Here is a 230,686-nt window from a genome sequence, read left to right on the forward strand (position 1 = left end):
GTCAATTTCTCTGGCCACCGCATCGTTATCGGCGGGCATCGGTGCCGCGTCGGCCAACCCGGGTGCCGTCGGCACCACGACCGTGGTCTTGGATGCGACTCTGCGGAATTGCGATTTCAGCCTGGTGCGTAATCCACCCCTGGGGCAGGAGCCCGCGCTGGGCACCGGGCAGGTCGTCGTTCACACGACGGGCACCGCGGCGACCGCGGACGTGTACCTGTCGGACTCCCCGCAACCGGGCACCACGTTCAGCGTCGGCATCATCGAGGAACCGCGGCCCGCGTCGGCGGGTTGCGGCCCCGGGGCGTCCGGCACGGTCTTTACCACCATGGTGACCGACGCGGCCGGCACCGGACGGGTTCGTCTGCACGACGACCTCCGGCCCGGTTCGACGGGTGTGTGGGTAGTCGTCGAGCGGCCGAGCGCGCATTCGCAGGATCCGGCCGAGTACTACACCACCGAATTCGTCGTGCCCGCTTAAGCACCTGACGCGCCGCGGCGGGTATACCGTCGCGGCATGAGCGAGTACGACGTCGAGGCCGTGGACCGGCTGCCCTTTTCCACACCCGAAAAGGCGCAGCGCTATCGAACGGACAGCTATTGCGGAGCCGTAGGCCTCAATTGGTATCGCACGGATCCGAGCCTGCAATTCATCCTGTCGTATTACCTGCGGCCCGAGGAGCTGGCCGTCGTCGAGCCGCGGCTGATCAGCATCGGTGAGCTGATGGGCGGGCCGGTGGCGCGCTGGGCCGAAGAGACCGACCGTAATCCGCCGAGGCTGGAACGCTACGACCGCTGGGGGCACGACGTCAGCCGGGTCGTCATGCCCGCGTCGTTCACGGCGTCCAAACGGGCGGTGCTGGACGCGCAGCGCGAGCTGCGTCAGGCGGCCCGGGGGGCCGGCTTCAGCTCGTCGCTGCCGATGTTCGCGTCCAACTATCTGCTGAATCAGGCCGACATCGGGATGGGCTGCGCGCTGGGCACCGGCGGAGGGATGGTGCAGTCGCTGGTGGCGGCGTACGCGCCGGCCGACGTTCGCGAACACGTCCTGGCCAAGTTCGACTCCGGCGAATGGGCGGGCGAGACCGCACAGCTGCTCACCGAACGTACCGGCGGCTCGGACCTGGGCGCGCTGGAGACCACGGCCACCCGACGCGGAGATTCCTGGCTGCTCAACGGCTTCAAATGGTTCGCGTCCAACTGCGCGGGCGAGGCCTTCGTCGTGATGGCCAAACCCGAGGGGGCGCCGGACTCGAGCCGCGGTGTCGCCAACTTCCTGGTGTTGCGCACGCGGCGGGACGGCTCGCGCAACGGCGTGCGGGTGCGGCGCCTGAAGGACAAGCTGGGCACCCGGTCGGTGGCCTCGGGCGAAGTCGAGTTCGTCGACGCCGAGGCGTTTCTGCTGTCCGGGGAACCGTCCGACGCGCAAGCCGGCGGCGCGTCCGACGGCAAGGGCCTGGGCCGCATGATGGAGCTGACCAACGCGGCGCGGCTGGGCATCGCGTTGTTCGCGCTGGCCAATGCGCGCCGGGCGCTGGTGGAGTCGCTGTGCTACGCGCGGCAGCGGCGGGCTTTCGGCGGTGCCCTGATCGACAAGCCCCTGATGCGGCGCAAGCTGGCGGAGATGATCGTCGACGTCGAAGCCGCGCAGGCGATGGTGTTCGACGGGACCGGAGCCGTCAACCATCGCCAGCCCCGCGGCCTGCGTCAGCGCATCGCCGTGCCGGTCACCAAGCTCAGGGTTGCGCGGCTCGGGATCACCGCCGCCTCGGACGCAATCGAGATCCACGGCGGCAACGGCTACATCGAAACCTGGCCCGTGGCAAGGCTTTTGCGGGACGCGCAGGTGAACACCATCTGGGAGGGACCGGATAACATCCTGTGCCTGGACGTGCGTCGCGGCATGGAACGCTCGCAGGCGCACGAGACGCTGCTGGCGCGCCTGCGCGACGCGGTCTCGGTGTCCGACGATGACCAGACCACGCGGTTGGTCGCCGAGCGCATCGAAGATCTGGACGCCGCGGTGACCGCATGGGCCAAGCTCGAGGGGCCGCTCGCCGAGGCGCGGCTGTTCCCGCTGACGACGTTCATGGGCGACGTGTATGCCGCCGCGCTGCTGACCGAGCAGGCCGCGTGGGAGCGCGCGGCGGGCGGTGGTGAGCGCAAGGCGCTCGTCGCGCGGCTGTACGCGCAGCGGTATCTGGCCGATCGCGGGCCGCTGCGCGCCATCGACGCCGAGTCCGACGAGGCCTTGGAGCGCTTCGACGAGCTGGTCTCCGGGGCGCTAAGTTAGCGCGAGCAGACGCGAGAGGCCCTCATTTCGTGCCAAAGGCTTTTGCGGGGGGCACCACCCGCGTGGGGGACTGTTCGCGGGTGCTACCACCGGGGCAGCAACTCCTGCAGGTGCTCGATGGAGCCGACTTCGCCATCGAGTAGTGCGCGCAGGAGCGGCCCCTTGGCCGCCGAGATCCGATGATCGGACATCAGTTCGTCGATCCGGCGCGGCAGCGCCTGCTGAACGCGCTGGTAGGCGGCAAGGATATCCCCGGAGCGTAATCCACCTCGACCGAGCATTCCGTGTGGATGTGTTCCCAGCCATGCCGGTTGGTCCAACATCGAGCCCGGCCCGAGGAAAGCTTCCCGGCCGGTCAGCATGCGGTAGTAGATGATTCCGATCGCCAACAGGTCGGCGGCCGCCGGGCGTGGCGGGCCCGGGACCTGCCGCAGGCTCGCAAAGCTAACTTGGCCGGTCCAATCCAAGACGTTGATCACCGTCGCGAGTTCAGCCTGCAGTCCCGGTGTGATTTCCGGACCGCGAAAAACCGGGAGCTCTGCGGCAAATGCCGTGTCATCGGGATAGGGCGGCGGCAAGATCGGATAATTGCGCCCACTGGTGATGAACACGGCGCTGCGCAGCTGGTCGGGGCCGCCCGCGTGTGAAGAACTCGTCTTCCAGTGCAATTGTTTTTGTACGCCCGGATCGATGAGATGGAAGCGCGTGCCGTCACGCGCAATGATCAGGTTGGATTCGTTGAGGTCGCCATGCGGCGCCGCGCACAGTGCTGTCCACAGCGCGGGCAGCATGCACTCGAACGCGGTGACGCGCTCGTCCGCTTCCAACCTGTCCAACGTGCGACCGTCGTGCCACGGCATCACCAACACACGTAGCCACTCGCGTGAATCGGCTGTCTCCCAGTCGAACTCGCGCATCAATCGCCCCACACCCATGCTGTGGTGGTTCCAAGCCCCAGCGGTCGCGACGATCCTTTGGTGCTCGAGTTCGAGTAGGTCGCCCAGGGTGTCGACATTCGGACGGCACGGCGAGGTCATGCCATCGGTGAAGGCCTCCGAGCCAACCTGGATGCGCTGCCGAATGGAGAACAGTGACTGCCCGGCCGCAGCAACGGCGGGAACCTTGACGAGGACGGCCTGGCCGCCGGCGAGAGAGGCGATGCCAGTTCCGGTGTGGAGAGAAGCGCTCCAGGTTTCGTATCGCGGTCCCGCGCTCAGTCGTCTGTCGAGCCGCACCAATTGCGAGTCGGACAATTGCAGAACACCTGGCCGACCTTACTGGGGCCCAGTTCCTACGCGAGCAGGCGCAAAGGGGTTAGGAGCTCGGGATAGGAACGTCGGGCCTGAGGAACCACAGGCCCGCCGTCTTGCCGTCGCTGTTGTTGAACCTGACGCGAAACTGGCCGGGCCCATGCTGCATCTTCAGCGGGATGTTCACGACCGTGGTATCCCCATGCGGAACCACCTCAGGGTCGCCATGTGATTGGTACGCGCCGAGGGTCTGCTGATAGCTTGCCCAAGCGGCGCCCAGCTGCTGCGCAGAGAGCCGTTGTTTCAGCGCGTTGTCGAAATGTGTTGTCGGGGTGGTGTAGTCGCCACGCACGATGGCGTCGAACATCTGCAGCGCGAGCTGCTTGTCATCGGCTGGGGCCGCTGCCGTCGTCGTCGAGGCGGCGGCCGCCGACGGCGACGCGCCGCTGGACGTGGAGGTCTGGCCACTCTTGGTGTCCGATCCGCACGCAGCGAGGAGCAGGCACGTCGCGGCAATACACATTCCTGCAGCTGCGCCGCGTATCACGGTGATCAGATTCGTACGGTTGGCGTTCACGAAACCTCCTATTGTCGATGCCACCGCCGGTGCACGGGCAACTCACACCTGATACACATAATCAGCCCTTCGGTTCGCGCGCGCACGAGTAGTCCGTTACGTCATTCGTGGGCCGTCGAGACCGCGCTCCGGGCTGGCGCCAGTGCTGGCGAGCAGACGCAAAAGCCCCTCATTTCGAGGGGCTTTCGCGTCTGCTCGCGGGAAAACCTAGACTGGGATCAGGCCGTGCTTGCGGCCGACGCGGAACCACAGCTGCTTGTCCCGCAGCAGGTGCATCGACTTGCGCAGCAGCAACCGCGTCTGGTGCGGGTCGATGACCGCGTCGATGAACCCGCGCTCGGCGGCGGTCCACGGGATCGCCATGTTGAGGTTGTAACCCTCGATGAAGTCCTTCTTGATCTGCTGCACTTCAGGCGCGTTCGGATCGGGGAAGCGCTTCACCAGCAGCTGCGCTGCACCCTCGGCGCCGATCACCGCAATACGAGCGGTGGGCCAGGCGTAGTTGAAGTCGGCGGTCAACTGCCGCGACCCCATCACGGCGTAGGCGCCGCCGTAGGACTTGCGGATCGTGATCGTCACCTTGGGCACATCGGCCTCCACGACGGCGTAGAGGAACCGGCCGCCGCGCTTGATGATGCCGTTCTTCTCCTGCTCGGCCCCCGGCAGGAATCCGGGCGTGTCCACCACGAACACCAGCGGGATGTCGAACGCGTCGCAGAATCGGATGAACCGCGCCGCCTTGTCGGAGGCTTCGTTGTCGATCGACCCGGCCAGATACATGGGCTGGTTGGCGACCACGCCGACCGGACGCCCGTCGACCCGGGCATACCCGGTGATGATCGCCGGGCCGGCCTGCGCGGCGACGTCGAGGAAGTCGCCGTCGTCGAAGATCCGCAGCAGGATCTCGTGCATGTCGTAGGCGGCGTTGTCGGAGTCCGGGATGAGCGTGTCGAGCTCCAGGTCGGTCGGCGTGATCTCCGGCTCCAGACCCGGGTTGATCACGGGCGCCTTGTCGAAGCAATTCGACGGCAGGAACGACAGGAAGTCGCGCACGTACTGGAACGCCTCGGCCTCGGAGTCCACCACCTGGTGGATGTTGCCGTAGCGCGCCTGCGCGTCGGACCCGCCGAGCTCGTCGAGGGTGACGTCCTCGCCGGTGACTTCCCGGATGACGTCCGGCCCGGTGACGAAGAAGTACCCCTGGTCGCGGACCGAGACCAGAAGGTCATCCTGGATCGGCGAATAGACCGCTCCCCCGGCGCATTTGCCGAAGATGAGCGAGATCTGCGGGACCAACCCGGACAGCGCCTCGTGGCGGCGGCCCAGCTCGGCATACCAGGCCAGCGAGGTGACCGCGTCCTGGATCCGGGCACCGCCGGAGTCCTGGATGCCGATGATCGGGCAGCCGACCATCGCGCACCACTCCATCAGCCGCGCCACCTTGCGGCCGAACATTTCGCCGACCGTGCCCTGGAACACCGTCTGGTCGTGGGAGAACACCCCGACCGGACGGCCGTCGATCATCCCGTGCCCGGTGACGCACCCGTCCCCGTACAGCGCGTTGGGATCGCCGGGCGTCTTGCACAGCGCCCCGATCTCGAGGAAGCTGCCCGGATCGACCAGCGCGTGCACGCGAGCGCGGGCGCTGGGGATGCCCTTCTTGTCGCGCTTGGCGGCAGCCTTCTCACCGCCCGGTTCCTTGGCCAGCTCCAGGCGAGCACGCAGCTCGGCCAGCTTTTCGGCTGTGGAATGCAGAGCTGGCTCCGTCACGAGTTGCCTACCTAACCTGTTCGGTCCCAATGTTGTCCAGCGCGCGGCTCATGTGTTCGCCCACCTTGGCGATGATCGGCTCGTCGATGGCCTGGATGTGCTCGCCACCGATCGGCACGACCTCGAGGTCGGCGACGTACTCACCCCAGCCCCCGTCCGGTTGGCGGACGGCGTAGCGAGGCTCGAACATGATCGCGTCGTCATGGTAGCGATCGGCCATGTAGAGGGTCACATGGCCGTCGTACGGCTGGATCTCGGCGGTGTCGATGGCCCGGTTGTCCAGGTACGACGTGCGCTGGTGCTCGATGATCCCGGCCGGGATCTGCACGCCGCTCTGGCTGACGGCGTCCAGCACGAACCGGACCTGGCCCTCGTCGTCGAGCTCCTCGAGCTGCTCGTACGGGATCGCCGGAATGGTGACGTTGAACGTCTTCTCGGCGAATCGGGCGTATCGGTCCCAGCGCTTGCGGATCTCCTCCTTGGTCTGCGGGATCTCCTCACCCGCGCGCACCGCGTCGATCAGCCCGACCCAACGAACGTCCTTGCCCAGCTGCTTGAGCCCGATAGCGCAGGCGTAGGCCAGCACCCCGCCCAGCGACCAGCCGGCCAGGATGTACGGCCCGTCGCCCTGCATCTCGATCAGCTTCGGCACGTACTGCGCGGCCCGCTCCTCGATCGACCCCTCGACGCGCTCCAGCCCGAACATCGGGGTGTCGGCGGGCAGTCGGTTGAGCAGCGGCTCGTAGACCACCGTCGACCCGCCGGCCGGATGGAACACGAACACCGGCGGCTTGCTCGAACCTTCGGGGCGCGCCCGCAGCGTCCGCACGAAGCCGTCGACGACGCCGGCCTCCAGGTAGGCGCGCACCTTCTCGGCCAGCGCCTCGATGTTCTGCGACGACGACACGTCCTCGGCGGTAATCGGTCCCTCTGCGCGTTCGGAGAGCCGTTGCGCCATCTTCTCGGCGCTGGCCTGGTCCAGCTTGGGCAGCGGGTTGAAGATGCCGCCCGGCGACTTACCGGTGACGATCGCCCAGGTGGCGAACGTGACCCGCTCGGCCGCGTCGCGCGGCGGCACGTCGGAGTTCAGCGCCTTGGCCACCGCCTCCTGGTTGAGCGCCTCGGCGGCCCCCTTCAGATCAGGCTTCTCGCCGTTAGCCGACGGGCCCGACGGGTCTGTCGGGGGCGGCGGGACGGGCGCGTCCGACGACGGCGGCTCAGGTGCCGCCGGGGTCTCGGGCTCGGCCTGCGGATCCGGCGCCGGCGCCGTCACGGTCGCCGGCGTCGCGCCGCTGAGCATCTCCGCCTGCGCCCGCGCGATGTCCTCGGCCGTCTGCGTCTTCTGGTGCTCGTGCAGCGCGTCCACCTCGTCGCGGTGCTCGATCGCGTACTCGATCAGCTTCTCGACGTTGTAGAGGTTCGCGTCGCGCACCGCGGTCAACTGGATCGGCGGCAGGTCGAAGTCGTACTCGACACGGTTCTTGATCCGCACTGCCATCAGCGAATCCAGACCGAGCTCGATCAGGGGCACCTCCCACGGCAGGTCCTCGGGCTCGTAGCCCATGGCCGCCGCGACGATCGTGCCCAGGCGCTCGGCGATGGTCTCGCCCGACTCCGGCGACCACTTGGTGAAACCGGCCGGCATGTAGCGGGTGGTCAAGCTGTCCCCGAGCGTTTCGGACTCGATGTCCTCGCCGGCGCTGATCGCCGCCGTCCGCGGGTCCTCACCGGGTGCCTGAACCAAAGAGCCGGACGGGGGCCCCGAAGCGACCCCAGCCGCGATCGTCCCGACGCCGACCGCCGTCGGCAATGCCACCTCGGCACCGCCTCGGGCCACCAGCGCGTCGTACACCAGCGTGAACGACTCGTCGATCCGCGCGTGCACCTGGACCGACGCGCCGCCGGGGTGGCGGGTCAGCGTCGTCACCAACGCGGCACCCAGGCCGGGCACGGCGCGCTGCTCGGCGGCCGTCAGCTGGGCGTCCGGCAACACCGCCGAGGCGGCCGTCCGGACCAGCGCGGCGAGATCCGTCTGATCCCGGGGCGCGTACTCCCACACGTGCCGACCGTCCGGCAGCGCGACATGCGCACCCGGCATCAGCACCGACCCGCCACCGCCGAACTGCGCTTCGAGCCAGTGCTCCTTGCGCTTGAACCGCGTCGGCGGGATGTTGGCGTAATCCTCGGGTCCCTTGGCCCGGGTGAACAGTGTCCGCACGTCCAGGTCATGGCCGTACACGTACAGCTGCGCCATGGTCGAGACCATGGACTCGACCTCGTCCTGCTTGCGGGCCAGCGTCGCGATCAGTTGCGCGTCGTGCAGCCCGGCCGACGCCGTCGTCAGACCCACCTGCATCAGCGCCACCGGGTTGGGCGCGAGCTCGAGGAATGTGGTGTACCCGCTGTCCACGGCGTTGCGGACGCCGTGGGTGAAGTACACCGAGTGCCGCATGCCCTTGATCCAGTAGTCCACGTCGTGGATCGGGTCGCCGCCGGGCTTGACGAAGCTGCCCTCGTGCACGGTCGAGAAGATCCCGACCTCCGGGGTGCGCGGCTTGATGCCCTGCAGTTCCGCGGAGAACTCGCCGAGCAGCGGGTCCATCTGCGAGGTATGGCCCGCGCCCTTGGTCTGCAGTTTGCGGGCGAACTTGCCCTCGGATTCCGCGCGGGCGACGATCGCGTCGATCTGCTCGGGCGGACCGCCGATGACGGTCTGGCTGGGTGCGGCATAGACGCACACCTCCAGGTCGGGGAAGTCAGCGAAGACGGTCTTCAGCTCGTCGGCGGAGTACTCGACGATCGCCATGAACCGGATGTACTCGCCGAACAGCATCGCCTCGCCCTCGCCCATCAGGTGCGAGCGCGAGCAGATGACGCGGGTGGCGTCCGGCAGCGACAGCCCGCCGGCGAAGTAGGCCGACGCGGGCTCACCCAGCGACTGCCCGATCACCGCGGCGGGCTTGGCGCCGTGATGCTTGAGCAACTCGCCCAGTGCGATCTGGATCGCGAAGATGGTGACGTTGCTGGTCTCGATGCCGTAGTCGTGCGAGTCGTCGAGGATCAGCTCGAGCACCGAGTAGCCCCGCTCGTCCTGGATCAGCGCGTCGACCTTCTCGATCCACTCGGCGAAGATCTCGTTGCGCAGGTACAGGCGCTTGCCCATCTTGCGGTGCTGCGCGCCGAACCCGGCCATGGTCCACACCGGGCCGTTGGTCACCGGCCCGTCGACGCTGAACACGTTCGGCCGCTGCTTGCCCTCGGCGACCGCGCGCAGGCCCTTGACGGCCTCCTCGTGGTCGTGGGCCAGCACGACGGCGCGCGAGCGGCCGTGGTTGCGCCGCGACAGCGACCGACCGATCGACTCCAGCGACGCCGCCTGGCCCTCCGGGCTTTCCATCCAGTCCGCCAGTTCGGCGGCGGCGGCCTTCTTGCGCGACGTCAGGAACGCCGACACCACGAGCGGGATCAGCGGGGCCGGAACGCCGTCGGTAACCTGCTGCGCCGCAAGCTCTTCCAGGGCGAGCTGCTTGAGCCGCAGCGCCTCCTCGGTGACGCCGGGCAGCTCGTACTCGGGCTCGGCGACGGCCGCGGCGTCGTCGCCGATGATGTTGCCGAAGTCGTCGAAATTCAGCGCGTGCGCCTCCGGCGCCTGCTCGTCGGCCGTCTCCTTGCCCTCCGCGGCCTTCACGGGCGTGTCGGCAACGTCCGGCTCACGCTCGATCACGTCGCGCGGCAGCACCTCGCGGACCACCATGTGCGCGTTAGCGCCGCCGAAGCCGAAGCTGGACACGCCGGCCAACGCGTAGCCGCCGTAGCGGGGCCAGTCGGTGGCCTGCTCGATCACCTTCAGGCGCATCGCGTCGAAGTCGATGTAGGGGCTGGGTGCGGAGAAGTTGATGGACGGCGGCAGCTTGTCGTGCTGCAGGGCCAGTACCACCTTGGCCATGCTGGCCGCGCCGGCCGCGGACTCCAGGTGTCCGACGTTGGTCTTGACCGCGCCCAGCAGCGCCGGCCGGTCCGCGGGACGGCCCCGGCCGACGACGCGGCCCAGCGCCTCGGCCTCGATCGGGTCACCGAGGATGGTCCCGGTGCCGTGCGCCTCGATGTAGTCGACGTTGCGCGGATCGATGCCGGCGTCCTTGTACGCCCGGCGCAGCACCTCGGCCTGGGCGTCCTGATTGGGGGCGATCAGGCCGTTGGACCGGCCGTCGTGATTGACCGCGCTACCGGCGATGACGGCCAGGATCTGGTCGCCGTCGCGGCGGGCGTCGTCGACCCGCTTGAGCACGAACATGCCAGCGCCCTCGGAACGGATGTAGCCGTCGGCGTCGGCAGAGAATGACTTGATCCGGCCGTCGGGTGAGAGCACCGCGCCGATCTCGTCGAAGCCCAGCGTCACCATCGGGGTGACCAGGGCGTTGACGCCGCCGGCGACCACGACGTCGGCCTCGCCGTTGCGCAGCGCCTGCACGCCCTGGTGCATCGCCACCAGCGAACTCGAGCACGCGGTGTCGATGGTGACCGACGGTCCGCGGAAGTCGTAGAAGTACGAGACCCGGTTCGCGATGATCGAGCTGGCCGTACCCGTGATCGCGTAGGGGTGCGTGACCGACGGGTCGGACACAGCCAGGAAGCTGTAGTCGTTGGTGGAGCTGCCGACGTACACGCCGACGGGCTTGCCGCGCAGGCTCGACGCCGGGATGCGGGCGTGCTCGAGCGCCTCCCAGGTCAGCTCCAGCGCCATCCGCTGCTGCGGGTCGATGTTGTCGGCTTCGGTCTTGGCGACCGCGAAGAACTCCGAGTCGAAGCCCTTGATGTCCTTCAGGTAGCCGCCGCGGGTGCGGGCCTTCGCGACGCGGGCGGCCACCCGCGGCTCGCCGAGGAATTCCGACCAGCGACCCTCGGGCGGATCGGTGATGGCGTCGCGGCCCTCCAGCAGCGCCTGCCAGGTCTCCTCCGGGCTGTTCATGTCCCCGGGCAGCCGGGTGGCCAGGCCGACGATCGCGATGTCGACGCGCTCGGCCGCACCGGCGCGCGTCCAATCGATGCCGTCGGCACCTTCATCCTGGGGCCGCTCCGGCTCGCCCTCGATGATCCGGGTGGCCAGCGACTCGATGGTCGGGTGCTGGAACGCCACCGCGACCGACAGCGTGACGCCGGTGAGGTCCTCGATGTCGGCAGCCATCGCGACCGCGTCCCGCGAGGCCAGCCCCAGCTCCACCATCGGCACCGACTCGTCGATCGAGTCCGGTGACTTGCCGACGGCCCTGCCGACCCATTCACGCAGCCACTGCCGCATCTCGGCGACCGTCATATCGGTCTTGTTGGCGGGCGGGTTCTCCTTGACGTCGTCTAGCTCAGAGTTCTCAGACATGGGTACCTAACTCAGGATTCGGTCGCGAAGACCGTCGGGGATGCGACGCCGCTGCGCAGGCTGCCGTCAAGGTAGGCCGTACGGCATGCGCGACGTCCGATCTTGCCGCTGGAAGTCCGCGGAATGGTGCCGGCGGACACCAGCAGCACGTCGCGCACGGTCACCCCGTGCGCGACGGCGATGGCGGCCCGGATTTCGTCGGCGATGGGCTGGTAGTCGAGCTTGTGCGTACCGGCGGCCCGTTCCCCGACGATCACCAACTGCTCAGAGGTGTCCTCCCGGTCGAACTTCAGGCCGGCGTGCGGGTCGTCAAACACCTTCTGGGGCAACTCGTTCGCGGGCACCGAGAAGGCGGCCACATAGCCGACGCGCAACGCTTTGCTCGATTCCTGCGCGGTGTACTCCAGGTCCTGCGGGTAGTGATTGCGGCCGTCGATGATAACCAGGTCCTTCACCCGGCCCGCAATATAGAGGTGTCCCTTGTGGTACGTGCCGTAGTCGCCGGTGCGCACCCACATCGCGTCGTCGGGAGCTCCCTCGGCATGTGATTCGCTGACGCGCGACTTGAGGATGTTCTTGAAAATCTGGGCGGTCTCTTCTTCCTTGTTCCAGTAGCCCACACCCAGGTTCTGGCCGTGTAGCCAGATCTCACCGATCTGCCCGTCCGGCAGCTCGCTGGCCGACTCCGCATCGACGATCACCGCCCATTCGTCGATGCCGACCTTGCCGGCGGACACCTGCGCGACGGCGTTCGGCGCGTCGGGCGCAACCTCGACGAAGCGCTGGTTGTTCAGCTCACCCCGGTCGACGTGGATCACCCTGGGCGCCTCGTTGCTCGGGGTGGTCGAGACGAACAGTGTCGCCTCGGCCAGACCATAAGACGGCTTGACCGCGGTGTCCTTCAAACCGTAGGGCTTGAAGGCGTCGTAGAACTTGCGCATCGACGCGGGCGACACCGGCTCGCTGCCGTTGAGAATTCCCCTGACGTTGCTCAGGTCAAGTGGTGGCTCGTCATCGCGAGGCACCCCCCGCGTGGCGGCATGCTCGAAAGCGAAGTTCGGAGCGGCCGAGAATACCCCGCCCGTCTCTCCAGGCTTCCGCGCGAGCTCACGGATCCAGCGGCCGGGCCGGCGCACGAATGCGGCGGGCGTCATGAACGTGAAGCTTTGGCCGAGCACCGGGGCACACAGCGCCGTGATCAGGCCCATGTCGTGGAAGAACGGAAGCCAGCTGAGGCCGCGGTCACCCTCGACGCCCTCCAGGGCAACCAGCGTCTGCAGCACATTGGTGGGCAGGTTCAGATGGGTGATCTGCACGCCCGTGGGCGTCCGCGTGGAACCAGAGGTGTACTGCAGGTACGCGGTGGTGGTCTCGTCTGCCACCGGCTCCTGCCAGGTGGCGGCAACCTCGGTGGGCACCGCGTCGACGGCGATGACGCGGGGGCGTTCCTTGGCCGCGCGGGCGCGGATGAATTTACGGACACCCTCGGCGGACTCGGTGGTGGTCAGAATCGTCGACGGCGTGCAGTCGTCGAGCACCGCATGCAACCGGCCGACGTGACCCGGCTCGGCCGGGTCGAACAGCGGCACCGCGATCCGTCCGGAGTACAGCGCGCCGAAGAAAGAGACCAGATAGTCCAGGTTCTGCGGGCACAGGATGGCGATGCGATCGCCCGGCTGCGTCACCTGCTGCAGACGCGCTCCGACTGCGCGGTTGCGCGCGCTGAACTCGGACCAGGAGATGTCGCGTTCGACGCCATCACGCTCGGTGGAGTAGTCGAGGAACCGGTAGGCCAGCTTGTTGCCGCGGACCTTGGCCCAGCGTTCGACATGCTTTACCAGGTTGGTGTTATCCGGGAACCGGATCTTCCCGTTCGCGATGAACGGGTTGTGGTACGCCATGCCGCCGTCTCCTGTCGTCTTCTTCCGGTCGGCCTCGCCGACATTTCGCTTGTGGTCGGCGGTGCCGACATTCGCCTCTGCACGCGCGCCGACCCACGGCGCTCGCTCGCGCCACGCCGGGTCCGTGCCAGCTTCGACCCGATCGGGTCAACCGCAGATTGCTCTTAATTTTCTCTTAATGTTAAGGGTCGACGCGCGGCAGACCAAATCACAAGGTACCGCCGATGGAGCGCACTATCGGCGCACCAGACGCCATGTCTAAGAATGTTTAGAGATGTTCGGGTACCGTGCGGGACCCCGGCGTCAGCCGTGCTTGGGATGTGGAGCGTTTTCGATCACGCCGCGCGCCCAGTTCAGCGTCCAATCGGTGGCCGGGGCGCCGTCGAGGTTCCAGAACTGCGGGGTGGCATACAGCGCGTGGATCGGCTGGGCGCCGTTGCCGGCCAGCGTATTCAGCGTGTTCGGCAGGTTGGCGATGCTGAACGCCTCTTTCGGGGCGGCGCAGATGAGGTCGCCCGGAGCGCAGATCTCATTCGTCTTGTCGTTCAGCGTGCCGAACCCATCCTCCCGCGGTCCGGTCATCGTCAGGCCCAGCCCCGTCAGCATCGGGATGTCATGCAGGGTGATTTCGGCGCCCTCGCCCGGCGGGTTGGGTCCGATGCCCTTGCCCACGTCCACCTGGCGCCGGCCGTCGGCGATCAATGTCACACCCAGCACCAGATCTTCATCGACGGGCCCGCGGCCGTTGCCGATGCTGCTGGCGATGTCGCCCGCGATCACCGCGCCCTGCGAGAAACCGAGCAGCACATAGCTGGTCAGCGGGCATTTGTTGTTCATGTCGGTCATCGCCTTGAGGGTGGCCTGCATGCCCTGCTCCCGGCTCTCGTTGTACGACATCTGGTTGTCGGCGGAGAGCGGATTGTGGAACTGCGCCGTGTACGGGGTGGTGAACACCTGCACCCGGTTGCCGCCGTACTGCTGTGCGAGCGTCGCCACCACGTTGTGCAGCAAGGCGTTCGGGAACTGCACCGGCGCCAGCGGCGGATCTTCCAGCGACGACTCCCAGGTGCCGGGGATGTTGATCAGTTGCACGTCGGGGCAGGACGGGTCCTGGTAGGCCGGTCGCGGCTTGTGCGGATGCGCGGTGGCGGTGGGCGACGTCGGCTTCCCGCCAGTGGGCGGCACCGCGGTCGGCGGCTGGGCGGACTCCGGGGCGCGCAGCATGATCACCACCGCCACGATGACCACGATGACCACCACCGCCATCGCCCCGGCAGCGGCCCAGGCGAGGAGGCGGTGGCGCTTGCGGCCCGAAGTCTTGGCCTTCTTGGCCTTCTTGACCATAGGGGGACGGTCTCCTACCAGCAGTGTCGTCAGGTCGCAGCTCGATTACAGGAATGCGGCCATCCCGACCTTCTGCTGCACTTGCTCTACACGGTACCGGCTCGTCGGAGGTCGCCGTCCGCTGTCGCGGCCGTCCGCGCCGCCGAGCGCGAGCGACCTGAAAGTAGGGGATATACCCCGTCAGCCCTGCACTTTGAGGCCCCTCACGACCCGGGTGGAGACCAGCACAGCGCGAGCGACCCCAAAAGTGCAGGAAATACCCCGTCAGCCCTGCAATATGAGGCCCCTCACGACCCGGCTGCAGACCAGCACAGCGCGAGCGACCCCAAAAGTGCAGGACATACCCCGTCGGCCCTGCACTTTGAGGCCCCTCACGACCCGGCTGCAGACCAGCACAGCGCGAGCGACCCCAAAAGTGCAGGACATACCCCGTCAACCCTGCAATATGAGGCCCCTCACGACCCGGGTGGAGACCACCACGGCGCGAGCGACCCCAAAAGTGCAGGACATACCCCGTCAACCCCGCAATATGAGGCCCCTCACGACCAAGCGGCGGACAAGCCGCGGCCGGCGACGGCTTGCACCGCCGCGAGCGTGCACAAAATGCCGGCCAGCACTGGCGTGTCCCCGGACATCTGCCCATGCGCGCCACGCGCCACAGCAGGCCGTCAGAAGCTGTCGCTCAGAGGTGGGCACGAAGGCATGAGACCGCCTGGCGAGCCCAGCCGAAGCGAACCGAAGCGACCGACAGCCGCGCTTACCGGATGGCGCCGGCGATATCGCCGGACATGGCGCCCAGCTCGGCGCTCCACGACCCCCAGCCGTGGTCGCCGCCGCCGGGGAAGTCGAAGTGGCCGTTGTGCCCGCCGACGGTGCGGTACTGCTGGTAGAACGACAGGCTGCTACCCATCGCCTGGTCGGCCGCATCGATCATGGCGACAGGATCACCGTTTGCGGTCTTCGGCGCATAGACCCAGATCCGGCTGTTGTTCTGGGCCAGCAGCGACGCGTGCACCCACGGGTCGTGCCACTTCCAGCGGCCCAGCTGGGGCGCACCCCACATGCCGTTGCCGTCGACGCCGCCGTAGCGCTGCAGGCCGGCGAGGATCGCGCCGTTCATGGTGGTTTCCGACGGGTAGAGGAAGCCCGACATCGAGCCGGCGTAGCCGAACCGGTCCGGGTGGAACGCGGCCAGCGCCATGGCGCCGTACCCGCCCTGGGAGGCGCCGACGGCGGCGTGTCCCCCGGGCGCCAGGCCCTTGTTCGCGGCGAGCCAGTCGGGCAGCTCCTGGGACAGGAAGGTGTCCCACTGCTTGCTGCCGTCCTGCTCCCAGTTGGTGTACATGCTGAACGCGCCGCCGGCCGGGGCGACCACCGAGATGCCCTTGCCGGCCAGCGTGCCCATCGCGTTGCCCGCGGTGACCCAGGTGCTGACGTCCGGGCCGCCGTTGAAGGGGTCCAGCAGATACACCGCGTGCGGACCGCCCGCGAGGAAGGCCACCGGGATGTCGCGGCCCATGGCGCCCGACGGCACCATCAGGGTTTCGTAGGCCGCTCGTGCCGGGCCGGCGGGACCGAAAACCACCGCGACACCGGCGACCCCGAGCGACAGGAGGGCAACACAGAGCAGCCGCAGAACTTCCGACAGATGCCTCAGACGCCTGATGCCCCTCATGTACACCTCCATGGTCGGTCGTTCGCATGGTCGATTGCTGTGAACACTATCCAGCCCGATGGGGTGAGCGGTAGTGGGGTAGTGAACTGCGCCACAAACGGCTGACGGCGGCGACTCCGCAGAGTCGCCGCCGTCAGCGGATGTTGTTACAGGCTTACCAAGCCAGGCCTAGGCGCCGTGGGTGGTTCCCGCGGCGGCAGGCGCACCGGCGGTGGGAGCCGCGGTGGGGCCACCACCGGGGGTCGCACCGAGCACGCGCTGCAGGTCAGGCTTCATCGCGTTCAGCTGCGAACCCCAGTACTCCCAGGAGTGAGTGCCGTTGGCGTCAAAGTTGAACACCGCGTTGTGGCCACCGGCCTGCGTGTAGGCGTTCTGGAACTTGATGTTGCTGTCGCGGACGAAGCCTTCCAGGAACTTCGCGGGCAGGTTGTCCCCGCCCAGCTCGGACGGCTTGCCGTTACCGCAGTACACCCAGATGCGGGTGTTGTTGGCGACCAGCTTCCCGACGTTCAACGACGGGTCGTTGCGCTGCCACGCCGGGTCCTCCTTGGGGCCCCACATGTCCTTGGTCTTGTAGCCACCGGCGTCGCCCATGGCCAGACCGATCAGCGTCGGGCCCATCGCCTGCGACGGGTCCAGCAGCGCCGACAGCGAGCCGGCGTAGATGAACTGGTCGGGATGGTAGGCGGCCAGGGTCAGCGCCGAGGAACCAGCCATCGACAGACCAACCGCTGCGGTGCCGGTGGGCTTGACCTGCCGCTGCGACGCCAGGTACGAGGGCAGCTCGCTGGTCAGGAAGGTCTCCCACTTGTAGGTGGTGCAGCCGGCCTTACCGCAGGCGGGGCTGTACCAGTCGGAGTAGAAGCTGGACTGGCCGCCGACGGGCATCGCGACCGAGATGCCGGACTGGTAGTACCACTCGAACGCCGGGGTGTTGATGTCCCAGCCGTTGAAGTCGTCCTGCGCCCGCATACCGTCGAGCAGGTAGAGCGCGGGCGAGTTGGCGCCACCGCTTTGGAACTGGACCTTGATATCGCGGCCCATCGCCGCAGACGGCACCTGCAGGTACTCGACTGGCAGGCCTGGCCGGGAGAAGGCTCCCGCAGTCGCGGAGCCGCCGACGGCGCCGATCAGACCCGACAGCAGGGCCGCACCAACGGCTCCCACCACGAGTCGGCGCGGCATACCCGTCACGGCACCGCGAAACCTGTCAACAAGCTTCATCGTTGCTTCCTCATCCTTCTGATCCTCGTAGGCCGCATCCAAATTTTTTTGGGGGCGCACCTGAACTAGGTCGAACTGCGAGCGTCCACGCTGCAGTGCCCGTGTAGTCAATCACAAGTTGGGGCGTCGCTCCGCATTGAGCAAGCCTCGCAAACGCTCGCTCGTCGTCTGTTCCCCGAGTTCCGCGGCGCAAAACGTGCGACTTTTTCCGGCGTTTTCGCATGTGCCCGCCCGGCGTCGTCCCCAGGTAAGCGCGCAGATGTGATTTTGCTGTCAATCTCCGGGCACACTCGGCGCCGACCCCGACACGCGCGGGCCGAAACCCGGTGCAAAAAAGTCTTCGCTGTCCTCACTCGTGCGGGGGTGGGGGGCCCGCGTCGGGCACGTCGAGACCGCACCGGATGAGTTCGTAGAGCGGCACCCGGTCGATGCGGTACTTCGTGAATTTGAACGAATTCACGAAGTTGGAAACGAACCGGTGCGGGGTCATCGGTGCGCGTACCGAATTCAGCACCGCTTGGGTCGCGGGACATTTCAGCGCCGCCGCCGCCTGCGCGACCCACTGCTGGTCGAGGTATCCCGGAATGCCCGGATACACCTTCACCCAGGGACCGTCGGCCACCACCCAGTCCGGGAAGAGGTTTTTGTCGTGTCCGATCCTGCCGTGCTTGAGCCGCTCGGTGTGCTGCGCTATCGGATTGGCCAGCCCGATCTGGTCGATGACCCGGACGTCCAGCCCGACGTTCATGCCCAGCATGCCGAGATTGGTGAAAAACACTGCGTGCTGCGGTTTTTGGGGCGACTGGCCTGGGCCGGACGCGACCATCGGCACCAGGTCCCACTGGGTGTAATTGCCCGACGGCAGCAGCAACGCGCCGTCCGGGGTGTTGTTGATCGCCGTGAGGACGGCGGCCATCCGCGGATAGTCCAGATAGTCGGCGGCGGTGAGCGGATGCGCGTGCCCGGTGGCCTGCGCATAGAAGCGCCGTTCGTCGACGATACCCGTGTAGGTGACGCGGGTGGCGTCGTCGCCCATCCCCGGCGAGTTTGCTGCCCACAGCGACCAGCCCGCCACACCCAGCCAGAGCACCCCCGCGGCGCCGGCCAGCCAGATGCCCGCCTCGCGGGTGACGTCCTTGCCGTCGGGCAGGGCTACGGGGATCACGGCCACCGGTGCCAGCAAACAAAACAGCGGCGCCAGCAGCACCCGGCCGTGCATGAAATCGCCGCCCTGGCGGATCCAGTAGAGCGCCTGGAAAAGTCCGCTGACGAGGACGAAAGCCACCACCGCGGGCGGGCTTTGGACGCGGCGCGCCCACCGTCCGTAGTTGGGCGACTCCAGTGGTCGCAGGAACGACGGGCGCCGCCGCGCGACCATCAACAACAGCCCGAGCGGCACCAGCAGCACCACGGGAGCCCACAGCGCATAGGGCGTGTTGAAGTTCGAGAGGTAGATCATGCCCTGCGACCACTTGTCGCCGGCCGCGTCCTTGGCCAAGGCCGTCCCGGGGACCAGCAGGCCGTAGTAGCCCATCCGGAAGATCTGGTAGGCGACTGGCAGCAACCCGCCGGCCGCCACGATCAGCGCCCGGCGCTGCCAGGTGCGGGCTGCGATCAGCATCATGATCAGCGCCAGCCCGCCCATCACCGCGAGCTCGGGCCGGACCAGTACGCTCAGCCCCGCGACGAAGGCCAGCGTCCCGAGGAACCACGGCCGGTCCGGACGGTTGCGCAGCGGCTGCGACCAGCAGACCATCATCCACCACAGCAACCCCAGGTAGGTCAGCACCAGCCCGCTCTCCAGGCCGGAGGTGGCGAAGTCCCGCGCGGGCGGCAGCGCGATGTAGACCAGCGCACCGGCGGGCAGCATGATCGCCCGACGGCCCCGCAGGCTGGGCGCGTACAACCGGCCCGCGCCCAGCATGAGCAGCGCCACGCCAAGTACGGACAGCGTCAGGGCCAGCGCCAACGCCACGTACTCCAGGCGCATCGGCCCGCCGATCCAGCTGCCGATGTACATCAGATACGTCCACACCGTGGACGTGTTGGCCTCCACCCGCTCGCCCATGTTGAACACCGGGCCGTTGCCGGCCAACAGGTTTCGCACCGTGCGCAGCACGATCAGCCCGTCGTCGGCGATCCAGCGGCGCTGCCAGGCCCCCCAACCGAACAGCAGGGCGACCACAGCCACGCTGACCCACAGGCTGATCCGCACGACCCGGTGGTAGCGGAACACCGGCCGAAACAGTGGCCTGCCCCTCGACCGGCCTCGCAGCATCGCCGCATTCAGGCCTTTGATGGGACCCGTGATGCCCTTCAGGCCTGGCAGTTTCGCGCTAGCCGAAGGCAACCGCGGCTCCAATAGTCGCGATCCACAACACGAACAGCAGCTGCAACACCCGGTCGCGCAGCGCGATGTCCTCGGGTTCCCCGGCCAGCCCGCCGTCGACGTCCACGGCGTAGCGCAGGATCGCGATGGTGAAGGGGACCATGGTCACCGCGTACCAGGACCCGGAGTGGTGGTCGCGCTCGAACGCCCACAGCCCGTAACACATCACGACCGCGGTGGCCGAGAGCGTCCAGACGAAGCGCAGGTAGGTGCTCGTGTAACTTTCCAGCGACTTGCGGATTGCCGCGCCGGTGCGCTCGGCCAGCTGCAGTTCCGCGTAGCGTTTGCCGGCCACCATGAACAGCGACGCAAACGCCGCCGACAGCAAGAACCACTGCGACAGCGCGATGTCGGTGGCCACACCGCCGGCGATGGCCCGCAGCAGATACGCCGACGACACGATGCAGATGTCAAGGACCGCTTGATGTTTGAGGCCGAAGCAGTACCCCAGCTGCATGGCGATGTAGACCACCATCACCACCGCGAGGTTGGGCTTGTGCAGCGGCAGCCACGCAACCGCCAGGGACGCCGCGCCCAAGAACACCGCCAGCACGTAGGCCAGCCACTCGGGCACCACCCCGGCCGCGATCGGTCGGTACCGCTTGGTCGGGTGTTCCCGGTCGGCCTCGACGTCGCGCACGTCGTTGACCAGGTAGATGCACGACGCCGCCAGGCTGAACGCCACGAACGCCACCGCCACCTGGGTCCCCATCAGGGGGTAGTCATAGTGGACGTCCTTGCTGCCCAGCGCGGCCACCGGCGCGGCCAGCACCAGCACGTTCTTGACCCACTGCCGCGGACGGATCGCCTTGATCACGCCGGTGACGACGTTGCTCGGAACCTTCGGGGCGTCGGTCACGTCACCGCACCCCTACCGACTTGTCGACCCGGAGCGCGAGGACGGCCACGGCGGCGCCCAGCGCGATGCCGGCGGCGACGTCGCTGGGATAGTGCACACCGGCCAGCACGCGCGACAGCGCCATCGGCGGTATCAGCATTGCGGGTAAGGGCAGCCCGGTCGCGCGGCCCAGCAGGATGGCCGCGGCCGTCGTCGACGTGGCATGCGCCGACGGGAAGCTCAGCTGGCTGGGCGTGCTGACGTTCACCGCGACGGCCGGATGATGCGGGCGCTTACGCCGCACCACCCGCTTGATCAGCACCGCGGCCGCGTGCGCGGCGAACGCGCCCCCGCCGGCCACCACAAACTCCCGCCGTCGTGCGGGAACAAACACCGCGCCCAGCAGCGATACGGTCACCCAGCCGATGCTGTGCTCGCCGAAGTGTGACAGGGCCCGCGCCGCGGGCAGCACGCCCGGCCGGTCCGCCAGCGCCGACTGCACAGCCACCATCAGGGCGACCTCGCCAGACGGAGGCTCGGCCGGTTCAGCCATGGTTTGCCGCCGCGCGGTCCCCGGCGGCCGCGGAATCGATGGGCAGCACCGTCTCCCACTTCTGCTTGCTGGACAGCACCGGCAGCGCTTCCCGATACACCCGGCGCATCTCGTCGAACCGCTTCGCCAGCTGGCGTTGCCGGCGCATCGACTGGAACAGCAGCGCGAACATCTTGGACCGGTCACGCTGCCGATAGACGACGCCGCAGCCGTCGGCGGTGGTGACGGTGACGCCGTCGACCGTGCACAACCGGAACCAGCGCGCGTCCTGGGTCGGCACGTTGTACTCCGGGCGCTGGTGGTGTTCGGGGTCCGCGGTCTTGAGGTTGTGCAGGATGCCGCGCGCCAGCCGGTAGCTGATGGTCAACGGGTTGACCGGCGGCTTCATCGCCTTGTTCTTGTGCAGCGGCGCCGGCAGTTCGCTGGCCGCCGGCAGCACCACCGCGTCCGGGTAGGCCGTGCGCATCGCCCGCACTTCCGGCAGCGCCGATTCCAGGATGGAAAAGATGTGCTCCGGCCCGGCCAGGAAGTCGTCGATGGCCCGGTTCTGGATTTCCACCGTCGAGTACTCAAGGCAGGCAAGGTGTTTCAGCGTCGCCTTGAAGTGGCTGCGGACCAGGCCGTTGACGTCACCGTTCCAGTGCAGCGCCGCGACCACCAACCGGTTGCGCAGGTGGAAGTAGGCCTGCCAGTCGATGGCGTCGTCCTTGTCGCTCCACGCCATGTGCCAGATCGCCGCACCCGGCAGGGTGACGGTCGGGTAACCGTGCTCGGCGGCACGCAACCCGTAGTCCGCGTCGTCCCACTTGATGAACAGCGGCAGCGGCTGCCCCAGCTCCTCGGCGACCTGGCGCGGGATCATGCAGGTCCACCAGCCGTTGTAGTCGACGTCGATGCGCCGGTGCAGCAGCTTGCTCTTCTCTTCGCTGTCGTCGAGCGGATACTCGGCGAAGTCGTGGTCGTACTCGGCGTGTGCGGCGGCCGTCCACATGAAGTTGGTCCGGTCCACCACCTCGCCCATGATGTGCAGGTGCGACGGCTCCTGCAGGTTGAGCATCTGGCCGCCTACCAGCATCGGCGACTTGGCGAAGCGATGCATGGCCAGCACCCGCAGGATCGAGTCCGGCTCGATGCGGATGTCGTCGTCCATGAACAGGATCTGCTGGCAATCGGTGTTTTTCAGCGCCTCGTACATGACCCGGCTGTAGCCGCCGGAGCCGCCGAGGTTGGGTTGATCATGAATGGACAGCCGGGCGCCCAACCGCTCGGCAGCCGCGGGGAAGTCCGGGTGGTCGCGCACCTTGCGGACGCCCTGGTCGGGCACGATCACCGCGCCGATCACGGCGTCCACCAGCGGGTCCGCGGTGAGTTCGCGTAGCGCGTTGGCGCAGTCCGCGGGCCGGTTGAAGGTGGGGATGCCGACGGCGATGTTGGCCGTGCCGGGGGCGGGCACGGTCGCGTACCAGCCGCCGCCGAGCAGGGTGACCGCGGTGTCGCTGGTGATGTCGAACCAGATCCAGCCGCCGTCCTCGAACGGCTGCAGGCCCACCTCGATTTCCAGGACGGCCGGCGCCTCGTCGGATCCGGCGAACTGGCGCCCCTCCACGAAGATGCGGGCCCCGGTGGCCTTGGTGCGGTAGACGTCGACTCGGCCGGAGCCGGACAGCTCGACCCGCAGCACCACCGAGGTGCAGATCGACCAGCGCCGCCAGTAGCTGGCCGGGAAGGCGTTGAAGTACGTGGCGAAGGACACCTCGGACTCTTTGCCGATCTGCAGCGACGTGCGGGTGGCCGCGTGGGCGCGCCGGGAGTTGGTGGCGGACTCCTCGAGGTACAGCTTGCGCACGTCGAGCGGTTCGCCCGGCCGCGGCAGGATGATTCGGGATAACAGGCTGACTGCACTCATTCGCGTGCACCTTCTTCTATCAGCGGGGCGCCGTCGCGCAGGTGCGGCGCGAGGACGTTGTCGTACATGCTCAGCGCGCTGGCAATGGCCATATGCATATCCAGGTATTGGTAGGTGCCCAGCCGTCCGCCGAACAGTACCTTCGACGACGCCGTCTCGGACTTCGCCCTCGCCCGATAGGCGGCCAACAGGGCGCGGTCGGCCTCGGTGTTGATCGGATAGTAGGGCTCGTCGTCGTCCTCGGCGAACCGGGAGAACTCCCGCATGATCACGGTCTTGTCCGTCGGGTAGTCGCGTTCGACGTGGAAGTGCCGGAACTCGTGGATGCGGGTGTAGGGCACGTCGGGGTCGTTGTAGTTCATCACCGGCGTGCCCTGAAAATCGCCGATCGGCAGCACTTCCAGCTCGAAGTCCAGGGTGCGCCAGCCGAGGCGGCCTTCGGCGTAGTCGAAGTACCGATCCAGCGGGCCGGTGTACACCACCGGCGCGTCGGGGCTGTCGGCCCGCAGCTGTTCGCGGACGTCGAACCAGTCGGTCTCCAGCCGTACCTCGATGCGCTCGTCGGCGGCCATGTTGCGCAGCCAGGCGGTGTAGCCGCCGACGGGCAGGCCCTCGTAGGTGTCGCTGAAGTACCGGTTGTCGAAGGTGTAGCGCACCGGCAGCCGGGTGATGTTGGCCGCGGGCAGCTCCTTCGGGTCGGTCTGCCACTGCTTGGCGGTGTAACCCTTGACGAACGCCTCGTACAGCGGCCGGCCGATCAGCGAGATCGCCTTCTCTTCGAGGTTCTGCGCCTCGGCGGTGTCGATCTCGGCAGACTGCTCGGCGATCAGCCGCCGCGCCTCCTCGGGAGTGAAATACCTGCCGAAGAACTGCGACACCAGGCCCAGCCCCATCGGGAACTGGTAGGCCTGGCCGTTGTGCATCGCGAACACCCGGTGCTGATAGTTGGTGAAATCGGTGAACTGCCGCACGTAGTCCCACACCCTCTTGTTGGAGGTGTGAAACAGGTGGGCGCCGTACTTGTGGACCTCGATACCGGTCTGCGGCTCGGGCTCAGAGTAGGCGTTGCCGCCGATGTGGGACCGACGGTCGACGACGAGCACGCGCTTTCCGAGTTGGGTAGCCACGCGCTCGGCAACGGTCAGGCCGAAGAATCCGGAGCCGACGACGAAGAGGTCATAGCGACCAGAAGGAGAAGTCATCGGTTGCCTAGGTTATCCGACCTTGCTCCCAAAACCCGATTTGACGACGCGCAACCGGGCGGGGTTTGGCCGCCGAAAGCTCGGTTCGACCCGACGGCGATGCGAGTCATCGCGCAGGTAGCGATTGGCTCACGATTCGATCTCGCCACTCTAGTCACAAGAACCACACTCGTACCATCGAACATGTGAGGTTCATGCCGTGCACGACGGGCAGAGACGGACCGCACAACGAATAGTCCCGATTAAGGGTCCAGATTGAGGAGACTTCCGTGCCGAACCGACGCCGACGCAAGCTTTCTACAGCATTGAGCGCGGCCGCCGCCCTGGCAGTCGCGAGTCCTTGCGCATATTTCCTTGTCTATGAATCGACCGCAGAAACCAAGCCGGCCGAACACCGCGAGTTCAAGCAGGCGGCGCAGATCACCGACCTGCCCAACGAGCTGATGTCCGCCCTGAGCCAGGGGTTGTCGCAGTTCGGGATCAACCTGCCGGGCGTCCCGAGCTTGACCGGAACCAGCGGCCTGACCAGCCCCGGCCTGGGCGCCAGCCCGGGTCTTGGCACCAGTCCGGGCCTGGGCGCCACTCCTGGCCTGGGCACCACTCCGGGCCTGGGCACCACTCCGGGCCTGACGAGTCCCGGCCTGGGGGCATCGCCGGGCTCGCTCGCCGCGCCGGGCACCACCTTGACGCCGACGACGGGCGCCGGGGTCAACCCCGCGCTGTCGAACCCCGCGCTGACCAGCCCGGCCGGGGTGTCCCCGGGCCTGACCAGTCCCGCCGGAGCCAATCCGGCGATCGGCGCGCCGATCGGCGCTCCAGGGGAGGTGCCGATCGCGTCGGGCGCCGGATTGGACCCTGGCGCCGACGGGACCTACCCGATCCTGGGCGGTGACCCGGGGCTGGGCGGCGGCAGCGGCCTCTCACCGGTCTCCCCCGCGTCGGCCGCACCGGCCGGTGGCGGCGGGCTGCTCAACGACCTGATGCAGGCCGCGAACCAGCTGGGCGCCGGGCAGGCCATCGACCTGCTCAAGGGCCTGGTCATGCCGGCGATCATGCAGGGCATCCAGGGCGGGGCTCCCGCCGCCGGCGCGGCCGGGGCCGGGCTGCCCGCGGGTGGCATCCCGACGCCGTCCATCCCTGCGGGTCTGGGCGGGGCCGCGCTGCCGGGGGCCGCGGGTGCCGCGCTGCCGGGCGCTGCGGGGGCCGCGTTGCCAGGCGCCGCGGGGGCGGCGGGAGCCGCACTGCCGGGTGCCGCGGGCGCCGCATTGCCAGGCGCCGCAGGCGCCGCGGGAGCCGCGCTACCGGGGGCGGCCGGCGCACCCGCCGCGCTGGCACCCGCCGCGGGAGCGGCAGTGCCCGCGTTGACCGGCGCCGCCGCGCCGGTGGAAGTCCTGCCGACCGGATAACACCGGGCCTAACCAGGGGAGCCTGTTACCTGACGGCACCGCAGAGTCTCGAAATTCTGCGGTGCCGTCGAACAGGTTTCTCAGCCCCTATACCGTGTCGACACACCAATACCAATAGGCACACGCGTAACATCGCCTGGTGCCGTCCCGCAGTCGCGCACCCACGATGATGCTCACCGCTATCGCGGCGACCGTCGTGATCGTCGCGTGGCTGATGCTTCCGACGCGCCCGAACTCCCCCGCACCGCCGCCGCCGCGCGACACGCAGCTCTCCGAGCAACCTCTCGTCGGGCTCGGTGGCGGCGTCACGGTGCGCGAGCTCACCCAGGCCACCCCGTTTTCCCTGGTCGCGCTCACCGGTGACCTGGCGGGCACCTCGGCGCGCGTGCGCGCGAAGCACGCCGACGGCGCTTGGGGAGCCTGGTATCAGACCGAATACCAAACGGGTGCGCCGGACAAGGAAGGTCCGCGCAGTACCGATCCGGTGTTCGTCGGCGCCACCACCACGGTGCAGGTCGCGATCACCCGCCCGCTCGACGCGGCGGTCACCCAGGCGCCCGCCGGGCCGACGGCCCCGGCCCCGGGTCTGGGGTACCGCCCGGCCAGCACGGAACATCCCTTCGGGGAGAACATCACCGCGGTACTGATCTCCCCGCCCGAGGCCCCCGCCGGATCGCATTGGACACCGCCGTCGCGGGTCATCCAGCCGGGCCAGGCCCCCAGCATCATCAGCCGCGCGGAGTGGGGCGCCGACGAATCGCTGCGCTGCGGCACCCCGCAGTACGACACCGGAGTTCGCGCCGCCGTCGTCCACCACACCGCGGGCAGCAACGACTATTCACCGCAGGAGTCGGCCGGGATCGTCAAGGCCATCTACACGTATCACAGCAAGACCCTGGCCTGGTGTGACATCGCGTACAACGCCCTGGTCGACAAGTACGGGCAGGTGTTCGAGGGCAGCGCGGGCGGACTGACCAAAGCGGTCGAGGCGTTCCACACCGGCGGATTCAACCGCGACACCTGGGGCGTGGCGATGATCGGCAACTTCGACGACGTGCCGCCCACTCCGCTGCAGCTGCGCGCCGTCGGTCGGTTGCTCGGCTGGCGCCTGGGCATGGACAGCGTCGACCCCAAGGGCACGGTGGCACTGGAGTCCTCGGGCAGCCACTTCACGACGTTTCCCGCCGGCTCGGTGGCAAACCTGCCCACCATCTTCACCCACCGCGACGTCGGCAACACCGACTGCCCCGGCAACGCCGCCTACGCGCTGATGGACGAGATCCGCGACATCGCTTCGCATTTCAACGATCCGCCGGAAGAGCTGATCAAGGCGCTGCAGGGCGGCGCGATCTACGAGCACTGGCAGGCGATCGGCGGGATGAACAGCGTGCTGGGCGCACCGACGTCGCCCGAAGCGAGCGGACTCGGTGCCAGCCGTTACGCCACCTTCGCCAAGGGCGCGATGTACTGGGCACCGGAGATCGGCGCCCAGCCGGTCACCGGTGCCATCTACGACGCCTGGGCCTCGCTGAGCTACGAACGTGGCCCGCTCGGGCTGCCGACAGGCGCGGAACTGCAAGAGCCGCTGCAGATCACGCAGAACTTCCAGCACGGCACCCTGAACTTCAACCGGCTCACCGGCAACATCACCCAGGTCCTCGACGGCATCACGAGCTCGCTGTCGACCGACCTGCCGAGCGGGCCGACCGTCCCGGCCGAGCACTTCTCGTTGCCCGCGCATCCGGGCAACTAGTCTGCTGATTTGTGCCGGAGACTCCCTATCTGACGATCGATCTCGACCGGGTGCGGGAGAATTTCCGAAGGTTGCGGGCCGCGCTACCCGCAGCGCGGGTCCGCTACGCGGTCAAGGCCAATCCGGCGGGTCCCATCCTGCGACTGCTCGCCGCCGAGGGCGCGGAATTCGACGTCGCGTCGGTCGGCGAGATCGACGCGTGCGCCTCGTCGGGGATCGCCGGCCGGCTCATGACGTTCGGCAACACGGTCAAGAAGCCGGCGGAGATCGGCCGGGCCCACACGCTGGGGGTGCGCCGGTTCGCGTTCGACACCGACGGCGGGCTGGCCGCGATTGCCGCGCACGCTCCCGGCGCGGGCGTGGAATGCCGCATCGCGCCGGTGTTTCCGTCGTCGGTGACGCCGTTCGGGCACAAGTTCGGCTGCGCCGTCGACGAGGCCGCGGGGCTATTGCGGCGGTCCCAGGCATTGGGATTGCGCGCTGAGGGGGTGTGCTTCCACGTCGGCTCACAACAGCTGGACCCGGCGGCATGGGAACTCGGGATACGCAGTGCTGCTTTAATCTTCGAGGCCGTCGGGGAGCTCACCACCATCAACGTCGGGGGCGGGTTCCCGCTCGGCTACGCCGACGGCGCGCCGGGCATGGAGGTGGTGACCGGCGCCATCGCTTCAGCGCTGACACGCCACTTCGGCGCCGAACCACCGCGGCTCGTGGTGGAGCCGGGGCGCCTGCTCGTGGCTTCGGCGGGAGACATCCGCTGCGAGGTGGTTTCGGTGCGCACCGGGACCGACGGCAGGCGTTGGGTGTACCTGGACGTCGGGCGCTACGGCGGCCTCGCCGAGACGGAGAACGAATACATCCGCTACCAGTTGCGCACCGATCGCGACTCTGATCCCGTTGCCGACGCCGTGGTGGCCGGCCCGACCTGCGACGGCGACGACGTGCTCTACCAACGGTACCCGCTGCCGGTCACGCTGCGGGCCGGCGACGTCGTCGACATCGAGGACGCCGGCGCGTACTCCGCCAGCTACGCGTCGGTGTCATTCAATGGCTTTGCCCCGCTGGCAACGTATTTCGCGGGTCGAGCGCCCGCCGTCGACATCGTCGAGCCGTTGGCGCCCGGGCTGACCCGCACCTGGCACCTCGCCGAGGTCATCTGCGACGTGCGAACTCCGTTCCAGCATCTGGTGATCGGTCGCACCGAGCAGGGCATCGCGTTGTTCAGTGACGGCGAGCGGCAGAGCACCGAGTTCAGTCAGCTGGTGTATCACGAGGCGCTACTGGTGCCGGCGCTATTGCTGGCCGACACGATCGAGCGGGTGTTGGTCATCGGCTCCGGCGAGGGGGTGGTCAGCCACTTGGCCGTGGCCGCCGGCGCCACGCATGTCGACCATGTCGACATCGATCTCGACGCCGTGCGGCTGTGCGCCGAGCATCTGCCCTACGGCTACTCCTTGGACGAACTGTCCAGGGCGGAAACCGGACTCGGCCCCGTCACGATGCACTACCGCGACGGGTGGAGTTTCTTGGGCGAGTGCACCATGCGGTACGACGTCGTCGTCGTCGACCTTCCCGACGAACGAACCGAGCCCGCGCAGCATAACCGGTTGTACGAGTCGGACTTCCTGCGGAGGTGCCGCGAAATCGGCGGCGTCGTCGTCTTCCAGGCCGGCTGTCCCACGCTGTGGCGCAACGAGTCGCTGCGCCGGTCATGGCAGCGATTCCACGAAACCTTCAGCACGGTCGTCTATTTCGGCAGCGACGAGCATGAGTGGGCGTTTCTGTCGGGTGTGGCGTCGTTCGCCGGGGATCCTCTTGAGGTGATGACGGACCGGCTGGCGACCCTGCCTTTCCGGCCGCAGACCATCGACGCCGAGACGCTGGCCGCGGCCACTATCGCGCCGAAGGCACTGCGGTCTATGGGGCGTGGGGATTAGGCGTCGGCGCTTGCCGGCCGGCGCTTTGTGCACGCTCGAATTTGGGGCTTCCGCGAGTCCCAGGCGTCACAAGAAAGTTGGCATATGTCGCTTTGCCCGCCTCACAGCGACAACTCCCGACAATCGCTGCGCCACAGAGCAATTTGCCGCTCGGAGGTGGGCAAAGACGCACATGCTTCCGTTCCCGTGGCTAGAGTGACGGATGGTGCACGACCGCCGGCGACGTCCTACAGAATCGCCACCGCCACCACGATGCCCAACGCGAACTGCGACGCGGCCACCATCAGCGAGTCGTAGCTGAACTCGTCGGCGTCGAACAGGGTGTCCATGTCGATGCCGATCACCAGCGCGGCGATCCGCATCATCACCACCTGCGCGACGATCCCGACGAAGCCGAAAATCGCCGACCCGACAAGCCCTTCCACCAGCTTGCCCGACGACGCGTAGATCGCCAGCACCACGATCAGCGCCATGCTCACCATGCCGGCGGCGGCGACGACGATCGCGTTCGGCTTCCCCGCGTCGACCATCTTGCGCAGCGGTCCCGGCGTGGTGAGGTCGATCGCGTAGAAGCCGACGATCATCAGCACCAGCCCGACGATCGCATACAAGACGATCGCACCGACCCCGCGGGCGAGCACATTCCAGTAGCCCGCATCCCAATAGCCCGACAGCGCCAGGGTGGTTGTCGTCATCGATGATCTCCGTTCATTTCAGAGGAATCCGGTGTGGGACGAAAGCGGCGCCGTCATCGGTCACCAGTCCGGCGGTTTCGCGAATACCTAACCCGGCCGACGAATCCCCCACCAACCAGGCGCCCAACGCCGGCCGCATGTCGTCGAACTGCGGCAGCGGATCCAGCAGCTGGTAAACGAACCCCTCTTCCCCGTAGACACCGCCGGTGGCGGTCTCCATCCCGGCTCCGACGATCGTGATGTTCGCCCCCTCGCGGCCGAGCTTCGGTTTGCGAACGTATTCAGTCAGCTCGTGCGGATCGTCCAGGTACGCGGGCAGCAAGTTCGGGTGACCCGGATACATCTCCCAAAGCACCGCCAGGATCGCCTTGTTCGACAACAGCGTCTTCCACAGCGGCTCCACCCACGCCGTCTGCGGCATGCTCGCCACCACGTGCTTGCCGAACTCGTCGTCGAGCACCCACTCCCACGGGTAGAGCTTGAAAACTCCGTGGATCTGCGAGTCCTCCAGATCGACGAACCGCTCCAGGGCGGAATCCCAACCCAGGTCCTCGATCATCAGGCCGACCGTCTGGAAACCCGCTTCGGCGGCGGTCTCCTGCATGTAGGTGGTCGTGATCTGGTCCTCGCCAGTCGCTTCCACCCCCGACCAGGTGAAATGCAGCTCGCCGCTGGGCAGCGCGTCCCCCAACACCTTCCAGCGGTCCACCAGCTGCTCGTGCAGCGAGTTCCACTGGTCGTCGGCCGGAAACTTGTCCTTAAGCCAATACCATTGCAGGATAGCGGCTTCCAGCAGCGTGGTCGGCGTATCGGCGTTGTACTCGAGCAGCACAGCGGGCCGGCGCCCGTCGTAGCGTAAGTCGAAGCGGCCGTACACATGTGGGTCGGACCGACGCCAGGATTCGGCGATGGCCGGCCAACTCCATTCCGGCAGGCCGAAATCCGCATACCGCTCCATCAGCACCACTTGCTCGACGGCGTTCAGGCACATCGAGTGCAGCAATTCGACGTCGGCCTCCAGCGCCAGGATCTCGTCCATGTCGAATTCGTAGTAGACCGACTCGTCCCAGTACGGCCGGTCCCGACCGCGCGCGTCGCGCGCCGGCAACCCGTACACCAGCCCTTGGGATTCCACGATCGACTGCCAGCCAGGCCGCGGCTGCGTCCGAGCGCGCTTCACGAGCCGCCGCCGCCGAACTTGCCCCCGAGCCCGCCGCGCTGAATGGTGCTGCCCGAACCGGTCTTGATCGTCGCGCCCGACGGGCGGGTAGTCGTTCCGCCGATCGGCCGCGAACCGATGCCGCCCGAACTGCCGTAGTAGTACCGGTATTGGTGTCCGCCGTAGAAGAAAAAGCCGTTGAGGCCCGACGTGTGGCCCGTGCAGTAGCTGTCCGGGACGATCACCGGCTGGCCGTTCGGGTCATCCCGGACGCACTGGGCCATCACAGTGGGCGCCGAAAACGCCCAATACCCAAGTCCCGCAACCAGGCCCACCACCCCGACGCCCGCGCCGGCGCCGATCAGCCGGCGGTTCCGCTTCTTTCGCTTCTCCTCCGCCGCGAGGCGGGCCTCCTCCAGCTCGCGCTGCTTCTGCTCGTACTTGTCCCGGGCGCGCAACTCGGCGGGCGTCGGCGGGCGCGGCTTCGCGGTGGCCGCATCCTGGGACTTCATGCTGCCGCCGGACGCGAATTTGCCGGGCTCGCCGCCGAGCGGACCGACCTTGCGCGCGACGGGCTTGACCGGGACGGCGGGAGGCGGCACCGGTGTCACGATCGGCGGTTCCTCGCCGAAGGCAGGCACCGGCGGCGGCGGCGGCACCGGCGGAAGCGGCGCCGCGACCGTCGGGTCCGCGCCTACGTCGGGCAGCTTGGGCAACGTCTTGGGGAACGCGGATTCCTCGTCCCAATTGAAGGTGGGCGCGTCCCAGTCGAACGACGGCGCCTCCGGGTCAGACCACGGCGGTTTCGGCTTGGCGGCCGTGGGTTCCTCACCCGCGCTGCCAGGCTTCTTCTCCGGCTCACCCTTTCCGGGTGGCGGGTCGTCGTCCGACGCCACTAGCTGTCCTCGGGCCGAAACGGTCGCACGACCGGCAGTCTTTCACACCGGCGCGGCGTTGGGCGATAGCCGAGCCGTCCGTTCTACGCCCACCAACGCTCGAGCACGCGCGCGACGCCGTCGTCGCTGTTGCGCGCGGTGACCTCGTCGGCGGCGTTCAGCACCTCGGGATGCGCATTGCCCATCGCCACACCACGGCCGGCGCGAATCAGCATCGGCAGGTCGTTGGGCATGTCGCCGAACGCGACCACCTCGTCGTCGCCGATTCCCAGCGGGCGCGCTACCTCGGCCACGCCGCTGGCCTTGCTGATCCCCTGCGGCACGATCTCGATCAGCCCGTTGTTGGTCGAGTAGGTGATATCGCCCTGGATCCCGGCGTGTTTGGCCAGTTCAGCGGCCATGTCCGCGCTGCGCGCACCGCTCTTGCGGATCAGCAGCTTGACCGCCGGCGCGCTGAGCAGATCAGCGTAGGAGACCTCGGTGTTGTCCGGGTTGAGCCAGGCGTGTTCGTACCCCGGCGAGCTGACGAACTGCGGGGTCGCGGAGTCGTGGGCGCGCTCGCCGATGCGCTCGACGGCCAGCCCCGCGCCGGGGATCGCCCGGATCGCGATCTCCGCCGCCTCGGCCAGCTCAACGACGGACAGTGTGCGGGCCGAGATCACCCGGTCGGTCGTCGGGTCGTAGAGGACCGCGCCGTTGGCACACACCGCCATGGGCGCGAAACCGAGGGCGTCGACGACGGGCCGAATCCACCGCGGCGGACGGCCGGTCGCGAGGATGAAGTGCGCACCACCGGCGACCGCGGCGCGCACGGCGGCGCGGGTACGCGGACTGATGGTTTCGTCGTCGTCGAATAGTGTGCCGTCGACGTCGCACGCGATGAGCGCCGGCGGAGTCGTCAGTTCCGGCCGCCTTGATAGTTCTGCTTGCCCTGCTTCTGCATCCGCTCGGTCAGTTCGGCGATCCGGAATTCCCTGGACTGTTCGGGGGTCGGTGCGCTGCCGCCCAGCCGTCGCGGCACCCAGGGCGCACCCTCGGGGTGGGGATACTCCTCCTGCACGCGATAGAGCATCTCGTTCATCGCCGTGCGCAACGCCGCGTTGAGCGCGTCGGGCCCGCCCTCCGGCGGCATCGGCGCGCCGACCGCCACGGTGATCGGAACCTTGGCGCGCCACAGGTTCTTTGGATGGTCCTTCGGCCAAATCCGGTGCGCTCCCCAGACGATCATCGGGATCAGCGGCACCCCGGCCTCGATTGCCAACCGGGCCGCCCCGGTCTTGAACTCGCGGAGTTCGAGGCTGCGGCTGATAGTGGCCTCCGGGTGCAGCCCGACGAGTTCGCCGTCACGCAACCGCTGCGCGGCCACGGCGTAGGCTTCTGCCCCCTCGCTGCGGTCCACCGGGATCAGTTGGGCGTGCTTGATCACGTAGTTGACGGCCTTCACGTCCTGCATTTCGGCCTTGATCATGAATCGCAGCCTGCGCCGTCGCTCGTAGGCTGCGATCGATGCGGGAATCCAGTCCACGTAGCTGGTGTGGTTGAGCGCGATCAATGCGCCGCCGCGCTCGGGGATCCGCTCGAGGCCCTGGTACGTGATCCTGTTGCCGTTCAGCGCCATCGCGGACGGAACCAGAAACTCCAACAACCGGAAGATCGGCTCGGCCATGACGTGGTCCCCCTTCCGTCCTCTACAGCGACTGCTGCGGTGTGCGACCGGCGGCCTTGGCCGCGATCTCGTCGGCGTCCAACTGTGCCGCCTCCGCCGGGGTCGGGGCGCTGCCACCCAGCCGCCGCGGCACCCAGTACGCCCCGGCCGGCCGCGGATAGCGCTCTTGCACCTCGTCCAGCAGTGCCGTCATCGACTCGCGCAGCGCAGCGTTCGTCGCGGGGATGTCCGCGCCGGCCCGAAAAGGCGCACCGACCTGCACGCTAACAGGAAACTTCTTGCGGCCTAGCTGTTTTGGATGATCCTTCGTCCAGACGCGCTGAGCACCCCAGACAATCACGGGGATGATCGGCACTTCCGCCTCGACGGCCATCCGGGCCGCTCCCGACTTGAACTCCTTCAGCTCGAAGCTGCGGCTGATCGTGGCCTCGGGGTAGACCCCCACCAGCTCGCCCTCGCGCAGCCGTTGCACCGCCACCGAATAGGCGCCGGCCCCGGAGCTGCGGTCTACCGGGATCAGTCGGACCTGCTTGATCAGCAGGTCGACGGACTTCACCCGTTGCATCTCGGCCTTGATCATGAACCTGATCCGCCGTCGCCGGCGATGCACGGCCAGCGCGACGGGCAGCCAGTCGACGTAGCTGGTGTGGTTGATGGCGATCACCGCACCGCCGCGCCGCGGAAGGTTCTCCAGACCGCCGTAGGTGATCCGGGCCCCGGTGGCGATTGCCAATGACCGGGCAACGTTCACCAGGACGCGATAGGTGGGCTCCACGCTCACCTCACTGCTCCGGCGTACCGGCCCGCTGGTCGCGGCGCGCGGCCCGCGCCGCCGCTTCCTCGACGTCCAGGCGCGTCGCTTCGGCCATGGTCGGCGCCCCGCCGCCCAGGCGGTGCGGCACCCAGAATTCGCCCGCCGGATGCGGCCCGTACTGCTCTTGCGCGCGATCCAGCAGATGCTGCATCCGCGAATGCAGCAGGGCGGTCAATTCCGGGACGGCCAGCGTGGGTTCGATCGGCTCGCCGACGATGATCGAGATCGGCACCTTCGGCCGCCACAGTTTCTTGGGGTGGTCCTTGGTCCACACCCGCTGGGCGCCCCACACGACGTGCGGAATGATCGGCACCCCGGCCTCGACGGCCATCCGGGCGGCGCCCGACTTGAATTCCTTGATCTCGAAGCTGCGGCTGATCGTCGCCTCGGGATACACGCCGACCAGCTCGCCGTCCTTCAGATTGCGGACGGCGGCCTCGTAGGACGCGGCGCCGGACGCCCGGTCCACCGGGATGTGCCGCAGGCTGCGCATGATCGGCCCGGTGATCTTGTGGTCGAACACCTCCTGCTTGGCCATGAACCGCACCTTGCGGCCGAGGCCCTGCTGGTAGGTGGGCAGGCCCGCCAGCATGAAGTCGAGGTAACCGGTGTGGTTGATCGCGATGACCGCGCCGCCGCTGGTAGGCAGGTTTTCCACACCCGAGACGGTTATCTTCAGACCCTGTACACGAAAGAGCAGCCGGACAATCTGAATGACGGTCCCATACACCGGTTCCACAGCCAACCAGCCTAGTGCGCCGGGCCCCGTACCGCCGAAAGTGCTCCGAGACTCATGGAAAGGGGCGCGTTGTCTTTCCCGTCGTCCCCGCCGCCGGTGCCTGCGGTAGTGCGCCGATTGGCCGACGGCCGGGCGGTGCGCGCGGTCTGGGCCAACGAGCTGGGCGGCGTCACGTTCCGGGTGGGCCCCGGCGGCTCGGGCACGGAATTCGTCAAGGTGGCCCGCTCTGACTTCGCCGGCGAGGCGCGGCGCCTGCGCTGGGCGGGCCGCTACGTGACGGCGCCTCCGGTCGTGGATTTCGGGGTCGACGACGGGCTCGGCTGGCTGCGCACACGCGGGCTGGCGGGCTTGTCCGCGGTCCATCCGCGCTGGCTGGCCGCCCCTGACGTGGCCGTGCGGGCGATCGGCACGGGCCTGCGCACGCTGCACGACCGGTTGCCGACGATGTCGTGTCCGTTCGACTGGTCGGCGACCGCCCGGCTGGCGGCGCTGACGCCGGCGGCTCGCGCCCGCGTGGGTGAGCCGCCGCCGGTCGACAAGCTGGTGGTGTGCCACGGCGACGCGTGCGCGCCCAACACCCTGATCGACGAGGACGGCCGCTGCAGCGGACATGTGGACTTCGACAGCCTCGGGGTGGCCGACCGGTGGGCGGACCTCGCGGTGGCCACGCTGTCGCTGGGCTGGAACTACCCCGGCCGCTCGCTCGAGAACGCCCTCTTCGCCGCCTACGGGGTGGCGCCTGACCCGTCGCGCATCGACTACTACCGGCGCCTCTGGCAGGGCGAGGATGCGGCCCCCGGCGGCCCCTCGCGCTAAGCTCGTGGCTACTCCGAACCGTTATTCGAAGCGGCCCAGAAAGGTATTCGTGCAGGTCACCAGCGTCGGCCACGCCGGCTTTCTGATCCAGACCCAGGCGGGCAGCATCCTTTGCGACCCGTGGGTCAACCCCGCCTATTTCGCGTCCTGGTTTCCGTTTCCGGACAACAGCACGCTGGACTGGGACGGCCTGGGACAGTGCGACTACCTCTATATCTCGCACCTGCACAAGGATCACTTCGACGCGAAGCTGCTGACCGCGCACGTCAACAAGGACGCGGTGGTCCTGCTGCCCGACTTCCCCGTGCCCGACCTCCGCAACGAGCTGCAGAAGCTAGGTTTCCACCGGTTCTTCGAGACGACCGACTCGGTCCAGCACCGGATCGAGGGAGCCAAGGGTGGCCTCGACATCATGGTCATCGCGCTGCGTGCGCCCGCCGACGGGCCGATCGGCGACTCGGCGCTGGTGGTTTCAGACGGCACCACGACGGTTTTCAACATGAACGACGCCCGGCCGGTCGATCTGGATCCGCTGGCCGCCGATTTCGGCCACATCGACGTGCATCTGCTGCAGTACTCCGGCGCGATCTGGTACCCGATGGTGTACGACATGCCGGAGCGCGCCAAGGAGGCCTTCGCGATCCAGAAACGGCAGCGCGGGATGGACCGCGCCCGCCAGTATGTGGCGCAGGTGGGGGCCACCTGGGTGGTGCCGTCCGCGGGCCCGCCGTGCTTCCTGGACCCGGAGCTGCGCCACCTGAACGACGACCAGGCCGACCCGGCCAACATCTTCCCCGACCAGATGGTGTTCCTGGACCAGATGCGCACCCACGGTCACGACCGGGGCCTGCTGATGATGCCGGGCTCGACCGCGGATTTCACCGGCTCGGAGTTGAATTCGCTGGATCATCCGCTGCCCACCGACCAGGTCGAGGCGATCTTCACCACCGGCAAGGCCGACTACATCGCCGCCTACGCCGAGCGGATGGCGCCCGTGCTGGCGGCCGAGCGGGCGTCGTGGGCATCCGCCTCCGGCGAGCCGCTGCTCGAGCCGCTGCGTGCGCTGTTCGAGCCGATCATGCTGCAAAGCGACGAGATCTGCGACGGCATCGGGTATCCGGTCGAACTGGTGATCGGACCCGAAACCGTGGTGCTGGACTTCCCGAAACGCGCAGTGCGCGAACGTATTCCCGACGAGAAAGTGCGCTACGGGTTTGCGATCGCGCCGGAGCTGGTGCGTACCGTGCTGCGGGACCGGGAACCGGACTGGGTCAACACCATCTTCCTGTCCACACGGTTCCGGGCATGGCGGGTCGGCGGCTACAACGAATACCTGTATACGTTCTTCAAATGCCTGACCGACGAGCGCATCGCCTACGCCGACGGCTGGTTCGCCGAGACCCATGACGACTCCGCGTCGATCACATTGGACGGCTGGGAGATTCAGCGTCGCTGCCCTCACCTGAAGGCTGACCTATCGAAATTCGGTGTGGTGGAAGGCGATACATTGACCTGCAATCTGCACGGCTGGCAGTGGCGGCTGGGCGACGGCCGCTGCCTGACCACCCGGGGTCACGAACTGCGGAGTTCCCGGCTGTGACCGGCATTTACGACGACGGTGTCGTCCAACTGGATCGCGAGGCGATCACGCTGCGCCGCTACCACTTTCCCGACGGCACGGCGAAGATCATCGCGCTGGACCGGATCACCGCGTACAAGGTCGAGTCGCTGGGCCTGCTCACGCAGCGGTTCCAGTTCTGGGGCACTTCGGATTTACGGCGCTGGCTGCCGCTGGACGTGCACCGCCCGTTCAAGTCGACGTTGATCACGCTGGACGTACCGGGCAGCCGCTGGCGTCCCGCGTTTACCCCGGCCCGCCCGGACGAATTCACCGCACTGCTCGACGAGCTCCTAGATCAGCGCGGTTAGCGGCGCACCGGACGGAGTGCGCGAAGGCGCGATTGGGCCTGCCGTCGGCGACGCGGACGTAGACGGACTTCATCGCCGCGATGTACTCGGCCACGGATTCGGCGGCAATCGGGTTGTCGGGGAACAACACCGTCACCGTGGTCTCGTGCTGCAGCCGGTTGACCCACATCGAGACCTGGTGCGAAACGCGGCCCTCGTCGTAGATCCGGAAGTTCAGGTCCGAGTTAGCGACGGTGGACAGCGGCGCGATACTCGCGTCGAGGAAGGACATCACGAAATTGCCTGGCCGGGGCCGCTTCAGCCCGCTCTCCTCGGGCGCCAACTCCAGCACCCGGTCGAACGGGACTGTCGCCAAACCTATTCCGGCGTCGAAGCAACTCTGTGCGGCACGCGCGGCGTCCTCGAAGAAGGTCTCGGTGGCCGGGACGGTAATGGGAACGAGGCCGGTGAACCACCCGGTGGTCATGAGTTCCGTTGGCGTCCTGCGGGTGTCGGTGGTGGTGACCACGGAGAAGTCTTCGACGCCGGTCAGCTCGCGCTGGGTGAGCGCGGCGCACCCAAACACACCGCCGCTGAAGCGCGCGCCCGCCGCAACACACGCGGACTCGAACCGGTCCGTCTGCTTTTCGTCCAAAATCCTTACGGTGAGCAGCTTTCCGGCATAGTTCGCCGACAGATCACCGAGCGGCAGCGGGAAGTACGGCAAGGTTCCGCCGTTGTTCTTCGCGAATTCGATCCACCCGCGCACCTTGGGCGAGTTCACGTTCAATTTCGCCGATTCCGCGCGCTGGCTCAGACAGTAGTCGAGATAGCGGCCCGCCTCCGGCAATTCGACGGGCCCATTCCCCGCCACCAAAGCCCCGTACATCATGTGGATCTCCATGAACAGGACACCGATAATCATCGGGTCGACACAGAGATGGGCGATGCTCGCGTAGAACGTGAAATGGTCGGCGCTCTGAATTACGCCGAACAGAAAGCAATCCCACTGCAGCGGGTGCGGGGTGGAGAGGTGCTCGCGCAGCTCCTCCGGTGTCACGTCCTTGTGCTGCACCGGAACTAGCTCGATGTCGTGCGGGTCGGTGACCGTGTGGCGAACGATCTTGTCGCCGCCTTCGTACTCAAACCAGCTGTGGTAGGTGTCGTGCCGGCGCAAGTGGGCGTTGATGGCGTAGCTCATCGCGCGGATGTCGCAGCGGCCCGGCAGATCCCACGTGAAGATCATCAGGCGGGAAAGGTCGAGGCCGCGCGACTGGTGTTCGCCGAAGCGGCGGAGGTGCTGGGTCTGCTGGTAGCTGGGCGGAATCGGGTTGACGGGGGCCTGCTGGATCTTGGCGTCGGCGGCGGGTGTCGCGTGCCAACAGACGACCGAGCCGGAATCCGGCACCCAATCATGGAGTGTTGTTATCCCGAACACGACGCCCTCCTGTATCTCTACGCTGGCCGGTCCGGAGACAGTCAGCGTCCGCCACCCGCCAAGCCAATTTCTGGCCGGCCATGAGTGGCGTCAGCACTGACGACAGGAGCCCCCTAGCGCCCACACCCCGAGTACCTTTAGGTAGTTTTTGTGACGTTACCCCGCAAGGCGCCCCCGAATGGGGCGAATGGCGGAAACAATCAGCTTGTATAACTACCCACACCACCCGCCGTTGGGCGATGTCGCTTTAGTAGCCTAGCCGCTCCAAACAACCTCTCGCATCACAACCTTCCCACAATTGAACTTGTGTTTATTTGTGGGCTCGGGGGTGGACACCCCGTTTCCGTCCGCGCCGCCAGCGCCGGAGGAGTACGGTTCCCCATCATGTGGACCACCGTGCTCGTCATGGCGATCTCGGTGATCTTCGAGCCGGTACGGCTCGGGTTGGCGGTGCTCATGCTGAACCGTCCGCGGCCACTGCTGCAGCTACTCGCCTTCTTGTGCGGCGGCCTCGCGATGGGCCTGAGCGTGGGCCTGGTGACGCTGTTCGTCCTGCGGGCCACCCCGCTGGTGGAAAACGGCAACTTCACCATCGCCAAGGTGCAGATCGCGACCGGCGTGATCGCGCTGCTGCTGGCCGGGCTGGTGGCTTCCAGCGTCGGGGCGCGCTTCAGTCGGCAACCCGTGGAGGCCGCGGTCGGCGGCCCCACGGTAGACGCCGGGGTGGCCCTGCTGGAGGGCACACCGCCCACTGGCCTGCGCAAACACTCTGAGCGGGTGCGGGAATTCTTGAAGGGCGACTCGCTGCTGGTCGCCGCGGTGAGCGGCCTGGGAACGGCGCTGCCGTCCGCCAACTACCTGGGCGCGATAGCCGTCATCCTCGCCTCCGGGGCCGCGCCGGCGGCGCAGGTTCAGGCCGTCGTCACCTTCAACGTCGTCGCGTTCACCCTGGTGGAGATCCCGCTGCTGAGCTACCTGATCGCGCCCGGCAAGACGCGCGAATTCATGGCCAGGCTGCAGGGCTGGTTGCAGACGCGGAGCCGACGGGAGGCCGCGATTCTGCTAGGAGTGGTCGGCGTGTTCATGCTGACGCTCGGGCTGACGAGCCTCTGACCAGCTTCCCCGCGCGGGCGCCGCTAGGCGGTTTCTAAGAGTCCGGTACTTCCGTCCCTTATTCGGCATGTGAGCGGTAGCATGGCCACTACATCTACCGGCGTGCTGTTGATCCCTGTGGTCTGTTGGATCTCTGTGGTCTTGTTGGGCGTGTCGGGTCAGATCACGACGACGGCCGTTGTCGGTGGGCTCTTAGGGGGAGTCATGAAGAAGGTGCTGGTCGGCACCGTCGCCGCGGGAATGTTGGGCTCAGCGGCCATCTTCGGCAACGGCGTCGCCGCGGCCGACACCGCGCTCATCGTCCCCGGCACCGCGCCGTCGCCCTACAAGCCGCTGCGCTCGCTGTACCACTTCAACCCGGCGACCGACCCGCAGATCGGCCAGAACTTCTACAACCCCGCCTCGGCCCGCGTCGTCGTCCCGTACCCGGGCAGCTTCTGGCCGGTCACCGGCATGAACTCACCGACCATCGGCCAGTCCGTGAACACCGGGGCGAACAACCTCGACGCGGCGATCCGGCGGACCAACGGCCCCATCTCGGCGGCCGGGCTTTCGCAGGGCACCCTGGCGCTCGACCGCGAGCAGGCGCGGCTCGCGACCGACCCGCACGCGCCCCCAGCCGACCAGATCACGTTCATCAAGGCCGGTGACCCGAACAACCTGCTGAGCCACGTGTTCCGGCCCGGGACCCACGTGCCGATCATCGACTACACCGTACAAGGGCCGATCGAGAGCCAGTACAACACGATCAACGTGGTCGGCCAGTACGACATCTTCTCCAACCCGCCCGAGCGGATGGGCAACCTGCTCGCCGTGCTCAACGGGATCACCGCGGGCGGCTACTACGGCCACAGCGCGACGGCCTTCGCGGACCCGTCTCGCGTTGCGCCCGGGGACATCACGACCACGGTCAACAGCCGCGGCGCCACCACCACGACGTACCTGATCCGCAACGAGGGCGATCTGCCGCTGGTCAAGGCGCTCGTGGACATGGCTCACCTGCCTCCCGAGGCGGTCGGACCGCTCAACGCGGTGCTGACGCCCATGGTCGACCGTGCCTACGGTCCGCCGCAGGGCCCCACCCCCAACCCGACTGACGTGATCAACGGCGTCAAGGGGGCCCACAACATCATCCCGGCGATCTCCATACCGATCGAGAGCACCAACGCCGGCATCACCGCGGTCACTACCGGCTTCTCCATCGCCAACATTGCAGGCCGCGCCGCCTCGGCGGTCCCCAACGCCCTGCCCGCCGCGAAGGCCGGCCCCAACCCGCTCTCCGCCGCGAAGGTGGGCGCCAACGCGCTCCCGGGCAAGGGTGGTCCGGGGCCGGGCAAGGGTGGTCCGCTGTCGAAGGTGGGCGACCTGCTGCCCAAGGGCAAGAAGTAGTCGACGGGGAGGTAGCCGCGGTCCGGCGGCTGCTGGACGGTGTCGGCCTCGAGTCGACGATCGACGTGCATACGCACTTCATGCCGCACCAGGTGATGAAGAAGGTGTGGGCCTACTTCGATCGGGCCGGTCAGCTATTCGATCGCGAATGGCCGATCTCGTATCGGGTCGACGAACAAACCCGGCTGGTCCGGTTGCGCGATTTCGGCGTCGAGGCCTTCACCTCGCTGGTGTATCCGCACAAACCGGACATGGCCGAGTGGCTGAATGCCTGGGCGGCGCAATTCGCCTCTGACACACCGGATTGCATCCACACGGCAACGTTCTATCCCGAACCGACGGCGGCCGGTTACGTGCGCCGGGCGATCGCTGACGGGGCGCGAGTGTTCAAGGCCCACGTTCAAGTCGGTGATTATTCGCCGACGGATCCCCAGCTGGAACCCGTGTGGGCCGCGTTGGAGGAGACGCAGGTCCCCACCGTCATTCACGCCGGCTCCGGACCGGCGCCGGGCACCTTCACCGGCCCGGGGCCGGTCGCCGAAGTGCTGCGCCGTCATCCCGCGCTGCGGCTGATCATCGCGCACATGGGCATGCCCGAGTATTCGCATTTCATCGAACTCGCCCATCGGTATCCGGGTGTCTACCTGGACACCACCATGGTCTTCACGGACTTCACCGAACAGCTGCATCCGTTCCCGCCGGCCGCAGTCACCGATCTTCGCACGCTGGCCGACAAGGTGCTGTTCGGCAGCGACTACCCGAACATCCCGTATTCGTACCCGCACGCCATCGAATCGATCACGCGGCTGGGCCTGGGCGACGAGTGGTGCCGAAAGGTCCTGCGCGCCAACGCGTCGCAGCTATTCGGCTAAGCACCCGAGGTGAGGGCATCGGCCGTCGGCCCGGGCTCAGGGCCTCACCGAGTGTGGAGGATATGGACGCCCGGCAAATCCATCCATAACCCCCACGCTCCACGCGCGAACTCAGGCCCCTAGAGCCGGAGGCCGTCGGCCACCGAGTAGCCGATCAGGTCCTCTTCTTCCCACTCCAGGACCTCTCTCTCGGCGTCGGGCAGCAACCGGCGCCGGGCGGGCGGCGCCTTGACGCCAGCGCCGCGCCCGAACCGCGGCCAGCGGGCCGGCCACTGGAAGCCTTGGCCGCCACCAAGTTTCGACGGCCACCAGTTCGCCTTACCGATCAGCGCGGCGATGGCCGGCACCGTGATGGTGCGCACCAGGAAGGTGTCCAGCAGGAGCCCGACGCCGAGCACGAAGGCAGCCTGCACGGCGCTGGTGAGGCTGGAGAACAGCAGGCCGAACATCGAGGCGGCCATGATCAGGCCCGCCGCGGTGATCACGCCGCCGGTCGAGGTCACGGTGCGGATGATGCCGGAGCGCACGCCGTGCGGCGACTCGTCACGGATCCGCGAGATCAGCAGCATGTTGTAGTCGGCTCCCACGGCGACCAGGATGACGAAGGTCAGTCCGGGCACGCTCCAATGCATTTCGCCGCCGAGCAGGAATTGGAAGAAGACGACGCCGATGCCCAGGGCCGACAGGTAGGAAATGATCACCGAGCCGATCAGGTACAGCGGCGCGACGATCGCCCGCAGCAGCGCGATCAGGATCAGCAGCACGATGCAAATGGTCATGATGATGATCAGTTGCAGGTCGCTGTCGGAGTAGTCCCGCGTGTTCTTCAGCATGACGGGAAGGCCGCCGACCGAAATCTTGGCGTCGGCCAATGAAGTGTTCGGCTGGGCACCCCGCGCGGTGTTGGTGATCGAGTTGACCTGATCCATCGCGGCGGTGCTGAACGGGTTGTAGCTGGTTTGCACCAGGTAGCGCACCGCGTGTCCGTCGGGTGAGACGAACGCCGAGGCCATCTTCTTGAGCTGGTCGACCTTGAGCCCACGCAAGAGTTCCTGCGCCGTGCCAGGCAGGGGCGGCGCATCGTTCGGGCCGCCGATCGCGTACGCCAAAATCTGTGGCGGAACATAGAATCCCGACATCGACGGCGAGCCCGCGTTGTCCTTCATCGCCAGCAGGAACGCCGAGGCCTCACCCAGCCCGCCGCCCATCTTCTTGACCTGCTCCACCAGCAGCTGCACACCGTCGGCCAACTGCTTGCTGCCGTCGGCGAGCATGTTGGCGCCCTGCTTGACGTAGGTGATCTTCGACTGCATGCCGCCGGGACTGTTCATCCCCAGCTTGCCCATGGTGGCCATGACCGCGTTGAGTGCCTTGCGCAGGCCGGACACCGTGGACGCCAGGGTCTGCAGGGCGTTCGTCGACTGCAGCTGCCGGGCCAGCTCGGAGATCTTGCCCAGGGTTCCGTCGTCGCGGGCGGCGACGATGCGGTGCAGTTCGGCGCGGGCGCTGGCGCAGCCGGGATCCAGGTCGCAGGCCGGGCTGGTGTCGAGGGCGCCCAACACCGGGCTGGCCCATTCGCTGTTGTTCGCAACGAAATTGGAGTTCGCGCCGATCGCGTCGCCGAGCGACCGCATGCTGCCGATCAGCCGCTCGGCGCCCTCGAGTTGACCGAGGGCCTTGTTACCGCCGAGGTTCTGCAGGAAGGCGAGGGCGTCGATCAGGCCGCTGGTGCCGGCGATGGCCTGGTTGACCTGGTCGCGCACCTCGCCGAGTTTGCCCGCCATCAGGTTGGCCCCGCCGGCCAGCTTGTCCAGGTCGCCGCCGTGCTCCGAGATCTGCCGGGAGCCCTCGTCCAGCTTGTTGCCCACCTGCCCGGCCTGCCACGTCGCCCTGGCCTGTTCCAGGGACTCGCCGGTGGGTCGCGTGATGCCCCGCACCGACGCGACGCCGGGCACCTGGCTCACCCGTCGGGCCATCTCCTCCAGATCGGCCAGGCCCTGCGGGCTGCGCATGTCGTGCGGCGATTCGATGAAGAGGTACTCGGGAATGATCAAGTTCGTCGGGAAGTGCCGGTCCAGCGCGGCATATCCCATCGAGCTCTCCACATCGGCCGGCAACGTCTTGCGGTCGTCGTAGTTGTAGTGCGCCAGGCCCGCGCAGCCGGCGAGAACGATCAGCACCACCATGCTGATCGCCAGGTGCGTCCTGGGCTTGCGGACGATGTGTATCCCCGAACGCCGCCAGAACTTTCGAGTGAGATCTTTGCGCGGCGTAATCCAGCCCCGCGGACCGGCGATCGTCATCAGCGCCGGCAGCAATGTCACCGCGGCACAAAATACGACGGCGATGGAGATACCCAACACCGGACCGACGGTCTTGAGAATGCCCAGCTGGGTGAAGATCATCGCCAGGAACGTGATGGCCACGGTGGCCGCGGATGCCGCGATCACCTTGCCGATGGAGGTCAGCGACCGGACGACGGCCTCGTTCGAGTCCGTGCCCTGTCGCACATAGTCGTGATATCGGCTGATCAGAAAGACGGCGTAATCCGTTCCCGCGCCGACCATCATCCCGCTCATGAAGATGACGGTCTGATTGGCGATGCCCAGCCCCATCAGACCCACTACGGCAACGACGCGCTGCGCGACGAGCACGGAGAAGCCGATCGTGATCATCGGCAACGCCATCGTGATCGGGTTGCGGTAGATGATCAGCAAGATGACGAACAACAGGATGGTGATCGCGAACTCGATCCGCATCCTGTCGCGCTGACCGGTGAGGTTAAGGTCGCCGACGGTGGCCGCGGGTCCGGTCAGATTGGCCGTCAGCTTGGATCCCTTGATGGTGCGCTTGACGATCTCGGAAACCTTGAGGTTGGCCGCTTTTGACTGTTTCGTACCCAGGTCGCCGGGCAGGCCGACCGGCAGGATCCAGGCCTTGTGATCCTTGCTCGTCATGATGTCGCGCAGCGGCGGCGTGGAAATGAAGTCCTGCATCATCACGACGTCGGCGGTGTCCTGGCGCAGGGTGTCGACCAGTTTTCGGTAGACGGCCTCGTCGGCGTCGTTCAGGCCGTTTTCGTCCGTCAGCACCACCACCACGATGCTTTGCAGCCCCTGCTCGTGGAACGCGGCGGTCATGTGCCGGTTGGTGACCAACGCCGGGGCGTCGGAGGGCAGGATCGAGACCGGATGCCTCTGCGAGACCTCCTCCAGGGAGGGCATCGTCAGCGAAAGAATGCCCGCGAGGACCACCCAGCACCCGATCACGACCCACGGTCGGCGCACGATGAAACGGCCCAGCCGGGGAAAGAACCCTGCGGCTGTGGCCGGGCTATCCAACTCGGTCTGCCGTGCCACCTATGACCACCTGCGAAAAAACCAGCTGCGAACTACAGATATACGCGAAATCGCCCGCACACCACCAGCTTCATTTCTTGAGGGTGAGTGCGACATCGGGAACCCGGGGCGCCCAATCGCCGGCGGCGACGCGGCCGCACACCGACTTCAGCGCCGCCAGGAACTGGGTGACGGATTCCCGCGCCTCCGCGTTGTCCGGGAACATGACCGTCGCCGCGGTCTCGTCGAACCGGCCCACCAGCGTGCTCAGCGGATACGTCACCCGCCCGTCGCTGCAGGTCGCCACGTTCTGCCCTTCGAACAGCTTGGTGAGCATCGACAGCGGTGGAACGTACGCGTCGAAAAAGTTGACCAGCGAAAACAGCGGTTGCGGCCGACGCAGCGTCGGCGCCAGCTCCACGACCCGCTCGAACGGCACCTTTGCCAGGTGGTTGTTGGAGTCGAAGGAGGCCTGCGCGGCCTTCGCCGTCTCCTCGAACGACGTCGTGGTGATCGGGAACGTCACCGGGATGAGGCCCGTGAACCAGCCCTGCGTCGTCAGCTCCGACTGCGTGCTGCGGGTGTCCTTGGGCGTCATGCCCGCATAGCTCTCGGCGCCGGTCAACTCGTAGAGCGCGAAGGCGAAGCAGGCGAACATGCCGCCGATGAACCGCGCGCCCGCGGCGTTGCAGACGGCCTCGAACTGCTCCGTCTGCTTGACGTCCAGCAGCGTCTCGCTGACCAGGTCGCCGTTGCACGGCACCGACCGATCACCAAGCGGCAGTGGGAATTCCGGCAGCGTGCCGTTGTTGGCCTCGGCGAACTCGACCCACGAGCGCACCTCCGGGGTGTCCAGCGTCAGGCCCGACGTGTACTCGCGCTGCCGCGCGCAGAAGTCCAGGTAGCTGCCGGCCTCGCCCATCCCGACGGGCGGCTCGCCCATCGCCAGCGCGGCGTACATCGTCTGGAACTCCATCAGCCCCACGCCGACGAACTGCCCGTCGGCGTGCAGGTGGTCGATGCTCGCGTAAAAGGTGAAGCGGTCGCGGGCCTGAATGATGCCGAAGCTGAAGCAGTCCCACTGCAGCGAGTCCGGCGTGGCCAGGATCTGGTCCCGCAGTTCCTCGACCGTCTTCTCGCCGTGCTCGGTCGGCACGAACTCGATGTCGGCCGGGTCGGCGATGGTGTGCCGGACGATGTTCTCGGAGTCCTGGTAGTCGAACCAGCTGCGGTAGGTGTCGTGCCGGCGCAGGTGCGCGTTGATGACGTAGGTGAACGCGCGAATGTCGCACTTGCCGTACACCGAGCAGGACGCGATGAGCAGCCGCGAATGCTCCAGCCCCCGCTCGGCCTGCTGCACGAAGCTACGCAGGTGCCGGGTCTGGATGTAGCTCGGCGGGACGTCGCTGACCGGGGCCGCCTGCGCCTTCGCGCGCGAGGCGGCCGACGGGTGCCACGACACGAGCGCACCCGTGTTCGGCTGCCATTCGTTGATGGTTCCCACTTCAACCGGGCCGATCAGCACCGTCGTCTCCTGTCGTCGCGCACGTCTCCCGGGCGTATTAGGCCGTCACGACCCGTCACGAGGTTGTGGCCGCAGCGTCCTGAGGAGCCAGCTGCTCGTACAGGTGTTCCGCCAGACCCCGCACCGTGGTGGTGACGTTCTTCGGGTTCAAGCGTATGCCCGTCTCGGTCTCGATGCGGGTGCGCAGTTCCAGGGCGCCCAGCGAGTCCATGCCGTATTCGGGCAGCGGACGATCCGGGTCGACCGTGCGCCGCAGGATCATCCCGACCTGGTCAGAAACCAGCTGGCGCAGCTTGGCGGGCCATTCTTCCAGCGGCAGCTCGTTGAGCTCGGCGCGGAACTTGCTGTTGCCCGAACTGCTCTGGCCGGCCTGGAACAACTCGAAGAAGCGGCTGCGTTCCGCGAGTGCCGCCAGCCACGGCACACCGATGATCGGCGTGTAGCCCGTGTAGGCGCGGTTGTGGCGCAGCAGCGACTCGAACGCGTAGGCACCCTCTTCCGCGGCGATCGCGGCGCCGGTGCTTTCGGCCACGTCGGTCGCGCGCCCGACCTCAGCCCAGGCGCCCCAGGCGATCGAGGTGGCCGGCAGACCCTGCGCGCGCCGCCAGTGGGTGAAGGCGTCCATCCAGCTGTTGGCCGCCGCGTAGGCGCCCTGACCCGGCGAGCCCAGCAGCGCCGCGCCCGACGAGAACAGGCAGAACCAGTCCAGCGGTTGGTCGCTGGTGGCCTCGTGCAGGTACCACGCTCCGTGCGCCTTCGGTGCCCAGTCGCGGGCCAGCAGCTCGTCGGTGATGTTGGCCAGGGTGGCGTCCTCGACCACACCGGCCGCGTGCAGCACCCCGCGCAGCGGCAGCCCGGTGGCCGTCGCCGCCGACACCAGTCGCTCTGCGGTGCCCGCCTGCGCGATGTCGCCGCACTCCACCACCACGTCGGAGCCGATAGCGCGGATCAGCTCGATCGTCTCGAGCGCCTTTTGGCTGGGCTCGGAGCGGGAGCTGAGCACGATCCGGCCGCAGCCGGCCAGGGCCATCTTCTCGGCCAGGAACACGCCCAGACCGCCGAGACCACCGGTGATGATGTAGGAGCCATCGCGGCGGAAGACCTTGGCCTGGTCCGGTGGCAGCACGACGCTGCTGCGCCCGGTGCGCGGGATGTCGAGGATGAGCTTGCCGGTGTGTTCGGCGGCGCTCATCACCCGGATCGCCGTCGCCGCCTCGGCCAGCGGGTAGTGCGTGGCCTCGGGCATCGGCAGCGTGCCGTCGGCGGTCAACCGGTACACGGTGTCCAGCAGCGTGCGCGTCTCCGCGGGGTGGCTGACCGACAGCAGGCCGACGTCGACGCCGTAGAAGGACAGGTTCTGCCGGAACGGGAACAGGCCCACCTTCGTGTCGCCGTAGATGTCGCGCTTGCCGAGTTCGATGAACCGTCCGCCCAGGGCCAGCAGCTTGATGCCGGCAAGTTGCGCGGCGCCGGTCACCGAGTTGAGCACGATGTCGACGCCGTACCCGCCGGTGTCGCGGCGGATCTGCTCGGCGAACTCGATGCTGCGCGAGTCGTAGACATGCTCGATGCCCATGTCGCGCAGCTTCTGCCGCCGATCCGGGCTGCCCGCGGTGGCGAAGATCTCGGCACCGGCGGCGCGGCAGATCGCGATGGCCGCCTGGCCCACCCCACCGGTTCCGGAGTGGATCAGCACCTTGTCGCCGGACCGGATGCGGGCCAGGTCGTTCAGCCCGTACCAGGCGGTGGCCGACGCCGTGGTGACCGCGGCGGCCTGGACGTCGGTCAGGCCCTCGGGCAACGGGGATGCCAGCCGGGCGTCGCAGGTGACGTAGGTGCCCCAGCAGCCGTTGGGCGACATGCCGCCGACGTGGTCGCCGACCTTGTGGTCAGTGACGTCGGGCCCGACGGCGGTCACGACACCGGCGAAGTCCGTGCCGTTCTTAGGCAGGTGCCCCTCGAAGCTGGGGTACTTGCCGAAGGCGACGAGGACGTCGGCGAAGTTGATGCTGGACGCGGTGACCGCGACCTCGATCTCGCCGGGGCCCGGCGGAACCCGGTCGAACGCAACGAGTTCCATGGTCTGCAGGTCGCCCGGGGTGCGGATCTGCATGCGCATGCCCTGCTTCTCGTGCTCGACGACGGTGTTGCGCCGCTCCTCGGGCCGCAGCGCGGTGGGGCACAGCCGCGCGGTGTACCACTCGTTGTTGCGCCAGGCGGTCTCGTCCTCGTCGGAGCCGGACAGCAGCTGGCTTACCACCTGCTCGGCGTCGGTCTGCTCGTCGACGTCGATGTGGGTGGTGCGCAGGTGCGCGTTCTCGGTGCCGATCACGCGCAGCAGCCCGCGCAGGCCGCCCTGCTCGAGGTTGACCGGGTCGTCGGCCAGCACCGTCTGGGCGTTGCCGCTCACGACGAACAGCCGAGGCGACTCGCCCTCGATCTCCAGCAGTTCGCGGCCGATGCGCACGAGGTGCGCGACGAGGTCACCGCCCCTGAACGCGGCGGTGGCGGCGGCGTCATTGGCCGGCGGGGTCAGCACGACCACACCGGTGTACCCGCTGTTGTCCAGCTGGGCGCGCAACGCCTCGGCGATCGCCGCGTGGTCACCGCCCTGCGGCCACGACACCGTGGACGTCTGCGCGTCCTTGGCCTGCAGCGCCTCGGCCAGCTTGACCGCCATCGCGTCCGCGCTGGCGTCGGCGGAAGTGCTGAGCAGCAACCACTTTCCGGCGCCGGCCTGGTCATTCTCCGGCAGCTTGCGGGGCTGCCATTCGATGGTCAGCAGCCGCTCGTTGAGCACGCGGTTGCGGTTGCCGTGCTCGGAGAACCCGGCGCCGAGCAGCAACCCCTGCACGGCCAGCAGGACCTTGCCCTGCTCGTCGAGCACGTCCACGTCCGCCTCGATGCCCGCGGCGCTGGAGTTGGTCACCCGGATGAAGCAGTAGTGGGCGCTGCGGCACGAGCTGTAGGCGTGCAGGCGGCGCACCCCCAGCGGCAGCATCAGGCCGCCGCTCACCGCGGCCTGCACCTCGGGATGGGCCGCGATGGCCTGGAAGCAGGCGTCCAGCAGGGCGGGGTGAATCGTGTACAGGTTCAGCTGCGAACGGATCGACGGGGGCAGCGCGACCTCGGCCAGCACCGTGTGTTCGCTGGCTTCCGGGTCGGTGACGTGCACCGCACCCAGGCCGGTGAAGGCGGGGCCGTACTGCACGCCGTGCTCGTCGAACCGCTTGCGCATCTCGTCGCCGTCCGCGCCGAGCGGGTGCGACGCCAGCAGGCCGGGGATGTCGTACGGGGCGGGCGGCTCCTCCTCGGGAGCGGTGTGCAGCACGGCCGAGGCGCGGCGGAGGTGGCCAAGCCCCTCCTGCAGCGCTTCCACCTTGAACTCGACGACACCGGGCGAGGCCACCGTCGCGCTGGCCGACACCGGGGTCTCCTCGTCCAGCAGCAGCATCGTCTCGAAGCGCACGTCACGGACCTCGGACTGCTCGCCGAGCACGGTCCGGGCCGCGGCCAGCGCCATCTCGCAGTAGCCGGCCCCGGGCAGGGCGGCCACGTTGTGGATCTGGTGGTCACCCAGCCACGGCAGGGTCGCGGTGCCGACCTCGCCCTCCCACGCGTGCCGCTCCGGCTCCTCAGCCAGCCGCACGTGCGAGCCCATCAGCGGGTGCACCGTGACGCTGAATGCGCCCTGCGAACGGTTGTCGGCCGGGCTGTGCATCAGGGTGCGGTGCGTCCACGCCGACGGCGGCGTGTCGATCAGGCGGCCGTCGGGGTAGGGCACCGAGAAGTCGACCGCGGCGCCCGCGGCGTGAATGTCGGACAGCAGGCCACGCAGCCCGTGCGGCAGCGGCTGCTCGCGGCGCAGGCCGGCCAGGGCGGCCACCGGCATGCCGATGCTGGACGCGGTCTGCTCGACGGCGCGGGTCAGCAGCGGATGCGGCGACAGCTCGGTGAAGACCCGGTAGCCGTCGTCGAGGGCGGCGCGCACCGCGGCCGAGAAGCGCACGGTGTGGCGCAGGTTGTCCGCCCAGTAGCCGGCGTCGCACGACGGCCGTTCCCGCGGGTCGAACAGGGTCGCCGAGTAGTACGCGACACCGGGTGCCTGCGGCTGCAGGTCGGCCAGCAGTTCGCGCAGCTCGGGCAGGATCGGGTCGACCTGCGGGGAGTGCGAGGCCACGTCGACGGCCACCTCACGGGCCATCACGTCGCGGGCTTCCCAGGTGGCGACCAGCTTGCGGACCGACTCGGTGGACCCGGCGACCACCGTGGACTGCGGCGACGTCACCACCGCCACCACCACGTCGTCGATGCCCAGCGCCGTCAGCTCGGACTGCACGCCGAGCGCGGGCAGCTCGACCGACGCCATCGCGGCCGATCCGGCGATGGTGGTCATCAGCTTGGAGCGACGGCAGATGACCTTCACCCCGTCTTCGAGTGACAGCGCGCCGGAGACCACCGCCGCGGCGGACTCACCCATCGAGTGGCCGATCACCGCGCCCGGGATCACCCCGTAGGACTTCATGGCCGCGGCCAGCGCGACCTGCATGGCGAACACGGTCGGCTGCACCCGGTCGATGCCGGTCACCGTCTCGGGCGCGGTCAGCGCCTCGGTCACCGAGAACCCGGACTCGCGCGCGATCAGCGGCTCGAGTTCGGCCACCGTCGCCGCGAACACCGGCTCCTTGGCCAGCAGCTCGGCGCCCATGGCGGCCCACTGCGACCCCTGCCCGGAGAACACCCACACCGGGCCGCGGTCGTCCTGACCCACCGCGGGCTGGTAGGGCTCGTCGCCGCCGGCGACCTCGCGCAGGCCCTCGATCAGCTCGTCGAAGCTGCCGGCCATGACTGCCGTGCGCACCGGCCGGTGGGCACGGCGACGGGCCAGCGTGTAGGCCAGGTCAGACAGCGCCAGCGACTCCCGGTGCTGCTCCACCCAGTCCGCCAGCCGCTTCGCCGTCTTGCGCAGCGCGTCCGCGGAGGTAGAGGACAGCGGGAAGAACAGCGGCGACGCCATCGGGGTGGCGGACTCGTCCAGAACCTTGACCCCGGTCTCCGGGGCCTGCTCGACGACGGCGTGCACGTTGGTGCCCGAGAAGCCGTACGACGACACCGCGGCGCGCCGCGGCGCGACCTTGCCGTTGGTGGTCGGCCACGGCGTAGTCACCTGCGGCACAAAGAGATTGGTCTGAATGGCGGCGATCTCGTCGGGCAGCTGGGTGAAGTGCAGGTTGCGCGGCACCACACCGTGCTGCAGCGACAGGATCGCCTTGGCCAGGCCCAGCACCCCGGAGGTGGACTGGGTGTGGCCGAAGTTGGTCTTCACCGACGCCAGCGCGCAAGGGCCGTCGACGCCGTACACCTCGGCCAGGCTGGCGTACTCGATCGGGTCACCGATCGGGGTGCCGGGTCCGTGGGCCTCGACCATGCCGACTGTGGACGGCTCCACGCCACCGGCCGCCAGCGCCGCGCGGTACGCGGCCACCTGGGCGGACTGCGACGGCGTCGCGATGTTGATGGTGTGGCCGTCCTGGTTGGCGGCGGTTCCGCGCAGCACGGCCAGGACCCGGTCGCCGGCGGTCAGCGCGTCGTCCAGCCGCTTGAGCAGCAGGACCACGCAGCCCTCGCCAGGCACGAAACCGTCCGCGTTGACGTCGAACGCCGAGCAGCGGCCCGTCGGTGACAACATGCCCAGCGCCGATCCGGCGGCGGCCTTGCGCGGCTCCAGCGCCAGCGACACCCCGCCGGCCAGGGCCAGATCGCTTTCGCCCTCGTGCAGGCTGCGGCACGCCATGTGGACCGCGGCCAGACCTGACGAACACGCGGTGTCCACGGTCATCGCCGGGCCGTGCACGCCCAGCGCGTACGCCACGCGGCCCGAGGCCATGCTGAAGCTGTTGCCCAGGAATCCGTACGGACCCTCCAACGCGTTGGCGTCGGCGGCGACCATGGTGTAGTCACCGTGCGTCACCCCGGCGAACACCCCGGTCTTGGTGCCGGTCAGCGCGCCCCGGGTGAGGCCGGCGTGCTCCATGGCCTCCCACGACGTCTCCAGCAGGAGGCGCTGCTGCGGGTCGGTGTTGATCGCCTCGCGCTCGCTGATGCCGAAGAATTCGTTGTCGAAGTCCGCGGGGTTTTCCAGGAATCCGCCCCACTTGCAGACGGAGCGGCCGGGCACGCCGGGCTCCGGGTCGTAGAACTCGTCGGCGTCCCAGCGTGACATCGGGATGACCGTGATCAGGTTGTCGCCGCGCAGCAATGCGTCCCACAGCAACTCAGGTGTGTCGATCCCGCCGGGCAGCCGCAGGCCCATGCCGATCACCGCCACCGGAGTCACACGCAAGTCATCCACGGTCCGTTCCCCTCTTCTTCCCGCCACGCAGGCACGGGACAATCGACGATTTCGATACGACTCGAGCGCTGCGACACTGCAGGTAGATCCGCCCCGATCCCGACAGCGAAGCCAAATGCGCTTGGAGTTCACCAGCAGCCTAACCGCTCTATTCGCTACATGTTGAAAAATCGTGCGGTCGTCCCAAAATATTCTGGTACTCACAGCCGACTCAAAGGCGACGCCCGCCGGACGCCACGCCGCCGCCGAACGCGAGCGTCGCACGTCAGGTGCCATGCGGTTGCCGAATCGCCCCATTAGCCACATGTTTCGCAGGGGGCCCCAGAGTGGCGCTCCACAGATTCGCCTAACGGCGCCAGACAACGAGCGTGACCCAACGGGCGTCGCTGATGTTGGCTCATGCGTGAGACATCGCGGACGTCGGAGAGGTAGTGTGACGCCCTGTGGTTGAGCCCTCCATTCCCGCAATGTTGCGCCAGTGCGTCAATCTGCAACCCGACGGCACGGCATTCACGTTTGTCGATTACGACCGGGATTGGGACGGCGTTCCTGAAACGGTGAGCTGGTACCAGTTATACCGGCGAATGGTCAATGTTGCGACGGAGCTGAAACGGTGTGCCTCGCCGGGTGATCGCGCGGTGATATTGGCTCCGCAGGGTCTGCCTTATATCTATGCATTTCTGGGCGCATTGCAGGCCGGACTTGTCGCGGTGCCGCTTTCGGTGCCGATGGGCGGGGCCACGGACGAGCGCGTCGACTCGGTGATCCGCGACGCGTCGCCCACCGTCATACTCACGACTTCGGCCATCGCAGGCGATATCGCACAACACATTACGCCGCAGCCATTCGAAGCCGCCCCCACGATAATCGAGGTGGACCGGCTCGATCTGGACACTTCGGTGTCGCTGAGCACCCCCGTCGACACCCGGCAGTCGGCCGTGTATCTGCAATACACGTCAGGGTCGACGCGCACCCCGGCCGGCGTCATGATTACGTATGAAAATCTGCTGTCCAATTTCCAGCAATTGATCGCCGGATATTTCTCCTATAACGGCGGCGTGCCACCGGTGGATGGCTTTCTCGTGTCCTGGCTGCCGTTCTACCACGACATGGGTTTGGTGCTGGGAGTGTGCGCGCCGATAATGGCGGCATTTCCCGCGACACTTACCAGCCCGGTCGCATTCCTGCAGCGGCCCGCGCGATGGCTGCATTTGATGGCCGCCAAAGGGCAGGCGTTCTCCGCGGCCCCGAACTTCGCCTTCGAGCTGGCGGCGGCTAAGGTCACCGACGCCGATCTGGCCGGTTACGACCTGGGCGGCATCGGCACGATCCTCAGCGGCAGCGAGCGGGTACACCCCACGACGATTCGGCGGTTCTGCGACCGGTTTGCGCCGTTCAACCTGAGGGAGGCGGCGATCCGGCCGTCGTACGGGCTCGCGGAGGCGACGGTGTACGTGGCGACCAGCCCGTCCAACGAGCCACCCAAGATCGTCGAGTTCGACGCCGACGAGCTGTCCGGCGGGCTCGCCAAGCGGGGCGCCGAGGATGGCGCCACGCCGTTGGTCAGCTACCAGGTGCCGGATTCGCCGCTGGTGCGCATCGTCGATCCCGACACCAACGTCGAGTGCGCCGACGACACCGTCGGCGAAATCTGGGTGCACGGCGACAATGTCGCCGTCGGCTACTGGAACAAGCCCGCCGAAACCGAGCGCACCTTCGGCGGAAAGATCGCCGATCCGTCTGAGGGCACCCCCGAGGGGCCCTGGCTGCGGACGGGCGACTCGGGCTTCATCTCGAAGACTGAGCTGTTCATCATCGGCCGCATCAAAGACCTGCTGATCGTCTACGGCCGCAACCATTCTCCCGACGACATCGAGGCGACGATCCAGGAGATCACCCACGGCCGCTGCGCGGCCATTGCGGTCCCGGCCGACGGCGGTGTCGAAAAGCTGGTCACCATCATCGAATTCCGCAAGCACGGCACCACGCCCGAGGAGGTCACGCGGCGGGTCGGCGAAGTGAAACGTGAAGTCACGGCGGCGATTTCCACCGCGCACGGGCTGACGGTCTCGGATCTGGTCGTGGTGAACCCCGGCGCCATCCCGATCACCACCAGCGGCAAGGTCCGGCGGTCGGAATGCGTAAAGCTGTACCGGCAGAGCAAGTTCAGTCGTTTGGACGCCTGAGAGCTGCGTTCGGGGGCCGAGGCCGCGCGACGGGTGTCGCTTCGAGCGAGCGCTGCCGTGGGGATCTCGAGACTTATTCACACGCGTGCACGCGTTTAGGGAGCCGAGGCCGCGCGACGGGTGTCGCTCCGAGCGAGCGCGGCCACTGGGGACCTCGAGACTTAAACCAGGGCAGCATCACTCGGCGTGTCCTCGCCGACGTTTCAGTGTCGCGCGTTCACCGACTCGCGCCGCCACGCAGTCAGCATCCTCATCACTTCAGCACCTCCTGAGCAGCACCCCGTCCTGAGGCACTAGCGCCCGCGCTGGCCAGCAAGCTAGATGGGGTCAGCGGCTGTCGGCCAGCGCAGCATGCGCCGCGTTGTAACCCGGGGTGAAGGTGATCCCCGGTCCGCCGTGGCACCCCGCGCTGCCCAGGTACAGCCCGCCGATCGGAAGCGGTTGTCCGATAAAGCCTTTCGGCCCCGGGCGGTTCTGACCGATCTGGTCGGGATGCAACAGACCGTGGCAGTAGTCGCCGCCGGGGGCGCCGAACATCACCCCCATGTGTTTCGGGGTGAAGGTGGTGTGACGCATGATGCTGCGCTCGAAATTCGGTGCCAGCCTGGTGATTTTGTCGATCACCCGCTGGCCCATCTCCACCTTCGCCTGCCCGTAGTCGGCGCCGCCCTCGATCGGGAACCACATTGCGAACGCCGACGCGGCTTGCTTGCCCGCGGGCGCCAGGTCGGGGTCATGCACCGACGGGATCTGCAGCACGAGTGTCGGGTCGGCGGGCACGATGCCCCGACGACAGTCCTCCCACTGCTGCTGGACTTCCTCCGGCGTGCAGAAGATGCCGATCGAGGTCTGCATGGCCGGGTCGTTGAGCGCCTCGTAGGGCGCGGCGAATTCGGGCGCCTCGTCCAGGGCGAAGTGCATCTGCAGGTAGCTGCCGCGGTGGTCGATGCCCGCATAGCGTTCGCGGACGTCGGCGGGCAACACCGACGGGTCGATCAGGTCGTTGACCGTCACGTCGGGCGCGAGACCGGAGACGACGATCGGCGCGGTCAGCGTCTCCCCCGCCTCGGTGCGCACCCCGGTGACCTTGCCGTCGGCGACGACGATCTCGGTCACCCTGGTGCGCAACCGAACCTCGCCGCCGTCGCCTTCCAGCCGTCGGCACAGGTGCGCGGTGAGGGCGCCGATGCCGCCGCGTAGCTTCTTCATCTGCACGAAGTCGCCGGAGGGGATGCCCAGTCCGAAGGCGAGCGCGGCGGCGCTGCCTGGCGTGGCCGGCCCTCGGTACAACGTGTTCACGGCCAGCACGGTCATCGAACCGCGGATGGCGGCATGCTTCTCGCGGTCCGGGAAGTAGCGGTCCAGCACGTCGGTGACCGAGCCGAACAGCATGTCGTCGATGGCGGAGCGTTCGAATTCGTTGGTGGCGCAGGCGTACATCTCGTCGAAGGTCTTGGGCAGCGTCCCGGCCTCGAACCTGCCCAGCGCCCGCGTCGGCGCCTGGCTCCAGGCCAGCAGGCCCGCCATCCCGTTGACGGCCTCCGCCCCGTGCACCTCGTTGAGGTGCGCGAACATCGTCATCGGGTCGGTGTACTGGATCAGCGGATCGTCGCCGACGCCGCGCAGCGCCACCGACATCACTTCTTGCTCCACTGTCGGCAACGTATCCAGGCCCAGCGCCTCGATCACCACCGCCGACGTCGGGAACTGCACCGAGCCGGCGATCTCGAACTGGTACCCGTCGAAAAGTTCCACGGTGGACGCCATCCCGCCGGCGTAGAGCTTGGCGTCCAGGCACAGCGTGCGCAGTCCGGCCTGCTGCAGCAGCACCGCTGCGGTCAGCCCGTTGTGCCCGGCGCCCACAACGATGGCGTCAAACGCGGTTTCAGACATCTCGACCTCCCAGGGATGCAGGCTGACACGCGGTCAAAGTTTTGTCAATTATGACGAAACTTCCGATGGCACTGGGCTGACCCAAGCATCCGAGATCCCGGCGCGCAGCGCCTCGAGCGCTACGTGAGTCACCCTGGCCAGCTCACCGAGCGAGCGGTCGTCGCCGACCATCCACGCATCCATCGCACCGAAGACGGCGGCCGCGATACACCGGGCGGTCACGGTGACGCGCAACCGCCCGTCGGGCTGCTGGTCCGGGGCGCAGCTACGTCGGTGCAGCTGCGCGGCGATGGCGTCGGCAAGGTCGGCCTGCACGTCCCGGATGTGGCGGACGATGCGGCTCGGGTCAAGTTCACCACCGCGCAGCGCGGCGATTTTCGTCACGGCCTCAACGTCATACGGGAACGCGAAGATCGCCGCCTGGACCGAATCGATGACGGGTTCGTCGGCCGGTCGGGCGTCCAGCGCCGTGCGGAACCAGGTCAGGCCGGTGTAGTCGGCAAACAACAGGTCGTGCTTGGAGGCGAAGTGGCGATAGAAGGTCCGCAGCGACACCCCGGCGTCCGCCGCGATCTGCTCCGCCGACGTCTCCTCGACCCCCTGGGCCAGAAAGCGCACTGCCGCGGCCTGCCGCAGTGCCTCGCGGGTGCGTTCACTGCGCGCGGTCTGCGCCGGCTTCACCATCGTCGTAACTTAGCAAGAAAAGTTTTGACAACGTTGACAAAACTTTGGGCCCGGCGTCAGACTGCGGCCATGATGTCGCTCATCACCCACGCGGTCCTCGGGATCGCCGTCATCGCTTGGATCGTCAAATCCAACCCACAGGTCTACGCCAAGCCGGCCAACGCGCCGCTGTTCTCGCCCCTGGAAGTCGTCTACTACGTCGTCGGCGTCGCGTCGGTCGCGCTGGGCTGGTACTTCAACATCCGCTTCGTCCGGGAGTACTCGCCGCACGGCCCGCACAACCCGATCTGGGGCCCCGGCAGCTGGACGCAGTACATCCAGCTGATGTTCACCAACCCGGCCGCGGGTTCGGCGGGTCAGGATTACACGATCGCCAATGTCATTCTGCTGCCGCTGTTTTCGATCATCGACGGCTATCGGCGCGGCTTCAAGCGGCCCTGGCTGTTCTTCGTGTCCAGCCTGTTCACCAGCTTCGCATTCGCATTCGCGTTCTACTTCGCCACCATCGAGCGCCAACGCCGGCACGAGCAGGCGCGGGACAAGGTCGGCGTGTAGCTACCCGGGTTTGGTGGCACTAACCGACCGGTTCCAGCACCTCGGCGCCGACGAACGGCACCAACGCCGCGGGCACCCGCACGCTGCCGTCGGGCTGCTGGTGGTTCTCCAGGATCGACACCAGCCAGCGGGTGGTGCCCAGCGTGCCGTTCAGGGTGGCGGCGGTCTGCGGCTTGCCGTTCTCGTCGCGGTACCGGGTCGCCAGCCGGCGCGCCTGGAAGGTGGTGCAGTTCGACGTCGACGTCAACTCGCGGTAGGTGCCCTGCGTCGGCACCCACGCCTCGCAGTCGAACTTGCGTGCGGCCGACGAGCCGAGATCGCCCGCGGCGACGTCGATCACCCGGTACGGCACCTCGATGCGCGCCAGCATCTCCCGCTGCCAGCCCAGCAGCCGCTGGTGTTCGGCCTCGGCCTCCGACGGCTCGCAGTAGACGAAGCCCTCGACCTTGTCGAACTGGTGCACCCGGATGATGCCGCGGGTGTCCTTGCCGTAGCTGCCCGCCTCGCGCCGGAAGCACGACGACCAGCCCGCGTAGCGCAGCGGGCCGCCGGACAGGTCCAGGATCTCGTCGGAGTGGTAGCCGGCCAGGGGCACCTCGGAGGTGCCGACGAGATAGAGGTCGTCGGCCTCGACCCGGTACACCTCGTCGGCGTGGGCACCCAGGAACCCGGTGCCGGCCATCACCTCGGGGCGCACCAGCACCGGCGGGATCATCGGGATGAAGCCGTTCTCGATGGCCAGCCGCAGCGCCAGTTGCAGCAGCCCCAGCTGCAGCAGCGCGCCGCGGCCGGTCAGGAAGTAAAACCGCGAGCCCGACACCTTGGCGCCGCGCTGCATGTCGATCAGGCCCAGCGATTCGCCGAGCTCGAGGTGGTCCTTCGGGTCCGGCAACCGCGGCGGGTCGCCGACCATCTCGAGCACCGCGTAGTCGTCCTCGCCGCCGGCCGGCACCCCGTCGATGATGACGTTGCCGATCGCCATGTGCGCCGCCGTGAACGCCGACGCCGCGGCGGCCTGGTCGGCTTCGGCGGCCTTGACCTGCTCGGCAAGCTCCTTGGCCCGCGCCAGCAGCGCCGGACGGTCGTCGGGCGACGCCGCGCCCACGCTCTTGCTGGCGGCCTTCTGTTCGGCGCGCAGCGTGTCGGCGCTCGATATCGCCGCGCGGCGCGCGGCATCGGCCGTCAACAGCGCGTCCACCAGCGCCGGGTCTTCCCCGCGGCTGAGTTGGGAGCGACGGACGGCGTCGGGGTCCTCCCGGAGCAACTTCAGGTCGATCACGGCCGCAAGATTACTTTCGGTCCGGCGCCCGGGTGACAGGGCGTCCCGGCGGGCAGAACCGCAGGTATCACATCTGCAACATTCGTAACGCGGTTTGACCTGCCCTGTCAGAATGGAACGGATGTCGGATTTGCTCGAGGACCGCGAGGAACCTCAGGACGAACTGCTCCCAGCAGCCAGCTCCTCTGCCGAAGAGGCGGAGCCAGCGGCCGCGGAGCCGCCGGCCGGGTTCCAGTGGCCAAGCACGCTGGCACCTGCGGCGACCCGACGGGCGCTGCTGCTCACCGCGCTGGGTGGGCTGCTGATCGCCGGGTTGGTCACCGCGATCCCTTCCGTCGGCACCGGCTCGGGGCGGCTCGCCGGCCTCGACAGCAACCCGGTGCCCAGGACCGGGGCCAAGGGCAACCCCGCGTTCGCACACGCCGCCAGCGGTAGCTGCCTGATGTGGCCGGATGGCTCGCCGGATTCCGCGGCGATCGTCAATTGCAGCGAGGATCACCGGTTCGAGGTCGCCGAGTCCGTGGACATGCGGACCTTCCCCGGCTCGGAGTACGGGCCCACCGCGCCGCCGCCGTCGCCCGCCCGCATCCAGCAGATCACCCAGGAGCAGTGCGAGGCCGCGGTCCGCAACTACTTGGGCACCAAGTTCGATCCCAACAGCAAGTTCACGGTAAGCCTGCTGTGGTCCGGTGACCGGGCGTGGCGCCAGACTGGCGACCGCCGGGTCCTGTGCGGCCTGCAGCTGCCCGGGCCCAATAACCAGCAGCTCGCCTTCAAGGGCAAGGTCGCCGACACCGACCAATCCAAGGTGTGGCCCGCCGGCACCTGCTTGAGCATCGACCTCGTGACCAACCAGCCGATCGACGTCCCGGTGGACTGCGCCGCACCCCACGCGATGGAGGTGACGGGCACGGTCAACCTGGCGGAGAAGTTCCCCAACGCGCTGCCCGCCGAGCCCGACCAGGACGGGTTCATCAAGGACGCCTGCACCAAGATGACGGAGGCCTACCTCGCGCCGATCAAGCTACGCACCACCACCCTGACGCTTATCTACCCGACGGTGTCGATGCCGAGCTGGGCGGCGGGCAGCCGGTCGGTCGCATGCAGCATCGGCGCGACGCTGGGCAACGGCGGATGGGCCACGCTGGTCAACAGCGCCAAAGGCGCGCTGATGATCAACGGCCAGGCTCCGGTGCCGCCGCCCGACATTCCCGAGGAGCGGCTCAACCCGACGCCGATCCTGCCGCCGGTCCAGGGCCCCGCACCCCAGCCGCAGCAGCAGCAGACCACCGCCCCGACGCCGGCGGCCCCGCCGGGCAATCAGCACCTCCCCGGGCAGCCGGCGATCCCCTCCCCTGCCCCGCAGGCGCCGCCCGCCCAGGCCCCGCCGCCGGCCCAGGCCCCGCCGCCGGAGGCTCCCCCGCCCGCCGAACCGCCACCGGGGAACTGACCGGGTGGCCGTGCGGATGGACCCCCAGCGGTTCGACGAGCTGGTTTCCGACGCACTCGACCTGATCCCGACCGGGTTGACCGACGCGATGGACAACGTCGTCGTCCTGGTCGAGGACCGGCACCCGGACGAGGATGACCTGCTGGGGCTCTACGAGGGCGTGGCGTTGACCGAACGCGACTCGGACTACGCCGGCACCCTGCCGGACGCCATCACGATTTACCGCGAGGCGCTGCTGGACGTCTGCGACTCCGACGACGAGGTCGTCGAGCAGGTTGCGATCACGGTGATCCATGAAATCGCCCACCACTTCGGGATCGACGACGACCGGCTGGACGAGTTGGGCTGGGGCTGAGCCCCGCCCCACCCCGCCCCGCCTCGCCCCGCCCCGCCCCCCCCGCCGAGCGTCGGGTTAAGGCACGGTTCCCGGCCAGAAGCGTGCAACAACCCGACATTCGGTCAAGCGGGACCCACACTCGGCGCGGCATCCCGGACTTGTCGGGACCCGGTGCTATGAACGGCGTATGGGTAACGGTTGCCGCGACTGCCGGGAAGGCCTAGAGCACTGCCACGGCACCATCATTCATCACGTCCTGGGCCGCTCGGAGTGCACCGAGCCGGGCTGCGAAAGCCCCGAACTGTTCCTGCACACATTCGTCGTCGACTGCGATGCCGTCGGCTGTGAATGCGGCGTCGTGTCGATCGCGCTGGCGGTCTGAACAGCCCGAAGAGTCAACCCATCGGGTCGGTGCCCGACGTCACCGCATCGGTGACCGGCGCCGATTCGGGCTGCGGGTAGAACGGCGGCGTCAGTGATCCCCAGCGCACGCAACTCCACCGCCCGTCGGTGATCGGGGACAGCACCACCGACTCGGCATTGCCCAGATGGTTGTCCAACGCGAAGTTGGCGTCCACCCCGGCCAGCACGGCGGAGGCCAGCCGAATGACGGCGCCGTGGCTGACGACGACGATGTCACCCGTCCAGTCGCGGTCGTCGAGGTAGCGCAGCCGCAGATCGGTGAGCACGGGCACGTAGCGTTCCAGCACGTCGTTGGCCGTCTCGCCGCCGGGCAGCGGCACGTCGAGCTCACCGTGATGCCAACGCTCGTAGATAGCGTTGAACTCGGCGACCGCGTCGTCGTCGTTGCGGTTTTCCAGTTTTCCGACCTGCACCTCGTGGATGCCCTCGAACTCCTGGGCCGCCACATCCAGCTGGCCGCCGATCACCGCCGCCGTCTCCGACGCCCGGATGGCCACCGAATGTGCGAGCAGGGCCGGCCGCTCCCAGCTTTGGGCGAACGCCCTGGCCTGGTCGCGGCCCAGCGGCGTCAGCGAGGCGCCCGGCGGACGGGTGTCCAACCTGCGATCGACGTTGCCGTAGGACTGGCCGTGCCGCAGCAGCACCAGGCGGCCGCTCACGCGCCGGCCCCCTGGCCGCCCGCCCGTAGCCGCGTCAGCCAGCGCGCGGCCTCGTCGGCCGGTGGCGGTTGCGCCCCGGCGGACGACCCCGTCGGCCAGGAACCCAGGTATCGCACATCGGCACAACGACGGTGCAGCGCCATGAGTGCCTCGGCGACGGCGCCGTCGTCGATGTGGCCGACGCAGTCCACGAAAAACAGGTATGTGCCGAGCTCGGTGCGGGTGGGCCGGGACTCGATCCGGGTGAGGTCGATGCCGCGGATGCCGAATTCGGCGAGCGCCGCCAGCAGCGCTCCGGGTGCATTCTCGATGCGCAACACCGCCGACGTGCGGTCCGCCCCGGTGCGGGCGGGGGGCGGCCCCGGCCGACCGACGAGGAGGAAGCGGGTGCGGGCGCTGGCCTCGTCGACCACATCCTCGGCCAGCGCCGCCAGCCGGTAATGGGTGGCCGCCAACGGTGAGGTGACCGCGGCGTCGGCGTGCCCTTCGGCGACCTGGCGCGCCGCGTCGGCGTTGGAATACGCCGGCCGCAGCTCGGCATCCGGCAGGTTGGCCGCCAGCCATTGCCGCACCTGCGCCTGCGCCACCGGGAAGGCCGCCAGCGTGCGCACGTCAGCGCGCCCATTGCCGGGTCGCACGACGATGCTGAAGGCCACGTCCAGCGTCGTCTCGGCGAAAACCTGCAGCGGGGAGCCACTGGACAGGCTGTCCAGGGTGGGTGTCACCGACCCGTCGATCGAGTTCTCGATCGGCACGCAGGCGTAGTCGGCCGAACCGTCACGCACGGCGTCCAGCGCGGCCGGGGTGCTCGCGATCGGAGAACGTTGCACCGCCTCCGGGCTGCCGCCGGGGATCAGGCCGGCGGCTGTCATCTGCAGCAGGGCGGCCTCGGTGAACGTCCCCTCAGGACCGAGGTAGGAGATGCGGGCCACGACCACAACACTAACGGCGCTAACCGACTCGAAGCCTTGCGGTTCCGCCCCGACCTAAGTTAACTTAGGCTTACCTAATCCAAGGGAGGTAATGGTGTTACCGGTCACAAGTCCCGCGCCGACGACCGCAGAGCGCATCCGCACCGCCTGCGCCCGCGCCGGCGGTGCGCTGCTGGCCGTCGACGGCGAGGACCCCGTCCCCACGCCCGTACATCATTTGCTCTACGACGGCTCCTTCGCGGTCGCGGTTCCACTCGATCGCGCCCCGGTGGAGTGCGGATCGCAGGCGCTGCTGGAGCTGACCGACTACGCGCCGCTGCCGATGCGGGAACCGGTCCGTTCGCTGGTGTGGGTCCGTGGCGACCTGCGTCAGGTCCCGCCCGGAGCGGTGGGCAAGCTGCTGGACCTGATCGCCACCGAGCACCCTAATCCGGCTTTGCTGCAGATCCAGACGCCGCGGTCCGCTCCGCCCGCCGCGGACGAGACCCGCTACACCCTGCTGCGGCTGGAGATCGCGTCCGTAGTGGTCACCGACGCGACCGGCGCCGAGCCGGTCAGCCTGGCGGACCTCCTGGCGGCCCGGCCCGACCCGTTCTGCGCGGTCGAATCGACTTTGCTCTGGCACCTGACCACCGCCCACAATGACGTGGTCACTCGACTGGTCTCCAGGCTGCCGACACCGCTGCGCCGCGGCCAGGTCCGTCCGCTGGGCCTGGACCGCTACGGCGTGCGGTTTCGCATCGAGGGCAATGACGGCGACCACGACATCCGGCTGCCGTTCCACAAGCCGGTCGACGACATGAACGGGCTGAGTCAGGCCATCCGCGTGCTGATGGGCTGCCCGTTCCTGAACGGCCTGCGCGCCCGCCGGTAGCCCGCCCCGCGGGGACATTTCAGCAAAATTTTTGCTGTTGAGGGCCGCGCAGCACGTACCTTATCCGGGTGACCGGTGATCGATCACCGCAGTTTCCGTGGTCCGAACGGCCGGAGGCGCCGCAGGTGATCCGCCGCGACGGCGGCCCGGGGCGGCCGCCGATCGACCGGACCGAACCACTGCGCCGGGTCCCCGCGGCGCCACCACCGCCACCGGCGGCACGGCCCCCGGCACCGCCGGCGCCCCCGTCCGCCCCGTCGCCCCCCAAGCACTACAAGCGGCGCCGTCGCCGCTGGGGCCGCAGGCTGGTACGGACGCTGCTGACCGCGGCGCTGCTCGCCGTTCTGGGCGCCGTCGGCGTGGGCGCGTGGGTCGAGACGTCACTGCATCGCACCTCGGCGCTGGCGGACTATCCCGAGCGTCCCGCGGCCGGCCGCGGGACGAACTGGCTACTCGTCGGCTCCGACAGCCGCCAAGGCCTGACGGCCGAGCAGCAGGCCGCGCTGGCGACCGGCGGGGACGTCGGCAACGGTCGCACCGACACCATCCTGTTGGTGCATCTGCCCGAGGTCGGGTCCGACATCCCACCGACGATGGTGTCGGTCCCCCGCGATTCCTTCGTGCCGATCCCGGAGCACGGCAGGGACAAGATCAATGCCGCCTTCGCCGTGGGTGGGGCGCCGCTGCTGATCCGGACGCTGGAGCAGGCCACCGGGCTGCGCATCGACCACTACGCCGAAATCGGCTTCGGCGGTTTCCCCGCGCTGGTCGATGCGTTGGGCGGGGTCACCGTGTGCCCCCACGAGGCGATCGACGACCCGCTGGCCGGCATCCATCTGCCGGCGGGCTGCCAGCAGCTCAACGGCGGCACCGCACTCGGCTACGTGCGCAGCCGCGCGACGCCACGCGCGGACCTGGACCGGATGATCCACCAGCGGGAGTTCATGTCCGCGCTGTTGCACCGCGCCGCCGGCCCGGCGGTGTGGCTGGATCCGCGGCGCTGGTATGCGGTGCCGCATGCGGCGATCGGCGCGCTGACCGTCGACCACGGTGACCATGTCTGGGACCTGGCCCGGCTCGGCTGGGCCCTGCATGGAACCCCCACCGCCTTGACGGTCCCGATCGGCGAGTTCACCAACAGCGACGTCGGCTCGGTGGTGGTGTGGGACCACGACGCGGCGCGCAAGCTGTTCGCCGCACTCGAGACCGATGCACCGGTGCCGTCCGGGCTCGACGCGCACGAGTAACTCGGCAATTCAGAGTTAGGCAAACCTGGCCTTAAAAGGCCGCGGAATTTGTTAGGAAAACCTTTCCTGACTAAGGCCCGCCTTCTTTGCAAACCGCGTTTCACCTGCGATATCCTGCTTTACATGAGCGATATTGACGGTCCCAAGACGAAATTCCATACGCTATTGCAGGAACAGATTTACAACGACTTCACCGCGGCACAGCAATACGTGGCAATTGCTGTTTATTTCGATGGTTTCGACCTGCCGCGATTGGCGAAGCTCTTTTACGGCCAGGCGGTCGAGGAGCGCAATCACGCCATGATGCTGGTGCAGCACCTGCTCGACCGGGACATCCGCGTGGAGATCCCGCGGGTCGACGCGGTACGCAACCAGTTCGACCGCCCGCGGGACGCCCTGGCGCTGGCGCTGGACCTGGAACGTGGCGTCACCGAGCAGGTCAGCCGGCTCGCGGCGGTCGCCCGCGACGAGGGCGACTACCTCGGCGAGCAGTTCATGCAGTGGTTCCTTCAAGAGCAGATCGAAGAGGTGGCGCTGATGACCACGCTGCTACGCGTTGCCGACCGCGCCGGCGCCAACCTGTTCGACATGGAGAACTTTATCGCCCGCGAGGTGAACGGAGCGCCCAGCGGAGCGGCGGCCCCGCGAGCCGCCGGCGGGCGCCTGTTACCGAATTAACCGCTGCCCGCGACGGTGTGCCCGTCCTCCAGCCAGGCCTTGCTGCGCCCGGGGTAGTTGGTGCCGATCCAGGCCACCCCGACGTCCCGGCAGAAGTCGATGTCCTCGTACTCATCGACGGTCCAGCAATAGACCGCTCGCCCCTGTGCGGCCGCCCGGTCCACCAGTTGCGGGTATTCCCGCAGGGTCCCGATCCACGGGCCGACGGCCGTTGCGCCGACTGCGGTGGCGGCGGTGCTGGCCAGGTATCGGGCGTTCTTACCGAGCAACACCGTCGGTAGCATCGGCGCGGCCCGCCGGATCCGCCAGACCGCGGCCGCCGAGAAGGACATGACCACGGCCCGGGAGAGGTCCGCGGAGGCCGGCGAGGCGATGCCGAAGCGGTGCAGCAGCGCCAGCAGCTTGGTTTCCACCAGCGAGCCGTACCGGACGGGATGCTTGGTCTCGATGAAGATCTTCACCGGCCGGTTCCAGTCCAGGACCAGCGCAACCAGGGCGTCGAGCGTCAGCAGGCTGGTGTCGCCGTGCGCACCGTCGGCGCGCCAGCTGTCGTGCCATTCGCCGTACTCCAGCTCGCTCATCTGAGCCAGCGTCTTCGTGCTGACCAAACCGTCCCCGGTCGACGTCCGGTCCAGGCGGCGGTCATGCACGCACACGAGGTGGCCGTCGCGGGTCAACCGGACGTCGCATTCGACACCGTCGGCGCCCTCTTTGAGGGCGAGGTCGTAGGCGGCCAGGGTGTGCTCGGGCAGGGCGGCCGAGGCCCCTCGGTGGGCGACCACAAAGGGGTGCCCGGCGAGCACCTCGTCGGCCCACGTCATACCACTATGCTGCCGGTTCCTGCCCGTCCAACTCAACCGGAGCGGCCGACGTCGGCGCGGCGGGCCGGGACGCGCCGTCTTTGCCCACCACCACCCAGCGGTGCGTGGGCCGCGCGATCGGCTTGCGCTCGAACCCTTCGAAGACCTTGGCCACCGAGGCCACCGTGGCGGCCGCGAACAGGTAGGCGAAAACCATCCAGACGGTGTTGTTGGCGATGCCCTGGGCGTCGCTGGCGCGGCTGGTGAGAATGGCGCAGATGGATACCGCGTCGCTCACCACCCAGACCAGCCACCAGCGGACGATGGGTTTCTGCAGCCTGTCATAGTGCTTCTCGACTGTGGCCAGTTCGATGACGTAGACCGGCGCCCAGAACAGGTTGACCAGCGGGATCAGGCATCCGAGCCAGAGCGCCCTCGGGGAACGGTGATCCGGAACCCCATAGTGCGCAAACGCGGCGGCGCGGCGCGCGATCAGCCACCGGACCAGCACCACCGAGTACAGGATGAACACGACGACCGCCGTCACACTGGCGAGGATGCCGAGCCAGTCCGCGGCGAACGCCACCAACGAGGGCAGCAAGATGCTGCGGTTGACGATCAACAGCACATAGCGCAGGACGTACACCAGCGCGATGATGCCGAGCGCCAGCACGCTCAGGAACAGCGTGGTACGCACCGTCGGCGCCGACGGCCCTTTCACGGCGGGTGCCTGCGCCGGCGCCGCGGCGGCCTGCTCGACACGGTCCGCGAGTCCCCAGCGCGGTATCACCGCGTAGTGCGGCGTCGGCCCCAGGGGGCGTCGGCGACGGCGCTGGGGCGGCGCGGCGCCGGGGCGTACCGCGATCCACCGAAAGCCCGGCTGCAGACGCGGCGCCGGGCGTTGCTGCCAGCCGGCGGGAGGCCTGGGCGCGGCGGACGTAGGGACGGCGGCGGTGGGCGCGGCGGCGGTGGGCGGACCACCATGGGTGCTCCAGCGTGGATCGGCCCCCGGGACCTCCGCCAGGGGCGCCATCAGCGCTCCCCGGCAGCGCGGGCACCACTCGCGGCGCTTCTCGCGCACGTTCCACCGAGTGCCGCACTGGGAGCACACCTGGATCACCGGACCACTCTAGCGCCGCGCGTCCGGGAGCTGTCCGCAACGCGACTCAGCTACCGTCGGCTATCCACAGTTTCCACAGGTTTATGCACAACTGGCATCGGGGTATCCGGCCCATCGAAACAGCCTCTACCGGGGTAGTCCTGTCAGCAGCTGTGGATAACCTGGTGCTGTTCAGGCGTGCCCATAGACAACTCATACAGGTAGCTGAGCGAATGGATCGTCGCGCTAACAATTGCAGACGCGCCGAGTCCGCAGCGCCGCGTCACGACACCACCCGGCTCTGCGCCGGGGTCAGCGCACTCCCCCGAAACCGCAGGTCAGAGCGCGATTTCTGGACAAGTTTCGCGGGTCCTCTCGAACGCGTTATGATCGCGCACACAGAATTTCGTTGTGACCCACCTCACGGCCCGGGCGCGGGCGACGGGGTGGTCGTTCAGGTGAGGGGCATGTGATGGCCACGCATCCGTTCGGTCGAGGGTCGGCTGCCTCGTCGAACTCGTATTCAGGCTCCCCCGCGTGGAGCCAGAGCTACGGCGTCGCCGCCCTCCGCGCCGCGCTGATCGCCCTCGCGCTGTTGGCGATTCTCGCGATCATCGTTTTGTCCTGACTTCTCGCAGCACTGACTGACTGCGTTCACCGCGCGGATGGTGCCCTCGAGCACACCGTGGGCACAGGCTGAGCGCCACCACCGCAGACTCGCCACCGCGCGCCGTCGCCAGCAGCTCCTCAACGGCCATCCTTGCGGTGCGCGCGGTCTTAGAGCAGGGTTGATTATGGTCGGCCGTCCCAGTGGCGGCATCCGCGCGAAAGACGCGTCACGCGATCAACCAGGATCAACGAGAAAGATCACGAAGGAAGGAATGCCGTGGCTGAATACACCCTGCCCGACTTGGACTGGGACTACGCAGCGCTGGAACCGCACATCTCCGGTCAGATCAACGAAATCCACCACACCAAGCACCACGCCACCTACGTCAAAGGCTTGAACGACGCCGTCGCCAAGCTCGAGGAGGCGCGCTCCAAAGAGGACCACTCCGCGATATTCCTCAACGAGAAGAACCTGGCCTTCCACCTCGGCGGTCACGTCAACCACTCCATCTGGTGGAAGAACCTCTCGCCGAACGGCGGCGACAAGCCGACCGGCGATCTGGCCGCCGCCATCGACGACCAGTTCGGGTCGTTCGACAAGTTCCGCTCTCAGTTCAGCGCGGCAGCCAACGGCCTGCAGGGCTCGGGCTGGGCGGTGCTGGGTTACGACACCCTCGGCGGCCGGCTGCTGACCTTCCAGCTCTATGACCAGCAGGCCAATGTGCCGCTGGGCATCATTCCGCTGCTGCAGGTCGACATGTGGGAACACGCCTTCTACCTGCAGTACAAGAACGTCAAGGCCGACTACGTCAAGGCATTCTGGAACGTGGTCAACTGGGCCGACGTGCAGGCGCGGTATGAGGCCGCTACCTCGAAAACCAACGGATTGATTTTCGGCTGAACGCCAACACCCAAGTCGGCTTGGGCGTCGCGCGGAAACGCGCGGCGCCCTTTGCCTTTTCACGGGTTTGTATTTCGAAATTGTGAACGTGGCCACGCCACTGCCGTGTCGGGTTGCAAGGTGCCAAAACCCCGCGCATGCTTGATCATTCGAGCTAGGATTTGTACGAGCTACCGGCGTGGATACTTCGGATGGAGACGTCGCGGAGGGCGAGATGGATGCTGGGTCAGGTAGGCCTATAGGGGTTGCTCCCTTTCATTCTCGTGGTGCCCTGAAAGGGTTTGTGATCTCCGGACGTTGGCCCGATTCGACAAAGGAATGGGCGCAACTATTAATGGTCGCCGTTCGGGTCGCTTCCCTGCCCGGATTGCTATCCACCACAACGGTGTTCGGCGCTCGCGAGGAATTGCCCGACGAACCCGAACCGGACACCGTCGGCCTGGTGTTGGCCGAGGGCACCGTCTTCGGTGAATCCGCCATCCAGCCGGGATATTTCGCCGACCACCAGCCGCCGGCGCTGCTGATGCTGCATCCACCGTCGGAAACGACGCCGTCGTTGCCGGAATGCACGGGAGCCGCGTCGGGCTGCGTCCTGCTGCCGGGATTGCCGTATCTGGGCCTGGAGCACCGGGCCGCCTGGGTGGAAGCCGAGGCCGACGGCACCATCACGTCGATGGTGAGCCGCGTCGGCGTCGATCCGATCAGCCACCCGGACACCGCGATTCTGGCGATGCTGCTCGCCGCCTAGAAGGCGGACGGCCGAGCGTCGTCGGCGTATCGAGGCGGGCACGCGGCGCCCTACGCGACGCGGGGAGCGCCGCCCGCTGTGCAAACTCGGCGGCGGCCCCGGACGCGCGCGACGGGCGCCGAAACCGAGGCTCAGCAGGGTCAAAGACGGCCCCGCGACGAGCGACGACGCCGACCGCTGCCGCCATCCTCGGCGTCAAATATTTCTCAGAAGTAACTCACAAGTGACCGGTGGTCGGCCCCGCGCAGGTTGGGCGTTTTGCGAGGTCTGCTAAGAATCCGGCAGCAAAGGAGGCGCACCGCGGATCGCCGCCACCGGCTGGTTGCCCGACGTCACGCGCTTGCCCGTCGCTCGGCGATTGCGGACAAATCCGCGAGCGCTTCGGCGCCGAGCGCTGAGCTAGCACGTGAGAACCATTTCTTCGGATAACCTGTGAATTCTGTTCGCTTTATGGACTTCCGGGCAGGCCGGTTACATGCTCTGCTGGGGCGATGTGGCGCGCCGCTTCAAACGCGAGTACCAAATCTGCGCAGGTTTGCACTTGGTTTGTGGACGCAACAGTCGCTACCATGATCAGCAAATACCCATAGTTGACCGTTTCCCTCTTCAGCCCCTGGTGGAGGTCATATCGATGAGCACGACATTCGCTGCCCGCCTGAACCGTTTGTTCGACACCGTGTATCCCCCCGGGCGGGGGCCGCACACCTCCGCAGAGGTGATCGCGGCACTCAAGGCGGAGGGCGTGACGATGTCGGCTCCCTACCTGTCGCAGCTACGTTCCGGCAACCGCACCAACCCGTCCACGGCCACGATGGCCGCGCTCGCGAACTTCTTCCGCATCAAGCCCGCGTACTTCACCGACGACGAGTACTACGAGAAGCTCGACCTGGAATTGGCGTGGCTGGCCAGCTCGCGCGACGAGGGCGTGCGCCGCATCGCCCAGAAGGCCGCGGGGTTGTCCCCCAAGGCTCAGCAAGACCTGGTAGAGCGTGTCGACCAGCTGCGCCGTGCGGAGCACCTGGACGCCTGAGCCGGCCTGCCCGGCCGCGACCTGATGGACCACCCTCGGCCTGCTGCGTTTAGGGTTGGCTGAGCGATCGCGCACGCGCACCGCGATAGTCCACGAGATACCGGGAGGCGTCCGGGAATGGGCCTGTTCCGCAAGCGAAAGAGCCGTGCGACGCGTCGCGCCGAAGTCCGCGCGATCAAAGCCCGTGCCCGGCTCGAGGCGAGGCTGGCCGCCAAAAACGACCGCCGTCGCATCAAGAGCGCCGAGCGCGCCGCGGACAAGGCCATCAGGGCGCAGATCAAAGCCCAGCAGGACAGCGACAAGGCGGCGCTGAAGGTCGCCGACGCCCAGCTCAAGGCCGTCCGCGAGGGCAAGCTGCTGTCGCCGACGCGGATCCGCCGAGGCCTGACGGTGGCGCGGCTGCTCGCCCCGGTTCTGACACCGCTGATCTATCGGGGGGCCATCGCGGCCCGTGCGCTGATCGATCAGCGGCGCGCGGACCAGCTGGGGATCCCGCTGGCTCAGATCGGGCAGTTCTCCGGGCACGGCGCCCGGCTGTCGGCCCGGATCGCCGGTTCGGAGCAGTCCCTGCGCAGCGTGCAGGAGAAAAACCCCAAGGACGCCGAGACCAAGCAGTTCGCGGCTGCTGTCACCGAACGTCTGAGCGATCTGTCCGCGGCTGTGACCGCCGCGGAGCACATGCCGTCGGCCCGCCGCCGCGCGGCGCACGCCGCGATCTCGTCGCAGCTCGACGGCATCGAGGCCGACTTGATGGCCCGGCTCGGGTTGAGCTGAGATGGCGCACGCCAACCGGTGGATTGCGCGCGCCTGCGCCACCCTGCTGCTGGCCGTCATGGGCCTGGCGGCGCTCCTCGCCGCGCAGGTGGCGTCCGCGCACGCCACTCGGGTGGCCGCCGAACCGGCGGACGGCGCCGCGGTGACCGCCGGGCCGAACCGGGTCAGCGCGACGTTCAACGAGCCGTTGCAGTCCAATTTCGCCGCCATGACGGTCGTCGGGCCCGACGCCAACCTGTGGTCGACCGGGAACCCGACCGTGCAGGGAGCCGTCGTCAGCGTCGGCGTGCGCCCGCTCGGACCGGTGGGCAGTTACACCGTGAACTACCGGGTGGTCTCCGCCGACGGGCATCCCGTGGTCGGGTCGTGGGCGTTTCGGCTGACGCTGGCCGGGTCGGGCGTGCCAGGCCCGAGGGCGGATCAACCGAATGGCGACGGCAGGATGGGCCCACCTGGCTTGGCGGCCACCCGGACGGACACGGGCCACGACGGGACCGGCCCGGCCAGCCCGGCGGCGGCCCGGCCCGATACGGGCGACGACCCGCCGGTCTGGCCGTTTGTCGTGGTGACCGTGCTCGCCGTCGGCGCCGCCGCGCTGTGGGCGGTGCGCCGCAGGCCCTGACCCTGGTCACCGAGACGCCCGAACGCACCCTGGCATGATGGGACCCGACGAACCCGGCACGCAACGCGGAAAGAAGCTGTAAAGGAGCGGCCGCATGGCAGACCCGCAGGAACAACCCAACCCCGAATCCCAGGGCGAATCGACGCCCCCGGCCAAGAAGCCGCCCGCGAAGGCCGCCAAGAAAGCCCCCCCACCGCCTGCCGACAAGGTGCCCGCCGACAAGGCACCGGCCAAGAAAGCACCCGCGAAGAAGGCGCCCGCCAAGAAAGCGCCGGCCAAGAAGGCGCCCGCGAAAGCTCCGCCCCCCAAAGCTGAAACCCCCGCGCCGGCGCCGCCCAAGCCCGCCGAAAAGCCGCTCGACGCGGCGCAGCGGATCGAAACCAACGGTGACCTCGCCGCGGCCGCCAAAGATGTGGCGGCGCAGGCGAAGTCAACCGTGGAGGAGGCCAAGCCAGTCACCCGCGAACCGGCACTGCCGGAATCGTCGGGCAGCAACCCGCTGCCACTCGCGGTCGCGGTGGCGCTGAGCCTGTTGGCACTGCTGCTGATCCGTCAGCTGCGGCGCCGGTGACGGTGTCCTTTCGCGCCACCGCCGACCTTGTCGACGACATCGGGCCCGACGTACGCAGCTGTGACCTGCAGTTCCGTCAGTTCGGCGGCCGCACGGAATTCGCCGGCCGGATCAGCACCGTGCGGTGCTTCCAGGACAACGCCCTGCTGAAGTCGGTGCTGTCGGAGCCCGGCGCGGGTGGGGTGCTGGTAGTCGACGGTGCCGGGTCGTTGCACACCGCGCTCGTCGGCGACCTCATCGCCGACCTGGCCCGCTCCAACGGCTGGGCCGGCCTGGTGGTGCACGGCGCGGTGCGGGATGCGGCCGCGCTGCGCGGCATCGACATCGGCATCAAGGCGCTCGGGACCAATCCCCGCAAGAGCACCAAGACCGGAGCCGGCGAGCGCGACGTCGAAATCACGCTGGGATCAGTGACGTTCGTCCCGGGCGATGTCGCCTACAGCGACGACGACGGCATTGTGGTCGTCGCTGCAGACGGGTCTTAGATCCTCTTAGACCGGGACCGACGCGCGCTTCTTCTTCGCGAAGCGCAGGCCCTCGTCGGCGACCTTGCCGCGCCGGATCGTGCGCATGTCGAAGAAGTAGTTCTGCTTGAGCCGCCACGGCGCGCGCGACCCCGATTTGGGCAGCAGGTGCATCGAGCGCTGGAAGTAGCCCGGGTTGAAGTCCATGAACGGCAGTTCGTCCACGTCGTTGCCCGGATGCTGCGGCTCGACGGTGTCCAGACCCTTGTCGTCCATATAATTCAGCAGCCGGCAGACGAATTCCGAGACCAGGTCGGCCTTCAGCGTCCACGACGCGTTCGTGTAGCCGAAGGTGATCGCGAAATTCGGGACACCGGAGAACATCAGGCCCTTGTAGGTCATCAGCGACGTCAGCTCGATGGGCTCACCGTTGCGCGACGGGCTCACCCCGCCCAGCAGCTGCATGTTCAGACCCGTTGCGGTGACGATGATGTCGGCCTGGATCTCCTCCCCCGAGGCGAGCTTGATGCCGGTCTTGGTGAACCGCTCGATGGTGTCGGTGACGACGTCGGCCTTGCCGTGCCGGATGGTCCGGAAGAAGTCGCCGTCGGGCGCCAGGCACAGGCGCTGGTCCCAGACGTTGTAGCTCGGCCCGAAGTGCTTCTCGACGTCGTAGCCCTTGGGCAGGCGGCGCTCGGCCATCGTCATCAGCAGCTTGCGCATGTATGCCGGACGCTTGCGCGCGAGCTGGTACTGAAACGTGCTGAACGCGATGGCCTTCCAGCGGTTCGCCAGGTGCGCCAGGTGGTCGGGCAGCAGCCGGTTGGCCTTTTCGGCGAAGGGGTCCGTGCCGGGCAGCGAGCCGATGTAGGTCGGTGAACGCTGCAGCATCGTCACGTGCCCGGAGCCGGAGTTCACCAGGGCCGGGATCAAGGTGATCGCGGTCGCGCCGGATCCGATGACGACGACCTTCTTGCCCGAGTAGTCGAGGTCCTCCGGCCAGTGCTGCGGATGGATGATGGTGCCCTCGAAGTCTTCGGAGCCCGGGAAGGTCGGCGAGTAGCCCTCGTCGTAGTTGTAGTAGCCGGTGCACGCGAACAGGAAGGAGCAGGTGATCTGGCTTTGCGTGCCGTCATGCTCCACGGTCAGGGTCCAGAGGTTGTCGGCGTCGGACCAGTCGGCGGCCAGCAGGCGGTGGCCGTAGCGGATGCGCCGGTCGATGCCGTTCTCGACCGCGGCCTCGTTGATGTACTCCTTGATCGAGGCGCCGTCGGCGATCGACTTCGCCGACCGCCACGGCTTGAACCGGAAGCCGAGGGTGAACATGTCCGAGTCGGACCGGATGCCGGGGTATTTGAACAGGTCCCAGGTGCCGCCCAGGTCGTCACGGCGTTCCAGGATGGCGTAGCTCTTGGACGGGCAGCGTTCCTGCAGGTGCCAGGCCGCGCTTACCCCCGAGATGCCGGCGCCGACGATGACAACGTCAAGGTGCTCAGTCATGGCGCCACGTTATCAACGCAGTGTCGAGCAAGTCAACAGGGTGTCGAATTTCTCAACACCATGTAAGGTGGCTCGGGTGAGCCCCGCCAGTTCGACCCGCGTCCCGCGCAGCCGGCGATCCAGCCGTCCGTCGGGCGACGACCGCGAGCAGGCGATCCTCGCGACGGCGACACGTCTGCTCGCAGAGCGACCGTTCGCCGACATCTCCGTCGACGACCTGGCCAAGGGCGCAGGCCTGTCGCGGCCCACGTTCTACTTCTATTTCAAATCCAAAGAGGCGGTGCTGCTGACGCTGCTGCAGCCGATGATCGACCGTGCCGACGCCGAGTTCGACGGCGCGATTGCGCGGTTACCCTCGGATCCGCACCGGATGTGGCGCGGCGGGATCAAGGCGTTCTTCACCGCGTTCACCTCACACCGCGCTGTCGCGCGGGCAGGGACCGCGGTGCTGGCCAGCAGCCCGGAGTTCCGGGCCGTATGGTCCGGCTTCATGCAGCGCTGGATCGACCAGACCGAGGCTCTGATCGTCGCCGAGCGAGCGCGCGGTGCCGCTCCGGAGACCATTCCTGCCGCCGATCTCGCCACGTCGCTCAACCTGATGAACGAGCGCACCATGATGGCCAGCCTGTCGACCGAGCAGCCCGCCGTCAGCGAGGAGAACGTCGTCGACACGCTCGCCCACATCTGGGTCAACAGCATCTACGGCGAGGCGCGTTAGCCCCTTGGCGGGCCGGCCGCCGAACGTGAAGCTCGCCGCACGCTCGGCGGGTGCGGGGTCGGCAGGTAATTGACGAATCCGGTCGTCTGTATACAATTTGTAGCCATGGGCGTTCCGGCCACCCGCAGATGGGGCGAGATCGTGCACTCGGGGCGCAGGTTCGGCTACGACGCCATCCTGCGGACGGCCTGATTCTTGGACGTCCAGGTACGCCGCTCGCGCGGTAGGCCGCCCGGTGGCGGCAAGGATGCCGACCAGGCGCGCGAGGCTTTGCTCGACGCCGCGGAGCGCTGCCTCCTCGACCGCGGCACCCGGGGCGCGACGATGGACGCCATCGCGCGGGAGGCCGGCTACACCCGCACGATCGTCTACCGCCACTTCGCCTCGCGGGAAGAGCTGGTCAAGGCTATGGTCACGCGCCTGACGACGCGACATATGACCGCGCTGGTCAAACGCTTCGACCCGCGCGCCGACTTTGCCGAGCGAGTGACCGAGACGTTCGTCGTGCTCGCGACGGAGTGGACGAGGGAGCCCATCTTCGCGTTGCTGTGGGATCGCGGCGACGGGCAGAGCGTAGTCGATTACCTGGCGAACGACACGCCCGTTCCGGGCATCGTCGAGTCGGTGCTGACGGCCCAGCAGGCGCGCATGCCGGTGTTGCGCGCAGGACTGCGGACCATAGACGCCGCCCACTATCTGATCGTCTCGGCGATCAGCCTGCTGCGCGACGGCATCCCCGGCTCCACCGACGTCGAGCAGGTCCGCCGATTTGTCCGGGTGTTCGTGCTGCCCGGTCTGCTGGCCGACCCGCCGCCCGTCGAGCCGGTCTTCCCGCCCGTCGGTCCTGCTCGATGCCTGGAAAGTTCCACGTGAAACCACCGCGGGGAGCGAGAGGCCGCAATTAGCATCGACATATCGACGAGAGTGGGGGGTCTCCAATGGTTAGAGCCTGGACGACGGGCGCGGTAGCGGTGCTAGTGGCGGTGATGTTGACGGCCTGCGGCGGCGGCAAGACGCTGGACACCGCCGATCTCAAGTCCCGCGTCACCGCCGACATGAACAAGTCCGGCCAGCTCACCGGGGTCTCCCTCACTTGCCCGGACAAGGTGGATGCCAAGGTCGGGGCGACACTCGAATGCCCGTTCACCGCCACCGCGAGCAGCGCGAATCCCCCGACCGGATTCAGCTCGCCGAGCGGGTCAAACCCGCAGGTCAGCGGCAAAGTGACTGTGACGCTGAAGGACGAGGAAGGCAAGCGCTACAACTACACGGGCAAGTACTCCGGCGGGAACATGTCCGGCGAGGTGAGCTCGTATAACGGCCCGTAAGGCGACTTGTCATACCGCCATGCGAACATCTGTTCGTGCGGCGTGAGGCATCCATCCTGCACGCGGACCTGGACTCGTTCTATGCGTCCGTAGAACAGCGCGACGACCCGACGTTGCGGGGCCGCCCGGTGATCATCGGCGGCGGCGTGGTGCTCGCCGCCAGCTACGAGGCCAAGGCCTACGGCGTGCGCACCGCGATGGGCGGCGCGCAGGCCCGACGGCTGTGCCGCGACGCCGTCGTCGTGCCGCCGCGCATGAGCGCCTACTCCAAGGCCAGCGACGACGTGTTCGAGGTCTTCCGCGATACCACGCCCCTGGTCGAGCCGCTGTCCGTGGACGAGGCGTTCCTGGACGTCGGCGGCCTGCGCCGGGTGTCGGGGACGCCGGTCCAGATCGCGGCGCGGCTGCGGGCCGACGTCCGCGACCGGGTCGGCCTGCCCATCACCGTCGGGATCGCCCGCACCAAGTTCCTCGCGAAGGTGGCCAGCCAGGAGGCCAAGCCCGACGGGCTGCTGCTGGTGCCGCCGGATCGCGAGCTGGCGTTCCTGCACCCGCTCCCGGTGCGGCGGCTGTGGGGCGTCGGCGCGGTCACCGCCGACAAGCTGCGCGCGCACGGCATCACCACGGTCGCCGAGGTGGCCGAACTGTCCGAGTCGACGCTGGCCGCGCTGGTGGGCGGCGCGATGGGCCGCCAGCTGTACGCGCTGTCCCGCAACATCGACCGCCGGCGGGTGAACACCGGCGTGCAGCGCCGCTCGGTGGGCGCCCAGCGCGCGCTGGGCCGGGCCGGAAACCGCATGTCGCCCAACGAAATCGACGCGGTGGTGGTCAACCTGGTCGACCGCATCACCGGCCGGATGCGCGCCGCCCGTCGCACCGGGCGCACTGTCACGCTGCGGCTACGGTTCGACGACCTGACCCGCGCCACCCGCTCGCGCACGCTGCCGTGGGCGACGTCGTCGACCCAGCCGATCCTGGCCGCGGCGCGGCAGTTGGTGGCCGCCGCCACGCCGCTGATCGCCGAGCGGGGCCTGACGCTGGTGGGTTTCGCGGTGTCCGGAATCGACCGCGCCGGCGCGCAGCAGCTGACGCTGCCCTTCGCCGGCGAACCCCGCGAGGTGGACGCCACAATCGACGAAATACACCGCCGCTACGGCAAATCCGCGCTCACCCGCGCGGTGCTGGTTGGCCGCGATCCCGGCCTGGAGATGCCGCGCCTGCCGGACTGATGCACTCTGTCCCGGCTGTCGGGAGTCCGTGCTTTAATCGGCCTCGTGGCAGAACTGGTTGACTATCGAAGTGGCGATCCCGAGCCGTGGCTGGCGACAATCGGCGACATCTCCATCTCGCAACACTGGGTAATGACGCCGACGGGCCCGCACCCAATCCAGGGCTCGGTGTGGACCGTGACGGATATGTCCTATTACCAGGAAAGCGTGTCCACCGCGGGAATCGTCCTGGCGATAATCTTCGTGTGGTTCTGCCTGCTGGGGTTGCTGTTCCTGTTAATGAAGGACCGCAAGATGGTGGGCTATATCCAAGTCACCGTGCAGGGCAACGGTTTCCATCACGCCGCGATGATCCCCGCACGGGACCCTCAGTCGGTCCTGGGTGTCAACCAGATGGTGAACTACGCGCGATCGCTGGCCTCCGCGGCCTGAGCCATCGCCGCCCCATTCCGCCTAGGACGCGGCCCACTCCAGCAGCCGCTCGGCGGGCCACGTGTTGACGATCCGCTCGACGTCGATGCCGGCGTCCAGGGCCCGCTGCGCGCCGTAGCCGAGGAAGTCCAGCTGCCCGGGCGCGTGCGCGTCGGTGTCGATGCTGAACACGCAGCCGATGTCGCGGGCCAGGTTCAGCAGCCGCGTGGGCGGATCGCGGCGCTCGGGACGGGAGTTGATCTCGACGGCGGTGCCGTGGTCGCGGCAGGCGGTGAACACCTTCTCGGCGTCGAACTTGGACTCCGGCCGGATGCCGCGGCCGCCCGCGACCAGCCGGCCGGTGCAGTGGCCCAGCACATCGGCGTGGCCGTCGGAGACGGCGCGGAGCATCCGCCTCGTCATCGCGGCCGAATCCATCGACAGCTTCGAGTGCACGCTGGCCACCACGATGTCGAGGCGCTCCAGCAGTTCGGGCTCCTGATCGAGGCTGCCGTCGTCGAGGATGTCGACCTCGATGCCGGTCAGGATGCGCATCGGCGCGAACTGGCCGCGCAGCCCGTCGATCACGTCGAGCTGCTTGCGCAACCGCTCCGGCGACAGCCCGTTGGCGATGGTCAGCCGCGGCGAGTGATCGGTGAGCGCGCAGTACTCGTGGCCGAGCGCCGCCGCGGTGGCCATCATCTCCTCGATCGGCGCCGAGCCGTCCGACCAGTTGGAATGCAGGTGCAGGTCCCCGCGTAGCGCCGCCCGCACCTCTCCCCCACCGAGATCGCCTGCCTCGGAACGCAATTCGACCAGCAGGTCGGGCTCGCGGCCGGCCCACGCCTGCGCGATGACCTTCGCGGTCTTGGGTCCGATGCCCGCGATCGTCTGCCAACTGTTGGCCTGACCGTGCCGCTCGCGCGTCGCGTCGTCGAGGCGTTCGACGATGTCGGCGGCGTTGCGGTAGGCCATCACGCGCCGTGGGTCCTGCCGGTCGCGGTCCTTGTAGTAGGCGATCTGCCGTAGGGCGGTTACTGGGTCCATAGAAACTGCTTAGCCACAAATCCGGCGAGAATCACTGCGAAGCCGCCCATTTCCCCGACGATCAACAAACCCATGAGTAGACCGGTGCCGCGCACCGGATGCGCGAACTGGTTCTCGGTGTCACGGCGTGCGCCGTGCAGGATGTACGTCCCGATGGCGAGGACGAAGAAGAGCACGACGACCATCGCGGCGGTCAGGTTCACCCACGCCGGCCAGGCGCTGAGTGCGACAAAGACCGCGATCAGCGCCGTCGCGAACGAGTAGAGCAACGCCGCCCGGTGCGCGATGTCAACGTACACGTGCGCGCGGTGATCGTCGGCGAGCATGATCTGCCGGTACTTCCACACGCCGAGGCCCAGCGCCAGCAGGAAGATCAGCCCGGCCGCCAGCAGCGTGATCCTGGTGTCTATTCCGATAGTCATGGTTCAACCGATCGTAGAGCGCGGGACTACGGTCGAGTCCATGCGCTTCGCCTTCAAGACCTCACCACAGAACACGACTTGGACCGACATGCTTGCCGTCTGGCAGGCCGCCGACGACATCGACGTCTTCGAGTCGGGCTGGACGTTCGACCACTTCTATCCGATCTTCTCCGACCCCACCGGTCCCTGCCTGGAGGGCTGGACGACGCTGACCGCGCTGGCGCAGGCCACCACGCGGCTGCGGCTGGGCACCCTGGTCACTGGCATCCACTACCGCCACCCTGCCGTCCTGGCCAATATGGCCGCCGCGCTCGACATCATCTCGGGTGGCCGGCTCGAGCTGGGTATCGGCGCCGGCTGGAACGAGGAGGAGTCCGGCGCCTACGGCATCGAGCTGGGCAGCATCCGGGAGCGCTTCGACCGCTTCGAGGAGGCCTGCCAGGTGCTGATCAGCCTGCTCAGCGAGGAGACGACGACCTTCGACGGCAAGTTCTACCAGCTCAAGGACGCGCGCAACGAACCCAAGGGCCCGCAGCGCCCACACCCGCCGATCTGCATAGGTGGCAGCGGCGAGAAGCGCACGCTGCCGCTCACCGCGCGCTACGCCCAGCACTGGAACTTCGCCGGCGGCACGCCCGAGCAGTTCGCCCAGAAGCGCGACGTGCTGGCCGCGCGCTGCGCGGACATCGGGCGCGACCCGAAGGAGATCACATTGTCGGCGCATCTGGGCCTGGGGCCCGACCGCGACTACCAGCAGGTCATCGAGAACGCGGCGGCGCTAGGGGCCGAAGGTCTGGACCTCGGGATCGTCTACATCGCGCCGCCGCACGACGCCGCGGTGCTCGAGCCGCTGGCCGAGGCGATCCGCGATTCGGGACTGTGGGAGGCGGGCTGATTTCGCGGCCGGGTCCGCGAGCGCCGCAAGGCCCCGGGCAAACATACGGTCGCCGCGGGGCGCGTCGTCACACTCCGAATGCCAGCAGTTCTTCCGCGGTAATCAGGCGCTCATGCTTGGCGGGGAACTCGTGGCTTCTGACCGGGTGACGCAGCCATGTCCTGGCGATTCGCCCCATCCGTGTGTGGGTTACTGGCTTTACATGCACGGTGATCACTCCTGCGATCGGCTAACTCGACCGGGCCCCCCATGTGCCCGCTGTGTGACGGGGCCCACAGGCAGTTATTAGACACCTATCGGCTGGCAAACTGTCAGCGACGCGCCGAACGATTATCAAATGTTTCAAATGTGACTGATGTGGTTAAGTAAGCGGCGCAGCCGTCGGCTTGACCGGCGCGGGCAGCGCGCTGGACCCCATCAGATGCCGGTCCACCGCCGCCGCGGCGGCCCTGCCCTCAGCTATCGCCCAGACGATCAGTGACTGGCCCCGGCCCATGTCCCCGGCCACGAAAACGCCGGGCACCGAGGTGTCGAAATCGGCGCCGCGCGCCACGTTGCCACGATCGGTGAGCTTCACCCCGAGTTCGGTCAGCAGACCCGGCTTCTCCGGACCGACGAACCCCATCGCGAGCAGCACCAAGTCCGCTTCCAACTCGAAGTCGGAGTCCTCGACTTTGACGAACTTGCCGTCCTGCATCGTCACCTCGTGCACCTTGAGCGCGGTGACGTGCCCGTCATTGCCGACGAACTCCTCGGTGTTGACCGAGAACACCCGCTCGCCGCCCTCTTCGTGCGCCGACGAGACCCGGTACATCAGCGGGTATGTCGGCCACGGGGTCGACGCGGCGCGGGTCTCCGGCGGGCGCGGCATGATCTCGAATTGGTGGATGCTGGCCGCGCCCTGGCGGTGCGCGGTACCCAGGCAGTCGGCGCCGGTGTCGCCGCCGCCGATGATGACCACCTTCTTGTCCCTGGCGGTGATCGGCGGTTCCCCGTCGGGCCCCAGGACTGAATCATCCAAGTCGCCCGCTGCATACCGGTTGCCCCACGGCAGGTACTCCATCGCCTGGTGGATGCCGTCCAGGTCCCGGCCGGGGATCGGCAGGTCACGCCAGTCGGTGGCGCCGCCGGCCAGCACGACGGCGTCGAAATCGGCGCGCAGCTGTTCGGCGGTGAGGTCCACGCCGACGTTGACGCTGGCGCGGAACTCGGTTCCCTCAGCGCGCATCTGGTCCAGGCGCCGGTCGAGGACGCGCTTTTCCATCTTGAATTCCGGAATGCCGTAGCGCAGCAGCCCGCCGATCCGGTCGGCCCGCTCGAAGACGGTGACGCTGTGGCCGGCGCGGGTCAGCTGCTGGGCGGCGGCCAGGCCCGCCGGGCCCGAACCCACCACGGCGACCTTCTTGCCGGTCAGCACGTTCGGCGGCAGGGGCTCCACCCAGCCCTCGTCGAAGGCCCTGTCGATGATCTCCAGCTCGATCTGCTTGATCGTCACCGGATCCTGGTTGATGCCCAGCACGCACGCCGGCTCGCACGGTGCCGGGCACAGCCGGCCGGTGAAGTCGGGAAAGTTGTTGGTGGCGTGCAGCCGCTCGATCGCATCGCGGAAGCGGCCCCTGCGCACCAGGTCGTTCCACTCCGGAATCAGGTTTCCGAGCGGACAACCGTTGTGGCAGAACGGAATGCCGCAGTCCATGCAACGCGTCGCCTGGTGTTGCAGGGTCTCGACGTCGAATTCCTCGTAGACCTCGTGCCAGTCCTTGAGGCGGATCGGGACAGGCCTGCGCTTCGGCAGTTCCCGATGCGTGTACTTCAGGAAGCCGCTGGGGTCAGCCATGCGCGGCCGCCATGATCGCCTTGTCGACGTCGTCGCCGTCACGTTCGGCCTGCGCGATCGCCTGCAACACCTTCTTGTAGTCGCGCGGCATCACCTTGACGAAGTGCCGTTGCTGCCCGCGCCAGTCGGCCAGGATGCGCTGGCCGACAGCGGAATCGGTGGCATCGACATGGGCCTGGATCACGCCGTGCAGGAACTCCGCGTCGTCCTCGTCGAGCGTTTCGACGTCGACCATCTCGGTGTTGAGATTGTCGGGCAGCTCCTCTTCGGGGTCGTAGAGGTAGGCAACCCCGCCGGACATTCCCGCGGCGAAGTTCCGGCCGGTGCGGCCCAGGATGACGACCCGGCCACCGGTCATGTACTCGCAGCCGTGGTCGCCCACGCCCTCGACCACGGCGTGCGCGCCGGAGTTGCGGACCGCGAACCGCTCGCCGACCACGCCGCGCAGGTACACCTCGCCGCTGGTGGCGCCGAAGAGGATCACGTTGCCCCCGATGATGTTTTCCTCGGCGACATAGTCCTCCGGCGCATTGTCGGGCGGTCGCACCACGATCCGCCCGCCGGACAGACCCTTGCCAACGTAGTCGTTGGCGTCGCCGTAAATACGCAATGTAATCCCCTTGGGCACGAACGCCCCGAAGCTGTTGCCGGCGGACCCGTCGAACGTGATGTCGATGGTGCCGTCCGGCAGCCCTTGGCCGCCATAGGCTTTCGTCACCTCGTGACCGAGCATGGTGCCCACCGTGCGGTTGACGTTGCTGATCGTAGTGGAGAACCGCACCGGCTTCTGCGAATCCAGCGCCTCCCTGCTCATCACGATCAACTGCTGGTCCAAGGCCTTGTCCAGGCCGTGGTCCTGACGCGAGCTGCAGTACAGGTCCTGGTTCATGAAAGCCGACTCCGGCTCGTGCAGCACGGGCGCCAGGTCCAGTCGGTGCGCCTTCCAGTGGGCGCGGGCCAGCGTGGTGTCCAGCGCACCTGCCTGGCCGACGGCCTCGTTGAGATTCCGGAAGCCCAACTGCGCCATGTACTCCCGGACCTCTTCGGCGATGAACATGAAGAAGTTCTCCACGAACTCCGGCTTGCCGGTGAACCGCTCGCGCAGGACCGGGTTCTGTGTGGCGACGCCGACCGGGCAGGTGTCCAAATGGCAGACCCGCATCATGATGCAACCGGCCACCACCAAAGGCGCGGTGGCGAAACCGAATTCCTCGGCGCCCAGCAGCGTCGCGATCATCACGTCGCGGCCCGTCTTGAGCTGGCCGTCCACCTGCACCACGATCCGGTCGCGTAACCCGTTGAGCAGCAGCGTCTGCTGCGTCTCGGCCAGGCCCAGCTCCCACGGCGCGCCCGCGTGCTTCTGCGACGTCAGCGGGGTGGCCCCGGTGCCGCCGTCGTGCCCGGAGATCAGCACCACGTCGGCGTGCGCTTTAGAGACACCAGCAGCAACGGTGCCAACCCCGTTCTCCGACACCAGCTTCACGTGCACGCGCGCCGACGGGTTGGCGTTCTTCAGGTCGTGGATCAGCTGCGCCAGATCCTCGATGGAGTAGATGTCGTGGTGCGGCGGCGGCGAAATCAGCCCCACACCCGGCGTCGAGTGCCGCACCGACGCGACCCACGGGTACACCTTGTGACCCGGAAGCTGGCCGCCTTCACCGGGTTTCGCGCCCTGGGCCATCTTGATCTGGATGTCGGTGCAGTTGGTCAGGTAGTGCGAGGTGACGCCGAATCGCGCCGAGGCGACCTGTTTGATCGCGCTGCGGCGCCAGTCGCCGTTGGAATCGTGCTCGAACCGCCGGACGTCCTCGCCGCCCTCGCCGCTGTTCGAGCGGCCGCCGAGTCGGTTCATCGCGATGGCGAGGGTCTCGTGCGCCTCCGCCGAAATCGAGCCGTAGCTCATCGCGCCGGTGGAGAAGCGCTTGACGATCTCGCTGGCGGGCTCGACCTCCTCCAGCGGAATCGGGGGGCGCACGTCGCCACGGAATTTCAGCAGACCGCGCAGCGACGCCATCCGCTCGCTCTGGTCGTCGACCAGCCGGGTGTACTCCTTGAAGATCTTGTACTGGCCAGTGCGCGTGGCGTGCTGCAGCTTGAACACGGTCTCCGGGTTGAACAGGTGGTACTCGCCCTCGCGGCGCCACTGGTATTCCCCGCCGACCTCGAGTTCGCGGTGCGCGCGCTCGTCGGGCCGATCCAGGTAGGCCAACCGGTGCCGCGTCGCGACGTCGGCGGCGATGTCGTCGAGCGTGATGCCGCCCGTCGGGCAGGCCAACCCGGTGAAGTACTCCCCGAGCACCTCCTCGGAGACGCCGACGGCCTGGAACAGCTGTGCGCCGGTGTAGGAGGCCAGCGTCGAGATGCCCATCTTGGACATCACTTTCAGCACACCCTTGCCGGCGGCCTTGATGTAGTTGTTCAACGCCTTGTCGCGGTCGATACCGTCCCCGACGTCCAGGACACCCCGGTCGAGCATGTCCTCGATCGACTCGAACACCAGGTAGGGGTTGACCGCCGCGGCGCCGCAACCGACCAGCATCGCCATGTGGTGCACTTCGCGGGCGTCACCCGACTCGACGACCAACCCCACGTGGGTGCGGGTCCGGTCGCGCACCAGGTGGTGGTGCACGGCGCCGACGGCCAGCAGCGACGGGATCGGGGCCATCTGCTCGTTGGAATCGCGGTCGGACAGGATGATGACCCGGGCGCCGTCCGCGATCGCCGCCGAAGCCTGCGCGCGCACGTCGTCCAGCGCGGCTGCCAGCCCGGCGCCACCTTCGGCGACCGGGTACAGACAGCGAATCACCTTGGAGCGCATACCGTGTGGGCGCCCGTTGACCTCGTCGTCGGGGTTGAGGTTGATCAGCTTGGCCAGGTCGTGGTTCCGCAGGATCGGCTGGGACAGCACGATCTGGTGGCAGGAATCCGGGTCCGGGCTGAGCAGGTCGCGCTCCCCGCCGGTGGTGCCCTGCAGGCTGGTCACCACCTCCTCACGGATGGCATCAAGCGGCGGGTTGGTCACCTGAGCGAACAGCTGCTGGAAGTAGTCGTAGAGCATGCGGGGCCGCTGCGACAGCACGGCGATAGGGGTGTCGGTACCCATCGAACCGAGCGCCTCGGCGCCGGTGCGGACCATCGGCGCCACCAGCAGGTTGAGCTCTTCGTAGGTGTAGCCGAAAGCCAACTGGCGCATGACAAGTCGGTCGTGCGGCATCCGCACGTACTTGCCCTGCGGCAGCTTTTCGATGGGCACCAGACCCTCGTCGAGCCATTCCTGGTACGGGTGCTCGGCGGCCAGTTCCGCCTTGATCTCCTCGTCGGAGACGATGCGGCCTTCGGTGGTGTCCACCAGGAACATCCGGCCGGGCTGCAGCCGCATCCGCTTGACCACCTTGGAGGGGTCGAGGTCCAGCACGCCGGCCTCCGACGCCATCACCACCAGGCCGTCCTCGGTGACCCAGATCCGGGACGGCCGCAGGCCGTTGCGGTCCAGCACGGCGCCCACGATGGTGCCATCGGTGAAGGTGATCGACGCGGGGCCGTCCCACGGTTCCATCAGAGAGGCGTGATACTGGTAAAACGCCCGACGCGCGGGGTCCATCGACTCGTTGCGTTCCCAGGCCTCGGGGATCATCATCAGCACCGAATGCGCCAGGCTGCGCCCGCCCAGGTGCAGCAGTTCGAGCACCTCGTCGAAGCGCTGGGTGTCGGAGGCGCCCGGCGTGCAGATCGGGAACAGCTTCTCCACATCGTCTTCCGAGCCGAAGATGTCGGTCTTGATCAGCGCCTCGCGGGCACGCATCCAGTTCTCGTTGCCGGTGACGGTGTTGATCTCGCCGTTGTGGGCCACCCGCCGGAACGGGTGCGCCAGCGGCCAGGACGGGAAGGTGTTGGTGGAAAAGCGTGAGTGGACGATGCCCAGCGCGCTGGTCAGCCGATCGTCTTGCAGGTCAAGGTAGAACGCTTTGAGCTGCGGGGTGGTCAGCATGCCCTTGTAGACGAAGGTGCGGCCGGACAGGCTTGGAAAGTAGACGGTTTCGCGACCCGGGCCGTCCTGGCCGGGGCCCTTGGTCCCGAGCTCGTGCTCGGCCCGCTTGCGCACGATGTAGCAGCGTCGCTCCAGGTCCATGTCGGAGGCGCCGGCGATGAACACCTGCCGGAAGGTCGGCATCGCGTCACGGGACAACGCGCCCAGCGACGAGTCGTCGATCGGCACAGTGCGCCAGCCCAGCACCTGCAGGCCCTCGGCTTCGGCGATTTTCTCCACCGCGGCGCAGGCCGCGGCCGCGTCCTTGGACGACTGGGGCAGGAATGCGATGCCGGTGGCGTAGCTCCCCGCGGCGGGCAGCTCGAAGTCGACGACCTCGCGAAGGAATGCGTCCGGGACCTGAATCAGGATGCCGGCGCCGTCACCGCTGCGTGGCTCGGCCCCCTGTGCACCGCGGTGTTCGAGGTTGAGCAGCGCGGTGATCGCCTTGTCGACGATGTCGCGGCTACGGCGGCCGTGCATGTCCACGACCATGGCCACCCCGCACGAATCGTGTTCGTACGCGGGGTTATAAAGCCCGACGCGCTTGGGCGCCATACCCACCTGCCCCTTCACCAGACTTTCTGCACGGCCCTTTTATAAACGGCTCCGACTAGGCCAACACCCCGATGTTGCGGGCCAGACCTCACCGGTCTTGTCGATAGGCTGTCCGTCAAGCGGAGATGATTCGGTCAGGGATTCGTCCGTGCAGCGCTGAACGGTGGCCCGATAACCGATCTCGACAAGTCGTAAAACGATATGACAAAACCCGCCTGACATGCCAACTTCCCTAATACTAACCTGCATCGCCGCTGCGCGTGACCTGCAGCGAAGCCGCCGACCGACGGCGCCGCTACGTGCGGTTTTCGTCACTTTCCCGCCGCCGCGGCGGCTGCGGGACCGATTCGTCCGCCGCCCACTCCAACCGCCGACGTGAGTTTGCTGGGTTAGGCGGCAGAGGGCCTCGAAGGCCTGCCCTCGTCGTTGTACGCGGCGTTGGCGTGTTTGCGCGATACTCATGGAGGCCTACAAGCGCGCCCGAGCCTTCGCGTCCGCACTCGTGCGGCAGGCCGGTGACAGATACTGGTTCTGGCAACCCGAGGAGTCCATGAACGAGCCCGACGAATTCCTGCGTGACCGGCTGCGTCCCGGCGCCCCTGACGCGCGGCCACCCGCGGGTCCCCCGCCTGCTCCGCCGCATGGTCCGCCGCTTGGTCCGCCGGCGCGGCCACCCGCGGGCCCCCCGCCGGCCGGTCACCCGGCCCCGCCCCCGCCTCCGCCGCCCCCGCTCCGCCCCGCGCCCGGTCTTCCCCCAGGTCCGCCGCGCCCCCATCCGCCGGCACCCGGTCCGCCACCGGCGCCCCAGCCCGCCCCGCCGGCGCACTGGGCCGATTCGGCGTTCGGACCCCCGCAGACCCCCCTGTTGGCAATCGCGCCGCTGCCGGCCGACCACGGCTGGCGGCGACTCGTCCGGGTGCTCACGTTCGGCCTGGTCAAGCCGGGCCCGTCGGCCGCGCAACGCGAGGAGGCCCAGTACCGGGCGGCCATCCAGACCTCCCTGCGCGGCAACCACAAGGTCGGCGTGCTGGGCAAGGGCGGCGTCGGGAAGACCTCGGTGGCGGCCAGCGTCGGATCGCTGCTCGCCGAACTCCGGCAGCAGGATCGCGTCGTCGCGGTGGACGCCGATACCGCCTTCGGCCGGATCAGCAGCCGCATCGACCCGCAGGCGACCGGCTCGTTCTGGGAGCTGACCGGCGACACCAACCTGCAGACCTTCAGCGACGTGATCGCCCGCGTCGGCCGCAATCCGGTCGGCCTCTACGTGCTCGGGGGTGAACCGGCGGCAGGCCCACGCCGGGTGCTCGATCCGGCGATCTACCGGGAAGCCGCGCTGCGGCTGGACCGACATTTCGCGATCTCGGTGATCGACTGCGGCTCCACGATGGACTCGCCGGTAACCCAGGAGGTGCTGCGCGACCTGGATGCGCTGATCGTAGTGTCCTCGCCGTGGGCGGACGGGGCTTCGGCCGCCGCGCGGACGCTGGAATGGCTGTCCGACCACGGGCTGGAGCGACTCCTGCGCAACACCATCGTGGTGCTTAACGATTCGGACGGTCATGCCGACAAGCGCACCCGCGCGTTGCTGACCCACCAGTTCGTGGACCATGGGCAGCCGGTGGTCGAGGTGCCGTTCGACCCGCACCTGCGGCCCGGCGGAGTCATCGATGTGCGCCACGAGATGGCCGCGGCGACGCGGCTGAAGTTGATGCAGGTCACGGCGGCGATCACCGGGTACTTCGCGTCCCGGCCGGCCGTCACGCGGGACCGTCCGCATCGCTGACGAGTTACGCGCCCCGCGCGGCCGGGTCGGCGACCGCCTCGATCTTGGTGACCAAGCCGTCGCGGATGGTCAGCACCACGGCAGCGAAGAGCCGCCGCTCGGCGAAGGCGAGCACGACCGGCTGTCCGGCGGGGCCGCTGACCAGCGTCACCCCTGGCCACAGGTATCGCAGCAGGTTGGTGGCCACCGCGTCCGGGCCGCGGTTGACTTGCGGCGGGGGCGGCGGGTCCGCGAGGACCGTCCCCACGCCCCAGACCGTCGGATCCAGGACCGCGGTCAGCGCGGCGACGTCGCCGTTGGCGCACGCCGTGATGAACTTCTCGGTCACGAGCTGGTGCTCGGCGGGGGTCACCGCGGTCAGCCTGGGTTGCGCCGTGCCGAACTTGCCGCGGGCCCGACGGGCGAGCTGCCGGCAGGTGCCCGCGGGGCGGCCGACGGCTTCCGCGATCGTGTCGAACGGCAGCCCGAACACGTCATGCAGCACGAAGGCAACTCGCTCGCCCGGTGTGAGCCGGCGCAAGACCTCCAATAACGCGCTGCCGACCTGATCGTCGAGGGTGACGCGGTCGGCCGGGTCGCCGAATGCGCGGGCGTCCCGAACGTCGTCTCCGGCGTCACTGGCGTCACCCGGGCGTTCATAGCGGGCCCGCGCCGAGCGCACGTGATCCAGGCACAGCCGACTGGTGACCACGGTCAGCCAGCCGCGGACGTCGTCGATCCGGTCGGGGCCGGCGCGCGACAGTCGCAGAAAAGCCTCCTGGGCAATGTCTTCGGCGTCACCAACGTCCCCGATGATCTGGTAGCCGAGATTGACCAGGTACGCCCGATGTCGACGCGACGCGTCGGTGACCTGTTCGCTCGCGGACTGCTTCATGTGTCACCGACGATCCAGGGCCCCGAAAAGTTACCGATTTCCGACTGTAACTTTCGGCTCTTTCGGTCCGTCCTTGGTGTGCACAGCATCTCCCCCGGCCAACCTGTTCACCAACTAAGGAGTCGACATGCCCGAACCACGTCCGCCGCGCTACCTCAAGCCGATGAACAAGCTGATGATGGCGGTGCAGAAGCTCGGCATACCGACGGGTCCCGCGATGGTGCTGACGGTGCCGGGCCGAAAGTCGGGTCAGCCGCGCAGCACGCCGATGACGCCGTTCGAGCATCGGGGCGACCTCTATGTAGTGGCCGGTTATCCGGGGGCGGACTGGGCGGCGAACGCCCGGGCCGCGCGCGTCGGCACGCTGGCCAGGGGACGCCGCACCCGGCAGGTCAGAATCGTCGAGCTCACCGCCGCGGAAGCACGCCCGGTGCTGCGCGTCTTTCCGATCGAGGTGCCGGTGGGGGTGGCGTTCGCCAAGCGCTCGGGGATGGTCAGGGATGGAACGCCCGACGAGTTCGAGGCGCTGGCCGGGCGGATCGCGGTCTTCCGGTTCGACCCGATGCCGGGCCCGTAGCGGAGTCGCAGCCGGACGCGGGTTCGCGCCGCGCCGCCTTCCGCCCGCCGAGCCGGCTGCGGCCCCAAACGAAAGACAACGCGGGAAATCCTTCGATTTCTCGCGCTGTCTTTGCGCCGGCTTCGGGGCGCCGGTCTTACTGTCGCCGTGCCTCGCACCCCTCGATTCGCGGCTCGGTCGCTAGCGGGTCAGGCTGACCTGGCGGTCTCGCGCACCGGGTAGCCGTTGCGCTCGGCGAGAGAACGCAGCTGGCCCAGGGCGAATGACCGCGCCCGGCCCGTCTCGGGGATGACGACGCCGGCCCACAGTCCTTCCGCGCCCGACGACTCGACCGCCTCGCGGGCGCAGGCCCACCGCCGCGGGCATGCCCGGCACAGCGCCTTGGCCTCGTCGTCGGGGGCCGTCGTCCAGCGGTCGGGGTCCTTGGTGCAAGCACCGAGCTGGACGCCAGCCGAGACGTTGACCGAAAGGTAGAGAGCTGTTGCGGTCATAGCGCTTCGTTCCTCCTGAAAGCGTTGCAAGTCTGTGTCGTACCGGTCAGTACGGTATAGCACTAACCGTCGCAGTGCAACAGTTTGGTTCCGTCTGGTCGCTTCGGGTGTCTGCGAAGTGCTGCGGTTGACGTTGCGGCTGCGTTGCCTAGAGTCACATTTCTGCTGCTCATTGCTCGCTACACCGTAAACTATATCCAACGGCAACTATACAGTTGCCCAGGTAACTGCCAGGTTACTGACAGCATTCTTTACTGTAGAGTGAACCGTAGCGATAGGCCGCTGATGGCCCGGGCACCTGCGTCGGCATGGAAGCGGGATTGTGACGCAGAACTGTAGCGCCGCCGTAGCGACGGACCGGTGCAACGGTTAGAATCGTGGCTATCGGGTAATCCATCAGCAGCCCTCCACCAGTCCACCGTCCGCGAACGAGGATCGACGTAGATGCCCAGCGCCGAATTGACTGCCCGGCCAGCACTGCTGGTCGTGCACCACGGCGATAGGTCGCACGCGATCGAGCCCGGACGCGGGGTCGTGACGATTGGCCGCGAGCCCCAGGCCGGCGTGCAGATCGACAACCCGGGCATCTCCCAGGAACATCTCCGCGCGGAATCCTCCGATGGACAGTGGCGAATCGTCGACAGCAGCCCCCACGGCATGTTCGTCGACGGCTTGCGAAAATCCTCGGTGACGGTCACGGACCGGACGATGGTCCGGTTTGGTGATCCCGCCGGCGGCAACGCGTTGACTTTCGAAGTCATCACGCCGTCGGGCTCGTACGAGCAGTCATCCGGTGAACAGCAACAGGCGGGCGAGTTGGACGAGCACATGAGCGACTCGCAAACCAGCGAGCTGGATCCGGGTCTGGTGCGCGCGGGAGCGGCCGCCGCGGCGCGGCGTCGCGAACTCGACATCAGTCAGCGCAGTCTCGCCGCCGACGGCATCATCAACGCCGGCGCCCTCATCGCGTTCGAAAAGGGTCGCAGCTGGCCGCGCGAACGGACCCGCGCCAAGCTCGAAGAGGTGTTGCAGTGGCCCGCCGGCACCATCCAGCGCATCCGTCGCGGCGAGCCCGCCACCTCTGATGGAGCGTCCGGCCCGTCGTCGCGGCGCGACGACGGCGTCGCCGCCGGCCCGGCCTCCGCCGGCGGGTCCTCCGACGGTCCGGCGGGGTTGATCGCGCAGGCCGTCGTCGCGGCCGTGGACGGCTGCAGTCTGGCCATCGCCGCGCTGCCGCCGGTGGACGATCCGGACTTCACCGAACGGGCCGCGCCGATCCTCGCCGATCTGCGCCAGCTCGAAGCGATCGCCGTCCGCGCCACCCACATCAGCCGGATCACCCCCGAGCTGATCAAGGCGCTGAGCGCGGTGCGCCGCTACCACGACCGGCTGATGACCCTCGGGGCGAGCGCGCCGGGAGCCACCCTGGCGCAACGCTTGTATGCAGCGCGGCGGCGGGCGAACCTGTCCACGTCGGAGACCGCACAGGCGGCCGGCGTCGCCGACGACATGATCATCCGCGCCGAGGCCGAGGAGCCATTGCCCCCCGACGTCACCGCTGCGATCGAATCGCTTATCAGCCAAATCAATTGACGCTGGTTCTCCCGCGCTCCTCCGGCGCGGTCGTCGCTATGCGCCCGACGCCGCTTTGCGCCGCGTAGCCGAAAAGCCGCACCTATTCTGAAAATTCGTGCATCAGACCCCCTGGGGGCGCTGCTAAGCTCATCCTGCGGTGCAAAGGTGCACGTAAACAATCAAGTGCACAGGATCAGCGAACGTAAGGAAGAATGTCGATGCGGGGAAGCGATCTTTGCCAGAAGACCGAGAATTTCCTTAATGGGATTCTGGCGGTGCTCGGCGACAATCCCATTATGGGCACCCTGCTCAACAACAGCTCGGGGCTGTTCAAGCAGGTCGAGAACAAACTGGGGCTGTCCATTCCGGGCAACAACTGGCTGGGCGAGGCCGCCGAAAAGTACCTGAATCAGAATCTGGCACAGAAGCTTCGCGCGAACATCATGTCCGACCTGGACAAGCTGAGCGGCGGCTTCATCTCGAATCAAGCCGGCTACATCAAGAACACCAAGAGCGTCATCACCCCGATGCGTGACATGGTCCGCACCGTCAAGGGCTGGTGCAAGGAGGCCGAAGACAAGGCCGGGTGGTTTTTCGGTGTCGGCTATGCCGCTTCGTGGGCCATGGCAATTCCCGCTTGCGCACTCGCTTCCGCCGTTTCCGGTGGCGCACTGCTCTACCTGACAATCATGACGATGCAGAACGTGACAAACCTGCAGGGCCTGCTGGGCCGGCTGCTCGAAATGATCACGACCATGCCGCGGTTGAAGGACATCATCGACAACCTGCTGCCCGACATTAAGTTCCCGCCGGAGATCAAGTGGCCGCCGGAGTTCAACTTCCCCGACATCAAATGGCCGGACATCAAACTGCCCGACTTCAAATGGCCCGACCTGCCCAACTTCCCGGGCTTCCCCGACTTCAAGTTCCCGCCGGACTTCTCGGGCCTGATACCCGGCCTGCCCAAGCTGCCGGACCTGTTCCCCGGCTTGCCGAAGCTGCCGGACCTGATCGGCAACCTGCCGGGTCTGGGCGACCTGTTCAACAACTTCAACGGATTCCTCGGCGGTCTGCCGATCTGGAAGGACCTGCCGAAGCTGCCCGACTTCCTGGGTGGCCTGAAGGGTCTGCCGACCCTCAACTTCGCCGACCTGCTCAACCTCGGGAACCTGCCGTCGATCAATTCGTTGACGTCGACCCTTGGTCAGCTGCAGCAGCTCACCAGCGGAATGGGCGGCGGGAGCCAACTTCTCAGCTCCCTCGGCGGCCAGGCCGGCTCGCTCAGCTCGATGGCGGGCGGTGCCGGCGGCGCCGGCGGCGGGGCGCCGACCCTGGTCAGCGCGGTGAAGAAGGACGACGAGGAAGAGGGCGCCAGCGGCGGGTCCGGGGAACGTGCCCCGATCAATGCCACCGGCGGCTCCTCCGGCGGGACCGAAGGCCGCGTGCTCTGACGCGCGCGGTTCGAAAACGCCTGCCTGTCAAGCCTTTATCCAGCACACTTACAAACCAGTAACCAGACCAGCCTAGGAGGTTCACCATGGGAATTGTCGACCTTGTCGTCGATTCGCCGTTCCTGAAGTTGTTGGCGAGCATGCAGAACGAGAACGCCGGCGCGGTCAAGAACGCGACCGCCGCGCCCGCCGGGATCGGCGCCATGGTCCGTCAGAGCCACGGTTCCTACACCGACGATTTCAACGACGTCGTGGCCATGTTCGAGACCCAGCGGGCCACCGCCGGCGGCGGCATTGGCGATCTCTGCACCCAGCTGGCCAGTGCCCTCATCTCCGCTGCCGCGAGTTATCTAAATGCTGATCTATTCGGCGCCGGAGCACTGAACAAGCAGGTTAATATCTGACCATGTCCGGTCCGCTGGCTGTCGGTCGCGCGGGCCTCGTCGACGACGTCGTCGGCGTCGAGGTCACGATCGACGGCATGTTGGTCATTGCCGACAAGCTGAACCTCGTCGATTTCCCGACGACCCTTGGCATTCGGCTGAACATCCCGCAAGAGGAACTGCGCCGGGTGGTCTGGGAGCAGGTCGAGCGGGACCTCGCCACGCAGGGCGTGCTCGACGTCCACGGTCAGCCCCACCCGACGGTCGCCGCGATGGTCGACACCCTGAGCCGGCCCGACCGGACGCTGGAGGGCCGGTGGTGGCGCAACGACGTCGGCGGGGTCATGGTGCGATTTGTGGTGTGCCGCAAGGGCGACCGCCATGTAGTCGTGGCGCGCGATGACGAGATGCTGGTCCTGCAGCTCGTCGCGCCACAGGTGCCGCTGGCCGAGATGATGGCGGTGGTGATCGGGCGCGCCGAACCCGCGAACGTCGAACCGCTGACCGGGCTCGCCAACGAGCTCGCCGAGTGCACGACCCCCGCCCAGCTGGCGTCCTACGGCCTCAACCCCACCTCCGCCCGCATCTACTCCGAGATCGTCGCCAAGCCGTCGAGCTTCGTAGAGATCGTTGCCAGCCAACGGCATCCCGGCGGCACCACCACCCAGACCGATGCGGCCGCCGGCGTTCTCGACTCGCCGCACGGCAGGTTGGTGTCACTGCCCCGTCGCGTCGGCAGCGATCTGTACGGAAGCTTCTTGCCCGGCACCCAGCAAAACCTGCAGCGCGCCATCGACGGCCTGCTCGAACTCCTCCCGTCGGGCTCCTGGTTGGATCCCGTCGCCGACCACGCCCAGGCCTCGCAGTCCGGCTGACCCCGCTCGCACACTTACCGACTCATACGAGCCAAAAAGAACTCTGAAAGGGACACCATGGCCCACTACCCCGGGAACGACGACCACAGCGACGGCTCGGATCTGTCGGCCCTGGACTTCTCGGGCGGCTACGGCGACGACGACTCGGGCATGGACGCGCTCGACGATTACGCGCCACCGGCCGAACCCGAAGAGGACGACAACCTGGAGGTTCTGCAAAAGCTCACCGAGGAAGAGGAAGAGCAAGAGGGCGACATCTACACGGTGACCAATCCGCAGAAGAGCGTGAAGGTGACGACGCTCATGGACGGCCGGATCCACCGCGTCGAGCTGACGAGCAAGGTCGAGAGCATGACGGAATCCGACCTCGCGGAAGAGATTTTCGTGCTGGCGGACCTGGCTCGGCAAAAGGCGCGCGTCGGCCAGTACGAGATGATGATGCGGCAGATGGAAGAGGACGAGAAGACCAACCCCGACAAGGAAGCCACCGCGCTGGTGCGCGAGCTGATGGGGATGACGATGAACCTGCCGACGCCGGAAGAGTTCGCCGCGACCGAGGCCGAGGTGTTCGCCACCCGCTACAACGTCGACATCGAGCAACACCACGGTGAACATGGCTGATCGCCTGGCCGGACTGTTCGAAAGCGCAGTCAGCATGGTGCCCATGTCGCAGGCACGGGCGTTGGACATCTTCTCCGAGATCACCAACTACGACGAGTCCGCCTGCGACGCCTGGATCGGCCGCATCCGCTGCGGCGACACCGACCGGGTGACGCTGTTCCGCGCCTGGTACTCGCGCCGCAACTTCGGCCAGTTGGCGGGCGCCGCCCAGATCTCGATGAGCACGCTGAACGCCCGCGTCCCCATCGGCGGACTCTACGGCGACATCACCTATCCGGTCACCTCGCCGCTGGCGATCACCATGGGATTCGCGGCAAGCGAAGCGGAACAAGGCAATTACGCCGACGCGATGGAGGCCCTGGATGCCACGCCGGCCACCGGCGCCGAGCATCTGGTCGCGTGGCTCAAGGCCGTGGTCTACGGCGCCGCGGGCCGCTGGACCGACGTGATCGAGGAGATCAAGAGCGCCGGCAAGTGGCCGGATAAGTTCCTGGCTTCCGCGGCGGGCGTCGCGCACGGTGTTGCCGCGGCGAACCTCGGCCTGTTCACCGAGGCCGAACGCCGGCTTACCGAGGCGAATGACACGCCGGCGGGTGAGGCGTGCGCCCGCGCCATCGCGTGGTACCTGGCCATGGCGCGGCGCAGCCAAGGCAACGAGGACGCCGCCGTGGCGTTGCTGGAATGGTTGCAGACCACCCACCCGGAGCCTAAAGTCGCGGCGGCGCTGAAGAATCCGTCGTACCGCCTGGCGACCACCACCGCCGACCAGATCGCCGCCCGCGCCGACCCGTGGGATTCGGGCAGCGTCGTCACCGACAACTCCGGGCGCGAGAAGCTGCTCGAGGAGGCGCAGGCCGAGCTCGACCGGCAGATCGGCCTGGCGCGGGTCAAGACGCAGATCGAGAGATACCGCGCCGCAACGATGATGGCCCGCGTCCGCGCCGCCAAGGGCATGAAGGTGGCGCAGCCGAGCAAGCACATGATCTTCACCGGGCCGCCCGGCACGGGCAAGACGACGATCGCGCGGGTGGTGGCCAATATCCTGGCCGGACTTGGCGTCATCTCGGAGCCGAAGCTCATCGAGACGTCGCGCAAGGATTTCGTCGCCGAGTACGAGGGACAGTCGGCGGTCAAGACCGCCAAGACGATCGACCAGGCGCTCGGCGGCGTGCTGTTCATCGACGAGGCGTACGCGCTGGTGCAGGAGCGCGACGGCCGCACCGACCCGTTCGGTCAGGAAGCGATGGACACCCTGCTGGCGCGGATGGAGAACGACCGCGACCGGCTGGTGGTCATCATCGCCGGCTACAGCGCCGACATCGACCGGCTGCTGGAAACCAACGAGGGCCTGCGGTCCCGCTTCGCCACCCGGATCGAATTCGACACCTACTCTCCCGAGGAACTACTCGAGATCGCGAAAGTCATTGCGACCGCTGACGACTCGTCGCTAAGTGTGGAGGCGGCGGACAACCTGCTCGAAGCCGCGAAGGAACTGCACGCGAAGACGCTGCGCGGCCGACCGGCGCTGGACGTGGCGGGCAACGGCCGATACGCGCGGCAACTGGTGGAGGCCGCCGAGCAGTGCCGCGACATGCGCCTGGCGCAGACCCTCAACATCGACGATCTGGACGTGGACCGGCTGCGCGAAATCGATGGCACCGACATGTTCGAAGCGATCGCCACGGTGCACGCGCACCTCAACATGAGAGAGTGATCAATGGGGCTTCGCCTGACCACCAAGGTTCAGGTAAGCGGGTGGCGCTTCCTGCTTCGCCGAGTCGAGCATGCGATCGTGCGGCGGGATACCCGGATGTTCGACGATCCCCTGCAGTTCTACAGCCGCTCGATGACGCTCGGCATTGTCCTGGCCGTACTGGTTTTGGTGGGCGCCGGGCTGCTCGCGTTCTTCAAACCGGCGGGCAAGCTCGGCGGTAGCAGCCTGCTCACCGACCGCGCGACCAACCAGCTCTACGTGCTGATCTCCGGCCAGCTGCATCCGGTGTACAACCTCACGTCGGCCCGGCTGATCCTGGGCAACCCGGCCAGCCCCGCCGCCGTCAAAACCAGCGAACTGAGCAAGCTGCCGCTGGGCCAGACGATCGGCATCCCGGGCGCCCCCTACGCCACCCCGGTCTCGGGCGATTCCGCGTCCGATTGGTCGTTGTGCGACACCGTGACTCGGGCCAACTCCGCCTCACCCACGGTGCAGACGGCGATCCTCGCGATGCCCGTGCTAGTCGACTCGGCGACCGACCCACTCCTGTCGAACGAGGCCGTCCTCACGTCGTACCAGGGTCAATCGTGGATTGTCAGCGCGAAGGGGCGCCACCTGATCGACCTGTCCGACCGCGCCCTGACGTCGGCGATGGGCATCCCCGTCACGGCCAAGGCGACCCCCATCTCCGAGGGCATGTTCAACGCGCTTGCCGACCTCGGGCTCTGGCAGCTGCCGCCGATTCCGGGCGCCGGCACCCCCAACACGATCGGGCTGCCCCCCGATCTCGTGATCGGAGCGGTCTTTCAGACCCACACCGACAAGGGCCCGCAATTCCACGTGGTGCTGCCGGACGGCATCGCGCGGGTGAACGCCACCACCGCTAATGCGTTGCGTGCCACCCAGTCCCACGGCCTGGTGGCCCCGCCGGCGCTGGCGCCCAGCGAGGTCGTCCGGATTCCCGAGCGGGTCTACAACTCCCCCCTGCCCAACGAGGCGCTCAAGATCCTGAACCGGCCGGACGAACCGACGCTGTGCTGGTCGTGGGAACGCCGGGCCGGTGACCAATCGGCCAAGACGATGGTGCTCAGCGGTCGGCACCTGCCCATGTCGCCGTCGACCATGAACACCGGTATCAAGCAGATCCGCGGCACCGCAACCGTTTACATCGACGGCGGCAAGTACGTCACGCTGCAGGCCCCGGATCCGCGGTACGGCGAGTCGCTGTACTACGTCGACCCGGAGGGCGTGCGCTACGGCGTGCAGGACGCGGAAACGGCGAAGGCGCTGGGCCTGTCGTCGCCGAAAACCGCGCCGTGGGAGATCGTTCGGCTGCTGGTCGAGGGTCCGGTGTTGTCGAAGGACGCGGCCCTGCTCGAACACGACACCCTGCCGGCCGACCCCAGCCCCCGTAAAGCACCCGCCGGAACCCCCGGAGCTTCGTGATGACGACCAAGAAATTCACCCCGACCATCACCCGCGGCCCGCGGCTTACCCCGGGCGAAATCAGTGTCACCCCACCGGATGACCTCGGCCTGAACATCCCGGCCTCGGGTGTGCAGAAGGTGCTGCCCTGGGTGATGGGCGCCTGCATGGTCGGCATGATCGCGATCATGATGGTCGGCGGGACCAGGCAGCTGTCGCCCTACATGCTGATGATGCCGCTGATGATGGTGATGATGATGGTCGGCGGCATGGCCGGCGGCAGCGGCGGCGGCAGCAAGAAGGTGCCCGAAATCAACGCCGACCGCATGGAGTATCTGCGCTACCTCGCCGGCCTGCGCACGCGGGTAACGTCGTCGGCGAGTGCTCAGGTGGCGTTCTTCAGTTACCACGCCCCGCATCCCGACGATCTGCTGTCGATCGTGGGCACCCAGCGGCAGTGGTCGCGGCCGGCCAACGCCGACTTCTACGCGGCCACCCGCATCGGTATCGGCGACCAGCCTGCGGTGGACCGCCTGCTGAAGCCGTCCGTCGGCGGCGAACTGGCGGCCGCCAGCGCGGCGGCCCAGCCCTACCTCGAGCCGGTCAGCCACATGTGGGTGGTCAAGTTCCTGCGCACCCACGGCCTGATCCACGACTGCCCGAAACTGGTTCAGCTGCGCAGCTTTCCGACGATCGCGATCGGCGGCGACCCGGCCGGCGCCGCCGGCCTACTGACCGCGATGATCTGCCACCTGGCGGTGTTCCATCCGCCGGACCTGCTGGAGTTCCGGGTCCTCACCGAGAACCCGGAGGATCCGGACTGGTCCTGGCTGAAGTGGCTGCCGCACGTCCAGCACAAGACGGAGACCGACCCCGCCGGGGCGATCCGGATGATCTACACCCGCCCGGACGGGCTCGGTGAGCTGGCGGCGCGCGGCCCGCACACGCCCGATCAGCTGCCCGGCGGCCCGTATGTGGTGGTCATCGACCTGACCGGCGGCAAGGCCGGGTTCCCGCCCGACGGCCGGGCCGGCGTCACCGTGATCACGCTCGGCAACCACCGCGGGTCGAACTACCGGATCCGGGTGGACGCCGCCGGGACCGCCGACGACCGGCTGCCCGGCCAGCAGTTCCGTCAGGTCACCTCCGCCACCGACAACATGTCTCCGAAGGACGCGACGCGCATCGCCCGCAAGCTGGCGGGCTGGTCGATCACCGGGACCATCCTGGACAAGACGCAACGCGTCCAGAAGAAGGTCGCCACCGAATTCCACCAGCTGGTCGGCGCGGACAGCGTCGAGGACATCCTGCCGTCGCGCTGGCGGATGTACACCGACACCGACCGCGACCGGCTCAAGATCCCGTTCGGTCACGAGCTCAAGACCGGCAACATCATGTACCTGGACATCAAGGAGGGTGCCGAATTCGGCGGCGGCCCACACGGCATGCTGATCGGCACCACGGGCTCCGGTAAGTCGGAGTTCCTGCGCACCCTGATCCTGGCGCTGGTGGCCCGGACCCACCCGGACCAGGTGAATCTGCTGCTCACCGACTTCAAGGGCGGTTCGACGTTCCTCGGCATGGAGAAGCTGCCGCACACCGCAGCCGTCGTGACCAACATGGCCGAGGAGGCCGAACTCGTCAGCCGCATGGGCGAGGTGTTGACCGGCGAACTCGACCGGCGCCAAGGCATCCTGCGCCAGGCCGGTATGCAGGTCGGCGCGGCCGGCGCGCTGTCCGGTGTGGCCGAATACGAGAAGTACCGGGAGCGCGGCGCCGACCTGCCGCCGCTGCCGACGCTTTTCGTCGTCGTCGACGAGTTCGCCGAACTGCTGCAAAGCCACCCCGACTTCATCGCGCTGTTCGACCGGATCTGCCGCGTGGGGCGGTCGCTGCGGGTGCATCTGCTGCTGGCCACCCAGTCGCTGCAAACCGGCGGCGCCCGCATCGACAAGCTCGAGCCCAACCTGACGTACCGGATCGCGCTGCGCACCACCAGCTCTCACGAGTCCAAGGCCGTGATCGGTACCCCGGAGGCGCAGTACATCACCAACAAAGAGAGCGGTGTCGGCTTCCTGCGCGTCGGCATGGAAGACCCGGTCAAGTTCAGCACCCTCTACATCGGTGGCCCCTACATCCCGCCGACGGCGGCCGAAACCAACGGGGACGGCAACGGATCGGGCCCGCGCAGCGGTCCGCGCAAGGTTCGGATCCATCAGTTCACGGCGGCGCCCATCCCCGAGCCGGAGATGGCGACGTGAGCAAGTCCGCCGGCGAAGAGGAGCGGCGCACATGAGTACCGAATCCGACGTACGCGCGCTGCGCGAGGTCGTGCTCGAGCAACTGAGCACCACCGAATCCCGGGCCTACAAGATGTGGCTGCCGCCGCTGCTCGATCCGGTGCCGCTCAACAAGCTCATCGAACGCGACCAACAGCGGCAACCGCTGCGCTTCGCGCTGGGGATCATGGACGAGCCGCGGCGGCATCGCCAGGAGGTGTGGGGTGTCGACACGGCGGCGGGCGGCGGCAACATCGCCATCGGCGGCGCGCCGCAGACAGGGAAGACGACGCTGCTGCAGACGCTGATACTGTCCGCCGCCGCCACCCACTCGCCGCGCGACGCTCAGTTCTACTGCATCGACCTCGGTGGCGGTGGCCTGATCTACCTCGAAAACCTGCCGCACGTCGGCGGGGTGGCGGGGCGATCCGAGCCCGACAAGGTGAACCGGGTGGTCGCCGAGGTGCAAGCCGTCGTGCGGGCCCGAGAGGTCAGTTTCAAGGAGAACCGCGTGGGGTCGATGGCTGCCTACCGCCAGGCCCGCGCCGACCCGAACCACCCCGTCTCGGCCGACCCGTTTGGCGACGTCTATCTGGTCATCGACGGCTGGCCGACCTTCACCACCGAGTTTCCGGACCTCGAGCCGATGGTGCAGGATCTCGCCGCCCAGGGGCTTTCGTTCGGCGTGCACGTCATCGTGTCCACCCCGCGGTGGACGGAACTGAAGTCGCGGGTTCGCGACTACCTGGGCACCAAGATCGAGTTCCGGCTCGGCGATGTCAACGACACCCAGATCGACCGCATGGCGCGGGACATCCCGGCCAACCGCCCGGGCCGGGCCATCTCGGTGGAGAAGCACCACCTGATGATGGGAGCGCCCCGGTTCGACGGGGTGCACAGCACCGACGGCATCGTGGAGGCGTTGACGGCGGCGGTGGCGCAGGTGGCGGCGCAGCACACCGTGCAGGCGCCCAAGGTCAGGGTGCTGCCGGAGCGCATCTACCTGCACGAGCTGGACCCGAACCCGCCCGGGCCGGACAGCGACTACCGCACCCGCTGGGAGATCCCGATCGGTCTGCGCGAGTCGGACATGCAGGTGGCCTACGCGCACATGCACACCAACCCGCACCTGCTGATCTTCGGCAACGCGCAGTCCGGCAAGACCCGGATAGCCCATGCGGTCGCGCAGGCCATCTGCGCCCGCAACAGCCCGAAACAGGTGCGGTTCATGTTCGCCGACTTCCGGTCGGGCCTGCTGGACTCGATACCGGAAACCCACCTGCTGGCCGCGGGGGCGATCAACCGCAACAGCTCGGCGCTCGACGAATCCATCAAGGCCCTGGCGGCCAACCTGAAAAAGCGGTTGCCGCCGTCGGACCTGACGACCTCGCAATTGCGTTCGAGGTCGTGGTGGAGTGGATTTGACGTCGTGCTGGTGGTCGACGACTGGCACATGATCGTCGGCGCCGCCGGCGGTTTTCCGCCAATGAGCCCGCTGTTCCCACTAATGCCGGCGGCACCGGACATCGGCTTGCACATCATTGTCACGTGCCAGATGAGCCAGGCATACAAAGCGACCATGGACAAGTTCGTCGGCTCCGCATTCGGGTCCGGAGCCCCGACCATGTTCCTTTCCGGCGACAAGCAGGAATTCCCGTCCAGCGAGTTCAAGGTCAAGCGCCGACCGCCTGGCCAGGCATTTCTCGTCGCTCCGGAGGGCAAGGAGGTCATCCAGGCCCCCTACGTCGACCCTCCAGAAGAAGTGTTCGGAGCACCCCCAACCCCCGGTTAGGATTATTTCACCGCACCGAGACGGGACCTAGGTTCAAGGATCGAGCGGAGGACAACAATGGCTGTTGGAACTCTTTATGTAAATACCCGAACCACTTGCGTTCGAGGCCTACACCCGAGACGTTTGTAATGGGTTATCGGCGATTTCACATAACGGTTCTAAACAGTCCTATGCAAGACGCACGACCGAGGCAATAGGAGGTGGGAAGCGATGCCGCCGACAATGATTTGGCACGCATTGCCACCGGAGCTGAACACCGCACGGCTGATGGCCGGTGCGGGCCCGGCGCCGATGCTCGCGGCCGCGATGGGCTGGCAGGCCCTGGCGGCGGCGATGGAAGCTCAGGCCGCCGAGCTGGCGGCCCGGTTGTCCTCCCTCGCCGAGGCGTGGACCGGACACGGCAGCGACAAGGCGATCGCGGCAGCGACGCCGATGGTGGCCTGGCTGCAGACCGCGGCGATGCAGGCAACCGAGCGCGCGATGCGGGCGACGGCGCAGGCCGGCCTGCACACGCAGGCGCTGGCGACCACGCCCTCGCTGATCGAGATTGCGGCCAACCACATCACCCACGCGGTGCTGGTGGCGACCAACTTCTTTGGCATCAACCTGATGCCGATCGGTTTCAACGAGGTCGAGTACTTCGTCACCATGTGGACTCAGGCCGCCCTCGCGATGGACATCTACGAGGCGGAAACCCAAGCCAACACGCTGTTCGACGAGATCGAGCCGATGACCGCGATCCTCGACCCGTCGACGCTGAGCCAGGGCCTGCAGTCCTCGATGAGCCAGCTCTCCGGGGCGGCGGGCAAACTCGGTGCTTCGCTGCCGTCCCCCGAGGTGCTGCAGGCGACTGTCGGCCAGGTCGCGCAGCTGGGCGGGCCGATGCAGCAGCTGACCGCGCCGCTGCAGCAGGTGAGCTCGCTGTTCGGCCAGATGGGCAGCATGGGCGGCTCGGGCGGCGGCCCGGGCACCGCGCTGGCCGACCACGAGGCCGCGCAGATCGGGCTGATCGGCGCCAACCCGCTGTCCAACCACCCGTTGGCCGGTGGCTCCGGCTCGGCGCTCGGTTCGGGTTTGCTGCGCGGGGAGTCGCTGCCCGGTGCCGGCGGCTCGCTGGCCCGCACGCCGCTGATGGCCAATCTGATCGACAAGCCCACGGCGCCAGTGCTGCCGGCCTCCGTGTCGCCGGGCGCCACCGCCGGCACCTCGGCGGCGGGCGGCTCCGCCCCCCTGGGTGCGATGGGCCATGGCACGCAGTTTGCGGGCAGCACCTCCCGACCGGGCATGGCGGCCCCTTCGCCGCTCGCCCGGGAAATGGACGAAAACGACCTAGCAGGCTGGGACGACGAGGAAGATTGGTAACCGTCCCACAACGACTTCCCGGCCAACCGGGCCGGAAGACTTGCCAACGATGGCGAGGACACAGAAAGAGAGAAAGTAGTCAGCATGGCAGAGATGAAGACTGACGCTGCTGCCCTCGCTAAGGAGGCATCAGAGTTCGACCGTATTGCGGGCGAGCTGAAGCAGGTCATCGCGCAGGTCGAGTCGACCGGTGGCGATCTGGCCGCAAGCTGGGAGGGCCAAGCCTCCCGCGCTGCGCAGGCCGCGCTGGTGCGCTTCCACGAAGCCGGGCAGAAGCAGATCAAGGAACTCACCGACATCTCGAGCAACATCCACGGCTCCGCGACCGAGTACACCGCCGCCGAGGAAGAGCAGGCGCAAAACCTCGAATCCGCAATGTTCGACGGCGCTTAAGCACCCCCCACCTACATCAAGAAACGGAGCATTAGTACATGTCACAAAGATGGAGCTTCGCCCAGATCGAAGCTGGCGCGAGCGCGATTTCGGGCAGCGTGAACACCGTCCACGGGCTTCTCGACGAGGGCCGGGCCTCCCTCGGCCGCCTCGCGGCCGTGTGGGGCGGTAGCGGTTCGGACTCCTACCAGCAGGTTCAGCGCCGCTGGGACCAGACCGCTCTCGAGCTGAACAACTCGCTGCAGAGCCTGTCGCGGACCATCAGCCAGGCCAGCCAGGCGATGGCCAGCACCGAGCGCGGCGTTGCCGGCAAGTTCGCGTAGGTCATTCTTACCTTCGCGTAACATCACAAAACACGAGATCGGGCGAGTTAACCTAACAAGGGGATCTCGCCCCTTCTCGTGTTTTTGTATTTGACGAACTTCGGAGAGGTTCTGATGCCGGCCGACTACGACAAGCTCTTTCAGTCGGCCGAGGGCGCGGAATTTCCGGATGATCCCAATGACCTCGCATCGGATTCGTTCTTCGATGTGAATCCGTCATTTCCCCCGCCCGCCGCGCCGGCAAGTCCGCCGCCCGCTGCGCCCCCCGCACCGCCCGGCCCGCCGAAGGCCAACGGGCAATCCGCCCCACCGGAGCAGGCCGACTGGTTGCAGCAATTTCAGTCCGCCCCGTTAGCGCCGCCACCCGAGCCACCGTCGTTCCTGGAAGAGGCCTTCTCGCCTGGGCCGCCGCCCGAGGCCATGCCGTCGAGCGGGCCGTCGAGCGGGCCGGCGGGCGCTGGACCCACCCGGCCGCCCATGCCGATCGGCGGCCCCCCGGTGGCGCCGCCCGAACCACCGCCGGCGCCGCCGGAACCTCCCCCGGCCCCGCCCGAGCCCGTCGCAGCCGAGCCCGTCGCACCGGAGCCCGTCGCACCGGAGCCGGTCGTGCCCGAGCCGGTCGCGGCCGCGCCTCCAACGGCGGCCATGCCGTCGACCGGGCCGTCGGGCCGCACCCGGCCGCCGATGCCGATCGGCCGCCCGCCGGTGGCCCCGCCCGAACCGCCGCCGGCGCCACCCGAACCACCCCCGCCACCGGCGGAACCGCCTCGGGCCGAAACCGCTCCGGAGTCCTTGTGGTCGGTGCCCGAACCGCCCGCGGAAGACTCCCCACCACCACCCCTTCAGCGACGCCGGCCGCCGATGCCGGTCGGCGAGCCGCCGTCGGCGCCGATTCCGGTAAGTCGGCTGCAGCGCCCGCCCGAACCGGGAGCGCAACCCCCGCCCGCACCACCGCGCCGCGGCCATCGCTACCGCCCGGACCCCGACGAGCCTGCGCCGTCGCCGTCGGCGCCTAGGCGGTCGGTCCCCGTGCGCGTGCGCAGGGACGACGCGGGGCCGCCGCCGGGCGCCCGGCCGCCGACCCGACCGGTGCAGCGGGAACCGCACTTCGCCCCGCCAGAAGCACCCGAGTCGACACAGCCACCGACCGCGCCCATCGCGGCGCAGCCACCCGGCGACGCGCCGCCCGGTCGTCGCGCACGCCGACGCGCCGCCGAGGCCGCATCGTCGGCTGCGCCCCCCATCGCTGAGCGCGGCGCCAAACGTCCGGCGCCAGACCCCGCGTTATGGGCGGACGCCGCCATGCCGCCGGACGCGGCCGCGCGTCCGCAGCCACGGCGGCAGGAGCCCCGGCCGCCCGAGCGCAAGCCACCCGAGCACAGGCCGCCCGAGCACAGGCCGCCCGAGACCCTGCCACCTGGCCAGAAGGCGCCGGAGCCGATGACCCCGGGCCCCCGAAGGCTCAAGGCCAAACCGGCCAAGGTGGTGCCGACGCACGGTTGGCGGCGTTGGGTGTATGCCCTGACGCGGATCAACCCGGGACTGTCCCGCGACGAGAAGTACGAGCTGGAACTGTCCGACCGGGTTCGCCGAAATCCCCACTCCGCGTACGAGATCGGGATCCTGGGACTCAAGGGCGGCGCGGGAAAGACGACCGTTACCGTCGCGCTGGGTTCGGTGCTCGCGGACGTGCGGCGCGACCGGATCCTCGCGCTTGACGCCGACCCGGGCTGCGGAAACCTCGCCGAGCGGACCGGACGCAGTTCCGCCGGCAACATCGCGGAGTTGCTGTCGGACCGCGAGCTGTCGCACTACAACAAGGTCCGGGCCAACACGACCGTCAACGAGGCCAACCTCGAGGTGCTCACCGCCGAGGACTACAGCGGCAGGCCCCGCGTCTTCAGCAAAGAGGATTGGCACCACACGGCCGACGCCGTCTCCAGGTTCTACAACGTCGTGTTGGCGGACTGCGGCGCGGGCATGCTCGACCCGGCGACCCGCGGGGTGTTGGAGACGGCGGCCGCGGTGGTGATCGTGACCAGCGTGTCGATCGACAGCGCCCGGCAGGCCGCCACCGCGCTGGACTGGTTGCGCAACAACGGCTACACCGACCTGATGAGCCGCGCCTGCATCGTGTTGAACCACGTCACGCCGAAGGATCCCAACATCGCGGCCAAGGACCTGGCCAAGCGATTCGAACAGCAAGTGAAGCCCGGCCGCGTCGTGGTCCTGCCCTGGGACAGGCACATCGCGTCCGGAACCGAGATAGAGCTCGACCGACTCGACCCCGAGTTCAAGCGCAGGGTTCTCGAGTTGGCCGCAGTGCTGTCCGACGATTTCGAGAGGGCTGGACATCGTTGAGCGCTCCTGCAGTAGCCGCCGGTAAGACCGCCTCGGGGCCGGCCGCGGTACCTCCCGCCCGTCCCGCCGCCACGCGGGTGACGGTCCTTACCGGCAAACGGATGACCGACCTGGTGCTGCCCTCGGCCGCACCGATGGAAAGCTACATCGACGAGACCGTCGCGGCGCTGGCCGAGATACTCGAAGACGCCCCGGCCGACGTGCTGGCCGGTTTCGACTTTTCCGCGCAGGGCGTGTGGACATTCGCCCGGCCCGGGTGCCCGCCGCTGAAGCTCGACCAGTCGCTGGACGACGCCGGCGTGGTGGACGGGTCGTTGCTGACGCTCGTGTCGGCCAGCCGCACGGAGCGGTACCGGCCGCTCGTCGAGGACGTCATCGACGCGATCGCGGTGCTCGACGAGTCGCCGGAGTTCGATCGGTCGGCCCTGAACCGCTTCATTGTGATAGCGATCCCGGTCTTGACGCTGATCCTCACCGGTGTCGCGGGGCGCGCGTGGTGGGACACCGGCCGCAGCGTGTTCTGGCCGATGGGGCTGGCGATCGCGGGGGTCCTCGCGGTGGTGGGTTGCTTCGTCGCCAACAGGTTCTACCGCAACGCCCAGTTGTCGGACAGCCTGATGCTGGCGGCATACCCCCTGATCACCGGCGCCGCCATGCTGGCGATCCCGTTCCCGCGTGGGGTCAAATCCCTGGGAGCGCCGCAGCTTGCCGCCGCGGCGGCCGCCATTCTCTTCTTGACGCTGGTGACGCGGGGTGGGCGCCGGCGGCGGTCGGAGTACGCGTCGTTCACGGTGATCACGACCCTGGCCATCGTCGCCGCCGCGCTTGCCTACGGGTACGGCTACGGGCGCTGGGTGCCGGCCGGGGCCATCGCGTTCGGGCTGTTCATCGTGACGAACGCGGCCAAGCTGACCGTCGCCGTCGCACGCATCGCCCTGCCGCCGATTCCGGTGCCCGGCGAGACGGTGGCCCACGAGGAGCTGCTGGATCCCGTCGAAACCGACGCGGCGTCCGAGGATGAAACGCCGACGTGGCAGGCCATCATCGCGTCGGTGCCCGCATCCGCCGTGCGGCTGACCGAACGCAGCAACCTCGCCAAGTTGCTGCTGATCGGGTACGTGACGTCCGGCACCCTGATCCTGGCGGCGGGCGCGATCACGGTGATGGTGCGCGGGCACTTCTTCATCCACAGCCTGTCGGTGGCGCTGCTGATCGCCGTGGCGTGCGGGTTCCGGTCGCGGCTGTACGCGGAGCGCTGGTGCGCGTGGGCGCTGCTGGCCGCGACGGTCGTCATACCTACGGGCCTGATCATCCGGCTATGCCGCTGGTACCCGCACCTCGCCTGGATGTTGCTGGCCGGCTACGTCGCGGCGGCGATCATTGCCCTGCTGGTGGTGGCGGCGTCCGCGCGGCGGCAGCGGCGCATCTCCCCCGTGCTGCGACGGATTCTGGAGCTCTTCGACGGCGCGGTGGTCGCGTCGATCATCCCGATGCTGCTGTGGATCACCGGTGTCTACGACCTGGTACGCAATTTCCGGTTCTGAACCGTTCTTGCAGGTCAGGCTTGCTGCATAGGGTGAAATTGCTGCATGCCCGGCCGCTTTGGTCCGGTAAAATTTTCCTTTGACGCTGTGCATGCCGCGCACCGCTGCGAAGAGAGGGGATCCGACGATGGTCGAACCACTGTCCATCGATCCCGCCCGGCTGAAGGAAGCGGGGGCCAAGCTCCTAAGCCTCGTCTTCCCGCAGGCTCCGGCGCCGATGACGGTGCCCGGGTCGGACGCGGTGTCGGCGGCGATCAACGCGACCATGCCGGGCATCGAGTCGCTGGTGAGCGACGGTCTACCCGGCGTCATGGCCGCCCTTACGCGGACGGCGACCAGCATGGGCGACGCGGCCGACATCTACCAGAAGGCCGACCAGTCGCTGGGCGACGCGTTGAAGCAGTACCAGTTCTCCGCCGACGACCTGCTGTCCGGCAAGGCCGTGTCGACCGTCGGCGGGCAGGCGTCCCAGCTGCTGGCCGCGGCGTCAGACAAGTTGCCGCCCGGGCTCAAGGATGTGGAGTCGCAGATTTCGGCGAAGGTCACCGAGCTGTCGCCCCGGGTCCAGGCGACCGTGCCGCAGCTCGTTCAGCTCGCCCCGCAGGCCGGGATGGCGGCTCAGATGGCCTCGCCCATGATGTCGACCGTCATGGGGGTCGCCGGTCAGGGCGGCAGCGGCGCCGGCGGCGCGGGTGCGTCGTCCGCGTCGCTGGTCAGTGACACCAAGCCCGACGCCAAACCCGACGACGAGTCCGACGGCGAGGAGTCCGGCGACGAGGGCGCCGCCGCCGGCGGGCACGGCCGGGGCCACGCCCCCGCGCAGGGCCGGACCGGCGCGTCCGGCGGCAAGGGCACGACGCTCTAGTCCCCCGCGTTCTCCCCGCGAGCAGACGCAAAATCCCCCTAAACCGGTCGGTTTTAGGGGATTCTGCGTCTGCTCGGCCAAGGGAAGCGTCACACTCTTGGCGTGGCTACCGGAAAATCGCCCCTGGTCCTGCTGCACGGCGTGACCGGGTCGGGTCGCATCTGGCAGGACATCGTTCCGCGGTTGTCCGAGTTTCACGACGTTCACACGCCGACCCTGCCCGGGCACCGCGGCGGTCCCGCCCTACAGCGCCTTCCACCACGGATCAGCGACATGGTGGACGCGTTGGAACGCATTCTGGACGAGCACGATCTGGCGCGGCCGCATCTTGCCGGATACTCGCTGGGTGGATGGCTTTCCATCGAGCTGGCCCGGCGCGGCCGCGCCGCGAGTGTCTGCGCGTTCTCCCCGGCGGGATTTTGGTGGGACAGCAAATCGCATAGGAAGGTCCTCCGGAAGATTCGCCTGGTCCGCGCGGTTGGGCGCCTTTCCCGGCCGACGGCGCCGCTCACCCTACGGTCCGCGACGGTGCGCCGCCTCGGTTTCCGCGCGGCCGCGTGTCACGGCGACCGCCTCACCGCCGCCAGGATGCTGGACATATTGGACGACACCCGCGACTGCCCTTTCATCGATCACTACTCTCCCGACGAGCAGGCCGAGCCGCTGGACCCGCTACCTTGCCCGGTCACCCTGGCCTGGTCCCAGATCGACCGCCTCGTTCCGGCCGCGACGTTCGGCCCGACGGCGCGCGAACGCCTGCCCGGCGCCACGTGGGTACTCCTGCCCGACGTCGGGCACATCGCGGTGGTCGACGATCCGGACCTGACAGCCCGGACCATCCTGGCCGTGACGGGCGAAGCGGGCTAGGTGACCGGCCCGACGTCGCGTCGGCGCGTTCGCCGAGCGGGCCGTTCCAGGGTGCGACGTCCGGTGGAGGTTTGTTGGGTGCCGAGCTCGCGGCGGCGCTGCCCGCCGCGTCCTGCTTGCGAGTCCCAGGCGTCACAAAAAGATCGGCATATGGACTTTTGCCCGCCTCGCAGCGACAACGTGTCGCGCGAAGGAGGGCAAACCGGCACATGCTCGACCCGCCGCGCGCCCGCGAGTGTGCGCAGACGTACGGCGACATGCTGCGCTGGCCGGCGTTTTGTGCACGTTCGCGGGGTTCGGCTGGCTGCCCGCCCGGCACTTGGCCCGCGAGGGCGCTCAAATTTGCGTGAAATTGCGGGTGAGGCCTCGAATTTGGGGTCGCTCGCGGCGGCGCTGCCCGCCGCGTCCTTGCTTGCGAGTCCCAGGCGTCACAAGAAGATCGGCATATGGACTTTTGCCCGCCTCGTAGCGACAACGTGTCGCGCGAAGGAGGGCAAACCGCCACATGCTCGCACGCTGCGCTACGTTCCGGTCTCTGTGGGTTCGTAGGGTGTACCACCACCAGTCGGCGCGTTCGCCGGGGGCCCATTGCAGGGTGGCCGTTGGGTGGTCGGCCGAGGGATCGGTTGTCCAGGGTGTGTCCGGTGCTGTCGGTGACGGTCAGGTCCTCGGCACCATCCCCGCCAACATCCAACGCGTCGTCGTCGCTGCCAAACCCCAGCTGCTCGGGTCAGCGGTCGCCGCCCGAGTTTTATTGCGGCGCAGCCGGGCTCGCGTCGGAGAGGGCACTGTCGAGGACTCCGGCGACGTACTTCCAGTACATCCACTCCGCGATAGCGGGACGCTGAGCCTCCGCATCCTCGGCGGCGTACGCCCGGTGCAGCGCCAGGTCCCGCGAATGCGCAGCGTACCCGTGGAACGCCCGCAGGTGCGGCGCCTCGCGGCCAGCGGCGTTGGTCGTCATGAACTTCATGACGTCGAACCACATCATGATCCGGTTGTCCGACGGGTTCTCATCGGTCGGCGCCGCGGGCAGCAGGTCGGCCAGCTGCTGATCCTTGGCGTCGGCCAGGCGGGCCGCCGCATCGGGATCCACCACCTCGAGCCGCGACAGGCCCGCCATCTGACCGCTTTCCGGAATGTCGTCGGCCTCGAGGATGATCTTGGCCGCACCAGGGTCGGAGTTGGCCAGCTGCTCCTCGGTGCCGATCACGGCACGCAGCTTCTTCTCGTGGTGGGCCGCCCACATCTGCACGGCCATCACCGGGTAGGTGGCGCAGCGCGCACGGTCGGCGGCCGGCATCTCGTCGTCGGCGCTGGCCAGGCGGATCTTGTCGGGCAGTTCGACGCCCTCGGGGATGTAAGCCAGGCCGTAGCTGTTGGCCAACACGATGCTGCCGTCGGTGGTCACCGCGGTGATCCAGAAGAATCCGAAGTCGCCCCTGCCGGCGCTGTCGGACGCGTTCAACGCCGCCGCAATACGCCGCGCCACGGCCAACGGGTCCTTCTTTGCGCCCCGCCGGGAGGCCGCCGCGACGGCGTCGCGTGCGGCACGCGCGCCGGAAACCGGAATCAGTGCCCCGACGGCGCCGGGATCGAGCTGGTCGGAGCCGTCGTGACGGGCGGCCGGAGCCGCCGGACGCGCCGACCCCGCCGCGCGGGCGCTCGCCGATCCCCCGGCCGTGCCCCCCGAACCGAGCGGGGCGCGACCGGTGCCGGAGCGGGCCGACGCGGCCTTCACCGAGCCGGACTCCCCGGCCGACGGGCCGGGGCCCGCGCCTGGGGCGGCGCCGGCCGTCGTACCGCCGGCTCGTCCGGTCGGCATGCCGCCGCCGGTCGCGGCGGCGGGCGCCACCGACCCCCCGGCGTCGGCGTCGTGCGCCGGCGCGGCTCCCGAGGGCTGGCTCGAGGGCCCACCGCGGACGTCTTCCATCAACGCCGCGGGCCGGACGTGGGCAGGCTGGTCTCCCCCGCCGGGTATCGACGGCGTGTGCGGCCCGGGGTCCACCGCGGGCGGATGGTCGGGTGCGGGCACATTGGGGCCCACCGGCGCCGGGGTCGGCGACGGACTGGGGTGCGGCGACGGCGTGGGCGACGGCGTGGGGGTCGGCGCCGGGGTCGGGCTCACGGGGTTGACCGGCGTCACCGGGGTGACCGGCCGCACCGGGGTGTCGGGCGTCGGCGTGATCGGGGTGACCGGCATACCCGGCGTGATCGGGGTGACCGGATTGACCGGCGTCACCGGGGTGTCCGTTCCGGGCACCCACGGCGCCAGCGGGTCGAGCGGGTTCACCGGCGTGATCGGGGTGAACGGCCCGTCCGGTGTGCCCGGCGTCGGCACGAAGGGCGCCAGCGGGTCCAACGGGTTCACCGGCGTGATCGGCGACGGAGTCGGCAGGTCGGGGATGATCGGCTTGAGCGGATCGATCGGCTTGCTCGGGGTGCTCGGCACCTGCAGGGTCGGGACGTCGACCGTCGGCGGGGTCTTCTGGTTGAGCAGGTCCTTCAGCGCGTTGTTCGGCGGCTGCCAGCTCTTGGACTGCAGCACCTGTTCCGCCGTGCTGTTGACGATGCTGACATTGGCGCCGTGCGCGGCATTGACCAATTTGTTGATCGCGGTGGCTTTTTCATCGGGATCGAGCTCGGTGTCCATCTCGAGTATCGAGATTTCCCGCTGCGTGCCCTCGACGTTGTCTTCGATATCCGACTTTGCTTGAACGATCAGATCGGCGACATGCCGGTGCCAGGTGATGACTGTCGCAAGGTAATCCTGCAGCGTCATTATTTGATTCAGGTTCGCGCCGAGGGCGCCATTTGCGGCGTTGGCGGCGCTGCCCGTCCAGACACCGCCTTCGAAAACCCCATTCTTCTGCTGCTTGGCGGCGTCCAGGACATCGGTGACCTTGTGCAGCATCTGGTTGTACTGTTGCGCCCGTTCGTAGTAGCTGTCCTCGTTGGACTCGGGCCAGCCGCCCGGGCTCAGCATCGACTCGGCATACTCGCCTACCGGCCTCGTAATGCCCATCGCCCTAACTCCTCTTACAACAGCTCCCAGGCCGCGTCGATGACACCTGTCCGCTTGGTTTCAACAAGCCTAACCGACATGAAGACCCGTCAGATGCAGCAATTTTGGTGCCGAGAGGCGCACCCGGCGGGCCTGGAAACGGGCGTTGTCCGCAACGCCGAACGCGCCCGTGAGCGCCCCGGAAATCGCCGCCGTCGGGTCGCGGTGGCAACGGTCTGGAAGGCCTAGAACCCCGGCAGATTCATCTGTCGGGAAAGCTGGTCGAGCACCGCGCCGAGTTGCTCGCCGGCCACCTCGTTGTAGGCGCCCGCCGCGCGCTGCGCATTGGAAATCGCCTCGTTGACGCGGGCGCTCACAACCTCCGCGCCCTTTTTCAGCAGACCCTGCTCGATCTTGAGGCTGGTGAGCCACTGGTGGCCGTTCATCTCCACGTGGACGGTTCGTTCTTCGTCCGTAGCGCGGAAAAGGCCGTCGTTCATCAGGTTGAGCTGACCCTCGAGGGCCGCTTGAACCTGTCCCGTCATCGCCAGGATCATGGCGGATTTGGGGTTCAGCTGATTCATTATTTCGACTCCTTGCCACCTGGACGGCGATTACCGATGACGGCCTCGGTCCACGCCCGGTCTTCCTTGTACAGTGCCTCGTCGTCTTGCTGGGAGCTCTTGTTCTTGCTGGAGCCCTGCCCCGCGCCGTGACCGCCCATCGGCATTCCCATGCCGCCACCGGCCGCCCCGGCTCCGCTGGCCGCGCCGCCACGGCCGGCACCCGCGAGGTCTGTTGTCGCGGCGGGCTGCACGGAACCGGCCTCGGGGGCGGGGCCCAGCGCCGAGCCGGCACCGCCGCCGGCGCCTCCGCCGCCGAACGACATCGGCTTCATCCCACCGGCCCCGCCCGGCACCTTGGGGGTCTCGGGATGCCCGGCGCCGGTAAGCGTCGCCTCGCCGCCGGACGAGGGTCCACCCCCGCCCGAGCCCATGCCGCCGGCCGGCATCTGCGGCATCTGCGGCAGTCCGCCGTTCTGGCCGCCGCCGGTGAGCATGCTCATGACCTGGCCGGGGATCAGACCCTGCGGGGTCGGCGGCGGCGGCGCGTCGATCTTGACCGCGGCGGGTGGTTTCGGCGGGTTGATCGGGTCCAGCGTCGCCTTGGTGTTGTAGTCGGACAGCACCTGGGTCGACTTCGACTGCATCTCCGCATACATCTGCATGATCTTTTGTCGGACGTCCTCGTCGGTGGCCTCCGCGTAGGCCCGCTCCAGCCCGACGACGTCGTCGTAGGCCGGATGCTCCGTGCGCGCCCAGTATTGGAGGTCCGCGACGTACTGGGCCTGCTTGGCCATCGAGACGCTCAGCTTCGCCATGTAGACGACCCACTGGTTCTGCTGGTCCAGCGACGCCGTTACCGAGGCGGCCGCTTCGCCGTCCCAGTTCTGGAAGGCACGGAACCGCGTGACGAGCCCCTGCAGCGTGAGGTTGTAGTCCACCCACTGGTTGGCGAAGGACCGCAGTGACGCACCCTGGTCGGGCTGCTCGATGAGGGATGCCGCCGTTTTGAGGTCGGTGAAATCCGGTCCACCGGCGGCCGCCACCTGCGTCTCGCTCACCCCGGCCGAACCCGTGTCCCCGGCGTTGAGCTGGGCGCTCTCGTCGGCGATGGAACCGCCGTTGGTCATGGCCTCCGCACCGGTCTCGTCGACCTCGCCGTAAGCCTTGGCCGCGTTGCGCATGGACGTCGCCAGCCGGGTCCATTCCTGGTGGCCCGCCTGCAGGTAGCTCAGCATGTTGTTGGCCGACAACAACAGTTGCCGGCCCGCGGTGTCGGCCGCCTTGAGGCCGCACGGCTTGAGTGGCGTGACGTTGGGAAGCGTCGGTAGCGCGGCTTCTACCTCAGTGGCCCTGCCCAAAATTTCGGTCTGCTCGACCGTCATCGTCTGCGGCTGAGTCATCTCGCTAAATCCTCCTTAGTGCTACAGCCATTATCGTCGCTGAAACGGCGTCCTCCTGCACCAAAATTCGAGGTCTCGGCTAAAGCGCACTCCTTGCGGCTACTTGGGCAACGACAGCTGGTAGCGACTTTCCTCCGGCGGGGAAATTCGCTGAATCGGCAACTGGCGGTGGCGCGGCGTGCTGATGCCGTTGTGCCGCAATATGACCCGGTCGACGCCGGGGTGCGGGCCCAGATAGGTGATGGCGTTGGGCCAGGTGATCTTGGGCACTGACCCGACCTGGGCGCCGATCATTTCGGCGAACTCCTTGAACTGCGGCGAGACGGTGACGACGGCGCCGGCCGCCGCCGCGCGCACCGCGAACTGGGCGAAGGTCTGGGCGTCGCCCAAGCTCAACGTGGCGTCGACGTCGTCGAACGGCATGTACACCGGGCACTTGTTCACGGTCTGGCCGATCAACACCCCCGCGGACCCGATCGGTATCTGGCAGTGACGGTTGGCGACCAGCGTCTGGCCCTGCAGTCCGCCGCGCTGGCCGCCGAACAGCCGGGCGAAACCGCGCGGCGTCTTCGGCTTGCCCAGCGTGGTCAGCAGCACCGTGGACCGCGGCGGCTCGCCGACGGAGATGCGCACCCGGGTGATGGTGTGGTCCGCGCGCGTCGACCACCAGGCGTCCGGGCCGTTCGGCGCGGTGTAGGCGACGGTATAGGTGTTGCGGCCCAGGATCATCGCCCACTTCTCGCGGGCGAAACCGATGTCGGTGGCGTGGTCGTAGTCGTCGAAGCTGCGGCAGCACACCGCGTCGACGCCGTGGCTGGCCAACTGGTCGGCGATGCGGGTCGTCGACGCGACCAGGTACCGCGCCATGCCGGGCACGCCCTCGTCGCGGCGCAGCGCCGACCGGCGGGTGCGCTTGGGGTCGGCGCGCAACACGATCCAGGTCCGCCGGTTGGCGGGTGCGGGGTCCGTCCCGGTCACCTGCCGGTACAGATTCACCACGTCGCGGGTCGCGGTGGTGCCGACCCGGTAGCCCGCCGACACGACGTCGGCCTCCAGATCCGGGCAGTGCACCTCGAGTAGCCGCTCCAGCAGCCGGGTGTCCAGGATGTCGTCGGTGTGGGCCTGCCCGTCGACGATCACGGTCGGCGTGAACGGCCGCGGGATGAGTTCGACGACCGAAACCAGGTGCTGACCCTGCCAACGCACCGCGACGTGATCGCCCGGCTTCACGGTGGCACCGACGACGGGCTCCGACGGCGGATCCGGCAACTTGCGGCGACGCCGGAACCAGCGTGCGGCCGTCGCCACCCAGCCCGTCACCCGGCGGTCGGCGAAGGTGACCATGGTCAGCACGGCGATCAGCCCGACCAGCGCCGCGCCCGCCCACGGGAAGCGGGTGTCCATGAAGAACATCACGCAGGGCGGGCCGACCGCGGCCAGCCACACGGCGTGCCCGGTGCTGAACCGCAGCCGTATCGGACTTCTCATCGGCGCCCCAGAGCGCGGCCGCACAGCCCGATCAGCGCCAGTGCCAACATCAGGCCCCCGATCGCCAGCGCCACATAGGTGATGGGCCTGTGGTCGGGGCCGGGCGCGATGATTGGCGCCGGCACCTTCCTGACGTTGGGTGGCACCGACGCCGGGCCTGGCGGAATGTCCCAGGTGAGCGCGGCAACCGCGTCGATGACGCCGGTCCCGACGACGTTGTCGATGCCGCCGCCCGGGTGCCGGGTGGTGGCCTGGATGCGGTTGATGATCTGCGCCGGGGTCAAGGTGGGGAACCGCTGCCGCAGCAGCGCCGCCAGGCCGGAGACGTACGCTGCGGCGAACGACGTGCCCGCGATCGGGACCGGACCTTCCTTGCCCTGCAACGCGTTCACCGGATCACCGTGGTAGCCCAGCGCGACGATGTTCTCCGCGGGCGCGGCGACGCCGACCCACGGCCCGTGCATCGAGAACGCGCTCGGCGTTCCGCTCTGCCCGATACCGCCGACACTGAGCACTAACGGTGCGTACCACGCCGGGGTGACAACCGTCTGCACCTTGGCCCAGCCGCGCGGGTCGGACGGCTTGGACGCGTCGGGTAGCGGGTTCTGTGAGCAGTCGCCGCCGGTGTTGCCGGCCGCGACGATGATTACGGCATTCTTCACGTTGACGGCGTAGTTGATGGCGGCGCCCAGCGTGTTCTCGTCCAGCGGCCGGCTCACCTTGTAGCAGGCGGCTTCGCTGATGTTGATCACGCCCGCGCCCAGGTTGGCGGCGTGCACCACCGAGCGGGCCAGGCTGCGCACCGACCCCGCGGCCGGCGTCGAGTTGGGATCGTTCTGGTTGACCTGCGCGCCGACCGGCTGGAAGGCCTCCGACGTCTGGCGCAGCGAGACCAGCCGCGCGTCGGGCGCGACGCCGATGAACCCGTCCGTAGGTGCGGGCCGCCCGGCGATGATCGACGCGGTCAGGGTGCCGTGGGCGTCGCAGTCGGACAGGCCGTTACCGGCCTGGTCGACGAAATCTCCCCCCGGCTCGGCGGGCACCCGGGGCGAGGCGTTGACGCCGGTGTCGATGACGGCGACCGTCACCCCGGCCCCGGTCGCGAACTTCTGGGCCTCGCTGACGGCCAGGTACGTGTTGGACCACGGCGGGTCGTGGAAGGTCGAGTCCGGCAGCGTGGTGGGCGCCGAGCAGATGCTGCGCTGCTGGGTGGGGCTGTCGGGCCCGGTGGTGTCGGGGGGCATGGCGGCCGGGTCGATCGTGGGCGGCGTGATGGCCGGCGCGGCAGGCGCAGTCAGCGCGGCCAGCACTGCGAGTACCACCGTCGTCACCAGGAAACGGCGCACCGCGAAGTCTCTCCATTCTGCTAGCCGCTATTTCGTGCATCTTAAATCTTTACCGGCACGCGGACGGCGGTTTTCCGGCTCAGGTCGGACCGGACAGCATCCGGTACTGCGCCGCGGTTTGTTGCTGCGCTTTATCGAGTTGGCGGGCAACGGCTTTGACCGTGTACCGGCCGACGGCGCTCACACACCAGTAGCGGGGTACCAGGCCGTTGGGTCCGGCGACGCGGGTGCAGCGACTCTTGGGCAGTCCCGGCACCGGCGCGGCGGGTTGTGCCGCCGGCGTTGCGGCGGCGGCGCCGGCCAGCGTGTCGGCCAGCGTCTGGGCGCCGACGGGGTCTTTGGCCCGGTAGACGGTGGTGAGGTTGACCGACACGTCGTCGACCCCGGCCGCGGTCAGGGCGGGACCCGTTTGGACCGGGTTGTCCTCGAGGTGCAACGCGCCCGCCAACGGGTAGGCGAATCCCGAGGTGGACGCGGCCTGGTCGGCCGGCAGCGGCAGCGTGCGGGCGACCAGGCCGGTGGGATCCTGCGGCAGGGCGGCGAATTGCGTTGCGGCGGTGGGCTGGAAGGCGTCGATCAGGGGCAGCTGCAGGTCCAGGGTGCGCGCGGCGAGCGGGGCCTGGCAGTCGGTGCCCGGGCAGCGGACCACCTGCACCAGCACGAACGGGCCGCGCGCGGTGAACACGGTCAGCTCGTGCACCGTCTGGGCGCCCTCCTGGAAGGTCAGCAGCACGCCGACGGCCTCGGGGTGGCCCGGGATGGGCAGCGCCCGTTCGGGTTCGGTGACGATGGGGGTGACGCTGGGCACCCGCGGCATCGCCATGGCGGCGGCCACCATCCCGTGAGCGGCGGCCGCTGCCGCTGCGTCACCGTCGAACCGCAACACCGCGTTTCGCAGCGCCGGCTGCGGGTCGGGTCCCGGCGCCTGCCGCTCGCTGGTGAACCCGAGCAGGAACGGCAGGTCGTGGGCGCCGCCCATGATCGGCGTCCACACCACCCGCGCGAGGTCGTTGAAGTTGGTGAGGACGGCCGCGGCGCCGGCGCTGGGTGCGGTCAGCCCGGCGTCGACCTGCCACGGCCCGACCACCGATGCGGCCATGCGGCGGCCTTCGACGAGTCGCCCGGTGCGCTCGGATCCGGCAGCACCCAGCGCGGGCAGCGGCGCGGTGGGATAGCCGCCGGCATCGAGTTGGGCGACGTCGACCGATGGCGCAGCGCCCGACGCGGGCTGCCCGGGTGTGGTGTGGCTGCAGGCCAGCAGCGCGGCGGCCAGCAGGGCGATCAGCGGTCGCCGGCTCATCAGGTGCGGCAGATCTTCCAGCCGTCTTCCAGCTTCAGCGGCAACGTCACGGTCCGCGTGCCCATGGCCTCGTTCTGCGACTCGACCGTCGCGGTGGCGGTGTCGCCGGTGATCACGATGTTGGTGATGGCCTTGATCGTGGTGGTGCCGGATTCGGCGCGGCTTTTCTTGAGGTAGTCCATCGCCGGGCCGGTGAATTGGGCGCGCATTGCCGTGCACAACAGGTCGGTGTAGGCGGGCCAGTTCTGGCTGTTGTAGGCGTCCTGGAACGCCGCGAGCGTCTCGCGGATCTGGTCTTCGGCCGACGGCGGCTTCGCGGGTGGCGCGGCGGTGGGCGGCGGGGCGGCGGGCTGCGCCGACGGGCCCGCCACCGTGCCCGGCGCCGTGCTGGAGTGCTGGGCGGTGGGGGCGCCGGCGGTCTGCGTCGAACAGGCCCCGAGCAGCGCCGCGGCGATCAATAGCGGGGCCAGTCTGGTGTTGGCCATCAGCTCCCTAGCGTTGTCGGGGCACCTTCTCGGCGGTCGCCGTGATCAGCGCGGCCACGTTGGCAGCGCCGGTGGGAAGGCACTGGCGAATGTCGATGACCACGTTGCCGCGTACCAGCATGCCGTGTTGGCACGCGAGGTTGCCACCGCGAAGGGTGGCCGTGATGGTCAGCACCCCGGCGGTGGTCAGCGGCTGGTTGAAGTCCCACTGCTGGGCCGGCTGCCCGGGCTGGGTGACCGTGATCGCCTTTCCGCCGCACAGCCCCCATTGGCCGCGCTGATTCACGTAGAAGCGTCCGGCGTTTTCGGGGTGTGCGAACGCGACGACGGCCTGCGCGACGCTGTCCTGCGCGACGGTGGCGTTCATGCCGCGCAGCAGTTGCGCGGCCACCCCGGTGGGCGAGCCGGGCGCGTACGCGGCCTGCTGCGCGGGGGCCCACGCGCCGACACAGTCGCGGTTGTCTACTGTCGCAGCGTCGTCGAGCAAAGTTGCGCTGTCACGTTCCAGCGCCAGCGTCCCGCCGTTGGGAATTTCGTTGGCGGTCAATAGAATTGGCCGCAGCTGGCTCGGGCTGACGTCGTCGGCCGGGCGGGTATCGACCGTCGGACTTGGCACGGCCGGCCCGGCGCCCGGCGCCGGTGCGGGGCCCGCAGACGTGTCCCGCGGCCACAGCACCGCGGTCAGCACCCCGGCGCCGACCACGACCACGGCGGCCAGCGCCGCGCCGACCACGACGCGCCGTCGGCGGCGCCCCGCGGGCACCGGTGCGGGTGGCCACGTGACGGTGGCGGGGGCGGGGGGCCAGCGCACCGGATCGGCGCCCGGGTAGGAGCTGACGTCGGCGCTGGGCACCGGGGCCAGCGCGGCGCGGGCCGACGGGTCGTGCAGCGCCGCCGCGGCGGCCGCGGCCAGCGCGCCGGCGGTGGGAAAGCGGGCGGCCGGGTCTTTGGCCATCGCGGTGGCGATCACTTGGTCGACGGCGGGCGGCAGCGACGGCACCAGGTCGGTGGCCCGCGGCGGCGGGCTGAACAGGTGGGCCATCAGCACCGCCGCGGCCCCGTTGGTGGCGGGGAACGGTGTCTTGCCGGTCAGCAGCCGAAACAGCGTGCAGCCCAGGGAGTAGACGTCGATCCGGCCGTCGATCGGGCCGTTGGACAGCACCTCGGGGGCGGCGTAGGCGATGGTGGCCAGCACCGATCCGGTCGCGGTCAGGCCGGCGTCGTCGAGCGCGCGCGCAATCCCGAAGTCGCCCAGCAGAACCCGCTCGCCGGGTCCGACGGGGCCCGACAGCAGGAAGTTGGCGGGCTTGACGTCGCGGTGAACCACGTTGTGCGCGTGGGCGAAATCGAGCGCCTTCGCGACCTCGGTGATGATGTGCAGTGCGCGCAGCGGGGTCATCGTTCCGGCGCGCAGCGCGGCGTCGGCGTCGGTGCCGTCGACGAATTGCATCGCGATCCACACCTGGCCGTCGTCGGACTGGCCGCGGTTGTACACCGAGACGATCTGCGGGTGCTCCAGTGCGGCGGCCGTGTCGGCTTCGCGCATGAAGCGCGCCCGGAAGTCGGGGTCGCGGGACAGCTCGGCCGACAACACCTTCAGCGCGCAATGACGCGGCAGCACCGGGTCCGCGGCCAGGTAGACCGCGCCCATGCCGCCGGTGCCCAGCACGCGTTCGATACGGTATCCACCGACCACCGCCCCGACCGCCAGCATTGCCTCAGTCAACCACGCGTGCTGATCGCGCCCTGGGCGTCAGCGGATCTGGTCGTCCAGCTTGTCCACCAGGACGCGGTCGAGGTACGCGGTGGCCGCGGGGCCGCCAGTAGCAAGCGCCGTGATGGTGGCCGGGTCGTCGACGATGACCAGGATGCCGCGGTAGCCGACGTACAACGGCGGCAGGCCGCCGTACCCACCAGCGCCGGCGGCCTTGTCGGTGCGGAGCAGCAGCACCACGTCACCGAAATAGGTGTTGGCGGGGTCCAGCGCAACCGCCGGTGGGGCGTCGGGGCCGTCGCGGCGGTAGTGGGGGTTGTACGAGAACCCCAGGCCTTCCAGGTAATTCGTGGGCGCCGACACCCGGGCGGCGACGGTGGAATCGGTGTCGGAGTAGGTGACCACGGTGATCGACTTGCCGTCGAAAGCGCGGTGCCGGGCCCTGACTTTGGCCTGCCGTGCGCCGGCGTCCGCCAGCAGCTGCTTGGCGGCGTCGGCGCGGCCCAACGCGGTGGCGATCCAGCTCAGCTGCGTCTGCCAGACCCATTCGCGCGACCCGTCGGCCGGACGGGTCAGCGTGGGCGCGATGGCGGAAAGCTTGTCGTAGGTGGGTTTGTCGATGTCGCCGGTGTCGACGATCAGGTCGGGCTTGGCCGCGGTCAGCGCCGACAGCGTGGTCGCGTCGACGGCCGCGGAGACCGGGACGGGGGAACGCACCATGGTTTGCAGCCACTGCGGCATGCCGCCGGCGATGCCGCCGATCAACACCGGCTGCACGTCCAGGGACAGCACCGCGTCGGGGTCGCCGGGGCCCAGGGCGGCCACGGCCGTCGGCCGGCGCTGCAGCGACACGGCGCCCAGCGCGCCGTTCAGGGTCTGCGGCTGGTAGGGCGCTAAGCCGTTGCGGTGCTTGACGATAACGACGCCGACGACCACGGCGACCGCCAGCACGACGGCCAGCGCCAATGCCCCCGCCAGGACGCCGCGCCTGCGGCGGCTCGGGGGCGGCGGCACCGGCATCCGAGGCACCGGCGGCGGCACCGGCGGCGGAATGACCGGCGGCGCCGGCGGCGGCGCGGCCCAGGGTCGGGTGACGTTGGTGGTGGCGGCTGCCGGCGTGGGCGTGGGCGAGGGGCCACCGGTCAGCACCGCCGCGGTGGCGGTGGCCAGCTCGCCGGCGCTCTGGAACCGGTCGGCGGGATCCTTGGCCAGGGCCCGGGCGATGACGCCGTCGATCGCGGGAGGCAGGCTCGGGTTCAGCTCCGTGGGCCGCGGAATCGGTTGCATCACATGGGCTAGCAGCGTGGCCTGCACTCCGGTCGCGTCTTCGTAAGGTGCGCGGCCGGTCAGCAGCTCGAACAGCGAGCAACCCAGCGCGTAGATGTCGGCCCGATGATCGACCGCGTGGCCCTGGACCGCCTCGGGAGCGGTGTAGTCGGCGGTGGTGACCAGCGACCCGGTCGCGGTCAGGCTGGTGGCGTCGTCCAGCGCACGCGCAATCCCGAAGTCCGCCAGCAGCGTTCGCTCCTCGTGACCGCTACCGGCCCCGGCGAGCAGGAAATTGCCGGGCTTGACGTCGCGGTGCAGCACCCGTCGGGCATGCGCGTAGTCGAGGGCCCTGGCGACGTCGGTGACGATGCGCACGATCCGCGCCGGCGTGCGGTTCGGGCCGGCCAGCTGATCGGTCGGCAGCCCGTCGACGTATTCCATGGCGATCCACAGGTGGCCGTCGTCGGTCTGGCCGCGGTCGTACACCGTGACGATGTTGGGGTGATTGAGCGTGGAGGCCAGGTCCGCCTCGCGGATGAACCGGGCCCGAAACCTCTCGTCGGCCGACATCTCCCCGGACAGGATCTTCAGCGCGTCGCTGCGCGGCAGCGTCGGATGGCGCGCGAGGTAGACCGTGCCCATGCCGCCGGAGCCCAGCACGCTCTCGATGCGGTAGCCGGCGACGACCGTTCCTACCGACAGTGGCATCGCTACCTAGTCCTTGCCAATGGCCGCACTGCTCTATTTTTAGTAACAACCCGGCGATCCGCGCACCCAGGAGTATGACCATAGATCCCGACAGTGCTCACGTGCTCGACGCCACCGACCCCACCGACAAGGCGGTCCTGGACGAGCTGCGCGCCGATCCCGCCATCGAATTCCTCGACCACCGCGAGGAACAACTCGCGGAGCTGCGCGGGCTCCGGCCGGCGCCCGACCAGGAACTGCTCGCCGAACCAGGCCGGTGGGTGTACTACCCCTGGCGGCGGGTCGTGGTGGCGCTGCTGGGCCCGCGGGCATTTCGCGCGGTGCGGTTGGATCGCAACCGGAACGTGATCACCACCGCGGAGCAGAACCGGCTGGGCGCGCTGCGCATCGGCGTCGCCGGATTGAGCGTCGGGCACGTCATCGCGCACACCCTGGTCGCGCAGGGCATGTGCGGCGAGATTCGGCTGGCGGACTTCGACGGCCTCGAGCTGTCCAACCTCAACCGGGTGCCGGCGACCGTGCTCGACCTCGGGCTGAACAAGGCCGCCGTCGCCGCCCGCAGGATCGCCGAACTCGACCCGTACGTCCGAGTCCAGGTGTTCCACGCCGGGGTGACGATCGATACCGTCGACGACTTCCTCGACGGGCTGGACATCCTCGTCGAAGAGTGCGATTCGCTGGACATGAAGGCCGCCCTGCGCGAGGGCGCCCGGGCCCGGCGCATACCCGTGCTGATGGCCTCGAGCGACCGGGGAATGTTCGACGTGGAACGCTTCGACCTCGAGCCGCAGCGCCCGATTCTGCACGGCCTGCTCGGCGACCTGGACTTCGCCCAGCTCGCGGGGATGAGCAGCCGCGAGAAGGTCCCGTACATGCTGCGCTTCCTCGAACCCGACCAGTTCACCTCCCGCGCGGTCGCGTCCGTCGTCGAACTCGAACGCACGCTGTCGACCTGGCCGCAGGTGGCCGCGGATGTCGTCGTCGGAGCGCCCGCGGTCGCCGAGGCGGTACGCAGGCTCGGGCTGGGTGAAGACCTCCGTTCCGGCCGGACCCGCGCCGACGTCGGCCGGGCGCTCGATCAGATCGACGAGCCGAAGATGGCCCCGGACCACCCGATGACGCCCGCCGAGTACCCGGAGCCGACGCTGCCGGGCGTGCCGGGCATCATCACCGCCGCCGCGATCCGGGCGCCGTCCGCCTCCAACGCGCAGCCCTGGAGTGTGGAAGCCGGGCCGGGCGCCGTCACGATCCGGCTTGCACCCGAACACACCTCGACGCTCGACGTCGGTTTGCGGGCCAGCGCGGTCGCGGTCGGCGCGGCCCTGTTCAACGCCAAGGTGGCCGCCGCCGCGCACCGGGTTCTGGGTCCGGTGAGCCTGCGGGACGACGGGGGTGACGTGCCGTTGCAGGCGACGCTGCTCCTCGGTGACGGCGGTGACCCCGAACTCGACGCGCTGTATGAACCCATGCTGGCGCGCGAAACCAACCGCCGCGTCGGCACGTCGGGCGCGATCCCGGCGGACACTGTCGAGCTGTTGCACGCCGTCGTCGCGCGCGAGGGCGCGCATCTGCATCTCGTCACCGAGGCCGACGACATCATCGGGCTGGCAAAAATTTTTGCCGCCACCGACCGCACCCGCTACCTGACCCCGCAGCTACACGCGGAACTGGTCGCCGAGCTGCGCTGGCCGGACGACCCTTCTCCGGATACCGGCATCGACGTGCTCAGCCTCGAACTCGACCCGGGCGACCTCACCCTGATCGAGATCTTGAAACGCCCGGACGTGATGGCGCGCCTGGCCGAGTGGGACGCCGGAACGCTGCTCGGCCAGGACACCGCGCGTCGCGTCGCGGGCAGTTCCGCGCTGGCCGTCATCTCGGTTGCGGGCGGCGCTCTGGCCGACTACGCGCTCGGCGGGTCCGCGGCCGAGGCCGCATGGATCGTCGCGCAGCAGCGCGGGCTGGCCGTGCAACCCGTATCGCCGGTCTTCCTCTACGCCCGCGACGCCGAAGATCTCGCCGCGCTGTCGCGGCCCTTCGCCGACCAGCTGGGCAGGCTGCAGCGCGAGTTCGGTCGCCTGGTCCGCACGCCCGACGGTCACGTGCCGGTCCTGGTGCTGCGATTGGCCGCCAGCAAACCGGCGTCGGTGCGCAGCCGCCGTAGTCTGGATCGGATCCGGTTCGTGTAGCGCGGCACTACTTTCGGACAAGCCGCAACAGCAACTACCGTATTTGAATATGGCGGGTTCCCTGAACGATTTGGTGACCGAAGCGGCCGCTGAATTGATGGCGGCCACGGCGAGCAATGCCCCGGAGATCTGTCAGCGGGTGCTCGGCAACTTGGTTACCCACTTCGGCGTCGACTTCGGCGTATTGCGCCACAACGACCACGCGATCCGCGCGACGGTGCTATTCGCGGAATGGCCCCCGCGCGAGTACGTTCCCGACCCCGACCCGCTCGGCGTCATTTATTTCGCGGAGGCCGACTCGGTCTTCGCGCAGCTCGAACATCTCAAAGAGGCCGCCGTTTTGCGGCCCGAGGCCACCAACGCCGATTACCAGACCTACATCGAGGGGGCCACGGGCGTCCCGCAGAGCTCGCTCGCGGGCGTGCCCCTGCTGTCCGGTGACGTCACCACCGGCTCCCTGGGCTTCGTCAAGTTCGGCGACCGCGACTGGCAACCGGAGGAGCTCAGCGCCCTGCAGGCGATCGGGACGTTGTTCGCCCAGCTGCAGGCCCGCATCGTCGCCGAGGAGCAGGTCCGCTACCTCGCCGAGCATGACGACCTCACCGACCTGCTCAACCGCAGAGCGTTGATCGCGCACCTCGACCAGCGATTGGCCGAGGGCCAGCCCGGACCGGTCGCCGTGCTGTTCCTCGACCTGGATCGCTTCAAGGTCGTCAACGAACACCTCGGCCAGAACGCCGGGGACCAGTTCATCAAGGGCTTCGCCGAGCTGCTGCGCCGGGCCGCCGGCGCCTCCTCGGTCACGGCCCGCCTCGGCGGCGACGAGCTCATCGTCGTGCCGTCCGGGCCGATGGACGTCGAAAGCGCCGCGGCGTTCGCTCACCAGCTGCAGGCGCGGGTTCAGACGAAGATCGCGATCGACGGTGAAAGGTTCACCCGCTCAGCGAGTGTCGGGGTCGCCACCGGGGTGCCGGGGCGCGACAGCACGTCGGATCTGCTGCGCCGGGCAGATCAGGCCACCCGCTCGGCCAAGAGTTCCGGCGGCGCAAAGGTCGCGGCGTTCAGCCCAGAAATGTTCGAACGGGACACGATCCGCAACGACATCGAACTGTCTTTGGAGCGGACCAGCAACGGCGAAAACCGCGCGCTGGTGCTGCACTACCTGCCGGAGTTCGGCATGCGCACCGGCGAGATCCTGGGGACCGAGGCGCTGGTCCGCTGGCAACACCCGACTCGTGGCCTGCTCATGCCGGACTCCTTCGTCGGGGTGCTCGAATCGATCAACATGGCGGGCAAGCTAGGCCGCCTGGTAATGCGCTCGGCCTGTGCGCAATTCGGGCTCTGGCGCTCGCACGGGGTGGGACGCGATGCGGTGCTACGGGTCAACGTCTCGCCAATGCAGCTGGTCGCGAACAACATCGTCGAAACGGTCGCTTCGACCCTCGACGAGTTCGCCATCGACCCGAACGCGGTGTGTCTGGAGATCACCGAACGGGTCGTGGTCCAGGAGATCGACACCACGCGCCGAACGCTGAGCCGGCTCAAGGACATTGGCGTGCGCCTGGCGATCGACGACTTCGGTACCGGCTACAGCGCGCTGACATACCTCAAGTCCCTTCCGGTCGACACGCTCAAGATCGACCGGGCGTTCGTCCGCGATCTCGGCGCCGACACCCGCGACCAGGCGATCGTGCAGGCCATCGTCGCGTTGGCGCACGCACTCGGACTCGAGGTCGTGGCGGAGGGGGTCGAGACCCCCACCGCGGCCCGGACGCTGCTCGAATTGGGATGCGATCGCGCACAAGGATTTCTGCTTTCCCGGCCCGTGAACAGCAGCGCGATGGAGTCGCTGCTGGCCCAGGGCACCATACCGATGGACTTCGCCGCCGTGAGCGATACGGCTACTTAGGCCAACTCAAGCCCAACTCAGGTAGCCCAACTCAGCGGACGGGCTTCGGTTCCCCACTGGCGTCCCCACTGGCGGTGATATTCCTGCGTCAAATGCGTGGTCTCCGTGAGCATCTTGGCGACCTGTTGCGGCTCGGTGGCATGGTTCACGAAATCGCGCCGGTCCCACCACATCATCTTGGTCTGGTAGCGCTCGTCCGGGTAGGGCGCCGCCGGAATCGCCGCGACCACACCGCCGGACGACCGCCACTTGTTCAGCGCATACGCGGCGGCCGTGGCCATGCAGAACTGCACGTCGACCAACGCCGTCACGTGGGCGGCGCTGCGCGCCAGGGCGGCGGCGAGGCCGCGGTTCTGTGCCGCCTCGTCGATCACCCACGCCGACTTCATCTCCAGCACGCCGAACGGAATGCGGTCGTTGATCATGTCGCGCACCGCCTGCTGGGACGGCTGCCCCGCCCATTCGATCACGGCATGCGAGTCGTCGGCGGACTGCAGCGGTCCGATGCCCCGGACGCCGGCAATCATCCGCCCGTCGTGGTCGACCACCGCGAAGTACACCGTGGTGTCGTCTCCGCTGCGCAGCGCGTCGGAGTCCAGAGCGCACGCGACACCGTGCTTGCTGTAACTGCGGTGCGCGCCGGCCGCGTACTGTGCCCACAGCTCGGGGTCGGCCGAGGGCTGCGAGATCACCAGCGTGCAGTCGATGTCGGGGTCACGCCACCTCAGAGATTCCCGGAGGCGGAAGGCTTCGAAATGGAAGGTATCGAGCGAAACTGCGGTCATGGGCGTCCTTAGAACGTCGGGGCGCCGACTTTCAGTTTGGAAATTCGGCGCTTTTAGTACGGAAGGGATGGATTTCTACCCATCCACAAACCGTGTCCCCGCCGCATTCTTCAAGCCCTTCGTGTTCCCTTTCTTTTGCCGACATTTAAGACGCAAGGCAATGCAAATCGGCGAGGGACCGCGGGTAATTCTATTACAAATCGTGATGCAGCCCACTTTTTGCACCCATAACGCGCATTTACATACGCCGCGCGCGGCCGTAGAGCATTTTGCTGGCGACCCCGGGCGACCGACTTTCTGCCGCCGAACGCGCGCATTCGCACGGGATACCCCGGGGCCCGACGCCCGTCGCGCGCGGCCTCACCCGCCCGGCGGAAGACCCGACCGACGCTCAAAACTCTATGGGGACATGCTTTTCCGCGCACGCGTCGCGCACCGCGGCGACGATGTCCTGGGTCCGCAGCGCCTGCAGATCGTCGAGCGTCACCGAGCCCTTGTCGCTGCGGTGCTGGGCGGCCACCCGCGAATCCCGCAACCGCTCGGCCCGCTCGACCACATTGCGGGCGAAACGGCCGTTGTGCATGACGTCCACGCCGTGACTGCCGTCGTCGGCGCGGTACGCGTGCAGCGCCGAGCACGCGGCTCGCAGCGCGTCGCGGGCGTCGGCCTCCAGCACGGTGGCCCGCGGCCCGCCATAGCGGACGGCGATCTCGACCAGCTCGTCGGGCGCGTAGGACTCGAACCGCAGCTTGCGGTTGAAGCGGCCGGCCAGGCCGGGGTTGACGGTGAGGAATTCGTCGACTTCCTTCTCGTACCCCGCGCCGATAAAGCAGAAGTCGAAGCGATGCACCTCGAGCGCCACCAACAGCTGGTTGACCGCCTCCATGCCGATCATGTCCGGACGGCCGTCCTGGTGGCGCTCGACCAGCGAGTAGAACTCGTCCATGAACAGGATGCGGCCCAGCGAGCGGCTGATCAGCGCGTTGGTCTTGGGACCCGAGGCGCCGATGTGCTCCCCGCAGAAGTCGGCCCGCTTCACCTCGACGATCTCCGGGTGGCGCACGATGCCCAGGCCGGCGTAGATCTTGCCCAGCGCCTCCGCGGTGGTGGTCTTGCCGGTTCCCGGCGGACCCACCAGCAACATGTGATTGGTCTGATTGGCCACCGGCAGCCCGGCCGCCAGGCGCAGCGCGCGGACCTCGATCTGGTCCTCCAGTTCGGCCACCGCCCGCTTGACGTCGGCCAGCCCGACCTGGTTGTCGAGCAGCGCGCGGCCCTCCGCGAGCAGCTGGCCGCGCCGCTCTTCGTGCTCCTCCTCACGGCGCTGCTGCTCGGACCGTTCAGTGCTGGCATCCCACTTGTCCGTGCGGGTGCTGATGGAGCGCTCGTCGGTGATCACCAAGTGCACCGAGGGGTCGGCCAGCGCGCGCTTGGCCGACTCGAGCAGGGCCCCGTTGATCGTCGCCCGCGACAGCCAGATCTGCGCCTCGTGCTCCTCGTCGAGTTGGCGGTGCGCCATGCCCCGGACGTAGGCCAGGTCCGCGGCGATCATCGGGAAGTCGGTGGGGTCGATCGCGGTGATCGCGGTTTCGGCGTGCCGACGACGGGGGTCGATCGGCCCCGCGTGCAGTTCGACGCGGTCCGTCCAGTCCAACGCAACCCGCGACTGGCCGAGATGAGCCGCGGCGCGCGCCGCGAGGGCGCAGGTGGCCGCGGTGACGGCCGCCATGATGATCGCCTGCGGCGGCAGGACGGTAGCCGCCACCGCGATGACGTCCGGCCAGCGCTGGCTGGCGAACATCAGGTAAGCCCTGATGTACTGCTGCCACTGGTGGTTCTCCCAGGTGTCCAGCAGCGCCGGATCCGCCAGCAACGCCTCGGCCTTCGCGTACTGCCGGTCGTCGACGAGCGCGCTGGCCAGGGCCAGGCCGGCATGCGATGCCTCCGTCACCGAAATCGACAGATACGGGCCGGCCTTGATCGGCGCCGACAACCGCACCCCGAGCCGGTTGGTCTCCCGGTGCAGCCGGGCGCCGTACCGGTACAGCTGCTCGACCGTCGGCAACGTCTCGTCGCCGGCGGCGATCCGGCCGAGCCAGGCGTCGGCCATCGACGGATCGATCTCGGTGGCCTCGGCGAAGCGCGCCCCGGCGCCGACGGGGTCGCCGTCCAGCAGCGCCATCCCCTGGTCGAATCGCTTGCGCGCGGCGGCGGTGGTGGTGGTGCTGCCGGTCATGGCGTCTCCACCGGCTCCAGCACGTCGAGCAGTTCCGGCTCGGCGGCGCGCAACACGGTCGGCTCGGCGGACACGTAGCGGTTCTCGGCGCGGAACAGTTCCACCTCGACGGTGTGCGTCTGGCCGGCGGCCGTCACCTCCACCGTCGCCGCGCCGGTCTGGGTGATCAGCACGTCGGCGTGGCCGCGGGACGGCTCGCCCGGCTCCCCGACCGAGATCAGGGTGTTCGGCCGCGGCGCGGGGGTCAGCGTGCCGTCCACGACGCTGACCGTGGTGCCGGGCACCGGCTTGGGCTGATCGACCACGGCGATGTCGGGCATCCGAACGCTGTTCCACCGCTGGGTGTTTCGGGTGTGCACGGTGATGCGCTCGCCGGCCCCGGCCAGGCGGATCACGATCCGTTTGGCCAGCGCATCCTCGGCGGCGATGTGCACCCGGCTGAACTCGCCCGCGTCATCCAGCGGCAGCATCATCCGGTTGCCGCCGTCGACCTTGCCCAGCAGCACGCCCGACGGACCGACGGGGACGACAAGCGGACCGCGCAGCGCGCCGCGGCGAATGCCGCGCAGCGACGGCATCGGACCGCACAGGTTGGCCGCGATCGCCGGCGCCTGCTCGCCCGGCAGGGTCCTCAGCATCGTGCTCGGCGGCGCCGTCGGCGGCTGCGCGCTGCGCACGGTGACCGTCGCGCTGGCCGTGCCGTCGCCGAAAAGCGTGACGTTCTGCACGATCCCGTCGGCGCGCATCGACCAGGCCTGCGCCAGCTTGTCGGCGCTGACGTCGGCGGGCCGGTACCAATAGGTCGTCAGCCACCCGTTGCCTCCGCGCACCGAGCGCCATCGCCGGTTGGGCACGTCCAGCGCGGACCGGCCCAGCCGTCGTTCCAGCTCGACGATGTCGGTCGCGGTCGCGACCTTCGCGCGGATGCCACGTTGCCGCAGCGCGGCGCTGACCCGCTGCGCCGCGGCCAGCGTCGCGGCACCCGCCGACGTGCGCCACTGCAGCGCTTCGACGTTGTCGAGGACGGCGACGCGCACGATGAGCCAGGTCTCGCGCTGCCCGGCGTACGGCGGCGTGCCGATCAGGGTGTCGTAGACGCGCGGGTAGTCGCCGATGCTGCGCCGCCGGGCGCCGGCGCTGACCACGCTCAGCGAATCGATGTTCAGGCCCAGGCTTTGGTGCAGTAGCGGCAGCAGCTCCCCGATGTCGAACGCGTTGTCGGTGTGCGTCGCGGTCGACCCGGTGAACAGCGTCGGCAGGTGCGCCCTGCCCAGCAGTTGCACCGCGACCGCCGCGATACCGTCGGTGTATCGGACCCCTCCCCCTGCGCGGTCGTTCACGACGGTCAGCGGTTCGGCCCACTCGACCGCCCGATGGCGGCGCCACCATACGCCCAGCCACTCCCACAGCGGCAGGCCACGCCAGCGCACCACCCCGACGGCGGCGCCGAACACCAATCCGGTTGCGGCACCGGCGTATCCGCCGACCGCCCAGCCGAACAGGACGCAGCCGAAGACGCCGACGATGATCGTCAGCCTCGTCGCGGCCGTCATCGTTCCCGCCGGGCCCGCGTGACCAGCGCTGCCACCGCGATCATTGCGGCGACCACGCCGGCGAATACCAGTGCCACGGTGCGGGCGCGGTGATCCGGTGCGGGCGGCGGCGGGGCGGGCCGGATGAGCCGGCTCGCCGCGCCCGGCGGAAGCCGTTCTCCCGCAGGCACATCGAAGGTCAGCGCGGCCACCGGGTCGACGACGCCGTACCCCACCTGGTTGTCGACCCCGCGCGGCGGATTGTGCGCCGTCTGCAGGATCCGGTTGACGATCTGGTGCGCGGACAGCGTCGGAAACTTGGCCCGCACCAACGCGACGACCCCACTGACATACGCCGCCGAGAAACTCGTGCCCCAGATCGGCATGTTCTTCTCGCCCGGGTGAATCGGCGGGTACGCGTTGACGGGTCCGCCCGTTTCCGGTGACAGCCCGAGGATGCCGACACCGGGCGCCGCCACCCCCACCCACGGCCCGGCCAGGCTCTTGCTCACCGGTGCGCCCGTGTTGTCGACGGCGCCCACCGACAACACGTAGTCGGAGAACCACGACGGCGACGACACGGTCTTGACCTGGTGCCAGTCGCGCGGATCCGACGCGTTAAGCGGGTCGTACGAGGGGTTTTGGGCGCAGTTGTCCTCGCTGTCGTTGCCCGCCGCCGCGACCACCACCGCGTCTTTGACGACGGCGGCGTACCAGACGGCGGCGCCGATGGCCCCCTGATCCAGCGGGTCGGCGGCCGACACGCACGCGGTGACGCTGACGTTGATCACCTTGGCGCCCATGTTGGCGGCGTGCACGATGGCGCTGGCGAGCGACGCGATGGTGCCCGCCTTCCGCCGCCCTTCCATGTTGCCCGGCACGGGGTTGACCGGTTCGAACGCCCGCGAGGACTGGCGCACGGAGATGACCACCGCGTGCGGCGCGACGCCGGCGACGCCGTCGGGGGCACCCGCCGCCGGCGGCGGCACCTCGGGATTGTCGGGGTGTTCGGTGCCGGGCTCCCCCGGGCCGTTCGACGGCGCGTCCGGCGGGGGCGGCGGCGGGGCCGACACGGTTTGGGTGATCGTGACCGGCGCCGGCGGCGGCGACGGCGCGGGCGGCGGGGGCGGACCGCCCGGCGGTGGCGCACCCGCGTCGGCCGCCGGCGGGCCCGCGGGCGGCGGGAACGCCGGCGCGGCCGGCATCCGGGCGGGCATCGGCATGCCCTGCGGCGCCGCACCGATCAGCGACGCCACGATGGTGCCGTGGGCGTCGCAGTCGGTCAGACCGTCGCCGCCGGTGATGTAGTCGCCGCCCGCCACCACCGGCAGTCGGCGGCTGGGGTTGACGCCGGTGTCGATGACGGCCACCGGCACCCCGTTGCCGGTGGAGTACTGCCAGGCCTTGCTGATGTTCAGCATGGTGAACCCGGGCGCGGTCACGGCGACGTTGGGATCGGCGACGGTGATCGTGCGCGCGCAGGCGAAGCTCTGCCGCATCGGCTGGTCGGGTCCGGGCTTGCCGTCCGGCGGTACCCGGGCAGGGTCGACGCTCGGCGGCGGCACCGCCTGCGCCACGGGAACGCCGGCGGGCGGCATCGCCAGCAGCCCGGCGAGCGCCAGCGCCGCGACCCGCCGCACCGTCGCGCGCGGCTCCTGTGCCGTCCGCGTCATCGCATGCGCACCCAGGTGAACAAGCCGCCGATCCACGCGGCCAGCGGCAGGGCCGCGATGATCGCCGCGATCTCCACCCACTCGGCGGTCATCCGCACCAGCGGGGTGAACCTGGTGACCGGCACCAACAGCGCGGCCAGCAGGCCGGCGCCGCCGAAGCCGGCCAGAACCAGCGCGCCCCACAGCACCGATTGGGCCGAACCGGATTCGTGCACAACATATTTGACGACGCCGACGCACACCGCGGCGGCGGCACCGCAGACCAGGGCCACGGCTTGGCGCTTGTCGGCGAAGGCCCTGCCCCGGCTGATGAAGATCAGCACGAACAGCCCGGCAAGCACGGCCGCCTGCGCGCCGCGATCGCGGCCCGGCATCAGGGTCGCCCAGACCGCCGCCGGCAGCGCCAAACCCGCGCCGACGCAAATTCCGGTCAACACGTTGTTGGCGCGTACCGCCGCCGCCGCGATCTGGGAGCCGCGCGGGGTGGTGTCCGGATTGGCTTCCTCCTCGGCGCCTTCGGCATCGTCGGTCACCGGAGCCACCACATCCGGGGGCTGGCCGGCGCCGCGACGGAACAGGTCGCGTCCGGTGATGGAGCCGAAGTACGGGGGCCGGATCCGCGCGACCCACAGCGCAATCGTCGGCGCCGTCGTGAGAACCAGCAGCAGCGCGACCAGTGTGCACATCCCCAGCCACTGGGCCGGAATCGGGTGCCACATCCGCGCCGCCGCGACGGCGCCGGAGAGGCCGCACAGCGTCACCGCGGTCGCCGCCGCGTAGGTGTGGCGGCCCGTCACTGCGGCGAGCCCGCAGGTCAGCACCGCGCCGGCCAGGGCCGCGATGAACAGGTGCGCGGACCCGAGGGCGCCGGGCGCGCCGCCGGCCAGACAGACCACCAGCAGTGGCAGCGCGAGCCAGCCGAGCCCGTCGACCATGTCGGTGCGCCGCGGCCACCACCGCCGCACCGCGGCCGCCCCGCCGGCGACCAACACCCCGGCGCCGCCGGTCACCAGGCTCGGCATCAGGGCGTCGCCCGCCGTGCGCTGACGCACGGCCAACGCCAGCACCGTCGCCAATACCATCGCGACGATGAAAAGCGCCGTGTGCGAGGCGGTCTGGACGGTGACCGGCTCGAACAGCTTCTTGCCGACCCGGGCCAGTCCGGTGGACAACGACTCGTACTGCGGTTCGAACGACTCACCCTCGACGGCCGGGACCAGGGTGAGCGTGGCGCCGTCCTCGACGCCGAGCTCGTCGAGCGTCTTGGTGACGTCCAGCCGCACCCCGTTGGCCTTGTGCAGTTCGTATCCCACGCCGGCCTGCAGCCCACCGAACCCGCGGCGCTTGAGTTCGTCGTTGAGCAGTTCGACGATGTCGTCGATGAACACCTCGATCGGCACGGACGCCGGATACACCTGCGAGAGCAGATGCTCGCCGCAGACGACCGCTACCGCACAGCGAGCCGGAAAAGAGACCTTACCCACCGCGCCTGCCACTGGTGGCATTAGCGCGGCCTGTCGGCATCTGGAATGTATTTGTCAGCCAATGCCGCGGTGATCTCGAATATCCGCAGTCGGGTGTTTTTCTTCAGCTCATGCCGGGTGTCAATTATGCCGCCCTTCGCGAGATACGGGTCGTACGGCATGAATTCGACGGTCGCGCCCGATTGTCCGTAACGCTCGGTGAGGTAGGCGCGCGCATCCTGGTCGTATTTATTGCGGCTGTCGTTCAGGATGACCATGCTGCGGGATACCAATTCGTGGTACCCCAGCGACCGCAGCAGGTCGATCGAGCGGGTCACGGGCAGCGACGTGTCGGCGGTCAGGCCGGACACGAAGACCAGCGTGTCGCAGGCGTCGAGCACCGCCTTCATCACCGGGTGCTCGAGGTCGTCGGAAGTGTCGACCACGATCACCGTGTGCGTGCGGCGCAGGCGCGACAGCACCCCGGTGAACATCGACGGCACCAACGGCCGCGGCTGGTCCGACGCGCGGTTGCCGGCCAGCACGTCCAGCCCGACGCTGTTCTGCCCCAAGTGTTCTCGGATGTCCGCGTAGCCCTGCACGTCCGTGTCGTTGAGGACGGCCGCGTAGTCACCCGGCGGGGACTCGTCGATGCGGCCGGCCAATGTGCCGAACCCCGGCGCCGCATCCACGGCCACCACATTCTCGGGCCGGCACTCGCGGAACACCGCGCCGATGCACGCCGTCATCGTGGTCTTCCCGACGCCACCCTTGCCGGAGACCACCCCGATCACGTACTGCTTGCGGATGTGCCTCCGGATCCGTTCCTGCAATTCGCGGTAATGGCATTCGGCGGGTGATTCGCCGAAGTTGACGGACTGAAATGACAGGCGATAAAGGAATTTCCGCCATCCCGAGCCGGGCGGGATTTTGCGCGGCGCAACCATATCCGAGATGCGCAGCGTTCCCGACACGGAATCGGGGCGTTGATAGCGCATGGCCGGGCCACCGTGCTCTGCAGAGTTGGATGACGTCGTCCACGGACTTGTCACGATGCCGCTACTGACATTTGTGCGAACCTCTCGACTACACGACTTTGCGGTATGAATACCAGTCCCGATCGGCCGGCAGGCGCCGAACCAATTCATTGAGGGCGGCGGCGACGTTGCTTTTGCTGCCCGGGGCGACGATCATCCATTTCTTCCCACCCGAATGCGCGTGCTCGACGACCAGCCGTCCTTCCGGCGTATCGATGACGGTCACCACGCTCGGCTCCACATGGGAGCGCGTCGGCCGGCCCGTGTCCACCCCCGACTGGATCGCGACGATCGAGGCCTGCTCCGAACGGTCCGGGTCGGCCGCCAGCTCCAGCATCCGCACCTGATCGGCCTCCAGCCGTTGGCTGCTCAGGAAGGCGCGCAGCGCATCCCGGCTGGTCGCGGCGGTGTGCAGGGCGTCCGCGTCGAGCGTGACGGGTCGCAGGGACGCCGGTTCGTTGGTGCCGCACAACCGCTCGATCTGCGCGGCCAGCGTGGCACCCGCCGCGCCTTCCGTGCTGGATGTACCCGCCCCGCTGATCCGCACCAGGTCCTCCGACCGCTCTATCGCCACCCACCACTGCGCGAACCTGGCGAGCAGGACCTGCGTGGGTGTCCCCTCGCCGGGCATGCCGAACTGCATGAGCAGCGCGATGTCCCGACGGGACAGCACCGTCAGCCACTCCACGACGGTGGAGTCGACGTTGTCGGCGGCATCCAGGACGCCGACGGCCCTGAGCTCGGCCGTCACCGGGTGCTCCAGTGCCAGCCGCCTCGGCTCCACGCTGGGCAGATGCGGCCGCAGGCGCAGTTCGGGGGCGACGACTTCAATGCCCGTGAGCACTTGCAGGGCCCACAGACCGTCGAGGGAGGTGGTTAACACGCGTTGTCCAAACCAAGGTGTCCAAATCGAGCCACATCGAGCCACGGGGGCGCACGCGTCCGCGTGCACCCCCGCTTAGCTCGCTCGTGCGGTTTAGGTGAAGAAGCTCTGCACGCTGGCGTCGGTCGCGTGCGCGCTGGCCATCGTGTTGTTCACCACCTGGTGGTGCTGGGTGATGTGCTGGGCGAGGTTCTCCAGGCCATCCAGCATCTGCCGCTGCGCGTCGAAATAGGCCGTCGCGCCTTTGCCCAGGAAATAGTCGGCCAGCGCCTGGGTGCGCTGCTGGATGTCCTGATGGATTTCCATCAGGTGCGCCGCCCGCGCCGCGGTATCGGCGGAAAAGCCTTCGACGACCGGAAAGTTGTAGACGATTTCATTCGCGCTCAATGTCCCTGCTCCTTAGGTGACGTTGGTCAAATCGGGTTCGTTGGACGCTGCTAGGCCGAGACCGCGCCGAACAGGCTCTGCATGCCGTGGGCGGCGTCGTCCTCGTGGTGCTCGAACAGCGTCGCGGTTTTGCCGAGGCCGACGGCCAGCCGCTGCCCGCCGGTGATGGTCTGGGTGAGGTCGTGGTGGATCTGGGCCGCCGTGGCGAGCGAGGCGGTGCTCGCCTGGCCGCTCCACGAGGAGACGTTGACGACGTCCTCGTGGCCGTGCAGATAGTCGTTCGCGATCGTCGACGCGGTCTGCAACGCGGACTCGATGTGCTGCTGAGTGGTCCGCAGCAGTTCCGTGAACGCCTTCGTGGTACCGCCCTCTGTCATGTGCTTCTCCTCGATTTTTAAGCTCCCGAGCTGGGGAATTAGTCGAACCTAGACCGGCTGTCGCAAGCTGTCACTTCACCGTCTGCGGGCGGCGTTACCAGCGCGAAACGGGTGGTTTAGTGGACACCAGAATTCGTCACGTGTCAAACGATGGCGGGTCCCCCGTCGTGCGGCTGGAATTCTCCCGTGACGCGTGGGACTCGTGAGGCCATGCGACGCCGCGGCGAGAGTCCCCAAATTCGGGCCCCGCCAGCCGGCGCGCGACGAGACTTACACCAGGGCGCCGTTACCCGGCGTGTCGTCGCCGACGTTTAAGTGTCGCGGGGACCGCCCGCCGGGCAGCGCCCCGCTCTTAGTCCCCCGTGCGGGTGAACGCCTGGTCGAACGGGCTCTCGCACGTCGACCCCACCCCCGAGGCCAGGCGACGCCGTGGCGAGAGTCCCCAAATTCGGGCCCCGCCAGCCGGCGTGCGACGAGACTTAAACCAGGGCGCCGTTACCCGGCGTGTCGTCGCCGACGTTTAAGTGTCGCGGGGACCGCCCGCCGGGCAGCGCCCCGCTCTTAGTCCCCCGTGCGGGTAAACGTCTGGTCGAACGCCTGGCTCTTGCACTTCGACCCGACACCCGACGCCACGTCGTCGTAGCCGTGCCCGGTGAGCGACGGGATCGGGTTCAGCACCGGCTGGGGCAGCGGCAGCGTGGCGGTGAAGGTGACGTGGTTGGTGCCGCCCGACGAGCAGGTGGTGTCGAACTCCTCGTTGCGGGTCCACGCGCCGTTGGCGAACACGAATACCTCGCCCGAGCCGGCCTTGGGGTCGTAGAAGTGGCTGATGCAGCGGTCGCCGGCGCGCAGGCAATCGGTGCGCACGGCGTAGTGCAGGGGGTCGTTGCGGTGACCGTTCGCGAAGGTGGCGACGGCGTCGTAGCTGCCGTAGAGCCCGATCGCCGGCGATACCACCCGGGCCGGCACCGTCGCCGGGTCGGGCAGCAGGGCCAGATCGGTGTCGCCGGTGCGGGTCAGGGTCACGGTCCGCTTGTTGGCGCACCCGTTGTTGGTGATTTGAGTGATCTCACCGGACATGCCGGCGCCCGGTTGCGGCGACAGCAAGATCACGTTCCATGCCTCGTCGTCCTCGCGGTTGCGGCACTTGCGCCGCGAGTTGCTGACGGCCAGCCAGCGGTCGCCGACCTGGTCGAACACCTGCTCCTTGACGGGAAACTCGCCGCCGATCGCCGCGGTGGCCACGCAGCCGTTGGCGCCGCACGCCGACCGCAGCCGCCACGTCTCCGAGGCGCCCGACGGTTCCGGATCGGCCCCGTTGAGCGCGGTCTTGGGGCCCAGGTCCGCGGTGAACGTTCCGGTGAACGGGCCGGTGTTGGCCAGCGCCGACGGCGTCGTGCTGGTGGAGGCCCCGGGTGCGGGTGTGCCGTCGTCCTTGAACACAAAGACCGCGGCGACAACGACCGCAATCCCCACCGCGGCCGCCAGGGCCCCGAGTACGGCGTTGCGGCCGGTGCGGGACTTCTTGGCCGCGGGCGGGCCGGGCACCGGCGGGGCCGGGACCTGCGGACTAGTCGGCGGCGCGGCCGGGCGGAACGGGATCTGCCGGAACTGGGTGAGGTCGGCGGGCAACGAACCGCTGGGCGGCGGCACGGGTCCCGTCGGGAAGTCCGGCACGTTCAGCCCTGCCAGCGACCGTTGCTGGGTGTCGGCCGTCGACGACGGGCCCCCCGGCGGCGCGGGGCGCGGCGGGGGCGAGCCGTAGACCGGCGGGGCGGGCCGCCTGACGGGGTATTGCGGCGGCCGGCCGCGATAGGGCGGCGGGGGCCGTCGGCGGTGGTCTTTCGAGTACGGGAAAGTCGGGGCGCGGGTCACGGCCTGCCGGGCGGCCTGCGCCATCTCGCGAGTGGTCGCGAAGCGTTCCGCGGGGTTCTTGGCCATCCCGCGGGCGATGACGGCGTCCAGGGCGGGGGGCACGTCGGCGTGCCGTGCGGACGGGCGTGGCGGGAGCTCGACGAGGTGGCCGCCGATCTGCTGCTCCAGGCTCTCGCCGCCGAAAGGCTGTCTGCCGGTGAGGCATTCGTACAGCACGCAGGCCAGCGAGTAGATGTCGGCGCGGGCGTCGGTGTGTTCGGCGGTGATGCGTTCGGGCGCCATGTACGCCCAGGTGCCGACGACGCGCGAGGTGTCCGTCAGGCCCTTCTGGCCGGCCGCGCGGGCGAGGCCGAAGTCGATCAGGTAGGCGAAGTCGTCGTCGGTGACCAGGATGTTGGACGGCTTGACGTCGCGGTGCACCAGGTTCACCCGGTGTGCGGCGTGCAGCGCCGAGGCGACCTGATCGATGAGCCCTACCGCGCGCACCGCGTCGATGCGCCCACCGCCCAGGATGCCGTTCAGGTCGCGGCCTTGGATGAGCCGCATCGTGACGAACAGGCGGCCGTCGATCTCGCCGAAGTCGTGGATGGGCACCACATGCGGCTCGTCGAGACCCGCGGCGGACTTGGCTTCCCGCCGGAACCGCTCCTGGAACACGGCGTCGTGGGCGAACTGCATCGGCAGGACTTTCAGGGCCACCACGCGTTCGGTGACGGTGTCGAATGCCCGCCACACCTCGCCCATGCCGCCGCGGCCCAGCAGCTCCAGCAACCGATAGCGCCCGAACGGCGTTCCGCCTTCCAACGCCCCTCCATGACCCGGTCGCCCAACCCCTTAGCTGGAACGATAAACGCATACAAATCGCAGGAAAAGCGCGCTGTCTAGGAAATCTGCCCGCTAGTCGGGCAAGCGGGTGAACGTTTCGTCGAACGCCTGACTGCGGCATTTCGTCCCGGGCGCTTCCTCGACGTAGCCGTGCCCGGTGATTTTCGTGATCGGGTCCTGGGCCGGCTGGGGAAGCGGGAACGTGGCGGTGTAGGTGACTCGGCCGGATCCCCCCGCGGGGCACTCGCCGAAGAACTTCTCGTTGCGGGTCCACGCCCCCTGCGCGAATACGAACGCTTCGCCTCTACCGGTTCGGCCGTCGAGAAAGTCGCTCATGCAGCGATCGCCTGTGCGCAGGCAGTCGGTGCGCACGCCGTAGTGCGCGAGGTCGCTGTGGGCGCCGTTGGCGTAGTTGACGATCCCGTCGTACCTGCCGTGCAGCCCTTCCGCCGGCGACGCGACGCGCGCGGGCAGGCCCGCCGGGTCGGGCAGCTGCGCGATGTCGGTGTCACCGGTCCGGGTGAAGGTGGCGGTTCGTTTGCTGAAGCACCCGCCGGCCGTGACGAGCGTCGATTCACCCGTGAAGGTCCCGCCGGGTCCGGGTTGCAGGAAGAGCGAATTCCACGCCTCGTCCTCCAAGTCCTTGCATTTGGTGCGCGAGGTGGTGACGGCGAGCCAGTGGTCGCCGACCTTGTCGAACACCACGCTCTTGGCCGGGTACTTGCCGCCGGTGGTGGCGGTGGCGACACAGCCGCTGCCGCATTCCGAGCGCAGCTGCCACGGCTCGGAGTATCCGGCCGCATCGGCGTCGGTGGTCGCGGGGTTGCCGTCCGCCCGCATCTTGGGGCCCAGGTCCGCGGTGAAGGTTCCGGTGAAGGGGCCGGTATTGGGCAGGGCCGACGGACCAGACCCCGAAGCACCGTGCGGCGCGGGACCCTTGTCGCCGGAATTGGACAGGGCGATCACGGCGACGACGGCCACGACGACCGCGAGCGCCCCGAGGCTCAAGAACGCGACGAGCCGCCCCCGGCGGGGACCGTCGGGGGCCGGTCGGGGCGGTACGGGCGGCGGCATCGGCCGGTACTGGGTGGGACCGACGGGTGAGGGTCCGGTGTACTGCGGTATCGGGCCGCTGGGAACCCCGCCGAAGTGCTGCGGATACGGGTTGGCGGGAATGCTCGGCGGTCCCGGCGGCGCCACCATCGTCGGGGGCACCGGGTTGGGTCCGGTCGACGGGGCGTTGACGGCGCTGCCGGCGGCCCGGGCGAACTCGCGGGTGGTGGTGAAGCGGTCGTCGGGGTTCTTCGCCATTCCCCGGGCAATGACGTCGTCCAGCGCGAAGGGCACGTCGGCCTGGGACGCGGACGCGCGTGGCGGGGGCACCGTCAGGTGCCCGCCGATCTGCTGCTCCAGGCTGTCGCCGCCGAAGGGCTGCCGGCCGGTGAGGCATTCGTACAGCACGCAGGCCAGCGCGTAGGTGTCGGCCCGCGCGTCGGTGTGCCCGGCGGAAATGCGCTCGGGGGCCATGTAGGCCCACGTGCCGATCACGTTCGAGGTGCCCGTCAGGCCGGACTGGCCCGCCGCGCGGGCGATGCCGAAGTCGATCAGGTAGGCGAAGTCGTCGTCGCTGACCAGGATGTTCGACGGCTTGACGTCGCGGTGCACCAGGCCGACCTGGTGGGCGGCGTGCAGCGCCGACGCGATCTGGTTGACGATCGCCACCGCCCGCGCCGGGTCTATCCGACCCTCGCTGAGGATGCTCTGCAGGTCGCGGCCCTTGATCAGCCGCATGGTCACGAACAGCCGGCCGTCGATCTCGCCGAAGTCGTGAATGGGCACGATGTGCGGCTCGTCGAGGCCCGCCGCCGACTTGGCCTCCCGCCGGAACCGCTCCTGGAACGTGGCGTCGTCGGCGTACTGCATCGGCAGGACCTTCAACGCCACGATCCGCTCGGTGCCTGTGTCGAAGGCGCGCCACACCTCGCCCATGCCGCCGCGCCCCAGCAGATCGAGCAACCGATACCGCCCGAACGGCGTCCCGTCCTCCACGGCCCCCTCCGTTCGGCAAAGTCACAGCCGCAACGATTAACGCACATAATGCGGTGTCTTGGCCAAGTAACTAGTCGCCGGTGCGGTTGAACGTCTCGTCAAAGGCGGTATTACCGCATTTCGAGCCAGGCGCCGGCGCTACTTCGTTGTAACCGTGCCCCGTCAGCGACGCTATTGGATTCGCTGCAGGCCTGGGAAGTGGCAGGGTAACGCTGATCTTGACATGGTTGCTACCGCCCGTTGAGCAAGGGGACTCAAATTCCACGTTGCTGACCCAGGTTCCATTGCCGAAGACGAACAGCTCGCCCGACTCGGTCGTTTGATCGATGAAGTCGCTCATGCATCGCTCGCCGGCGCGGAGGCAGTCCGTCCGCACACCGTAGTGCATGACGGCGTCCTTGGCTCCGTTCGCAAATGTCCTTTGAGAGTCGTAACGCCCGTGCAGCGCCTCCGCGGCGGACACCACCCGTGACGGCAGAGCCGCCGGGTCGGGTAGCAGCAAGATGTCGGTGTCCGCGGTTCGGGTCAAGCCTATGGTTCGCTTGCTGACGCACGCGTTAAGCGCGATTTCGGTCGCTTCCCCCGACACGGTGCCGTCAGGTTGCGGTTGCAGGGAAACGGCGGTCCATACTTCGTCGTCTACGCGGTCGGCGCAGGGTTTTCGTGAAGTCGAGACGGCGACCCATCGTCCCCCGACGTTGTCGAACACCAAGTCCTTGACCAGGGGATAGCGCCCACCAGTGGATGCGGTCGCCACGCAGCCCTTAGCCGTGCAGGCAGAGCGGAGCCGCCACGTCTCCGAGAACGCCTCCGCTTCAGGGCCCGACCTGGGACTTCCGTGTACCCCAGTCATGGGGCCATAGGCCGCGGTGAAGGTTCCGGTCAGCGGGCCCGTGTTAGGAACCGCGGCGAACGGCACGCCACTGGGTGCGGGCGTCGGGACACGCTGCTCGCCGGGGCCCCACAGGGCGACCGCCGCAACGACGGCCACGACAACCGCCACCGCCGCGACGCTCGCGAAGGCGATGGCCCGGCCTTGGCGGGAGGCCTTGGGTGACGGATGATTCGGCGCGTAAGGCATCGGCCTGTGCTGGGTCGGGGCGCTGGGCAGCGATGGGCCCGGCAACGGCGGCGACGGCTGGGGCGGGGACGGCCTTGCGGCGTTGCGGGGTATCGGGATGGTTCGGCGCGCTGCGTGCGGCCCCGTCACCGGATCGGTCAGGGCGGCCCAGCCCGCGCGCGCCAACTCGTGGGTGGTGGCGAATCGGTCGTCTGGGTTCTTGGCCATCCCCTTGGCGATGACGGTGTCCAGCGCGACGGGCACGTCCGCGCGCTGAGCCGTTGCGCGCGGCGGCGGCAGGGCCAAGTGACCGCCGATCTGCTGTTCCATGCCCTCGCTGCCGAAGGGTTGGCGGCTGGTGAGGCATTCGTACAGCACGCAGGCCAAGGCATAGATGTCGGCGCGGGGGTCGCTGCGCCCGCTGGTGATCCGCTCCGGCGCCATGTAGGCCCAGGTGCCGATCACGGTGGAGGTGCTGGTGAGGCCCGTTTGGCCGGCCGCGCGCGCGATACCGAAGTCGATCAGGTAGGCGAAGTCGTTGTCACTGAGCAGGATGTTGGACGGCTTGACGTCGCGGTGCACCAGATTCACTTGGTGCGCGGCGTGCAGCGCAGAGGCGATCTGGTCGATGATTCCGACCGCCCGCGCCGGATCCAGCGGGCCGTCGCGCAGGATGGCATGCAGGTCGCGGCCCCTGATCAGCCGCATCGTCACGAAGAGCCGGCCGTCGATCTCGCCGAAGTCGTAGATCGGCACGACGTGCGGCTCGTCGAGGCCGGCCGCCGACTTGGCCTCCCGCCGGAACCGCTCCTGGTACATCGCGTCGTCGGCGTACTGGGTGGGCAGGACCTTCAGTGCCACGACGCGCTCGGTCACGGTGTCGAACGCCCGCCACACCTCGCCCATACCGCCGCGGCCCAGCAGGTCGAGCAGTCGGTAGCGCCCGAATGGCGTCCCGTCTTCCAAGGCCGCCTCCCGCAGGTGGTCAGCAAACTCCTAGCCGGAAACGATAGACCCATAAACGGCGTCTGACGAGCGGCGCTGCCCGGGCGCACGTCGCTACAGGTTACCGGCCCCGTCGGCGAGGCCGTCGCCGTCGGTGTCGGTCAGCCGGACGTCCCACCGGCCGTCGCCATCGATATCGACATACGCCGTCACCCCGTGCTCGCCGTAGCACAGCACCCGGTCAGCCAGCCCGTCGCCATTGGTATCGATCAGCCGGTCGCGGCGGCCGTGGCCGTCGAAGTCGACGAACGGGCCGCCCTTCTGTTCGACGCCGTCGAGCCCGAACCAGCGCAGCTGCCCGTTGCGGTCCACGGCCACCGACCAGGTGCCCGAGCCGTCATCGGTGAAGTAGCTCTCCGGTGCGCCGTCGTTGTCGAGGTCCAGCACGGCGTGATCGGCCAGCCCGTCGCCGTCGAAGTCGGCCAGCGCGTCGTCGCGTAGCCCGTCACCGTCGAGGTCCAGGCCGATCGCGTCGAGGCGACCGTCGTGATCGAGATCCAGGTCGAACGGACGATTCCAAATGGATGCCGTCCCGTCGTCGCCGCCGATGCAATACTCCACGTCCGGTTGGACGCGCCCGCGGCCCTACCGGTTCCCGCGTTCCTTCCACCAGGCCAGCAGCTCGGCGGTCGCTTCCTCGTTGGTCAGCGGCCCGCGGTCCAGGCGCAGCTCCTTGAGGAACTGCCACGCCTGGCCGACGACCGGGCCCGCCGGAATGTCGAGCAGCCGCATGATCTCGTTGCCGTCCAGGTCCGGACGCACGCGCGCGAGATCCTCCTGGGCGGCCAGCTCGGTGATGCGAATCTCCAGCTGGTCGTAGTTGGCCTGCAGGCGGGCGGCGCGGCGCTTGTTGCGGGTGGTGCAGTCGGCGCGGACCAGCTTGTGCAGCCGCGGCAATAACGGCCCGGCGTCGGTGACGTAGCGGCGTACCGCCGAGTCGGTCCACTTCCCGTCGCCGTAGCCGTGGAACCGCAGGTGCAGATAGACCAGCTGCGACACGTCGTCGACCATCTGCTTGGAGTACTTCAGCGCCCGCATCCGCTTGCGCACCATCTTGGCGCCGACGACCTCGTGGTGGTGGAAGCTCACGCCGCCGTCGGCCTCGTGGCGCCGGGTCGCGGGCTTGCCGATGTCATGCAGCAGCGCCGCCCAGCGCAGCACCAGGTCGGGGCCCCCATCGGGCGCGCGACCCTCCAGCTCAATCGCCTGGCGCAGCACGGTCAGCGAATGCTGGTAGACGTCCTTGTGCTGGTGGTGCTCGTCGATGGCCATCTGCATGCCGCCGATCTCCGGCAGCACCACCTCGCCCATCCCCGTCTGCACCAGCAGGTCGATGCCCGCGACCGGGTCGTCGCCCAGCAGCAGCTTGTCCAGCTCGGCGGCCACCCGCTCGGCGCTGATCCGCGCCAGCTGCGGCGCCATCTCCTCGATCGCCGTGCGGACCCGCGCCGCCACGGTGAAACCCAGCTGCGACACGAACCGGGCGGCGCGCAGCATCCGCAACGGGTCGTCGCCGAAGGAAATCTCTGGGGATGCGGGCGTGTCGAGCACCCTGGCCCGCAACGCCGTCAGGCCGTTCAACGGGTCGATGAATTCGCCGGGCCCGGCCGCGCTGATCCGCACCGCCATCGCGTTGGCCGTGAAGTCGCGGCGCACCAGGTCGTCTTCCAGGCGATCGCCGAAGCGCACCTCCGGGTTGCGCGACACCTGGTCGTAGCGGTCGGCCCGGTATGTGGTGATCTCGAGGCGGTAGTCGTCCTTGCCGACGCCGACGGTGCCGTATTCGATTCCCGTGTCCCACACCGCGTCGGCCCACCCCCGCACCGCCTGTTGCACCTGCTCGGGAAGGGCATTGGTGGTGAAGTCCAGGTCCGGCGAAAGCCGGCCCAGCACCGCGTCGCGCACCGATCCGCCGACAAGGTACAGCTCGTGACCCCGGGCCTCGAAAGCCGAGCCCAGTCCGCGCAGCACGGCGGAGTGCTTGTTCAACGCGACCGCTGCTTTGGTCAGCAGCTCGGCATCCTGGACGGCTTCGGGCACGTTCGATGAGCGTAGTCGGGTGGGCCACGGCCGGCAGTGCGCGGTCAGCACGCCCGCCGTTCACTCTGCGCCCGGCGCGCCACCCGCTCGCACTCTTACCCAATAGCCGCAGACTGAACGGCGCGACCGCGAACGAGCCGCAGCCCCTCAACCGGCGAGTATGTCCGTTAGACCGCCACGTGGCAGTTAGTATCGCTTGAGATGTCGGACGGCGAACAGGCAAAACCACGTCGCCGCCGAGGCCGGCGCCGCGGTCGTGGCGCTGCAGCTTCGGCCGAAAATTACGTGGGTAACCAGCCGCCCGGTGACGCAGCGCAGTCGAAACCACGGCGGTCTCGTGCACCGCGCCGCGCGCCGGAGCGGCTACGTACCGTGCACGAAACATCCGCCGGTGGTCTGGTCATCGACGGCATCGACGGGCCGCGGGAATCGCAGGTGGCGGCGCTGATCGGCCGCGTCGACCGGCGCGGGCGGATGTTGTGGTCGCTGCCGAAGGGTCACATCGAGATGGGCGAAACCGCGGAGCAGACGGCCATCCGTGAGGTCGCCGAGGAGACGGGTATCCGCGGCAGCGTGCTCGCCGCGCTGGGCCGCATCGACTACTGGTTCGTCACCGACGGGCGTCGGGTGCACAAGACCGTGCACCACTATCTGATGAAGTTCTCCGGCGGCGAGCTGTCCGACGAGGACCTGGAGGTCGCCGAGGTGGCGTGGGTGCCGATGAAGGAGCTGCCGTCGCGGCTGGCCTACGCCGACGAGCGCCGCCTGGCCGAGGTCGCCGACGAACTGATCGACAAGCTGCAAAGCGACGGCCCCGCCGCCCTCCCGCCGCTGCCGCCGAGCACGCCGCGGCGCCGCCCGCAGACTCATTCGCGTACCCGCCACTCCGAAGAACGCCCGGCGGGCCCGACGAACGGTCGCGGGCCGGCGCCGTGACGTCGCCGCGAACCTGGTGGGCCGGCTTGATGCGCCTCATGGCCGTCATCGGCATAGTGGCCGGCCTTGGGGTGGTGCTCCTGGGACCCGCCTCCGCGCCGCGCGCGGCTGCGGGCGAGCCCGGCGCCACGCCGTTCATTCATGTCCGCATCGACCAGGTGACCCCGGACGTCGTCACGACCACGAGCGACCCCGTCGTCACCGTCACCGGCATGGTCACCAACATCGGCGACCGCCCGGTGCACGACGTGATGGTCCGGCTGGAGCACGCAACGGCGGTCGCGTCGTCGGCGGCGCTGCGCACCTCGCTCGACGGCGGCACCGATCAGTACCAGGCCGTCGGCGAGTTCGTCACGATCTCCCCCGAGCTGCAGCGCGGCCAGGAGGCGACGTTCACCCTGACCGCGCCGCTGCGCTCACTGACCAAACCGTCGCTGGCCGTCGACCGGCCCGGCGTGTACCCGGTGCTGGTCAACGCCAACGGCACGCCGGACTACGGCGCGCCGGCCCGCCTCGACAACGCCCGCTTCCTGCTGCCGGTCGTCGGGGTGCCCCCGGTCAAGGCCGACGACGCGGGCGCCGCCAATAACGCCATTGCTCCCGACACCTCCAAGCCGGTATGGATCACGATGCTGTGGCCGCTGGCCGACCGGCCGCGGTTGTCCCCCGGCGCACCCGGCGGCAGCATCCCGGTCCGCCTCGTCGACGACGACCTGGCCGGCTCGCTGGCCACCGGCGGCCGGCTGGACATCCTGCTGGCCGCGGCGGAGGTGGCGACCAACCACGACGTCGACCCCGACGGCGCCGTCGGGCGGGCGCTGTGCCTGGCCGTCGACCCCGACCTGCTGGTCACGGTCAACGCCATGACCGCCGGCTATGTGGTGTCCAACTCGCCGGAGAGCGCCGCGCAACGGCCCGGCACACCCACGCATCCCGGCACCGGCCAGGCCGCCGCGAACCTCTGGCTCAACCGGCTGCGCGCGCTGGCCCACCGGACGTGCGTGACCCCGCTGCCCTACGCGCAGGCCGACCTGGACGCCTTGCAACGCGTCAACGACCGCGGCCTGAGCACGGCCGCCACGCACAGCACCGGCGACATCGTCGACCGCATCCTCGACGTCGCCTCCTCGCGGGGGGCGACCGTGCTGCCCGACGGGCCGCTCACCCACCGCGCCGTCGACCTCCTCAACGCCAACGAGGCCACGGTCGCGATCGCGGCGGCCGACTTCACCGCCCAGGAGGCGGCCACCGGCTTGCATGCGGCCGACACCGTGCCCCGGCGGTTGTCGTCGCAGGTGGTGGTCGCGGCGTTCGACCCGGCCGTCGGGGCGGCGCTGGCGGGCGCGGGCAACAGTCCGATCATGCCCACCTATCTGGATTCCTCGCTGTCGGTGCGGCTGACGCACGACTCGGCGACCGCGCGCCGCCAGGACGCGCTGGGCTCGATGTTCTGGCGCAGCCTGGAACGCGACGCGACGCCCCGCAGCCAGCTGCTGGTGCCGCCGGCGGCGTGGAACCTGCAGGCCGACGACGCGCAGCTGATCCTGACCGCGCTGGCCACCACCATCCGCTCCGGCCTCGCCGTGCCGCGGCCACTCACCGCGGTGATCGCCGACGCCGGCGCCCAGATCGGCATCGGGAATCCGGAGGCGCCCGGCAACTACGCCTCGGGGCGTGGCCGCTTCAGCGACGACGTCACCGGTCAGATCAGCGGCCAGGTCGGCCGCCTGTGGGGCCTGACCTCGGCTTTGATGACCGACGAGCGCACCGGCCTGACCGGCGTCCAGTACACCGCCCCGCTGCGCGAGGACATGCTGCGCGCGCTCAGCCAGTCCGAGCCGCCCGATACCCGCAACGGGATGGCGCAGCAACGGCTGGCGGTCGTCGGCAACACGATCAACGACCTGTTCGGGGCGGTGACGATCGTCAACCCGGGTGGCTCCTACACCCTGGCCACCGAGCACAGCCCGCTGCCGTTGGCGCTGCACAACGGCCTGGCCGTGCCGATCCGGGTGCGGCTGCAGGTCGACACGCCGCCGGGCATGAACGTCAGCGACGTGGGCCAGATCGAGCTGCCGCCGGGCTACCTGCCGCTGCGGGTACCGATCGAGGTGCGCTTCACGCAGCGGGTCGCCGTCGACGCGTCGCTGCACACGCCGGACGGCATGCGGCTCGGTGAGCCGGTGCGGTTCTCGGTCCACTGCAACGCCTACGGGAAGGTGCTGTTCGCGATCACGCTGACCGCCGCCGCGGTGCTGTTCGCGCTGGCCGGGCGGCGGCTGTGGCACCGCTTCCGCGGCCAGCCCGACCGCGCGGACCTCGACCGCCCCGACCCGCCGCACCCCCGGGCCGACCGGGACGAGCGGGGGGCCGAGCGGCGGGCCGACCGTCGAGCCGCTGATCGGGTCGAAGAGCACCGGGTATGAAGCCCGCACCCCAACGACCGCGGGTAACGCCGCGGCACATCCCCGCGCCGCAGCCACCCGCGCGGCGAGCCGAACTGTCCGACGCCGCCCTGGTCTCCCGGTCCTGGGGCATGGCGTTCGCGACGCTGATCAGCCGGATCACCGGCTTCGCCCGCATCGTGCTGCTGGCCGCGATCCTGGGCGCCGCGCTGTCCAGCGCCTTCTCGGTGGCCAATCAGCTGCCGAACCAGGTCGCCGCGTTGGTGTTGGAGGCCACGTTCACCGCGATCTTCGTGCCGGTGCTGGCCCGCGCCGAGCAGGGCGATCCCGACGGGGGCGCGGCGTTCGTGCGTCGCCTGGTGACGCTCACCACCACCCTGCTGCTGGTCGCCACGACGCTGTCGGTGCTCGCCGCGCCGCTGCTGGTCCGGCTGATGCTGGGCCGCAACCCACAGGTCAACGAACCGCTGACCACCGCGTTCGCCTACCTGCTGCTGCCGCAGGTGCTGTTCTACGGCCTGACGTCGGTGTTCATGGCAATCCTGAACACCCGCAACGTGTTCGGGCCGCCGGCGTGGGCGCCCGTCGTCAACAACGTCGTCGCGATCACCACGCTGGTGGTGTATCTGCTTGTGCCCGGCGAGCTTTCGGTCGACCCGGTGCGGATGGGCAACACGAAGCTGCTGGTGCTCGCGGTCGGCACCACGCTGGGGGTGTTCGCGCAGACCGCGGTGCTGCTGGTCGCGATCCGGCGCCAGCACATCAGCCTGCGCCCGCTGTGGGGAATCGACGATCGGCTCAAGCGTTTCGGCGCGATGGCCGCCGCGATGGTGCTCTACGTGGTGATCAGTCAGCTGGGCTTTGTGGTCGGCAACCAGATCGCCAGCACGGCAGCGGCTTCCGGGCCCGCGATCTACAACTACACCTGGTTGGTGTTGATGCTGCCGTTCGGCATGATCGGGGTCACCGTGCTGACCGTGGTCATGCCGCGGCTCAGCCGCAACGCCGCCGCCGACGACACCAAGGCCGTGCTCGCCGACTTCTCGCTGGCCGCCCGGCTGACCCTGATCACGCTCATCCCGATCGTGGCGGTCATGACGGTGGGCGGTCCGGCGATGGGCAGCGCGCTGTTCGCCTACGGCCATTTCGGTGGCGTCGACGCCGGCTACCTGGGCGCCGCGATCTCGCTCTCCGCGTTCACGCTGATCCCCTACGGCCTGGTGCTGCTGGAGCTGCGGGTCTTCTACGCCCGCGAGCAGCCCTGGACGCCGATCGTGATCATCCTCGTCATCACCGCCGTCAAGATCGCCGGCTCGGTGGCCGCGCCGCACCTCACCGGCGACCCCAAGCTGGTAGCCGGTTTTCTGGGCCTGGCCAACGGCCTGGGCTTCCTGGCGGGCGCGATCGTCGGCTACTACCTGCTGCGACGGGCGCTGCTGCCGCGCGGCGGCCAGTTGGTGGGCGTCACCGAGGCGCGCACCATCCTGGTGACGACGGCCGCGTCGCTGCTGGCCGGCCTGCTGGCCCACGTGGCCGACCGGCTGCTGAGGCTCGGCGCGCTGACGGAGCATTTCGGCGGAGCGGGTTCGCTGCTGCGGCTGGCGGTGCTGACGACGATCATGCTGCCGATCCTGGCCGTGGTGATGCTGCGCGGCCAGGTCCCCGAGGCGCACGCGGCGCTGGGCGCCATCAGGCGCCGGACCGGGCGGACGGCCGGTGGGCGGAAGGAGGCCGGACCGCCGGTATCGTCTCGACGCGCCCCGGTCACGTACCCTGAGCAGAGGAATTCCACCCCGCCGGGGACACATGCGGTCCAGGAGCCGATCCGGCGCAGACCTCCGGAACGGGTAGCCAGAACCGGGATAGCGAAAGGACCGGAGGTGAGCGACCGCCCATCGGAGAGCACGTCCTCTGATTTCGCGTCCGATCCCGCGCGCGCCCATGACCTGGCGCGTCCGATCGCCGACGACTTCCAGCCCGACATTCCCAAAGACGTAGATCCCGCCCCGGCGGCCCGGCCGTCCGAGCCGCGCAACGGCGATCTACCCGACGAGCCGATCCGCCAGCCCGCCACCGATTCGTCGGGGGCACCCGACGACGTCCACCTGGTTCCCGGTGCGCGCATCGCCGGCGGCCGCTACCGGCTGCTGGTCTTCCACGGCGGCGCGCCGCCCCTGCAGTTCTGGCAGGCGATGGACACCGCGCTGGAACGCCAGGTGGCGCTGACGTTCGTCGACCCCGACGGGGCGCTGCCCCCGGAGGTGCTGCAGGAGATCCTGGCCCGCACGCTGCGGCTCAGCCGCATCGACACCCCCGGTGTCGCGCGGGTGCTCGACGTCGTCCACACCGGCAACGGCGGCCTGGTGGTCTCGGAGTGGATCCGCGGCGGCTCCCTGCAGGAGGTCGCTGACACCGCGCCGTCACCCGTCGGCGCCGTCCGGGCGATGCAGTCGCTGGCCGCCGCCGCCGCGGCGGCCCACCGCGCGGGCGTCGCGCTGTCCATCGACCACCCGGCACGGGTGCGCGTGAGCATCGAGGGCGACGTCGTGCTGGCGTATCCGGCAACCATGCCCGACGCCAGCCCGCAGAACGACATCCGCGGGATCGGCGCCGCGCTGTACGCCCTGCTGGTCAACCGGTGGCCGCTGCGGGAGTCCGGGGTGCGCAGCGGGTTGGCTCCGGCCAAGCGGGACGCGTCGGGCAACCCGGTCGAGCCCACCGTGATCGATCGCCACATCCCCTTCCAGATCTCCGCGGTCGCCGTCCGATCCGTTCAGGAGGACGGCGGGATACGCAGCGCATCAACGCTTTTGAACCTGCTGCAGCAGGCGACCGCAGTCGCGGACCGCACCGAGGTGCTCGGCCCGATCGAGGACTCCGAGCCCGTCGACGAGCCCCCACGCACCGCCGCCCGGCGCGCGCCGGTGGCCCGTGACGCCGGGGCGTTCGGTCGGCGGCGGCGCAACCTGCTGATCGGCCTCGGCGCCGGCCTGGTCATCATTGTCGTCGCCCTGCTGGTGCTGGCGTCGGTCGTGAGCAAGATCTTCGACAACGTCGGCGGCGGCCTCAACAAGGACGAGCTTGGCCTGAACACCCAGACGTCGTCGACGGCGTCGTCGTCCGCCTCCAACGCGCCCGCGGGCAGCAACGTCAAGCCGACCAGGGTGGCGGTTTTCCCACCTGGCGCCGACGCTGACTCACCCCGCACGGCCGGCAACGCGATCGACGGCGACCCGGGCACCTCCTGGGACACCGACATCTACACCGACGCCGACCCCTTCCCCTCGTTCAAGACCGGGGTCGGTCTGATGTTGCAGCTGCCCAAGCCCACGGTCATCGGCTCGGTCACCATCGACATGGCGGGCACCGGCACCAAGATCGAAATCCGCGCGTCCGCCAGCCCGACGCCGTCGAAGCTCGAGGACACCACGGTGCTCACCCCGGCGACGGCGGTCAAAACCGGACGCAACACCATCTCGGTCAAATCCGCCGCCCCCACGTCGAACCTGCTGGTGTGGATCTCCAAGCTGGGCACGCTGGACGGCAAGAACATGGCCAAGATCTCCGAGATCACCATCCAGGCGGCGTCCTGACCGGTCCCGGCATACGTCGATTTGGGTAGCATCTTTCGACGAGTTGGGGCGAGGAAGGCTGGCCGGTGGAGGAAGTGCCGTTCGGGCGTTACAGGCTCCTCGGGTTGCTCGGCGAAGGCGGCATGGGCAAGGTTTACAAAGCCCACGACACCCTGATGGATCGCGACGTGGCGATCAAGGTGTTGCTGCCCGCGGTTGCCAGCGACTCCGGGTATGAGGAACGGTTCAAGCGTGAGGCCCGCATCGTCGCCAGATTGACTGAACCCCATATCATTCCGATTTTCGAGGCCGGTGAGATCGACGGCCGGCTGTATCTGGTGATGCCCATCATCGAGGGCACCGACGTACATACGTTGCTGGAACGCGACGGCCCGATGCGCCCGGACCGGGCCGTGCACGTGATCGAGCAGCTCGCCACCGCACTGGACGTCGCCCACGCCGCCGGGTTGGTGCACCGCGACATCAAACCCTCCAACGCGTTGATGACCGACCGCGACTTCGTGTACCTCATCGACTTCGGCATCGCGCGCGATGCCGCGGCCACGAAACTGACGAGCACCGGGATGATCGTGGGCACCATGGCCTACATGGCCCCCGAACGGTTCACCGGCGGCATCGCCGATGCCCGTTCCGACGTGTATGCGCTGGCCTGCGTGTTGCACGAGTGCCTGACCGGCTACCAGCCGTTTCCGGGGACGAGTATGGATCAGCAAATCGCAGGCCACCTCACGCTCGACGCGCCGAAGCCCAGCGCCCGCGTACCCCAGCTCCCCGTCGGATTCGACGGGGTCGTCTCACGTGGCATGGCCAAAAGCCCGGAGCTGCGCTACCAGAGTGCCGGCGAGCTGGCCGCCGCAGCCCGCAATGCTCTGACCAGCTCCCCGGCCCGCGACGTCTACACGCGACCCGCGCCGCGCGACATGACCGAACGGGCGCGCGAGCCGATCCGATACGAGCAGCGGCCGGCGGCGAGCGCGCCCCGGAAGCAACCCCGGCCGCTTCTGATCGGCGCAATCGTTGCGACCGTTCTCGTCGTAGCCGCCATCGTCACCGTCGCCCAACTGCTCCAACCACACCTTCGCGAGTCCGCGTCCGCCCAGGCCGGCTCGCGACCTGCGCCGGCCACCTCGGCTGCGACCGGCATCGTCAAGCCGGTGCTGGCGTCCGTCGTTTCGCCTGGCGGCGAACCCGACAGCCCCGGCACGGCCGGGTATGCCATCGACGGCGACCCGAACACCGCCTGGGAATCCGACGTCTACACCGACCCGGCCCCGTTCCCCGGCTTCAAATCCGGTACCGGGCTGATGTTGCAGCTGCCGCGGCCCACGGTCGTCGGCACGGTCACCATCGCCATCGCCAGCACCGGTACCAAGGTCGAGATCCGCGCCGCGTCCACGCCGACGCCGGCCGAACTCGGCGACACCACGCTGCTCAGCTCGGCCACGACGCTCAGACCCGGTCGCAACACGATCTCGGTCAAGGCCTCCCCGCCGACGTCGAACCTGCTGGTCTGGATCTCCACGTTGGGCACCCTGGACGGCAGGAGCCAGGCCAAGATCTCCGAAATCGCGGTTCAGGCGGCGTCCTGACCGGTCCCCAACCGGCGCGCGGGTGAAGTGCCGCCGCACGCCCTACTAGTTACTGTCCCGGCTCGTGGGCTTCGGGCGAAACGTCAAGCGGGACCGCACCGATGCCGAACTGCTGGCCGCCCATGTCGCCGGTGACCGCCACGCCTTCGACGAGTTGTTTCGCCGCTATCGGCGCCAGCTGCACCACCTGGCGCGGCTCACCAGCCGCACCCCCGAGGACGCCGAGGACGCGTTGCAGGACGCGATGCTGTCCGCACACCGCTGCGCCGGTTCGTTCCGCAACGACGCCGCCGTGCGCAGCTGGCTGCACCGCATCGTCGTCAACGCCTGCCTGGACCGGCTGCGCCACGCCAAGTCCCACCCCACCAGCCCGTTGCAGGACGTCCATCCCGTCGCCGATCGCACCGGCCAGGTCGAGACGGCGATCCTGGTACGACGGGCGCTGATGCGGCTGCCGGTCGAGCAGCGCGCGGCGGTGGTCGCCGTCGACATGCAGGGCTATTCGATCGCCGACACGGCGCGGCTGCTGGGCGTCGCCGAAGGCACCGTCAAGAGCCGCTGCGCTCGCGGCCGCGCCCGGCTCGCCGGGCTGCTCGGCTACCTCGACGCCGCACCCGAGGGCCCCGCGAGTCAGTGCATGACGGACACTGGGGCGGATGGGTGAACCCGATGATGATCCACCGCTGAGCGTCGATCGGCTCTCCGACCTGCAGGCCGGTCTGCTGGACGACGACACCGCCGCGGCGGTCCGCAAGCGGGTCCGCGACGACCCGGCCGCGCAGGGCACGCTGCGCGCGCTCAACAGGGTCCGCAACGACCTCGCCGACCTGGGCGCGGAACCGGCCCATTCCGCCCGGCCGCCGCTGGGCCGCGCCCGCCTGGCGGCCGTCATCGCCGGCGTCTGCGCGCTGCTCGCCCTGGTCGGCGTGGGCACGGCGGCGCTGCTCAACGCGCCCCCACCGACACCCAGCACGTCGGAGAACGCGCAGCACATCACCGTTCCGGAGTCGACGTCGAGGTCGGCAATGCCCGCGATCCTGCTGTCGAATGCGCAGATCCTCGAGCTGCTGCACCAGAGTCCCGACTACGGCGCCCACGGCGCGCTCGAAGACCCCGCCAAGCGGGCGTCGTGCCTGCGTGGCCTGGGCTATCCGGCGTCGGCCTCGGTGCTGGGCGCCCGGCCCATCGAGGTGGACGCGCGCCCCGCGGTGCTGCTGATCCTGCCCGCCGACACCCCCAACGACCTCGCGGTCTTCGCGGTGGCGCTGAACTGCAGCGCCGTCGACACCGGCCTGCTGGCCAGCACGCAGGTCCCCCGCGCGTGATCCCGCGTCGCGTCGGGTCTCCCCGTACACAGCCGACACACTCGCGGGAACAGCGACGCCTACGCTTGCGTTCGTAGACTTACGGCTTGCCGCTTTAGGCCGCTTTGAGCGCTTGAAGGATTGAGAAAGGGTGGCATGACCACTTCTGCTGAAGACAAAGTCCACGAAGTCATCGTTATCGGTTCGGGCCCTGCCGGATACACCGCCGCCCTCTACTCCGCGCGCGCCCAGCTGGCGCCGCTGGTATTCGAGGGCACGTCCTTCGGCGGCGCCCTGATGACCACCACCGAGGTGGAGAACTACCCCGGGTTCCGCGAGGGCATCACCGGCCCCGAGCTGATGGACGAGATGCGCGAGCAGGCGCTGCGCTTCGGCGCCGACCTGCGGATGGAGGACGTCGAGTCGGTCTCGCTCGAGGGCCCGATCAAGGCCGTCACCACCGCCGACGGGGAGACCCACCGCGCCCGCGCCGTCATCCTCGCGATGGGCGCCGCGGCGCGCTACCTGCACGTTCCCGGAGAGCAGGAGTTGCTGGGCCGCGGGGTGAGCTCGTGCGCCACCTGTGACGGGTTCTTTTTCCGCGACCAGGACATCGCCGTGATCGGCGGCGGCGACTCCGCGATGGAGGAGGCCACCTTCCTCACCCGGTTCGCCCGCAGCGTCACCCTGGTGCACCGCCGCGACGAGTTCCGCGCCTCCAAGATCATGCTCAACCGCGCCCAGGCCAACGAGAAGATCAAGATCCTCACCAACCACACGCCCATCGCCGTCGAGGGCGACACCACGGTCACCGGCCTGCGGGTCCGCCACACCGGCACCGGCAAGGAGACCACGCTCCCGGTGACCGGCGTCTTCGTCGCGATCGGCCACGAGCCGCGGTCGGCGCTGGTGAGCGACGTCATCGAGGTCGACGACGACGGCTACGTGCTGGTGCAGGGACGCACCACCAGCACCTCGATCGAGGGCGTGTTCGCGGCGGGCGACCTGGTGGACCGCACCTATCGTCAGGCGATCACCGCGGCGGGCAGCGGCTGTGCGGCGGCCATCGACGCCGAGCGCTGGCTGGCCGACCATGAAGACTCAGGCGCCGGCGGTGAAGAGACCGGAACCACAGACAGTAAAGACACCTTGATTGGAGCACCAAGATGAGCGGGTCCACCGTGGAAGTTTCCGACGCTTCCTTCAAGACGGACGTCTTGTCCAGCAGTAAGCCTGTGCTGGTTGACTTTTGGGCCACCTGGTGCGGGCCGTGCAAGATGGTCGCGCCGGTGCTCGAGGAGATCGCGGCCGAGCGGGGCGCCGAGCTGACCGTGGCGAAGCTCGACGTCGACGCCAACCCGGAGACCGCGCGCGATTTCCAGGTGGTGTCGATCCCCACGATGATCCTGTTCAAGGACGGCGAGCCGGTCAAACGCATCGTCGGTGCCAAGGGCAAGGCGGCGTTGCTGCGCGAGCTTTCCGACGCCGTTCCCGGGCTCAGCTAACTCGCGCCGGTTCACGGCACCACACGCTCGGTTAGCCTGGGGTTTTCCGAAAATCGGCGAGGATCTGCGACAATACGGGCTAACTGTTGTTCGCAAAGCAAGCATGAGTCAGCGATGTCAGGTAGTCCCGGAGGGCCCTTGGTATGTCGAGTCCGCGCCGCGAAGCCGGCGACGCGCTGCGCTCTGGAGACCGTAGCGCCGCTGTCACCGAGATCCGTGCTGCGCTGGCCGCGCTTGGCATGCTGGACAACCCCGACGAGGATCTGACCACCGGCAGGCATGTCGCGGTCGACGTCTTCGACACGGAACTCGACCATGCCGTGCGCGCCTTCCAACAACACCGCGGGCTGCTGGTCGACGGTGTCGTGGGCGAGGCCACCTATCGGGCGCTGAAAGAGGCGTCCTACCGGCTCGGCGCCCGCACGCTCTACCACCAGTTCGGCGCCCCGCTCTACGGCGACGACGTCGCGACGCTGCAGGCCCGACTGCAGGACCTCGGCTTCTACACCGGCCTGGTGGACGGTTACTTCGGCCTGCAGACCCACAACGCGCTGATGTCGTATCAGCGCGAGTACGGGATGGCCGCCGACGGCATCTGCGGTCCGGAAACGTTGCGCTCCTTGTACTTTCTGAGTTCGCGGGTCAGCGGCGGTTCGCCGCACGCCATCCGCGAGGAGGAACTGGTCCGCCGGTCCGGTCCGAAACTGTCGGGCAAGCGCATCATCATCGACCCGGGCCGCGGCGGCAGCGACCACGGCCTGATCACGCAGGGCCCCAACGGGCCGATCAGTGAAGCGGATGTGTTGTGGGACTTGGCGAGTCGGCTCGAAGGCCGGATGGACGCCATCGGCATGGATGCCTTCATGTCCCGGCCCCCCAATCGCAGCCCGTCGGACGCCGAGCGCGCGGCCGCGGCCAACAACGTCGGCGCCGACCTGATGATCAGCCTGCGCTGCGAATCACAGGATAGCGGCGCGGCCAACGGCGTGGCGTCGTTCCACTTCGGCAACTCGCACGGCTCGGTGTCCACGATCGGCCGCAACCTCGCCGATTTCATCCAGCGAGAAGTGGTGGCCCGCACCGGTTTACGGGATTGCCGCACGCACGGCCGGACGTGGGACCTGCTACGGCTGACCCGGATGCCTACCGTTCAGGTCGACATCGGCTACATCACCAACACCCGGGACCGCGGAATGCTGGTCTCGACGCAGACCCGTGACGCCATCGCCGAGGGCATTCTCGCCGCGGTCAAACGCCTGTATCTGCTGGGCAAGAACGACCGCCCCACGGGCACTTTCACGTTCGCCGAATTGCTGGCCCACGAACTGTCGGTGGAGCGGGCGAGCCGCAGCGGCTCGTAACCAGCTTTCCCCTTTAGTTTTCCGAAGCCTCGAGCCCCGCGGTGGTGGCGGCGGATCCCGCCCCAACCGGTTGCTGCAGTTGAGCATTCGCGAGCAAGCGTTCCAGAGCTGCTTCGACTTCGGCCTTCCAGCCCAGGCCCTTGTCGAGTTCCAGCCGCAGCCGCGGGAAGTAGGGGTGTGGCGCGACCACGACGAAGCCCACGTCCTGTAGGAAGTCGGCCTCGATGATGCAGTGGTCCACCGAACAATCGCCGAGGGATTCCAGCACCGGTTGCACGTCGGGGTGCACCAGGTGCGGGTCCCCCAACTCCGACGCCGCCGGCGTGCGCCCGAAGGCCTCCAGCGCCCGCACGCCGCGTCGGACCAACTCGTCGATCACGCGCGCGATCATGCTGTGCGGCAGATCGTCGGACGCTTGTCCGGGCTCAACGCCCATCGACGTCAGCAGCACCGCGTCCGCGGACACCGGTCCGGTCGGGAACCGGTGCGCACGCGGCACCGCCCTGGGCGGCGCGTACAGAACGTAGCCCAGGCACAGCGGCTCTGCGTCACTGCGCTCGTCGGGGATCGTCGTCGCGACCTGGCCGCAGGAACCCCACTCCAGCATGACCATCGACAGCCATGCCTCTTTCTCGAATTCCGGATCGGCGAGGTGGTCGTGATTGCCCAGGGTCGCGGGATCGACCTCCCAGAACACGCAGCGGCGCGCGTGCTTGGGAAGCTGCTCGAAGGCTTCGAGCCGCAGCGGTGTGATTCGAGCAGACACTAGTCTCCTGGCCTCCGACAACCCCTCCAGGATAGGAGAGTCTGTCGGCATCCGGCCAGTCTTGGCGCCGGCGCCGGCTCTCCCCCGCCGGGGCCTTCGCTGGAAAATCGAAATTGCTTGACGCACACCAAGACTCCGCCAGAATGTGGTGTCTGACGCGCTGGCCGCATGGCGTCAAATCGGCGCGGTGTCACAGTGACGTAATTACAGCGTGTGTCCGGTCACGCCTTGGGCGTGGTCATCATGTCGATGATGCGCTGCAAATCGTCCACCGAGCCGAACTCCACCACGATCCTCCCCTTGCGTTTGCCGAGGCTGACAGTCACGCGCGTGTCGAAGGCGTTCGAGAGCCGCTCAGCAACGTCCTGCAGGCCCGGCATCTGAATCGGCTTGCGCCGCGGCGTCGGCTTGGCGGTGTCGGACCGGTCCGCCTCGTGATTCGCAATCGTGACGGCTTCCTCGGTGGCCCGTACCGACAGCCCCTCGGCGACGATCCGGCTGGCGAGTTCCTCCTGGGCTTCTGGCCCGGCCTCCAGCGACAGCAGCGCCCGCGCGTGCCCGGCCGACAGCACGCCGGCCGCCACCCGGCGCTGTACCGGGATGGGCAGCTTGAGCAAGCGGATCATGTTGGTGATCAGCGGACGCGAGCGCCCGATGCGGGACGCCAGTTCGTCGTGGGTGACCCCGAATTCGTCGAGCAGCTGTTGGTAGGCGGCCGCCTCTTCCAACGGGTTCAGCTGCACCCGGTGGATGTTCTCCAGCAGCGCGTCGCGCAGCAGGTTGTCGTCACCCGTCTCCCGCACGATCGCGGGGATGGTGGCCAGGCCGGCCTCCTGCGCGGCCCGCCACCGCCGCTCCCCCATCACGATCTGGTAGCGCGCGCTACCCGGTGAGCCAGCGACCTCGCGCACCACGATCGGCTGCAACAACCCGAACTCCCGGATCGAGTGCACCAACTCGGCCAGCGCCTCGTCGTCGAAAACCTGCCGCGGCTGGCGCGGGTTGGCCTCGATGTCGGTCGGCGCGATCTCGCGGTACACGGCGCCCATCGGGCCGATCGGCCCGGCCTCCGGCGGGGCACCACCCGGGCCACCGATCACGACGTCGGCGGCCGCCGAGCCTAGCCGCGGGCCCGTCGGCCGACCGTCGGCGTCGGTGGGTCCGGTTGGGATCAGCGAAGCCAACCCCCGGCCGAGGCCACCTTTCCTGCGTGACGGCTGCGTCATGGTCATCCCTTCGGCGAGATCGGTCGGTCGCGCTCGGCAAGTTCCCGGCTCGCGTCGAGATAGCTCATCGCCCCGCGCGAGCCGGGATCGTAATCGATGATCGTCATGCTGTAGCCGGGCGCCTCGGAGACCTTGACGCTACGCGGAATCACGGTGCGCAACACCTTGCTTCCGAAGTAGCGGCGCACCTCGGCGGCCACCTGGTCGGCCAGCTTGGTCCGGCCGTCGTACATGGTGAGGATGACGGTGGTCACCTCGAGTTGGGGATTCAGGTGCGCCTTCACCATCTCGATGTTGCGCATCAGCTGTGACACGCCCTCCAGCGCGTAGTACTCGCACTGGATCGGGATCATCACCTCGGGCGCGGCGACGAGCGCGTTGATCGTCAGCAGCCCCAGCGACGGCGGGCAGTCCACGAAGACGTAGTCGAAGTCGAACGCATCGAGCGCGGCGAGGGCGGTCCGCAGCCGGTTCTCGCGCGCGACCATGCTGACCAATTCGATCTCGGCGCCCGCCAGGTCGATGGTCGCCGGCACGCAGAACAGGCGGTCGCTGTGCGGGCTGCGCCGCAGCGCCGCCTGGAGCGACACCTCGCCGAGCAAAACTTCGTACGACGACGGCGTGCCCGACTGCCGGTCGGTGATGCCGAGCGCCGTGCTCGCGTTCCCCTGCGGGTCGAGGTCGATGACGAGCGTCTTGAGTCCTTGCACGGCGAGGGCGGCGGCGAGGTTGACCGCCGTCGTCGTCTTGCCGACGCCACCCTTCTGGTTTGCGACGGTGAACACGCGGCGGCGCTGCGGCCGCTGCAGCGGTTCGTGCGCCGTGTGCAGTACTCGCATCGCGCGCTCGGCGGCGGCGCCGATGGGAGTGTCGTGTTCGGTCGATGTTTCACGTGAAACATTGGCCGTCGGCGCGCCCGGCGTCGGTCCCTGCGCCAGCGGTACCGGCGCTTCCTGCACCCGTGTCGACCTCATCGCGATCCCCTGCCCGCCGTACGCTTCGGCCCGGGCTGATTCCCGCGCCGTGCCGACACCACGGTTGCGGGCGGTTGCAAGTAGTTCGCGCCACATGCCACCACCCTGACATCCACGGCGCCAGCCGCCGCCATCACACGCCGGTGCTCCCGGACTTCGTCGGGGGCTCGTTCCCCTTTGATCGCGAGCATCCGTCCCTCCGGTCGTAGCAACGCCATACTCCACTTCGTCAACTTGTCCAAAGGCGCCACCGCCCGCGACACCGCGACATCCCGGTCCCCGATCGCGTCCCGCACCGCCCGCTCCTCGGCACGGCCGCGGACCACCTCCACCGGCAGACCCAACGCGGTCACCACCTCACGGAGAAAGTCGCTGCGGCGCAGCATTGGCTCGAGGAGGACGACCTCGACGTCCGGCCGCGCGATCGCTAACGGTACCCCGGGCAGCCCCGCGCCGCTTCCGATGTCCACCACCCGATCGCCCGGCTCCAGGAGCTCGCCCACCGCGGCGCTGTTGAGCAGATGCCGTTCCCACAGCCGGCCCACTTCGTGGGGGCCGAGCAGCCCGCGTTCCAGCCCGTCGCTTGCGAGAATGCCGGCGTAGCGCCGGGCCTTGTCCAGCCCCGATCCGAAGACTCGTGCCGCGGCGGCGGGTGCCTCATTCGGCTCGAACACTTCAGCCGCCGGTTCGCATGGCCCGCCATGTTTCACGTGAAACATTCCTCTATTTCTCGCGAGGGACTCGACGCGGGCCGAACCACGCGAACTACAAATGTGTAACTAGTTGGCCTCAGTCGCGCAACACGACGACGCGGCGGGAGGGCTCGACGCCCTCGCTCTCGCTGCGGACGCCGGCCACCGCGGCGACGGCGTCGTGGACGATCTTGCGCTCGAAGGGCGTCATCGGCGACAGCTCTTCGCGCTCGCCGCTGTCCAGCACCCGCCGCGCGACCTTGTCGCCCAACGCGGCCAGCTCGTCGCGCCGGCGACGCCGCCAGCTCGCGATGTCCAGCATCAGCCGGCTGCGCACGCCGGTCTTCTGGTGCACGGCCAGGCGCGTCAGTTCCTGCAGAGCGTCGAGCACCTCGCCGCCACGGCCCACCAACTTGTTCAGGTCGTCGCTGCCGTCGATGCTCACGACCGCGCGGTTGCCCTCGACGTCGAGGTCGATGTCGCCGTCGAAGTCGAGCAGATCCAACAGCTCCTCCAGATAATCGCCGGCGATCTCGCCCTCGGCGACTAGACGCTCCTCGAGGTCCTCCGGCTCACCGGACTGGTCGGCCGCGGCGGTCTCGTCGGCATCGTCGGCATCGTCGGCCGCGTGGGTCTCATCGGCGGCTTCCTCGACCGCAAGATCGGTCTCCACCTCGCGCTCGGTGGTGTCGGCATCGGTCATGGCTTTGTCTCCCTCACCTATCTCGTCAGATTTGTTCGGCCCCGGTCAGCGCTTGCGCTTGTTGCGCGGTCGCGCGCCGGGGCGGGGCGTGCGGTTGCCCGGGCCGGTACTACGCCCGGCCGGGCTCGGCTTGTTGGGTTGGACCTTCGCCGCTTCGGTGACCTGGCCGTCGTCGACGCCCGCGGTCTCGTTGGTCCTGGCGGTCTCCGTGGTCGCGGTGTCGGATCCGACGCTCTCGTCGGTGACGGTCGCGCTACCGGCCGGCGGTTTCGACGGGCGTTTGGGCTTGACCCCCGGGGCCGGCGCGTTCGCCTGCCGGCGCGCGATCACTTCCTGCTTCTTGGCCTCGTCCTCTTTTTCGATCATCCCGAACACGTAGTGCTGCTGGCCGAAGGTCCAGATGTTGTTGGCGAACCAGTACAGGATGATCGCGAGCGGAAGGAACGGTCCACCGGCGACCACGCCGAAGGGAAACACGTACAGCGCGAGCTTGTTCATCATCGCGGTCTGCGGGTTGGCGGCCGCCTCCGGACTCTGCCGCGCCACCGACGCGCGGCTGTTGAAGTACGTCGCGATGCCGGCCAGGATCATCACCGGCAACCCGACCGCGATCACCGACAGACGGTCGAAATGGCTGAACGCCTCGATCCCGCCGCGTTGCGTCATCGTCGCGCCGATCGGCGCGCCGAACAGGTTGGCGTCCAGGAAATGCCCGACGTCCTTGGCGCTGAAGACGTAGTTGCCTATCTGGCGGTTCTCGGTGACCGACAGCGGGTGCTGACCGATGCCGCCCTGAGTCCTGTTGAACGACCGGAGCACGTGATACAGCCCCAGGAACACCGGGATCTGGGCCAGCATCGGCAGGCAGCCGAGGATGGGATTGAACCCGTGCTCGCGCTGCAGCTTCTGCATCTCGAGCGCCATGCGCTGGCGGTCCTTGCCGTACTTCTTCTGCAGCGCCTTGATCTGTGGTTGCAGCTCCTGCATCTGCCGCGTGGTGCGGATCTGCTTCACGAACGGCTTGTACAGGATCGCGCGCAGGCTGAACACCAGGAACATGACCGACAGCGCCCAGGCGAAGAAGTTCGTCGGCCCGAAGATCGCGGCGAAGAGCTTGTACCAGACCCACATGATCCCCGACACGGGGTAGTAGACGAAGTCGAGACTGAAAGGATCAAACGACAAAAGACTCACTCCTGAGGTCCACCCGCTCCGCAGGGCATTCGTGGCGCTCGGGTATCGGGTCCCATCCCCCCCGGTGCCACGGTCCGCACTTGGCGAGTCTGGCCGCGGCCAACCAGCTCCCCCGAATCAATCCGTACTCGGTCAGTGCGTCGACCGCATACTGGCTACACGTCGGAACGAACCGGCACGACGGCGGTCGCATCGGCGACACCATGTTCCGGTACAGCTGGATCAGGTAGATCAGGCCCCGCCTCACCGAGCCGTCCCCGCCAACTCGAAGGCGCGTCGCAGTCCGGCGCGAAGCTGCTGCTCTAGCCACGCCGACGACACATGCCGACTGCTCGGCAGCGCACGGATCACCACCTGATCGGATGGATTGAGGTCGGCCAGCATCGTGCGCGCGACATGGCGCAGCCGACGGGCGACCCGGTGTCGCTCCACCGCCGAACCGACCGGCTTGGCGATGATCAACCCGAGTCGCGGGCCCTTACCCGCCTCGGGACCCCGCGCGCGCCGAACGTGCACGACGACATCGGGCTGCACCGTGCGCATCCCGTATTTCACCGTCGCGTCGAACTCGGTAGACCGCCTCATGCGGTTATGTGCGGGGAGCACCGCCCGGAAACCCGAGGTTGCGATCAGGCAGACAGAACGCGGCGACCCTTGCGGCGCCGACCCGAAACGATCGAACGCCCTGCGCGGGTCCGCATCCGCAGCCGGAAACCATGCACGCGGGCGCGGCGGCGGTTGTTGGGCTGGAAGGTCCGCTTGCCCTTGGCCACGGCGTTCTCCTCGTTGTGTCTGGCTCGGCTGTCCGAGCTACCCGCAGGGCGCTCGGAGCTTGTCTGCTACTGGCCGGCGCGGTCCCCGAGACGGTAGTTTCGGGTCGCAGCCGTATCGCCGACTTTCGGGCGACTTTCTGAGGGTACTGACGTGCCTTCGCTGGGTCAAACCTGGCCTGCCCCAACGGGACGAACCGTCCCCGCACATTCTCCCGCCGCGCGATCTGCGTCGATTCAGATGAACCATGCCGTAATGGCGCATAACTGTTGGCAGCCGAACAGAAAACTGTTAGCTTCTGTCTCGGACTGGAGCGGCGGTCGACAACTGAGCAAGGATTACCGATTCGACGGGCGCCGAAGATGACCCCACAGGTTGTCCCCAGAACGGAGTTCGCGAGCCGTCGCCGCTAGGCTGCGGCTAGTTTATGATCGTCCTGTCCACAACTGTGGATAAGTATGTGGACAGTTGCTCCGGTCACAACGGTTAGACCGACCTGAAATTTCGCGAGAACCAGGGAGATGCGTCGTTGACCGATGATCCCGGTTCCGGCTTCACAAAGGTGTGGAACGCGGTCGTTTCGGAGCTCAACGGTGAGTTCGATCCCGACGGCGGCGCCGGCAACGGCACCACTCTGGTCACACCGCTGACACCCCAGCAAAGAGCCTGGCTCAACCTCGTCCAGCCACTCACCATCGTCGAGGGCTTTGCTCTGCTGTCCGTTCCGAGCAGCTTCGTGCAGAACGAGATCGAACGACACCTGCGCGCGCCAATCACCAATGCGCTGAGCCGACGCCTCGGCCAACAGATCCAGCTCGGAGTCCGGATCGCCCCGGCCGCCGACACCGACGCCGACGACACCGCGTTCGCCCCCGCCGACACCTTCGCCGCGGCCGAGGAGGTCGCCGCCGATCCCGGGCCCGACGCGGACGAGGACTACGGCGAAACCCTCGGCAGCGCCCACCAGAGCTGGCCGACCCACTTCACCCAACGCCAGACCGAGTCGGCCAACGGCAGCGGCACGAGCCTCAACCGCCGGTATACCTTCGACACGTTCGTCATCGGCGCCTCCAACCGGTTCGCCCACGCCGCGGCGCTGGCCATCGCCGAAGCGCCCGCGCGGGCCTACAACCCGTTGTTCATCTGGGGCGAGTCAGGCCTGGGCAAGACCCACCTGCTGCACGCAGCCGGTAATTACGCGCAGCGGCTCTTCCCCGGCATGCGGGTCAAGTACGTCTCGACCGAAGAATTCACGAACGACTTCATCAACTCCTTGCGCGACGACCGCCGGGTCTCCTTCAAGCGCAGCTATCGCGACATCGACGTGCTGCTCGTCGACGACATCCAGTTCATCGAGGGCCGCGAGAGTACGCAGGAAGAGTTTTTCCACACCTTCAACACGTTGCACAACGCGAACAAGCAGATCGTCATCTCCTCCGACCGCCCACCCAAACAGCTCGCCACCCTCGAGGACCGGCTGCGGACGCGTTTCGAGTGGGGACTGATCACCGACGTGCAGCCGCCGGAGCTGGAGACCCGCATCGCCATCCTGCGCAAGAAGGCACAGGTGGAGCGGCTCGCCGTGCCCGACGACGTCCTCGAGCTGATCGCCAGCAGCATCGAGCGCAACATCCGCGAGCTCGAGGGTGCCCTGATCCGAGTCACCGCATTCGCCTCGCTGAACAAGACGCCGATCGACAAATCCCTGGCCGAGATCGTGTTGCGCGACCTGATCGCCGACGCCAGCACGATGCAGATCAGCGCGGCGACCATCATGGCGGCCACCGCCGAGTACTTCGACACCACGGTCGAGGAACTGCGCGGGCCGGGCAAGACCCGCGCCCTGGCACAGTCCCGCCAGATCGCGATGTACCTGTGCCGCGAACTGACCGACCTGTCGCTGCCCAAGATCGGTCAGGCGTTCGGCCGCGACCACACCACCGTCATGTACGCGCAGCGCAAAATTCTGTCCGAAATGGCCCAGCGCCGCGAGGTGTTCGATCACGTCAAGGAACTCACCACGCGCATCCGCCAGCGGTCCAAGCGCTGACGGCACTCCCCCGCGAGCCCGTCCGTCGTACTGTTTTTCAACGATTTCACGCCCGGCTGCAAAAAACTTCCCGCACGCGCGTCACACCAGTCACACCCCCTCGCTGTGCACACCGCTGTGCACAATCGGCGTAAACAACATGGACGGACTCGCCGGCCCGTGCACAACGCGACTTCATCCCCACCGGCCCAACACGAACCACACAGGTTGCGCGCCCACCATCCACACCCCCGACCGCTTCCCTAGCTGCGCCGAGGCGCAACTGTCCACAGCATCCACACCCCTTACTACTGGTACTGAGATCTCTCCGTTATTTCCTCTTTGAAGAACGGGCTTGGGGACGCGTCGACGAACAAGCCCATACCGACGGGTCGGATACCCGGTTGTCACCCTGCGGGATTACCTTTCAAGATGACGCCAGAAGCTCTACGGTGGTTCTTCGGACTGCCGTTCCGAAGCGGCTGGGCACTGAACTTCGAATCACTCAGTAGGTGAAGGGACGCTATGGACGTGGCGACGACGAGAGCCAGCCTCACCGACTTGAAGTTCCGCTTGGTTCGAGAATCCTTCGCCGACGCCGTGTCCTGGGTGGCAAAGAGTCTGCCCGCCAGGCCGGCCGTCCCGGTGCTTTCGGGCGTGCTGTTGAGCGGGTCGGACGAGGGTCTGACAATCTCCGGATTCGACTACGAGGTTTCCGCCGAGGCGCAGGTGCCAGCTGAAATAGCTTCTCCTGGAAGCATTTTGGTATCCGGTCGGTTGCTGTCGGACATCACCCGCGCGCTGCCGAACAAGCCCGTCGACTGCAGTGTGGAAGGTAACCGCCTGGCGTTGACCTGCGGAAGCGCCAGGTTTTCGTTGCCGACCATGGCGGTCGAGGATTACCCCACCCTGCCGACGCTGCCGGAAGAGACCGGCACGCTGCCGGCGGAACTGTTCGCCGAGGCCATCGGTCAGGTCGCCATCGCGGCGGGCCGGGACGACACGCTGCCCATGCTGACGGGTATTCGCGTCGAGATTTCTGGTAACACGGTGGTTTTGGCCGCCACCGACCGGTTCCGGCTCGCGGTTCGGGAGCTGACCTGGTCGGCCTTGTCACCCGACGTCGAGGCCTCGGTGCTGGTGCCGGCCAAGACCCTGGCCGAGGCGGCGAAGGCGGGCACCAGTGACGGCTCGGATGTCCGGCTGGCATTGGGCGCCGGCGCCGGGGTGGGCAAGGACGGGCTGTTGGGGATCAGCGGCAACGGGAAGCGCAGCACCACCAGGCTGCTCGACGCCGAATTCCCGAAATTCCGGCAGCTGCTGCCGGCCGAGCACACCGCCGTGGCCACCATCAACGTGGCCGAACTGACCGAGGCCATCAAGCTGGTGGCGCTGGTAGCCGACCGCGGCGCGCAGGTGCGGATGGAGTTCTCCGACGGCACGCTGCGGCTTTCGGCCGGCGCGGACGACGTGGGACGCGCCGAGGAGGAGCTCGCCGTGGACTTCGCCGGTCAGCCGTTGACCATCGCGTTCAACCCGACGTATCTGACCGACGGCCTTGGATCGGTGCATTCCGAGCGGGTGTCGTTCGGTTTCACCACCCCCGGCAAGCCGGCATTGCTGCGCCCGGCCTCCGAGGAGGACCACCCGACGGGTAACGGGCCCTTCAGCGCTCTGCCGACTGACTACGTCTACCTGCTGATGCCGGTTCGGCTGCCGGGCTAGGTGTACGTCCGGCAGTTGGGCCTGCGTGATTTCCGGTCCTGGGCGCACACCGACCTCGAATTACAACCGGGCCGGACGGTGTTCGTCGGCCCGAACGGCTTCGGTAAGACGAACTTGATTGAGGCGCTGTGGTATTCGGCAACCTTGGGCTCACATCGGGTGGGCACCGACCTGCCGTTGATCCGGGCCGGGGCCACCCGCGCGGTGGTGTCGACGATCGTGGTCAGCGACGGTCGGGAATGCGCCGTCGACCTGGAGATCGCCGCCGGGCGGGCCAACAAGGGCCGGCTGAACCGGTCCCCGGTGCGCAGCACCCGCGAGGTGATCGGGGTGTTGCGCGCGGTGTTGTTCGCTCCCGAAGACCTGGCGCTGGTGCGCGGCGATCCGGCGGAGCGGCGCCGATATCTGGACGATCTGGCGACCCAGCGCCGGCCGGTGATCGCCGCCGCGCGTGCCGATTACGACAAGGTGTTGCGGCAGCGCACGGCGCTGTTGAAATCGCTGTCGGGGGCCCGGCACCGAGGCGATCACAGCGCGCTGGACACCCTCGACGTGTGGGACAGCCGGCTGGCCGAGCACGGCGCGGAATTGATGGTCGCCCGCATAGAGCTGGTCAACCAGCTGGCGCCGCAGGTGGAGAAGGCTTACCAGCTGCTGGCGCCCGGTTCCCGGGCCGCATCGGTCACCTACCGCGCCAGCCTGGACATCGGTCCCGATCCGGAGCCGGACCGCGAGTTTCTGGAGGCTGCGTTGTTGGCGGGGTTGTCCGCCCGGCGGTCCGCCGAACTCGAGCGCGGCATGTGTCTGGTGGGTCCGCACCGCGACGACTTGGAGTTGCGGCTGGGCGCCCAGCCCGCGAAAGGCTTTGCCAGCCATGGTGAATCGTGGTCATTTGCGGTGGCGCTGCGGTTGGCGGCCTACGAGCTGTTGCGCTCCGACGGCGGTGAGCCCGTGCTGCTGCTCGACGACGTGTTCGCCGAACTCGACACCGCGCGCCGTCGCGCGCTGGGCGCGGTGGCGGAGTCGGCCGAACAGGTGCTGGTGACCGCGGCGGTGCTGGAAGATCTTCCGGCGGATTGGGATGCGAGGCGGGTGACGGTCGACATGCGCGACGACGACTCCGGGCGAATATCGGTGATGTCATGACGGACGAAGACGAACCGGCCCAGGAAACAGGGGGCGACGAGAAATTGCTCGCCGGCATCGACCTGGTGCGCCGCACCCTCGAGGAGGCCCGGGCCGCGGCGCGCGCGCAGGGCAAGGACTCCGGGCGCGGGCGCGCGTCGTCGGCGCTGCCGCGCAAGGTCGCGGGGCGGCGGCGCAGCTGGTCGGGTCCCGGGCCGGACGCGCGTGATCCGCAACCGCTCGGTCGGCTTGCGCGGGACCTGGCGAAGAAACGCGGCTGGTCGGCGCAAGTCGCCGAGGGCACCGTGCTGGGGCAGTGGCCGTCCGTCGTCGGCCAGCAGATAGCCGACCACGCGACGCCGACCGGACTGAATGACGGGGTGCTGAGCGTGACGGCGGAATCGACGGCGTGGGCCACCCAGTTAAGGATGGTTCAGGCGCAGCTGCTGGCCAAGATCGCGGCAGCCGTCGGCAACGGCGTGGTGACCTCGCTGAGAATCACCGGGCCGACGGCGCCGTCGTGGCGCAAAGGCCCACGACACGTCGCCGGCCGCGGTCCGCGCGACACGTACGGATAGGGAACCGGGCGGCGCCGAGAGGCGTCCAACCGGATGTATACCGAGGCGCTCTCAGAGCCGCCAGAACGAAACGGACCCCCACGGCAAACGTCGGGACGCGACTGGAATGGAGATGTCAAGCACACGGCGCGATCAGATAGGTAGAAACGCGCCCAGAAAATCGGTCCCGCGCGCCGATCACGGTAGAGTGAGGTAATGCGACCGCTGCGGTGACTGGACCGCTCGCATGCAACCCCAAGGAGAGCTTTCCGATCGTGGCTGCCCCGAAGAATAAGTCCAAAGACGGGTACGGCGCCGACGCCATCACAGTTCTAGAAGGTTTGGAGGCCGTCCGCAAACGCCCGGGCATGTATATCGGGTCCACCGGTGAGCGTGGTTTGCACCATCTCATCTGGGAGGTCGTGGACAACTCCGTCGACGAGGCGATGGCCGGTTATGCGACGCAGGTCGACGTGCGGCTGCTCGACGACAGAAGCGTCGAAGTCGCCGACAATGGACGCGGAATCCCCGTCGCACAGCACGCAACGGGCGCACCGACCGTCGACGTCGTGATGACGCAACTGCACGCCGGCGGAAAGTTCGGCGGCGAGAACAGCGGCTACACCGTCAGCGGTGGCCTGCATGGCGTCGGTGTGTCAGTGGTCAACGCGCTGTCGACCCGCCTCGAGGTGGACATCAGGCGCGACGGCCACGAGTGGTCACAGTTCTACGACCACGCCGTCCCAGGCACCCTCAAGCAGGGTGCGGCTACCCGGAAGACGGGAACCACCATCAGGTTCTGGGCGGACCCGAACATCTTCGAGACCACCGAATACGACTTCGAGACGGTGGCGCGCCGGCTGCAGGAAATGGCCTTCCTCAACAAGGGTCTGACCATCAACCTGACCGATGAACGGGTCGCGCAGGACGAGGTCGTCGACGAGGTCGTCAGCGACACCGCCGAGGCACCCAAGTCAGCGCAGGAGAAGGCCGCGGAATCTGTTGGGCCGCAAAAGGTCAAGCACCGAACCTTCCACTACCCAGGCGGCTTGGTCGACTTCGTCAAGCACATCAACCGCACCAAGAGCCCGATCCAGCAGAGCGTCATCGACTTCGACGGTAAGGGCGCCGGCCACGAGGTCGAGATCGCGATGCAGTGGAACGGCGGTTACTCCGAATCGGTGCACACCTTCGCCAACACCATCAACACCCACGAGGGCGGCACCCACGAGGAGGGCTTCCGCAGCGCGTTGACGTCGGTGGTGAACAAGTACGCGAAGGACAAGAAACTCCTCAAGGAAAAGGACGCCAACCTCACCGGCGACGACATCCGGGAAGGCTTGGCCGCGGTCATCTCCGTCAAGGTGGCCGAACCGCAGTTCGAGGGCCAGACAAAGACCAAGCTCGGCAACACCGAGGTCAAGTCGTTCGTGCAGAAGGTGTGCAACGAGCAGCTCACGCACTGGTTCGAGGCCAACCCCACTGAGGCGAAAACCGTTGTGAACAAGGCGGTATCGTCGGCGCAGGCCCGCATCGCCGCCCGCAAGGCGCGAGAGTTGGTGCGCCGCAAGAGCGCCACCGATCTGGGCGGGCTGCCCGGAAAGCTGGCCGACTGCCGTTCCACCGACCCGAAGAAGTCGGAACTGTATGTGGTGGAAGGTGATTCGGCCGGCGGCTCGGCGAAGAGCGGCCGCGATTCGATGTTCCAGGCGATCCTGCCGTTACGCGGCAAGATCATCAACGTGGAAAAGGCCCGCATCGACCGGGTGCTGAAGAACACCGAAGTCCAAGCCATCATCACCGCTTTGGGTACGGGCATCCACGACGAGTTCGACATCACCAAGCTGCGCTACCACAAGATCGTGCTGATGGCCGACGCCGACGTCGACGGCCAGCACATCTCAACCCTGTTGTTGACCTTGCTGTTCCGATTCATGCGCCCACTCATCGAGAACGGGCACGTGTTTCTCGCACAACCGCCGCTGTACAAGCTGAAGTGGCAACGCTCCGAGCCGGAATTCGCCTACTCCGACCGGGAACGCGACGGCCTGCTGGAGGCAGGGCAGAAGGCCGGCAGGAAGATCAACAAGGAAGACGGCATCCAGCGTTACAAAGGTTTGGGCGAGATGGACGCCAAGGAGTTGTGGGAAACCACGATGGACCCGTCGGTGCGGGTGTTGCGCCAAATCACGCTGGACGATGCGGCCGCCGCCGACGAGCTGTTCTCCATCCTGATGGGCGAGGACGTCGAAGCGCGTCGGAGCTTTATCACCCGGAACGCCAAGGATGTTCGCTTCTTAGATGTCTAACGCCCGCGCGTTCGATTGATAACGAGGATTAGATGACTGACACGACGCTGCCCCCGGGCGACGGCCCCACCGACCGGATCGAACCGGTCGACATTCAGCACGAGATGCAGCGGAGCTACATCGATTACGCGATGAGTGTGATCGTGGGCCGCGCGCTGCCGGAGGTGCGCGACGGCCTCAAGCCGGTGCACCGCCGGGTGCTGTACGCGATGTACGACTCCGGCTTCCGCCCCGACCGCAGCCACGCGAAGTCGGCGCGCTCGGTCGCCGAAACGATGGGTAATTACCACCCGCACGGCGACGCGTCGATCTACGACACCCTGGTGCGGATGGCGCAGCCGTGGTCGCTGCGGTATCCGCTGGTCGACGGCCAGGGCAACTTCGGCTCGCCGGGCAACGACCCGCCGGCGGCGATGAGATACTGTCTGACCGGAGATGCTTTAGTGCGCTTGCCCTCTGGGCACTCAGTGCGGATCGGCGAGGTGGTCCCCGGCGCGCGGTCCAATTCGGACAATGCCGTTGATCTCAAGGTTCTCGACCGACACGGCAATCCGGTCCTAGCCGACAAGCTGTTTCATTCGGGCGAGCACCAGTCGTACACGGTGTGCACCGCTGAAGGCTACGAGGTCACCGGCACGGCGAATCACCCCTTGCTGTGCCTGGTTGATGTAGGCGGCGTGCCCACGTTGCTCTGGAAGTTGATCGAAGAGATCCGGCCCGGTGACCACGTCGTCTTGCAGCGGACGCCACCGACGGAATCCGGCCCGGCCGACTGGCATTCCACTATGGAAGCCCTCTTACTGGGCGCCTTCATCAGCGAAGGATTCGCGTCGGAGAACCGCGCTGGATTCAACAACGTCGACCGCGACTACTTCAGCATGGTCGTCGGCGCGTACGACGCCGTCGTCGGCGGACCGCGGTACGCCTATTCTCGAACGATCGCGTCTGGCTCCACGCTGCATGAACTTGACGTTCAAGACCTCACTAAATTCAAGGAGACGCGACTCGCCGAGTTGTGCGGGCAGAGGTCGGCGGACAAGTTCATTCCCCACTGGTTGTGGAACTCGCCAGCGGCCGTCAAACGCGCCTTCCTACAGGCGCTATTTGAGGGCGACGGATCATGCTCTGCACTGCCGCGCAATACGATCCAGATCTCCTACTCGACTCTCAGCAGACAGCTGGCCATCGACGTACAGCAGATGTTGCTCGAATTCGGCGTGGTGTCCAGACGTTATCGGCATGCGGTCGGTGAGTACAAAGTCGTCATCACCAACCGGGCCCAGGCCGAGTTGTTCGCGGCACAAATCGGTTTCGGCGGTGTCAAGCAGACCAAGTTGACCACCATCATGAGTTCGATGCCCCCGTGTGGTGGCATGGATACCGACCACGTGCCTGGGCTGGCTACGTTCATACGCGGGCACTGCGGCGGCCGCTGGGTGGATAAGGAGTGGCTCCGCAAGCACAACATCGACCGGCTCTCGCGCTGGCGACGCGACGGTGCTGAAATCCTCTCGCACATAGCCGATCCCGATGTCCGTGCCATCGCGACTGACCTCACCGATGGACGGTTCTACTACGCCAGGGTCGCGTCAGTAACCGAGGCCGGCGTGCAAGCGGTCTACAGCCTGCGCGTGGACACCGAAGACCACGCCTTCCTGACAAACGGCTTCGTCAGCCACAACACCGAGGCGCGGCTGACGCCGTTGGCGATGGAGATGCTGCGCGAAATCGACGAGGAGACAGTCGATTTCATCCCCAACTACGACGGCCGGGTGCAGGAGCCGACGGTACTGCCGAGCCGGTTCCCCAACCTGCTGGCCAACGGGTCGGGCGGCATCGCGGTCGGCATGGCGACCAACATCCCGCCGCACAACCTGCGTGAGCTCGCCGAAGCGGTGTTTTGGTGCCTGGAGAACTACGAGGCCGACGAAGAGGCGACGTTGACGGCCGTCATGGAGCGGGTCAAGGGCCCCGACTTCCCCACGTCCGGACTGATCGTCGGCTCCCAGGGCATCCAGGATGCGTACAAGACGGGCCGCGGCTCCGTCCGGATGCGCGGAGTCGTTGAGGTGGAGGAGGATTCGCGCGGCCGCACCTCGCTGGTGATCACCGAGCTGCCGTATCAGGTCAACCACGACAACTTCATCACCTCGATCGCCGAACAGGTCCGCGACGGCCGGCTGGCCGGCATCTCCAACATCGAGGATCAGTCCAGCGACCGGGTGGGTCTGCGCATCGTCGTCGAGATCAAGCGCGACGCCGTGGCCAAGGTGGTGCTGAACAACCTCTACAAGCACACCCAGCTGCAGACCAGCTTCGGCGCGAACATGCTGTCGATCGTCGACGGCGTGCCGCGCACGCTGCGGCTGGACCAGATGATCCGCTACTACGTCGAGCACCAACTCGACGTCATCGTCCGGCGTACCACCTACCGGCTGCGAAAGGCCAACGAGCGGGCCCACATCCTGCGCGGTCTGGTCAAAGCGCTCGACGCGCTCGACGAAGTGATCGCGCTGATTCGCGCGTCGGAGACGGTCGACATCGCCCGGCAAGGCCTGATCGAGCTGCTGGACATCGACGAAATCCAGGCCCAGGCGATCCTGGACATGCAGCTGCGGCGCCTGGCCGCCCTGGAGCGCCAGCGCATCATCGACGACCTGGCCAAGATCGAGGCCGAGATCGCCGACCTGGAAGACATCCTGGCCAAGCCCGAGCGGCAGCGCGGCATCGTGCGCGACGAACTCGGCGAGATCGTCGAGAAGCACGGCGACGACCGTCGTACCCGGATCATCGCGGCCGACGGCGACGTCAGCGACGAGGACCTGATCGCCCGCGAGGACGTCGTCGTCACCATCACCGAAACCGGCTACGCCAAGCGCACCAAGACCGACCTGTACCGCAGCCAGAAGCGCGGCGGCAAGGGCGTGCAGGGCGCCGGGCTGAAGCAGGACGACATCGTGCGGCACTTCTTCGTCTGCTCGACGCACGACTGGATCCTGTTCTTCACCACCCAGGGCCGGGTGTACCGCGCCAAGGCCTACGAGCTGCCGGAGGCGTTGCGCACCGCGCGCGGTCAGCACGTCGCCAACCTGCTGGCGTTCCAGCCCGAGGAGCGGATCGCCCAGGTCATCCAGATCAAGAGCTACGAGGATGCGCCGTATCTGGTGCTGGCCACCCAGAACGGCCTGGTGAAGAAGTCCAAGCTCACCGACTTCGACTCCAACCGCTCCGGCGGAATCGTGGCCGTCAACCTGCGCGGCGAGGACGAGCTCGTCGGGGCGGTTCTGTGCTCGGCCGACGACGACCTGCTGCTGGTCTCGGCCAACGGCCAGTCCATCCGGTTCTCGGCCACCGACGAGGCGCTGCGGCCGATGGGCCGGGCCACTTCCGGCGTGCAGGGCATGCGGTTCAACGCCGACGACAAGCTGCTGTCGCTGAACGTCGTCCGCGAGGGCACCTACCTGCTGGTCGCCACGTCCGGCGGCTACGCGAAGCGCACCGGGATCGAGGAGTATCCGGTGCAGGGACGCGGCGGCAAGGGCGTGCTGACTGTCATGTACGACCGTCGGCGTGGCAGGCTGGTTGGGGCGTTGATCGTCGACGACGACAGCGAGCTGTACGCCATCACCTCCGGGGGCGGCGTCATCCGCACCGCGGCGCGCCAGGTCCGCAAGGCGGGACGGCAAACCAAGGGCGTTCGCTTGATGAACTTGGGTGCGGGCGACACACTGTTAGCCATCGCACGTAACGCCGAAGAAAGCGGCGACGAGAATGGCGGGGACACCGGCACCGAGGAGGAGTCGGGTAGTTAGTCCCCAGCGCGGCCAGGAATAATGCGACTGCACCGCCAGGCCCGCCTGGGTACAGATGTTAGGAGTCGGGGTGAACTCACCGAACGAGTCGGGGTCCCCCAATAAGGGCGACAGCCCAAATGGGGATGGTGCCGGCGAGCGGTCCGGCGCACACCGGGCGTCGTCCGGGCCTGCGGGCCGCAGCTCGGATGCGGGCGAGTCGCCGCCGTGGCAGCGCGGCGGCACCCGGTCGTCCAGCTCGCGCCGGCCGGCTTCGGAGGGCTCGACCGAATCGCGATCGACCAACCCGCCGAGCGGGATCGACGCGCGGCTGAACCGCTTCATCTCCGGCACTTCCGGAACCGGCACCCCCGCCCGCGGGATGAACGAGACGCAGGAGATGGACGCCGCGCGCGCCGACGGGCCACCTGCGGAGGCCTACGCCAGCGAGTTGCCCGACCTGTCGGGCCCCATCCCCCGGCCTCCGCAGCAGCGCAAGGGCACCCCCGAGCGCGCGTCGGACACGTCCGGCACGGGGTCCACCACTCGGACGGCCACGACGGAAAGCCGGGAGGCCCGCGAAGCTCGGGAGGCGCGGGAAGCCCGGGAGGCCCGCGAAACCCGTGAACCCCGCGAGAGCCGGGTGCAGGTGTCGCGGCGGACTCGCGGCCCCGTCCGCGCCAGCATGCAGATCCGCCGGATCGACCCGTGGAGCACGCTGAAGGTGTCGCTGCTGCTGTCTGTGGCGCTGTTCTTCGTCTGGATGATCGCGGTAGCTTTCCTCTACCTGGTGCTCGGCGGCATGGGCGTGTGGGCGAAGCTCAACAGCAACGTCGGGGACCTGCTGAACAACACCAGCGGCAGCGCCGGCGAACTGGTCTCCAGCGGCACCATCTTCGGCGGCGCGGTGCTGATCGGCCTGGTGAATATCGTGCTGATGACCTCGATGGCGACGATCGCCGCTTTTGTCTACAACCTGGCCACCGATCTGATCGGAGGCATCGAAGTTACCCTGGCCGACCTCGACTAGCGGGTCGCCGCCATCGGGACTAGTCGGGCTGATTTTGGGAGTCGGGACTCGAGTGCGGTAATCTCGTCCGTCGGTCGTACCGGCGTACGGGCCTATAGCTCAGGCGGTTAGAGCGCTTCGCTGATAACGAAGAGGTCGGAGGTTCGAGTCCTCCTAGGCCCACAACCATGTGTCCGTCGAAACGTTGTGTGAGGCTCGCAGTGCCACTGGCAGCGATCGTTGCCGTGGCGGCGGTGGTGCGGTCACGGCGGAGCGTCGAGGTGTGGCATGTGGCGGCATCCGAGACACCGGATGACACACCCGATCCCCACGAGGGGCCTTAGCTCAGTTGGTAGAGCACCGCCTTTGCAAGGCGGGTGTCAGGGGTTCGATTCCCCTAGGCTCCACATCTTCTAAAGCGTTGTGGCCGGTTCGCGAGCGTAACGACGTTGCGAAATCCGCTGCCGAAAATCGCAGCCAGGTTACGCTCGCGGGCTGATTGGCTAGGTGCCAAGCGGGCCAAGCGGGCCAAGCCCCGCCAAGCGGCCCAAGCCGCGCTCAGGCCCCCTGGCCGTCGTCCGCCAGGTAGGTCACGCGATACCACCGCCGCGGCGGGCTGACGCTCGTGTCGTACTCGTCGGTGGCGCTCGCCTGCTCCGCCCGCACATCGGTGAACTGCGGATTCTGTACGCGGATGTGGTCTTCCAGCGCGGCGTGCAGCGCACCGCCGGTAAGGGCGCTGCCCGCGAGCGCCCTTCCGTGGTACCGCGTCCAACTCATGTCCACCTCACGCCGCATATCTTGCTCCGCGGGCGGTGAGGCGCGAACCCCCCTACCCCGCGGCGGGCGGCTTGGCCATGATCGAAGGCTTGAAACCGTAGGTCGGCAGGATGCGGCCGCCGTAGCGGTTTCCACCGAATCCGCCGAGCGGAGCCATCGGCAACCCACCGACACCTTCGGCCGCGGCCGGCACGACGCTGGCATTCAGCGCCCCGACCGCCGGGTTGGTGACCGCGCTGACCGGCGCCCAGCTCGGCGGCACCGACAGCGCGCCCAGCGGAAGCGCCCGGCCCAGACCACCCTCGACGGCCCCGGTGAGCTTGGCTCCGGCCGCCCCGGCCGCGGACGCCGCTCCCTCGACCGCCTTGGCTACCGGCGCGGCCAGGGTCCTGCCGAGCGTGGTCATGGCCACAAGACCATTGCTCACCTGGCCAAAGGACTGCGTCGACTGGACCATCGCCGCCAGGCTGTTGATATACGGCGAGATGTACTTGCTGTAACCCGCGACGATGTCGTCGAGGGCGGTGTACTTCGTGATGTAACCGTCGATCTTCGCGAAGGTGAACGGCGACGTGTACTGGCTGAGGGGATCATGGATGGAGTCCAGCTCCGCCAGCACCTTTGTCACGGCGTCCTGCACCGGGTTGGTGGCGGCCGCAGCCTGAGAAGTTGCGGCGGCCTGCCGTGCCGTCCCCGACGAATCGGCCACCTCGGGCGGCTCCGTGAAGTCGGGCAGCTGGATGGCGGCCAGCGAGGAGGTCGCGTAGCCGTACATCGCCGCGGCGTCCTGGGCCCAGAACTCGAAGTACTCGGCCTCGGTGGCGGCGATCGCGGGCGCGTTCTGGCCCAGGAAGTTGGTCGCGAGCAGCGTCGCCAACAGCGAACGGTTGGCGGCGATCACCGGCGGCGGCACGGTCAGGGAGAACGCCGTCTCGTGCGCCGAGACGGCCGCCGCCGCCTGGCTGGCGGCCAGTTCGGACTGCGACGCGCTGTTCTGCAGCCAGGCTATGTACGGCGTGACCGCGGTGACCAGCGACGCCGACGCCGGACCCACCCACGGGCCGCTGGTCAGCGTCGAGATCACCGACGTGAACCCGGCAGCCGTCGAGTGCAATTCGGAAGCGAGTTCGCCCCAGCCAGCCGCGGCGGACGCCAGCGAACCCGAGCCGGGGCCGGTGTACATGCGCAGGGAGTTGATCTCCGGCGGCAACAGCCCATAGTCCAGCACCATCGTTATCCCCCTATCTCTCGCGGGCCGCTCAGCCGGCCGTCGCGGCGTTAGCGGCCTCGGTGTCGGCGTAGGAGATCGCGCTCGTCGCGAGTGTGTCCACCAGCAACTGGTGAATCCGCGACGCCTGGGCGCTCAGCAGCTGGTACCGCTGGCCATGCGCAGCGAACTGCGCGGCGGTCAGCGCGGAGACCTCGTCGGCGGAGGCCGGGACGACGCCCGTGGTCGGCGCCGAGGCGGTCGCGTTCCCGGCGTTGAATAAGGCGCCGATGGTCTGCAAACTCTCCGCGGCGGCGGCCAGTTTGTCTGGCTGCGCGATGACAAAAGACATGGTGGTTCCCTTCGAAGACCTGTGTGTGGGGACTGATCGAACATCGTCGACGAGTTCGGTTGTCTGGGAAGATATAAGCAGGGCTGCGAGGGGTTTTCGGGGCACGGTGGCAACACAAATCGACCCTGATCTTTACCTATGGGCAAGACTCATGTTGATCTTAATTAACGCGCGATCCTATGAATTCTGTGCGCGTAGCAAACATCGAAATTTCCGAAAGGGAAATACTCGACCTGATTGTAAGTGTTCCGCATGGGGCGTCGCGGCAAAGCCGGATCGCTTTGCCGACGGCGGGACCGCGAGCGCCCCAGCAAACTTAGCTACGGACGGGGCTGGACGTCCACGCTAGGTGGCAGGGGCGACGGCTCCGGGCGCATCGACCGGCGCACGATGCTGAAGGTCACCGCGCCGACGGCCAGGGTTACGACGCCGGCCCCCGCGATCAACCAGGGGCGCTTACTGTGCCGGCGCGATCGGCGCGCCTCCTGGAACGCCTGCGGCAGGTTGCTCACCACTTCCTGCGCGGCGGCCAGTTCCTGCGCGACGGCTTCCTGCGCGGCGGCGATCTCCCGGGACAGCCGACCCTCGCGGTAGCGCCGCCGAAGCTCCGAGGCGGTCGCGTGCGCGGACTGAGCGCCGAGTCCGACGACACCGCGCGTGACGTCCACCGGTCCCACCGTCGAGTACCTCAGGCCCCGGGTCAACCGCTCCCGTGGGGTCAAGCGGGCTTCCGTCTTCGCGCTCATCTGCCACCCTTCTGCCGTCGCACCTACGCCGTACGTTCCACAGACTGCCACCATCGGCGCGATTTGCGGGCCTATTGCGTGCATGCCGCGTCGGGTACACCCGGTGCGGGTGCGCACTCGCCTAGTGGCAGACTGTGATTCCGTGACCAACAGTCCTTATCAGACCGCCACCGCCACGCTGCACACCAACCGCGGTGACATCAAGATCGCCCTGTTCGGCAACCACGCGCCCAAGACCGTCGCCAACTTCGTCGGCCTGGCGCAGGGGACCAAGGAGTACTCCACCCAGAACGCGTCGGGCGGCCCGTCGGGACCGTTCTACGACGGCGCGGTCTTCCACCGGGTGATCCAGGGCTTCATGATCCAGGGCGGCGACCCGACGGGAACCGGCCGCGGCGGCCCGGGCTACAAGTTCGCCGACGAGTTCCACCCCGAGCTGCAGTTCGACAAGCCCTACCTGCTGGCGATGGCCAACGCCGGCCCGGGCACCAACGGCTCACAGTTCTTCATCACCGTCGGGCAGACCCCGCACCTGAATCGGCGCCACACGATCTTCGGTGAGGTGACCGACGCCGAGTCGCAGCGCGTCGTGGACGCGATCGCGACGACGTCCACCGACGGCAACGACCGGCCCACCGAGCCCGTCGTCATCGAATCGATCACGATCTCTTAAGCGAGTTCAGGGTCACTTCTTGCGGCCGGCGTAGCCGGCCTCGGTGAGTGCGTCGAGCACGTCCAAGGGGTCCGTCCCGAGGTCCCAGCGGGACAGGATGACCAGGCCGCCGTCGTCGGTTTCCAGCTCGAGCAGCCGCACCTTGCGGGCCAGCCGGCGGAACTCCGTGATCCGGATGATCTTGATGTCGGTGCGCCGTAATAGCTGCGTTCGGAACCACCCCCGCAACGCCAGGCCGTCGGCGGTGATTGCCAGCTTCGGCCGGGCGCGCCACGTCAGGCCCGCAAACAAGATCAAACCCACTGCGGCAATGCCGGCCATGACTCGCCCCGGGGCGTCTGTGACCACGGTCACACTCGCGATAGCCATCGCGAGACCCACGGCCCCGCAACCTGCGACTCCAGCCGCAGGCGGCTCCCACTGAGTTTGCTGCACGGGGTATCTACACCCTCCCACCACTGTCGATGCGGTTATCCACAAGCGCTATCAACAGTGGGGATAAATCACACGCGTGTGATTGAACACCGGGAAAGTTGCTGACCCAGTAAAGAAGCAGGCCCAAGATGAATTCATTGTGGCTCTGGGATCGCTCAGTGCCAACGCATCGTGAGCAACAAGCCAGTGATCATGAAGGCGAACGCGATGGCATAGTTCCACGCGTACAGATTGTGCATCCACATCAGTGCCGAGGGCGGATTGCTTCCAACGGCCGCCAGCTGGAACACCATCAGCCAGACGAGGCCGATCAGCATCAGGCCGACGAACAACGCGACGAACCACACGCTCGAGGGCCCGACCTTGACCTTGACCGGGGTACGGCTCACCGCGGTGACGGTGAAATCGTTCTTCTTGCGGACCTTGGACTTGGGCATGATTACCTCGGGACTACCTCAACGACGCGGTGGTGGGACGGGATGCAACGATAACCAATGCACGCCTGGCTACGGGCGTGGCTCGGCTACGAGACTAGCCCACCCGGCACCGTTACCCGGAAACGGAGAGCCCGAATGAACGACGCGCGCCGCTCGCCGTGGAGTTTCGGCGTGCCCGTTGTGTGCCTGCTGGCCGGGCTGTTGCTGGCCGCCACGCACGGGGTGTCCGGCGGCGCGGAGATCCGGCGCAGTGACGCGCCGCGGTTGGTCGACCTGGTCCGGGAGGCGCGGTCGTCGGTGAGCCGGCTGGGCGCCGAACGCAACGAGCTGACCGCCAAGATCGACGCGGCGCACGGACGGTCCACCGACGCCGCTCTGGCGGCAATGCAGCGGCGGATCACCGAGCTGGGCGCCGAGGCGGGGATGAACCCGGTGCGCGGGCCGGGCCTGGTCGTTACCCTCAACGACGCCCAGCGCGACACCCATGGGCGTTTCCCGCGCGACGCCTCGCCCGACGACCTGGTGGTGCACCAGCAGGACATCCAGGCCGTCCTGAACGCACTGTGGAGCGCGGGCGCCGAGGCGATCCAGATGCAGGACCAGCGCATCATCGCGACCTCGGTGCCCCGCTGCGTCGGCAACACGCTGCTGCTCAACGGGCGCACCTACAGCCCGCCGTATACGGTCACCGCGATCGGCAACGCCGCGGCCATGCAGGCCGCCTTGGCGGCCGCTCCCCTGGTGACCCTGTACAAGCAGTACGTGATCCGGTTCGGCCTCGGCTACCGCGAAGAGGTGAAGCCCGACGTGCAGATACCCGGCCACACCGAGCCGGTCCGGACGCACTTCGCGCAGCCTGCCGGTCCCATCGGGTACTGAGTCGCGCCGACGCGGACGGTAGCCTGACACGATGCAGATCCTGGTCGTCGACAACTACGACAGCTTCGTCTTCAACCTGGTCCAGTACCTGGGGCAGCTTGGTGTCGAGGCGCAGGTGTGGCGCAACGACGACATCCGGCTGGCAGATCAGGCCGCCGTCGTCGAGCAGTTCGACGGTGTGCTCCTCAGCCCCGGACCGGGCACCCCGGAACGCGCGGGCGCGTCGATCGGGCTGGTCGGTGCGTGCGCCGCGGCGGGCACCCCGCTGCTGGGCGTCTGCCTTGGCCACCAGGCGATCGGCGTGGCATTCGGCGCCACCGTCGACCGTGCGCCGGAGCTGCTGCACGGCAAGACCAGCAGCGTCTTCCATTCGAATACCGGTGTACTGCAAGGGCTTTCGGATCCGTTTACGGCTACCCGCTACCACTCGCTGACCATCCTGCCGGAGTCCCTGCCGGCGGCGCTGGAGGTTACGGCCCGCACCGACAGCGGCGTGATCATGGGTGTGCGGCACGTCGACCTGCCGATCCACGGCGTCCAGTTCCACCCCGAGTCGATCCTGACCGAAGGCGGTCACCGGATGCTCGCCAATTGGCTCGACTTCTGCGGCTGGACGCGCAACGACACCCTGGTTCGTCGATTGGAAAACGAGGTCCTCGCTGCGGTGCGGCCGCACCTGCCGGCATCGGCGGCCAGTTGACTCTTCGCCGCTGCCGACCCCCCACACTCGCGGCGCGGTGAGCCGTTAGCTACTGGCCGAACTTCAGCGTGATGATGCCGTTGCGGTTGACGCCGGCGCCGGCCGCGGGGCTCTGGTAGACGACGCGGTTGTGCTGGTTTCCGCCGGCATCGACGTCGGCGCCCTTGTCCAGCGAACCGGTCCAGCCGAGGGCCCGCAGCCGAGGTTCGGCGTCGGTCCAGAACATGCCGGACAGGTCCGGCATGACGAACTGGTTGCCCTTGGAGACCTGCAGGTCGATCACCTGGTCGACCTGGACGGTGGCGCCGGCCGGCGGATTGGTGCCGATCACGTCGCCGGCCGGGCGGGGGCTATCCACCAGGGTCTGGGTGACTTTGGTGAAGCCGTAGACCGTGAGGTTCTTCTGCGCGAGGTCGACGGTCTGGCCGTTGACGTCGGGTACCTGCTTGGTCTCGGGTCCCGAGCCGACGATGATCGTGATCTCGTTGGTGATCGCGAACGACTGGTTCGCCGGCGGATTGGTCGCGATGACCTTGTCCTTGCTCTCCGGAGGCGATGCCGAGGTCGTCTGCTTGAACTTGCTGAATCCCTTGGCTTTCAGCTTCGCGACCGCGTCGTTGTAGCTCAGCGAGGTGACGTCGGGGATTTCGCGCTGCTCGGGACCGGTGGAGACGTTGATGGTGATCACGTCGCCCGCACCCACGGAGGCGTTGGCCCCCGGCTCGGTGCTGATGACATGGTCGGGCGGGACGGTGGAATCGGGCTTCTGCTGGGTGCGCGTCTTGAAGCCCTTGTTCTGCAGGGCGGCGATCGCCTCGTCCTTGACCTGCCCGTGCACGTCGGGCACCTGGACGTCGCGCACGCTGCCGCCGAACGTGTTGAAGCCGATGAAGACGGCGATAGTCAGCACCGCCAGCACGGCGACCACGGCGGCCCAGCGGCCGATCGATCCGCCACCGCGCTCGGCGTCGTCGAACGTCTGGCGGGGCAGCGGGTCGGTGCGCGGGCCTCCGAAGCCGCCGCTGGGGGACGACAGCATCGAGCTGCGGTCGGCGTTGGTGAGCACCTTCGGCGCCTCGGGCGTCTCGCCGTTGTGCACCCGAACCAGGTCGGCGCGCATCTCGGCCGCGGTCTGGTAGCGGTTGTCGGGGTTCTTGGCCAGGGCCTTGAGGATCACGGCGTCCAGGTCGGCGGAGATGCCCTCGTGCCGCTCGGACGGCGGCACCGGGTCCTCGCGGACATGCTGGTAGGCCACCGAGACGGGCGAGTCGCCGGTGAAAGGTGGTTCGCCGGTGATGATTTCGTAGAGGACGCAGCCCAGCGAGTAGACGTCGGACCGCGCGTCGACCGGGTCGCCGCGGGCCTGCTCCGGCGACAGGTACTGCGCCGTCCCGATCACCGCCGCGGTCTGGGTGACGCTGTTGCCGCCGTCGGCGATCGCGCGGGCGATGCCGAAGTCCATCACCTTGACCGCGTTGTTCGAGCTGATCATGATGTTCGCCGGCTTGACGTCGCGGTGGATGATGCCGTTTTGGTGGCTGAAGTTCAGCGCCTGGCAGGCGTCGGCGATGATCTCGATGGCCCGCCGCGGCGGCATGGGGCCATCGGTGTGCACGATGTCGCGCAGGGTGACGCCGTCGACATACTCCATGACGATGTAGGGCAGCGGCCCCTGCGGTGTCTCCGCCTCGCCGGTGTCGTAGACGGCGACGATCGACGGGTGGTTCAGCGCCGCGGCGTTCTGCGCCTCGCGCCGGAAGCGCAGGTAGAAGCTGGGGTCGCGGGCCAGGTCGGCGCGCAGCACCTTCACCGCGACGTCACGGTGCAACCGTTGGTCGCGGGCCAGGTGAACTTCCGACATACCCCCGAAACCGAGGATGTCGCCGAGTTCATAGCGGTCGGACAGGTGCTGAGGGGTCGTCATTGCGGTGTTTCGTCTCGGGCCGACGACGCACCGGGCTGACGCGTCAACGTGACAACCCAGCCGAATTCGGCGGTCTGACGTCCAGAATTACCCGCTTGGCCGCGATCCGTCCAATTCAATTGCGGGTGGCTGGGAGCCGCGCCGCCCGACGGCCTGCTCGTCGACGTCGGCGGCCCGTTGTCGTTGACGGTCGGGGTCTCGTTGCTGTGGGCGTTGACGACGATCAGCACCGCGATGATGATCGCCAGGAATCCGAGCACCCCGGCCGCCCAGAGCAGCGCACGCTGCCCCGACGAGAAGGTGCGCCGGGCGGGCGGCTGGCGCCGGCTGCCGGTCGACGGCCGGGACCGGCCCGCGGCCGGGGTCCGGGTGCTGGGTGTGGCCGCGACCCGGACGGGCGCGGCCGACGGAATGGCCGCCGGCGAGGCCCGGCCCGGCGGCGGTGACTGGCTGGGGCGCGGGGGCCGACGGCCGGCCCGTACCGCGGCGACGGCGTCGGCGAACGGTCCCCCGCTGCGATAACGCATGCTCGGGTTCTTGACGAGGGTGATCTCGATGAGCTCGCGCACGTTGGGCGGCAACTCGGCCGGCAGCGGCGGCGGTGGCTCCTTGATGTGCTTCATCGCGACCGTCAGGGCGCCATCCCCGCTGAACGGTCGCTTGCCCGAAACCACTTCGTAGCCAACGACTCCCAGTGCGTAGACGTCGCTGGCCGGGGTCGCCTCGTGACCGAGGGCCTGTTCGGGCGCGATGTACTGGGCGGTACCCATCACCATGCCCGTCTGCGTGACCGGGGCGGCGTCGACGGCCTTGGCGATGCCGAAGTCGGTGATCTTCACCTGCCCGGTGGGCGTGATCAGGATGTTGCCCGGCTTGACGTCGCGGTGCACCAGGCCGGCGGCGTGCGCAACCTGCAGGGCCCGCCCGGTCTGCTCGAGCATGTCCAGGGCGTGCCGCAGCGACAGCCGGCCGGTGCGCTTGATCACCGAGTTCAGCGGTTCGCCGTTGACCAGCTCCATCACCAGGTAGGCGGTGCGGCCCTCCCCGTCCAGCTGGCTTTCGCCGTAGTCGTGCACCTGGGCGATGCCGGGGTGGTTGAGCATCGCGGTGGTCCGCGCCTCCGCGCGGAACCGCTCGATGAACTCGGGGTCCTGGGAGAACTCCCCCTTGAGCACCTTGACGGCGACCCGTCGGCCAAGCCGGCTATCGACGGCCTCCCAGACCTGACCCATGCCGCCGGTGGCGATGAGCCGCTGCAGCCGGTACCTGCCGGATAGGGTCACCCCAACTCGTGGACTCATGGCCTCCCCTGCAATGCCGCCCCGATCACGGCACGTCCGATCGGAGCGGCGAGTGCACCGCCCGTCGCGGACAGGCTGTCGGCGCCGTTCTCCACCAGCACCGCGATCGCGACCTGCGGCTTCGCGGCGGGCGCAAAGGCGATGTACCACGCGTGCGGTGGAGTGCTGCGGGGATCGGTACCGTGCTCCGCGGTACCAGTCTTGGAAGCGATCTGCACGCCGGGAATGGCCCCCTTCTGTTGTGCGTCCTTCTCGGCGCCGACCATCAGCTCTGTTAGCTTAGCTGCGACCTGCGGCGACACCGCGCGGCGCTGCTGATATGGGACAGTTGTGGTGATATTGGCCAGGTCCGGTCCCTTGAGGCTATCGATCAGAAACGGCTGCATCATCACCCCGCCATTGGCGATGGTCGCCGCGATCTGGGCGTTTTGCAACGGAGTCAGCGCGACGTCCTTCTGCCCGATGCTCGACATCCCCAGCGCCGCACCATCCGAAATCGGGCCGACGGTGGACTCGGCGACCTGCAACGGGATCACGGTCGGCGTGGTGTCCAGGCCGAACGCGCGCGCCATGTTGCGCAGGGCGTCGGCGCCCGTGTTGAGCCCCAGCTGGACGAACGCGGTGTTGCAGGACAGGGCGAACGCCTGGCTCAACGACACGGTCTCGCCGGCGCCGCACGGCGCGCCGCCGTAGTTCTCCAGCGTCGCCGTGCTGTTGGGCAGCCGGATCTTGGCGGCCGCCGGCAGCTGCTGATCCACGCTGGTGCCGGCCTGCAGCGCCGCGGCGGTGGTGATCACCTTGAACGTGGACCCGGGCGGGTAGGTCTCGGAGATGGCGCGGTTGGTCAGCGGCGAGTCAGGGCTGTCGCGCAACTGCTGCCACGCGGCGGCCTGCTCCGCGGGATCGTGGGAGGCCAGCCGGTTGGGGTCATACGACGGCGACGAGATGAGCGCCAGGATCTTGCCGGTGGACGGTTCCAGCGCGACGACGGCCCCCTTGCACGGCCCACCGTTGCAACCCTGCTGCATCGCCTCCCAGGCGGCCTGCTGGACGCGTGGGTTCAGCGTGGTTTCGACGTTGCCGCCGCGCGGATCGCGGCCGGTGAAGAAGTCGGCCAGCCGGCGTCCGAATAGCCGCTGGTCGGACCCGTTCAGCAGCGGATCCTCGGCGCGTTCCAGGCCCGAGCTGGAGTAGCGCAGCGAGTAGAAACCGGTGACCGGCGCGTACACCTCGGGGTTGGGGTACTTGCGCAGAAAGCGGTAGCGGTCGTCGGTGGACACCGAGAACGCCAGCAGCTGTCCGGCCGCGGTGATCTGACCGCGCTGGCGCGAATACTCGTCGAGCAGGACCCGCTGGTTGCGGGGGTCGGTACGCAGCCCGTCGGCGGTGAACACCTGCGTATACGTGGCGTTGAGCAGCAGCAGCACGATCAGCGCCATCACGGTCACCGAGATCCGGCGGAGGGAGGTGTTCATACCTTCTGAATCACCTCGGTCTTGGCCGCCGCGATCGGTGCCGTCTTGCTGCGCGGCCTAGTCCGCAGCGGGCGTCGGGCGCCGTCCGAGATGCGCGCCAGAATGGCCAGCAGCACGTAGTTGGCCAGCAGTGACGACCCGCCGTAGGACAGCCAGGGCGTGGTCAGGCCGGTCAGCGGGATGAGCTTGGTGACGCCGCCGACCACGATGAACAGCTGAATGGCCAGCGTCGACGCCAGCCCGGCGGCCAGCAGCTTGCCGAAACTGTCACGGGTCGCGATCGCGGTGCGCATACCCCGCACGATGATGATCGTGTACAGCATCAACAGGCTGGCCAGCCCGACCAGGCCGAGTTCTTCGCCGAACGCCGCAATGATGAAGTCGGTCGACGCGTACGGGACGGTGTCGGGCTGACCGTTGCCCAGGCCGGTGCCAAAGATGCCGCCGGTGGCGAAGCTGAACAGCGACTGGACGATCTGGTAGCCGTTGCCGTCGGGGTCGGAGAACGGGTCCCACCAGATCTGCACGCGCACCTGGACGTGCTTGAAAAAGACGTACGCCAGCGCGCTGCCCCCGGCGAACAGCACCAGCCCGATGACGACCCAGCTGAACCGCTGGGTCGCGAGGTAGACCACCACCAGAAACGACGCATACAGCAGCAGCGATGTGCCGAGGTCCTTCTGGAAGACCAGCACACCGATCGAGATTGCCCAGGCTGCGAGCAGCGGCGCGAGGTCCCGGGGGCGGGGCAGGTTCATCCCCATCAGATGCTTGCCGGCGCTGGTGAACAGGCTCCGTTTGGCGACCAGGACCGCCGAGAAGAAGATCAGCAGCAGGATCTTGGAGAACTCGGCGGGCTGAATCGAGAACCCGGGCAACCGGATCCAGATCTTGGCCCCGTTCTGTTCGGACAGGGCGGCAGGCAGCAACGCCGGAATCACCAGCATCGCCAGCCCGGCAAGGCCGCAGATGTAGCCGTAGCGCGCGAACTGCCGGTGGTCTTTCAGAAACGTCAGCACCAGCACAAACGCGCCCACGCCGACCAGCGTCCACAGCATCTGTTGGTTGGCGTTGGAATGCCGGTGGGCATGGGCCGTTTCGGCCAGGTCCAACCGGTGGATCATCACCAGGCCGAGGCCGTTGAGCAGGGCCACCGTGGGCAGCAACAGCGGGTCGGTGTAGGGGGCGGAGCGCCGGATCGCCAGATGGGCGCCACCGAAGAGGGTCAGGAAGGCCAACCCATACCCGGCCAGCTCCCAGCGCAGGCCGCGCTCCTGGTTGGCCTCCACGATGAGCAGCGCGGCGACGGTGATGACCGCGGCGAAGCACAACAGCAGCAGTTCGGCGTTGCGCCTAGTCGGCAACGGCGGCGTCACCGCCACCGGCGGCTGCAGTTGCGTGGTCATTCCACATTTCGACAATCGACGCCCGGCCTAGGCGTCGGCGCCGGGGATGTGCTCACCGGCGCGTTTGCCGGGCCGGTAGGGGGCGGGTTGCCGGTGGGAGAGGCCCCGGGTGTCGGTGCGACGGTGGGCTGCGGTGTTTCGGTCGTGTCCAGGGGACGCAGGCAGGGCTTGAGCAGGTTGGTGTTCAGCAGCGACCGCAGCTGGTTTTCGGCGTCGGTCCTGTTGCCGCCCGGAAGGCCGGCTTTGACCGCCTGCTGTCCGCTGGGGCTGAGGTAGCTGAGCGTCATCAGCTGGCAGCCCGTCGGATGTCCGGCCTGGCTGAACGGGATCAGTTTCCAGCCACCGTGATCGTCGGTCACACAGGCCACCGAATCGGGGTGATGCAACGAGATCCCGAGCAGCGCGTCCTGCGCGAGCCCGCGCATGACCGTCACCTTGTTGTCATTGTCGGCGACGTAGTAGTGCCGCTGCGTGAGCAGCCACCCGACGACCAAGGCGCCGACCAACACCAGCGTGACCACCGTGATGATGATCGGCAGCCGCCACCGCGACCACCGCGAGCGCTTCGGCGGTTCGACCGGGGCGGAGATGCGCTGCGCGACTTCCTTGCGCGGCCGAATCGCCGACGCGCGGCCGGCGGCGGTGTTGGGCAGGGTCGCGTGCTCCTCCTCGCCGGATACCGCGCCGGCGAGGATCGGCTGGGTTTGGCCGTACTCGTAGTCGACGACGTCGGCGACGACGACGGTCACGTTGTCTGGGCCGCCGCCGCGCAGCGCCAACTCGATCAGCCGGTGCGCACTCTCGCCGACATCGGGGATCTGCAGGGCCTCCGCGATGGTCTCGTCGCTGACGGGATCGGAAAGCCCGTCGGAGCAGAGCAGATAGCGGTCGCCGGCGCGCGCCTCCCGGATGGTAAGGGTGGGCTCCACCTCATGGCCGGTCAGCGCGCGCATGATCAGCGAGCGCTGCGGGTGGCTATGCGCTTCCTCGGCGGTGATCCGGCCCTCGTCGACCAGCGTCTGGACGAAGGTGTCGTCCTTGGTGATCTGGTTCAACTCCCCGTCGCGCAGCAGGTAGCCGCGCGAGTCGCCGATGTGCACCAGCCCGAGCCGGTTGCCCGCGAACAGGATCGCGGTGAGCGTGGTGCCCATGCCCTCGAGGTCGGGCTCGGCCTCGACCTGCGCGGCGATGGCGGAGTTGCCGGAGCGCACCGCGGTGTCGAGCTTGCTCAGCAAATCGCCGCCGGGCTCGTCGTCGTCGAGGTGCGCCAACGCGGCGATCACCAACTGGGAGGCCACCTCGCCGGCCGCGTGGCCGCCCATGCCGTCGGCCAGGGCCAGCAGCCGGGCGCCGGCGTAGACGGAGTCTTCGTTATTGGCGCGTACCAAGCCGCGATCACTGCGGGCGGCGTATCGCAGGACCAGTGTCACGGGCGCAACTCGATTGCTGTCTTGCCGATCCGAACCGGCGTTCCGATTGGGACTCGTACCGCAGTCGTCACCTTTGCCCTGTCGAGGTAGGTGCCGTTCGTTGATCCTAGATCCTCCACATACCATTCCGAGCCGCGTTGGGACAGCCGGGCGTGCCGCGTCGAGGCGTAATCATCCGTCAGTACCACTGTGGAGTCGTCAGCGCGTCCGATTAGCACCGGCTGCCCACTCAGTGTGATGCGCGCGCCCGCCAGCGACCCCTCGGTCACCACCAGGTAGCGCGCGGCGTGCCGGTGCTGCCGCGACGGCAGCAGATTGCCGCGCAGCATCAGGCCGCGGCGCACCATCACCGCTCCCGTCGGCGCGTAGATGTCGGTCTTCAAGATCCGCAACACGGACCAGATGAATACCCATAACAACATTAAAAATCCGGCACGCGTCAGCTGCAGTACTAATCCCTGCATCTGGCGTCCTTTCCGGCCTGGGCGTCCTGACTTTGGTACCCCTCACATCCGTGTCACCAAGCACCTCAGCAACGTCACGATACTTGGACGCTCCTCGACGCGGGGCGAAGCTCGGCGGCCGCGCCCCCGCGGCGTCAGTGAATGCGGACGATGATCTCGGAGTGGCCCAACCGGACCACGTCGCCATCGGCCAACTGCCACTCCTGTACCGGCGCATTGTTGACGGTGGTGCCGTTAGTGGAGTTGAGGTCGGACAACAACGCGACCTGCCCGTCCCAGCGGATCTCCAGGTGCCGGCGCGACACTCCCGTGTCGGGCAGCCGGAACTGGGCGTCCTGTCCACGGCCCACGATGTTGGACCCCTCGCGCAGCTGGTAGGTGCGACCGCTGCCATCGTCCAGTTGCAGGGTGACCTGCGCCGCGGGAGCCCCGTAGCCGCCGCCGTGGTCGTAGCCGCCTTGGTCGTAGCCACCGCCGTAGCCGCCCGCCGGCTGGCCGTAGTCGCCGGCACCGCCTGACTGGCCGTAGTCGTAGTCGCTCCGCGCGGCCCCGCCGTACTCACCGCCGGGCGGCGGGTAGCCCGAGCCGGGAGGGGCCTCGGCGTAGCGGGTGAACGCGTCCTGGCCGTAGTCCTGCTGCTGGCCGTAGTCCTGGTGCTGCTGCCCGTAGTCCTGTTGCTGGCCGTAGTCCTGGTGCTGTTGGCCGTAGTCCTGCTGGCCGTAGTCCTGTTGGCCGTAACCGCCACCCTGCTGATAGCCCTGGTCGTAGCCACCACCTTGGTCGGGGTAGCTCGGCCGCTGCTCCGCCGGGGCCGACGGCGCCGCGTAGCCGCCCTCACGCCCGTAGCCGCCTTGATCGGGGTAGCCGCCGCCGTAACCGGGCTGGCCGCCGCCCTGGGGGGCGCCGTAGCCGCCCGCGTCCTGGCGATAGCCCTGGTCATAACCCTGACTGCCCTGACCGCCCTGTCCGCCGTAGCCGGCGGGCGGGTGCTGTTCGTAGGACTGCGGGGCCGGCGGGTAGCCGCCCTGGTCGCCGTAACCGCCCTGACCGCCGCCGTAACCGCCCTGGTCCGGGTAGCCGCCTTGGCTGGGGTAGCCGCCTTGGCCGCCTCCGTAGCCGCCTTGGTCGGGGTAGCCGCCCTGGCCGCCGCCGTAGCCGCCTTGGTCGGGGTAGCCGCCTTGGCCGCCGCCGTAGCCGCCTTGGTCGGGGTAGCCGCCGTAGCCGCCCTGGTCAGGGCGCTGCGGCGGATAACCCTGCTGGGGTGGGTAGCCACCCTGCTCCGGCGGATACCCGCGCGGGTCGTGCCCTCCGTGCGGATCACCGGCGTCCTGCGGGCGCCCGTAGCGGTCGTCGTAATATTCGTCGCCGGGCCGCCCCGGCCCCTGACCCCCGCGGTAGCTCGAATTGTCAGTCATCGGTGGTACTCCTGGTTCTGCGCCAAACGCTTGATGTGATTGTGGTCGGGCTGAATCGGTGACCGTCGGGCGGGGCTCGACGTCGGGGTTGACAGCGCCGCGGGCGCGGAACTGGCCGGTATGCAGGTTCGACGACGGTTCGAACCGGACGACCACATCACCATACGTTTGCCACCCCTGTTCATCGATATAGTCCGCCAAGTACCTAGCGAAAGCGCGCGCCGTCAGATCCGGGTCGGCGTTCACCTTCTCAAAGTCGTGCACACTGAGGGTAATGATGTATTCGTTGGCCGCCAACGGACGATTTCCCTGAATCGGCCGGACGCCGTCGGCCGCCTCGCGGCGCAACAGGGCCTCGACCTCTTGCGGGACGATCGACCCGCCGAACATCCGGGCAAATGCGTCGCCCACGGTGGCCTCGAGCCGGCGCTCGATACGCTGAACTAACCCCCGTTGGCTACCCATCTCTCAGCGCTCACCCGCATATGTCCGGGCAGATCGGCAGCGCGAGGCAAACGACTCACTCGCGTGTCGGATCACCCAAGCATGGTATCGGGACAGGGCCACGCTTCGTCACCGTGAGAATCCTGAGAATCGCGTTGCGGCTGTTCACCGTCCCTTTAAGAAGAGTGCTGCGCAGAACCGGCCCGCTGAAGCGATTGGGGGGCCGTGCCACTAGAGTGATATGGTCCTGCGGTTGTTTCGGGCGAGTGGCGGAATGGCAGACGCGCTGGCTTCAGGTGCCAGTGTCCTTCGGGACGTGGGGGTTCAAGTCCCCCTTCGCCCACGTTGAGCGGTTCTGTGAACTGCAGGCATAGAGGTCACGAACTCATTTGGGTCCGTGACCTTTGTGTTTGGGGAGGGTGCGAGGCCGCGCGACAGGCCTGGGGCGGGCGGCTATCGGCCGTGTTGGGTGGCGGCCATCCAGAGTGCAACGTCGATACGGCGGAGGAGGCTGACGTCGGCCGGCGCAGCGGAGCAGATTTCGGCGATGGTCGTGCGGCGCGTCCCGTCGGATAGTTCGTCCCACATCGAAATCCAGAACTGCGTCGGGGGTGGCTGAAGCAGGTCTCTGACCTTCTGGTCGAGGATGGGGAACAGTCGTGGCCGTTTGGCGGCGAGCAGCTTGCCGGCGATGACCCAGTCGACGCCCGGAAGGGTGCGCAAGGTCGCGTGCAGCTCGACGCCTGGACCGCTCTGAAGGAGATCCCGGGGGACCTCCCACATATCGCATGAGCGGGGGGTGCGCCGGAGCATTGCATTGAATCGATCAGGTTCGGTGACAAGAAGTTTGGCCGCCGCCTCGGGGGGCACCTGGACGCTGAGTGCCTCGACAGCGATGAGGTCGGAGGCTTCGAATCGATGGGGGTCGCCGACGGCGGCGAAGTGTTCGAACCACCGGCCGGTGAACCCGCTGAAGTAGCGGTCGAAGTCCTGGCGTATCTGACTGGCGTTGGTTTCGAACCAGTTGGCGAGGTCGAACGCAAACCGGGGGTGCGAAGGTGCGGCGACTGCCGTCGTCGCACCAGCAGGGTCTTCCTCCCGTAGCGCTCTGGCGAATGCTTCCGCGAATGCCTTCTGTTGACCGCTGCCGGGGAAGGGGATGCGGACAGAACGCACGGGCAGGTGCGCCGCACGCAGGGCCGGGTAGGCCGCGTCGTAGACCGTGGCTTTGATGAGGATGATGCGTTCGGGACTGAGGTCCTGCACTCGCTGCACCAGCTCAGGCACGTACGAGCTCAGCGGTGTGCCGTCGATGGGATCGGGTTTGAGATCGATGAGGAAGATGCCGCGCTCCTGCAGCTGTGCGAGTAGTTCCGGTTTGTTCTCGCGGGTGGGTTCGACGGCTAGTAGCGAGCGGGCGACATGGCGAAACAGCGAGTCGTGGGCGTCCACGTCGTGAAAGTAGAAATACCGACTCGGGGAGGCAGGCGGAGCTTCCGCGATAAGTAATAGCCGGATGCGGTCTGGCCGGTAGCGCTCGGCGGCCTGCGCACGTCGAGTGCGGATGGCTGCGTCGTCCACGTCGTCGTGGCGCGGCGGGGCGTCCTTGGCCGTGGCTTCATGTGCCGTTCCCGGCGCTACACCCCGCGCGTAGGCCCGGCCGGAGCGGCTGGCGGGTCCGTGTTCGCGACACCACTGGCGCCCGGCCTTGCTTTTCGCGTGCAGTTCGGCGCGATAGCACTGCTCGTGATTGAAGTTGTTCTCGCCGGACTGGCTGCGGCCGTCGAGGTGGGGTTCCATGACCTCATGCTGCCACCGCCGGTATGGAAACCAGTGGGTAAGGCGACGGGTGCCGGGCGGCGGTGATGAGCAGGAAGGGGGTCGGGCGCCGCAGTCAAATCAGCGACGCGTTGCGCGAAACCCGGTGGCCGGCAGCCCTAAGACATAAAGTTGCTGCTCGATGCGACCCCTGGCCATCGACGCCCTGCCGCCTGGTCCCCGGCTACCAAGGACAGTGCAAACCGCTGCGTGGATAGCCCGACCGTGGGACTTCATGGACAGCGCCGCCGCCCGGTACGGCGACACGTTCACCATGGAATTGGTCCGCGAAGGACCGATAGTGATGGTCTCCCATCCCGACGCGGTGCGGCAGGTTTTCACCGCGCCGCCCGACCTGGCGCTCGCCGGGGAAGCGAATCGCATCCTCAAGCCGGTCGTGGGCCAGCACTCGCTGATTCTGCTCGACCGCGACGCGCACAAGGAGCAGCGCCGACTGCTGATGCCCGCCTTCCGCGGCACTCACCTGCAGAGCTACCTGAGCACCATGGCCGAGATCGCCGAGACCGAGATCGCGCGCTGGCCGCGCGGCGTTGCGATGCGACTGCACCCGCGGACGCAGGCCCTGACCCTCGAAATCATCTTGCATCTCGTGTTCGGGCTGAAGCGCGGGCAGAGCATGGACCGGCTGCGCGAGGCGCTGCAGCGGATGCTCGTTCTCACCACCAACCCCGTCGCGCAGCTGGTTCTGCTGGTCGTCGGTCCCCAACGAATGCGGGCCGCCCTTTCCCGCAGGCTGGTCGCGGACGTGGATCGGCTCCTGTACGACGAGATTGCCGCCCGTCGGCGGCAAGAGGACCTCGAGAGCCGCAACGACGTCCTGTCGATGCTGCTGCAGGCCAAGCACGAAGACGGTCAGCCGATGAGTGACCAGGAGATTCGCGACGAGCTCGTCACATTGCTGCTGGCCGGCCACGAGACAACCGCATCGGGGCTGGCCTGGGCGGTCGAGCGGATCGTCCGCCACCCGGAGGTGTATTCGCGGCTCACCGAGGAGAGCCACGCCGACGACGGCCACCGCTATGCCGACGCCGTGGTGAAGGAGACGCTGCGGATGCGGCCGGTGCTCGGCCTGGTGAGCAGGCGCCTGACCGAACCGATGGAGGTAGCCGGGTTCTCGCTGCCCGCCGGGGCGAAGGTCGCCCCCTCGATCTATCTCATGCACAGGCGCCCCGACGTCTATTCGGACCCGGACCAATTCCGTCCCGATCGATTCCTCGACAGCCGTCCGGGAACGTACACGTGGATCCCGTTCGGGGGCGGCGCGCGCCGTTGCCTGGGTGCGGCTTTCGCCGAGTCCGAGATGCGGATCGTGCTTGCCACGATGTTCCGCACCCTGCGCATCCGACCCGTCGACCCCGAGCCCGAGCCGGTGCATCGCCGGTCGATCACCCACGTGCCGGGTCGCGGGACGACGGTAGTGCTGGACTGAGCACCAGCGGGTTTCACCACAACGAGGCGTACGTCGCGGCCAGGATGAACCCGTGGCCGCCCGCGACCTTGCAGGTGACCGTGCCCTGGAAACCCACACCGCACGTCGAGCCCCAGTTCTGAAGGCGGTGGCCCTCGGGCAGGACGTCGACCTGCCGGGTGAACGTCGCCTGATCCGAGTGCCGGTAGGCGCCCGGCGCCCAGCTTGCCGCCATCGTCTGGTTGGTCCCGGCGGGCGCGTCGAGCGGGACGGCGTCGCATCCGGTGGTGCCGCCGTTCGGCGCGATGCCGCACGACCGGCCGTCGGGGGTCCTGAAGAACACCCAGTAGAAGTCGTTGGCCGCGGGCGAGGTGTAGTTTCCGCTGGCGATCGGATACGAATCGATCCGGTCGGCTCCGGACGGCGGATCTGCTGCCGTCGTCGGCGCAGCCATCAAGCCCAACGTCCCCACGGCGGTCACCGCCACGCACGCTCGCCGCACTTGCCTGCCCCCTTCACAACCCAATCGATGATGACCCCTACTGTCTATCTGCGGAAATTGCGACCACCGAGGGAGCCGGATAGTGAAGATCGATCCTGCCGCCACCGCCTGGCTGCTGGCGAGCACCGCGCTCGTGCTGCTGATGACGCCCGGGCTGGCGATCTTTTACGGCGGCATGGTGCGCACCACCGGCGTGCTCAACATGATCATGATGAGCTTCATCTCCATCCCGCTCGTCACGGTGACCTGGCTGCTGGTGGGCTACAGCCTGGCGTTCTCCGGTGGCGGCGGCTTCATCGGCGGGCTGTCGCACGTAGGGATGGCCGGGATTAACCCGGACACTCTGCACGGCCAGGTGCCGGAGTTGCTGTTCGCCACCTTCCAGCTGACCTTTGCGATCATCACCGCCGCCCTGATCAGCGGGGCCATCGCCGACCGCGCCAAGTTCGCAGCTTGGGTCGTGTTCGTGCTGCTGTGGTCAGTGGCGGTCTATGCCGTTGTCGCGCACTGGGTGTGGGCGCCGACGGGCTGGCTGGCCAAGATGGGGGTGCTGGACTACGCGGGCGGGCTGGTCGTCGAAATCGTCTCGGGTTCGTCGGCGCTGGCGTTGGCGCTGGTGCTCGGTCCGCGCATCGGCTTCAAGGTCGAGGCCATGCGCCCGCACAACCTGCCGTTCGTGCTCCTCGGGGTGGGCCTGCTGTGGTTCGGCTGGTTCGGTTTCAACGCGGGTTCGGCGCTGGCCGCCAGCGGACTCGCGTCCGCGATCTTCCTCAACACCCTGGTCGCCGGCTGCCTGGGCATGTTGGGCTGGATCACGGTGGAACAGTTCCGCGACGGCAAGCCGACCACCTTCGGGGCCGCATCGGGCGTCGTCGCCGGGCTGGTGGCGATCACTCCGTCGTGCGGCACGGTGAACACCCTGGGCGCCGCCGTCGTCGGGCTGGCCGCGGGCGTCGTGTGCTCGTTCGCGATCCTGGTGAAGTTCAAGCTGAACTACGACGACTCGCTCGACGTCGTCGGCGTGCACTTCGTCGGCGGAGTCGTCGGCGTGCTGCTGATCGGGCTGTTCGCCACCGCGGTGATGACGCAGGGCCCCAACGGGCTGTTCTACGGCGGCGGCCCGGCCCAACTCGGCAAGCAGTCACTGGCGATGCTGGTCGTCGGCCTCTACGCGTTCGTGGTGAGCTTCCTGCTGGCCAAGCTGATCGACCTGGTCATCGGCTTCCGGGTCAGCAGCGCGGACGAGAAGAGCGGTGTCGACCTCACCCAGCACGCCGAGACGGCCTATCCCGAAGGGGTGTACGGCCACCAGGCCCCGCGCCACACGTCCTGAGGGCACGTCAAGGATTCGTCAAGATAACGGAGAGGTCACCGTCCGAACCTTTTCTCAACGAGCTTCAACGAGAAAAGGACACGCCAGTGCAGATCGCCAGGATCGCCAGGACCGCCACCCTCGCGGCCGTCGCCGCCGCCCTCTCGCTCGGTCTGGCCACCGGCACCGCCGAGGCCGCCGGGGGCAGCATGTACGGCGACCCGGCCGCCGCCGCCAAGTGGTGGCGCCACCAGAACTACGACGACTGCGCCCTCATGGCCAGCGCCGACGTCATCGGACAGGTGACCGGCAAGGAGCCCTCCGAGCACGCCATCATCAAGAAGGCCCAGTCCACCCCGAGTACCGTGCACTCCGGCTCGATCTACATCAAGCCGACCGACAAGAACGACCCGAATTCGGGCATGGGTACGACGACGGCCGACCTGCCGGAGTTGCTCAAGCAATACGGGGTCCGCGCGGTGATGAGCGACAAGGACCACGCCGCAAAGACGGGCATCCCCGCGGGCATCGACGGTCTTGAGCAGCTGCTGGGCAGCGGCCACAAGCTGATCGTCAGCCTCAACGCCGAGATGATCTGGCACGAGCCGATCACCAGCAAGGACAGCAACGGCAACCCGCGCTCCGACCACGCCGTCGTGGTCACCGGCATCGACACTGCCAACAAAGTCGTGCACCTCAACGACAGCGGCATCAAGACGGGCAAGGACGAGCAGGTCCCGCTGGCCCTGTTCATGCAGTCCTGGGAAACCAGCAACGAGCGGGTGGTCGCCACCACCTGAGGCCGCCGCGGCGATCGGCGTTCACTGCCAGTCGGACTCCCATACCCGGGCGGTTCCGTCCTGTGAACAGGTGACGGCGATGCGGGCGTCGGCGCTGAGTGCGACGGAGTTGACCGGACCCGTGTGCGCGTCCAGCCGGCCGACCGGGCAGCCCGTCTCGCCATCCCACAGCAGCGCGCTCGAGTCGACACTGCCGCTCAGCACGAATCGGGAATCCTCGCTCACCGCCACCGATGTGACTTTCTCCTGGCCCGGGGACAACGAGTGCAGAAGGGACCCGGACGCGACGTCCCACACGGTCGTCTGCCCAAGGATGGACCCGGTGACGGCGATATCGCCGCGTCGGGCCAGTGCGACTGCCTGCCAGCTGTCAGTGCGCTCCGGAAGTGCGTAATGCGTTGCCCCCGTTGCGATGTCCCATACGTGGGTGGTCTCGTCGGCGAGCGCCAGCGCTGTGCGACCGTCGTCGCTGATCTGGACAACCCAGGCGATCCCGCCGAGCCCGGACAGCGTATGCAAACAGCGCCCCGTAGCCACGTCCCACGCGCTCGCCTTATCCCTGCAACCGCATAGGACTACCGCGCCGTCGCGGTCAGAGGCCACAGAAAACACCGGTTGACCGTCCACCCGGATCGTCTTCAGTCCCCGGCCCGTGGCCAGGTCCCAGATGCGCAAACGCCCGTCATCGGAGCCGGTCGCGGCGATCCGCCCGTTGCCGGCCGTCGCGACAGTGCGCACCCGGCGCCAGTGTGGCCGCAGCACCCGGATCAGCCGGCGCGCGATCGGATCCCATACCCGGACCGTCCTCCCATCGCCTGCGGTGACCAGGACCCGGCCGTCGTCCGTGAACGACCAGTTCTGGGTGTCGGCGCCAAAATCGTCGATGGTCAACACGCACTCGCCGGTCTGGATATCCCACACCCGCGCAGGGCGGCTACCTGCGATGAGGAACCGTCCGCCGGCGTCGACTCCCGCTCCCAACGACATGTTGTGTGGCAGCTGACGGGTATTCCGGAAGCCCTTCAACCGCGTGCCCCGCGTGCCCCCGCGGCCGAGGGGCCAAATACGCAACGTCGTCGGTTCCGCGGACGGAAAATGCAGCGTCGCTGCGATAGCCCCATCGGCGCTCAGCGCGAGTGATCTCAGGTTCGCGAACGGTCCGGCGAGCGTCTGTAGGCACTGGCCGGTTACCGCGTCCCAGAGCCGGACGGAGTGGCCGTTTGCCGAGGATAGGGCGATGCGGCCGTCACCGGAGAGCGCCAGCAGATCCGCCCGCTCGTCGTGCGCTTGACCGGTGTGGCGGCAGTCCCCGGTGGTCAGGTCCCATACGCGTAATGACGTGTCGGCACTGGCCGACACACCGGTGCGGGCGTCGGTGGACAACGCCACCAGCCACACTGCGTCGGTGTGTTCGGTCAGGACATGCGTGCACGCCCCTGCCTCTGTGTCCCATACTCGGACCGTCTTGTCGGCACCACCGGATAGCGCAGCGCTGCCGTCGGCGCTCACGGCCACCGAACGCACGACGCCGGTGTGTGCTGCGAGGGCGTGCAGGCACTCCCCGGTGGCCACCGACCAGACTCGTACCGTGTTGTCGAAGTGGCCATGCGAGATGCGGCCGCCGGTTACCACGACGCGGCCGTCGGCCGATATCGACACGGGACCTTGAGCATCCAGCGTCTGCAGACACCGCCCGGTCGACAGCTCCCACACCCGCACCACGGCGTCGTCCGGGCCGCAACTCGCGGCAATCTGCCCGCCCCCGTCGACCGCGACCGCACCCACCGGGCCTCGGTGGCCATCGATGACGCGCAGGCAGCGCGCGCCGAAGACGTCCCACACCCGAACCGCCGCGCCGTAGTGGCCCGACACGGCCACCCTGCCGTCGGCGCTGAGGGCGACCGCAGTCGCGTCCTCGACAGCCTCGGTCGGCAGAGTCCAACAGTTGTCGCCGATCAGCATGCGTCTTCGACAGACCGCCCGAGAAACGCCATCAGCCGCGCGGTCGGCGTCGCATCCGGCGGCGCCGGCTGGGCCGGCCCGAAGCCGCCCGGGCGGCGCATCGCTTCCTCCGGCACCGACTCGACCAGCCGCCGGCACATGGTCAACAGGTCGTCGGACAACTCGATCAGCCGACCCTGGGAACGGTGCAGATCCCAACTGTGGATGGCCAGGTCCGCGGTCACGAACGTCAGCGCCCGCAGCAGCGGAACCCCGCCCTGCGGGGATTGCCGCGGCGCGTTCAGGTCCGCGTCCGGCAGGGCGCGGGCGAGCCGCTCGGCCAGCTCGCGCAGCCGCGCCGCCGGGTCCTCGCAGGTCCAGTCGGCCGGGCGGGACGGGGTACCCCACACCTCGCCGTCCTCGACCAGCGTGACCATCTTCGCCGCGGTGCCAGTGGCGTGGCCGATCAGCTCGCGCACGCTCCAGTCCTCGAGGTTGGACGGCTGATCCCAGCACTCCTGCGGCGTCTGCTCCACGGCGTCGATGAACAGGCCGAGCGCCTCGCCGGCGGCTACGGCAGAGTCTGTGCCCACTGCTGAACCTCGACGGTGACCGGATCGGTGATGTCGTCGAACTCGGGATGCTTTTTGAGCACGGTGACGACCATCGAGCACAACGGGACGATGCGCTTGCCGTCGTCGCGGGTCGCGTTGAGCGCCTCCTCGACCAGGATGCTGGCCAGGCCGCGTCCGCCGTATTCGGGATCGGTCTCGGTGTGGTAGAAAACGCGCTGGTTGCCGCGGTCGCCGAAGGCGGCGAGGCCGACGTTCTTACCCTCGACGGAGATGGTGAACTTGCCGTCCTCGGCGCGGACCGTGGTTTCGGCGCCGGTCTTGTCGGCGGTCATTCGGATTCCTCCTATTTCGGTTATTTCGGCATGTGCCGGGGCAGCAGCCGGGTGGTGGGCAGCGGCGGCGCGGGCAGTCGGACGACGGGGCCACGGTAGCCGTGCACGGCACCGAAGCGCTCGTCGCCGTCCTGCCACAGCTGCCGATAGACGGCGATGTCGTCGTGGCTGCGTCCGACGAAGTTCCACCACATCACCAGCTCTTCGGTGAACGGGGTGCCGCCCAACAACAGCACCCGGGCGGGCCCGTCGCCGGTGTTGTGCAGTTGCAGAGCCGAGCTTCCGCCGCCTTGATACCCGAGATCGCCGACCGCCAACTGCGTCCCACACATCTGCACGCGACCCGTGTCACACAGCACGCCGTGCTCGAATGCGGGGTCGACGTCCAGGTCCAGCCGGGCGTGGGCGTCGAGGTCCAGCTGCGCGCCCAGCAGCGGCGTGAACGTCTTTACCGGCGATCGGCTGCCGGCCAGCTCCCCGAGGAACACCCGCACCACCCCGTTCGGCACGGCGACCGGTGGCGGCGCGTAGTGGGCGAAGTCGCGCCCGGTGTCGCGGGCGGCGTCCGGCAGCGCCACCCACAGCTGCGCGCCGTGCAGCAGGGCGCCGGAGTCGACCGACACCTCGGAATGGCAGATACCGGCTCCGGCCGTCATGAGGTTGAGCTCGCCGGGGCGGACCATGGTGTGCACCCCGGCGCTGTCGCGGTGTTCCACTTCCCCGCTGAACAACCAACTCACGGTCTGCAGCCCCGTGTGCGGATGGGGCGGGACGTCCATCTTCGCCGCGACGGGGCCGTAGTGGTCGACGAAACACCACGCGCCGACCAGCGAACGCCGGCGTTGCGGAAGCGTCCGCAGCACGCGGATCGCGCGCGGCCCGCCCAGCGGAACCTCGCGCGGCTGCAGCACCTCGACACCCGCGGACCGCGACGCGCTGCACGCGACCTCGGCCGGAGCGGTCTCCAGGTTGCTCACCAGCCCGACGCTACGCCTTATGCGAGGCCCTACCGGCCCGGTGGCCGCAGTGCCTTCATCGCCAGCCGCATCACAGGTGCGGGAACCCGATCCTTCATCGCCAGCGCGGCGTCGGCCGCCCGGGAACGCAGCGGGGTGCCGCGACCGAACGCGCGGTTCAGCGGCCCACCGGTGGGCTCGAGCACCACGTGCAGCGGCGGCCTGTCCACCGCGGCCCCCAGCGCGTTGGCGATCACCATCCGCTGGATCTCGCTAGTGCCCTCGAAGATGGTGTACAGCTTGGCATCTCGATACCACTTCTCCACCGGATGGTCGGTGATATAGCCCCAGCCGCCCATCGTCTGGATGGCGCGCTCGGTGGCCTTGACGGCGACCTCGCTGGCGGCGAACTTGGACATCGAACCCTCGCCACGTTCGAACGGCACCCCGCTGGCCGCCATCCACGACGCCCGCCAGGTCAGCAGCCGCGCGGCGTCGATCTGGGTGGCCAGTTCCGCCAGCGGAAACGCGATGCCCTGATTGTCGATGATCGGGCCGCCGAAGGCCTCCCGCTCGGTGGCGTATGCCGTCGCGTATTCCAAAGCGGCGCGGGCGATCCCGATCGCCTGCGCGGCCACCATCGGGCGGGTCTGCTCGAAGGTGCCCAGCGTCGCCGAGCCGGACCGCTTCCCGCCGGCCACCACTTCGCGGGCCTTGGCGAGCTTGTGCTCGAGCTTCTCTTCCCCACCCAGCAAGTTCTCACCAGGTATCCGGACGCCCTCGAACTTCAATTCCGCGGTGTGCGACGCCCGGCAGCCCAGCTTGTCGAGCTTGCGCACCAGCTCCAGCCCCGGCGTTCCGCCGGGCACCACGAACAGCGCCTGGCCGCGGTGGCCGAGTTCCTGGTCGACGACGGCGTTGACGACGTGGACGTTGGCGATGCCGCCGTTGCCGATCCACATCTTGTGGCCGTCGATGATCCAGTCGTCACCGTCGCGCCGCGCGGTGGTGCGCAGGTTGCGTACGTCGCTGCCGCCCTCGGGCTCGGAGATGGCCAGCGCCGCGAGCTTGAGATCGCCTGGTGTTCCGAAACATTCGGGCGCCCACTGCAGCATCTGTTCCGGCGAGGCGGCCTGGCCGATCGCGGACAGCGCCAGCGCGGGCATGACGATCGCCAAACCGATTCCGGCGCATCCCCAGAACAACTCCTCCATGAACATCGGCAGCGAGATGCCGGTCGGGTCGCCGATCAGGTCGCGGTAGAACAGCGGGCTGTAGAAGCCGCGCTCGGCCGCCTCCTCCAGGACCGGCCAGGGGAACTCCTGCCGCTGGTCGTACTCGAGTGCGACCGGGCGGATCACGGACTCGGAGAACTCGTGCGTGCGTCGGGCCAGGTCGTGCTGGGCCGCCGTCGGGGTCAGGTCGAACGTCATGCATGCGCGGCTACCCGGTCAAATGGGTCAGCAAACGGTCGCGTTGACCTCGGCGTCAGGCCGCCGACCTCGGGCACGAGACCGGCAGATGCACCACCACGCCGGGCACTGAAACCTCGTCGCGTTCGCGCCGCTCCAGCAGCGCCGCGTTCTCGGGGAGTTCCCTGGCGTTGATCTCGCCGGCGGCGATGCGCCGCAAGACATCGTGAGCGCGGGCGAGCTGCTCGCGCTTGCGGTACTGCCCGCCGGGAAGCTTCACGCCAGCCCACACCCCGTACTCCTCGCGATGCCTGATCGCGCGTTCCGCGCACAGCCGTTGCTGCGCCAGCGGGCAGCGGCGCAGGCACTGGACCCGTGCCTCGGTCGCCGAGCGTTCGTAGGCCCGCGCCTTCGCCGCCCCGTCGCCGCCGTCGTCGTCGGGGTAGCCGAACCACAGTTCCGGATTGGTCGCGCAGGGGTTTCCCATGTTGATCTCCTAGTCCGAGGCGAAACGTAGGCGAAAGCGTATACAACCCAAAGCGCTCATCGCAAGAGAAACGTGTACCAAAACGTATATACGTTGGGATGGCGCGGGGTTTGTGTAATATCCGGCCTGTGGCCGGAGCGTGCGATGAGCCGTGAGTCGGCCGGGGCCGCCCTCCGGGCGCTGCGCGAGTCCCGCGACCTGTCACTGGCGGACCTGGCGGCAGCGACGGGCGTCAGCATCATGGGTTTGAGCTACCTGGAACGCGGCGCGCGTAAGCCGCACAAAAGCACAGTTCAGAAGGTTGAAAACGGGCTGGGGCTGCCGCCGGGCACCTATTCGAGGTTGTTGGTGGCCGCCGATCCCGACGCCGAACTGGCCCGGCTGATCGCAGCGGTGCCGCCGGAGCCGCTCGCCGCCCGTCGCACCGGCGCGGTCGTCGTCGACCGCCGCAGCGACACCGAAGTGCTCGAAGGCTACGCCGAAGCCCAGCTCGATACGATCAAGTCGGTCATCGATCGATTGCCCGCGACGACATCAAACGAATATGAGACGTATATTCTCTCTGTGATCGCGCAGTGTGTGAAGGCCGAGCTGCTGGCGGCCAGCTCCTGGCGGGTGGCGGTGAACGCCGGCGCCGAATCCAGCGGGCGGCTCATGCAGCATCTGCAGGAGCTCGAGGCGACGCGCAGTGACCTGCTGAAGCGGATGCCGACCAGCCTGAGCGCCAGATTCGACCGGGCATGTGCGCGATCGGCGCTGCCGGAGACCATCATCGCGGCACTGCTGGGGGTGGGCACCGAGGAACTCTGGGACATGCGCAACCGGGGAGCCATCCCGCCGGGCGCACTCCCCCGCGTCCGCGCCTTCGCCGACGCGATCGAGGCCGGGGCAACCGGTGAGTGAGATCGACGAGTTGACGCGGGCGCATCAGATGTTCGCCGGCAGCGCCCGGCGGGCGGTCGTCGACGCCGGCGCCATCGAGCTGAATCCCGCTGCGGCACAAGGTCACTATCGGCGCGCGGTGCATCGCAGCCGCGACGCCCTGCTGTCGGCGGCACGGACGGACGCCGCGGTCACCGCCGTCCTGGCCGATGCGCACCGGGACCGGGCGCGGGCGCACGAGCTGACCAAGGGCGTGCTCGACGAGGCCCGCGCCGAGGCGGCGGTCACGCCGGCCACGCCGCTGGCCCAGCGCGAGGCGATCAGGCGCCGGATCGCGCGGTTGCGGGCGCAACGGGCGCACGTCCTGACCGCGCGCGCACAGTCCCGACGGCACGTGGGCGCGCTGCGAGCTCTGCGTTACCGGCTGGCCCATCACGGGGGACTGCCGCTGCCGAGCGGCCGGGCGGGCCTCGCGGTGCGGGCGGCACTGTCGCGCCTGGGCCGCCCGTACGTCTGGGGTGCGACCGGGCCTAACCAGTTCGACTGCTCGGGTCTGGTCCAGTGGGCCTACGCGCAGGCGGGCGTGCACCTGGACCGCACCACCTACCAGCAGATCAACGACGGCATCCCAGTGCCGCGCTCACACGTCCGGCCGGGTGACCTCGTTTTCCCGCACGCCGGGCACGTACAGATGGCCATCGGTCACAACCTGGTCGTCGAGGCGCCGCACTCGGGCGCGTCGGTACGAATCAGCCCGCTGGGCAATCATGTGCAAATCCGCCGGCCGGTCTAGGAGGTTGAACCGATGGCAGAGCAGGCCGGACCTTCGGTAGGCGCCATCCGCGCGCAACGGGCAGCGCTGGCGAGCCGGCACCAGGCGGTTGCCGACGCCGATCGGATACTGACCGAGGTCATTGCCAGCGCTCACGCCGAGATGCGCGAGAGCGTCGAGCGGCTCGGCGCGATCGAAGCCGAGATCGAACGCGTGGTGACGGGAGAATCTGCAGCCGTCGACACCCCGCTTGGCGCGCGGGAGTTGCAGCGCTTCCTCGTCGCCAAACAACGCGAGATCGCCGCGGTGGTGGCGCACGCGCAGGACGTCGCGCACGCGAAAAGCGCTGTGCTGGAAGGATTGCGGGAACAGTACACCTTGGCCCCCGGCGCGGTTTAACCGGAACCGTTGCCCAGCTCCTATGTCGAAATCGGGCCTTTCTCGGGCATCTCGCCGTCGTTCCATGGTCCTGCATTCGGTTTCATTGGCGAGCATCATGATCGCGATCAGGGCTATGACCGCGAATGTGCCGAGGATGGCGATCAGCAGTGCTCGCATGCGGCGAAGCGTACGCACATCGCCCCCAAGGGCGCCGGTTCACGGTAGATATTTCGGCGGAAATTGTTGTCCTTCAGGGAGCCTCGGCGTCGGCACTTGTTTAACTCGGGCAGAACGGGCCGAGGATCTGCCGACAATTGTCTTTGTTGATCAGGCCGGGTGGTGGCGGTGGGGGCGGTGCGGGTGGAATTTCGCCCTCAAAGATGTTCTGTGCGACATTGCCCTGCCCGAAATACACGTACCAGTACGTGTGGCAGACGTTGTTGTCCCAAATCACCGGATTCACGCGAAGATTGCCGGTCTGCACCGGAGGGTCGCCCGGGCACCAGTGACACGGACCGGCGGGGTGGTCTTCGGGGCAGCCAGGCCAGGCACGCGATGGCGCGGGAGCAGGACGGGCGTAGGCGGTACCTGTGGCAAATCCCCATCCGGCCACCAGGCCGCCAGTCAGAAGTGCCGTCGCAAGAACCGATTTCACGGTGGGTGCAGTGTGCATGGGAGGCCTCCGCTGCTCTCGAACCGCAGGGTATCGCCGACGGCTTGCGAGATTCTTGCGACGGCACTTCGAGGGCAGGCGGCGATGAAGAGCAGGTACTAGATACCAGTGATGCGGTACCATGTATCCATGGCGTTCAACGTGAAGGATGACGAGGTCATCAGCCTCGCCGACGAGTTGGCCAGGCGCCTCCACCTGCCGAGCCGCATCGAAGCCATCAGGCACGCGCTCAAGGCGCAGGTCGAGATCACCCAGTCGGGCAATGCGAATCGCGCCGATGAGTTGCTCGACGTTCTCCGAAGCGAGATCTGGCCGCTGCTCACCGACCGATCCCCGATCACCAAAGCGGAACGTGAACAAGCACTCGGATACGGGGCGACGACCGGAGTGAGCCAGTGATCGTCGACTCGTCGGCGGTCATTGCCCTCATCCAGGGCCAGGCTCCCTACACCGAACAGATCGCGGCGGTTCTGGCCGTCGACCGAAGCCCGGTCATGTCGACCGCGAATGCTGTCGAATGCCTCATCGTCCTCACCAGCCGACACGGAGTCACAGCGCGGATGGCCTTCGATCGAATACGTGACGAAATCAGTCTGGGCCTGCAGCCATTCACCGCCGATCACGTCTCGATCGCGCACCGTGCTTATCTGCAGTACGGCAAGGGCCGTCATCCCGCCGCTCTCAACTACGGTGACGCGATGGCCTACGCCACCGCCAAACTCGCGCACGAACCGCTCATCGCGGTAGGTGATGATTTCCCTCAGACCGACCTCGAGTTTGACGGTGTCGTGGGGTATTGGCCGGCGCGATCAGCACCACGGTGAGCAGTCCGGAGCAGCATCCGCTGGCCGCGCACCGGCCGCCGATCCGCCGCAACGGTGTGCGCAGCGTGTGCGCCGGCGTGCTCGTCGTGCTCGGCCTTTGCGGGGCGACTCTTCTCGCGTTTCCCGCCCGCCCGGTGAGCTTGCGGTCGTTGCCGAACTGGGAGTTGGCCACGCTGCTGCCGGGCGTCGACGAGTTCCCGGCCGACTGGAACTACTCGTTGCGCGGCGAAGTGCGCCGGACGGGTCCCGACAGCGCCGCGGTGACGCCGCCGCCTCCGGGTGACTACACCCCGCGCGAGTGCGCGAACCGTCCCGCGCTCACCGACTTCTTCGATGGGTCCCGCTACGCCGCCGTTGTCCATGTCGACCGGCAGACCAACGAAATCGCGCGAGTGGTCGCGATGTACAACGACGATCCCGAACCCAATGCGCGGCTCGCCATCTACCCGGTGAGCGACGGCGCGTCGATAATCGCGAATTACGTTGACTGGCTTGGCCACTGCGGAAACTACAGTGTCACCGCCACGAACCCCGAGAGCCGTCGCGTCGAGACTCGGAGGGTAACCACCACCATCGATGCGCGCCCCGCCGATCGCGTGGACGCAGCGCTCAGCGTCACCAGATCGACGATCGTGACCGCGCCGCGTGCCGGTCGCACCACGGTCTACCACCTCACGTACTACTGGTTGCGCGGAGTGCTCTTGGAGCGCGCGACCAATTTGGGCGGCAGCGACGCCGAAGTGGTCAATCGGGTTACCGCCCAAACACTGCAGAAGCTGAGAGCACGGTGAAGGCCCGACCCGTCGGTAAGCGCACGGCGCGGTTGATCGCCGCGACGATGTGCCTCGTGGGAGTCGCCGCGGTGGCGATCACCGCGCCCGCGGCGCTCGCCGCGTTGCGTGCCCGCGCGCCGGTGCCGGACGCCCCCGGCATGGCCGTGTTGAACGACGGGCAATTGGCGGACCTGTTGCCCAAGCAGAGCGATTTCCCCGACGGCTGGACCCGCGTCAAGAGCTACGACTCACCCAACATTTTCGGGTACGGCCGCTACCACAACATCGGCAATGTCGATGGTTACCAGCCCGTCGAATGCTACGAAACCGCGTACGGGATCACGACTGGCTCATACCCCGCGGCCACCGTCCAAGAACACGATCCGGCCAGCCCGGCGTACCTGGGGTCCGAAAAGACCGACGTCCGGGTCGAAATCGGCCGGGAGTTCAAGCCGGCCATCTTCGACGACACGCGGTCACTGGTATCCCGTTGCCTGCACTTCCGGGTCCGCTTCCCGGGTTTCCGGTATACCTTGCGCATCCTCGAGGACTCGCGCGGAGTCGGCGCACCGCAGCGTTTCCGATACACCGTCACCGTGACCGATGAGCAATACCCGGCCCACCCGATCGGCACCGACTACTACTCCTACGCCCGAGTCGCCGGACTCGTCGTGTCCGGCATGGCCACCTCCGGGAACCAACAACTGCTCGACCGAGTCTTCGACGACACCGTGCGCCGGATGCGCGCGGGCGAACGTTCCACAGGGTGAATTGTCGGGCCGATGCGGCCGACGTACCGTGACGCGGCATGAAGGGCTCGGGCGGCACGCAGCACGGATGGCGGCCTAGCCGATGACGGTAGAGCAAGATCTGGCCGAAGCGCTGAGGCGGCTTCGGGAGGCCACGGGTGACCCGGAAGCGTGGAAGGCAGGCCTGACCCAGGCGGAGGTGCACGCCGTCTTCGCATTGACGACGGGTCGGGAACAGCGCGCCGCGCTGCTGGACAAGATCCGACGACTGCACCCCGACGTGTTCGACCCGTCGCGAAAGCCGCCCGGCGTGGGTGGGCCGGCGGGAGGCGACGCCGCGGAAGCGATCGCCGCCGCCGAAGCCGCTCTGGCACATCAGAATTCGGCGAGCTCGCAACTCGACCTGCAGGTGATTTCGGCGATTCTGAATGCACACCTGAAGGCCGCCGAAGGCCGCGACGCGCTGACCACACTGCAGCGCGACATCGAGGGTGCCCTGCGCGCCCGATCGGATCTGGACACCCCCGCGGGCGCGCGTGACTTCCAGCGGTTCCTCATCGGCAAGCTCAGAGACATCCGCGCGGTGGTAGCCGATGCGAGCCTGGACGACACGTCGAAGGCGGCGTTGATGGCCGCCTGGACATCGCTCTACAACGCCTCCAAAGGGGTGCCCGGCGGTGCCGGCGAGGAGCGTCCCCCGGCCGTCGCCAGGGGTGCGGCGCCCGCCGCGGTCGCAGCCGCGCGCGGCCCGACGGATGCCGACCTGGATTCGCTGCTGGCCGACGACCCCGGCCTGCTGGCCGCAGAGGCGCCGACGTCGGCCCCTGCCGGATCGGCCGCGCCGATGACTCCGCTCGGTACCGGCGGGCCGAGCATCCCGGGCGTGGGATCCGGCGGCGGCGCGGCGCCGGCCGCCCTGCCGGGCTTCGGTGTGCCGGGCGGGCTGCCGCTTTCCGGGCTGACCGGTGGCGGAATCGATCCGGCGCTGCGGGGTCTCGGCGACGAACCGCGTCTGACGGCCGAAGACCGCGAACCCCCGGATGATCCGCACGACAAGGACGTCGACCCGAAGGATCCGCCCGCACCCGAATCACCGCCGGTAGGTCCGACAACCGTGACCTTGCCCGACGGCGAAACGGTGACCGCCGCCAGCCCGCAATTGGCCGCCGCGATCAAGGCCGCCGCCAATGGCACGCCTATCGCAGATGCCTTCGGGCAGCAAGGAATAACCATTCCCCCGCCCGGGACCCCGGTGGTCCGCCCGATCGACCCGGCGCTGGTGGTGCCGGGTGACATCGGGATGTTTACCGATCGTCATGCGGTCGCATTGGGCCACAGCAAGGCCATCCTCGACGGCCAGATTCAGCACATCTCGACCGTGAGCGGGCCCAGCTTTCTAGGCTGGGAGCATCCGCCGACGTCGGCGGCTCAGGCAGGAGGAGCGGCCCCGGCGCAGCCCGACGCACCGGCACCGACCCGGCCCGCCGCAGCGGCGGCGTGGACCACGTCAGGAAAGTGAGGAGACAACGATGGCAGACCAAATCCGTGTGGTGCCCGCGCACTTACGTGAGGCGGCTGCGCATCACGAGCAGGCTTCCGACTACCTGCGGTCGGTCCCGGCGTCGCACGCCGCGATCCAGGAGAGTCTGGACTCGCTCGGACCGATCTTCAGCGAGCTGCGCGACGCTGGACGCGACCTGCTGGAGCTGCGACGACACTGCTACGAGCAACAAGCCGACGACCACGCCGACATGGCCCGCAACCTGAGGGTCTCGGCGACGGCGTGGGACCAGCACGAGCACGAAGCGGCCCGCAATCTCGGCAACCTGGCCGACGGCGGTCGATGACCGACGCCAATCCCGCGTTCGACACGGTGCACCCGAGCGGACACATCCTGGTTCGCTCCTGCCGTGGCGGCTACATGCACAGCGTCGCGCTCAGCGCCGAGGCGATGGACACCGACGCCGACACCCTGGCGGAGGGCATCCTGCTGACCGCTGACGTATCGTGCCTGAAGGCATTGCTGGAAGTGCGAGACGAGATCGTGGCCGCCGGACATACCCCGTCGGCCGAGGTGCCGAGGCCCGAGGACCTCGATGAGGCGATCGAGAAGCTGCTGGCGCATCAGTTGCGCCGCCGCGACGGGTGAGGGCTCAAACCATCCAGGGCCGGGCGGCGTTCGGATCGGGAACGATATCGACCGGCGGCTCGATAGGGTTGGCGCCGAACAACTCTCGCGCACGGCCAAGCAACACACGCACCTCGTCGAGTTGCTGCTGCAGCGCAGAGTCAGCCATGTCCCCACGCTACCCAGGCCGTCCCTGCCGCACAATTCACCGCGTGCGAGGAGCGCTCGCCGCGATGCCGGTACGCTTGGCCGGTGGCGATCTTCGGGCGGATATCGGCGCGTCAGCGCCTCCGGAGAGCGGCGCAGGAATCCCTCGCGATTCCGGCATTCAGCTCTCCCATCGACTGCACCCCCTGGGTGATAGGCGGGCTGTGGCCTGCCGAACTGTCGACGGTGACGCCCGAAACCACAACGGTCGCAGACCTTCTCAGGGACGATCTGCAGCGGATCGCCCGCGTCGCCAACGACGAGCTGAGGATCATTCGGCGTGCTGGCATGTCCGATCCGGTCCGGCAGGCCGAGGAGGCCCGACTGATCGCCCGCGCCCGCACCCACGCCGTGCGACGGGTCGAATCGACGCTTCGCCAGTTGCACACGATGGCGCCTGTGGCGCCTGTGATGCCCGAGACGCCCGTCGAAGAATCCGCTGGGGCAGACCTCGACAAGACACAGGTCATTCCCGCCGTCAGGGACCTGGAGCCCCCGGCGCCTGCCGTCGACCCCGAACCGGCTGCCGTCGTCGACAGCCCTGAGTCCGAGGCGGTGGAGAGCGCCGCTCACGTCGATGCGCCGGCCGACGACGACGAGCCTGAACCACCGACGCCCCCTGCCCCGGAGCCGACCGCCTCGATTGCTGTGCAGGCGCCCCCGCCTCCGCCCCCGCCCCCGCCGCCGGCTCCAGCTCCGGCACCCGCCCTGGCCCCTCCCCCGCCGCAGGCCTACCTGCCGCCGCCGGCTCCGGAGAGCGTCGTCGTTGTCGACGAGCAGGAGGTTGAAACTTACGAGCCCGAACCGCCGCCGCCTCCGCCATCGGCACCGCAGGCCTACGCGCCCCCGGCGCCGCCGCCGCACCCCGAATCCGACGACGAACGGCTGCGGCGGCTCCTCGCCTTTGTGGTGCGGCAGGAACCTCGGCTGAACTGGGCCGTCGCGCACTACGCGGACGGCAGGACGGTGCTGGCCACCGACCTGGCGCACGGTTGGATACCTGCGGGCATCGCGTTGCCGGCCGGGGTGGCGCTGCTGGGGCCCGAACGGCGCATCGGCAAGGTGTCGGCGCTGCTCGGCGACGCGGCCCGCATCGTCACCTATGCCCCTGGCGACGCGATGGATTGGTCGACGCAGTTCGCCGAGACCACGTCGTCGGTGCAGCCCCGCGAGTTGCCCCCGGTGGACGACCTGGGCTGGGAGCTGGGCCAAGCCACCCACTGGCGCGACGGCTTGCCGCGGATGGTGCACACGTTGGCCAGAGCCGCGGCCGCGGGAACCGGTGTCGTCGACGACGAGGTCGACCTGCTGCGCGTGCACCTGGACACCGCGCACCACCAGGTCCTGGCGCAGTATCCGAACGTCGATCCCGCGCTGCTGCTCAATTGCCTGCTGCTGGCCGCGACCGACGGCATCGTCACCGGCGACTCGACAACCGCGAACTACCACCTGGCCTGGTTCCAAAAGCTCAACGCCCCGCCGGCCAGTCGGTGGGAATCAGGAGTGTGACGGCAGCGCCGCAGCACCTGGCCTTGAATTGACGCTGGTGGGAGGGGTCGACATACTGTCTTCGTGTCGGGGTCGGGCCGTCGCAGCGAGCTGAGTGATGTCACGGACAAGGCTCTCGTCGAATCAGTTCTGCGTGAGCTGAGCGAGGCGGCCGACAAGTGGGAAGCCCTTGTCGCGCAAGCCGAAACCGTCACCTACAGCGTCGACCTGGGCGATATTCACGCCGTCGCAAATTCCGACGGCCGGTTGCTCGCGTTGACGCTGCATCCGGACGTGATGACCGGATATGCACACGGCGAACTGACCGACAGGTTGAACCTCGCGATCGCAGCGTTGCGCGACGAGGCGGAGGCCGACAACCAGGCGAGGTACGGCGGCCACCTGCACTGACGGCCGACGCGAGACCCTCCGAAAGGGGAGGCATTGCCACTCAATCTGTCCAATCGCGACCAGAATTCGGGGCACCTGTTCTACAACCGGCGCCTGCGCGCTGCGATCACGCGCTTTTCGGTGCGGATGAAGCACGACGACCGCAAACAGCAAGCGGCGGTGGCGCTGTCGTTCGTGCTCGTCCTGATCGGTGTCGGCTGGATGGCCTTGCTGCACATCATGAAGCCCGCGGGTCTGATCGGCGAATCCTCGATCATCGGTGACCGCGACACCGGCGCGGTATACGCGAAAATCAACGGACGCCTGTACCCCGCCCTAAACCTGACCTCCGCGCGACTGGCCGTCGGCAATGCGGCGAGCCCGGCCTGGGTCAAGGCGACCGAGATCGCCAAATACCCGACCGGACCGATGATCGGCATACCGGGCGTGCCGGACAGCCTGTCGGTCACGGCGAGCACCGTGTCCGCGTGGTCGGTTTGCGACACCGCGTCCACCCGGGGCAGCGGAATGCCCGCGGTGGTGACGTCCATCGCGGGCCAGCTTTCGCCGTTCGGCCGGGCGGCGGCGATGGGCACCACGCAGGCCGTCCTCGCAACCCACCGTGGCGCAACCTATGTGATCTGGCACGGCCAACGGTCCCGCATCACCCCGACCGAGCGCTCGGTGACGTTCAACCTCGGCCTCGATCCGGGCGTGACCTATCCGATCGAAATCTCCAACGCCCTGTTCGACGCCATGCCATCGACGGAACCCCTTGTGTTGCCGACGATTCCGGACGCCGGAACGCCGTCGCAATGGCTGGCCGGGGCCACCGTGGGCAGCGTGCTGGAGACGCGCGACGCGAACGGCGTCGTCAACGGCTTCTATGTGCTGCTGCCCGGTGGTGTGCAGAAGATCAGCAGTTTCGTCGCGGACCTGTTGCGCACCGGGGACTCCCAGGGTTCGCCGACGCCGACGCTCGTCGCGCCGGACAAGCTGATCCACATTCCGGTGGTCGACCTGCTCAGTGTCGACTACTATCCGTCCGGGAAGCTGGATTTCGTTGACACGGCGGCGAATCCGGTGACCTGCGTCGGGTGGGAGAAGCAAGCGGGCGACCCGCAGGCCAGGATCACCGTCTTCAGCGGACGCGGCCTGCCGGTGCCGGCCAGCATGAATTCGCGCATGGTGCGCCTGGTCCGCGACGACCGCGAGCCCGATTCGGTGGAGGCCAACCAGACGCTGGTGCTGCCGGGCGCGGCGAACTTCGTCGCGACGACGAGCGGCGTGGTGGTGTCCGGCAGTCGGGAAAGCCTGTATTGGCTTTCGCCGCAGGGGGTTCGGTACGGCATCCAGTCGGACCAGCGGACCCTGCAGGCGCTGGGGATGGATTCCCGCCTCGCGGTGCAGGCGCCCTGGCCGATCGTTCGTACGTTCGCGGCGGGACCGGCGATCGGCCGCGACGCCGCATTGGTGGCGCGCGACGCCCTCCCCGGGGGTGGCGCGGTGGCGCCGATTCCCGAGTCCAACGAGCCGAACGCCGGAGGTTAGCCAATGTCCAAGCGAGGCTTCGTCCGTGCTGCCCGAAAGCCGCCACCGAGCCTGCCGCCGGTGCGAATCGCAGTCGGCGCGCCGCTGGCACTGCCCGAGCGCGAGCCGCGGAACATCCTGCTGATGATCGCGCTGCCGGCGTTGCTCGTGGGGATCATCGGCACGCTGGTGGTGATGTACGCATCGGGCGTGCGCTCGCTGCAGTCGGGGTTCTTCCCGATGATCGGATTGGTGGGTTTCGGCACGCTGATGTTCAGCGGACGATTCGGGCGGGCCCGCCGAATCAGTTGGGGTGAACAGGAAAAGCAACGCCGCAGTTACCTGCGTCAGCTCGACGAGGACCGCGAGGAGGTGCAGACCGCCGCTCAACAGCAGCGTCGAGGCCAGCTTTTCGTACACGCGGACCCGCAACGGCTGGACACGGTCATCGGCGGCCCGCGGATGTGGGAGCGCCGACCCGGCGACTCGGACTTCCTCGATGTCCGCTTGGGCATCGGCGTGCAGCAAGCCAACGAATCCGCGGTGTCGCTGCAATGGCCCGACGTTCCTGTCGGCGAAGAGCTGGAACCGGTAACCGGCGGTGCGCTAAGGGATTTCATCCTCGAACAGAGCAAGATCCGCGGGATCGGCAAGGTGCTCAGCCTGCGGTCAAGCCCCGGGTTCAGCTTCCTCGGGGACGAGCTGGACGAGCTGCACGCCCTGATGCGCTCCGTGCTGAGCTCGCTGGCGGTCTACCACAGCCCCACCGACCTGAAGCTGATGGTGGTGACCCGGCACCCGGAGGCGTGGTCGTGGCTGGTGTGGCTGCCGCACAATCAGCACGACGAAATGTTCGACGCATGTGGGTTGCGGCGGTTGGTGTTTGCGTCGCCGACCGAGTTGGAAGAGGCGCTCGACGCCGAGCTGCACCGCAAGGGCCGGGGACCGTGGGCACCGCCGGTGGGAAGCAGCCCAACGTCAATGCCGTCGCCGATGGAGTCGGTCGGCACGCTCGGTCCGTACTGGATCATCGTCGACGACAACGTGGGCACGCCCGAACAGTGGGAGGGCGTGACCGGCCAGAAGGGCATGGCCGGCATCACGGTGCTGCGGTTGGCGACCCGGGCCGGCGTCGGGGTCGGATTCGATGCCGCCCATCGGTTTTCGCTGCGCGAAGGTCGGCTCCGGCATCGTGAGACGTTCTATGCCGTAGCGGACATGCTGGCCGAAAGCACCGCCAACCGGTACGCGAGGGCGCTCGCCCGCTGGTCGCCGATGAGCGCCGGGGATCTGTCCGAGACCGACAGTCAGGGTGGCGAACTGCTGCGGGCGCTCGGGATCACCGATCCGCGGGACCTGGACGTCGACCGGCTCTGGGCCGACAGCCGTGGACGAGGCGACCACAAATGGGCGATGGTGCCCGTCGGCGTCCGGCAGGGCGGCGAGCTGCAGTACGTCATCCTGCGCGCCAAGGACTTCGGTGGCTACGGCTTTCACTCCGTCGTCATCGGGACATCCGGATCGGGCAAGTCGGAGTACTTCCTGTCGCTGTGCAGTGGGATCGCGCTGACCCACTCGCCGGAGACGTTCATCGTGATCTTCGTTGACATGAAGTTCGAGTCGGCCGCCCAAGACCTGCAGGGCTTCCCGCACGTCGCCGGATCGCTGTCCAACTTGGGCAAGGATGACCGTCACCTGGCCGATCGGATGCGCAAGGCGATCAACGGTGAGATAGCCCGGCGTTACCGGCTTTTCAAGGATGCGGGAGCCCGAGACGCCAACGAGTACGAGGAAATGCGGCTCGCCGGAAGGGATCTGGAGCCGGTACCGATTCTGCTGGTCATCATCGACGAATACCTCGAATTGTTCATCCACCATCCGGAATGGATCGATCTCGTCATCCACATCGGTCAGGAGGGCCGCGGCTGCAACGTCTTCTTCACCCTCGGCGGCCAGCGTCTGGATCTGTCGTCACTGAGTAAAGTCAAGAGCAACATCGCCTTTCGTGTCGCGCTGCGCGCCGAGACCGCGGAGGACTCGCGCGACGTCATCGGCAGCGACTCGGCCCTGCACCTGCCGTCGAAGGAGAACGGCTACGCGCTGCTCAAAGTCGGGCCGCGTGACCTCGAGCAGTTCCGCTGCTTCTACGTGTCCGCCCCGTTCGTGGTGCCCAAGCGGGCCGTTCACGTCGACAAGACCGTAGCGGTGAGCTTTTCCCAGCCGCGCTCTTACACGTGGGCGTACCAGCCTCTCAGCGAATCCGACAGCGCCGCACTGGCGGTGGCCGACGAACCCGAGGAGCCCGACGAATTTCTCTTCCACTCCGACGGATTCCGCAAGAAGAAACTGGTCGACGTCGTGCGCGAGTCGCTGGTCTCCCACCCCGCGCGGCCGCCCCACCAGATCTGGCTCCCGCCTTTGGAAGTCAGCGAGCCGGTCGACGCACTGGTGGAACGCTGGCGGGGCAGGCCGTGGCACGTGGACTACGGCGAGAACCCAGGGCTGGTGTTCCCGTTCGGCGTCGTCGACCTTCCCGACGAGCATGCCCAGCGGGTGCACGCCATCGATGCGGAGATGGACAACGTCATAGTGGTCGCTACCGCGCAGCGCGGCAAGTCCACCACGCTCATGACGCTGATGGCGTCGGCGGCATTGATGTACCGCCCGGAGCGGGTGACGTTCTTCTGCATCGGGGCGTCGCTGTACCCGGTGGACGACCTGCCGCACGTCGCGTCGGTGGTGAGCCTGACCGACGGTGAGGGGGTGTCGCGGACGCTCGCCTCGATGGAGGGCCTGATCCTGGCCCGCGAGGCATCATTCAAGCGCTTCCAGATCGATATCTCCGAATTCCGCGATCGACGGTTCGGTGACGGCGCGACCGGCTCGGCCGGCTTGGGACCGACGGATCCGGACGACAAGTTCGGCGACGTCTTCCTCGTCGTCGACAACTTCAGCGACCTGTACGAGAAGGACCCCATGATGGGTGACCGCCTGATCGCGGTTGCCCGCCAAGGCCTGTCGTACGGGGTGCACGTCATGACCAGCGCCACGGCGTGGCTGGTGGGGCAGAAGCAACAGCTGGTCAACGTGTCCAACGCCCGCATTCAGTTGCGGCTGAGCAACCCCGACGAAACGCAGATGGGCGAGGGCTTCGAGCGCCGAAAGGCGGCCCGTAACACGTTGGATCGGCCGGGCTTCGGCGTCACCCGCGACGGATACGAGCTGCTGGTCGGGCTGCCCGAGATCACCGCCGCGACCGGCGACCGCGTGGGCACCCGCGAGATCGGCCCGCTGATCGCCGAGTGGACCGGCGCGGGCCGGGTGGAGCGGTTGGCGCGGCTGCCGGAGCGCATCGAGCTCGGCCAGGTGATCGCGGCGTTCGCGGACACCGCCGGCGCGGCCGACCCGCTGAACATCCCCTTTGCGATCGGGGAAAGCGCGCTGCAGCCGGTGGCGCTTGGGGCCCGAATGGTGCCCAATCTGCTGGTCGTCGGCCGCCAGCTGTGCGGCAAGACCACCGCGCTGGCCACCCTCGGGCAGGCGATCGCCAGCCGCTTCACCCCCGAGCAGGCGCAGATCAGCATCATCGACCCCAAGACGTCGCTCATCGGCAAGATCCAGGGTCCGCATGTGCACGCCTACGCGTACACCCAGGACGACATCGACGAGGTGATCGAGGGACTCGCCCAGATCATGCGCGACCGTCTGCCCCCGTCGGGGCTGAGTCAGGATGAACTGCTCAGCCGGGCCAACTGGGAGGGCCCGCGTCATTTCCTGCTGATCGACGACGAGCAGGAGCTGCGGCCGCACGGCGTGATCGGCAAGAACGCGGCGACGGCGCCACTGTGGGGCCTGATCGAACGCAGCCGGGAGATCGGCCTGCATGTGATCGTCTCCCGCCTGCCCGGCAACTGGGCGGGGGTGTCGGTGACCAACCCGTTCCTGCAGAAGATGACGAGCTCGCGGGCGCCGACGTTGTTCATGGATAACGATCCCGCGGCGGTGAAGGTGTTCGGCCGGGTCAGCGCCCACCAGCTGCCCCCCGGCCGCGGCCTGCTGGTCACGACCGAGGGGGCGATCGAAGGAGTGCTCGTCGGGACGCCGGACTAGCGGCGCGTCGCTTGCTCGCGAGCGTGCGCAGATGTACGCCGACACGCCGCGCTGACCGGCACTTTGTGCACCCTCGAGCGGGCCGGGCCCGGCGTTTCGTCGCAGATGTTTCAGTGTCGCGCGACAGCGAGACCGGGCCCATCGGGCGGCGTGGGCCGACCTGCTCGTTACCCCTGGGGATAGGTGATTCGACAGCTTGGGCGGCCGTCCTTAAACTCAGACAACTTCGGGCCAAGGTTAGGGAGATATGCGGATGAGCGGCTTGTTCAGCATGATTCCGGAAGGCGTCAACGCGTCGGCCGGTGCCGAGGCTGGGATCAGCGAGGAGATGGCGGCCAGCACCGTGGCCGGAGCGGCGGCGCTCACCGGGGTGCTGCCGATGGCGGCCGATGCGGACTCCATCGAGTTTGCGGCCGCACTGAATGCCACCGGCACCGCCTACCTCGCCTCGGCGACCGAGCATGTCGCCCAGCGCGCGGGCTTCGCGGGCGCGCAAGGTATGGCCGCCGGCACCACCGCTGCCGTCGAGGCGATCAACGCGGGCCTGCTGTAAGCGCAGCATGGCAGACCCTAGGTGGACAGGTCCGCCGGAGCTGATCGCTGCGATCTTCGAGGCGGGCAGCGCCGCGTCGGTCCTCGCCAACAACGTCGTCTGGGTCACCGAGACCGCGAATAAGGAACTGGCGGAAGGGCTTTCGGCGATCAATACGATCGCGACGGCCGCGCAGTGGCAGGGCCTGGGCGCGGTCGCGTCGATGGTGACGGCGACCGGGCTCAACGCGGGATTGCAGACGCTGGTGGGCTGGACGGCGCACAAGATCAGCGTCACGCAGGCAGCGGTCGAGGCGTTCGCGATCGCGCAGTCGTCGGTGATCCCGTCGCTAATCTCGCAGACCAACCGCGACGAGACGGCGGTGTTGTACGGCACCAACTGGTTCGGGCAGAACAGCCCGGCGATCGCCGAACGTGAAGGCGAGTATTACGGCGAGCACTGGCCACACAATTCGGGCATCGGCTGGGCGTACTCCGGCACCCTGAGCGCGTTGGTCGCCGCGCTGGCCGTGCCCCCGCCCGTCGCCCCGATGGGCGCCTCTCCGGCCGCTCCCGCAGCGGCGGCGGAGGCGGTCGGCCAAGCGGCGGCGCAGACGGGCATGAACAACGCGGTGCAGCTCACGGGCCAGGCCTCCCAGACGGCGGGGCAGACGGCGGCCGCCCCGGCCGATGCGGGTGGGCAGCTGAGTTCGCTGATGCAGCAACCGATGTCGATGGTGTCCAGTGCGACTGAACCGCTCAAGGGGATGCTGCAGGCGCCGATGCAGGCCTTCCAGAGCGTCGGCAGCCTGCCCCAGTCCATGCTGCAGTCGCTGGGCGGGATGTTTCCCGCGGCCGCAGCAGCGAACGCCGCTCCCGCTGCCGCCGCCGCCGAACCGGTGCTGGCCGCCGGTGGGCTGGGCGGCGCGTCGGTCGGCGGTGGGGCGGGCGGCCTGGGGGGCTTCCCCGGCGCCGGGCTGACCAGCTATACGCGGCCCACCAGCAGCTTCGAGCCGGAAAATGGCGGGCGACCTGTCGGCGGGCGGGCCGGGGTGTTGAATGCCGCGGAATTGCGCAGCCCCACGACCGGCATGGGCGGTGCCCCGATGCCGCTGACTCCGGCGGGCATGCTGGCGCGGGGCGGCAGTGCCGGGTCGGACAAAGAGGTCGCCCGCGCACGGGTGGTCCTCGAGGGCGATCATCGCGATTGACTCTGCGCCCAGCGCGGTGAATCGCGAATAGGCCAAGCGCTCAGCGCAGAGTCAACAAGGCGGCGCGCTCAGCGCCCCTCGCCGGGGCTGGTGGGCTCGGTCTCGCTTTCGCGCGCGGGGCGCGCTCAGCGCCCCTCGCCGGGAGGCCCCGCGAAGGCCTGCGCGATCTCCAGCCAGCGCCGAGCGTCCTCCCCCACCGCCACCAGATCCAGCTCGCCGAGCGCGCGTCGCTGAGTGACCAGGAAGCAGAAGTCCTGCGCGGAGCCGCTGACCCGCTGCGCGGCGTCGGCCGGGCCCCAAGCCCAGACGTCGCCGTCGGGGCCGCGCAGCTCGACCAGAAACGGCTCGCCAGGCGGCGTCAAATTGTTGACGAAGAACGCGTAGTCGCGGGTCCGCACCCCCAGGTGCGCGATCGAGCGCAACCGCTCGGTGGCGGGCCGCTCGATACCAAGCGCGTCGGCGACGTCGAGTCCGTGCGCCCAGGTCTCCATCAGCCGCGCGGTGGCCATCGACGCCGCGCTCATCGGCGGGCCGAACCACGGCAGCTTGCGACCGTCGGCGACGGTAAGCAACGCATCGTGCAGCCGACGACGGGTATCGCGCCAGTCGGCGAGCAGCTCGGCCGGTGCGACGGCCGCCAACTCCTCGGCGCCCGCGTCGACGAAGCCGGCGGGATTGACCGACGCCGCGGCCAGCACCTCGGCAAACCCCGGCTCGTCGGTGATCGACGTCAGCGACACCCGGTCCGTCCAGAGCAGGTGCGCGATCTGGTGCGCGATGGTCCAGCCCGGCGACGGCGTGGGGTCCGCCCAGCGGTCGGCCGACAGCGGCGCCACCAACGCATCAAGGTCGTCGCTCTCGGCGCGCAGGTCGGCGACGATCGCTGCTGGACTGGCCACTATTGCCTCCTCGAAGGTGCCGCCGTCGACTGCCCGCGCCGTCCGATGATCCCGTGCAGGAGAAAGCCGACGGAATAGAGCCCCGCCGCGAACAACGCGAACGCGGGCGCATGCCCGTCGTCGGGAACGAAAACCGCGGCGACGGTGATCGAGATGATGAACGCGACCCAGAACAGCGCGTCCTGGACGGCGAACACGTGGCCGCGAAGGGCATCGTCGACGTCGATCTGCATCGCGGAGTCGGCGCACAGCTTGATCGTCTGACCGGCCACGCCGAGCAGCAGCCCGCACACCACCATGATCGGGATCACCAGCCCGGCGCCGGCGATCTGGATGATCATGGCCGCCACAAGCGCACCGTTGGCGGTGGCATAGCGCCCCCAGCGGCGCACCATGGGCGGGGTGAGCGCGGTGGCAACGAAGCCGCCGATGCCCGACGCGGCGAAGAACACCATCGCAGTCCCCATCCCCCGGTGGACGAGCAGCAACAGCAGCAGGGAATTGATGCCGACCGCCATCCGGTGTGCGGCGAGGCCGGACAGGGTGGCGGCGACCGACGGGAGCTGCGCCACCGTGCGTGCGCCATGCACCCACCCGGTGATGACCGCATACACCGCCGATCCGTGAATGGCGCGCCGGGTGTCGTCCGGCCCGAGAACCCGGGGCGCGAACCGCCACGACAAAATCAGCGCGAACACCAGCGGTATCGCGACGATGAAGATGACGGCCGACGAGCCCTCATCGCCCTCGCCCACAAGCCAGCGCGGCAACAACATGAAGATGGCACCCACAAAGGCCGCCGCCGCGCCCGCCGCCGTGGCCACCGAGTTCATCGTGACCACCTTTTCGCGGGGCACGACGTGCGGCAGCGATGCCGACAGGCCGGACATGACGAAGCGGGTCAGACCGTTGGCGAGCAGCGCCAGGCACAGCAGCGGAACCTCCCCCGCCCGAACGGCCAGCACCGTGCCGATCGCGGCCACCAGGACCAGCCGCCCCGCGTTCGCGCCCACCAGCACTAGCCGGCGATCCCACCGGTCCATCAGCGCCCCGGCGAACGGTCCCAGCAGTGAGTAAGGCAGAAACAAGACGGTGAAAGCCAACGCGATGGCCATCGGAGTGGTGGCCCGGTTCGGGTTGAACAACAGCGCCCCGGCCATCCCCGCCTGAAAAAGCCCGTCGCCGAACTGGCTCACCATGCGCACCTGCAGCAGTCGCCAGAAGTCCGGCAGACCGCGCACCGAGCGCCAAAGGGCGACGGGTGCGCTCCCGTGCGTCCGGGGTTGATCCACAGAACCCACTTCCCACGATCGCGGCAGGCAGGCTGACCTCGTCCGACGTCGCCCCAACAACATTACAAATATTCGTCAGCCAACCTCGTTTGCCCCGGTGTTGCTGTCCGGAGTGCCATGATGGTGTGGTGCCACAGCACGAGGATCCCGAGGACTTTGTCGCACCCTCCGCACAGAGGGTGCGGGCGGGTACTTTGCTGCTGGCCAACACCGACCTGCTGGAGCCGACGTTCCGGCGCAGCGTGATCTACATCGTCGAGCACAACGACGGCGGAACTCTGGGCGTGGTGCTGAACCGCTCCAGCGAGACCGCCGTCTATAACGTGTTGCCGCAGTGGGCCAAACTGGCGGCCAAGCCCAAGACGATGTTCATCGGCGGACCGGTGAAGCGCGACGCGGCGCTGTGTCTGGCGGTGCTGCGGATCGGCGCCGATCCGCAGGGCGTGCCGGGCCTGCGCCATGTCGCCGGACGGATGGTGATGGTGGACCTCGATGCCGAGCCCGACCTGATCGCGCCGTTGGTGGAGGGCGTGCGGATCTACGCCGGATACTCCGGCTGGACCATCGGTCAGCTCGAGGGCGAGATCGAGCGCGACGACTGGATCGTGTTGTCCGCGCTGCCATCCGACGTCCTCGTCGGGCCGCGGTCGGACCTGTGGGGTGAGGTGCTGCGCCGCCAGCCGATGCCGCTTTCGATGCTGGCGACCCACCCGATCGACGTCAGCCGGAACTAGGTTCGTCTTCTACCTGACGTCCCAGCCTGCTGGCGATCACCGAGCAGACGACCAACTGGATCTGGTGAAAGATCATCAGCGGCAACATGCTCAATCCGACCGTGGCGGCGGGAAACAGCACCAGCGCCATCGGAAGGCCGGACGCCAGGCTCTTCTTGGAGCCGCAGAACAGCAGCACGATCGCGTCCCCGCGGTCGAGGCGGGCGAGCCGACCGGTGACCCTGGTGCAGAGCAGCACGAGCGCCAGCAGCACGGTGGCGACGACGGTGACCGACACCAACTGCCAGGGGGCGACGCTGCTCCAGATGCCCTGGACCACGCCCATCGAGAAGGCCGTGTACACCACCACCAGGATCGATCCGCGGTCGACGACCTTCAGCACCGCCGCGTGCCGCGCGACCGCCGCGGCGATCCATGGCCGCGCCAGTTGTCCCGCCCCGAACGGCAGCAACAGTTGCACCACGATGTCGCGCACGGCGCCGCCGCTGATCGGCGCGCTGGTGTTCATCAGCAGCATGACCAGCAGCGGGGTCAGTGCCACGCCGAGGATGTTGGACAACGACGCGCTCACGATGGCCGCGGAGACGTGCCCCTTGGCGATCGACGTGAACGCGATGGAGGACTGCACGGTGGACGGGACCAGGCACAGAAATAGCAGGCCGTTGTACAGGTCGATGGTCAGCACCGAGGGCACCAGCGTGCGCGCGGCCAGCCCGAGCATGGGGAAGAGGACGAACGTGGTGGCCAGCACCAGCAGGTGCAGCCGCCATTGCCGCACGCCGTGCCACGCCTGCTGCGGCGATAAGCGGACACCGTAGAGAAAGAACAGCAACGCGATCGCTGCCTTTGCGGCCAGCGACACTCGTTCAGCGGCCGCGCCATGCGCGGGCAGCAGGGCGGCGAGGGCCACCGTCCCCACCAACGCCACCAGAAACAGGTCGACGGGACCCCTAGAGAGCCACCTCAGCACTGGTGTTCAGTGGCAGGACAGCGTGCAGGCCGCGCAGTTGCCGACACATGCGGCAGGCGCGGAGCCGGAGGCCTCCCGCTTGACCACAAAGCGTGCGCTCTGCAGCGACCCGGCAGCCAGCGTACCGAAAGCCCCTGCGACACAGACGATCACCACGACCAGCGCGGTGTGCGGCGCCGCGACCAGGGCCACCACACCGCCAGCCGTCAGCATCACCGCGGCGGCCAGCTGGGTCGGCGCCATTGCGCGCACCGCCGCCTGGGTGGGATCGACCGTTGGGGCGTGGTACAGCGACCAGGTTCCGAACCCGGCGGAGACCACCGCCGCACACACGCACAGCACGCCCGCGATCAGCATGGGCCCACAATACGAGTCGGGCCGTCAATCCGCTTGCCGGGCTCCCCATGTGTCGCCTCCGCCCGCGCCGCTCGAATGTCGGCTTGTGCCACGCCTGCGGCTGCAAACCGTGTCTCAACCCGACACTCGGCGTGCCCGTGCCTACCGCGGGGGCGTTCCCAGCAGGTTCAGGTGCAGGTTCGGCAGTGGAGGCAGCCCCGGAAGCAGGGCCAGCAGGCTAGGCGTGGGCTGCGGGGTGAGGGCCTGACCGGGGGCCGGCGCCGGGACACCCGCCGGAATGGGCGCCTGGGCGGGGACCGCTGCCTGGGCCGGTATGGGTGCCGGGGCACCCGCCGGAATGGGTGCCTGGGCCGGAACCGGTGCCTGGGCGGGGACCGGGACATGGGCCGGAATGGGTGCCGGGGCGACGGGTGCCTGGGCCGGAATGGGTGCCGGGGCGACGGGCGCCTGGGCGACGGGTGCCTGCGCGGGCGCGGCGCCCGGCACCGTCACCCGGAACCCGTTGATGATGGCGTTGGTGGCGGGCCCGTCGCCGACCGCCTGCGAAAGCCCGGTGGTCACGGCGAGCGACACCAGGTACCTGTCCTTGCCCGACGTGACGATGACGTGCCGCCGCGAGGTGTTCAGCGTCATGTCGTTCTGCCGGAACGTGCCCTCGATGGCCGACGACGGGAAGCCCATGAAGTCGGCTTGCGAGGCGTTCGTGGTCTGCCACGCGAGCAGCTGCTGGCTGTCGGCGAAGCCGTGGGTGATGGCCTCCTTGGGGTCGAAGTCGCCGACCAGCTTGTAGACCACCACCTGCGCGTTCGAGGTGTACAGGCTGTTGCCCAGCCGGTCGGCGATCACCACGAACGCGTCCGGCACGTTGGGGTCGGGCACCTGGGTCCAGCGGCTGGGCACCGGCAGGGTGATCTCGAGGGCCTTGAGGGTCTGCGGCTTCTGGACCTCAAGCTTGACGCCCTTCGACTGCAGGTAGTCCCGGATCGACCCGGTCACCGCGGCGGGCACCGCGGCGGGCGGGGGAGCGGCCGACGGAATCGGCGAGGTGGCCGGGTTCGCCCCCTGCGGAGCTTGGACGATCCTGTTGTTGTTGCTCGGCAGGCCAGGCTGGGGGGCGGCGTTCTGCGGGGCCTGCGCCGGTGCGACCACGCCCGGGGTGGGCGCGGGCACGGGCTGCAGCGGTGCCGCGGAGGCGGTGGCACCGGCGAAGGCGGTGACCCCGATCGCTCCGGCGGCCAGGCCTCCCGTGACTGCCAGCCACGTCCGTGTGACCTGAGACATTTGCGTCGATCCTTCCCTGCTCCGGGCACCGTCGCCCGTCGTTGAGGCTGACTGTAACCAGTGGTCAGACGCGGCGGACAGGCTCGAAATAGACCTGGGATGAACCTCTGATCGGTGCGCGACGCAACCGATATCAACCTGTGGCCGCGGGCTCCGCGAACACCGCCCACTACCCTGTTGACGTGACCGACTCCCCGACCGCCGCGGACCCCGACGCGCCGCGTCACCGCTACTCGGCGGCGCTGGCCA

General features: G+C 68.4%; 190 protein-coding genes, 3 tRNA genes and 2 pseudogenes (2 of these 195 only partly in view). 97 read left to right on the forward strand and 98 right to left on the reverse strand.

What is annotated here, in order from left to right:
* Both AC5Y5V_RS00290 and AC5Y5V_RS00295 read left to right on the forward strand, forming a co-directional pair.
* Positions 1-481 carry the 3' portion of a hypothetical protein gene (locus AC5Y5V_RS00290; protein WP_499930446.1) on the forward strand. 5 nt of this gene lie to the left of the window's left edge, so the window shows 481 of its 486 coding nt (coding positions 6-486); its start codon lies beyond the left edge, outside the window; it ends in the stop codon at positions 479-481.
* Positions 482-517: 36 nt separating this feature from the next.
* Positions 518-2,293: an acyl-CoA dehydrogenase family protein gene (locus tag AC5Y5V_RS00295; protein WP_499930447.1), complete on the forward strand. Its 1,776-nt coding sequence runs from the start codon at positions 518-520 to the stop codon at positions 2,291-2,293.
* Positions 2,294-2,376: 83 nt separating this feature from the next.
* Here AC5Y5V_RS00295 and AC5Y5V_RS00300 read toward each other — a convergent pair whose 3' ends face one another.
* The 13 genes from AC5Y5V_RS00300 to glf form a co-directional block, all read right to left on the reverse strand.
* The gene (locus AC5Y5V_RS00300) at positions 2,377-3,546 is read right to left on the reverse strand and encodes a hypothetical protein (protein WP_499930448.1); all 1,170 of its coding nucleotides are present in this window, start codon (positions 3,544-3,546) and stop codon (positions 2,377-2,379) included.
* A 61-nt stretch (positions 3,547-3,607) separates the two neighbouring features.
* Positions 3,608-4,120, reverse strand: coding sequence for a DUF3887 domain-containing protein (locus AC5Y5V_RS00305; RefSeq protein WP_499930450.1), 513 nt, complete (start codon positions 4,118-4,120; stop codon positions 3,608-3,610).
* Between the two features lie 207 nt (positions 4,121-4,327).
* Positions 4,328-5,890 carry an acyl-CoA carboxylase subunit beta gene (locus AC5Y5V_RS00310; protein ID WP_499930451.1) on the reverse strand — a complete coding sequence of 521 codons (1,563 nt, stop codon included), beginning with the start codon at positions 5,888-5,890 and terminating at the stop codon, positions 4,328-4,330.
* A gap of 7 nt (positions 5,891-5,897) precedes the next feature.
* Positions 5,898-11,204, reverse strand: a complete 5,307-nt coding sequence (gene pks13, locus AC5Y5V_RS00315; RefSeq protein WP_499931078.1) for a polyketide synthase Pks13 — start codon at positions 11,202-11,204, stop codon at positions 5,898-5,900.
* A gap of 71 nt (positions 11,205-11,275) precedes the next feature.
* A complete protein-coding gene (gene fadD32, locus AC5Y5V_RS00320; RefSeq protein WP_499930452.1) occupies positions 11,276-13,165 on the reverse strand; it encodes a long-chain-fatty-acid--AMP ligase FadD32 in 1,890 nt (629 codons plus the stop codon).
* Between the two features lie 303 nt (positions 13,166-13,468).
* The gene (gene culp6, locus AC5Y5V_RS00325; RefSeq protein WP_499930453.1) at positions 13,469-14,509 is read right to left on the reverse strand and encodes a carboxylesterase Culp6; all 1,041 of its coding nucleotides are present in this window, start codon (positions 14,507-14,509) and stop codon (positions 13,469-13,471) included.
* A gap of 757 nt (positions 14,510-15,266) precedes the next feature.
* On the reverse strand, positions 15,267-16,184 hold the full coding sequence (locus AC5Y5V_RS00330; protein WP_499930454.1) for an esterase family protein: 918 nt from the start codon (positions 16,182-16,184) through the stop codon (positions 15,267-15,269).
* Positions 16,185-16,352: 168 nt separating this feature from the next.
* The gene (ag85A, locus tag AC5Y5V_RS00335; RefSeq protein ID WP_499930455.1) at positions 16,353-17,408 is read right to left on the reverse strand and encodes a diacylglycerol acyltransferase/mycolyltransferase Ag85A; all 1,056 of its coding nucleotides are present in this window, start codon (positions 17,406-17,408) and stop codon (positions 16,353-16,355) included.
* Between the two features lie 349 nt (positions 17,409-17,757).
* A complete protein-coding gene (aftB, locus tag AC5Y5V_RS00340; protein WP_499930456.1) occupies positions 17,758-19,770 on the reverse strand; it encodes a terminal beta-(1->2)-arabinofuranosyltransferase in 2,013 nt (670 codons plus the stop codon).
* The gene (locus AC5Y5V_RS00345; RefSeq protein WP_499930457.1) at positions 19,745-20,656 is read right to left on the reverse strand and encodes a decaprenyl-phosphate phosphoribosyltransferase; all 912 of its coding nucleotides are present in this window, start codon (positions 20,654-20,656) and stop codon (positions 19,745-19,747) included. The genes aftB and AC5Y5V_RS00345 overlap by 26 nt, the downstream gene beginning before the upstream one ends.
* 1 nt (position 20,657) lies before the next feature.
* Positions 20,658-21,188: a phosphatase PAP2 family protein gene (locus tag AC5Y5V_RS00350; protein ID WP_499930458.1), complete on the reverse strand. Its 531-nt coding sequence runs from the start codon at positions 21,186-21,188 to the stop codon at positions 20,658-20,660.
* Complete coding sequence (locus AC5Y5V_RS00355) at positions 21,181-23,094, reverse strand: glycosyltransferase (protein ID WP_499930459.1); 1,914 nt, start codon at positions 23,092-23,094, stop codon at positions 21,181-21,183. Before AC5Y5V_RS00355 ends, AC5Y5V_RS00350 begins: the two co-directional genes overlap by 8 nt.
* Positions 23,091-24,296 (reverse strand): UDP-galactopyranose mutase, encoded by a 1,206-nt coding sequence (gene glf, locus AC5Y5V_RS00360; protein ID WP_499930461.1) that lies wholly within the window; start codon positions 24,294-24,296, stop codon positions 23,091-23,093. Before glf ends, AC5Y5V_RS00355 begins: the two co-directional genes overlap by 4 nt.
* Positions 24,297-24,565: 269 nt before the next feature.
* On the opposite strand from glf, the pseudogene AC5Y5V_RS00365 reads away from it, so the two are divergent.
* The 3 genes and pseudogenes from AC5Y5V_RS00365 to AC5Y5V_RS00375 form a co-directional block, all read left to right on the forward strand.
* Positions 24,566-25,492 (forward strand): annotated as a pseudogene (locus AC5Y5V_RS00365) (PirG); the annotation flags it as partial.
* Positions 25,493-25,841: 349 nt separating this feature from the next.
* Positions 25,842-27,455, forward strand: coding sequence for an N-acetylmuramoyl-L-alanine amidase (locus AC5Y5V_RS00370; protein ID WP_499930462.1), 1,614 nt, complete (start codon positions 25,842-25,844; stop codon positions 27,453-27,455).
* A gap of 11 nt (positions 27,456-27,466) precedes the next feature.
* The gene (locus AC5Y5V_RS00375; RefSeq protein ID WP_499930463.1) at positions 27,467-29,392 is read left to right on the forward strand and encodes a spermine/spermidine synthase domain-containing protein; all 1,926 of its coding nucleotides are present in this window, start codon (positions 27,467-27,469) and stop codon (positions 29,390-29,392) included.
* Between the two features lie 227 nt (positions 29,393-29,619).
* Here the strand turns inward: AC5Y5V_RS00375 and AC5Y5V_RS00380 are convergent, their stop codons facing one another.
* The 7 genes from AC5Y5V_RS00380 to AC5Y5V_RS00410 form a co-directional block, all read right to left on the reverse strand.
* Positions 29,620-30,087, reverse strand: a complete 468-nt coding sequence (locus AC5Y5V_RS00380) for a DUF350 domain-containing protein (RefSeq protein ID WP_499930465.1) — start codon at positions 30,085-30,087, stop codon at positions 29,620-29,622.
* A 13-nt stretch (positions 30,088-30,100) separates the two neighbouring features.
* Positions 30,101-31,267 (reverse strand): glutathionylspermidine synthase family protein, encoded by a 1,167-nt coding sequence (locus AC5Y5V_RS00385; RefSeq protein WP_499930467.1) that lies wholly within the window; start codon positions 31,265-31,267, stop codon positions 30,101-30,103.
* A complete protein-coding gene (locus AC5Y5V_RS00390) occupies positions 31,264-32,142 on the reverse strand; it encodes a hypothetical protein (protein WP_499930468.1) in 879 nt (292 codons plus the stop codon). Before AC5Y5V_RS00390 ends, AC5Y5V_RS00385 begins: the two co-directional genes overlap by 4 nt.
* A gap of 83 nt (positions 32,143-32,225) precedes the next feature.
* Complete coding sequence (locus AC5Y5V_RS00395) at positions 32,226-33,044, reverse strand: HAD family hydrolase (RefSeq protein ID WP_499931079.1); 819 nt, start codon at positions 33,042-33,044, stop codon at positions 32,226-32,228.
* On the reverse strand, positions 33,041-33,808 hold the full coding sequence (locus AC5Y5V_RS00400) for a lysophospholipid acyltransferase family protein (RefSeq protein ID WP_499930469.1): 768 nt from the start codon (positions 33,806-33,808) through the stop codon (positions 33,041-33,043). The genes AC5Y5V_RS00395 and AC5Y5V_RS00400 overlap by 4 nt, the downstream gene beginning before the upstream one ends.
* Positions 33,809-33,830: 22 nt before the next feature.
* Positions 33,831-34,583, reverse strand: coding sequence for a lysophospholipid acyltransferase family protein (locus AC5Y5V_RS00405; RefSeq protein ID WP_499931080.1), 753 nt, complete (start codon positions 34,581-34,583; stop codon positions 33,831-33,833).
* Positions 34,584-34,590: 7 nt separating this feature from the next.
* A complete protein-coding gene (locus AC5Y5V_RS00410; protein WP_499930470.1) occupies positions 34,591-35,361 on the reverse strand; it encodes a lysophospholipid acyltransferase family protein in 771 nt (256 codons plus the stop codon).
* A gap of 69 nt (positions 35,362-35,430) precedes the next feature.
* Here AC5Y5V_RS00410 and AC5Y5V_RS00415 point away from each other — a divergent pair, with 69 nt between their 5' ends.
* From AC5Y5V_RS00415 to AC5Y5V_RS00425, 3 genes are read left to right on the forward strand one after another with little or no spacing between them, the layout of a single operon-like run.
* The gene (locus AC5Y5V_RS00415) at positions 35,431-36,177 is read left to right on the forward strand and encodes a phosphotransferase (protein WP_499930471.1); all 747 of its coding nucleotides are present in this window, start codon (positions 35,431-35,433) and stop codon (positions 36,175-36,177) included.
* Positions 36,178-36,226: 49 nt separating this feature from the next.
* Positions 36,227-37,777: a Rieske 2Fe-2S domain-containing protein gene (locus tag AC5Y5V_RS00420; RefSeq protein ID WP_499930473.1), complete on the forward strand. Its 1,551-nt coding sequence runs from the start codon at positions 36,227-36,229 to the stop codon at positions 37,775-37,777.
* Positions 37,774-38,106, forward strand: coding sequence for a hypothetical protein (locus AC5Y5V_RS00425; protein WP_499930474.1), 333 nt, complete (start codon positions 37,774-37,776; stop codon positions 38,104-38,106). The genes AC5Y5V_RS00420 and AC5Y5V_RS00425 overlap by 4 nt, the downstream gene beginning before the upstream one ends.
* On the opposite strand, the gene AC5Y5V_RS00430 is transcribed toward AC5Y5V_RS00425, so the two are convergent.
* The gene (locus AC5Y5V_RS00430; RefSeq protein WP_499930475.1) at positions 38,066-39,523 is read right to left on the reverse strand and encodes a condensation domain-containing protein; all 1,458 of its coding nucleotides are present in this window, start codon (positions 39,521-39,523) and stop codon (positions 38,066-38,068) included. The two genes, AC5Y5V_RS00425 and AC5Y5V_RS00430, sit on opposite strands and share 41 nt — an antisense overlap.
* Positions 39,524-39,907: 384 nt before the next feature.
* Between AC5Y5V_RS00430 and AC5Y5V_RS00435 the strand changes: the two genes are divergently transcribed.
* The 3 genes from AC5Y5V_RS00435 (at position 39,908) to AC5Y5V_RS00445 (ending at position 42,897) form a co-directional block, all read left to right on the forward strand.
* The gene (locus tag AC5Y5V_RS00435) at positions 39,908-40,636 is read left to right on the forward strand and encodes a GAP family protein (RefSeq protein ID WP_499930476.1); all 729 of its coding nucleotides are present in this window, start codon (positions 39,908-39,910) and stop codon (positions 40,634-40,636) included.
* Positions 40,637-40,840: 204 nt separating this feature from the next.
* Positions 40,841-42,025, forward strand: a complete 1,185-nt coding sequence (locus AC5Y5V_RS00440) for a PE-PPE domain-containing protein (RefSeq protein WP_499931081.1) — start codon at positions 40,841-40,843, stop codon at positions 42,023-42,025.
* Between the two features lie 29 nt (positions 42,026-42,054).
* The gene (locus AC5Y5V_RS00445) at positions 42,055-42,897 is read left to right on the forward strand and encodes an amidohydrolase family protein (RefSeq protein WP_499931082.1); all 843 of its coding nucleotides are present in this window, start codon (positions 42,055-42,057) and stop codon (positions 42,895-42,897) included.
* A 119-nt stretch (positions 42,898-43,016) separates the two neighbouring features.
* Here AC5Y5V_RS00445 and AC5Y5V_RS00450 read toward each other — a convergent pair whose 3' ends face one another.
* From AC5Y5V_RS00450 to pks2, 3 genes are all read right to left on the reverse strand, one after another.
* Positions 43,017-46,256 (reverse strand): MMPL/RND family transporter, encoded by a 3,240-nt coding sequence (locus AC5Y5V_RS00450; protein ID WP_499930477.1) that lies wholly within the window; start codon positions 46,254-46,256, stop codon positions 43,017-43,019.
* 70 nt (positions 46,257-46,326) lie between these two features.
* Positions 46,327-47,760 carry a condensation domain-containing protein gene (locus tag AC5Y5V_RS00455; protein ID WP_499930478.1) on the reverse strand — a complete coding sequence of 478 codons (1,434 nt, stop codon included), beginning with the start codon at positions 47,758-47,760 and terminating at the stop codon, positions 46,327-46,329.
* A gap of 55 nt (positions 47,761-47,815) precedes the next feature.
* A complete protein-coding gene (gene pks2, locus AC5Y5V_RS00460) occupies positions 47,816-54,154 on the reverse strand; it encodes a sulfolipid-1 biosynthesis phthioceranic/hydroxyphthioceranic acid synthase (RefSeq protein WP_499930479.1) in 6,339 nt (2,112 codons plus the stop codon).
* A gap of 425 nt (positions 54,155-54,579) precedes the next feature.
* Between pks2 and AC5Y5V_RS00465 the strand changes: the two genes are divergently transcribed.
* The gene (locus AC5Y5V_RS00465; protein WP_499931083.1) at positions 54,580-56,298 is read left to right on the forward strand and encodes an AMP-binding protein; all 1,719 of its coding nucleotides are present in this window, start codon (positions 54,580-54,582) and stop codon (positions 56,296-56,298) included.
* 327 nt (positions 56,299-56,625) lie between these two features.
* Here AC5Y5V_RS00465 and AC5Y5V_RS00470 read toward each other — a convergent pair whose 3' ends face one another.
* Together AC5Y5V_RS00470 and AC5Y5V_RS00475 are read right to left on the reverse strand one after the other, a co-directional pair.
* Entirely contained in the window at positions 56,626-58,191 is a 1,566-nt protein-coding gene (locus AC5Y5V_RS00470; RefSeq protein WP_499930480.1) for a phytoene desaturase family protein, read from the reverse strand.
* Positions 58,192-58,239: 48 nt separating this feature from the next.
* Positions 58,240-58,875 (reverse strand): TetR/AcrR family transcriptional regulator, encoded by a 636-nt coding sequence (locus AC5Y5V_RS00475; RefSeq protein ID WP_499930481.1) that lies wholly within the window; start codon positions 58,873-58,875, stop codon positions 58,240-58,242.
* Positions 58,876-58,944: 69 nt separating this feature from the next.
* Here AC5Y5V_RS00475 and AC5Y5V_RS00480 point away from each other — a divergent pair, with 69 nt between their 5' ends.
* Positions 58,945-59,430, forward strand: a complete 486-nt coding sequence (locus AC5Y5V_RS00480; protein WP_499930482.1) for a DUF2834 domain-containing protein — start codon at positions 58,945-58,947, stop codon at positions 59,428-59,430.
* A gap of 19 nt (positions 59,431-59,449) precedes the next feature.
* Here AC5Y5V_RS00480 and serS read toward each other — a convergent pair whose 3' ends face one another.
* On the reverse strand, positions 59,450-60,709 hold the full coding sequence (serS, locus tag AC5Y5V_RS00485) for a serine--tRNA ligase (RefSeq protein WP_499930483.1): 1,260 nt from the start codon (positions 60,707-60,709) through the stop codon (positions 59,450-59,452).
* 112 nt (positions 60,710-60,821) lie between these two features.
* On the opposite strand from serS, the gene AC5Y5V_RS00490 reads away from it, so the two are divergent.
* The 3 genes and pseudogenes from AC5Y5V_RS00490 (at position 60,822) to AC5Y5V_RS00500 (ending at position 62,878) form a co-directional block, all read left to right on the forward strand.
* Positions 60,822-62,159 (forward strand): septum formation family protein, encoded by a 1,338-nt coding sequence (locus tag AC5Y5V_RS00490; RefSeq protein WP_499930484.1) that lies wholly within the window; start codon positions 60,822-60,824, stop codon positions 62,157-62,159.
* A 4-nt stretch (positions 62,160-62,163) separates the two neighbouring features.
* Positions 62,164-62,561, forward strand: a pseudogene (locus AC5Y5V_RS00495) (metallopeptidase family protein); the annotation flags it as partial.
* Positions 62,562-62,683: 122 nt separating this feature from the next.
* The gene (locus AC5Y5V_RS00500; RefSeq protein ID WP_499930485.1) at positions 62,684-62,878 is read left to right on the forward strand and encodes a hypothetical protein; all 195 of its coding nucleotides are present in this window, start codon (positions 62,684-62,686) and stop codon (positions 62,876-62,878) included.
* A gap of 13 nt (positions 62,879-62,891) precedes the next feature.
* Here the strand turns inward: AC5Y5V_RS00500 and AC5Y5V_RS00505 are convergent, their stop codons facing one another.
* Both AC5Y5V_RS00505 and pheA read right to left on the reverse strand, forming a co-directional pair.
* A complete protein-coding gene (locus AC5Y5V_RS00505) occupies positions 62,892-63,578 on the reverse strand; it encodes a histidine phosphatase family protein (RefSeq protein WP_499930486.1) in 687 nt (228 codons plus the stop codon).
* Complete coding sequence (gene pheA / locus AC5Y5V_RS00510) at positions 63,575-64,510, reverse strand: prephenate dehydratase (RefSeq protein ID WP_499930487.1); 936 nt, start codon at positions 64,508-64,510, stop codon at positions 63,575-63,577. The genes AC5Y5V_RS00505 and pheA overlap by 4 nt, the downstream gene beginning before the upstream one ends.
* A gap of 94 nt (positions 64,511-64,604) precedes the next feature.
* Here pheA and AC5Y5V_RS00515 point away from each other — a divergent pair, with 94 nt between their 5' ends.
* The 3 genes from AC5Y5V_RS00515 to AC5Y5V_RS00525 all read left to right on the forward strand — a co-directional run bounded on the left by AC5Y5V_RS00515 (position 64,605) and on the right by AC5Y5V_RS00525 (position 67,309).
* Positions 64,605-65,384, forward strand: coding sequence for a DUF2470 domain-containing protein (locus AC5Y5V_RS00515; protein WP_499931084.1), 780 nt, complete (start codon positions 64,605-64,607; stop codon positions 65,382-65,384).
* Between the two features lie 68 nt (positions 65,385-65,452).
* Complete coding sequence (locus tag AC5Y5V_RS00520; RefSeq protein ID WP_499930488.1) at positions 65,453-66,631, forward strand: LCP family protein; 1,179 nt, start codon at positions 65,453-65,455, stop codon at positions 66,629-66,631.
* Positions 66,632-66,754: 123 nt separating this feature from the next.
* Positions 66,755-67,309, forward strand: coding sequence for a ferritin (locus AC5Y5V_RS00525; protein WP_499930489.1), 555 nt, complete (start codon positions 66,755-66,757; stop codon positions 67,307-67,309).
* Here the strand turns inward: AC5Y5V_RS00525 and AC5Y5V_RS00530 are convergent.
* Positions 67,306-68,130 (reverse strand): glycerophosphodiester phosphodiesterase, encoded by an 825-nt coding sequence (locus tag AC5Y5V_RS00530; protein WP_499930490.1) that lies wholly within the window; start codon positions 68,128-68,130, stop codon positions 67,306-67,308. The two genes, AC5Y5V_RS00525 and AC5Y5V_RS00530, sit on opposite strands and share 4 nt — an antisense overlap.
* Before the next feature lie 4 nt (positions 68,131-68,134).
* Positions 68,135-69,229 carry a DUF4328 domain-containing protein gene (locus tag AC5Y5V_RS00535; RefSeq protein ID WP_499930492.1) on the reverse strand — a complete coding sequence of 365 codons (1,095 nt, stop codon included), beginning with the start codon at positions 69,227-69,229 and terminating at the stop codon, positions 68,135-68,137.
* Between the two features lie 451 nt (positions 69,230-69,680).
* Between AC5Y5V_RS00535 and AC5Y5V_RS00540 the strand changes: the two genes are divergently transcribed.
* The 8 genes from AC5Y5V_RS00540 (at position 69,681) to rraA (ending at position 74,948) form a co-directional block, all read left to right on the forward strand.
* Positions 69,681-69,836: a hypothetical protein gene (locus AC5Y5V_RS00540; RefSeq protein WP_499930493.1), complete on the forward strand. Its 156-nt coding sequence runs from the start codon at positions 69,681-69,683 to the stop codon at positions 69,834-69,836.
* Between the two features lie 258 nt (positions 69,837-70,094).
* Complete coding sequence (locus AC5Y5V_RS00545; protein ID WP_499930494.1) at positions 70,095-70,718, forward strand: superoxide dismutase; 624 nt, start codon at positions 70,095-70,097, stop codon at positions 70,716-70,718.
* A 214-nt stretch (positions 70,719-70,932) separates the two neighbouring features.
* Positions 70,933-71,466: a peptidase gene (locus tag AC5Y5V_RS00550; RefSeq protein WP_499931085.1), complete on the forward strand. Its 534-nt coding sequence runs from the start codon at positions 70,933-70,935 to the stop codon at positions 71,464-71,466.
* A gap of 631 nt (positions 71,467-72,097) precedes the next feature.
* Positions 72,098-72,496 carry a transcriptional regulator gene (locus AC5Y5V_RS00555; protein ID WP_499930495.1) on the forward strand — a complete coding sequence of 133 codons (399 nt, stop codon included), beginning with the start codon at positions 72,098-72,100 and terminating at the stop codon, positions 72,494-72,496.
* A 117-nt stretch (positions 72,497-72,613) separates the two neighbouring features.
* On the forward strand, positions 72,614-73,270 hold the full coding sequence (locus AC5Y5V_RS00560) for a DUF6474 family protein (RefSeq protein ID WP_499930496.1): 657 nt from the start codon (positions 72,614-72,616) through the stop codon (positions 73,268-73,270).
* Between the two features lies 1 nt (position 73,271).
* Positions 73,272-73,892, forward strand: a complete 621-nt coding sequence (locus tag AC5Y5V_RS00565; RefSeq protein WP_499930497.1) for a copper resistance CopC family protein — start codon at positions 73,272-73,274, stop codon at positions 73,890-73,892.
* Between the two features lie 94 nt (positions 73,893-73,986).
* A complete protein-coding gene (locus AC5Y5V_RS00570) occupies positions 73,987-74,463 on the forward strand; it encodes an Rv3852 family protein (RefSeq protein ID WP_499930499.1) in 477 nt (158 codons plus the stop codon).
* Positions 74,460-74,948, forward strand: coding sequence for a ribonuclease E activity regulator RraA (gene rraA / locus AC5Y5V_RS00575; protein WP_499930500.1), 489 nt, complete (start codon positions 74,460-74,462; stop codon positions 74,946-74,948). Before AC5Y5V_RS00570 ends, rraA begins: the two co-directional genes overlap by 4 nt.
* A 6-nt stretch (positions 74,949-74,954) precedes the next feature.
* Here the strand turns inward: rraA and AC5Y5V_RS00580 are convergent, their stop codons facing one another.
* On the reverse strand, positions 74,955-76,427 hold the full coding sequence (locus AC5Y5V_RS00580) for a flavin-containing monooxygenase (protein ID WP_499930501.1): 1,473 nt from the start codon (positions 76,425-76,427) through the stop codon (positions 74,955-74,957).
* Positions 76,428-76,503: 76 nt separating this feature from the next.
* Here AC5Y5V_RS00580 and AC5Y5V_RS00585 point away from each other — a divergent pair, with 76 nt between their 5' ends.
* The 5 genes from AC5Y5V_RS00585 (at position 76,504) to AC5Y5V_RS00605 (ending at position 80,134) form a co-directional block, all read left to right on the forward strand.
* Entirely contained in the window at positions 76,504-77,145 is a 642-nt protein-coding gene (locus AC5Y5V_RS00585; protein ID WP_499930503.1) for a TetR/AcrR family transcriptional regulator, read from the forward strand.
* A 195-nt stretch (positions 77,146-77,340) separates the two neighbouring features.
* Positions 77,341-78,018 (forward strand): TetR/AcrR family transcriptional regulator, encoded by a 678-nt coding sequence (locus AC5Y5V_RS00590; RefSeq protein WP_499930505.1) that lies wholly within the window; start codon positions 77,341-77,343, stop codon positions 78,016-78,018.
* A gap of 65 nt (positions 78,019-78,083) precedes the next feature.
* Positions 78,084-78,473 carry a DUF4333 domain-containing protein gene (locus AC5Y5V_RS00595; RefSeq protein WP_499930507.1) on the forward strand — a complete coding sequence of 130 codons (390 nt, stop codon included), beginning with the start codon at positions 78,084-78,086 and terminating at the stop codon, positions 78,471-78,473.
* A gap of 29 nt (positions 78,474-78,502) precedes the next feature.
* A complete protein-coding gene (dinB, locus tag AC5Y5V_RS00600) occupies positions 78,503-79,702 on the forward strand; it encodes a DNA polymerase IV (protein WP_499931086.1) in 1,200 nt (399 codons plus the stop codon).
* 45 nt (positions 79,703-79,747) lie between these two features.
* Positions 79,748-80,134: a hypothetical protein gene (locus tag AC5Y5V_RS00605; RefSeq protein WP_499930510.1), complete on the forward strand. Its 387-nt coding sequence runs from the start codon at positions 79,748-79,750 to the stop codon at positions 80,132-80,134.
* A gap of 21 nt (positions 80,135-80,155) precedes the next feature.
* Here the strand turns inward: AC5Y5V_RS00605 and AC5Y5V_RS00610 are convergent, their stop codons facing one another.
* Both AC5Y5V_RS00610 and AC5Y5V_RS00615 read right to left on the reverse strand, forming a co-directional pair.
* Positions 80,156-81,160: a PHP domain-containing protein gene (locus AC5Y5V_RS00610; RefSeq protein WP_499930512.1), complete on the reverse strand. Its 1,005-nt coding sequence runs from the start codon at positions 81,158-81,160 to the stop codon at positions 80,156-80,158.
* Entirely contained in the window at positions 81,148-81,582 is a 435-nt protein-coding gene (locus tag AC5Y5V_RS00615; protein WP_499930514.1) for a hypothetical protein, read from the reverse strand. Before AC5Y5V_RS00615 ends, AC5Y5V_RS00610 begins: the two co-directional genes overlap by 13 nt.
* Positions 81,583-81,622: 40 nt before the next feature.
* Here AC5Y5V_RS00615 and AC5Y5V_RS00620 point away from each other — a divergent pair, with 40 nt between their 5' ends.
* Positions 81,623-82,477, forward strand: a complete 855-nt coding sequence (locus tag AC5Y5V_RS00620) for an LLM class F420-dependent oxidoreductase (protein WP_499930516.1) — start codon at positions 81,623-81,625, stop codon at positions 82,475-82,477.
* Positions 82,478-82,838: 361 nt separating this feature from the next.
* Here AC5Y5V_RS00620 and AC5Y5V_RS00625 read toward each other — a convergent pair whose 3' ends face one another.
* Both AC5Y5V_RS00625 and gltB read right to left on the reverse strand, forming a co-directional pair.
* The gene (locus AC5Y5V_RS00625) at positions 82,839-84,314 is read right to left on the reverse strand and encodes a glutamate synthase subunit beta (RefSeq protein ID WP_499930518.1); all 1,476 of its coding nucleotides are present in this window, start codon (positions 84,312-84,314) and stop codon (positions 82,839-82,841) included.
* Positions 84,307-88,899, reverse strand: a complete 4,593-nt coding sequence (gene gltB / locus AC5Y5V_RS00630; protein ID WP_499930520.1) for a glutamate synthase large subunit — start codon at positions 88,897-88,899, stop codon at positions 84,307-84,309. The genes AC5Y5V_RS00625 and gltB overlap by 8 nt, the downstream gene beginning before the upstream one ends.
* A gap of 550 nt (positions 88,900-89,449) precedes the next feature.
* Here gltB and AC5Y5V_RS00635 point away from each other — a divergent pair.
* A complete protein-coding gene (locus AC5Y5V_RS00635) occupies positions 89,450-90,682 on the forward strand; it encodes a MinD/ParA family ATP-binding protein (protein WP_499930522.1) in 1,233 nt (410 codons plus the stop codon).
* A gap of 4 nt (positions 90,683-90,686) precedes the next feature.
* On the opposite strand, the gene sigI is transcribed toward AC5Y5V_RS00635, so the two are convergent.
* The gene (gene sigI / locus AC5Y5V_RS00640; protein WP_499930524.1) at positions 90,687-91,556 is read right to left on the reverse strand and encodes an RNA polymerase sigma factor SigI; all 870 of its coding nucleotides are present in this window, start codon (positions 91,554-91,556) and stop codon (positions 90,687-90,689) included.
* A 127-nt stretch (positions 91,557-91,683) separates the two neighbouring features.
* Here sigI and AC5Y5V_RS00645 point away from each other — a divergent pair, with 127 nt between their 5' ends.
* Entirely contained in the window at positions 91,684-92,133 is a 450-nt protein-coding gene (locus tag AC5Y5V_RS00645; RefSeq protein WP_499930526.1) for a nitroreductase family deazaflavin-dependent oxidoreductase, read from the forward strand.
* 188 nt (positions 92,134-92,321) lie between these two features.
* Here AC5Y5V_RS00645 and AC5Y5V_RS00650 read toward each other — a convergent pair whose 3' ends face one another.
* Entirely contained in the window at positions 92,322-92,624 is a 303-nt protein-coding gene (locus AC5Y5V_RS00650) for a WhiB family transcriptional regulator (protein WP_499930528.1), read from the reverse strand.
* Positions 92,625-93,068: 444 nt separating this feature from the next.
* On the opposite strand from AC5Y5V_RS00650, the gene espM reads away from it, so the two are divergent.
* The 16 genes from espM to AC5Y5V_RS00730 all read left to right on the forward strand — a co-directional run bounded on the left by espM (position 93,069) and on the right by AC5Y5V_RS00730 (position 112,454).
* The gene (gene espM / locus AC5Y5V_RS00655) at positions 93,069-94,217 is read left to right on the forward strand and encodes an ESX-1 type VII secretion system transcriptional regulator EspM (protein ID WP_499930530.1); all 1,149 of its coding nucleotides are present in this window, start codon (positions 93,069-93,071) and stop codon (positions 94,215-94,217) included.
* A gap of 200 nt (positions 94,218-94,417) precedes the next feature.
* Positions 94,418-95,650, forward strand: a complete 1,233-nt coding sequence (locus AC5Y5V_RS00660; protein ID WP_499930533.1) for an EspA/EspE family type VII secretion system effector — start codon at positions 94,418-94,420, stop codon at positions 95,648-95,650.
* A gap of 86 nt (positions 95,651-95,736) precedes the next feature.
* Positions 95,737-96,054, forward strand: a complete 318-nt coding sequence (locus AC5Y5V_RS00665; RefSeq protein ID WP_499930535.1) for a type VII secretion target — start codon at positions 95,737-95,739, stop codon at positions 96,052-96,054.
* Between the two features lie 2 nt (positions 96,055-96,056).
* On the forward strand, positions 96,057-96,908 hold the full coding sequence (locus AC5Y5V_RS00670; protein ID WP_499930537.1) for an ESX secretion-associated protein EspG: 852 nt from the start codon (positions 96,057-96,059) through the stop codon (positions 96,906-96,908).
* Between the two features lie 57 nt (positions 96,909-96,965).
* Positions 96,966-97,529 carry a DUF2694 domain-containing protein gene (locus AC5Y5V_RS00675; protein WP_499930539.1) on the forward strand — a complete coding sequence of 188 codons (564 nt, stop codon included), beginning with the start codon at positions 96,966-96,968 and terminating at the stop codon, positions 97,527-97,529.
* Entirely contained in the window at positions 97,522-99,243 is a 1,722-nt protein-coding gene (gene eccA, locus AC5Y5V_RS00680) for a type VII secretion AAA-ATPase EccA (RefSeq protein WP_499930541.1), read from the forward strand. Before AC5Y5V_RS00675 ends, eccA (AC5Y5V_RS00680) begins: the two co-directional genes overlap by 8 nt.
* Before the next feature lie 3 nt (positions 99,244-99,246).
* Entirely contained in the window at positions 99,247-100,689 is a 1,443-nt protein-coding gene (gene eccB, locus AC5Y5V_RS00685; protein ID WP_499930543.1) for a type VII secretion protein EccB, read from the forward strand.
* Entirely contained in the window at positions 100,689-102,929 is a 2,241-nt protein-coding gene (eccCa, locus tag AC5Y5V_RS00690) for a type VII secretion protein EccCa (RefSeq protein ID WP_499930545.1), read from the forward strand. The genes eccB (AC5Y5V_RS00685) and eccCa (AC5Y5V_RS00690) overlap by 1 nt, the downstream gene beginning before the upstream one ends.
* Positions 102,930-102,960: 31 nt before the next feature.
* The gene (gene eccCb, locus AC5Y5V_RS00695) at positions 102,961-104,739 is read left to right on the forward strand and encodes a type VII secretion protein EccCb (protein WP_499930546.1); all 1,779 of its coding nucleotides are present in this window, start codon (positions 102,961-102,963) and stop codon (positions 104,737-104,739) included.
* A 222-nt stretch (positions 104,740-104,961) separates the two neighbouring features.
* Positions 104,962-106,101, forward strand: a complete 1,140-nt coding sequence (locus AC5Y5V_RS00700; RefSeq protein ID WP_499931087.1) for a PPE family protein — start codon at positions 104,962-104,964, stop codon at positions 106,099-106,101.
* Between the two features lie 84 nt (positions 106,102-106,185).
* Entirely contained in the window at positions 106,186-106,494 is a 309-nt protein-coding gene (locus AC5Y5V_RS00705) for a WXG100 family type VII secretion target (protein ID WP_499930548.1), read from the forward strand.
* 38 nt (positions 106,495-106,532) lie between these two features.
* Entirely contained in the window at positions 106,533-106,817 is a 285-nt protein-coding gene (locus AC5Y5V_RS00710; RefSeq protein ID WP_499930550.1) for a WXG100 family type VII secretion target, read from the forward strand.
* 114 nt (positions 106,818-106,931) lie between these two features.
* Complete coding sequence (locus AC5Y5V_RS00715; RefSeq protein ID WP_499930552.1) at positions 106,932-109,178, forward strand: MinD/ParA family ATP-binding protein; 2,247 nt, start codon at positions 106,932-106,934, stop codon at positions 109,176-109,178.
* Positions 109,175-110,722 (forward strand): type VII secretion integral membrane protein EccD, encoded by a 1,548-nt coding sequence (eccD, locus tag AC5Y5V_RS00720; RefSeq protein ID WP_499930554.1) that lies wholly within the window; start codon positions 109,175-109,177, stop codon positions 110,720-110,722. The genes AC5Y5V_RS00715 and eccD (AC5Y5V_RS00720) overlap by 4 nt, the downstream gene beginning before the upstream one ends.
* 127 nt (positions 110,723-110,849) lie before the next feature.
* The gene (locus AC5Y5V_RS00725) at positions 110,850-111,587 is read left to right on the forward strand and encodes a hypothetical protein (RefSeq protein WP_499930556.1); all 738 of its coding nucleotides are present in this window, start codon (positions 110,850-110,852) and stop codon (positions 111,585-111,587) included.
* Positions 111,588-111,689: 102 nt separating this feature from the next.
* Complete coding sequence (locus AC5Y5V_RS00730) at positions 111,690-112,454, forward strand: alpha/beta fold hydrolase (protein ID WP_499930558.1); 765 nt, start codon at positions 111,690-111,692, stop codon at positions 112,452-112,454.
* Between the two features lie 751 nt (positions 112,455-113,205).
* On the opposite strand, the gene AC5Y5V_RS00735 is transcribed toward AC5Y5V_RS00730, so the two are convergent.
* Complete coding sequence (locus tag AC5Y5V_RS00735) at positions 113,206-115,479, reverse strand: EspK C-terminal domain-containing protein (protein WP_499930560.1); 2,274 nt, start codon at positions 115,477-115,479, stop codon at positions 113,206-113,208.
* 78 nt (positions 115,480-115,557) lie between these two features.
* Between AC5Y5V_RS00735 and AC5Y5V_RS00740 the strand changes: the two genes are divergently transcribed.
* Complete coding sequence (locus AC5Y5V_RS00740) at positions 115,558-115,707, forward strand: hypothetical protein (RefSeq protein WP_499930562.1); 150 nt, start codon at positions 115,558-115,560, stop codon at positions 115,705-115,707.
* On the opposite strand, the gene AC5Y5V_RS00745 is transcribed toward AC5Y5V_RS00740, so the two are convergent.
* The 8 genes from AC5Y5V_RS00745 to AC5Y5V_RS00780 all read right to left on the reverse strand — a co-directional run bounded on the left by AC5Y5V_RS00745 (position 115,704) and on the right by AC5Y5V_RS00780 (position 125,734).
* Positions 115,704-116,042, reverse strand: a complete 339-nt coding sequence (locus AC5Y5V_RS00745) for a YbaB/EbfC family nucleoid-associated protein (RefSeq protein WP_499930564.1) — start codon at positions 116,040-116,042, stop codon at positions 115,704-115,706. The genes AC5Y5V_RS00740 and AC5Y5V_RS00745 overlap by 4 nt on opposite strands.
* Positions 116,042-117,424, reverse strand: a complete 1,383-nt coding sequence (espB, locus tag AC5Y5V_RS00750; RefSeq protein WP_499930566.1) for an EspB family ESX-1 secretion system-associated protein — start codon at positions 117,422-117,424, stop codon at positions 116,042-116,044. Before espB ends, AC5Y5V_RS00745 begins: the two co-directional genes overlap by 1 nt.
* A 99-nt stretch (positions 117,425-117,523) precedes the next feature.
* Positions 117,524-118,912: a type VII secretion protein EccE gene (eccE, locus tag AC5Y5V_RS00755; RefSeq protein WP_499930568.1), complete on the reverse strand. Its 1,389-nt coding sequence runs from the start codon at positions 118,910-118,912 to the stop codon at positions 117,524-117,526.
* Entirely contained in the window at positions 118,909-120,258 is a 1,350-nt protein-coding gene (mycP, locus tag AC5Y5V_RS00760) for a type VII secretion-associated serine protease mycosin (protein ID WP_499930570.1), read from the reverse strand. Before mycP ends, eccE (AC5Y5V_RS00755) begins: the two co-directional genes overlap by 4 nt.
* Positions 120,259-120,337: 79 nt before the next feature.
* The gene (locus AC5Y5V_RS00765; RefSeq protein ID WP_499930572.1) at positions 120,338-121,558 is read right to left on the reverse strand and encodes a DUF7373 family lipoprotein; all 1,221 of its coding nucleotides are present in this window, start codon (positions 121,556-121,558) and stop codon (positions 120,338-120,340) included.
* Positions 121,558-122,043, reverse strand: coding sequence for an Rv0361 family membrane protein (locus AC5Y5V_RS00770; protein ID WP_499930574.1), 486 nt, complete (start codon positions 122,041-122,043; stop codon positions 121,558-121,560). The genes AC5Y5V_RS00765 and AC5Y5V_RS00770 overlap by 1 nt, the downstream gene beginning before the upstream one ends.
* A 7-nt stretch (positions 122,044-122,050) precedes the next feature.
* Positions 122,051-123,769: a serine/threonine-protein kinase PknH/PknJ gene (locus tag AC5Y5V_RS00775; protein ID WP_499930576.1), complete on the reverse strand. Its 1,719-nt coding sequence runs from the start codon at positions 123,767-123,769 to the stop codon at positions 122,051-122,053.
* 27 nt (positions 123,770-123,796) lie between these two features.
* Entirely contained in the window at positions 123,797-125,734 is a 1,938-nt protein-coding gene (locus AC5Y5V_RS00780; RefSeq protein ID WP_499930577.1) for a serine/threonine-protein kinase, read from the reverse strand.
* A 74-nt stretch (positions 125,735-125,808) separates the two neighbouring features.
* Here AC5Y5V_RS00780 and AC5Y5V_RS00785 point away from each other — a divergent pair, with 74 nt between their 5' ends.
* Both AC5Y5V_RS00785 and AC5Y5V_RS00790 read left to right on the forward strand, forming a co-directional pair.
* Entirely contained in the window at positions 125,809-127,923 is a 2,115-nt protein-coding gene (locus AC5Y5V_RS00785; RefSeq protein ID WP_499930579.1) for an Rv1355c family protein, read from the forward strand.
* Positions 127,924-127,972: 49 nt separating this feature from the next.
* On the forward strand, positions 127,973-129,832 hold the full coding sequence (locus AC5Y5V_RS00790; protein ID WP_499930581.1) for a bifunctional diguanylate cyclase/phosphodiesterase: 1,860 nt from the start codon (positions 127,973-127,975) through the stop codon (positions 129,830-129,832).
* Positions 129,833-129,849: 17 nt separating this feature from the next.
* Here the strand turns inward: AC5Y5V_RS00790 and AC5Y5V_RS00795 are convergent, their stop codons facing one another.
* The 14 genes from AC5Y5V_RS00795 to AC5Y5V_RS00860 all read right to left on the reverse strand — a co-directional run bounded on the left by AC5Y5V_RS00795 (position 129,850) and on the right by AC5Y5V_RS00860 (position 149,059).
* Positions 129,850-130,617 carry a hypothetical protein gene (locus AC5Y5V_RS00795; protein WP_499930583.1) on the reverse strand — a complete coding sequence of 256 codons (768 nt, stop codon included), beginning with the start codon at positions 130,615-130,617 and terminating at the stop codon, positions 129,850-129,852.
* Between the two features lie 391 nt (positions 130,618-131,008).
* Entirely contained in the window at positions 131,009-132,853 is a 1,845-nt protein-coding gene (gene eccA / locus AC5Y5V_RS00800) for a type VII secretion AAA-ATPase EccA (RefSeq protein ID WP_499930585.1), read from the reverse strand.
* Complete coding sequence (gene eccE / locus AC5Y5V_RS00805; RefSeq protein ID WP_499930587.1) at positions 132,850-134,406, reverse strand: type VII secretion protein EccE; 1,557 nt, start codon at positions 134,404-134,406, stop codon at positions 132,850-132,852. The genes eccA (AC5Y5V_RS00800) and eccE (AC5Y5V_RS00805) overlap by 4 nt, the downstream gene beginning before the upstream one ends.
* Positions 134,403-136,058, reverse strand: a complete 1,656-nt coding sequence (locus AC5Y5V_RS00810; protein ID WP_499930589.1) for a S8 family serine peptidase — start codon at positions 136,056-136,058, stop codon at positions 134,403-134,405. Before AC5Y5V_RS00810 ends, eccE (AC5Y5V_RS00805) begins: the two co-directional genes overlap by 4 nt.
* Entirely contained in the window at positions 136,055-137,563 is a 1,509-nt protein-coding gene (gene eccD, locus AC5Y5V_RS00815; protein WP_499930591.1) for a type VII secretion integral membrane protein EccD, read from the reverse strand. Before eccD (AC5Y5V_RS00815) ends, AC5Y5V_RS00810 begins: the two co-directional genes overlap by 4 nt.
* Positions 137,563-138,519: a MinD/ParA family ATP-binding protein gene (locus AC5Y5V_RS00820; protein WP_499930593.1), complete on the reverse strand. Its 957-nt coding sequence runs from the start codon at positions 138,517-138,519 to the stop codon at positions 137,563-137,565. Before AC5Y5V_RS00820 ends, eccD (AC5Y5V_RS00815) begins: the two co-directional genes overlap by 1 nt.
* 88 nt (positions 138,520-138,607) lie before the next feature.
* A complete protein-coding gene (locus AC5Y5V_RS00825; RefSeq protein WP_499930594.1) occupies positions 138,608-139,441 on the reverse strand; it encodes an ESX secretion-associated protein EspG in 834 nt (277 codons plus the stop codon).
* Between the two features lie 93 nt (positions 139,442-139,534).
* Positions 139,535-139,828 (reverse strand): WXG100 family type VII secretion target, encoded by a 294-nt coding sequence (locus AC5Y5V_RS00830; protein WP_499930595.1) that lies wholly within the window; start codon positions 139,826-139,828, stop codon positions 139,535-139,537.
* A gap of 50 nt (positions 139,829-139,878) precedes the next feature.
* Positions 139,879-140,205, reverse strand: a complete 327-nt coding sequence (locus AC5Y5V_RS00835) for a WXG100 family type VII secretion target (protein WP_499930596.1) — start codon at positions 140,203-140,205, stop codon at positions 139,879-139,881.
* Between the two features lie 561 nt (positions 140,206-140,766).
* Positions 140,767-142,884 (reverse strand): serine/threonine-protein kinase, encoded by a 2,118-nt coding sequence (locus AC5Y5V_RS00840; RefSeq protein WP_499930597.1) that lies wholly within the window; start codon positions 142,882-142,884, stop codon positions 140,767-140,769.
* 93 nt (positions 142,885-142,977) lie between these two features.
* A complete protein-coding gene (locus AC5Y5V_RS00845) occupies positions 142,978-144,954 on the reverse strand; it encodes a serine/threonine-protein kinase (RefSeq protein WP_499930598.1) in 1,977 nt (658 codons plus the stop codon).
* 70 nt (positions 144,955-145,024) lie between these two features.
* Positions 145,025-146,980, reverse strand: a complete 1,956-nt coding sequence (locus AC5Y5V_RS00850) for a serine/threonine-protein kinase (protein WP_499930599.1) — start codon at positions 146,978-146,980, stop codon at positions 145,025-145,027.
* 93 nt (positions 146,981-147,073) lie between these two features.
* Complete coding sequence (locus AC5Y5V_RS00855; RefSeq protein WP_499930600.1) at positions 147,074-147,580, reverse strand: pullulanase; 507 nt, start codon at positions 147,578-147,580, stop codon at positions 147,074-147,076.
* 24 nt (positions 147,581-147,604) lie between these two features.
* The gene (locus tag AC5Y5V_RS00860) at positions 147,605-149,059 is read right to left on the reverse strand and encodes a CCA tRNA nucleotidyltransferase (RefSeq protein ID WP_499930601.1); all 1,455 of its coding nucleotides are present in this window, start codon (positions 149,057-149,059) and stop codon (positions 147,605-147,607) included.
* 201 nt (positions 149,060-149,260) lie between these two features.
* Between AC5Y5V_RS00860 and AC5Y5V_RS00865 the strand changes: the two genes are divergently transcribed.
* From AC5Y5V_RS00865 to AC5Y5V_RS00905, 9 genes are all read left to right on the forward strand, one after another.
* Positions 149,261-149,995 carry an NUDIX hydrolase gene (locus AC5Y5V_RS00865; RefSeq protein WP_499930602.1) on the forward strand — a complete coding sequence of 245 codons (735 nt, stop codon included), beginning with the start codon at positions 149,261-149,263 and terminating at the stop codon, positions 149,993-149,995.
* Positions 149,992-152,421 carry a hypothetical protein gene (locus AC5Y5V_RS00870; RefSeq protein WP_499930604.1) on the forward strand — a complete coding sequence of 810 codons (2,430 nt, stop codon included), beginning with the start codon at positions 149,992-149,994 and terminating at the stop codon, positions 152,419-152,421. The genes AC5Y5V_RS00865 and AC5Y5V_RS00870 overlap by 4 nt, the downstream gene beginning before the upstream one ends.
* Positions 152,418-155,993, forward strand: coding sequence for a lipid II flippase MurJ (locus AC5Y5V_RS00875; protein WP_499930606.1), 3,576 nt, complete (start codon positions 152,418-152,420; stop codon positions 155,991-155,993). The genes AC5Y5V_RS00870 and AC5Y5V_RS00875 overlap by 4 nt, the downstream gene beginning before the upstream one ends.
* 65 nt (positions 155,994-156,058) lie before the next feature.
* The gene (locus tag AC5Y5V_RS00880; protein WP_499930608.1) at positions 156,059-157,582 is read left to right on the forward strand and encodes a serine/threonine-protein kinase; all 1,524 of its coding nucleotides are present in this window, start codon (positions 156,059-156,061) and stop codon (positions 157,580-157,582) included.
* A gap of 64 nt (positions 157,583-157,646) precedes the next feature.
* Positions 157,647-158,246 (forward strand): RNA polymerase sigma factor SigM, encoded by a 600-nt coding sequence (gene sigM, locus AC5Y5V_RS00885; protein WP_499930610.1) that lies wholly within the window; start codon positions 157,647-157,649, stop codon positions 158,244-158,246.
* A complete protein-coding gene (locus tag AC5Y5V_RS00890) occupies positions 158,239-158,907 on the forward strand; it encodes an RsmA family anti-sigma factor (RefSeq protein WP_499930612.1) in 669 nt (222 codons plus the stop codon). Before sigM ends, AC5Y5V_RS00890 begins: the two co-directional genes overlap by 8 nt.
* Positions 158,908-159,042: 135 nt before the next feature.
* On the forward strand, positions 159,043-160,056 hold the full coding sequence (gene trxB / locus AC5Y5V_RS00895) for a thioredoxin-disulfide reductase (protein WP_499930614.1): 1,014 nt from the start codon (positions 159,043-159,045) through the stop codon (positions 160,054-160,056).
* Complete coding sequence (trxA, locus tag AC5Y5V_RS00900; RefSeq protein WP_499930616.1) at positions 160,053-160,391, forward strand: thioredoxin; 339 nt, start codon at positions 160,053-160,055, stop codon at positions 160,389-160,391. Before trxB ends, trxA begins: the two co-directional genes overlap by 4 nt.
* A gap of 143 nt (positions 160,392-160,534) precedes the next feature.
* The gene (locus AC5Y5V_RS00905; RefSeq protein ID WP_499930618.1) at positions 160,535-161,752 is read left to right on the forward strand and encodes an N-acetylmuramoyl-L-alanine amidase; all 1,218 of its coding nucleotides are present in this window, start codon (positions 160,535-160,537) and stop codon (positions 161,750-161,752) included.
* A 13-nt stretch (positions 161,753-161,765) separates the two neighbouring features.
* Here AC5Y5V_RS00905 and AC5Y5V_RS00910 read toward each other — a convergent pair whose 3' ends face one another.
* From AC5Y5V_RS00910 to rpmH, 9 genes are all read right to left on the reverse strand, one after another.
* Entirely contained in the window at positions 161,766-162,518 is a 753-nt protein-coding gene (locus AC5Y5V_RS00910; RefSeq protein WP_499930620.1) for an acetyltransferase, read from the reverse strand.
* A 221-nt stretch (positions 162,519-162,739) separates the two neighbouring features.
* Positions 162,740-163,744 (reverse strand): ParB/RepB/Spo0J family partition protein, encoded by a 1,005-nt coding sequence (locus AC5Y5V_RS00915; RefSeq protein WP_499930622.1) that lies wholly within the window; start codon positions 163,742-163,744, stop codon positions 162,740-162,742.
* 2 nt (positions 163,745-163,746) lie between these two features.
* On the reverse strand, positions 163,747-164,718 hold the full coding sequence (locus tag AC5Y5V_RS00920) for a ParA family protein (RefSeq protein WP_499930624.1): 972 nt from the start codon (positions 164,716-164,718) through the stop codon (positions 163,747-163,749).
* On the reverse strand, positions 164,715-165,437 hold the full coding sequence (gene rsmG, locus AC5Y5V_RS00925) for a 16S rRNA (guanine(527)-N(7))-methyltransferase RsmG (protein WP_499930626.1): 723 nt from the start codon (positions 165,435-165,437) through the stop codon (positions 164,715-164,717). Before rsmG ends, AC5Y5V_RS00920 begins: the two co-directional genes overlap by 4 nt.
* A gap of 70 nt (positions 165,438-165,507) precedes the next feature.
* Complete coding sequence (locus tag AC5Y5V_RS00930; RefSeq protein ID WP_499930628.1) at positions 165,508-166,113, reverse strand: Jag family protein; 606 nt, start codon at positions 166,111-166,113, stop codon at positions 165,508-165,510.
* Between the two features lie 45 nt (positions 166,114-166,158).
* On the reverse strand, positions 166,159-167,307 hold the full coding sequence (gene yidC / locus AC5Y5V_RS00935) for a membrane protein insertase YidC (protein WP_499930630.1): 1,149 nt from the start codon (positions 167,305-167,307) through the stop codon (positions 166,159-166,161).
* The gene (yidD, locus tag AC5Y5V_RS00940; RefSeq protein WP_499931088.1) at positions 167,288-167,512 is read right to left on the reverse strand and encodes a membrane protein insertion efficiency factor YidD; all 225 of its coding nucleotides are present in this window, start codon (positions 167,510-167,512) and stop codon (positions 167,288-167,290) included. Before yidD ends, yidC begins: the two co-directional genes overlap by 20 nt.
* Before the next feature lie 38 nt (positions 167,513-167,550).
* A complete protein-coding gene (gene rnpA, locus AC5Y5V_RS00945) occupies positions 167,551-167,913 on the reverse strand; it encodes a ribonuclease P protein component (protein ID WP_499930632.1) in 363 nt (120 codons plus the stop codon).
* Positions 167,914-167,936: 23 nt separating this feature from the next.
* Positions 167,937-168,080: a 50S ribosomal protein L34 gene (rpmH, locus tag AC5Y5V_RS00950; RefSeq protein WP_082929939.1), complete on the reverse strand. Its 144-nt coding sequence runs from the start codon at positions 168,078-168,080 to the stop codon at positions 167,937-167,939.
* A gap of 527 nt (positions 168,081-168,607) precedes the next feature.
* Between rpmH and dnaA the strand changes: the two genes are divergently transcribed.
* The 9 genes from dnaA to AC5Y5V_RS00995 all read left to right on the forward strand — a co-directional run bounded on the left by dnaA (position 168,608) and on the right by AC5Y5V_RS00995 (position 181,030).
* A complete protein-coding gene (gene dnaA / locus AC5Y5V_RS00955; protein WP_499930634.1) occupies positions 168,608-170,128 on the forward strand; it encodes a chromosomal replication initiator protein DnaA in 1,521 nt (506 codons plus the stop codon).
* A gap of 504 nt (positions 170,129-170,632) precedes the next feature.
* The gene (dnaN, locus tag AC5Y5V_RS00960; protein WP_499930636.1) at positions 170,633-171,832 is read left to right on the forward strand and encodes a DNA polymerase III subunit beta; all 1,200 of its coding nucleotides are present in this window, start codon (positions 170,633-170,635) and stop codon (positions 171,830-171,832) included.
* Positions 171,833-172,978, forward strand: a complete 1,146-nt coding sequence (gene recF, locus AC5Y5V_RS00965) for a DNA replication/repair protein RecF (protein WP_499930638.1) — start codon at positions 171,833-171,835, stop codon at positions 172,976-172,978.
* Positions 172,975-173,535 carry a DUF721 family protein gene (locus AC5Y5V_RS00970; RefSeq protein ID WP_499930640.1) on the forward strand — a complete coding sequence of 187 codons (561 nt, stop codon included), beginning with the start codon at positions 172,975-172,977 and terminating at the stop codon, positions 173,533-173,535. The genes recF and AC5Y5V_RS00970 overlap by 4 nt, the downstream gene beginning before the upstream one ends.
* A 254-nt stretch (positions 173,536-173,789) precedes the next feature.
* The gene (gene gyrB, locus AC5Y5V_RS00975) at positions 173,790-175,823 is read left to right on the forward strand and encodes a DNA topoisomerase (ATP-hydrolyzing) subunit B (protein ID WP_499930642.1); all 2,034 of its coding nucleotides are present in this window, start codon (positions 173,790-173,792) and stop codon (positions 175,821-175,823) included.
* Between the two features lie 32 nt (positions 175,824-175,855).
* Positions 175,856-179,635 (forward strand): intein-containing DNA gyrase subunit A, encoded by a 3,780-nt coding sequence (gyrA, locus tag AC5Y5V_RS00980; protein WP_499930643.1) that lies wholly within the window; start codon positions 175,856-175,858, stop codon positions 179,633-179,635.
* A gap of 70 nt (positions 179,636-179,705) precedes the next feature.
* Complete coding sequence (locus tag AC5Y5V_RS00985) at positions 179,706-180,644, forward strand: DUF3566 domain-containing protein (RefSeq protein WP_499930645.1); 939 nt, start codon at positions 179,706-179,708, stop codon at positions 180,642-180,644.
* A gap of 88 nt (positions 180,645-180,732) precedes the next feature.
* Positions 180,733-180,806 (forward strand) — tRNA-Ile (locus AC5Y5V_RS00990).
* Between the two features lie 151 nt (positions 180,807-180,957).
* Positions 180,958-181,030, forward strand: a tRNA-Ala gene (locus AC5Y5V_RS00995).
* Between the two features lie 151 nt (positions 181,031-181,181).
* Here the strand turns inward: AC5Y5V_RS00995 and AC5Y5V_RS01000 are convergent.
* The 4 genes from AC5Y5V_RS01000 to cwsA all read right to left on the reverse strand — a co-directional run bounded on the left by AC5Y5V_RS01000 (position 181,182) and on the right by cwsA (position 183,708).
* Positions 181,182-181,403, reverse strand: coding sequence for a hypothetical protein (locus tag AC5Y5V_RS01000; protein ID WP_499930646.1), 222 nt, complete (start codon positions 181,401-181,403; stop codon positions 181,182-181,184).
* 52 nt (positions 181,404-181,455) lie between these two features.
* A complete protein-coding gene (locus AC5Y5V_RS01005) occupies positions 181,456-182,634 on the reverse strand; it encodes a PPE family protein (RefSeq protein WP_499930647.1) in 1,179 nt (392 codons plus the stop codon).
* Positions 182,635-182,662: 28 nt separating this feature from the next.
* Complete coding sequence (locus AC5Y5V_RS01010; RefSeq protein WP_499930648.1) at positions 182,663-182,962, reverse strand: PE family protein; 300 nt, start codon at positions 182,960-182,962, stop codon at positions 182,663-182,665.
* Positions 182,963-183,282: 320 nt separating this feature from the next.
* Positions 183,283-183,708, reverse strand: a complete 426-nt coding sequence (gene cwsA, locus AC5Y5V_RS01015; RefSeq protein ID WP_499930649.1) for a cell wall synthesis protein CwsA — start codon at positions 183,706-183,708, stop codon at positions 183,283-183,285.
* A 124-nt stretch (positions 183,709-183,832) separates the two neighbouring features.
* Between cwsA and ppiA the strand changes: the two genes are divergently transcribed.
* A complete protein-coding gene (gene ppiA, locus AC5Y5V_RS01020) occupies positions 183,833-184,381 on the forward strand; it encodes a peptidylprolyl isomerase PpiA (protein ID WP_499930650.1) in 549 nt (182 codons plus the stop codon).
* 12 nt (positions 184,382-184,393) lie between these two features.
* On the opposite strand, the gene AC5Y5V_RS01025 is transcribed toward ppiA, so the two are convergent.
* Together AC5Y5V_RS01025 and crgA are read right to left on the reverse strand one after the other, a co-directional pair.
* Complete coding sequence (locus AC5Y5V_RS01025) at positions 184,394-184,816, reverse strand: PH domain-containing protein (protein ID WP_499930651.1); 423 nt, start codon at positions 184,814-184,816, stop codon at positions 184,394-184,396.
* Between the two features lie 155 nt (positions 184,817-184,971).
* A complete protein-coding gene (gene crgA / locus AC5Y5V_RS01030) occupies positions 184,972-185,253 on the reverse strand; it encodes a cell division protein CrgA (protein ID WP_499930652.1) in 282 nt (93 codons plus the stop codon).
* 135 nt (positions 185,254-185,388) lie between these two features.
* Between crgA and AC5Y5V_RS01035 the strand changes: the two genes are divergently transcribed.
* Positions 185,389-186,132: a DUF881 domain-containing protein gene (locus AC5Y5V_RS01035; RefSeq protein WP_499930653.1), complete on the forward strand. Its 744-nt coding sequence runs from the start codon at positions 185,389-185,391 to the stop codon at positions 186,130-186,132.
* Between the two features lie 31 nt (positions 186,133-186,163).
* Entirely contained in the window at positions 186,164-186,832 is a 669-nt protein-coding gene (locus AC5Y5V_RS01040; protein ID WP_499930654.1) for an aminodeoxychorismate/anthranilate synthase component II, read from the forward strand.
* A gap of 49 nt (positions 186,833-186,881) precedes the next feature.
* Here the strand turns inward: AC5Y5V_RS01040 and pknB are convergent, their stop codons facing one another.
* From pknB to AC5Y5V_RS01075, 7 genes are all read right to left on the reverse strand, one after another.
* A complete protein-coding gene (pknB, locus tag AC5Y5V_RS01045; protein ID WP_499930655.1) occupies positions 186,882-188,756 on the reverse strand; it encodes a Stk1 family PASTA domain-containing Ser/Thr kinase in 1,875 nt (624 codons plus the stop codon).
* On the reverse strand, positions 188,753-190,057 hold the full coding sequence (locus AC5Y5V_RS01050) for a serine/threonine-protein kinase (protein WP_499930656.1): 1,305 nt from the start codon (positions 190,055-190,057) through the stop codon (positions 188,753-188,755). The genes pknB and AC5Y5V_RS01050 overlap by 4 nt, the downstream gene beginning before the upstream one ends.
* The gene (gene pbpA / locus AC5Y5V_RS01055) at positions 190,054-191,532 is read right to left on the reverse strand and encodes a D,D-transpeptidase PbpA (protein WP_499930657.1); all 1,479 of its coding nucleotides are present in this window, start codon (positions 191,530-191,532) and stop codon (positions 190,054-190,056) included. The genes AC5Y5V_RS01050 and pbpA overlap by 4 nt, the downstream gene beginning before the upstream one ends.
* On the reverse strand, positions 191,529-192,938 hold the full coding sequence (locus AC5Y5V_RS01060; protein WP_499930659.1) for an FtsW/RodA/SpoVE family cell cycle protein: 1,410 nt from the start codon (positions 192,936-192,938) through the stop codon (positions 191,529-191,531). The genes pbpA and AC5Y5V_RS01060 overlap by 4 nt, the downstream gene beginning before the upstream one ends.
* Complete coding sequence (locus tag AC5Y5V_RS01065) at positions 192,935-194,368, reverse strand: PP2C family protein-serine/threonine phosphatase (RefSeq protein WP_499930661.1); 1,434 nt, start codon at positions 194,366-194,368, stop codon at positions 192,935-192,937. The genes AC5Y5V_RS01060 and AC5Y5V_RS01065 overlap by 4 nt, the downstream gene beginning before the upstream one ends.
* Positions 194,365-194,832: an FHA domain-containing protein FhaB/FipA gene (locus AC5Y5V_RS01070; RefSeq protein WP_499930663.1), complete on the reverse strand. Its 468-nt coding sequence runs from the start codon at positions 194,830-194,832 to the stop codon at positions 194,365-194,367. The genes AC5Y5V_RS01065 and AC5Y5V_RS01070 overlap by 4 nt, the downstream gene beginning before the upstream one ends.
* 134 nt (positions 194,833-194,966) lie before the next feature.
* Positions 194,967-196,712 carry an FHA domain-containing protein gene (locus AC5Y5V_RS01075; RefSeq protein ID WP_499930664.1) on the reverse strand — a complete coding sequence of 582 codons (1,746 nt, stop codon included), beginning with the start codon at positions 196,710-196,712 and terminating at the stop codon, positions 194,967-194,969.
* Between the two features lie 239 nt (positions 196,713-196,951).
* On the opposite strand from AC5Y5V_RS01075, the gene AC5Y5V_RS01080 reads away from it, so the two are divergent.
* Positions 196,952-197,034, forward strand: a tRNA-Leu gene (locus AC5Y5V_RS01080).
* Between the two features lie 110 nt (positions 197,035-197,144).
* Here AC5Y5V_RS01080 and AC5Y5V_RS01085 read toward each other — a convergent pair.
* Positions 197,145-198,491, reverse strand: coding sequence for a DUF6308 family protein (locus AC5Y5V_RS01085; protein WP_499930666.1), 1,347 nt, complete (start codon positions 198,489-198,491; stop codon positions 197,145-197,147).
* Between the two features lie 160 nt (positions 198,492-198,651).
* Here AC5Y5V_RS01085 and AC5Y5V_RS01090 point away from each other — a divergent pair, with 160 nt between their 5' ends.
* A complete protein-coding gene (locus AC5Y5V_RS01090) occupies positions 198,652-199,959 on the forward strand; it encodes a cytochrome P450 (protein ID WP_499930667.1) in 1,308 nt (435 codons plus the stop codon).
* A 13-nt stretch (positions 199,960-199,972) separates the two neighbouring features.
* Here the strand turns inward: AC5Y5V_RS01090 and AC5Y5V_RS01095 are convergent, their stop codons facing one another.
* A complete protein-coding gene (locus AC5Y5V_RS01095; RefSeq protein WP_499930668.1) occupies positions 199,973-200,392 on the reverse strand; it encodes a hypothetical protein in 420 nt (139 codons plus the stop codon).
* 130 nt (positions 200,393-200,522) lie between these two features.
* Between AC5Y5V_RS01095 and AC5Y5V_RS01100 the strand changes: the two genes are divergently transcribed.
* Entirely contained in the window at positions 200,523-201,773 is a 1,251-nt protein-coding gene (locus AC5Y5V_RS01100; RefSeq protein WP_499930670.1) for an ammonium transporter, read from the forward strand.
* 86 nt (positions 201,774-201,859) lie between these two features.
* Complete coding sequence (locus tag AC5Y5V_RS01105) at positions 201,860-202,552, forward strand: C39 family peptidase (protein ID WP_499930672.1); 693 nt, start codon at positions 201,860-201,862, stop codon at positions 202,550-202,552.
* Between the two features lie 21 nt (positions 202,553-202,573).
* On the opposite strand, the gene AC5Y5V_RS01110 is transcribed toward AC5Y5V_RS01105, so the two are convergent.
* Genes AC5Y5V_RS01110 through AC5Y5V_RS01135 form a run of 6 tightly spaced genes read right to left on the reverse strand, consistent with a single transcriptional unit; the run spans position 202,574 to position 208,255 of the window.
* Positions 202,574-204,514, reverse strand: a complete 1,941-nt coding sequence (locus AC5Y5V_RS01110; protein ID WP_499930674.1) for a WD40 repeat domain-containing protein — start codon at positions 204,512-204,514, stop codon at positions 202,574-202,576.
* On the reverse strand, positions 204,508-205,086 hold the full coding sequence (locus tag AC5Y5V_RS01115) for a TIGR03086 family metal-binding protein (RefSeq protein WP_499930676.1): 579 nt from the start codon (positions 205,084-205,086) through the stop codon (positions 204,508-204,510). Before AC5Y5V_RS01115 ends, AC5Y5V_RS01110 begins: the two co-directional genes overlap by 7 nt.
* On the reverse strand, positions 205,065-205,400 hold the full coding sequence (locus AC5Y5V_RS01120; RefSeq protein ID WP_499930677.1) for a GNAT family N-acetyltransferase: 336 nt from the start codon (positions 205,398-205,400) through the stop codon (positions 205,065-205,067). Before AC5Y5V_RS01120 ends, AC5Y5V_RS01115 begins: the two co-directional genes overlap by 22 nt.
* A 20-nt stretch (positions 205,401-205,420) precedes the next feature.
* Positions 205,421-206,377: a pirin family protein gene (locus AC5Y5V_RS01125; RefSeq protein WP_499930679.1), complete on the reverse strand. Its 957-nt coding sequence runs from the start codon at positions 206,375-206,377 to the stop codon at positions 205,421-205,423.
* 29 nt (positions 206,378-206,406) lie between these two features.
* Positions 206,407-207,789, reverse strand: a complete 1,383-nt coding sequence (locus tag AC5Y5V_RS01130) for an acyl-CoA dehydrogenase family protein (protein ID WP_499930681.1) — start codon at positions 207,787-207,789, stop codon at positions 206,407-206,409.
* 55 nt (positions 207,790-207,844) lie between these two features.
* Positions 207,845-208,255 (reverse strand): WhiB family transcriptional regulator, encoded by a 411-nt coding sequence (locus AC5Y5V_RS01135; protein WP_499930683.1) that lies wholly within the window; start codon positions 208,253-208,255, stop codon positions 207,845-207,847.
* A gap of 144 nt (positions 208,256-208,399) precedes the next feature.
* Here AC5Y5V_RS01135 and AC5Y5V_RS01140 point away from each other — a divergent pair, with 144 nt between their 5' ends.
* Genes AC5Y5V_RS01140 through AC5Y5V_RS01150 form a run of 3 tightly spaced genes read left to right on the forward strand, consistent with a single transcriptional unit; the run spans position 208,400 to position 210,308 of the window.
* On the forward strand, positions 208,400-209,158 hold the full coding sequence (locus AC5Y5V_RS01140) for a helix-turn-helix domain-containing protein (protein WP_499930685.1): 759 nt from the start codon (positions 208,400-208,402) through the stop codon (positions 209,156-209,158).
* A 28-nt stretch (positions 209,159-209,186) separates the two neighbouring features.
* The gene (locus AC5Y5V_RS01145) at positions 209,187-209,930 is read left to right on the forward strand and encodes a C40 family peptidase (RefSeq protein ID WP_499931089.1); all 744 of its coding nucleotides are present in this window, start codon (positions 209,187-209,189) and stop codon (positions 209,928-209,930) included.
* A 12-nt stretch (positions 209,931-209,942) separates the two neighbouring features.
* Positions 209,943-210,308: a DUF4226 domain-containing protein gene (locus AC5Y5V_RS01150; protein ID WP_499930687.1), complete on the forward strand. Its 366-nt coding sequence runs from the start codon at positions 209,943-209,945 to the stop codon at positions 210,306-210,308.
* Positions 210,309-210,567: 259 nt separating this feature from the next.
* Here AC5Y5V_RS01150 and AC5Y5V_RS01155 read toward each other — a convergent pair whose 3' ends face one another.
* Positions 210,568-210,753, reverse strand: coding sequence for a hypothetical protein (locus AC5Y5V_RS01155; protein ID WP_499930689.1), 186 nt, complete (start codon positions 210,751-210,753; stop codon positions 210,568-210,570).
* A gap of 339 nt (positions 210,754-211,092) precedes the next feature.
* Between AC5Y5V_RS01155 and AC5Y5V_RS01160 the strand changes: the two genes are divergently transcribed.
* The 7 genes from AC5Y5V_RS01160 (at position 211,093) to AC5Y5V_RS01190 (ending at position 215,458) form a co-directional block, all read left to right on the forward strand.
* Positions 211,093-211,362 carry a type II toxin-antitoxin system VapB family antitoxin gene (locus AC5Y5V_RS01160; protein ID WP_499930692.1) on the forward strand — a complete coding sequence of 90 codons (270 nt, stop codon included), beginning with the start codon at positions 211,093-211,095 and terminating at the stop codon, positions 211,360-211,362.
* Positions 211,359-211,787, forward strand: coding sequence for a type II toxin-antitoxin system VapC family toxin (locus tag AC5Y5V_RS01165; protein ID WP_499930694.1), 429 nt, complete (start codon positions 211,359-211,361; stop codon positions 211,785-211,787). The genes AC5Y5V_RS01160 and AC5Y5V_RS01165 overlap by 4 nt, the downstream gene beginning before the upstream one ends.
* Positions 211,784-212,578 carry a hypothetical protein gene (locus tag AC5Y5V_RS01170; protein ID WP_499930696.1) on the forward strand — a complete coding sequence of 265 codons (795 nt, stop codon included), beginning with the start codon at positions 211,784-211,786 and terminating at the stop codon, positions 212,576-212,578. Before AC5Y5V_RS01165 ends, AC5Y5V_RS01170 begins: the two co-directional genes overlap by 4 nt.
* Positions 212,575-213,330 (forward strand): hypothetical protein, encoded by a 756-nt coding sequence (locus tag AC5Y5V_RS01175; protein WP_499930698.1) that lies wholly within the window; start codon positions 212,575-212,577, stop codon positions 213,328-213,330. Before AC5Y5V_RS01170 ends, AC5Y5V_RS01175 begins: the two co-directional genes overlap by 4 nt.
* A gap of 82 nt (positions 213,331-213,412) precedes the next feature.
* Positions 213,413-214,828, forward strand: coding sequence for a DUF4226 domain-containing protein (locus AC5Y5V_RS01180; protein ID WP_499930700.1), 1,416 nt, complete (start codon positions 213,413-213,415; stop codon positions 214,826-214,828).
* A 10-nt stretch (positions 214,829-214,838) separates the two neighbouring features.
* On the forward strand, positions 214,839-215,156 hold the full coding sequence (locus AC5Y5V_RS01185) for an ESX-1 secretion-associated protein (protein ID WP_499930702.1): 318 nt from the start codon (positions 214,839-214,841) through the stop codon (positions 215,154-215,156).
* Positions 215,153-215,458 (forward strand): DUF2694 family protein, encoded by a 306-nt coding sequence (locus AC5Y5V_RS01190; protein WP_499930704.1) that lies wholly within the window; start codon positions 215,153-215,155, stop codon positions 215,456-215,458. Before AC5Y5V_RS01185 ends, AC5Y5V_RS01190 begins: the two co-directional genes overlap by 4 nt.
* Positions 215,459-215,462: 4 nt before the next feature.
* Here the strand turns inward: AC5Y5V_RS01190 and AC5Y5V_RS01195 are convergent, their stop codons facing one another.
* Complete coding sequence (locus AC5Y5V_RS01195; RefSeq protein ID WP_499930706.1) at positions 215,463-215,606, reverse strand: hypothetical protein; 144 nt, start codon at positions 215,604-215,606, stop codon at positions 215,463-215,465.
* Between the two features lie 83 nt (positions 215,607-215,689).
* On the opposite strand from AC5Y5V_RS01195, the gene AC5Y5V_RS01200 reads away from it, so the two are divergent.
* The 6 genes from AC5Y5V_RS01200 to AC5Y5V_RS01225 all read left to right on the forward strand — a co-directional run bounded on the left by AC5Y5V_RS01200 (position 215,690) and on the right by AC5Y5V_RS01225 (position 224,904).
* Complete coding sequence (locus AC5Y5V_RS01200; RefSeq protein ID WP_499930708.1) at positions 215,690-217,153, forward strand: DUF5631 domain-containing protein; 1,464 nt, start codon at positions 215,690-215,692, stop codon at positions 217,151-217,153.
* Between the two features lie 63 nt (positions 217,154-217,216).
* Positions 217,217-217,543 carry a DUF2710 family protein gene (locus AC5Y5V_RS01205; protein ID WP_499930710.1) on the forward strand — a complete coding sequence of 109 codons (327 nt, stop codon included), beginning with the start codon at positions 217,217-217,219 and terminating at the stop codon, positions 217,541-217,543.
* Positions 217,544-217,576: 33 nt separating this feature from the next.
* On the forward strand, positions 217,577-219,073 hold the full coding sequence (eccB, locus tag AC5Y5V_RS01210; protein WP_499930712.1) for a type VII secretion protein EccB: 1,497 nt from the start codon (positions 217,577-217,579) through the stop codon (positions 219,071-219,073).
* 3 nt (positions 219,074-219,076) lie between these two features.
* Positions 219,077-223,162 carry a type VII secretion protein EccCa gene (eccCa, locus tag AC5Y5V_RS01215; RefSeq protein WP_499930714.1) on the forward strand — a complete coding sequence of 1,362 codons (4,086 nt, stop codon included), beginning with the start codon at positions 219,077-219,079 and terminating at the stop codon, positions 223,160-223,162.
* 253 nt (positions 223,163-223,415) lie between these two features.
* Positions 223,416-223,715, forward strand: a complete 300-nt coding sequence (locus tag AC5Y5V_RS01220) for a PE domain-containing protein (RefSeq protein WP_499930716.1) — start codon at positions 223,416-223,418, stop codon at positions 223,713-223,715.
* 7 nt (positions 223,716-223,722) lie between these two features.
* Positions 223,723-224,904, forward strand: a complete 1,182-nt coding sequence (locus tag AC5Y5V_RS01225; RefSeq protein WP_499930718.1) for a PPE domain-containing protein — start codon at positions 223,723-223,725, stop codon at positions 224,902-224,904.
* 125 nt (positions 224,905-225,029) lie between these two features.
* Here AC5Y5V_RS01225 and AC5Y5V_RS01230 read toward each other — a convergent pair whose 3' ends face one another.
* Complete coding sequence (locus AC5Y5V_RS01230) at positions 225,030-225,803, reverse strand: TIGR03084 family metal-binding protein (RefSeq protein ID WP_499930720.1); 774 nt, start codon at positions 225,801-225,803, stop codon at positions 225,030-225,032.
* Entirely contained in the window at positions 225,803-227,122 is a 1,320-nt protein-coding gene (locus AC5Y5V_RS01235) for an MFS transporter (RefSeq protein ID WP_499931090.1), read from the reverse strand. Before AC5Y5V_RS01235 ends, AC5Y5V_RS01230 begins: the two co-directional genes overlap by 1 nt.
* Positions 227,123-227,220: 98 nt before the next feature.
* On the opposite strand from AC5Y5V_RS01235, the gene AC5Y5V_RS01240 reads away from it, so the two are divergent.
* Positions 227,221-227,829: a YqgE/AlgH family protein gene (locus AC5Y5V_RS01240; protein ID WP_499930722.1), complete on the forward strand. Its 609-nt coding sequence runs from the start codon at positions 227,221-227,223 to the stop codon at positions 227,827-227,829.
* Here the strand turns inward: AC5Y5V_RS01240 and AC5Y5V_RS01245 are convergent.
* The 3 genes from AC5Y5V_RS01245 to AC5Y5V_RS01255 all read right to left on the reverse strand — a co-directional run bounded on the left by AC5Y5V_RS01245 (position 227,816) and on the right by AC5Y5V_RS01255 (position 230,437).
* Positions 227,816-228,796 carry a bile acid:sodium symporter family protein gene (locus tag AC5Y5V_RS01245; protein ID WP_499931091.1) on the reverse strand — a complete coding sequence of 327 codons (981 nt, stop codon included), beginning with the start codon at positions 228,794-228,796 and terminating at the stop codon, positions 227,816-227,818. The genes AC5Y5V_RS01240 and AC5Y5V_RS01245 overlap by 14 nt on opposite strands.
* Before the next feature lie 9 nt (positions 228,797-228,805).
* Complete coding sequence (locus tag AC5Y5V_RS01250; RefSeq protein ID WP_499930724.1) at positions 228,806-229,156, reverse strand: hypothetical protein; 351 nt, start codon at positions 229,154-229,156, stop codon at positions 228,806-228,808.
* 141 nt (positions 229,157-229,297) lie between these two features.
* A complete protein-coding gene (locus tag AC5Y5V_RS01255; protein WP_499930726.1) occupies positions 229,298-230,437 on the reverse strand; it encodes an LpqN/LpqT family lipoprotein in 1,140 nt (379 codons plus the stop codon).
* Between the two features lie 182 nt (positions 230,438-230,619).
* Between AC5Y5V_RS01255 and leuS the strand changes: the two genes are divergently transcribed.
* Positions 230,620-230,686 carry the beginning of a leucine--tRNA ligase gene (leuS, locus tag AC5Y5V_RS01260; protein ID WP_499930728.1) on the forward strand. It continues 2,804 nt past the right edge of the window, so 67 of the gene's 2,871 nt are visible here — the first part of the coding sequence; the start codon lies at positions 230,620-230,622; its stop codon lies off the right edge, out of view.

It is taken from the genome of Mycobacterium sp. NGS68 (assembly GCF_059812195.1).

Bases quoted from the DNA above. Each gene is read 5' to 3' on its own strand.
- AC5Y5V_RS00295 (WP_499930447.1), top strand. From the start codon at position 518: ATGAGCGAGTACGACGTCGAGGCCGTGGACCGGCTGCCCTTTTCCACA.
- pks13 (WP_499931078.1), bottom strand. From the start codon at position 11,204: ATGACGGTCGCCGAGATGCGGCAGTGGCTGCGTGAATGGGTCGGCAGG.
- fadD32 (WP_499930452.1), bottom strand. From the start codon at position 13,165: ATGGCGTACCACAACCCGTTCATCGCGAACGGGAAGATCCGGTTCCCG.
- culp6 (WP_499930453.1), bottom strand. From the start codon at position 14,509: ATGGTCAAGAAGGCCAAGAAGGCCAAGACTTCGGGCCGCAAGCGCCAC.
- AC5Y5V_RS00330 (WP_499930454.1), bottom strand. From the start codon at position 16,184: ATGAGGGGCATCAGGCGTCTGAGGCATCTGTCGGAAGTTCTGCGGCTG.
- ag85A (WP_499930455.1), bottom strand. From the start codon at position 17,408: ATGAAGCTTGTTGACAGGTTTCGCGGTGCCGTGACGGGTATGCCGCGC.
- AC5Y5V_RS00350 (WP_499930458.1), bottom strand. From the start codon at position 21,188: ATGGCTGAACCGGCCGAGCCTCCGTCTGGCGAGGTCGCCCTGATGGTG.
- AC5Y5V_RS00355 (WP_499930459.1), bottom strand. From the start codon at position 23,094: ATGAGTGCAGTCAGCCTGTTATCCCGAATCATCCTGCCGCGGCCGGGC.
- glf (WP_499930461.1), bottom strand. From the start codon at position 24,296: ATGACTTCTCCTTCTGGTCGCTATGACCTCTTCGTCGTCGGCTCCGGA.
- AC5Y5V_RS00380 (WP_499930465.1), bottom strand. From the start codon at position 30,087: ATGACGACAACCACCCTGGCGCTGTCGGGCTATTGGGATGCGGGCTAC.
- AC5Y5V_RS00400 (WP_499930469.1), bottom strand. From the start codon at position 33,808: ATGGCCGAGCCGATCTTCCGGTTGTTGGAGTTTCTGGTTCCGTCCGCG.
- AC5Y5V_RS00435 (WP_499930476.1), top strand. From the start codon at position 39,908: ATGTGGACCACCGTGCTCGTCATGGCGATCTCGGTGATCTTCGAGCCG.
- AC5Y5V_RS00440 (WP_499931081.1), top strand. From the start codon at position 40,841: ATGAAGAAGGTGCTGGTCGGCACCGTCGCCGCGGGAATGTTGGGCTCA.
- AC5Y5V_RS00465 (WP_499931083.1), top strand. From the start codon at position 54,580: ATGTTGCGCCAGTGCGTCAATCTGCAACCCGACGGCACGGCATTCACG.
- AC5Y5V_RS00470 (WP_499930480.1), bottom strand. From the start codon at position 58,191: ATGTCTGAAACCGCGTTTGACGCCATCGTTGTGGGCGCCGGGCACAAC.
- AC5Y5V_RS00475 (WP_499930481.1), bottom strand. From the start codon at position 58,875: ATGGTGAAGCCGGCGCAGACCGCGCGCAGTGAACGCACCCGCGAGGCA.
- AC5Y5V_RS00480 (WP_499930482.1), top strand. From the start codon at position 58,945: ATGATGTCGCTCATCACCCACGCGGTCCTCGGGATCGCCGTCATCGCT.
- AC5Y5V_RS00490 (WP_499930484.1), top strand. From the start codon at position 60,822: ATGGAACGGATGTCGGATTTGCTCGAGGACCGCGAGGAACCTCAGGAC.
- AC5Y5V_RS00500 (WP_499930485.1), top strand. From the start codon at position 62,684: ATGGGTAACGGTTGCCGCGACTGCCGGGAAGGCCTAGAGCACTGCCAC.
- AC5Y5V_RS00525 (WP_499930489.1), top strand. From the start codon at position 66,755: ATGAGCGATATTGACGGTCCCAAGACGAAATTCCATACGCTATTGCAG.
- AC5Y5V_RS00530 (WP_499930490.1), bottom strand. From the start codon at position 68,130: ATGACGTGGGCCGACGAGGTGCTCGCCGGGCACCCCTTTGTGGTCGCC.
- AC5Y5V_RS00540 (WP_499930493.1), top strand. From the start codon at position 69,681: ATGGCCACGCATCCGTTCGGTCGAGGGTCGGCTGCCTCGTCGAACTCG.
- AC5Y5V_RS00550 (WP_499931085.1), top strand. From the start codon at position 70,933: ATGGATGCTGGGTCAGGTAGGCCTATAGGGGTTGCTCCCTTTCATTCT.
- AC5Y5V_RS00555 (WP_499930495.1), top strand. From the start codon at position 72,098: ATGAGCACGACATTCGCTGCCCGCCTGAACCGTTTGTTCGACACCGTG.
- AC5Y5V_RS00560 (WP_499930496.1), top strand. From the start codon at position 72,614: ATGGGCCTGTTCCGCAAGCGAAAGAGCCGTGCGACGCGTCGCGCCGAA.
- AC5Y5V_RS00565 (WP_499930497.1), top strand. From the start codon at position 73,272: ATGGCGCACGCCAACCGGTGGATTGCGCGCGCCTGCGCCACCCTGCTG.
- AC5Y5V_RS00570 (WP_499930499.1), top strand. From the start codon at position 73,987: ATGGCAGACCCGCAGGAACAACCCAACCCCGAATCCCAGGGCGAATCG.
- AC5Y5V_RS00580 (WP_499930501.1), bottom strand. From the start codon at position 76,427: ATGACTGAGCACCTTGACGTTGTCATCGTCGGCGCCGGCATCTCGGGG.
- AC5Y5V_RS00595 (WP_499930507.1), top strand. From the start codon at position 78,084: ATGGTTAGAGCCTGGACGACGGGCGCGGTAGCGGTGCTAGTGGCGGTG.
- AC5Y5V_RS00610 (WP_499930512.1), bottom strand. From the start codon at position 81,160: ATGGACCCAGTAACCGCCCTACGGCAGATCGCCTACTACAAGGACCGC.
- AC5Y5V_RS00615 (WP_499930514.1), bottom strand. From the start codon at position 81,582: ATGACTATCGGAATAGACACCAGGATCACGCTGCTGGCGGCCGGGCTG.
- AC5Y5V_RS00620 (WP_499930516.1), top strand. From the start codon at position 81,623: ATGCGCTTCGCCTTCAAGACCTCACCACAGAACACGACTTGGACCGAC.
- AC5Y5V_RS00625 (WP_499930518.1), bottom strand. From the start codon at position 84,314: ATGGCTGACCCCAGCGGCTTCCTGAAGTACACGCATCGGGAACTGCCG.
- gltB (WP_499930520.1), bottom strand. From the start codon at position 88,899: ATGGCGCCCAAGCGCGTCGGGCTTTATAACCCCGCGTACGAACACGAT.
- AC5Y5V_RS00635 (WP_499930522.1), top strand. From the start codon at position 89,450: ATGAACGAGCCCGACGAATTCCTGCGTGACCGGCTGCGTCCCGGCGCC.
- sigI (WP_499930524.1), bottom strand. From the start codon at position 91,556: ATGAAGCAGTCCGCGAGCGAACAGGTCACCGACGCGTCGCGTCGACAT.
- AC5Y5V_RS00645 (WP_499930526.1), top strand. From the start codon at position 91,684: ATGCCCGAACCACGTCCGCCGCGCTACCTCAAGCCGATGAACAAGCTG.
- AC5Y5V_RS00650 (WP_499930528.1), bottom strand. From the start codon at position 92,624: ATGACCGCAACAGCTCTCTACCTTTCGGTCAACGTCTCGGCTGGCGTC.
- espM (WP_499930530.1), top strand. From the start codon at position 93,069: ATGCCCAGCGCCGAATTGACTGCCCGGCCAGCACTGCTGGTCGTGCAC.
- AC5Y5V_RS00660 (WP_499930533.1), top strand. From the start codon at position 94,418: ATGCGGGGAAGCGATCTTTGCCAGAAGACCGAGAATTTCCTTAATGGG.
- AC5Y5V_RS00665 (WP_499930535.1), top strand. From the start codon at position 95,737: ATGGGAATTGTCGACCTTGTCGTCGATTCGCCGTTCCTGAAGTTGTTG.
- AC5Y5V_RS00670 (WP_499930537.1), top strand. From the start codon at position 96,057: ATGTCCGGTCCGCTGGCTGTCGGTCGCGCGGGCCTCGTCGACGACGTC.
- AC5Y5V_RS00675 (WP_499930539.1), top strand. From the start codon at position 96,966: ATGGCCCACTACCCCGGGAACGACGACCACAGCGACGGCTCGGATCTG.
- eccA (WP_499930541.1), top strand. From the start codon at position 97,522: ATGGCTGATCGCCTGGCCGGACTGTTCGAAAGCGCAGTCAGCATGGTG.
- eccB (WP_499930543.1), top strand. From the start codon at position 99,247: ATGGGGCTTCGCCTGACCACCAAGGTTCAGGTAAGCGGGTGGCGCTTC.
- eccCa (WP_499930545.1), top strand. From the start codon at position 100,689: ATGACGACCAAGAAATTCACCCCGACCATCACCCGCGGCCCGCGGCTT.
- eccCb (WP_499930546.1), top strand. From the start codon at position 102,961: ATGAGTACCGAATCCGACGTACGCGCGCTGCGCGAGGTCGTGCTCGAG.
- AC5Y5V_RS00700 (WP_499931087.1), top strand. From the start codon at position 104,962: ATGATTTGGCACGCATTGCCACCGGAGCTGAACACCGCACGGCTGATG.
- AC5Y5V_RS00705 (WP_499930548.1), top strand. From the start codon at position 106,186: ATGGCAGAGATGAAGACTGACGCTGCTGCCCTCGCTAAGGAGGCATCA.
- AC5Y5V_RS00710 (WP_499930550.1), top strand. From the start codon at position 106,533: ATGTCACAAAGATGGAGCTTCGCCCAGATCGAAGCTGGCGCGAGCGCG.
- AC5Y5V_RS00715 (WP_499930552.1), top strand. From the start codon at position 106,932: ATGCCGGCCGACTACGACAAGCTCTTTCAGTCGGCCGAGGGCGCGGAA.
- AC5Y5V_RS00725 (WP_499930556.1), top strand. From the start codon at position 110,850: ATGGTCGAACCACTGTCCATCGATCCCGCCCGGCTGAAGGAAGCGGGG.
- AC5Y5V_RS00735 (WP_499930560.1), bottom strand. From the start codon at position 115,479: ATGGGCATTACGAGGCCGGTAGGCGAGTATGCCGAGTCGATGCTGAGC.
- AC5Y5V_RS00740 (WP_499930562.1), top strand. From the start codon at position 115,558: ATGAAGACCCGTCAGATGCAGCAATTTTGGTGCCGAGAGGCGCACCCG.
- AC5Y5V_RS00745 (WP_499930564.1), bottom strand. From the start codon at position 116,042: ATGAATCAGCTGAACCCCAAATCCGCCATGATCCTGGCGATGACGGGA.
- espB (WP_499930566.1), bottom strand. From the start codon at position 117,424: ATGACTCAGCCGCAGACGATGACGGTCGAGCAGACCGAAATTTTGGGC.
- eccE (WP_499930568.1), bottom strand. From the start codon at position 118,912: ATGAGAAGTCCGATACGGCTGCGGTTCAGCACCGGGCACGCCGTGTGG.
- AC5Y5V_RS00765 (WP_499930572.1), bottom strand. From the start codon at position 121,558: ATGAGCCGGCGACCGCTGATCGCCCTGCTGGCCGCCGCGCTGCTGGCC.
- AC5Y5V_RS00770 (WP_499930574.1), bottom strand. From the start codon at position 122,043: ATGGCCAACACCAGACTGGCCCCGCTATTGATCGCCGCGGCGCTGCTC.
- AC5Y5V_RS00780 (WP_499930577.1), bottom strand. From the start codon at position 125,734: ATGCCACTGTCGGTAGGAACGGTCGTCGCCGGCTACCGCATCGAGAGC.
- AC5Y5V_RS00785 (WP_499930579.1), top strand. From the start codon at position 125,809: ATGACCATAGATCCCGACAGTGCTCACGTGCTCGACGCCACCGACCCC.
- AC5Y5V_RS00790 (WP_499930581.1), top strand. From the start codon at position 127,973: ATGGCGGGTTCCCTGAACGATTTGGTGACCGAAGCGGCCGCTGAATTG.
- AC5Y5V_RS00795 (WP_499930583.1), bottom strand. From the start codon at position 130,617: ATGACCGCAGTTTCGCTCGATACCTTCCATTTCGAAGCCTTCCGCCTC.
- eccA (WP_499930585.1), bottom strand. From the start codon at position 132,853: ATGACCGGCAGCACCACCACCACCGCCGCCGCGCGCAAGCGATTCGAC.
- eccE (WP_499930587.1), bottom strand. From the start codon at position 134,406: ATGACGGCCGCGACGAGGCTGACGATCATCGTCGGCGTCTTCGGCTGC.
- AC5Y5V_RS00810 (WP_499930589.1), bottom strand. From the start codon at position 136,058: ATGACGCGGACGGCACAGGAGCCGCGCGCGACGGTGCGGCGGGTCGCG.
- eccD (WP_499930591.1), bottom strand. From the start codon at position 137,563: ATGCCACCAGTGGCAGGCGCGGTGGGTAAGGTCTCTTTTCCGGCTCGC.
- AC5Y5V_RS00820 (WP_499930593.1), bottom strand. From the start codon at position 138,519: ATGCGCTATCAACGCCCCGATTCCGTGTCGGGAACGCTGCGCATCTCG.
- AC5Y5V_RS00835 (WP_499930596.1), bottom strand. From the start codon at position 140,205: ATGACAGAGGGCGGTACCACGAAGGCGTTCACGGAACTGCTGCGGACC.
- AC5Y5V_RS00865 (WP_499930602.1), top strand. From the start codon at position 149,261: ATGTCGGACGGCGAACAGGCAAAACCACGTCGCCGCCGAGGCCGGCGC.
- AC5Y5V_RS00875 (WP_499930606.1), top strand. From the start codon at position 152,418: ATGAAGCCCGCACCCCAACGACCGCGGGTAACGCCGCGGCACATCCCC.
- AC5Y5V_RS00890 (WP_499930612.1), top strand. From the start codon at position 158,239: ATGGGTGAACCCGATGATGATCCACCGCTGAGCGTCGATCGGCTCTCC.
- trxB (WP_499930614.1), top strand. From the start codon at position 159,043: ATGACCACTTCTGCTGAAGACAAAGTCCACGAAGTCATCGTTATCGGT.
- trxA (WP_499930616.1), top strand. From the start codon at position 160,053: ATGAGCGGGTCCACCGTGGAAGTTTCCGACGCTTCCTTCAAGACGGAC.
- AC5Y5V_RS00905 (WP_499930618.1), top strand. From the start codon at position 160,535: ATGTCGAGTCCGCGCCGCGAAGCCGGCGACGCGCTGCGCTCTGGAGAC.
- AC5Y5V_RS00915 (WP_499930622.1), bottom strand. From the start codon at position 163,744: ATGACGCAGCCGTCACGCAGGAAAGGTGGCCTCGGCCGGGGGTTGGCT.
- AC5Y5V_RS00920 (WP_499930624.1), bottom strand. From the start codon at position 164,718: ATGAGGTCGACACGGGTGCAGGAAGCGCCGGTACCGCTGGCGCAGGGA.
- rsmG (WP_499930626.1), bottom strand. From the start codon at position 165,437: ATGTTTCACGTGAAACATGGCGGGCCATGCGAACCGGCGGCTGAAGTG.
- AC5Y5V_RS00930 (WP_499930628.1), bottom strand. From the start codon at position 166,113: ATGACCGATGCCGACACCACCGAGCGCGAGGTGGAGACCGATCTTGCG.
- yidD (WP_499931088.1), bottom strand. From the start codon at position 167,512: ATGGTGTCGCCGATGCGACCGCCGTCGTGCCGGTTCGTTCCGACGTGT.
- dnaN (WP_499930636.1), top strand. From the start codon at position 170,633: ATGGACGTGGCGACGACGAGAGCCAGCCTCACCGACTTGAAGTTCCGC.
- AC5Y5V_RS00970 (WP_499930640.1), top strand. From the start codon at position 172,975: ATGACGGACGAAGACGAACCGGCCCAGGAAACAGGGGGCGACGAGAAA.
- gyrA (WP_499930643.1), top strand. From the start codon at position 175,856: ATGACTGACACGACGCTGCCCCCGGGCGACGGCCCCACCGACCGGATC.
- AC5Y5V_RS01000 (WP_499930646.1), bottom strand. From the start codon at position 181,403: ATGAGTTGGACGCGGTACCACGGAAGGGCGCTCGCGGGCAGCGCCCTT.
- AC5Y5V_RS01005 (WP_499930647.1), bottom strand. From the start codon at position 182,634: ATGGTGCTGGACTATGGGCTGTTGCCGCCGGAGATCAACTCCCTGCGC.
- AC5Y5V_RS01010 (WP_499930648.1), bottom strand. From the start codon at position 182,962: ATGTCTTTTGTCATCGCGCAGCCAGACAAACTGGCCGCCGCCGCGGAG.
- cwsA (WP_499930649.1), bottom strand. From the start codon at position 183,708: ATGAGCGCGAAGACGGAAGCCCGCTTGACCCCACGGGAGCGGTTGACC.
- crgA (WP_499930652.1), bottom strand. From the start codon at position 185,253: ATGCCCAAGTCCAAGGTCCGCAAGAAGAACGATTTCACCGTCACCGCG.
- AC5Y5V_RS01035 (WP_499930653.1), top strand. From the start codon at position 185,389: ATGAACGACGCGCGCCGCTCGCCGTGGAGTTTCGGCGTGCCCGTTGTG.
- AC5Y5V_RS01040 (WP_499930654.1), top strand. From the start codon at position 186,164: ATGCAGATCCTGGTCGTCGACAACTACGACAGCTTCGTCTTCAACCTG.
- pknB (WP_499930655.1), bottom strand. From the start codon at position 188,756: ATGACGACCCCTCAGCACCTGTCCGACCGCTATGAACTCGGCGACATC.
- AC5Y5V_RS01050 (WP_499930656.1), bottom strand. From the start codon at position 190,057: ATGAGTCCACGAGTTGGGGTGACCCTATCCGGCAGGTACCGGCTGCAG.
- pbpA (WP_499930657.1), bottom strand. From the start codon at position 191,532: ATGAACACCTCCCTCCGCCGGATCTCGGTGACCGTGATGGCGCTGATC.
- AC5Y5V_RS01060 (WP_499930659.1), bottom strand. From the start codon at position 192,938: ATGACCACGCAACTGCAGCCGCCGGTGGCGGTGACGCCGCCGTTGCCG.
- AC5Y5V_RS01070 (WP_499930663.1), bottom strand. From the start codon at position 194,832: ATGCAGGGATTAGTACTGCAGCTGACGCGTGCCGGATTTTTAATGTTG.
- AC5Y5V_RS01075 (WP_499930664.1), bottom strand. From the start codon at position 196,712: ATGGGTAGCCAACGGGGGTTAGTTCAGCGTATCGAGCGCCGGCTCGAG.
- AC5Y5V_RS01085 (WP_499930666.1), bottom strand. From the start codon at position 198,491: ATGGAACCCCACCTCGACGGCCGCAGCCAGTCCGGCGAGAACAACTTC.
- AC5Y5V_RS01090 (WP_499930667.1), top strand. From the start codon at position 198,652: ATGCGACCCCTGGCCATCGACGCCCTGCCGCCTGGTCCCCGGCTACCA.
- AC5Y5V_RS01095 (WP_499930668.1), bottom strand. From the start codon at position 200,392: ATGGCTGCGCCGACGACGGCAGCAGATCCGCCGTCCGGAGCCGACCGG.
- AC5Y5V_RS01110 (WP_499930674.1), bottom strand. From the start codon at position 204,514: ATGCTGATCGGCGACAACTGTTGGACTCTGCCGACCGAGGCTGTCGAG.
- AC5Y5V_RS01120 (WP_499930677.1), bottom strand. From the start codon at position 205,400: ATGACCGCCGACAAGACCGGCGCCGAAACCACGGTCCGCGCCGAGGAC.
- AC5Y5V_RS01130 (WP_499930681.1), bottom strand. From the start codon at position 207,789: ATGACGTTCGACCTGACCCCGACGGCGGCCCAGCACGACCTGGCCCGA.
- AC5Y5V_RS01135 (WP_499930683.1), bottom strand. From the start codon at position 208,255: ATGGGAAACCCCTGCGCGACCAATCCGGAACTGTGGTTCGGCTACCCC.
- AC5Y5V_RS01140 (WP_499930685.1), top strand. From the start codon at position 208,400: ATGAGCCGTGAGTCGGCCGGGGCCGCCCTCCGGGCGCTGCGCGAGTCC.
- AC5Y5V_RS01145 (WP_499931089.1), top strand. From the start codon at position 209,187: ATGTTCGCCGGCAGCGCCCGGCGGGCGGTCGTCGACGCCGGCGCCATC.
- AC5Y5V_RS01150 (WP_499930687.1), top strand. From the start codon at position 209,943: ATGGCAGAGCAGGCCGGACCTTCGGTAGGCGCCATCCGCGCGCAACGG.
- AC5Y5V_RS01160 (WP_499930692.1), top strand. From the start codon at position 211,093: ATGGCGTTCAACGTGAAGGATGACGAGGTCATCAGCCTCGCCGACGAG.
- AC5Y5V_RS01180 (WP_499930700.1), top strand. From the start codon at position 213,413: ATGACGGTAGAGCAAGATCTGGCCGAAGCGCTGAGGCGGCTTCGGGAG.
- AC5Y5V_RS01185 (WP_499930702.1), top strand. From the start codon at position 214,839: ATGGCAGACCAAATCCGTGTGGTGCCCGCGCACTTACGTGAGGCGGCT.
- AC5Y5V_RS01190 (WP_499930704.1), top strand. From the start codon at position 215,153: ATGACCGACGCCAATCCCGCGTTCGACACGGTGCACCCGAGCGGACAC.
- AC5Y5V_RS01195 (WP_499930706.1), bottom strand. From the start codon at position 215,606: ATGGCTGACTCTGCGCTGCAGCAGCAACTCGACGAGGTGCGTGTGTTG.
- eccCa (WP_499930714.1), top strand. From the start codon at position 219,077: ATGTCCAAGCGAGGCTTCGTCCGTGCTGCCCGAAAGCCGCCACCGAGC.
- AC5Y5V_RS01220 (WP_499930716.1), top strand. From the start codon at position 223,416: ATGAGCGGCTTGTTCAGCATGATTCCGGAAGGCGTCAACGCGTCGGCC.
- AC5Y5V_RS01225 (WP_499930718.1), top strand. From the start codon at position 223,723: ATGGCAGACCCTAGGTGGACAGGTCCGCCGGAGCTGATCGCTGCGATC.
- AC5Y5V_RS01250 (WP_499930724.1), bottom strand. From the start codon at position 229,156: ATGCTGATCGCGGGCGTGCTGTGCGTGTGTGCGGCGGTGGTCTCCGCC.
- AC5Y5V_RS01255 (WP_499930726.1), bottom strand. From the start codon at position 230,437: ATGTCTCAGGTCACACGGACGTGGCTGGCAGTCACGGGAGGCCTGGCC.